This window comes from Terrabacter sp. 2RAF25, from assembly GCF_052115265.1.
Lineage (GTDB): Bacteria > Actinomycetota > Actinomycetes > Actinomycetales > Dermatophilaceae > Terrabacter.
Window position 1 is genome coordinate 56,957 of record NZ_JBFRGJ010000004.1, and the last position, 229,036, is coordinate 285,992.

At 70.4% G+C, this 229,036-nt stretch carries 208 protein-coding genes, 1 tRNA gene, 2 pseudogenes and 1 riboswitch (2 of these 212 cut by a window edge); of the genes and pseudogenes, 83 read left to right on the forward strand and 128 right to left on the reverse strand.

Features of this window, described 5'->3' with window-relative positions; genetic code table 11:
* Positions 1–62 carry the start of an L-erythro-3,5-diaminohexanoate dehydrogenase gene (locus tag AB4091_RS12110; RefSeq protein WP_442292299.1) on the reverse strand. The gene continues 1,045 nt to the left of window position 1, outside the view, so the window shows 62 of its 1,107 coding nt (coding positions 1–62); its start codon is at positions 60–62; its stop codon lies off the left edge, out of view.
* Between the two features lie 96 nt (positions 63–158).
* On the opposite strand from AB4091_RS12110, the gene AB4091_RS12115 reads away from it, so the two are divergent.
* Positions 159–1,601, forward strand: coding sequence for a KamA family radical SAM protein (locus tag AB4091_RS12115; RefSeq protein ID WP_442291999.1), 1,443 nt, complete (start codon positions 159–161; stop codon positions 1,599–1,601).
* 115 nt (positions 1,602–1,716) lie between these two features.
* Here AB4091_RS12115 and AB4091_RS12120 read toward each other — a convergent pair whose 3' ends face one another.
* The 3 genes from AB4091_RS12120 to AB4091_RS12130 form a co-directional block, all read right to left on the reverse strand.
* Positions 1,717–2,934 carry a hypothetical protein gene (locus tag AB4091_RS12120; protein WP_442292000.1) on the reverse strand — a complete coding sequence of 406 codons (1,218 nt, stop codon included), beginning with the start codon at positions 2,932–2,934 and terminating at the stop codon, positions 1,717–1,719.
* A gap of 64 nt (positions 2,935–2,998) precedes the next feature.
* Positions 2,999–3,664 carry a response regulator gene (locus AB4091_RS12125; RefSeq protein ID WP_442292001.1) on the reverse strand — a complete coding sequence of 222 codons (666 nt, stop codon included), beginning with the start codon at positions 3,662–3,664 and terminating at the stop codon, positions 2,999–3,001.
* Complete coding sequence (locus tag AB4091_RS12130; protein ID WP_442292002.1) at positions 3,661–4,755, reverse strand: sensor histidine kinase; 1,095 nt, start codon at positions 4,753–4,755, stop codon at positions 3,661–3,663. Before AB4091_RS12130 ends, AB4091_RS12125 begins: the two co-directional genes overlap by 4 nt.
* Positions 4,756–4,881: 126 nt before the next feature.
* Here AB4091_RS12130 and AB4091_RS12135 point away from each other — a divergent pair, with 126 nt between their 5' ends.
* From AB4091_RS12135 to AB4091_RS12145, 3 genes are read left to right on the forward strand one after another with little or no spacing between them, the layout of a single operon-like run.
* Positions 4,882–5,469 (forward strand): TetR/AcrR family transcriptional regulator, encoded by a 588-nt coding sequence (locus tag AB4091_RS12135; RefSeq protein ID WP_442292003.1) that lies wholly within the window; start codon positions 4,882–4,884, stop codon positions 5,467–5,469.
* Positions 5,469–5,963 (forward strand): Cys-tRNA(Pro) deacylase, encoded by a 495-nt coding sequence (gene ybaK / locus AB4091_RS12140; protein ID WP_442292004.1) that lies wholly within the window; start codon positions 5,469–5,471, stop codon positions 5,961–5,963. The genes AB4091_RS12135 and ybaK overlap by 1 nt, the downstream gene beginning before the upstream one ends.
* Positions 5,960–7,249 carry a multidrug effflux MFS transporter gene (locus tag AB4091_RS12145; protein ID WP_442292005.1) on the forward strand — a complete coding sequence of 430 codons (1,290 nt, stop codon included), beginning with the start codon at positions 5,960–5,962 and terminating at the stop codon, positions 7,247–7,249. The genes ybaK and AB4091_RS12145 overlap by 4 nt, the downstream gene beginning before the upstream one ends.
* A gap of 18 nt (positions 7,250–7,267) precedes the next feature.
* On the opposite strand, the gene AB4091_RS12150 is transcribed toward AB4091_RS12145, so the two are convergent.
* On the reverse strand, positions 7,268–8,152 hold the full coding sequence (locus tag AB4091_RS12150) for a phosphotransferase (protein ID WP_442292006.1): 885 nt from the start codon (positions 8,150–8,152) through the stop codon (positions 7,268–7,270).
* 67 nt (positions 8,153–8,219) lie between these two features.
* Here AB4091_RS12150 and AB4091_RS12155 point away from each other — a divergent pair, with 67 nt between their 5' ends.
* Positions 8,220–9,155, forward strand: coding sequence for a threonine/serine dehydratase (locus tag AB4091_RS12155; RefSeq protein ID WP_442292007.1), 936 nt, complete (start codon positions 8,220–8,222; stop codon positions 9,153–9,155).
* A 22-nt stretch (positions 9,156–9,177) separates the two neighbouring features.
* Here AB4091_RS12155 and AB4091_RS12160 read toward each other — a convergent pair whose 3' ends face one another.
* Positions 9,178–9,636: an Lrp/AsnC family transcriptional regulator gene (locus AB4091_RS12160; protein WP_442292008.1), complete on the reverse strand. Its 459-nt coding sequence runs from the start codon at positions 9,634–9,636 to the stop codon at positions 9,178–9,180.
* Positions 9,637–9,753: 117 nt separating this feature from the next.
* Here AB4091_RS12160 and AB4091_RS12165 point away from each other — a divergent pair, with 117 nt between their 5' ends.
* The 3 genes from AB4091_RS12165 (at position 9,754) to AB4091_RS12175 (ending at position 11,538) form a co-directional block, all read left to right on the forward strand.
* Positions 9,754–10,695 carry a 5'-3' exonuclease gene (locus AB4091_RS12165; protein ID WP_442292009.1) on the forward strand — a complete coding sequence of 314 codons (942 nt, stop codon included), beginning with the start codon at positions 9,754–9,756 and terminating at the stop codon, positions 10,693–10,695.
* Between the two features lie 106 nt (positions 10,696–10,801).
* Positions 10,802–11,176 (forward strand): VOC family protein, encoded by a 375-nt coding sequence (locus AB4091_RS12170; RefSeq protein WP_442292010.1) that lies wholly within the window; start codon positions 10,802–10,804, stop codon positions 11,174–11,176.
* Positions 11,177–11,313: 137 nt separating this feature from the next.
* Positions 11,314–11,538: a hypothetical protein gene (locus AB4091_RS12175; protein WP_442292011.1), complete on the forward strand. Its 225-nt coding sequence runs from the start codon at positions 11,314–11,316 to the stop codon at positions 11,536–11,538.
* A 169-nt stretch (positions 11,539–11,707) separates the two neighbouring features.
* Here AB4091_RS12175 and AB4091_RS12180 read toward each other — a convergent pair whose 3' ends face one another.
* From AB4091_RS12180 to AB4091_RS12210, 7 genes are all read right to left on the reverse strand, one after another.
* Positions 11,708–11,908, reverse strand: a complete 201-nt coding sequence (locus AB4091_RS12180; protein WP_020144233.1) for a cold-shock protein — start codon at positions 11,906–11,908, stop codon at positions 11,708–11,710.
* Positions 11,909–12,130: 222 nt separating this feature from the next.
* Positions 12,131–14,992, reverse strand: a complete 2,862-nt coding sequence (locus tag AB4091_RS12185) for a DEAD/DEAH box helicase (protein WP_442292012.1) — start codon at positions 14,990–14,992, stop codon at positions 12,131–12,133.
* Complete coding sequence (locus AB4091_RS12190) at positions 14,989–15,894, reverse strand: diacylglycerol kinase (RefSeq protein ID WP_442292013.1); 906 nt, start codon at positions 15,892–15,894, stop codon at positions 14,989–14,991. Before AB4091_RS12190 ends, AB4091_RS12185 begins: the two co-directional genes overlap by 4 nt.
* A 9-nt stretch (positions 15,895–15,903) precedes the next feature.
* Positions 15,904–16,671, reverse strand: a complete 768-nt coding sequence (gene tatC / locus AB4091_RS12195; protein WP_442292014.1) for a twin-arginine translocase subunit TatC — start codon at positions 16,669–16,671, stop codon at positions 15,904–15,906.
* 95 nt (positions 16,672–16,766) lie between these two features.
* Positions 16,767–17,150, reverse strand: a complete 384-nt coding sequence (tatA, locus tag AB4091_RS12200) for a Sec-independent protein translocase subunit TatA (RefSeq protein WP_442292015.1) — start codon at positions 17,148–17,150, stop codon at positions 16,767–16,769.
* Positions 17,151–17,282: 132 nt separating this feature from the next.
* The gene (locus AB4091_RS12205; RefSeq protein WP_442292016.1) at positions 17,283–18,275 is read right to left on the reverse strand and encodes a helix-turn-helix transcriptional regulator; all 993 of its coding nucleotides are present in this window, start codon (positions 18,273–18,275) and stop codon (positions 17,283–17,285) included.
* A complete protein-coding gene (locus AB4091_RS12210; protein ID WP_442292017.1) occupies positions 18,272–19,294 on the reverse strand; it encodes a helix-turn-helix transcriptional regulator in 1,023 nt (340 codons plus the stop codon). Before AB4091_RS12210 ends, AB4091_RS12205 begins: the two co-directional genes overlap by 4 nt.
* A gap of 76 nt (positions 19,295–19,370) precedes the next feature.
* On the opposite strand from AB4091_RS12210, the gene AB4091_RS12215 reads away from it, so the two are divergent.
* Positions 19,371–20,498: a DUF3866 family protein gene (locus AB4091_RS12215; protein WP_442292018.1), complete on the forward strand. Its 1,128-nt coding sequence runs from the start codon at positions 19,371–19,373 to the stop codon at positions 20,496–20,498.
* A gap of 57 nt (positions 20,499–20,555) precedes the next feature.
* Here the strand turns inward: AB4091_RS12215 and AB4091_RS12220 are convergent, their stop codons facing one another.
* The 3 genes from AB4091_RS12220 to pafA form a co-directional block, all read right to left on the reverse strand.
* Positions 20,556–20,942, reverse strand: coding sequence for an FKBP-type peptidyl-prolyl cis-trans isomerase (locus AB4091_RS12220; protein WP_442292019.1), 387 nt, complete (start codon positions 20,940–20,942; stop codon positions 20,556–20,558).
* 51 nt (positions 20,943–20,993) lie between these two features.
* Positions 20,994–21,986 (reverse strand): FKBP-type peptidyl-prolyl cis-trans isomerase, encoded by a 993-nt coding sequence (locus AB4091_RS12225; RefSeq protein ID WP_442292020.1) that lies wholly within the window; start codon positions 21,984–21,986, stop codon positions 20,994–20,996.
* 147 nt (positions 21,987–22,133) lie between these two features.
* Positions 22,134–23,525, reverse strand: coding sequence for a Pup--protein ligase (pafA, locus tag AB4091_RS12230; RefSeq protein ID WP_442292021.1), 1,392 nt, complete (start codon positions 23,523–23,525; stop codon positions 22,134–22,136).
* 285 nt (positions 23,526–23,810) lie between these two features.
* Between pafA and AB4091_RS12235 the strand changes: the two genes are divergently transcribed.
* Positions 23,811–25,106, forward strand: a complete 1,296-nt coding sequence (locus AB4091_RS12235) for a hypothetical protein (protein WP_442292022.1) — start codon at positions 23,811–23,813, stop codon at positions 25,104–25,106.
* Positions 25,107–25,299: 193 nt separating this feature from the next.
* Here AB4091_RS12235 and prcA read toward each other — a convergent pair whose 3' ends face one another.
* The 5 genes from prcA to AB4091_RS12260 all read right to left on the reverse strand — a co-directional run bounded on the left by prcA (position 25,300) and on the right by AB4091_RS12260 (position 31,376).
* Positions 25,300–26,127, reverse strand: a complete 828-nt coding sequence (prcA, locus tag AB4091_RS12240) for a proteasome subunit alpha (protein WP_442292023.1) — start codon at positions 26,125–26,127, stop codon at positions 25,300–25,302.
* On the reverse strand, positions 26,124–26,909 hold the full coding sequence (gene prcB / locus AB4091_RS12245) for a proteasome subunit beta (protein ID WP_442292300.1): 786 nt from the start codon (positions 26,907–26,909) through the stop codon (positions 26,124–26,126). The genes prcA and prcB overlap by 4 nt, the downstream gene beginning before the upstream one ends.
* A 44-nt stretch (positions 26,910–26,953) precedes the next feature.
* Entirely contained in the window at positions 26,954–27,160 is a 207-nt protein-coding gene (locus AB4091_RS12250; protein WP_386052881.1) for a ubiquitin-like protein Pup, read from the reverse strand.
* 135 nt (positions 27,161–27,295) lie between these two features.
* Entirely contained in the window at positions 27,296–28,816 is a 1,521-nt protein-coding gene (gene dop / locus AB4091_RS12255; protein WP_442292024.1) for a depupylase/deamidase Dop, read from the reverse strand.
* Positions 28,817–28,886: 70 nt separating this feature from the next.
* The gene (locus AB4091_RS12260; protein ID WP_442292025.1) at positions 28,887–31,376 is read right to left on the reverse strand and encodes a lysylphosphatidylglycerol synthase domain-containing protein; all 2,490 of its coding nucleotides are present in this window, start codon (positions 31,374–31,376) and stop codon (positions 28,887–28,889) included.
* 346 nt (positions 31,377–31,722) lie between these two features.
* Between AB4091_RS12260 and AB4091_RS12265 the strand changes: the two genes are divergently transcribed.
* The 3 genes from AB4091_RS12265 to AB4091_RS12275 are packed head-to-tail and all read left to right on the forward strand — an operon-like array spanning position 31,723 to position 33,981.
* Positions 31,723–32,565: an alpha/beta hydrolase gene (locus tag AB4091_RS12265; protein ID WP_442292026.1), complete on the forward strand. Its 843-nt coding sequence runs from the start codon at positions 31,723–31,725 to the stop codon at positions 32,563–32,565.
* A 40-nt stretch (positions 32,566–32,605) separates the two neighbouring features.
* Complete coding sequence (locus AB4091_RS12270) at positions 32,606–33,595, forward strand: ribose-phosphate diphosphokinase (RefSeq protein WP_442292027.1); 990 nt, start codon at positions 32,606–32,608, stop codon at positions 33,593–33,595.
* Positions 33,592–33,981: a DUF3054 domain-containing protein gene (locus AB4091_RS12275; RefSeq protein ID WP_442292028.1), complete on the forward strand. Its 390-nt coding sequence runs from the start codon at positions 33,592–33,594 to the stop codon at positions 33,979–33,981. Before AB4091_RS12270 ends, AB4091_RS12275 begins: the two co-directional genes overlap by 4 nt.
* A 161-nt stretch (positions 33,982–34,142) precedes the next feature.
* On the opposite strand, the gene arc is transcribed toward AB4091_RS12275, so the two are convergent.
* The 4 genes from arc to AB4091_RS12295 form a co-directional block, all read right to left on the reverse strand.
* A complete protein-coding gene (arc, locus tag AB4091_RS12280; RefSeq protein WP_442292029.1) occupies positions 34,143–35,906 on the reverse strand; it encodes a proteasome ATPase in 1,764 nt (587 codons plus the stop codon).
* Between the two features lie 55 nt (positions 35,907–35,961).
* Positions 35,962–37,041: a tRNA (adenine-N1)-methyltransferase gene (locus AB4091_RS12285; RefSeq protein WP_442292030.1), complete on the reverse strand. Its 1,080-nt coding sequence runs from the start codon at positions 37,039–37,041 to the stop codon at positions 35,962–35,964.
* An 11-nt stretch (positions 37,042–37,052) separates the two neighbouring features.
* Positions 37,053–37,469 (reverse strand): single-stranded DNA-binding protein, encoded by a 417-nt coding sequence (locus AB4091_RS12290; protein ID WP_442292031.1) that lies wholly within the window; start codon positions 37,467–37,469, stop codon positions 37,053–37,055.
* 150 nt (positions 37,470–37,619) lie between these two features.
* Complete coding sequence (locus AB4091_RS12295) at positions 37,620–38,765, reverse strand: site-2 protease family protein (RefSeq protein ID WP_442292032.1); 1,146 nt, start codon at positions 38,763–38,765, stop codon at positions 37,620–37,622.
* A 104-nt stretch (positions 38,766–38,869) separates the two neighbouring features.
* On the opposite strand from AB4091_RS12295, the gene AB4091_RS12300 reads away from it, so the two are divergent.
* On the forward strand, positions 38,870–39,709 hold the full coding sequence (locus tag AB4091_RS12300) for a RecB family exonuclease (protein ID WP_442292033.1): 840 nt from the start codon (positions 38,870–38,872) through the stop codon (positions 39,707–39,709).
* A gap of 152 nt (positions 39,710–39,861) precedes the next feature.
* Here the strand turns inward: AB4091_RS12300 and AB4091_RS12305 are convergent, their stop codons facing one another.
* Both AB4091_RS12305 and AB4091_RS12310 read right to left on the reverse strand, forming a co-directional pair.
* A complete protein-coding gene (locus tag AB4091_RS12305) occupies positions 39,862–41,244 on the reverse strand; it encodes an aspartate aminotransferase family protein (protein WP_442292034.1) in 1,383 nt (460 codons plus the stop codon).
* Between the two features lie 28 nt (positions 41,245–41,272).
* Positions 41,273–42,775, reverse strand: a complete 1,503-nt coding sequence (locus tag AB4091_RS12310; RefSeq protein WP_442292035.1) for a CoA-acylating methylmalonate-semialdehyde dehydrogenase — start codon at positions 42,773–42,775, stop codon at positions 41,273–41,275.
* Positions 42,776–42,834: 59 nt separating this feature from the next.
* Here AB4091_RS12310 and AB4091_RS12315 point away from each other — a divergent pair, with 59 nt between their 5' ends.
* On the forward strand, positions 42,835–44,187 hold the full coding sequence (locus tag AB4091_RS12315; RefSeq protein ID WP_442292036.1) for an aminotransferase-like domain-containing protein: 1,353 nt from the start codon (positions 42,835–42,837) through the stop codon (positions 44,185–44,187).
* 19 nt (positions 44,188–44,206) lie between these two features.
* Here the strand turns inward: AB4091_RS12315 and AB4091_RS12320 are convergent, their stop codons facing one another.
* Positions 44,207–44,584: a DUF5997 family protein gene (locus tag AB4091_RS12320; protein WP_442292037.1), complete on the reverse strand. Its 378-nt coding sequence runs from the start codon at positions 44,582–44,584 to the stop codon at positions 44,207–44,209.
* Between the two features lie 78 nt (positions 44,585–44,662).
* Here AB4091_RS12320 and AB4091_RS12325 point away from each other — a divergent pair, with 78 nt between their 5' ends.
* Entirely contained in the window at positions 44,663–45,508 is an 846-nt protein-coding gene (locus AB4091_RS12325; protein ID WP_442292038.1) for a LysR substrate-binding domain-containing protein, read from the forward strand.
* Positions 45,509–45,562: 54 nt separating this feature from the next.
* Here AB4091_RS12325 and AB4091_RS12330 read toward each other — a convergent pair whose 3' ends face one another.
* Together AB4091_RS12330 and metH are read right to left on the reverse strand one after the other, a co-directional pair.
* A complete protein-coding gene (locus tag AB4091_RS12330) occupies positions 45,563–46,270 on the reverse strand; it encodes an HAD family hydrolase (protein WP_442292039.1) in 708 nt (235 codons plus the stop codon).
* A gap of 4 nt (positions 46,271–46,274) precedes the next feature.
* A complete protein-coding gene (metH, locus tag AB4091_RS12335; protein ID WP_442292040.1) occupies positions 46,275–50,057 on the reverse strand; it encodes a methionine synthase in 3,783 nt (1,260 codons plus the stop codon).
* A 33-nt stretch (positions 50,058–50,090) separates the two neighbouring features.
* Between metH and AB4091_RS12340 the strand changes: the two genes are divergently transcribed.
* The gene (locus AB4091_RS12340) at positions 50,091–50,273 is read left to right on the forward strand and encodes a hypothetical protein (protein WP_442292041.1); all 183 of its coding nucleotides are present in this window, start codon (positions 50,091–50,093) and stop codon (positions 50,271–50,273) included.
* A gap of 39 nt (positions 50,274–50,312) precedes the next feature.
* Positions 50,313–51,167: a PAC2 family protein gene (locus AB4091_RS12345; protein WP_442292042.1), complete on the forward strand. Its 855-nt coding sequence runs from the start codon at positions 50,313–50,315 to the stop codon at positions 51,165–51,167.
* Positions 51,168–51,455: 288 nt separating this feature from the next.
* Here AB4091_RS12345 and mshC read toward each other — a convergent pair whose 3' ends face one another.
* The 4 genes from mshC to AB4091_RS12365 all read right to left on the reverse strand — a co-directional run bounded on the left by mshC (position 51,456) and on the right by AB4091_RS12365 (position 54,881).
* Entirely contained in the window at positions 51,456–52,712 is a 1,257-nt protein-coding gene (gene mshC, locus AB4091_RS12350; protein ID WP_442292043.1) for a cysteine--1-D-myo-inosityl 2-amino-2-deoxy-alpha-D-glucopyranoside ligase, read from the reverse strand.
* A gap of 88 nt (positions 52,713–52,800) precedes the next feature.
* Complete coding sequence (locus AB4091_RS12355; protein ID WP_442292044.1) at positions 52,801–53,610, reverse strand: SCO1664 family protein; 810 nt, start codon at positions 53,608–53,610, stop codon at positions 52,801–52,803.
* On the reverse strand, positions 53,594–54,139 hold the full coding sequence (locus AB4091_RS12360) for a DUF3090 domain-containing protein (RefSeq protein ID WP_442292045.1): 546 nt from the start codon (positions 54,137–54,139) through the stop codon (positions 53,594–53,596). The genes AB4091_RS12355 and AB4091_RS12360 overlap by 17 nt, the downstream gene beginning before the upstream one ends.
* Before the next feature lie 10 nt (positions 54,140–54,149).
* Positions 54,150–54,881: an MSMEG_4193 family putative phosphomutase gene (locus tag AB4091_RS12365; protein WP_442292046.1), complete on the reverse strand. Its 732-nt coding sequence runs from the start codon at positions 54,879–54,881 to the stop codon at positions 54,150–54,152.
* Between the two features lie 97 nt (positions 54,882–54,978).
* Here AB4091_RS12365 and corA point away from each other — a divergent pair, with 97 nt between their 5' ends.
* Positions 54,979–55,980: a magnesium/cobalt transporter CorA gene (gene corA / locus AB4091_RS12370; protein WP_442292047.1), complete on the forward strand. Its 1,002-nt coding sequence runs from the start codon at positions 54,979–54,981 to the stop codon at positions 55,978–55,980.
* A gap of 106 nt (positions 55,981–56,086) precedes the next feature.
* Here corA and AB4091_RS12375 read toward each other — a convergent pair whose 3' ends face one another.
* The gene (locus tag AB4091_RS12375; RefSeq protein WP_442292048.1) at positions 56,087–56,947 is read right to left on the reverse strand and encodes an undecaprenyl-diphosphate phosphatase; all 861 of its coding nucleotides are present in this window, start codon (positions 56,945–56,947) and stop codon (positions 56,087–56,089) included.
* Positions 56,948–57,096: 149 nt separating this feature from the next.
* The gene (locus tag AB4091_RS12380) at positions 57,097–58,182 is read right to left on the reverse strand and encodes an LLM class F420-dependent oxidoreductase (RefSeq protein WP_442292049.1); all 1,086 of its coding nucleotides are present in this window, start codon (positions 58,180–58,182) and stop codon (positions 57,097–57,099) included.
* A 75-nt stretch (positions 58,183–58,257) separates the two neighbouring features.
* Here AB4091_RS12380 and AB4091_RS12385 point away from each other — a divergent pair, with 75 nt between their 5' ends.
* The gene (locus tag AB4091_RS12385) at positions 58,258–59,193 is read left to right on the forward strand and encodes an aldo/keto reductase (RefSeq protein ID WP_442292050.1); all 936 of its coding nucleotides are present in this window, start codon (positions 58,258–58,260) and stop codon (positions 59,191–59,193) included.
* Positions 59,194–59,201: 8 nt separating this feature from the next.
* On the opposite strand, the gene AB4091_RS12390 is transcribed toward AB4091_RS12385, so the two are convergent.
* Positions 59,202–59,714 (reverse strand): hypothetical protein, encoded by a 513-nt coding sequence (locus AB4091_RS12390; RefSeq protein WP_442292051.1) that lies wholly within the window; start codon positions 59,712–59,714, stop codon positions 59,202–59,204.
* 161 nt (positions 59,715–59,875) lie between these two features.
* Positions 59,876–60,673, reverse strand: a complete 798-nt coding sequence (locus AB4091_RS12395; RefSeq protein ID WP_442292052.1) for an LppX_LprAFG lipoprotein — start codon at positions 60,671–60,673, stop codon at positions 59,876–59,878.
* A gap of 179 nt (positions 60,674–60,852) precedes the next feature.
* Between AB4091_RS12395 and AB4091_RS12400 the strand changes: the two genes are divergently transcribed.
* Positions 60,853–61,038, forward strand: coding sequence for a DUF5703 family protein (locus tag AB4091_RS12400; RefSeq protein WP_034770947.1), 186 nt, complete (start codon positions 60,853–60,855; stop codon positions 61,036–61,038).
* A gap of 16 nt (positions 61,039–61,054) precedes the next feature.
* Here AB4091_RS12400 and AB4091_RS12405 read toward each other — a convergent pair whose 3' ends face one another.
* Entirely contained in the window at positions 61,055–62,398 is a 1,344-nt protein-coding gene (locus AB4091_RS12405) for a M20/M25/M40 family metallo-hydrolase (RefSeq protein ID WP_442292053.1), read from the reverse strand.
* A 152-nt stretch (positions 62,399–62,550) separates the two neighbouring features.
* On the opposite strand from AB4091_RS12405, the gene AB4091_RS12410 reads away from it, so the two are divergent.
* A tRNA-Leu gene (locus AB4091_RS12410) sits at positions 62,551–62,637 on the forward strand.
* Between the two features lie 117 nt (positions 62,638–62,754).
* Here AB4091_RS12410 and AB4091_RS12415 read toward each other — a convergent pair.
* Positions 62,755–63,261 (reverse strand): MarR family winged helix-turn-helix transcriptional regulator, encoded by a 507-nt coding sequence (locus AB4091_RS12415; RefSeq protein WP_442292054.1) that lies wholly within the window; start codon positions 63,259–63,261, stop codon positions 62,755–62,757.
* 83 nt (positions 63,262–63,344) lie between these two features.
* On the opposite strand from AB4091_RS12415, the gene AB4091_RS12420 reads away from it, so the two are divergent.
* From AB4091_RS12420 to AB4091_RS12440, 5 genes are all read left to right on the forward strand, one after another.
* Positions 63,345–64,544, forward strand: coding sequence for a luciferase domain-containing protein (locus AB4091_RS12420; RefSeq protein ID WP_442292055.1), 1,200 nt, complete (start codon positions 63,345–63,347; stop codon positions 64,542–64,544).
* A gap of 9 nt (positions 64,545–64,553) precedes the next feature.
* Positions 64,554–65,084, forward strand: a complete 531-nt coding sequence (locus AB4091_RS12425; RefSeq protein ID WP_442292056.1) for a MarR family winged helix-turn-helix transcriptional regulator — start codon at positions 64,554–64,556, stop codon at positions 65,082–65,084.
* A gap of 69 nt (positions 65,085–65,153) precedes the next feature.
* Positions 65,154–66,422 (forward strand): MFS transporter, encoded by a 1,269-nt coding sequence (locus AB4091_RS12430; RefSeq protein ID WP_442292057.1) that lies wholly within the window; start codon positions 65,154–65,156, stop codon positions 66,420–66,422.
* Positions 66,423–66,426: 4 nt separating this feature from the next.
* On the forward strand, positions 66,427–67,197 hold the full coding sequence (locus AB4091_RS12435; protein ID WP_442292058.1) for a HipA family kinase: 771 nt from the start codon (positions 66,427–66,429) through the stop codon (positions 67,195–67,197).
* A complete protein-coding gene (locus AB4091_RS12440; protein WP_442292059.1) occupies positions 67,194–67,571 on the forward strand; it encodes a DUF3037 domain-containing protein in 378 nt (125 codons plus the stop codon). The genes AB4091_RS12435 and AB4091_RS12440 overlap by 4 nt, the downstream gene beginning before the upstream one ends.
* 19 nt (positions 67,572–67,590) lie before the next feature.
* Here the strand turns inward: AB4091_RS12440 and AB4091_RS12445 are convergent, their stop codons facing one another.
* The 5 genes from AB4091_RS12445 to AB4091_RS12465 form a co-directional block, all read right to left on the reverse strand.
* Complete coding sequence (locus AB4091_RS12445) at positions 67,591–68,400, reverse strand: TrmH family RNA methyltransferase (RefSeq protein ID WP_442292060.1); 810 nt, start codon at positions 68,398–68,400, stop codon at positions 67,591–67,593.
* Between the two features lie 64 nt (positions 68,401–68,464).
* Positions 68,465–69,235: a sulfite exporter TauE/SafE family protein gene (locus AB4091_RS12450; RefSeq protein ID WP_442292061.1), complete on the reverse strand. Its 771-nt coding sequence runs from the start codon at positions 69,233–69,235 to the stop codon at positions 68,465–68,467.
* A 67-nt stretch (positions 69,236–69,302) separates the two neighbouring features.
* Positions 69,303–70,502: an SPFH domain-containing protein gene (locus tag AB4091_RS12455; protein ID WP_442292062.1), complete on the reverse strand. Its 1,200-nt coding sequence runs from the start codon at positions 70,500–70,502 to the stop codon at positions 69,303–69,305.
* Positions 70,503–70,582: 80 nt separating this feature from the next.
* Positions 70,583–71,032 carry an NfeD family protein gene (locus tag AB4091_RS12460; RefSeq protein WP_442292063.1) on the reverse strand — a complete coding sequence of 150 codons (450 nt, stop codon included), beginning with the start codon at positions 71,030–71,032 and terminating at the stop codon, positions 70,583–70,585.
* A 130-nt stretch (positions 71,033–71,162) separates the two neighbouring features.
* Positions 71,163–71,948, reverse strand: coding sequence for an ABC transporter ATP-binding protein (locus tag AB4091_RS12465; RefSeq protein ID WP_442292064.1), 786 nt, complete (start codon positions 71,946–71,948; stop codon positions 71,163–71,165).
* Between the two features lie 60 nt (positions 71,949–72,008).
* On the opposite strand from AB4091_RS12465, the gene AB4091_RS12470 reads away from it, so the two are divergent.
* A complete protein-coding gene (locus tag AB4091_RS12470; protein ID WP_442292065.1) occupies positions 72,009–72,773 on the forward strand; it encodes a hypothetical protein in 765 nt (254 codons plus the stop codon).
* A gap of 46 nt (positions 72,774–72,819) precedes the next feature.
* Here the strand turns inward: AB4091_RS12470 and AB4091_RS12475 are convergent, their stop codons facing one another.
* The gene (locus tag AB4091_RS12475; RefSeq protein ID WP_442292066.1) at positions 72,820–73,248 is read right to left on the reverse strand and encodes a pilus assembly protein CpaE; all 429 of its coding nucleotides are present in this window, start codon (positions 73,246–73,248) and stop codon (positions 72,820–72,822) included.
* Between the two features lie 54 nt (positions 73,249–73,302).
* Between AB4091_RS12475 and AB4091_RS12480 the strand changes: the two genes are divergently transcribed.
* Positions 73,303–74,043 (forward strand): PIG-L deacetylase family protein, encoded by a 741-nt coding sequence (locus AB4091_RS12480; RefSeq protein WP_442292067.1) that lies wholly within the window; start codon positions 73,303–73,305, stop codon positions 74,041–74,043.
* Here the strand turns inward: AB4091_RS12480 and AB4091_RS12485 are convergent.
* Positions 74,033–74,965 (reverse strand): hypothetical protein, encoded by a 933-nt coding sequence (locus AB4091_RS12485; protein WP_442292068.1) that lies wholly within the window; start codon positions 74,963–74,965, stop codon positions 74,033–74,035. The genes AB4091_RS12480 and AB4091_RS12485 overlap by 11 nt on opposite strands.
* Positions 74,965–76,167, reverse strand: coding sequence for a glycogen synthase (gene glgA, locus AB4091_RS12490; protein WP_442292069.1), 1,203 nt, complete (start codon positions 76,165–76,167; stop codon positions 74,965–74,967). The genes AB4091_RS12485 and glgA overlap by 1 nt, the downstream gene beginning before the upstream one ends.
* Positions 76,168–76,269: 102 nt before the next feature.
* Here glgA and glgC point away from each other — a divergent pair, with 102 nt between their 5' ends.
* From glgC to cphA, 5 genes are all read left to right on the forward strand, one after another.
* Complete coding sequence (glgC, locus tag AB4091_RS12495) at positions 76,270–77,529, forward strand: glucose-1-phosphate adenylyltransferase (RefSeq protein ID WP_442292070.1); 1,260 nt, start codon at positions 76,270–76,272, stop codon at positions 77,527–77,529.
* Positions 77,526–78,410: an LLM class F420-dependent oxidoreductase gene (locus AB4091_RS12500; protein WP_442292071.1), complete on the forward strand. Its 885-nt coding sequence runs from the start codon at positions 77,526–77,528 to the stop codon at positions 78,408–78,410. The genes glgC and AB4091_RS12500 overlap by 4 nt, the downstream gene beginning before the upstream one ends.
* 91 nt (positions 78,411–78,501) lie before the next feature.
* Positions 78,502–79,758, forward strand: a complete 1,257-nt coding sequence (gene serB / locus AB4091_RS12505) for a phosphoserine phosphatase SerB (RefSeq protein WP_442292072.1) — start codon at positions 78,502–78,504, stop codon at positions 79,756–79,758.
* Between the two features lie 9 nt (positions 79,759–79,767).
* A complete protein-coding gene (locus AB4091_RS12510; RefSeq protein WP_442292073.1) occupies positions 79,768–80,688 on the forward strand; it encodes a cyanophycinase in 921 nt (306 codons plus the stop codon).
* An 86-nt stretch (positions 80,689–80,774) separates the two neighbouring features.
* On the forward strand, positions 80,775–83,666 hold the full coding sequence (gene cphA / locus AB4091_RS12515) for a cyanophycin synthetase (RefSeq protein WP_442292074.1): 2,892 nt from the start codon (positions 80,775–80,777) through the stop codon (positions 83,664–83,666).
* A gap of 205 nt (positions 83,667–83,871) precedes the next feature.
* Here cphA and AB4091_RS12520 read toward each other — a convergent pair whose 3' ends face one another.
* The 3 genes from AB4091_RS12520 to AB4091_RS12530 all read right to left on the reverse strand — a co-directional run bounded on the left by AB4091_RS12520 (position 83,872) and on the right by AB4091_RS12530 (position 87,750).
* On the reverse strand, positions 83,872–86,121 hold the full coding sequence (locus tag AB4091_RS12520; RefSeq protein ID WP_442292075.1) for a tetratricopeptide repeat protein: 2,250 nt from the start codon (positions 86,119–86,121) through the stop codon (positions 83,872–83,874).
* A 51-nt stretch (positions 86,122–86,172) separates the two neighbouring features.
* Positions 86,173–86,934, reverse strand: coding sequence for an enoyl-ACP reductase FabI (gene fabI, locus AB4091_RS12525; RefSeq protein WP_442292076.1), 762 nt, complete (start codon positions 86,932–86,934; stop codon positions 86,173–86,175).
* Positions 86,935–87,015: 81 nt separating this feature from the next.
* Positions 87,016–87,750 carry a beta-ketoacyl-ACP reductase gene (locus tag AB4091_RS12530; protein WP_442292077.1) on the reverse strand — a complete coding sequence of 245 codons (735 nt, stop codon included), beginning with the start codon at positions 87,748–87,750 and terminating at the stop codon, positions 87,016–87,018.
* Positions 87,751–87,868: 118 nt separating this feature from the next.
* Between AB4091_RS12530 and AB4091_RS12535 the strand changes: the two genes are divergently transcribed.
* Positions 87,869–88,159, forward strand: a complete 291-nt coding sequence (locus tag AB4091_RS12535; protein WP_442292078.1) for a DUF3099 domain-containing protein — start codon at positions 87,869–87,871, stop codon at positions 88,157–88,159.
* The gene (locus AB4091_RS12540) at positions 88,156–88,401 is read left to right on the forward strand and encodes a hypothetical protein (protein WP_442292079.1); all 246 of its coding nucleotides are present in this window, start codon (positions 88,156–88,158) and stop codon (positions 88,399–88,401) included. Before AB4091_RS12535 ends, AB4091_RS12540 begins: the two co-directional genes overlap by 4 nt.
* 46 nt (positions 88,402–88,447) lie before the next feature.
* Here AB4091_RS12540 and moaA read toward each other — a convergent pair whose 3' ends face one another.
* Positions 88,448–89,470, reverse strand: coding sequence for a GTP 3',8-cyclase MoaA (gene moaA / locus AB4091_RS12545; protein WP_442292080.1), 1,023 nt, complete (start codon positions 89,468–89,470; stop codon positions 88,448–88,450).
* A gap of 465 nt (positions 89,471–89,935) precedes the next feature.
* Here moaA and AB4091_RS12550 point away from each other — a divergent pair, with 465 nt between their 5' ends.
* The 4 genes from AB4091_RS12550 to AB4091_RS12565 all read left to right on the forward strand — a co-directional run bounded on the left by AB4091_RS12550 (position 89,936) and on the right by AB4091_RS12565 (position 93,083).
* Positions 89,936–90,352 carry a nitroreductase family deazaflavin-dependent oxidoreductase gene (locus AB4091_RS12550; RefSeq protein WP_442292081.1) on the forward strand — a complete coding sequence of 139 codons (417 nt, stop codon included), beginning with the start codon at positions 89,936–89,938 and terminating at the stop codon, positions 90,350–90,352.
* Positions 90,353–90,477: 125 nt separating this feature from the next.
* Positions 90,478–91,542 (forward strand): ANTAR domain-containing protein, encoded by a 1,065-nt coding sequence (locus AB4091_RS12555; protein WP_442292082.1) that lies wholly within the window; start codon positions 90,478–90,480, stop codon positions 91,540–91,542.
* A gap of 132 nt (positions 91,543–91,674) precedes the next feature.
* Positions 91,675–92,475 (forward strand): SURF1 family cytochrome oxidase biogenesis protein, encoded by an 801-nt coding sequence (locus AB4091_RS12560; RefSeq protein ID WP_442292083.1) that lies wholly within the window; start codon positions 91,675–91,677, stop codon positions 92,473–92,475.
* Between the two features lie 44 nt (positions 92,476–92,519).
* Positions 92,520–93,083 (forward strand): hypothetical protein, encoded by a 564-nt coding sequence (locus AB4091_RS12565; RefSeq protein WP_442292084.1) that lies wholly within the window; start codon positions 92,520–92,522, stop codon positions 93,081–93,083.
* A gap of 156 nt (positions 93,084–93,239) precedes the next feature.
* Here AB4091_RS12565 and AB4091_RS12570 read toward each other — a convergent pair whose 3' ends face one another.
* From AB4091_RS12570 to AB4091_RS12590, 5 genes are all read right to left on the reverse strand, one after another.
* On the reverse strand, positions 93,240–95,165 hold the full coding sequence (locus tag AB4091_RS12570) for an ABC transporter ATP-binding protein (RefSeq protein ID WP_442292301.1): 1,926 nt from the start codon (positions 95,163–95,165) through the stop codon (positions 93,240–93,242).
* Between the two features lie 118 nt (positions 95,166–95,283).
* The gene (locus AB4091_RS12575; RefSeq protein WP_442292085.1) at positions 95,284–96,057 is read right to left on the reverse strand and encodes an enoyl-CoA hydratase/isomerase family protein; all 774 of its coding nucleotides are present in this window, start codon (positions 96,055–96,057) and stop codon (positions 95,284–95,286) included.
* A gap of 25 nt (positions 96,058–96,082) precedes the next feature.
* Positions 96,083–96,301, reverse strand: a complete 219-nt coding sequence (locus AB4091_RS12580; protein ID WP_442292086.1) for a hypothetical protein — start codon at positions 96,299–96,301, stop codon at positions 96,083–96,085.
* Positions 96,302–96,384: 83 nt separating this feature from the next.
* Positions 96,385–97,983, reverse strand: a complete 1,599-nt coding sequence (locus AB4091_RS12585) for an ABC-F family ATP-binding cassette domain-containing protein (protein WP_442292087.1) — start codon at positions 97,981–97,983, stop codon at positions 96,385–96,387.
* A gap of 162 nt (positions 97,984–98,145) precedes the next feature.
* Positions 98,146–99,645, reverse strand: a complete 1,500-nt coding sequence (locus AB4091_RS12590; RefSeq protein WP_442292088.1) for an MFS transporter — start codon at positions 99,643–99,645, stop codon at positions 98,146–98,148.
* Between the two features lie 61 nt (positions 99,646–99,706).
* Here AB4091_RS12590 and AB4091_RS12595 point away from each other — a divergent pair, with 61 nt between their 5' ends.
* The 5 genes from AB4091_RS12595 to AB4091_RS12615 all read left to right on the forward strand — a co-directional run bounded on the left by AB4091_RS12595 (position 99,707) and on the right by AB4091_RS12615 (position 106,167).
* On the forward strand, positions 99,707–100,243 hold the full coding sequence (locus AB4091_RS12595) for a winged helix-turn-helix transcriptional regulator (protein WP_442292089.1): 537 nt from the start codon (positions 99,707–99,709) through the stop codon (positions 100,241–100,243).
* Positions 100,244–100,277: 34 nt separating this feature from the next.
* Positions 100,278–102,971, forward strand: coding sequence for an MGH1-like glycoside hydrolase domain-containing protein (locus tag AB4091_RS12600; RefSeq protein ID WP_442292090.1), 2,694 nt, complete (start codon positions 100,278–100,280; stop codon positions 102,969–102,971).
* 124 nt (positions 102,972–103,095) lie between these two features.
* On the forward strand, positions 103,096–104,214 hold the full coding sequence (locus AB4091_RS12605; protein WP_442292091.1) for a lipid II:glycine glycyltransferase FemX: 1,119 nt from the start codon (positions 103,096–103,098) through the stop codon (positions 104,212–104,214).
* 6 nt (positions 104,215–104,220) lie between these two features.
* Positions 104,221–105,237 carry an alanine racemase gene (locus AB4091_RS12610; protein WP_442292092.1) on the forward strand — a complete coding sequence of 339 codons (1,017 nt, stop codon included), beginning with the start codon at positions 104,221–104,223 and terminating at the stop codon, positions 105,235–105,237.
* Positions 105,238–105,252: 15 nt separating this feature from the next.
* A complete protein-coding gene (locus AB4091_RS12615) occupies positions 105,253–106,167 on the forward strand; it encodes a patatin-like phospholipase family protein (RefSeq protein ID WP_442292093.1) in 915 nt (304 codons plus the stop codon).
* Positions 106,168–106,188: 21 nt separating this feature from the next.
* Here the strand turns inward: AB4091_RS12615 and AB4091_RS12620 are convergent, their stop codons facing one another.
* The 3 genes from AB4091_RS12620 to AB4091_RS12630 form a co-directional block, all read right to left on the reverse strand.
* A complete protein-coding gene (locus AB4091_RS12620) occupies positions 106,189–106,833 on the reverse strand; it encodes a GNAT family N-acetyltransferase (RefSeq protein WP_442292094.1) in 645 nt (214 codons plus the stop codon).
* Positions 106,834–106,981: 148 nt separating this feature from the next.
* Positions 106,982–107,404 carry a YciI family protein gene (locus AB4091_RS12625; protein ID WP_442292095.1) on the reverse strand — a complete coding sequence of 141 codons (423 nt, stop codon included), beginning with the start codon at positions 107,402–107,404 and terminating at the stop codon, positions 106,982–106,984.
* 118 nt (positions 107,405–107,522) lie between these two features.
* Positions 107,523–108,485, reverse strand: coding sequence for a hypothetical protein (locus AB4091_RS12630; RefSeq protein WP_442292096.1), 963 nt, complete (start codon positions 108,483–108,485; stop codon positions 107,523–107,525).
* 211 nt (positions 108,486–108,696) lie between these two features.
* On the opposite strand from AB4091_RS12630, the gene AB4091_RS12635 reads away from it, so the two are divergent.
* On the forward strand, positions 108,697–109,788 hold the full coding sequence (locus AB4091_RS12635; protein ID WP_442292097.1) for a helix-turn-helix transcriptional regulator: 1,092 nt from the start codon (positions 108,697–108,699) through the stop codon (positions 109,786–109,788).
* Entirely contained in the window at positions 109,785–110,753 is a 969-nt protein-coding gene (gene ypfJ / locus AB4091_RS12640) for a KPN_02809 family neutral zinc metallopeptidase (RefSeq protein WP_442292098.1), read from the forward strand. Before AB4091_RS12635 ends, ypfJ begins: the two co-directional genes overlap by 4 nt.
* A 93-nt stretch (positions 110,754–110,846) precedes the next feature.
* Here ypfJ and AB4091_RS12645 read toward each other — a convergent pair whose 3' ends face one another.
* From AB4091_RS12645 to AB4091_RS12690, 10 genes are read right to left on the reverse strand one after another with little or no spacing between them, the layout of a single operon-like run.
* A complete protein-coding gene (locus AB4091_RS12645; protein ID WP_442292302.1) occupies positions 110,847–111,452 on the reverse strand; it encodes an acVLRF1 family peptidyl-tRNA hydrolase in 606 nt (201 codons plus the stop codon).
* 25 nt (positions 111,453–111,477) lie between these two features.
* Positions 111,478–111,813 (reverse strand): metal-sulfur cluster assembly factor, encoded by a 336-nt coding sequence (locus AB4091_RS12650; protein ID WP_442292099.1) that lies wholly within the window; start codon positions 111,811–111,813, stop codon positions 111,478–111,480.
* Positions 111,810–112,301 carry a Fe-S cluster assembly sulfur transfer protein SufU gene (sufU, locus tag AB4091_RS12655; protein WP_442292100.1) on the reverse strand — a complete coding sequence of 164 codons (492 nt, stop codon included), beginning with the start codon at positions 112,299–112,301 and terminating at the stop codon, positions 111,810–111,812. The genes AB4091_RS12650 and sufU overlap by 4 nt, the downstream gene beginning before the upstream one ends.
* Positions 112,301–113,677 carry a SufS family cysteine desulfurase gene (locus tag AB4091_RS12660; RefSeq protein WP_442292101.1) on the reverse strand — a complete coding sequence of 459 codons (1,377 nt, stop codon included), beginning with the start codon at positions 113,675–113,677 and terminating at the stop codon, positions 112,301–112,303. Before AB4091_RS12660 ends, sufU begins: the two co-directional genes overlap by 1 nt.
* A gap of 5 nt (positions 113,678–113,682) precedes the next feature.
* A complete protein-coding gene (gene sufC / locus AB4091_RS12665) occupies positions 113,683–114,459 on the reverse strand; it encodes a Fe-S cluster assembly ATPase SufC (RefSeq protein WP_442292102.1) in 777 nt (258 codons plus the stop codon).
* Positions 114,460–114,463: 4 nt separating this feature from the next.
* A complete protein-coding gene (gene sufD, locus AB4091_RS12670) occupies positions 114,464–115,750 on the reverse strand; it encodes a Fe-S cluster assembly protein SufD (RefSeq protein ID WP_442292103.1) in 1,287 nt (428 codons plus the stop codon).
* Positions 115,750–117,171: a Fe-S cluster assembly protein SufB gene (gene sufB, locus AB4091_RS12675; RefSeq protein WP_020144124.1), complete on the reverse strand. Its 1,422-nt coding sequence runs from the start codon at positions 117,169–117,171 to the stop codon at positions 115,750–115,752. The genes sufD and sufB overlap by 1 nt, the downstream gene beginning before the upstream one ends.
* Complete coding sequence (locus AB4091_RS12680; protein WP_442292104.1) at positions 117,168–118,013, reverse strand: helix-turn-helix transcriptional regulator; 846 nt, start codon at positions 118,011–118,013, stop codon at positions 117,168–117,170. Before AB4091_RS12680 ends, sufB begins: the two co-directional genes overlap by 4 nt.
* A gap of 46 nt (positions 118,014–118,059) precedes the next feature.
* Positions 118,060–119,088, reverse strand: coding sequence for a CDP-alcohol phosphatidyltransferase family protein (locus AB4091_RS12685; protein WP_442292105.1), 1,029 nt, complete (start codon positions 119,086–119,088; stop codon positions 118,060–118,062).
* The gene (locus tag AB4091_RS12690; protein WP_442292106.1) at positions 119,085–119,750 is read right to left on the reverse strand and encodes a phosphatidylserine decarboxylase; all 666 of its coding nucleotides are present in this window, start codon (positions 119,748–119,750) and stop codon (positions 119,085–119,087) included. The genes AB4091_RS12685 and AB4091_RS12690 overlap by 4 nt, the downstream gene beginning before the upstream one ends.
* Before the next feature lie 68 nt (positions 119,751–119,818).
* On the opposite strand from AB4091_RS12690, the gene AB4091_RS12695 reads away from it, so the two are divergent.
* The 5 genes from AB4091_RS12695 to AB4091_RS12715 all read left to right on the forward strand — a co-directional run bounded on the left by AB4091_RS12695 (position 119,819) and on the right by AB4091_RS12715 (position 123,941).
* Entirely contained in the window at positions 119,819–120,529 is a 711-nt protein-coding gene (locus AB4091_RS12695) for an ABC transporter ATP-binding protein (protein ID WP_442292107.1), read from the forward strand.
* Positions 120,526–121,296, forward strand: a complete 771-nt coding sequence (locus AB4091_RS12700; RefSeq protein WP_442292108.1) for an ABC transporter permease — start codon at positions 120,526–120,528, stop codon at positions 121,294–121,296. Before AB4091_RS12695 ends, AB4091_RS12700 begins: the two co-directional genes overlap by 4 nt.
* Before the next feature lie 66 nt (positions 121,297–121,362).
* The gene (locus AB4091_RS12705) at positions 121,363–121,845 is read left to right on the forward strand and encodes a DUF2231 domain-containing protein (RefSeq protein ID WP_442292109.1); all 483 of its coding nucleotides are present in this window, start codon (positions 121,363–121,365) and stop codon (positions 121,843–121,845) included.
* 70 nt (positions 121,846–121,915) lie between these two features.
* Positions 121,916–122,881, forward strand: coding sequence for a COX15/CtaA family protein (locus tag AB4091_RS12710; protein ID WP_442292110.1), 966 nt, complete (start codon positions 121,916–121,918; stop codon positions 122,879–122,881).
* Positions 122,882–122,927: 46 nt separating this feature from the next.
* Complete coding sequence (locus tag AB4091_RS12715) at positions 122,928–123,941, forward strand: NUDIX hydrolase (RefSeq protein ID WP_442292111.1); 1,014 nt, start codon at positions 122,928–122,930, stop codon at positions 123,939–123,941.
* A 71-nt stretch (positions 123,942–124,012) separates the two neighbouring features.
* Here the strand turns inward: AB4091_RS12715 and AB4091_RS12720 are convergent, their stop codons facing one another.
* Positions 124,013–124,987 (reverse strand): heme o synthase, encoded by a 975-nt coding sequence (locus tag AB4091_RS12720; protein WP_442292112.1) that lies wholly within the window; start codon positions 124,985–124,987, stop codon positions 124,013–124,015.
* A gap of 221 nt (positions 124,988–125,208) precedes the next feature.
* Here AB4091_RS12720 and tkt point away from each other — a divergent pair, with 221 nt between their 5' ends.
* From tkt to pgl, 6 genes are read left to right on the forward strand one after another with little or no spacing between them, the layout of a single operon-like run.
* Positions 125,209–127,566: a transketolase gene (gene tkt / locus AB4091_RS12725; RefSeq protein ID WP_442292113.1), complete on the forward strand. Its 2,358-nt coding sequence runs from the start codon at positions 125,209–125,211 to the stop codon at positions 127,564–127,566.
* A gap of 2 nt (positions 127,567–127,568) precedes the next feature.
* A complete protein-coding gene (gene tal / locus AB4091_RS12730) occupies positions 127,569–128,681 on the forward strand; it encodes a transaldolase (protein WP_442292114.1) in 1,113 nt (370 codons plus the stop codon).
* Positions 128,678–130,333: a glucose-6-phosphate isomerase gene (locus AB4091_RS12735; protein WP_442292115.1), complete on the forward strand. Its 1,656-nt coding sequence runs from the start codon at positions 128,678–128,680 to the stop codon at positions 130,331–130,333. The genes tal and AB4091_RS12735 overlap by 4 nt, the downstream gene beginning before the upstream one ends.
* A complete protein-coding gene (gene zwf, locus AB4091_RS12740) occupies positions 130,330–131,871 on the forward strand; it encodes a glucose-6-phosphate dehydrogenase (RefSeq protein WP_442292116.1) in 1,542 nt (513 codons plus the stop codon). The genes AB4091_RS12735 and zwf overlap by 4 nt, the downstream gene beginning before the upstream one ends.
* Complete coding sequence (locus AB4091_RS12745; protein ID WP_442292117.1) at positions 131,868–133,316, forward strand: glucose-6-phosphate dehydrogenase assembly protein OpcA; 1,449 nt, start codon at positions 131,868–131,870, stop codon at positions 133,314–133,316. The genes zwf and AB4091_RS12745 overlap by 4 nt, the downstream gene beginning before the upstream one ends.
* The gene (gene pgl, locus AB4091_RS12750) at positions 133,313–134,074 is read left to right on the forward strand and encodes a 6-phosphogluconolactonase (protein WP_442292118.1); all 762 of its coding nucleotides are present in this window, start codon (positions 133,313–133,315) and stop codon (positions 134,072–134,074) included. Before AB4091_RS12745 ends, pgl begins: the two co-directional genes overlap by 4 nt.
* A gap of 262 nt (positions 134,075–134,336) precedes the next feature.
* Here pgl and AB4091_RS12755 read toward each other — a convergent pair whose 3' ends face one another.
* From AB4091_RS12755 to uvrA, 11 genes are all read right to left on the reverse strand, one after another.
* The gene (locus AB4091_RS12755; protein WP_081633871.1) at positions 134,337–134,687 is read right to left on the reverse strand and encodes an RNA polymerase-binding protein RbpA; all 351 of its coding nucleotides are present in this window, start codon (positions 134,685–134,687) and stop codon (positions 134,337–134,339) included.
* A 12-nt stretch (positions 134,688–134,699) separates the two neighbouring features.
* On the reverse strand, positions 134,700–134,945 hold the full coding sequence (secG, locus tag AB4091_RS12760; protein WP_045192358.1) for a preprotein translocase subunit SecG: 246 nt from the start codon (positions 134,943–134,945) through the stop codon (positions 134,700–134,702).
* A gap of 170 nt (positions 134,946–135,115) precedes the next feature.
* Entirely contained in the window at positions 135,116–135,934 is an 819-nt protein-coding gene (tpiA, locus tag AB4091_RS12765) for a triose-phosphate isomerase (protein WP_442292119.1), read from the reverse strand.
* A complete protein-coding gene (locus tag AB4091_RS12770) occupies positions 135,934–137,142 on the reverse strand; it encodes a phosphoglycerate kinase (RefSeq protein WP_442292120.1) in 1,209 nt (402 codons plus the stop codon). The genes tpiA and AB4091_RS12770 overlap by 1 nt, the downstream gene beginning before the upstream one ends.
* Positions 137,143–137,249: 107 nt before the next feature.
* Complete coding sequence (gap, locus tag AB4091_RS12775; RefSeq protein WP_442292121.1) at positions 137,250–138,254, reverse strand: type I glyceraldehyde-3-phosphate dehydrogenase; 1,005 nt, start codon at positions 138,252–138,254, stop codon at positions 137,250–137,252.
* 229 nt (positions 138,255–138,483) lie between these two features.
* Entirely contained in the window at positions 138,484–139,464 is a 981-nt protein-coding gene (gene whiA, locus AB4091_RS12780; RefSeq protein WP_442292122.1) for a DNA-binding protein WhiA, read from the reverse strand.
* A gap of 107 nt (positions 139,465–139,571) precedes the next feature.
* Positions 139,572–140,540 carry a gluconeogenesis factor YvcK family protein gene (locus AB4091_RS12785; protein ID WP_442292123.1) on the reverse strand — a complete coding sequence of 323 codons (969 nt, stop codon included), beginning with the start codon at positions 140,538–140,540 and terminating at the stop codon, positions 139,572–139,574.
* Positions 140,541–140,554: 14 nt separating this feature from the next.
* Positions 140,555–141,472, reverse strand: coding sequence for an RNase adapter RapZ (rapZ, locus tag AB4091_RS12790; protein WP_442292124.1), 918 nt, complete (start codon positions 141,470–141,472; stop codon positions 140,555–140,557).
* Positions 141,469–143,595 carry an excinuclease ABC subunit UvrC gene (gene uvrC, locus AB4091_RS12795; protein ID WP_442292125.1) on the reverse strand — a complete coding sequence of 709 codons (2,127 nt, stop codon included), beginning with the start codon at positions 143,593–143,595 and terminating at the stop codon, positions 141,469–141,471. The genes rapZ and uvrC overlap by 4 nt, the downstream gene beginning before the upstream one ends.
* A 155-nt stretch (positions 143,596–143,750) precedes the next feature.
* On the reverse strand, positions 143,751–144,422 hold the full coding sequence (locus AB4091_RS12800; RefSeq protein WP_442292126.1) for a Rieske 2Fe-2S domain-containing protein: 672 nt from the start codon (positions 144,420–144,422) through the stop codon (positions 143,751–143,753).
* Positions 144,419–147,547 (reverse strand): excinuclease ABC subunit UvrA, encoded by a 3,129-nt coding sequence (gene uvrA, locus AB4091_RS12805; RefSeq protein ID WP_442292303.1) that lies wholly within the window; start codon positions 147,545–147,547, stop codon positions 144,419–144,421. Before uvrA ends, AB4091_RS12800 begins: the two co-directional genes overlap by 4 nt.
* A gap of 107 nt (positions 147,548–147,654) precedes the next feature.
* Between uvrA and AB4091_RS12810 the strand changes: the two are divergent.
* The 8 genes and pseudogenes from AB4091_RS12810 (at position 147,655) to AB4091_RS12845 (ending at position 158,688) form a co-directional block, all read left to right on the forward strand.
* Positions 147,655–149,504: pseudogene (locus AB4091_RS12810) on the forward strand (glycoside hydrolase family 15 protein).
* Entirely contained in the window at positions 149,501–150,202 is a 702-nt protein-coding gene (locus AB4091_RS12815) for a maleylpyruvate isomerase family mycothiol-dependent enzyme (RefSeq protein WP_442292127.1), read from the forward strand. The pseudogene AB4091_RS12810 and the gene AB4091_RS12815 overlap by 4 nt, the downstream one beginning before the upstream one ends.
* A 1-nt stretch (position 150,203) precedes the next feature.
* Positions 150,204–150,881, forward strand: coding sequence for an MBL fold metallo-hydrolase (locus tag AB4091_RS12820; protein ID WP_442292128.1), 678 nt, complete (start codon positions 150,204–150,206; stop codon positions 150,879–150,881).
* Positions 150,882–151,092: 211 nt separating this feature from the next.
* A complete protein-coding gene (locus AB4091_RS12825; RefSeq protein WP_442292129.1) occupies positions 151,093–153,855 on the forward strand; it encodes a type I restriction endonuclease subunit R in 2,763 nt (920 codons plus the stop codon).
* Positions 153,855–155,123: a restriction endonuclease subunit S gene (locus AB4091_RS12830; protein WP_442292304.1), complete on the forward strand. Its 1,269-nt coding sequence runs from the start codon at positions 153,855–153,857 to the stop codon at positions 155,121–155,123. The genes AB4091_RS12825 and AB4091_RS12830 overlap by 1 nt, the downstream gene beginning before the upstream one ends.
* A gap of 67 nt (positions 155,124–155,190) precedes the next feature.
* Positions 155,191–156,684 carry a type I restriction-modification system subunit M gene (locus AB4091_RS12835; RefSeq protein ID WP_442292130.1) on the forward strand — a complete coding sequence of 498 codons (1,494 nt, stop codon included), beginning with the start codon at positions 155,191–155,193 and terminating at the stop codon, positions 156,682–156,684.
* Between the two features lie 506 nt (positions 156,685–157,190).
* A complete protein-coding gene (locus AB4091_RS12840; RefSeq protein ID WP_442292131.1) occupies positions 157,191–157,802 on the forward strand; it encodes a hypothetical protein in 612 nt (203 codons plus the stop codon).
* Between the two features lie 145 nt (positions 157,803–157,947).
* Positions 157,948–158,688: a hypothetical protein gene (locus tag AB4091_RS12845; protein WP_442292132.1), complete on the forward strand. Its 741-nt coding sequence runs from the start codon at positions 157,948–157,950 to the stop codon at positions 158,686–158,688.
* Between the two features lie 539 nt (positions 158,689–159,227).
* Here the strand turns inward: AB4091_RS12845 and AB4091_RS12850 are convergent.
* Both AB4091_RS12850 and AB4091_RS12855 read right to left on the reverse strand, forming a co-directional pair.
* Complete coding sequence (locus AB4091_RS12850) at positions 159,228–160,196, reverse strand: hypothetical protein (protein WP_442292133.1); 969 nt, start codon at positions 160,194–160,196, stop codon at positions 159,228–159,230.
* A 198-nt stretch (positions 160,197–160,394) separates the two neighbouring features.
* Complete coding sequence (locus AB4091_RS12855) at positions 160,395–160,820, reverse strand: hypothetical protein (protein WP_442292134.1); 426 nt, start codon at positions 160,818–160,820, stop codon at positions 160,395–160,397.
* A 171-nt stretch (positions 160,821–160,991) separates the two neighbouring features.
* Between AB4091_RS12855 and AB4091_RS12860 the strand changes: the two genes are divergently transcribed.
* Positions 160,992–161,189 (forward strand): hypothetical protein, encoded by a 198-nt coding sequence (locus AB4091_RS12860; protein ID WP_442292135.1) that lies wholly within the window; start codon positions 160,992–160,994, stop codon positions 161,187–161,189.
* A 114-nt stretch (positions 161,190–161,303) separates the two neighbouring features.
* Here AB4091_RS12860 and AB4091_RS12865 read toward each other — a convergent pair whose 3' ends face one another.
* The 3 genes from AB4091_RS12865 to AB4091_RS12875 form a co-directional block, all read right to left on the reverse strand.
* Positions 161,304–162,995, reverse strand: a complete 1,692-nt coding sequence (locus AB4091_RS12865; protein ID WP_442292136.1) for a DUF262 domain-containing protein — start codon at positions 162,993–162,995, stop codon at positions 161,304–161,306.
* A 260-nt stretch (positions 162,996–163,255) separates the two neighbouring features.
* Complete coding sequence (locus AB4091_RS12870; RefSeq protein ID WP_442292137.1) at positions 163,256–163,537, reverse strand: hypothetical protein; 282 nt, start codon at positions 163,535–163,537, stop codon at positions 163,256–163,258.
* Between the two features lie 54 nt (positions 163,538–163,591).
* Positions 163,592–163,825, reverse strand: coding sequence for a hypothetical protein (locus AB4091_RS12875; RefSeq protein WP_442292138.1), 234 nt, complete (start codon positions 163,823–163,825; stop codon positions 163,592–163,594).
* Positions 163,826–164,341: 516 nt separating this feature from the next.
* Here AB4091_RS12875 and AB4091_RS12880 point away from each other — a divergent pair.
* The 6 genes from AB4091_RS12880 (at position 164,342) to AB4091_RS12905 (ending at position 174,588) form a co-directional block, all read left to right on the forward strand.
* Positions 164,342–169,732 (forward strand): AAA domain-containing protein, encoded by a 5,391-nt coding sequence (locus AB4091_RS12880; RefSeq protein ID WP_442292139.1) that lies wholly within the window; start codon positions 164,342–164,344, stop codon positions 169,730–169,732.
* A gap of 303 nt (positions 169,733–170,035) precedes the next feature.
* On the forward strand, positions 170,036–171,073 hold the full coding sequence (locus AB4091_RS12885) for a DUF4192 domain-containing protein (protein WP_442292140.1): 1,038 nt from the start codon (positions 170,036–170,038) through the stop codon (positions 171,071–171,073).
* A 105-nt stretch (positions 171,074–171,178) separates the two neighbouring features.
* Positions 171,179–172,075, forward strand: a complete 897-nt coding sequence (locus AB4091_RS12890; RefSeq protein WP_442292141.1) for a hypothetical protein — start codon at positions 171,179–171,181, stop codon at positions 172,073–172,075.
* 65 nt (positions 172,076–172,140) lie between these two features.
* Entirely contained in the window at positions 172,141–172,410 is a 270-nt protein-coding gene (locus tag AB4091_RS12895) for a hypothetical protein (RefSeq protein WP_442292142.1), read from the forward strand.
* A gap of 235 nt (positions 172,411–172,645) precedes the next feature.
* Positions 172,646–173,512, forward strand: coding sequence for a hypothetical protein (locus tag AB4091_RS12900; protein ID WP_442292143.1), 867 nt, complete (start codon positions 172,646–172,648; stop codon positions 173,510–173,512).
* A 476-nt stretch (positions 173,513–173,988) separates the two neighbouring features.
* Entirely contained in the window at positions 173,989–174,588 is a 600-nt protein-coding gene (locus AB4091_RS12905) for a recombinase family protein (RefSeq protein ID WP_442292144.1), read from the forward strand.
* A gap of 128 nt (positions 174,589–174,716) precedes the next feature.
* Here the strand turns inward: AB4091_RS12905 and AB4091_RS12910 are convergent, their stop codons facing one another.
* From AB4091_RS12910 to AB4091_RS12935, 6 genes are all read right to left on the reverse strand, one after another.
* Positions 174,717–174,914 (reverse strand): antitoxin, encoded by a 198-nt coding sequence (locus AB4091_RS12910; protein WP_442292145.1) that lies wholly within the window; start codon positions 174,912–174,914, stop codon positions 174,717–174,719.
* Between the two features lie 87 nt (positions 174,915–175,001).
* Positions 175,002–175,367, reverse strand: a complete 366-nt coding sequence (gene mscL / locus AB4091_RS12915; RefSeq protein ID WP_442292146.1) for a large conductance mechanosensitive channel protein MscL — start codon at positions 175,365–175,367, stop codon at positions 175,002–175,004.
* 144 nt (positions 175,368–175,511) lie between these two features.
* Positions 175,512–175,718: a hypothetical protein gene (locus AB4091_RS12920; protein ID WP_442292147.1), complete on the reverse strand. Its 207-nt coding sequence runs from the start codon at positions 175,716–175,718 to the stop codon at positions 175,512–175,514.
* Positions 175,719–175,984: 266 nt separating this feature from the next.
* Positions 175,985–176,734 carry a phosphatase PAP2 family protein gene (locus AB4091_RS12925; RefSeq protein WP_442292148.1) on the reverse strand — a complete coding sequence of 250 codons (750 nt, stop codon included), beginning with the start codon at positions 176,732–176,734 and terminating at the stop codon, positions 175,985–175,987.
* 684 nt (positions 176,735–177,418) lie between these two features.
* On the reverse strand, positions 177,419–177,715 hold the full coding sequence (locus tag AB4091_RS12930; protein ID WP_442292149.1) for a hypothetical protein: 297 nt from the start codon (positions 177,713–177,715) through the stop codon (positions 177,419–177,421).
* A gap of 51 nt (positions 177,716–177,766) precedes the next feature.
* Positions 177,767–178,141 (reverse strand): hypothetical protein, encoded by a 375-nt coding sequence (locus AB4091_RS12935; RefSeq protein ID WP_442292150.1) that lies wholly within the window; start codon positions 178,139–178,141, stop codon positions 177,767–177,769.
* Here AB4091_RS12935 and AB4091_RS12940 point away from each other — a divergent pair.
* A complete protein-coding gene (locus AB4091_RS12940; RefSeq protein ID WP_442292151.1) occupies positions 178,110–181,190 on the forward strand; it encodes an RCC1 domain-containing protein in 3,081 nt (1,026 codons plus the stop codon). The two genes, AB4091_RS12935 and AB4091_RS12940, sit on opposite strands and share 32 nt — an antisense overlap.
* Before the next feature lie 193 nt (positions 181,191–181,383).
* Here the strand turns inward: AB4091_RS12940 and AB4091_RS12945 are convergent, their stop codons facing one another.
* From AB4091_RS12945 to AB4091_RS12960, 4 genes are all read right to left on the reverse strand, one after another.
* The gene (locus tag AB4091_RS12945) at positions 181,384–182,229 is read right to left on the reverse strand and encodes an ATP-dependent DNA ligase (RefSeq protein ID WP_442292152.1); all 846 of its coding nucleotides are present in this window, start codon (positions 182,227–182,229) and stop codon (positions 181,384–181,386) included.
* 177 nt (positions 182,230–182,406) lie between these two features.
* Complete coding sequence (locus AB4091_RS12950; protein WP_442292153.1) at positions 182,407–184,326, reverse strand: AAA family ATPase; 1,920 nt, start codon at positions 184,324–184,326, stop codon at positions 182,407–182,409.
* Between the two features lie 415 nt (positions 184,327–184,741).
* Positions 184,742–185,053 (reverse strand): hypothetical protein, encoded by a 312-nt coding sequence (locus AB4091_RS12955; RefSeq protein ID WP_442292154.1) that lies wholly within the window; start codon positions 185,051–185,053, stop codon positions 184,742–184,744.
* A gap of 234 nt (positions 185,054–185,287) precedes the next feature.
* Complete coding sequence (locus AB4091_RS12960; protein ID WP_442292155.1) at positions 185,288–186,715, reverse strand: recombinase family protein; 1,428 nt, start codon at positions 186,713–186,715, stop codon at positions 185,288–185,290.
* A gap of 21 nt (positions 186,716–186,736) precedes the next feature.
* Between AB4091_RS12960 and AB4091_RS12965 the strand changes: the two are divergent.
* Positions 186,737–186,925: pseudogene (locus AB4091_RS12965) on the forward strand (MBL fold metallo-hydrolase); the annotation flags it as partial.
* A gap of 141 nt (positions 186,926–187,066) precedes the next feature.
* Here the strand turns inward: AB4091_RS12965 and AB4091_RS12970 are convergent.
* From AB4091_RS12970 to AB4091_RS12980, 3 genes are all read right to left on the reverse strand, one after another.
* On the reverse strand, positions 187,067–188,467 hold the full coding sequence (locus AB4091_RS12970; protein ID WP_442292156.1) for an ATP-binding protein: 1,401 nt from the start codon (positions 188,465–188,467) through the stop codon (positions 187,067–187,069).
* Between the two features lie 15 nt (positions 188,468–188,482).
* A complete protein-coding gene (locus tag AB4091_RS12975; protein WP_442292157.1) occupies positions 188,483–190,261 on the reverse strand; it encodes an FAD-dependent oxidoreductase in 1,779 nt (592 codons plus the stop codon).
* 73 nt (positions 190,262–190,334) lie between these two features.
* Complete coding sequence (locus tag AB4091_RS12980) at positions 190,335–190,652, reverse strand: hypothetical protein (protein WP_442292158.1); 318 nt, start codon at positions 190,650–190,652, stop codon at positions 190,335–190,337.
* A gap of 164 nt (positions 190,653–190,816) precedes the next feature.
* Here AB4091_RS12980 and AB4091_RS12985 point away from each other — a divergent pair, with 164 nt between their 5' ends.
* The 4 genes from AB4091_RS12985 to AB4091_RS13000 all read left to right on the forward strand — a co-directional run bounded on the left by AB4091_RS12985 (position 190,817) and on the right by AB4091_RS13000 (position 194,631).
* Positions 190,817–191,665: a C40 family peptidase gene (locus AB4091_RS12985; protein ID WP_442292159.1), complete on the forward strand. Its 849-nt coding sequence runs from the start codon at positions 190,817–190,819 to the stop codon at positions 191,663–191,665.
* A complete protein-coding gene (locus tag AB4091_RS12990) occupies positions 191,662–192,537 on the forward strand; it encodes an EamA family transporter (RefSeq protein WP_442292160.1) in 876 nt (291 codons plus the stop codon). Before AB4091_RS12985 ends, AB4091_RS12990 begins: the two co-directional genes overlap by 4 nt.
* A 102-nt stretch (positions 192,538–192,639) precedes the next feature.
* A complete protein-coding gene (locus AB4091_RS12995; protein ID WP_442292161.1) occupies positions 192,640–194,013 on the forward strand; it encodes an MFS transporter in 1,374 nt (457 codons plus the stop codon).
* A gap of 276 nt (positions 194,014–194,289) precedes the next feature.
* A complete protein-coding gene (locus AB4091_RS13000; RefSeq protein WP_442292162.1) occupies positions 194,290–194,631 on the forward strand; it encodes a DUF2200 domain-containing protein in 342 nt (113 codons plus the stop codon).
* Between the two features lie 5 nt (positions 194,632–194,636).
* Here AB4091_RS13000 and AB4091_RS13005 read toward each other — a convergent pair whose 3' ends face one another.
* The 22 genes from AB4091_RS13005 to AB4091_RS13110 form a co-directional block, all read right to left on the reverse strand.
* Positions 194,637–195,656 carry a TerC family protein gene (locus AB4091_RS13005; protein ID WP_442292163.1) on the reverse strand — a complete coding sequence of 340 codons (1,020 nt, stop codon included), beginning with the start codon at positions 195,654–195,656 and terminating at the stop codon, positions 194,637–194,639.
* A 255-nt stretch (positions 195,657–195,911) separates the two neighbouring features.
* Positions 195,912–196,286 carry an MmcQ/YjbR family DNA-binding protein gene (locus AB4091_RS13010; protein WP_442292164.1) on the reverse strand — a complete coding sequence of 125 codons (375 nt, stop codon included), beginning with the start codon at positions 196,284–196,286 and terminating at the stop codon, positions 195,912–195,914.
* On the reverse strand, positions 196,286–198,400 hold the full coding sequence (gene uvrB, locus AB4091_RS13015) for an excinuclease ABC subunit UvrB (RefSeq protein ID WP_442292165.1): 2,115 nt from the start codon (positions 198,398–198,400) through the stop codon (positions 196,286–196,288). The genes AB4091_RS13010 and uvrB overlap by 1 nt, the downstream gene beginning before the upstream one ends.
* 40 nt (positions 198,401–198,440) lie before the next feature.
* Entirely contained in the window at positions 198,441–198,824 is a 384-nt protein-coding gene (locus tag AB4091_RS13020; RefSeq protein WP_442292166.1) for a YciI family protein, read from the reverse strand.
* Between the two features lie 109 nt (positions 198,825–198,933).
* Complete coding sequence (locus AB4091_RS13025; protein WP_442292305.1) at positions 198,934–199,983, reverse strand: lipoate--protein ligase family protein; 1,050 nt, start codon at positions 199,981–199,983, stop codon at positions 198,934–198,936.
* Between the two features lie 109 nt (positions 199,984–200,092).
* Positions 200,093–201,301: a dephospho-CoA kinase gene (coaE, locus tag AB4091_RS13030; RefSeq protein ID WP_442292167.1), complete on the reverse strand. Its 1,209-nt coding sequence runs from the start codon at positions 201,299–201,301 to the stop codon at positions 200,093–200,095.
* Between the two features lie 155 nt (positions 201,302–201,456).
* Entirely contained in the window at positions 201,457–201,918 is a 462-nt protein-coding gene (locus AB4091_RS13035; RefSeq protein ID WP_442292168.1) for a PPOX class F420-dependent oxidoreductase, read from the reverse strand.
* Between the two features lies 1 nt (position 201,919).
* Positions 201,920–202,591, reverse strand: a complete 672-nt coding sequence (locus AB4091_RS13040) for a TetR/AcrR family transcriptional regulator (RefSeq protein ID WP_442292169.1) — start codon at positions 202,589–202,591, stop codon at positions 201,920–201,922.
* A gap of 234 nt (positions 202,592–202,825) precedes the next feature.
* Positions 202,826–203,722, reverse strand: a complete 897-nt coding sequence (locus AB4091_RS13045) for a glycerophosphodiester phosphodiesterase family protein (protein WP_442292170.1) — start codon at positions 203,720–203,722, stop codon at positions 202,826–202,828.
* 1 nt (position 203,723) lies between these two features.
* The gene (locus AB4091_RS13050; RefSeq protein WP_442292171.1) at positions 203,724–204,824 is read right to left on the reverse strand and encodes an ABC transporter ATP-binding protein; all 1,101 of its coding nucleotides are present in this window, start codon (positions 204,822–204,824) and stop codon (positions 203,724–203,726) included.
* 88 nt (positions 204,825–204,912) lie between these two features.
* On the reverse strand, positions 204,913–206,220 hold the full coding sequence (locus tag AB4091_RS13055; RefSeq protein ID WP_442292172.1) for an ABC transporter substrate-binding protein: 1,308 nt from the start codon (positions 206,218–206,220) through the stop codon (positions 204,913–204,915).
* Positions 206,221–206,303: 83 nt separating this feature from the next.
* Entirely contained in the window at positions 206,304–207,236 is a 933-nt protein-coding gene (locus AB4091_RS13060) for a carbohydrate ABC transporter permease (RefSeq protein WP_442292173.1), read from the reverse strand.
* Positions 207,233–208,183 (reverse strand): carbohydrate ABC transporter permease, encoded by a 951-nt coding sequence (locus AB4091_RS13065; RefSeq protein WP_442292174.1) that lies wholly within the window; start codon positions 208,181–208,183, stop codon positions 207,233–207,235. Before AB4091_RS13065 ends, AB4091_RS13060 begins: the two co-directional genes overlap by 4 nt.
* Positions 208,184–208,241: 58 nt before the next feature.
* Positions 208,242–209,093 carry a DUF1684 domain-containing protein gene (locus tag AB4091_RS13070; protein ID WP_442292175.1) on the reverse strand — a complete coding sequence of 284 codons (852 nt, stop codon included), beginning with the start codon at positions 209,091–209,093 and terminating at the stop codon, positions 208,242–208,244.
* Positions 209,090–210,217, reverse strand: a complete 1,128-nt coding sequence (locus AB4091_RS13075; RefSeq protein ID WP_442292176.1) for an LLM class flavin-dependent oxidoreductase — start codon at positions 210,215–210,217, stop codon at positions 209,090–209,092. The genes AB4091_RS13070 and AB4091_RS13075 overlap by 4 nt, the downstream gene beginning before the upstream one ends.
* Complete coding sequence (locus AB4091_RS13080; protein WP_442292177.1) at positions 210,207–212,165, reverse strand: FAD/NAD(P)-binding protein; 1,959 nt, start codon at positions 212,163–212,165, stop codon at positions 210,207–210,209. Before AB4091_RS13080 ends, AB4091_RS13075 begins: the two co-directional genes overlap by 11 nt.
* Positions 212,162–213,247, reverse strand: coding sequence for an NADPH-dependent FMN reductase (gene ssuE, locus AB4091_RS13085; protein WP_442292178.1), 1,086 nt, complete (start codon positions 213,245–213,247; stop codon positions 212,162–212,164). Before ssuE ends, AB4091_RS13080 begins: the two co-directional genes overlap by 4 nt.
* Positions 213,248–213,256: 9 nt before the next feature.
* Positions 213,257–214,282 carry an ABC transporter substrate-binding protein gene (locus AB4091_RS13090; protein ID WP_442292179.1) on the reverse strand — a complete coding sequence of 342 codons (1,026 nt, stop codon included), beginning with the start codon at positions 214,280–214,282 and terminating at the stop codon, positions 213,257–213,259.
* Positions 214,283–214,326: 44 nt separating this feature from the next.
* Complete coding sequence (locus AB4091_RS13095) at positions 214,327–215,346, reverse strand: ABC transporter substrate-binding protein (protein ID WP_442292180.1); 1,020 nt, start codon at positions 215,344–215,346, stop codon at positions 214,327–214,329.
* A gap of 87 nt (positions 215,347–215,433) precedes the next feature.
* Complete coding sequence (locus AB4091_RS13100; RefSeq protein ID WP_442292181.1) at positions 215,434–216,195, reverse strand: amino acid ABC transporter ATP-binding protein; 762 nt, start codon at positions 216,193–216,195, stop codon at positions 215,434–215,436.
* On the reverse strand, positions 216,192–217,205 hold the full coding sequence (locus AB4091_RS13105) for an amino acid ABC transporter permease (RefSeq protein WP_442292182.1): 1,014 nt from the start codon (positions 217,203–217,205) through the stop codon (positions 216,192–216,194). The genes AB4091_RS13100 and AB4091_RS13105 overlap by 4 nt, the downstream gene beginning before the upstream one ends.
* Positions 217,206–217,365: 160 nt before the next feature.
* Complete coding sequence (locus tag AB4091_RS13110) at positions 217,366–217,449, reverse strand: putative leader peptide (protein WP_442292306.1); 84 nt, start codon at positions 217,447–217,449, stop codon at positions 217,366–217,368.
* 34 nt (positions 217,450–217,483) lie between these two features.
* Positions 217,484–217,596: riboswitch (SAM riboswitch) on the reverse strand.
* Between the two features lie 308 nt (positions 217,597–217,904).
* Here AB4091_RS13110 and AB4091_RS13115 point away from each other — a divergent pair.
* Positions 217,905–218,096: a DNA-binding protein gene (locus AB4091_RS13115; protein ID WP_442292183.1), complete on the forward strand. Its 192-nt coding sequence runs from the start codon at positions 217,905–217,907 to the stop codon at positions 218,094–218,096.
* Positions 218,097–218,103: 7 nt separating this feature from the next.
* The gene (locus AB4091_RS13120; protein ID WP_442292184.1) at positions 218,104–218,646 is read left to right on the forward strand and encodes a 2'-5' RNA ligase family protein; all 543 of its coding nucleotides are present in this window, start codon (positions 218,104–218,106) and stop codon (positions 218,644–218,646) included.
* Positions 218,647–218,676: 30 nt separating this feature from the next.
* On the opposite strand, the gene AB4091_RS13125 is transcribed toward AB4091_RS13120, so the two are convergent.
* Positions 218,677–218,832 carry a hypothetical protein gene (locus tag AB4091_RS13125; protein WP_442292185.1) on the reverse strand — a complete coding sequence of 52 codons (156 nt, stop codon included), beginning with the start codon at positions 218,830–218,832 and terminating at the stop codon, positions 218,677–218,679.
* 299 nt (positions 218,833–219,131) lie between these two features.
* The gene (gene rpsA, locus AB4091_RS13130) at positions 219,132–220,643 is read right to left on the reverse strand and encodes a 30S ribosomal protein S1 (RefSeq protein WP_442292186.1); all 1,512 of its coding nucleotides are present in this window, start codon (positions 220,641–220,643) and stop codon (positions 219,132–219,134) included.
* 163 nt (positions 220,644–220,806) lie between these two features.
* Between rpsA and AB4091_RS13135 the strand changes: the two genes are divergently transcribed.
* A complete protein-coding gene (locus tag AB4091_RS13135; RefSeq protein ID WP_442292187.1) occupies positions 220,807–221,625 on the forward strand; it encodes a class I SAM-dependent methyltransferase in 819 nt (272 codons plus the stop codon).
* Positions 221,626–221,717: 92 nt separating this feature from the next.
* Here AB4091_RS13135 and AB4091_RS13140 read toward each other — a convergent pair whose 3' ends face one another.
* The 3 genes from AB4091_RS13140 to polA all read right to left on the reverse strand — a co-directional run bounded on the left by AB4091_RS13140 (position 221,718) and on the right by polA (position 227,893).
* Positions 221,718–224,450, reverse strand: a complete 2,733-nt coding sequence (locus AB4091_RS13140; RefSeq protein WP_442292188.1) for a hypothetical protein — start codon at positions 224,448–224,450, stop codon at positions 221,718–221,720.
* On the reverse strand, positions 224,447–225,043 hold the full coding sequence (locus tag AB4091_RS13145; protein ID WP_442292189.1) for a hypothetical protein: 597 nt from the start codon (positions 225,041–225,043) through the stop codon (positions 224,447–224,449). Before AB4091_RS13145 ends, AB4091_RS13140 begins: the two co-directional genes overlap by 4 nt.
* Before the next feature lie 174 nt (positions 225,044–225,217).
* Positions 225,218–227,893 (reverse strand): DNA polymerase I, encoded by a 2,676-nt coding sequence (gene polA, locus AB4091_RS13150; RefSeq protein WP_442292190.1) that lies wholly within the window; start codon positions 227,891–227,893, stop codon positions 225,218–225,220.
* A gap of 172 nt (positions 227,894–228,065) precedes the next feature.
* On the opposite strand from polA, the gene AB4091_RS13155 reads away from it, so the two are divergent.
* Positions 228,066–228,458, forward strand: coding sequence for a PaaI family thioesterase (locus AB4091_RS13155; RefSeq protein WP_442292307.1), 393 nt, complete (start codon positions 228,066–228,068; stop codon positions 228,456–228,458).
* A gap of 36 nt (positions 228,459–228,494) precedes the next feature.
* Here the strand turns inward: AB4091_RS13155 and AB4091_RS13160 are convergent, their stop codons facing one another.
* Positions 228,495–229,036, reverse strand: the 3' portion of a protein-coding gene (locus tag AB4091_RS13160; RefSeq protein WP_442292191.1) for a GNAT family N-acetyltransferase. It continues 52 nt past the right edge of the window; only the last 542 of its 594 coding nucleotides appear in the window; the start codon falls outside the window, past its right edge; the stop codon is at positions 228,495–228,497.

Genomic DNA, 229,036 nt, shown 5'->3' on the forward strand with positions numbered 1-229,036 from the left:
ATCGCGTCGCCGGTGGGCTCGAGGACGCGGTGCAGGCCCACGGGGGACGAGGGGGTCGGCATGGTCACCTAGAGATCCTTCGGTTCGTGAGGTGTCTGGCAGAAGATCCTTCAGCATCATATGGGGCTGAGCGGTGATGCTTCGGTTATCCTCGCCTCATGATCAAGGTTGAGCAGCCCTACGCCTACCGGCGCCGAGAGCTCGTCGAGCCCGACTGGACCCGCTTCCCCGGCTGGCGCGACGTCACCCAGGAGGACTGGGACAGCGCCCAGTGGCAGCGCGTCAACTGTGTCAGGAACATCAAGCAGCTGCGCGCCCTGATGGGCGAGCTGCTCGACGACCGCTTCTACGACGACCTCATCAAGGACCAGTCCGAGCGCGCCACGATGTCGATGCTCGTGCCGCCGCAGATGCTCAACACGATGGTTCCTGCCACCGACTCCCCGATGCCGCCGACCGGCCACGACTTCACCGAGGCCTTCTACGCCGACCCGATCCGCCGCTACATGCTGCCGGTCTTCTCCGACCGCCGCACCGACTGGCCGTCGCACCCGCACGCCTCGCGCGACTCCCTCCACGAGCACGACATGTGGGTCGCCGAGGGCCTCACCCACCGCTACCCCACCAAGGTCCTGGCCGAGCTGCTGCCGACGTGCCCGCAGTACTGCGGCCACTGCACGCGCATGGACCTCGTCGGCAACTCCACGCCGCAGATCGCGAAGCTCAAGTTCGACCTCAAGCCGGTCGACCGCTACGCCGCGATGCTCGACTACCTCCGCGAGACGCCCGCAGTGCGCGACGTGGTCGTCTCGGGCGGCGACGTCGCCAACATGCCGTGGAAGAACCTCGAGGCCTTCCTCGATCAGCTGCTCGAGATCGACAACATCCGCGACATCCGGCTCGCCACCAAGGCCCTCATGGGCCTGCCGCAGCACTGGTTCGCCGACGACGTCGTCGAGGGTGTCGGCCGTGTCGCCACCAAGGCCCGCTCGCGCGGCGTCTCGCTCGCGATCCACACGCACGTCAACAACGCCCAGTCGGTCACCCCGTCGGTGGCCCGCGCGTCGAAGGCGATGCTCGACGCCGGCGTGCGTGACGTCCGCAACCAGGGCGTCCTCATGCGCGGCGTCAACGACACGACCGAGCAGCTGCTCGACCTCTGCTTCGCACTCGCCGACGGCGCCTCGATCACGCCGTACTACTTCTACATGTGCGACATGATCCCGTTCGCCGAGCACTGGCGCCTCTCGCTCGCCGAGGCCCAGCACCTGCAGCACTCGATGATGGGCTACCTGCCCGGCTTCTCGACGCCGCGCATCGTCTGTGACGTGCCGTTCGTCGGCAAGCGCTGGGTCCACCAGGTCGAGGAGTACGACACCGAGCGCGGAATCTCCTACTGGCGCAAGAACTACCGCACCTCGATCGAGGGCGCCGACACCGACGCACTCTCGCGCGAGTACGTCTACTACGACCCGATCTACACCCTGCCCGAGGCGGGCCAGAAGTGGTGGCACGACTCCGTCGACCACGAGTCGGTCATCGCCGAGGCAGCCGAGCAGGCCGCGACCAGCCGCGCCGCTGCAGAGTCACAGCTCGTCTGAGGCTCATCCCCTCCCGTATGCCGGGTGGCCCGGTTCCCCGTGCGGGAACCTTGCCACCGCTGAGGACCGACCTCGGGCATCCGCCCGGGGCCGGTCCTCAGCGTCCATCGCCCGATCAGGTCACGGCGACGTCGCTCGCCGCGCGTGCGCCCCGGTCCACGGCCGGGAGGCCCAGCGCCATCACGACGTAGAGCAGGGTCGCGACCTTGGGCAGCGCGCTCGGCTCGAAACCTCGGGTCCCCACCACGAGCCCGTTGAGGACGAGGAGGACGCCGGCCAGGGCTCCACTGACGCCGGCGAGACGGGTCAGGGTGCTGTGGTGCGCGCTCCGCAGCAGTGCGACGGCGAAGATCACGACGGTCACCCCGAGCAGCAGGGTGAAGAAGGAGTTCACTCCCCACTCGAGCCAGCGGATCGCCTCGGCGGCCGCAAAGCGGACAGCCTTGTCGTCCGGCCCGGCGACAGCCCAGGCGTCGACGGCACCTTTGAGCGCGACTCCGTCGACCGCCATGTTCACGGCGATCAGGGCCACGGTGGCTGCAGCGGCGGTGTTGCCGAGACGAGCCAGCACCGACGGAGCCCCGGCCCGCACCAGGGCGCCACCGACGACCACGAACCCCGCTGCCACCACGGCTGCGGACAGGAACTGGAGGTCGTGCACCCACACCCAGTCCGTGCTCTCGGCGTACTCCGCGAAGACGGCCACGTGCGAGTTCGGCGCCTCGGTGTGCGGATGCAGCAGACCACCGACCACCGCCAGCACCGCGCCGCCCACGAGCAGCAGCGCGGCCACGAGACCTCGCCGCGACGCGTGCCGGCGAGCCGCACTGTCGGTCCGGGCGAGGGCCGGGTGGGCGCCGGCGGCGTGGGGACGCAACCACAGGTATGCCGCCATGAGCACGAACATCGCGACGTGCCCCCACGTGATCACCGCGTCTCCCGACAGGATGCCGAGGTGGAAGGGCACGAGCAGGACGAGGAAGGGCAGCACCATCACGGCCGACATCTCGAGGATGTGTCGCGTCGAGTGACGTCGCACCCACATCCAGGCCGCCATGCCGGCGGTCATGTCGAACGCCATCGAGAGCGCCATGACGTCAGGCCGAAGAGTCAGACCCGGCCAGACACCGTCCCAGACGGCACCGAGGACACCCATGCCGACGACCATCGACACGGTCATCTCGACGAAGGCGCCGAGGAAGCGGCCGAACCGCGTACGAAGGATCCGGACGACCCTGGCTCGGGGTGCCAGGCCTGCTGGAGAAGTACTGAGCGTTGTCATGCCGACGAGGATCCGCCGCGAGCCCGACGTCACGGACGTGCCAGAGGTCATGCCCGGGGTCACCTTCGGGGCATGACCCGGTCGAAACCGGCACCCCCCACCCCGTCGCCACGGGTCAGAGCAGGCCGAGGCCCCTCGCACGCAGTGCCGCCTGGGTGCGGTCCCGCACGCCGAGCTTGGCAAGCACGTTGGTGACGTGGTTCTTCACCGTTCCCTCGGACAGGTAGAGGCGAGACGCGATCTCGCGGTTGCTGAGCCCCTCGGCGAGCTCGTGCAGCACCTCGAGCTCGCGAGGGCTGAGCGGGTCGACGAGTGGCTGCGGACGCGGGGAGGCCGGCGTGTCGGGCAGCCGGCTCATCATCGCCAGCACCTTCGCGGCCACCGACGGCTGGAGCACCGACTCGCCTCGTGCCGCGGCCTGGACGCCCTCGACGAGGCGCGCGACAGTCGCGTCCTTGAGCAGGTAGCCGACAGCGCCGGCACGCAGCGCCGGAAACACCTCGTCGTCCCCGTCGAACGTCGTCAGCACGAGGACCCGGACGTGGGGGTGCTCCACGCGTAGACGTCGCGTCGTGGACACCCCGTCGAGACCGGGCATCCGCAGGTCCATCAGGACGACGTCCGGCTGCAGCGCTGCCACGGCCTCCAGAGCCTCTGCGCCGTCCGAGGCCCCGCCCACGACCTCCACCTCGTCGCGGGCGTCGAGGAGGGTCGTCAGGGCCTCGCGGAAGAGGGTCTGGTCGTCGACCACGAGCACCCGCACCGGCCGCGCGGTGCTCATCCGGGCAGCTCGACTCGCACGGCGACGCCCGCGCCGGGTCTCGAGTCGACGACCACAGAACCGCCCAGGTGCTCGGCCCGCTCACGGATGCCGGTCAGGCCGAAGCCGCTGGGCCGCGGCGCGTCCCCGACGATGCCGCACCCGTCGTCGCACACCTCGAGGGTCATGCGGTCGGGCAGGTACGCCAGTCGCAGCACGGCAGCGTGGGCGTGCGCGTGCTTGCGGACGTTGGTGAGTCCCTCCTGGGCCGCCCGGTAGAGCGCCGACTGCACCTCCTCGCCGAGCCGGCGCTCCTCACCGTCCACCGCGACCGACGTCGGCAGACCGGCCGCGGCGCTCTCGTCGGCGAGCGCCCGGAGCCGATCGGGCAGGCGAGGCACTCGGGTGCCGCGCAGCGCGCCGACCGACTCGCGCACCGACGTGAGCGCCTGTCGGGCCTGGTCCTCCGCCTGGGCCAGCAGGGCGTCCGCGCGGGTGGGGTCGGCGGCCAGCACCGCCCGTGCGGCCTGGACCTGCATGCCGACCACGGTGAGGTGGTGGCCGAGGCCGTCATGGATGTCGCGCGCCACCCGGGTGCGCTCGCGCATCGTGGCCAGCTCCTCGGCCTGGGCGCCGAGCTCCAGCAGCCGCTCGTTGGCCACGGCCAGGGCCTCCCGGGCCCGCTGCTCGCGCACGTGCAGGGCCGCCAGCACGAAGGCGAACGCGCACGCGAGCCCGGTGCTGACCACCTCTCGGAGCCCGTCCGCCATCGGCATGCCGACGTGGACGAGGGGAACCAGCGCCGCGACCACGACCGACCACCCGAGCGGCAGCAGCAGGACCGCCTGCACCACGACCAGCACCAGCAGCACGGTGCTGCCGACCCCGGCCCCGGCAGCGTCGAAGACGAGGAAGCCGAGCACGAGCGCGACGGCGAGGTAGCCGGTCGCGGCGAGGCGGCCGCGTACGCGTGCCCACCGGAAACCGACCACCGACCAGCCGACGAACGCGGCCCCGAGCACACCGGCCGGCAGCCACCGACCGCTGGGTGCGGCCTCGAGCAGCATCACCAGCAGGGCAGCCGTTGCCAGCGTCGGGAGCGCCCGGTTCACCGCTCAAATGTCGCGCCGGCCCACCACGGAGTCAACAGCCCCGCGCCCCGCGGGCCCACGGGAGCGCCGACGACGCCCCCGTAGACTGCCGCGGTGACCTCCCGCTCCCCCGGTACCCGTGTGCGCATGCCCCGAGCCGAACGGGAGGCGCAGATGCTCGCGGTGGCCGAGCAGGTGTTCTCCGCCCGCGGCATCCAGGCCGCGACGATGGACGAGATAGCGGAGCTCGTGGGGGTGACCAAGCCGCTCATCTACGACTACTTCGGCTCCAAGGAGGGCCTGCTCGCCGCGACGATCGAGCGGGCGCGTGGCCAGCTGCTCAGCGCCCTCATCGACGCGTGGGTGGCCCAGCCGCTGACGCCCGCACGCGACCGGGTCGCCGGCGTGGTCCACGCGTTCTTCGCCTTCATCGACGAGCACGAGCAGGCCTTCACGCTGCTGCGCACCGAGGGCGCCCTCATCGGCGAGGCGTCCGCCTCGGTCGAGCGCATCCGGCAGCAGACCGCGAAGGCTTTCGCAGAGGGCCTGCGCACCCTGCCGGCGTTCGCGGCGCTGGAGCCGCGGCGGGTGACCGCCATGGCCGAGATCCTCATCGGCGGCTGCGAGCGGCTGGCCGTCTGGCGCACCACCCACCCCGGCACGACCGCCGACGAGGCCACCCAGCTCGTCGTCACGACGATCTGGGACGGGCTCGCCTCCGTGTCCGGCGTGTGATGGGCCGCCACCGCCAGTCCGGTCCGTCCACCCCTGCCACGGTCGCCCTCGACCGGGCCGGAGTCTCCTACACCAAGCACCCCTACGACCATGACCCGTCCGCCCCGAGCTACGGCCGCGAGGCCGCCCAGGCGCTGGGCGTCGAGCCCGCACGCGTGTTCAAGACGCTGCTCGTCGACACCGGCCAGGGCCTCGGCGTAGGCATCGTCCCGGTCGACGGTCAGCTCGACCTGAAGGCCGTGGCTGCCGCCCTCGGCGCGAAGAGCGTCACGATGGCCGACCCGGCGGCGGCCGAACGCAGCACGGGCTACGTCGTGGGCGGCATCTCCCCGGTGGGTCAGAAGCGCGCGCTCCCCACGGTGCTCGACGAGACGGCATACGGCTTCGAGCTCGTCTACGTCTCCGGTGGGCGGCGCGGCTTCGACATCGGCCTGACGCCGGCTGACCTCGCTCAGGTCACCGGCGCCGTGCGGGCCCGGATCGGTCGGGCATGACGGCCGCGCACCCCCGTCCCGAGGTCACGTCGTCGCGTGTCCCGCGGGCGAGGCTCGTGCTCATCCTCGCTGCGCTGACGATGGTCGGGCCGTTCACCATCGACGCGATCTTCCCCGCGTTCGAGGTGATGGGCCACGAGCTCGGCGCCGACAAGGTCGCGATGCAGCAGACGATGAGCGTCTACCTGGTCGCCTTCGCGGTCGCGAGTCTCTTCCACGGTTCCCTGTCCGACGCCCTCGGACGACGTCCGGTGATCATCGCCGGCTCACTCCTGTATGCCGTCACCAGCGCCGTCTGCGCGCTGGCGCCCAACCTGCCGATGCTGCTCGGCGCGCGAGCCGCCCAGGGCCTGGTCGCGGGCGCCGGCATGATCGTCGGCCGCACCGTGGTGCGCGACCTCTTCGACGGAGCCCACGCCCAGCGCTTCATGAGCCACATCTCGATGATCTTCGCGGTCGCGCCGGCGCTCGCACCGATCGTCGGCGGGTGGATCCTCGGCTGGGGGTCGTGGCGCACGATCTTCTGGGTGCTCGCGGCATACGGCCTCGTGCTCGTCGCGCTGACACTGACGTCCCTGCCGGAGACCCACCCGGCCGACCGGCGCGTGGCCTTCCACCCCCGTCTGCTGCTCGCGTCGTTCGCATCGGCCGCAGGCGACGGCGGCGTGCTGCGACTCAGCTCGGCGATCGCGCTGAACTTCGGGGCGCTCTTCCTCTACATCTCGTCGGCGCCGGCCATCGTCGTCGACCACCTGCACCTGGGCGAGCGCGACTTCGGCGTGCTGTTCGTGCCGCTGGTGCTCACGATGATGGTCGGCTCGTTCCTCACCGGCCGCCTCGCAGGCCGTGTGCGACAGGGCGTGTTCGTGCTGTCCGGCTTCGCGATCGCCCTCGCGGGTGGGGTCTTCGCCTTCGCCTACCAGTCGCTCGTCGACGTCCCGACCGTCGCCTGGACCGTGGTCCCCGCGGCCACCGCCTCGCTCGGGGTGTCGCTCGTGTTCCCGATCCTCACGATCGCCCTGCTCGACCTCCGGCCGCGCGAGCGCGGGGCCGTGTCGTCCTTCCAGTCCTTCCTCAGCACCTGCCTCAACGCGGTCGTGGCCGGAGTCCTCTCGCCGCTCGTCAGCGGCTCGCTGACGACGCTCGCGCTGGTCGCCGGCGCCATGACCGCTGGCGCGCTCGCGCTGTGGTGGTGGCACCGCGCCCGCACCCACGCCAAGGCGCTGCGGCACGACGACCACGTCCACATCGAGGGGCTGGCCCCCGAGCCGACCGACCAGCTCTGACGCTCCCCCGTACGCACGTCAGTCGGTCAGTCCACGGCGGGAACCTCGGAGGGCACCGCGCCGAGCACCCTCGGCGACCATCCGGAGCCCCTGGGCCTCGAACTGCTCGTCGCCGACGGCATGCGCCCACGCGGCCGTGCCGATCGCCTCACGGACGCGTTGGCGCAGCCAGGCCTCGGGTTCACGGGGATCACTGCCGTAGCCCTCGAGAAAGGCTTGCTCGAGCGCTGGGTCCCGTCTGAAGTCCTGGGCAGCGAGCCGGGCGAAGTCGGTCAGGGCCGGGCGCAGTGCCGCGCGGCCGAAGTCGATCACCGAGATGACCCCGTCATCGACGAGCCAGTTGCGCGGCTGCCAGTCTCCGTGGGTGGGCACGACCGTCGCCGCGGGCGCGGGCCACGAAGCGATCTGCTCGCGCAGGCGTTCCTCGCTGCGGGCGTCGATGCGGTGCGGCTCGTCGAGCCACGCGAGCGCCTTGGCGTTCTCGGTGCGCTCGTGGTCCGGCGCGACGTGGCTCTCCTGGCCGTGGAAGGCGGCCAGGAGCTCACCCGCCTGCCGGTACGTCCCCGGGTCGTCGGCACTGACGTCGCCCAGGACGAGGCGACCGGGCAGGTAGCGGGTCACGACGAGCTTCGCTCCGACGTCACCGTGGACCAGCACCGGAGCACGGCCGCGGGCCGTCCACGGCGCCAACCACTTCCGGTGCGCATCGAGCTCACGAGCGATGTGGCCGTCGCGCTCGCCGCCTGCCTTGACGATCAGGTGGTCGCCGCCGTGGACGACCTCGAGGACCGTCGTCGCGACGAGTCCCCAGCCGTGGTCACGCACCACGTCGGCGTCCGGCAGCCAGGTGTCGAGCAGCGCCACCTGTCGGTCGGACAGCGCGTCGCACGCGGCGAAGGTCATCGCGCGATCCTAGGGCGGTCACCGACCGATCCTCCACGCGGCGTGGGGGCGCCCCTAGGCTCAGGAGGTGATCCAGCGCTCCGACGTCGACGAGGCCCGCGACCGCGTTCGTGACCATGTCCGCACCACTCCGGTGCTGGAGGTCGAGCGCGAGGCCCTCGGCGTCCGCGCGTACTTCAAGCTCGAGTACCTCCAGCACACCGGCTCGTTCAAGGCCCGCGGCGCGTTCAACCGCATCCTCGGAGCGCGAGAGAAGGGCCTGCTCGACCCTCGTGTGGGCATCGTCGTGGCGTCCGGAGGCAACGCCGGCATGGCCAACGCGTATGCCGCCTCGAGCCTCGGCGTGCCCGCGACGGTGTTCGTTCCCGAGACCGCGCCGGCGGTGAAGGTCGCCCGCCTGAAGGCCTACGGCGCCCGAGTCGTCCTGTCCGGCTCCGAGTACGCCGCCGCGTACGAGGCTGCGCAACACGAGGTGGAGCGCTCTGGCGCGCTGCACTGCCACGCCTACGACCAACCCGAGATCGCAGCGGGCGCAGGCACGCTCGCGCTCGAGCTCGGTGAACAGGTGCCGTCAGCAGTCGACACGGTGATCGTGGCGGTGGGTGGGGGTGGCCTCCTCGCCGGCGTGACCGCGGCCCTCGAAGGGACCGCCCGCGTCGTCGGCGTGGAACCCGCCGGAGCCCCGACGTTGCGTTCGGCCCTCGAGTCCGGACTCCCGGTCGACGTCCCGGTCTCGGGCATCGCGGCCGACTCGCTCGGTGCCCGTCGGCTCGGCGACATCGCCTTCGAGGTCAGCTCACGGCTGCCCGTCCACAGCGTCGTGGTCACCGACGGGGACATCGTCGCCGCCCGCTCACTGCTCTGGGAGCGGTGGCGCGTCGTGGTCGAGCACGGCGCCGCCACGGCCCTCGCCGCCCTGACGTCCGGGGCCTACGTTCCCGAGCCGGACGAGACGATCGCGATCGTCCTGTGCGGGGCCAACACGGACCCGACCGGGCTGTGACGCGGCGTCAGCGCTGCTTCGGTCAGGCGTCGTCGCGCGGCTCGGCCGAGGCGCTGCGCCCCTCCCACGGGGTGGAGAGCACGACAGTGGTGCGTGTCGCGACGTTGGCGGCCGAGCGGATTCGCGCGAGCAGGTCCTCGAGGGCGCCCGGGGTGGCCACACGCACCTTGAGGATGTAGCTCTCCACGCCGGCGACCGAGTGGCAGTCCTCGATCTCGCCGATGTGCCGGAGCCGCTCAGGCACGTCGTCGGGGGCGCTGGGGTCGAAGGGCGTCACGGAGATGAGCGCCGTGAGCGACAGTCCGAGAGCCTCGGGAGAGACCTGCGCCGTGTAGCCGGTGACGACCCCACGCTCCTCGAGCCGCCGGACCCGCTGGTGGACCGCCGACGTCGACAGGCCCGTGGCCTTGCCGAGGTCGGTGTAGCTCATCCGGCCGTCGGCGAGCAGCAGTCCGACGAGGCGCCGGTCGAGATCTTCCATGGCCGAAGGGTAGACCAGGGGTTACGCGCAAGGTGGTCCATTCCTCATGCCGGTACCTCCTGCGCCGGCGCGCACGTCGCGGCCGGGCGGTCACCCACCCCCGGTAGCCTCTCGCGTATGCCGTCCCACGCACCCCGGTTGCTGCTGCTCGACTCCGCGTCCCTCTACTTCCGAGCGTTCTTCGGCGTGCCCGAGGTGATCGGCCCCAGCGGAGTCCCGACCAACGCCGTACGCGGCCTGCTCGACATGATCGCCTCTCTCGTCGACCGTTCCCACCCGACGCACCTGGTCGCGTGCTGGGACAACGACTGGAGGCCGGCCTTCCGCGTCGAGGCCATCCCGTCGTACAAGGCCCACCGCGTCGCCGAGGCGGGCGACGACGAGCTGGCAGGCGAGCAGGTCCCCGAGGCGCTCGGCGTCCAGGTGCCGATCATCGAGGACGCCCTGCTGGCGCTCGGCATCGCGCGGGTCGGCTTCGACGGCCACGAGGCCGACGACGTGATCGGCACGTACGCGACGGCGTACTCCGGTCGTATGCCGGTCGACATCGTCACGGGCGACCGCGACCTCTTCCAGCTCGTCGACGACGCCAACGAGATCCGTGTCGTCTACACCGCGCGCGGAGGTGTGCGCTCCCCCGACGTCGTCGACCAGTCGTTCATCGCCGAGAAGTACGGCGTGCCCACGGGCCTGGCCTACGCCGACATGGCGGTGCTGCGCGGCGACACCAGCGACGGGCTGCCGGGCGTCGCAGGCATCGGAGAGAAGACGGCGGCCAAGCTCATCACGACCTACGGCACGCTCGAGGCACTCCGCGCCGCCATCGACGGCGGCGACACAGCACTGAAGGGTGCCCAGCGCGCTCGGCTCGAGGCCGCCACCGACTACCTCGACGCGGCTCCTCGCGTCGTCGCGGTGGTCAAGGACGCGCCCCTGCCCGACGTCGACGTCTCGGTCCCGGCGACGGTGGCCGACCCGGCACTCATGTCCAAGCTCGCGGTCGAGCACGGGCTCACATCGTCCTTCGACCGCGTGATCTCGGCCCTCGGCCTCGCCTGACGGAGGACGAGACGCGTCACCGCCGAGACCGACGCCTGTCGGCGCCGTCCCGACGATGGACGGACACCGGTCGTCACGGCGTCGACCGGCTCACCGGAGGGACGACATGCCACACGTGCACCACGCGATCGACTACATCGAGCTCGGCGCCCCCGACCTCGCCGCGTCCCAGGCGTTCTACGCCGCGGCGTTCGGCTGGACGTTCAACGACTACGGCCCTGCCTACTCAGGCATCCAGGCGCCCGACGGGGACGGTGAGGTGGGCGGCCTCGACCCGGATGGGCCCGTCGGGGCCTCCGGCCCGCTCGTGCTCCTCTACTCGGACGACCTCGACGCCACGGTCGCGGCGGTCCTCGCGGCCGGCGGTGCCGTGACCCGCGACCCGTACGCGTTCCCGGGCGGTCGACGGTTCTACTTCACCGACCCTGCAGGCAACCAGCTCGGCGCCTGGCAGCCTGCCGCCGCACCGGAGCACACCTGACGGGGAGCGTGGCGTCGGCCGCCCACCGCTGCGGCGACCGTCACGAAACGGTCACGTCTGGCAGGTCCAGACGCTCGGACGGCCCCCTGGCCGCTCCCCCGGTCATCGGCCGGCCACCGGAGGGCGCATACTGAAGGGTGCCCACCCACGGATCGCCCGACCGCCGTCGCCACCTCTCCAGCAGCCCGTTCAGGCCGGATCCGGCGCGCGTCATCGAGGAGTTCGCGGTCGGCGACCGCGTCTCCCACCTGCGTCACGGGCTTGGGGTCGTGGTCGCGTGCAGCCAGTCGACCGTCACGCTGAAGTTCGAGTCGGGCGTGATCCGGGTGAACAGCCCCTTCGACCGCCTGACGCGCCTCTAGCAGTCGACGGGCCCCGACTCGGCATGGCGCCGGCTCCGGGCCGCACCAACGGCTCCAACGGGCCACACCAACGGGCCACATCAGCCTGGTCCGGTGCTCGCCGGACATGACGAAGGCCGGTCCCCGCTGGGGACCGGCCTTCGCCGTGCGGACCTTGGGTCCGGCGAGATCAGAGAGCGCGGACGCGCATCGCCTGCGGGCCCTTGGGGCCCTGCTCGACGTCGAACTCGACGGCCTGGTTCTCCTCGAGGCTGCGGTAGCCGTTGCCCGTGATCTCCGAGTAGTGGACGAACACGTCAGGACCCTCGGTGGGGGCGATGAAGCCGAAGCCCTTCTCCGAGTTGAACCACTTGACAGTACCCTGCGCCATGACTGGCTCCTTCAGGTTGAGAGTTGAGGTCACCCGGTCGGGGACCCCGTGTCGAAAAGACGCAACCCTTCAAACTGAAGAAACTGCGCTCGCTGGTCGTTCCTGCGAGCGTGCGAACACGAGCACCAAAAACGTCGACGGTTCGCCAAGACTAGCCGACTTCGCCCTGGAACGACGATTCGACCCACGCAGGCGCGCCGGCAGCGACCGTGCCGCGCGCTGTCAGTCGAGCCGGTCCGCCGCGACGACGCCTCGCAGAACGCCCTCGCTGGCCCTGCGCGCTGTGACGGCAAGGTGAGGGTCGGCCGCGTCGGTCAGCTGCCCGAGCAGGTCGATGACCTGCTTGCACCGCCGCACGAAGTCTCCCGCGGCGAGATCGGTGCCACGCAGGACGTCCTCGAGCCGCTGCCCGCTGGCCCAGCGGTGCATGGCCCAGGCGATGCCGCCGTCGGGCATGCCCGTGCGTGGCAGGGCCAGCGCGCCCTCGGCGTCCTCGAGGTCGGACCAGATCGTGATCATCCGGTCGTACGCCTCGCGCACGTCGTCGTTCGGCCAGCGCGGGGTGAGACCGCCCTCCTCGCGCCTCGGCTCGTGCACGAGGGTCGACACGATGGCCGCCAGGGACGGACCGTCGAGACGCCGCCACGTGCCTTCGCGGAGGCACTCGGCGGCGAGGAGGTCCTTCTCCGTGTAGAGCTGGCGCAGCCGGTCACCGTGGGCGGTCACCGACTCACCGCCGTCGTTGAGGTAGCCCATCTCGACGAGCAGGTCGCAGATGCGGTCGAAGGTCTTGGCGACGGAGTTGGTGCGCCCGTCGATCTTGCGCTGGAGCCCGTCGGTCTCGCGTCGGAGCCGCCACCAGCGCTCGGCCCAGCGCGCGTGGTTCTCGCGGTCGGGGCAACGGTGGCACGGATGCGCCTTCATGCGGCGCCGCAGATCGTCGAGGCGGTCGTCCGACGGCTCGGGATCGGCAACCCGACGGCGGGCCGGCGGGTCGTGCGGCATGGTCGCCCGCAGAGTGGCTGCAAGATCACGTCGCGCCTTCGGGTTGCGCGCGTTGAACTGCTTCGGCACCCGCATCGAGCCCAGCGGCTCGATCGCCGTCGGGACGTCGTGCAGGGTCAACCGGCGCAGCTGGTGGTCCTCGGTCACGACGGCCGGCGACGCTGCCTCACCCTTGCCGCCGCGGTTGGGCATGACGACGACCGCGAGCCCGCTGTGCCGTCCGGCTGGGATGCGCACGATGTCGCCGATCCGCAACGACTCCAGGGAGATCGCGGCGGCCGCCCGCGTTGAGGCGGAGCGCGCCTTCGCGCCTTCCTTCTCGATGGCGCGGATCTCGGCGCGGATGGCGGCATACTCGGCGAAGTCGCCGAGATGGCAGCTCATCTGCTCGGCGTAGCCGGCGAGGGCCTCTTCGTTGCGCCGGACGGTGCGGACGAAGCCGACGACGGCGCGGTCGGCCTGGAACTGCGCGAACGACGTCTCGAGGATCTCGCGCGCGCTCTCGCGGCCGAACTGGCGCACCAGGTTGACAGCCATGTTGTAGGTCGGGCGGAAGCTGGAGCGCAGCGGGTAGGTGCGGGTCGAGGCCAGGCCCGCGACCCCGGCGGGGTCCAGGCCGCGGTTCCAGATGACGACCGCGTGGCCCTCCACGTCGATGCCCCGGCGTCCCGCCCGTCCGGTCAGCTGGGTGTACTCGGCGGGAGAGATGTCGACGTGGTTCTCGCCGTTGAACTTGACCAGCTTCTCGAGCACGACGGTGCGCGCGGGCATGTTGATGCCGAGGGCCAGCGTCTCGGTGGCGAAGACCGCCCGGATGCGACCCGCGGTGAAGAGCTCCTCGACGATCTCGCGGAAGGTCGGCAGCATGCCGGCGTGGTGGGCGGCGAAGCCACGTGAGATGCCGTCGACGAAGTCCCAGTAGCCGAGCACCGTGAGGTCCTCCTCGGCCAGGCCCTGGATGCGTTCCTCGACGACGCGACGGTTGGCCTCACCCTCGGTCTCGGGCACGAGCCGCATGCCGCTCGAGAGCAGCTGCGCGACCGCGGCGTCACAGCCGGCGCGGCTGAAGATGAAGGTGATCGCGGGAAGCAGCCCTTCGCGTTCGAGGCGCTCGATGACCTCCGAGCGCGTCGCCCCACCACCCGGTCGGCCCCCGCGTGCGAAGCCACGACCACCGTCGCCGCCACCGGGCCCACGGCCGCCGGAGGCGTCACCCCCGCGTCGGCCCCGGCCGGCCCAGTCGTCGCGGCCACGCCCGGCCCGCCCGTTCTTGCCCTTGGGATGACCCTTGTCGCGACCGCCACGGTTGCTCACCCAGCGGGAGTCCCACGCACCTCGCCCCTCGGTGCCACGGATCGCGTGGACGAGATCGGGGTTGACGCTCACGGAGTAGTGGGACGGGCTGCCCCGGAAGTGCTCGTCGCCGGCGTCGGCGTCCTGCTCCTCGACGAAGAGGTCGAAGAGGGTCTGCCCGACCATCATGTGCTGCCACAGCGGCACGGGTCGGTGCTCGGAGACGATGACCTCCGTGTCGCCGCGCACCTCACCGAGCCAGGCTCCGAACTCCTCCGCGTTGCTGACCGTGGCCGACAGCGAGACGACGCTGACGTCGGGTGGCAGGTGGATGATGACCTCCTCCCACACCGCCCCGCGGAACCGGTCGGCGAGGTAGTGGACCTCGTCCATGACGACCCAGCCGAGGCCACGCAGCGTGGTCGACCCGGCATACATCATGTTGCGCAGCACCTCGGTCGTCATGACGACGATCGGTGCCTCACCGTTGATCGAGGCGTCGCCCGTGAGCAGACCGACCTTGTCGGACCCGTGGCGGCGCACGAGGTCGGCGTACTTCTGGTTGGACAGGGCCTTGATCGGCGTCGTGTAGAAGGCCTTGCGCCCGGTGGCGATGGCCATGTGCACGGCGAACTCACCGACGATCGTCTTGCCCGCGCCGGTCGGGGCGGCGACCAGGACCCCGCGCCCCTCCTCGACCGCCCGGCAGGCCTCGGTCTGGAAGTCGTCGAGCGGGAAGTCGACCTCCGCCGCGAAGTCGGCCAGGTGCGGCCAGGACGGCATCATGCGGCCACCTCCGTGGGCGACACGACACGGAGGGCACCGGGCACGACCTCGGCGTCGACGGGCAGCTCGGCGAACGACTCGCCATCTGCTTGGGACTGGATACCGCTCGCCTCCAAGCGAACTCGCCGGGCGCGATGGATCTCGACGGCCGGATGGGTGGTGTGCGAGCCGGAGTAGACCTTCGGGAAGACCCGCAGAAAGGCCGGGACCGACAGCGCGTGGACGATCATGACGTCGAAGAGCCCGTCGGCCACGTCGGCGTCGGGACAGACCCGCATACCGCCACCGAAGGACGTCGTGTTGGCGACAGCCACCAGCATGGCGCGGGTCTCGATGCGGTGTCCGTCGAGCTCGATCGCGTAGGGGATGGGGCGGAAGACGGGCAGCTCGCGCAGCACCGCGAGGTTGTAGCGCATCTGGCCCCGCGGCCACGTCATGCGCTGCGCGCGCGCGTTGACGACCGCGTCGAACCCGGCCCCGAGCACCCCGCCGAACCATTTCTCGCCCGCGACCCCGTGGCTCACGCGCCCCAGGTCGACCTGGCGGGTGCGGCCGTCGGTGAGCAGGGCGACGGCGGCCGGCGCATCGCGCACCGGCAGTCCGAGGTTGCGAGCGAAGTCGTTGCCCGTGCCGGCGGCCACCACGGCGAGCCTCGTCGATGACCCGGCGCACACGTTGACGCCGAGGTGCACCATGCCGTCACCACCGACGACCACCATCGTGTCGACCCCGTCGGAGACCGCCGACAGGGCCTGCGAGCGAGCCTGCTGGTAGGTGTCGCCGGAGACGTCGACGACGTCGTGGCCCGCATCGCTCAACAGTCGGCGGGTCTGCGCGCCCACCTCGCGCCCGACGCCCTTGCCCGAGGTGGGGTTGACGATCAGGGCGACGCGTTGGGACACACCCGAAACCTACAGGGGCGACGGCTTGTCGTCGGGGACGTCGAGCCAGTCGGGCTGGTGCTCCTCCTTGCGGCGGTCGAAGAGGAATGCCAGGCCGACCGAGGCGAAGTAGAGCAGCACCATCGGGCTGGCGAGGAAGAGCATCGTGTAGGCGTCGGGGGTCGGCGTCATGATCGCCGCGAAGACGAGGATGATCATGACCGCCGGACGCCAGCCCTTGAGCATCACCTGCGCCGAGAGGACGCCCACCAGGTTGAGGGCGACCAGGAAGACCGGCAGCAGGAACGCGCAGCCGAACGCGACGATGAACTTGAGCACGAAGTTGAGGTACTGCGCGCCGTCCTGGAGGTTGTAGGCGCCCTCGGGGGTGAAGCCGAGAAGGACCGCGACCGCCTTCGGCACCATGATGAAGGCGAAGAAGCAACCGGCGAGGAAGAGCGGCACGGCGGCCACGACGAAGAGCCGCGCGACGAGCTTCTCCTTCTTCGTCAGGCCCGGGACGATGAAGCCCCAGATCTGCGAGAGCCAGACCGGCGAGGCGAGGATGAGGCCCACGAAGAGCGACGTCGTCAGTTGCAGTGCGAAGGCGTCGGTCATCCCGTTGAAGTTGATGTTGACCACGCCCTCGCGGCCCTTCTGCAGGTCCTTCAGGGGTCGCGTCAGGGCGTCGATGACGCGGTTGTAGTTGACCCAGCCCACGACGCCACCGATGACGATGGCGATCGCGCTGATGGTGATGCGGTTGCGCAGCTCGCGAAGGTGGTCGCCGAGCGACATCCGTCCTTCGGGATCACGCTGGCGTCGGAGTGAGGGCATTCAGATGATTCCGTGCACGAGGTCGAGCAAGGTCGCGCGAGGTGTCCGGGCGACGATCAGAGCGTCGTGTCGCGACGGACGTCGCTCTCGGTGGTGCCCGTCGCGCTCGACGGGCTCGACGGGCCGGCTCCGCGCAGGCGGTCGGCCTCGGCACGGGCCTCGGCGGCGCGGCGCTCGGCGTCGGCGATGCGGGCTTCGGTGTCGCGGCGGTCGGCTGCGCGACGCTCTGCGTCGGCGTCGTAGGCCTGACCCTGCACCGTGCTCTGGGAGGCGTCGCTGGGGGCGGGCTTGCCGTCCTTCTTCAGCTCGTCGACCTCGGACTTGAAGACGCGGGCGGAACGGCCGAGGCTGCGGGCCATGTCGGGGAGCTTCTTCCAGCCGAACAGGGCGATGAGCACGACCGCGATGATGATGAGTTCGGGGGCACCCAGGTTGGGCATGGTGATGTCTCCTCGTCGAAAGCCGGCCCCGTGCGGACCGTCAGGTTGCAGCCTCGGGGCTGCAGATGTCCAGCATACGTGCGTGCGGTGAACGCCACCCGTGGGATCGCCCGACGGAACGCCGCTGCCCACTCAGTGGACGGAGGCGTACGCGTCCAGCGCCGAGCGTGCCTCGTCGGCGACCGCGTCGGCCAGCTCGCGCGGCTCCACCACTCTGACCTCTCCCCCGAGTCGAAGCACGAGACGACGCACGAGCGCGGGGTCGGCCACCTTGAGCGTGACCCGCAGCGAGCCGTCCGGCCGTCGGTCCACACCCTCGTTGGGGTAGTAGTCGGCGATCCAGGCCGCCCAGCGGCTGGCGTCCAGCACGACGGTCAGGTCGTTCTCGCCTGGGACGAAGACGTCGTCGAGGTCGCGCGGGGTGACGCCTTCCGGAGGGGTGCCGTCGACGTCGAGCACGGCGACGTCCTCGATGCGGTCGAGGCGGAACAGCCGGACGTCACGGGCGCGATGGCAGTAGCCCTCGACGTACCACTGCGAGTCGAGGTTGAGGATGCGCATGATGTCGACGTCGCGCTCGGTCGACTCGTCGCGGGTCGCCACGTAGTAGCGCAGGTGGACGCGGCGGCCGCGCGAGAACGCGTCCTTGAGGGGTGCCATGGCCGGGTGCTGGCCCCCGTCGTCGAGGTCGAGGTCGATGCGGCCCGTCGGCTCGTCGACCGCGCCGCCGGCGGCGTCGCGGATCTTCTGGAGCGTGCGCTCGGCCACGTCGGAACCCACGATGGTCGACCCGAGTGCCTGGAGACCGGCCGTGAGCGTCACGGCCTCGTCGCGGGAGAGCCGCATCGGGGCGGCGATGTCGTCGGCGTTGTCGAGGTAGATGTGGCCGCTGTCCCACTGCGCGTCGATGAGCTCGGCGTGGCCGTAGCCGGGCGTACCACACACGAAGAGCAGCTCGAGGTCCTCGACCACCTGGTCCTCGCTGACGCCGAACTCGTGCGCAGCGTCGGCGATCGGCACCCCACGGTGCTGGAGCAGCCAGGGCACCATGTCGAGCAGCCGGCCCAGTCGCTGCGTCGCGGTCTCGGGAGCCCGGCGCGGGGCCGGGCGTCGGGTGTCACTCATGCGGGCTCCCCCGTCGCATCGGTCCCGGTCGTGGTGTGAACGGTGTGGCCGGAGTGCGCGTCCGCCACGGCCTGCAGGGCCGATCGCACCCCGACGACGAGCTCGGGCGGCGAGACCGCGACGGCGTGCGTGCCCAGCGCGACCACATCGCGCTCGGTCGTGCCGCGCTGGTAGGGCACCTCGATCTCGGCCCAGCGCTCGTCGATCTCGGTGGTGCGGACGGCGGCGCGGCGAAGCGTGTGGCCCCGGCCGTGACGGACCCGGACGACCGCGGTGCCGACCGGCTCGGGCGGCTGCGCCTCGAGCGCGACCTCGGGCACGTGGTCGGACGGGACGGCATACGACCCCGCCCGCCCCTTGCGCCGGACCGCGCCCTCGAACCGGCTGAGGCGGAAGGCCCGCTCGTCACCACGGTCGACGTCGAACGCGGTGAGGTACCAGCGCCCGTGCCAGTTCTTCAGGGCCCATGGCTGGACGTGACGGGTGGAGAGCTCGCCGTCGTTCTTGCGGTAGTCGAAGGTGATCGGCTGCAGAGCCGACACGGCGGCGTGCACCGCCTCGAAGGCCGGCTCCTTGGTGCGGATGCGCGGCTCGGCACCCGCCGCGACGGACTCGTCGATCTCGACGCCGGAGAGCCGCAGCTTGCGCAACCCGGCCGAGGCGGCGCCGGAGATGCTCGCCGTCGACCAGGCTCGCGCGGCCAGGGCGAGGGCCGCGACCTCGTCGGGCGCGAAGCTGATGGCCGGGAGCGTGGTCTCGCTCGAGTCGATGCGGTAGCCGACCTCGTCGTCGAAGAGCACGTCGATGACGGTCGTCGAAATCGGGATCCCCATCTCGCGCAGCTCGTCCTTGTCGCGCTCGAACATGCGGTCGAACGCCTCGTCGGAGGTGGCCGCGGCGTAGGCGGGCAGCGACTCACGGATCTTCTGCTTCGAGACCGGACGACGCGCGGACTTGAGCGCGAGGATGAGGTTGAGCAGCCGTTCGGTCTTGTCGGCCGAGGCAGACGCAGGACTCATCGAGACCTTCCTGGGAGGCGGCGGCGCGGGCGGGCAGTCCGACGCTACCCGAACATGCGATCGATAGGGTCACCCCATGATCCAGTGGCGCCGGGGTGTCGTCGTCGAGGTGCGGTCCCGCTGGGCGGGGGCCGTCGAGTATGCCGTCCGGCTCGCGTCGGGTGACGTGGTGCGCGCGCTCGGCTACGTGGAGCTCGTCGGTGCGCTGGAGCCCGGGACCGAGGTGCTCCTCAACACCACCGCCCTCGAGCGTGGCCTCGGCACCGGCGGCCTCGCGATCGTGGTCGCGGCTCCCGACGCGCTCCCCGATCCCGTCGACGACGTCGGCGCGGTGCCGGGCCATGTCGTCAAGGCCCGCTACACGCCGACCCAGACGATGGTGCTGGGCGTCGACGAGCAGGACAGCGAGCACCACGCGTTGCTCGCCGAGGCGGACGACCTCGCCGGGCTGCCGGTGGTCGTCGCCGACCTGCACTCCGCGTTGCCCGCCGTCCTCGCCGGGATCCGTGAGGCGGACCCGCACCTGCGCGTCGCCTACGTGATGACCGACGGCGGCGCGCTGCCGGTCGACTTCTCCCGCACGGTCGCGGGCCTGCGCGAGGCCGGGTGGCTGGCCGCCTCGGTCACGGTGGGACAGGCGTTCGGCGGTGACCTGGAGGCGGTCAACGTCCACACCGGACTGCTGGCGGCGCACCACGTCGTCGGGGCCGACGTCGTGGTGGTCGCGCAGGGGCCCGGCAACCTCGGCACCGGCACGCGGTGGGGCTTCTCCGGCACCTCCGCCGGCGAGGCGGTCAACGCGGCCGCAACGCTCGGCGGTCGCGCCGTCTGCTCGCTGCGCATCTCCCAGTCCGACCCCCGCGAACGCCACCTCGGCGTCTCGCACCACAGCCTCACGGCATACGGCCGCGTGTCTCTTGTGCCGGCCGACGTGCCGGTGCCACTCCTACCCGGCGACCTCGGGGAGCGCGTGCTCGCCCAGGCCCGCGAGCTGGGGACCGCGAGCAGCGGCCGGCTTCGCCTGCACGAGGTGTCGTGCGACGGCCTCGAGGCCGCGCTGCGCACGAGCCCTGTGACGCTGCGCACGATGGGCCGCGGATACGACGACGACCGCGCCAGTTTCCTGGGCGCGGCCGTCGCCGGGCGTTTCGCTGCCGGGCTGGTTCGGCGCGCGCCGAACCCGGCGAGCGAAGCGAGCCCATGAGCATGGTTCGGCGCGCGTCACGCCTGGACTGACGAGCAAGCGAGCCGGAGTTGTTTGCTACTTAACGTCGTCGAGGTCGACGACGAAGATGAGCGTCTCGCCGGGCTTGATGGCGCCACCGGCTCCGCGCTCGCCGTAGGCGAGGTGCGACGGGATGGTCAGCTTGCGCCGGCCGCCGACCTTCATCCCCTCGATGCCCTTGTCCCAGCCGGGGATGACCATGCCGACACCGAGGCGGAAGTCGAGCGGCGCGCCGCGGTTCCACGACGAGTCGAACTCCTCACCGGTCGAGTGCGCGACGCCGACATAGTGGGCGCTCACGGTGTCACCGGCCTTGGCCTCGCGGCCGTCACCGTCGATGAGGTCCTCGACGACGAGGTCGGCGGGAGCCTCGCCCTCCGGGAAGTCGATCTCGGGCTTGGAGCGGTTCGGGTCGAGTGCCATGCTGCGTGTCCCTTCGTTGGTGGTCGTGCGTGCGTGTGGCCGCGCCGTCGGTCAGTATGCGTCGAGGATGTCGACGACGAACACCAGGGTGTCCGTGCCCGAGATCTTGGGCGGGCTGCCGGCGTTGCCGTAGCCGTCCTTCGGCGGGATGACGATGAGAACGCGGCTGCCGACCTTCTTGCCCACCAGGGTCTTGTCCCAGCCCGGGATGACCCCGCCGACGCCGATCGGGAAGTCGGCCGCGGCGCCACGCTGCCACGAGGAGTCGAAGACGCTGCCGTCCTTCCAGAGCACACCGTGGTACTGAGCGCTGATCGTCTGGCCCTTCTGGACCGTCGCGCCGGTGCCCTCGATGAGGGTCGCCTGCTGCGTCGTCGTGGGGGCCGCGGACTTCGGCACCGTGACAGTCGGCTCCTTGGTCGGGCCGTTCTTGAACTCGACCGTCGGGAGGCCGGCCGGAGCCGCGGTCTGCGTGCCGTCGATCTTGGCGAGCGGCGTGTGCACGTCGGCGATGTCGGCGACGACCACGATGGTGTCGGTGCCCTTGACGCCGAGCTGCTGGTTGCCGGCGGAGCCGAAGCCCTTCTCCGGCGGGATGGTGAAGGCCATGCGCGAGCCCTTGGTGGCGCCGAGCAGCCCCTCGGTGAAACCGGCGATGAGGTCGGCACGGCCCAGGCGGTAGCCCTCGGCCTTGCGGCCGGCCGCGTAGCCGTCGTCGAGGAGCTTGCCGGTCGTGCCGTTGTAGATGGTGGCACGCAGGCTCACGGCGTCGGCCTTCGTGGCTGCCTTGCCGCTGCCCGGCGTCAGCACCTTGTGCTCGACCGTCTTGGAGCTGATCGGCGTCTTGCCGAGCGCCACCTTGGGGGCGGTCTTGAAGTCGACCGCGCCCGTGGCGGTCACTCCGGCCAGCGCGACAGAAGTGGGTGCGGTGGTCGCCGAGCCGTTGGAGCCGCTCGAGGTCGAGCCGCAGGCGGCGACGGTGGTGAGCCCGAGGGCAGCGATCAGGGCAGCGGCCGTGCGAGCGGCCGGACGGTTGGGACGCACAGGTGAGACTTTCGGTCGGGGGCGGGCGGGTGTGGAGGTCCCGCTGGGCAAATCCCGGCCACTGTAACGCCCACCCTTGTGGACGGTTCACAGCGCGTTGACAGGTTCACGCCGCTCCCCCGGGGCCCGGAGGGGACGAAGAGGGAGTCAGAGGGGACGCTGGACCGTCGGCGACCGGTCGATGGTCTCCATCAGCCGCTCGACCCGCTCGTCGACGGCCCGGAACGGGTCCTTGCAGAGGACGGTGCGCTGCGCCTGGTCGTTGAGCTTGAGGTGCACCCAGTCGACCGTGAAGTCGCGACCGTGCGCCTGGGCGGCCCGGATGAAGTCGCCGCGCAGCTTCGCACGCGTCGTCTGGGGTGGGCGCACCTTGGCCTCGAAGATCTCGACGTCGGAGGCGACGCGCGCCGTGCGGCCGTGGCGCTGCAGCAAGTAGAAGAGCCCTCGCCTCCGGTTGATGTCGTGGTATGCGAGGTCGAGCTGCTGCACCCGGGCGTCGGTCAGGGCGAGCCCGTGGCGCTCGCGGTAGCGCTCGATGAGCCGGTGCTTGATCACCCAGTCGATCTCGGTGTCGATCGCGTCGAGGTCGCCGCTGCCGATGGCGTCGAGAGCGCGACCCCAGAGGTCGATCACCTGCTTGGTGTCAGGGCTGGTCACCCCTTCGCGGTCGATGAACTCGATGGCCTTGTCGAGGTACTCGCGCTGCATGTCCAGGGCCGAGATCTCGCGGCCGTTGTTCAGCCGGACGGTGGCACGTCCCGTCGGGTCGTGGCTCATCGTGCGGATCGCGCGGATGGGGTTCTCCATCGACAGGTCACGCATCACCACCCCGGCCTCGATCATGCGCAGCACGAGGTCGGCGCTGCCCACCTTGAGGAGGTTGGTCGTCTCGGACATGTTCGAGTCGCCGACGATGACGTGGAGCCTGCGGTACTTCTCGGCGTCGGCGTGCGGCTCGTCGCGGGTGTTGATGATCGGGCGGCTGCGCGTCGTGGCGGACGAGACCCCCTCCCAGATGTGGTCGGCGCGCTGGCTCACCGCGAAGCTCGCGCCGTGGGCGGTCGCGACGACCTTGCCAGCGCCGCAGACGATCTGTCTGCTGATGAGGAACGGGATGAACATGTCGGACACACGCTGGAAGTCACCGGTGCGCCCGTAGCAGTAGTTCTCGTGGCAGCCGTAGGAGTTGCCGGCCGAGTCGGTGTTGTTCTTGAAGACGAAGATCTCGCCCTCCACCCCGTCGTCGCGCAGCCGGCCCTGGGCGTCCTCGACGAGTCCCTCGAGGATGCGCTCCCCCGCCTTGTCCTGGATGACGAGCTCACGCACCGAGTCGCACTCGGCCGTGGCGTACTCGGGGTGCGAGCCGACGTCGAGGTAGAGCCGCGCGCCGTTGCCGAGGAAGACGTTGCTCGAGCGTCCCCATGCCACGACACGACGGAACAGGTAGCGGGCGACCTCGTCGGGAGTCAGGCGCCGCTGGCCCTGCGTGGTGCAGGTGACGCCGTACTCGTTCTCGATCCCGAAGATCCGCCGCTCCATGAACCAACTCTAGGCGGACGGCCCGCATCCGGTCGGCGTCGTCCGTGAGGTCGCGCGTGTCATCACGGCGGGTGACCATGACGCCGCCGTGCAGCCGGCCGACATCGATGCCGAGCTGGATGACCGCGGCCGCGTCGGATGCCGTCGTGGCACCGGACATCGTGGTCGACATCCCGTATCCCGACTGGCCCGACGTGCCCGAGAGGCACGAGAATGTGGCTGCCACAATGGTTGTTGCTGATCCCCTCACGGCCGGCCCCACACCCTCCCCTGCATTGGACGGAAATGATCGACAGACCGCACTTCAAGTCCTCCCGCCGCGGCTACGAGCCCGAGGAGGTCGACGCCTTCATCGAGTCGCAGAACCGCATCCTCCAGGCAGCGAAGAAGGACGCCGCCGAGCGCAGCGTCGAGCTGACCAAGCTCAACGCCGCCCTGACCGACCTGCGGGGCCAGCTGGGGCAGCAGTCGCGGGTCATGGCCGACCTGAAGAAGAACAGCAGCCCGTCGCCGGCGCAGACGTTCACCGACCTCGGTGAGCGCATCGGCCAGATCCTCTCGCTCGCCGAAGAGGAGGCCGCCGACATGCGCAAGCGGGCCAGCTCCGACGCCGACGACATCCGCGAGCGCGCCAACCGCGGCGCGAGCGACCTCAAGGCGACCACCAGCACCTACGCCGAGCAGGCCCGCGCCCGTGCCGACGAGGAGTCGGTGCGCATCATCGCCCAGGCCAACCGTGAGGCGCAGGCCATCGTCGCTGAGGCGCAGAGCGTCACCGCGGCCCAGCGCCAGGAGGTTGCCGCCGAGTTCGAGGCGCACCGGCTCAAGGCCTCCACGGCCTCTGCCGAGCTCGAGGTCAAGCTCGCCGCCCGTCGCGAGTCGGCAGACCTCGAGTTCGAGGTGCGCCGCCAGCAGCAGGAGGCCGCCCTCGGCGAGAGCGAGTCGCGACTGCGCCAGCTGACCGAGCGGGCCGAGCACGACGCGCACGAGATGCGCGCGCGTGCCGAGCGGCTGCTCGAGAACGCCCAGGCTCAAGCGGACCAGATCGTCTCCGAGGCCCGCGACCACGCCTCCCGGCTGCGCGAGGAGTCCGACCGCGAGCTCTCGGCCGCCTCGGCCCAGCGCGACGCCATCACGGCCCAGCTCGGCAACGTCCGGCAGATGCTCGCCACGCTCGGCGGCGGGGCTCTCATGGACTCCCTCGGTGCCCCCGACAAGCCCGCCCAGCCCGCTCCCCCGGCCGACGCGACGCAGGCGCTGCCGGCCGTCGCGGCTGCCGACACTCCCGCCCAGGCAGCCGGAGATGCAGCAGGCGGCGACGAGACGGAGGCCTCCAACGACGAGGGCACCGCCGACGACGCCGACGCCCACCATCCCGCAGCCTCCGCGAGCGCCGACGCCGACGGTGCGGCCAAGGCATCCGACGAGGTCACGACGGAGGCCACGGACGCCGCCGACGCCGACGCCGACGCCGACGCCGACGCCGACGAAGGTGCCGACCAGAAGGCGGGCGCCGCGAACGGCTCGTCGTACTACCAGCGCAAGCCCGTCGACGGCAAGGTCGCTGCGTCACGCCGCTGAGACGCTCCCGAGTGCCTGAGCACTCGGCCGTGAACGACGGAGGCCGCCCACCTGTCAGGTGGGCGGCCTCCGCGTTGTGCACCGGGGGCAAGTTCCGTCACGGGTGGGGCGACTCGTCACGGGTGCGCAGTGCAGAGAGCACTCGTCAGGGAGTCGCGCACCTCTGAGGTGGACGTCCACCGACGGGCGGCGCCTAGGGCGTGGACGGGCTGTCGGGCTCGCCTTCGGGAAGGGGGCCGTCGGCGGCCGTGGCTGCGCCGTCGGACACGTCGGACGCCTCGGAGCCGGCCGGGCCGCCCAGCACCTCAGCCGGCGCGTCACTCGTCTCGCGCGGCTCGATCAGCCTCGTGAGCAGGGGCCCGACGATCCTGCGGAACGACCGGCGCGGCCGGTCGCGGTCCAGAACGGCGACCTCGAGCTGCGCCGCGTCGAGCACGCGACGCTCGCCGTTGTCGCCAGCACCGAGCACGTCGACAGCGAGGCGCAGCACCTCGCTCAAGGTCATGCCCGGCCGCCAGGCCGTGCCCAGTCGCTCCTCGGCAGCGTCACTCGCGCCGCCCATCGCCACGAAGCCGTGCTCGTCGGCGACAGACCCGTCGTAGGTGAGCCGGAAGATCTGGTCGGCGTCGCTGTCGAGCCCGACCTCGGCCACGACGATCTCGATCTCGAAGGGCTTCGACTCCTGCGTGAAGACCGCGCCGAGCGTCTGGGCGTACGTGTTGGCCAGGGCCCGCGCCGTGACGTCGGTGCGGTCGTAGGAGTAGCCGCGCAGGTCGGCATAGCGGATGCCGGCGACCCGGAGGCTCTCGAACTCGTTGTAGCGACCGACTGCAGCGAAGGCGATGCGGTCGTAGATCTCGGAGACCTTGTGCAGGGCGCGAGACGGGTTCTCGGCCACGAAGGCGACGCCCCGGTCGTAGCCGACCACGATGACCGACCGGCCACGAGCAATTCCCTTGCGCGCGAAGTCGGCCCGGTCCTTCATGACCTGCTCGGGCGGGACGTAGAACGGCATGCTCATCGGGCACCTCCCGGGTTGTCTCGGCGCGCGACCACGACCCGTTCGACGTGCCCCTCGAGGATGTCCTGGGCCACGAACCGGGCGCCGGCGTGGTCGACGAGCGCGACGGTGGGCCAGATCTGCCGGCCGAGGTCGGGTCCGCCCGTGGCGGAGTCGTCGTCGGCGGCGTCGTAGAGCGCCTCGATGGCGACCGAGACCGCCTGCTGCTCCTCGAGGCCCGGACGCCAGAGCTTCTTCAGGGCGCCTCGCGCGAAGACCGACCCGGAGCCGGTCGAGTGGTGGCCTCCCTCGATGTAGCAGCCACCGGTCACGTCGTAGGAGTAGATGCGTCCGGTGGCGGACTCGAGGTCGAAGCCGGCATACGTCGGGACGACCGTCAGTCCCTGCATCGCGAGACCCAGGTTGCCGCGGATCATCGAGGCGAGGCGGTTGGCCTTGCCCTCGAGCGACATGATCGCGCCCTCGATCTTCTCGTAGTGCTCGAGCTCGACCTGGTAGAGCCGGACCAGCTCGATCGCGATGCCCGCCGTGCCGGCGATGCCGACAACGCTGAAGTCGTCGGCGGCGAAGACCTTCTCCATGTCGCGGTTGGCGATGACGTTGCCCATCGTGGCGCGGCGGTCGCCGGCCATGACGACCCCACCGTCGTAGAGGAGGGCCACGATCGTCGTGCCGTGTGGCGCTTCGAGGCTGGCGCCCGACGGAAGGCGGCGCCCGGCGGGCAGCAGCTCGGGGCGGTAGGCGGAGACGAACTCGGTGAAGGACGACGAGCCTGCGCTCATGAAGGCGTCATCGAGCCGACGCGACCGTCCGGGCAGCGAGTCGGTCACTGGCCGCCCTTCTGGACGAAGCCCCGCACGAACTCCTCGGCGTTGGACTCGAGCACGCCGTCGATCTCGTCGAGGACGCTGTCGATGTCGTCGGAGAGACCTTCCTTGACGGCGGCGCCGGCGGGTGCGGCAGGCGGTGCCTCAGGGGCCTCGGGGGGCTCCTCGTCACGACGCTGCGGCTTGGCGTGCTCCTGACCCGGCATGGCTACCTCCCAGACGTGAAAGACCTCGTTGGCTCGACCCTAACCCGTGCGAGCGCGCGTTCCGAGCACCGCCCCGGAAGGGGCAGACGGCATACGTGATCGGGCGCACGACGGGACGGGCCGGGAGGTCAGGTGTCAGTCGGGAGTGGCGAGCCCGCGGAGCAGCTCCGCGACGTCGGCGCTCTCCTCCAGCAGGGCGCCGACCTGCGCCCTGGTGCCTCGCTCGGGCTCGAGGATCGGCACGCGCTGCAGGCTGGCGCGGCCCGGCACGTCGAAGACCACGGAGTCCCAGCTCGCCGAGAACACCTGCCCGGTGAAGCGACGCACGCACTCGCCCCGGAACCACGCCCGGGTGTCCTCGGGTGGAGTCGTCTGCGCGGCCTTGACCTCCTCGGGCGTGACGAGGTCGCGCAGCATGCCCCGGTCGCGCAGGCGGTGCACGAGGCCCTTCTCGGGGCGCACGTCGGCCCACTGGATGTCGATGGCGGCCAGGCGGTGGTCGTCCCAGCCGAGGCCGTCACGCGCCCGGTAGCCCTCGAGCACCTTGAGCTTGGCCACCCAGTCGAGCAGCGGCGAGCACGACATGACGTCGCGGCCGAGGCCGGTGAGGACCTCCTCCCAGAGAGCCATCACCTCGGCCGTGGCCTCGGGCTCGGGGTCGTCGCCACGGCGGTCGAGCCAGCTCCGGGCGGCCTCGAGGTACATCCACTGGACGTCGATGGCGGTGACGGTGCGCCCGTCGACGAGCTCGACCGTCGCCTGCAGCGCGGGGTCGTGCGAGATGGTCTGCAGCGCCGCGACGGGCCGACGGATCGACCAGTCCTCGCTGAGGTGGCCGTCCTCGATCATCCCCAGCACCAGAGACGTCGTACCGGTCTTGAGCAGGGTCGCCACGTCGAGCTGGTTGGCGTCGCCGATGATGACGTGCAGGCGCCGGTAGCGGTCGGCCACGGCGTGCGGCTCGTCGCGGGTGTTGATGATCGGCCGCTTGAGCGTCGTCTCGAGCCCGACCTCGGTCTCGAAGAAGTCGGCGCGCTGTGAGATCTGGTAGCCCGCTCCCCTGCTGTCGACGCCGAGGCCGACGCGCCCTGCGCCGCAGACGATCTGGCGCGTGACGAAGAAGGGGATGAGGTGTCGCACGATGTCGGGGAAGGCCGTGCGGCGAGGCATCAGGTAGTTCTCGTGAGTGCCGTAGGACTGGCCCTTGCCGTCGGCGTTGTTCTTGTAGAGGTTCACCGGCGGCTGGCCGGGTCGTGCGGCGAGCAGTCGCACCGACTCCAGCGCGATGGCGTCTCCGGCCCGGTCCCACGTGACGGCGTCGCGCGGCACCGTGACCTCGGGCGAGCTGTACTCGGGGTGGGCGTGGTCGACGTAGTAGCGCGCCCCGTTCGTCAGCACGACGTTCGCGAGCGTGGGGTCCTCGACGTCGGTCAGCTGGCTCGGGTCGGCGGTCTGCCGGTCGAGCTGCCAGCCGCGGGCGTCGCGCAGGGGGTCCTCGAAGGCGTAGTCCCAGCTGGACTGGTTCGACCGGATGCCCTGCGCCGCGGCGTAGACGCTGATGACCTGACCGGACAGGAACATCGGGTTGGCCATCGGGTCGCCCGGCACGGAGATGCCGTACTCGGTCTCGAGCCCCATGATCCGCCGCACCGTCATGGCCCGACCCTAACGGGAGCGCTGGCCGCGGCTCGTCGCCACCCGGCCCGCGTACGCGGGTGGTGGCGCCTCAGAGCGCCCCGACCTTCTGGAGGCGGTTGAGCGAGAACCAGCCGAACGGGATCGGCAGCCAATACGTCGCGAGGCGGTAGAGGATCACCGCGGGCACGGCCACGGCGCTGTCGACGCCGATCTGGACGAGGCCGAACGACATCGCCGCCTCGATGCCGCCGAGGCCACCCGGCGTCGGGACGGCCGAGCCGACGATCGCCCCGGCGAAGTAGACGACCGCCACCGACGCCACCGACGGCTCGGCACCGAAGGCCCGGGTGGCGCACACGAGGGCCGCGACGAAGGACGCGTCGAGCAGGAGCGCCCCACCGAGCAGCTGGACGAGGCGACGCGGGTGCTGGAAGGTCTCGAGCACCTGGGGCAGGGCCGAGCGCACCTGTGGCATGACCCGTTCGGTGAGGAAGCCCCGGATCTTGGGGACCGCCAGCAGCCCGAGGGCGATGATGACGACCGCCAGGATGGCGGCCACCAGCACGGGCGAGGGGCTGAAGGACACCGACGGTCCGGTGCCGGCGAGCACTCCCGAGACCACGAGCAGCACGAAGTACGAGCAGAACTGGGCGACCTGCGCGACACCGACGCTGGCACCGGCCAGGGTGGGCGTGAGGCCCGTGGTCTGCAGGTAGCGCGTGTTGAGGGCGATGTTCCCCACTGCTGCGGGTGCCACGAGCCCGCTGAACGCGACGGCCAGCTGTGTCATGTACGTCCGGATGAACCGCAGGTGCACGGGCGCCGCCCCGGCGAGCGCGATGGAGGCGCCGGCGAAGGTTGCGCCGGCGAACACGACCAGGGCGACCATCCAGCGCCAGTCGGCCTGCCGGAACACCGTGGCGAGGTCGAACCGGGTGAGCTGGGTGAGGATGAAGTACGCCGCGACTGCGGCGCCGATGACGGTGAGGACCGCGCGGGCCGAGACCCGGCGCAGCTGCACGGGCTCGACGTGCTCGATCGAGGGCCGCAGCTCGACGAGGCGGCTGCGCAGCTCCTTGAGGACCCCCTTGCGCTCGCGCAGCGCCTCCCGGGTCTCGGGCGTGAGCGCCACCGACTGGAGCAGCGGCACGGCCCGCAGGACCGCCTCCTCACCGAGAGTCTCGGTGGCGGCCCGAACGGTCCGCTCCGGCCCGACGGCGAGGGCGACGGTCGTCAGCAGCTGGGCCAGGTCGATGCGCAGGCTGATGTCGTCGGCCGCGACGTCGCCGCTGCCGAGGCTGGCGAGCGCAACCGTGTCGCCGTCGACGAGAACGTGGTGGGGACTCAGGGAGCGGTGCGCCACGCGCCGTTGGTGCAGGGTCTCCGAGAGCCGGAACACCGCGGTGAGCTGGGCATCGGTGAGGTCGGACCCGACCTCGGCGAGTGGCCGGCCCTGCGGTTCGACGTAGGCGATGACCGCCGAGAAGGGCCCCACCTCGGCGATGGACACCGGCCTCGGGGCCGGGATGCCGAGGTCCTCGAGAACCAAGCCCATGAGCGTGCGGTGCTCGATCTCGGAGCGCAGGGTGAGCGCCGGTGGCCGCGTGAACCCGCTCCGCAGCCTGAGCACGCGCAGGAAACGACGCCCCGAGGCGAGCCCGAAGGTGTCGCGGTCGATGACGTGCACGTCGACGGCGCGCGCACCGTCGGAGCTCTCGGTCGTGCCCAGGTAACGCCGGTCCCCGGCGTCGTTCGCGTCGATGAGCTCGAGCCGGCGCAGGGGAACCCCGGTGGCGACGAGTACGTCGGCGACGTCGCGGCCCGGCGCCCGCGTGGCGGTCACGCCGAAGGCGAGCCGGAAGGCGACGCCGACGAGCCAGCCGAGCAGGAGCGACGCCGTGAGGGCGGCCAGGGTCATGGCGCCCGAGAGGAGGGTCGTGACCAGGGTCGCGATCACGACGGTGACCGCGATCGGCCAGATCCACTTGCGGCCGGAGATGTCGGCCACCGTGAGCAGCGAGACGGTCGAGACGATGACGATGTCGAGGGGGCCGGTGTGTCCGGTCGGCGTGGGCCGCGTGAGGACCTCGGTGACGAAGCCGCCGTTGTCCGACTGGACGAGCACCGCGAGCACGATGACGATGACGCCGGCGACGACGGCGGCCCCGAGCGCCTGGATCAGCTGCAGTCCTCGGCGGCGGACCACGAGGTCGATGCCCACGCCGATCGGCACGAGGAGGACCCCGATGCCGCTCACAAGCGAGAGCAGGGTCAGCAGCACCCGGGGCAGTCCGCTGGTGACGTCGGTGAGGTCCTGCTCGACGGCGCCACGCGTGCCCGCCGCCAGGTCGGCCACGAGCAGACCGAGCACGAGCAGCAGCAGGGCCACGACGAGCCGGACGACGTCCGCGGGGCGCCGCACCCGCTCGGGGATGGCCGGCTCGACGACGTCGACGTCTGCGGGGGGCACCGGTGTCGGCGCCTCCGGGTCGAGCGCCTCGGCGCGTTCCGCAGGCGCCGCGGACGCACTCTGCGTCTCGGTCTCGTCGACCGCCTCCTGCTCCGCGGTCGGTCGCATGTGTTCCCCCGTGCTCTCGTCAGCGCGCTCCCGACGACCTTCGTCGACGGCGTGACCTGAGGGTCGCGCGCGTTCGCTGTCGTCGGGCATGGGGTCAATCCTGCCTGAGCCGCGCCCGGATTGGACGCACCTACGCCGTCCGGGTGGATCGGGGCTGCCGATCCACACGGGTCGGGGTGCGAGACTGGCGACTGTGACGGCCACCGGCTCTTGGGACATGCCCCTGCGAACCAAGCTCCTCGCTCGGGCGCTGCAGCGTTGGCGCGGCGGCATCGCCACGCTCACTCCGCACGGAATCGCCCGCAGCAGAGCGCTGTTCACGCCACCTCGACCCCCATACACCTGGGTGACAGGACCCGTCCCGTCGTCGGTGCTGGTCGGCGCCACGGCGTTCACCGCCCGCGACGGCGCCTCGATCGCAGTCCGCACCTACCGTCGCCGGGACGCCGGCGGCGACACGCTGCCGGCTCTGCTGTGGTTCCACGGCGGCGGGTGGGTGCTCGGCAACACTCGCGGCTACGACCCGATCTGCGCGTGGCTCGCCGACACCTGCCGGGTCGTCGTGCTGAACGTGGACTACCGGCTGGCGCCGGAGCACCGCGCACCGCAGGCCGCGCACGACTGCGTCGATGCGGTCCGTTGGGTGTCGTCCCTCGGGCCGGCGGACGGCATCCGCCCCACGGGGATCGGCCTTGCCGGCGACTCGGCAGGCGGCAACCTCGCCGCCGTGGCGGCGCACGTGCTCCGTGACGACCCCGCCGACGTCACGTACCAGGCGCTGCTCTACCCCGCGGTCGACGCCACGATGAGCAGCCCGTCCGTCGCCCAGCACGCGCAGGCGCCGATCCTCACGCGGCCCGACATGGACGCGTTCCTCGCGCACTACCTCGGCGACGGCGAGGATGCGCTCGACCGTCGCGACCCCCTCGTGTCGCCCCTGCACGCACCGGACCACGAGCGACTCCCGGCGACCCTCGTGCAGACGGCTGACCTCGACCCGCTGCGCGACGAGGGCCGTCGCTACGCCACGGTGCTGCGCGAGGCAGGCACGACCGTGCGTCACACGAACTACCCCCGGGTGCCACATGGCTTCATGAGCTTCCCGGGCGCCACCCGGGCCGGGGGCGCCGCCCGTCTCGAGCTCGCTCAGTGGGTCTCGGGCCACGCACATCCCGGGAGCGTCGGATAGTCTGCGGAGGCACGCGAGTCTCGTGAGGGATGGTCTCGAAGTGAACGATGTCGTCGTGTTCAGCGGCTCCGCGCACCCTGCGTTCGCCGACCGCATCTGCTCCCACCTCGGGGTGACGCGTTCCCCCGTCGACATCAAGCGGTTCAGCAACGACTGCCTCCAGGCGCAGCTGCTCGCCAACTGCCGCCAGCGAGACGTCTACATCGTGCAGCCGCTCGTGCCGCCCACCCAGGAGCACCTCATGGAGCTGCTCCTCATGATCGACGCGGCGCGGGGCGCCTCGGCGGCGCAGATCACTGCCGTCATGCCGCACTACGCCTACGCGAGGTCCGACAAGAAGGACGCGTCCCGCATCTCCCTCGGGGGCCGTCTTGTCGCCGACATGATCTCGACGGCCGGCGCGCACCGTGTGCTGACGATGGCGCTCCACGCCCCGCAGGTGCACGGCTTCTTCTCGACCCCCGTCGACCACCTCACCGCGATCGGCGTGCTCGCCGACCACTTCCGCGACGCCGACCTCACGAACTCGATCGTGGTCAGCCCCGACCTCGGCAACGCCAAGGTTGCCACCCAGTTCGCCCGCCTGCTGGGCCTGCCCGTCGCGGCGGGCTCGAAGCAGCGCGTTGCCGACGACCGCGTCGTCATCGAGTCGATCGTCGGAGACGTCTCCGGGCGGCGAGCGATCATCCTCGACGACGAGATCGCCACCGGCGGCTCGATGCTCGAGCTCATGGACCGCCTCAAGGACGCCGGCGCCACCGAGGCCGCCATCGTCTGCACCCACGGCCTCTTCGCCGGCAAGGCCGTCGAGCGGCTCAGCGACCACCCCTTCGTCACCGAGGTCGTCACCACCGACACGGTGCCGGCGCCCGAGGGTTGGCCCGAGCTCAAGGTGCGGTCGGTCTCGGCCCTCTTCGCCGAGACGATCAGCCGTATTCACCACGGCCGTTCGGTCAGCTCCCTGTTCGAGGGCGTCGACCCGACCCACGCTCCGCCCCAGGCCAAGCTGCCGTTCGAGACGCACGCATGACGGGCACCCCCTGGTGGCGCCGCCCCGGGCCGGCCCTCCTCGTCGACGCGGCGCTCGTCGTCGTCTTCGCGGCCGTCGGACGCGCCAGCCACGACGAGACCAACCCCGTCGTCGGCGCGCTCAGCACCGCGTGGCCCTTCCTCGTGGGCACGGCACTGGGCTGGCTCGTCGTCCGCGCCATGCGGCGGACGTGGCCGGTGGATGTCGCTCCCGGCGTCACGGTGTGGTTCGCCACGGTGCTCGTCGGGATGGTGCTGCGGCGCGCGGTCGGCTCCGGCACCGCGGTCAGCTTCGTCGTCGTGGCCTCGGTCGTGCTGGCGGTGTTCCTGCTCGGCTGGCGGGCCCTGGGGGCGTATGCCGCCCGCCGCACCCCCGCACGCACCTGACCCCACCCGTCGAGAGGCCAAAATTCGCCCCCTCGCGAACGTCGAGAGGCCAAGATTTGCCCTCCGCAAGCGACGAAAGGCCCAGCCCCGCCTCAGCGTCGAGGGGGCGCACACGTGTGCCGTGTGGACCGCCTCGCGGACCACACGGCATACGTGAGGTGTCAGAGGTACTGACCGGTGTTGGCCGTGGCGATCGAACGACCCGGCTCGGTGCCGTCCTTGCCCTTGATGAGCGTGCGGATGTAGACGATGCGCTCGCCCTTCTTGCCGCTGATGCGCGCCCAGTCGTCGGGGTTGGTCGTGTTGGGCAGGTCCTCGTTCTCCTTGAACTCGTCGACGCAGCTGGCCAGCAGGTGCTCGACGCGGATGCCCTTCTGGCCCGTGAGGAGGAAGTCCTTGATCGCGAGCTTCTTGGCCCGGTCGACGATGTTCTGGATCATCGCGCCCGAGTTGAAGTCCTTGAAGTAGAGGATCTCCTTGTCGCCGCCCTGGTAGGTGACCTCGAGGAAGCGGTTCTCCTCCATCTCGGAGTACATGCGCTCGACGGCCGCCGTGATCATCGCCTCGACCGTCGCCTCGCGGTCTCCGCCGTTGACGGCGAGGTCGTGCTCGTGCAGCGGCAGCGTGTGGGTGAGGTACTTGCTGAAGATGTCACGCGCGCTCTCGGCGTCGGGCCGCTCGATCTTGATCTTCGCGTCGAGCCGGCCGGGCCGCAGGATCGCGGGGTCGATCATGTCCTCACGGTTCGAGGCTCCGATGACGATGACGTTCTCGAGCCGCTCGACGCCGTCGATCTCGGCGAGCAGCTGCGGCACGATGGTCGTCTCGACGTCGCTGCTCACACCCGAACCGCGCGTGCGGAAGAGGGAGTCCATCTCGTCGAAGAAGACGACGACGGGCGTTCCGTCAGAAGCCTTTTCGCGGGCGCGCTGGAAGATCAGGCGGATGTGCCGCTCGGTCTCACCGACGTACTTGTTGAGCAGCTCGGGGCCCTTGATGTTGAGGAAGTAGCTCTTCTCGGTCTGCTTGCCGGTGCGCGCCGCGACCTGGCGCGCGAGCGAGGCAGCCACCGCCTTGGCGATGAGCGTCTTGCCACAGCCGGGCGGCCCGTAGAGCAGCACTCCCTTGGGTGGCTTGAGGGCGTGCTCCTTGTAGAGCTCGGGGTGCAGGAACGGCAGCTCGACGGCGTCGCGGATCTGCTCGATCTGCCCGGCGAGACCACCGATGTCGGCGTAGTCGACGTCGGGCACCTCCTCGAGGACGAGCTCCTCGACCTCGAGCTTCGGGATCAGCTCGTGGACGAAGTTGGACCGGGGGTCGAGGGTGAGGGAGTCGCCGACCCGAATGTGCTCGGCGAGGAGGGGCGTGGCGATGCGGCACACCCGCTCCTCGTCACCGTGCGTCACCACGACGACTCGGTCGTACTCGAGGCGCTCCTTGACCGTGACGACCTCGCCGACGCGCTCGTAGCCGTGGACCGACACGACGTTGAGAGCCTCGTTCAGCATCACCTCGCGGCCCAGGCCCAGCTGCTGCTGGTCGACGGACGGGCTGATGGCGACCCGCATCTTGCGGCCACCGGTGAGGATGTCGATCGCTCCGTCGTCGGGCGCGTCGACCACCAGGCCGTAGGTGCTCGGGGGCTGCGCGAGACGGTCGACCTCCTTCTTGAGCGTGACGATCTGCTCGCGAGCGTCCTTGAGCGTGCGCACGAGGCGCTCGTTCTGCGACGAGAGCGTCGACAGGCTGGTCTGCACGTGCGCCAGCCGTGCCTCCAGCTCGCGGGTGCGCTGCGGCGAGTGCCGTGCCACCTCGCGAAGAGACTCGACCTCGGCGCGCAGGGCCGCGAGCTCGCGGTCCCCCACGTCGGGAACTCCGGCGCCGGCGGCACTCTCAGGGTCTGGGTTGCGGACGTCGTCAGACATCGTGGCCTCCTCATCCGTCACTCGCACACAGTGACGATTCGACCCTAACCCCGCGTCAGCCCAAGTCGTCGGACGTTTCAGCCACTGATCGGCGTAGGCGTCGGATCGTCTTGTCGCTCTTGACCCGTTCGCCGAGCGCCTCGGGGGTCCAGGCGTCGGCCGGGATGTCGGTGGCGGCAGTGGAACCGGGGATCGGAGCGGGCCCGTCGACGGCCCCGGCGATGGAGACGTCGGTGCCGTTGCCGTCGCTGTAGGCCCCCTTGGCCGGGCGTCGCTTGCGCTCGGGTGCGTCGACACCCGGCGCCAGGCGGCGGGTGGTGATGAGGAAGCCGGTGTGCCCGTGCATGCGGTGCTGGGGGCGCACGGCGAGCCCCTCGAGGTGCCAGCCACGCACGAGCGACTCCCAGGCAGAGGGCTCGGTGAAGCCGCCGTGGGCACGGATGCCCTCGGCGACCCGGCTCAGCTGGGTGGTCGTGGCCACGTAGCAGATGAGCACCCCACCGGGGATCAACGCCTCCGAGACGGCGTCGAGGCACTCCCACGGCGCGAGCATGTCGAGCACCACGCGGTCGATGGTGCCGGACTCGGCCACCTCCGGCAGCGACTCGACGAGGTCGCCGACCGTCACGGTCCAGGCCGGGTGGTCCCCGCCGAAGAAGGCGCGCCCGTTGCCTCGGGCGATGTCTGCGAAGTCCTCGCGACGCTCGAACGACAGCAGCCGGCCGCTCTCGCCGATGGCCCGCAGCAGCGACATCGACAGCGCCCCGCTGCCGACGCCGGCCTCGACCACCGTCGCCCCCGGGAAGATGTCGGCCATCTGGACGATCTGGCCCGAGTCCTTGGGGTAGACGACCGCGGCCCCGCGAGGCATCGACATGACGTAGTCGCTGAGGAGCGGGCGGAGCGCGAGGTACTCGACGCCGGCTGTGTTGGTCACGACGGAGCCGTCGTGCGAGCCGATGAGGTCGTCGTGGCGCAGGAAGCCGCGGTGGGTGTGGAACTCGCGGCCGGGCTCGAGCGTGATGGTGTGCAGACGGCCCTTCGGGTCTGTCAGCTGCACCCGCTCCCCCACCTCGAAGACGCCGCGACGGTTGTGGGCTGCACCGGTGACGAGGGACTGCGCGGCGTCGGTCATGGGAGCACAGTCTAGGTGCCCGTCGAGCGGCGTCCGGACACGCGACGGAGGGCGCCCGCCTCGACCTCGTAGCGGCTCTGTCGACCGGTGGGGCCACCGAAGAACCGCCGACGCAGGGACCCGTCGAGCTCCACCAGGTCACCCGCCTGCAGCCGCAGGGCGGTGCGACGGGTCGTGGCCGTCCAGCACACGACGTCGATGGTGTCGACGGTGGCACGGCGGGGCCCGTCAGCGGCGTCCTTGCGGCGGCGGGGCGGGTCTGCGCGCGGAACCACCACGCGCAGGGTGACGATGCGGTCGCCGCTCGGCAGCTCGCGCTCGTCGGGCGGGGCAGCGACCCTGCCCGCGAGCCCGACTTCGTTCCTTCCCGCCGGCGGGTCGGTCGGCGTCTCGTTCGGCGTCTCGGTCGGCGTCCTGCTCGTGCCCATGGTCACTCCCTTCGGCCCGCCCATCGGGCTCTGGGCCCACGCTCGCCGACCTCTCCGCCCGGTGCACCCGGGCGGCCCTCTTGTGGAAAGCCGCACCTGAGGTCAGGGGGATGTGGACAGCCCGGTCAGGTCAGCGCTGGTCAGGGCCGGTCAGCGCCGACCGCGGCGTCCCAGCTCGGCGCCCACGACCGCGTTGATGCGCTCGGCCGTGGCCAGTCCACGCACGTCGCGCGTGGCCTCGTCGATGACGACGGCCTGGGAAAGGTCACGCTCGCTCATCACGCGGATCAGGTCGGTCAGCACTGCGTCGTCCGCCAGGGCGACCACCCACGAGACGGGCTGGGCGATGGTGACCGACGCGACGGCCGTGCGGCCGCGGGCCTCCTCCGGCACACCGACCGCGGACGCCGCGTCGACGAGCCCCAACGGCCACCCCGCAGGGTCTGCGGCGGCCACGTGAACACCCTGTGAGACAGCCGTCTCGACCTCGGAGACCGTCGTGCTGCCGGCGACGAGCACGACCGGCTCGAGCACGTCGGTCGCCAGCCCGGAGGTGACCTCCTGGATGTGACCGGCCCGGACGGCCGCCGTCGCGCCCTGCCACAGGAAGAAGGCGATCGCCACCGGCCAGACGATGTCGAAGATCTCGGGGGCGCGTCCCTCGACCAGAGGCCGCACGGCGAACCAGGCCACCGTCAGCACCGCGACCACGCGGCCGAGCCACCCGGCGGCGACGAGCCCGCGCCCCCGGCTGCCGGTGGCCCGCCAGACGAGGGCGCTCACGATCTGGCCGCCGTCGAGGGGCAGTCCCGGCAGCAGGTTGAACAGGCCGACCAGCAGGTTCGCGAACGCCACGATGCCCAGGAGCGTCAGGGCCGTCTCGTTCGTGGTGAGCGCCCGGACGCCCCAGACAACCGCCGCCAGGAGCAGGTTCGACAGCGGACCGACGACGGCCACGAGGGCGGTCGTGCCCGGCGAGCTGCGGGTCGCGTCGTAAACGGTGTGGCCGCCCCAGACGTCGGCCACGATGCGGCTGACCGGGTGACCGCGCCACTGTGCCACCAGGGCGTGGGCCGCCTCGTGCACGAGCACCGACACGAGCAGCAGCACGGCGTAGCCGGCAGCCAGCAGGTAGCCATAGGCCGGGCCCCGGTCGGCGCGCGCGAGGTTGGGGCCGAACACCACGACGATGAGCACGGCGATGAGCGGCCACGATCGGCCGAGGTACACCGGGGTGCCGGCGAGGCTGCCGATCCGCCACCCGTGGGAGGTGCCCCGGCGGGCGGGAGTGCTCATGCTCCAACCCTAGGGCCTGCGCGCCGGACCGACCTGTGCCGGTGCGATCCGCTGCCTGTGGGTCGCGTCAGTGCCCTGTCGCCGCCGCGGCATACAGTCGGGACATGGTCTCAGCGCTGTCCCCGAGTCGGGCCTCCGACTTCATGTCGTGCCCGATGCTCTATCGCTTCCGGGTCATCGACAAGCTCCCCTCGCCGCCGACCCAGGCGACGGCTCGGGGCACGCTCGTCCACGCCGTCCTCGAGCGACTCTTCGACCTCCCGGCGGCCGAGCGCACCATCGACGCCGCTGTCGGTCTCGTCCCCCAGGAGTGGGATCGGCTCGCCGAGGAAGAGCCGGCGATGCTCGAGCTGCTGACCGAGCAGCAGGGCCGCACCGACGAGTGGTTCGCCGGCGCGGCGTCGCTGCTCCAGACGTGGTTCGGGCTCGAGGACCCCACCCGGCTCGAGCCCGCCGAGCGCGAGCTCTACGTCGAGACCGAGATCGACGGCCTGGTCCTGCGGGGCTACGTCGACCGCCTCGACGTAGCCCCGGGGGGAGCCATGCGCGTCGTCGACTACAAGACGGGACGCTCGCCGTCCGAGCACTTCGAGGCCAAGGCCCTCTTCCAGATGAAGTTCTACGCGCTCGTCCTCTGGCGCCAGCGGGGCGTCATTCCCAAGCGCCTCCAGCTCGTCTACCTCGGCAACAGCGAGATCGTCGCCTACGAGCCCGACGAGCAGGACCTCCTCGGCACCGAGCGCAAGGTCAAGGCGCTCTGGGCCGCGATCGAGCGCGCAGCCACCACCGGTGACTGGCGCCCCAGTCCCAGCCGCCTCTGCGACTGGTGCGAGCACCGGGCGCTGTGCCCGGCCTGGGGCGGCACCCCGCCCCCGCTGCCGGTCGACGCCGCCGACCGAGCCGTCGACCCCACCGTCACGGGGCTGGTCGAGATCGACGCCTGACCGGCGACGCAACGCGTCCCCGAGGGCGTACGCCGTCCCCTGCCATCCCCGCCAGGTGGCGTATGCCGTCACTCGGCAGCGCGGCGCGCCTGCCGTCCGGTGTGGACCCGCGGTCCGCGCCCGACGGCATACGCCCTCCCCGCTCGTTCCGGTCAGGCGGTGAACTCGTCGGCGACGTCGAGCGCCGCGTCGAGCACGGCGAGCCCCTCCTCGGCCTCCGCGGGCGTGGTCGTGCAGGGCGGGACGACATGCGTGCGGTTGAAGTGGGTGAACGGCCACAGGCCGCGTTCCTTGCACGCAGCCGCGAAAGCGGTCATCGGGGCAGCCGCCTCCCCGCCGGCGTTGTACGGCACGAGCGGCTCGCGGGTCTCGCGGTCGCGCACGAGCTCGACGGCCCAGAACACGCCGAGTCCCCGCACCTCGCCCACGCTGGGGTGCCTCGCCGCGATCTCGCGCAGCCGTGGGCCGATGACGTCGGTGCCGAGCATGCGGGCGTTCTCGATGATGCCCTCGTCGCGGAAGGCGTTGATCGAGGCGACTGCGGACGCGCACGCCAGGGGATGACCTGAGTAGGTGAGTCCCCCGGGGAAGGCGCGCTCGTCGAAGGTGGCGCGGATCTCGTCGGAGATGATGACGCCTCCGAGCGGCACGTAGCCGGAGTTCACCCCCTTGGCGAAGGTGATGAGGTCGGGACGCACGCCCCAGTGGTCGACTGCGAACCACTCGCCGCAGCGCCCGAAGCCGGCCATGACCTCGTCGGCGATGAGGATGATGCCGTGTTCGTCGCACAGGTCGCGCACGCCCTGCAGGTAGCCGTCCGGCGGCACGAGGATGCCGTTGGTGCCGACGACCGTCTCGAGGATGATCGCGGCGATGGTGTGGGCGCCCTCGACCATGATCGTGTCGCGGAGGTGCTGGAGCGCCCGGTCGCGCTCCTGCTCGTCGTCCTGGGCGTGGAAGGCCGAACGGTAGGTGTAGGGGCCCCAGAAGTGCACGACCCCGGGGTAGCCGGGCTCGGACGGCCAGCGGCGGGGGTCGCCGGTGAGGGTGATCGAGCCGGCGGTGGCGCCGTGGTAGCTGCGGTAGGTGGCCAGCACCTTGTGGCGCCCGGTGTGCAGGCGTGCCATCCGCATCGCGTTCTCGTTGGCCTCTGCACCGCCGTTGGTGAAGAACACCGCCGACAGGCCCTCGGGGGCGACCTCGGTGATGAGCCGGGCGGCCTCGCTGCGGGCGTCGTTGGCGAACGACGGCTGGATGGTCGCGAGCCGGCCCGCCTGCTCCTGGATCGCGGCCACGACCTTGGGATGGTTGTAGCCGATGTTGACGTTGACGAGCTGGCTGCTGAAGTCAAGATAGCGCTTGCCGGCGTAGTCCCAGAAGTACGACCCGTCGGCGCGGGCGATGGGCAGCGGGTCGATGAGCCCCTGGGCGGACCACGAGTGGAAGACGTGGGCTCGGTCGAGGGCTCGCACCTCGTCCTCGCCCATCTGGTCGAGCAGGTCCTTGACGACGGTGCGGCGGTCCAGGTCGGTCATGGTGGGAATGCTCCTGTCTGTAGCGCGCTCAGCGGGTGCGAGGGAAGCCGAGGTCGACGGTGGACGTCGCCGGGTCGGGCCAGCGCTGCGTGACCACCTTGCCGCGCGTGTAGAAGCTGATCCCCTCGGGTCCGTACATGTGGGTGTCGCCGAAGAGAGAGTCCTTCCAGCCGCCGAACGAGTAGTAGGCGACGGGCACGGGGATCGGCACGTTGATGCCGACCATGCCGACCTCGACCTCGTTCTGGAAGCGGCGAGCCGCGCCGCCGTCGCGGGTGAAGATCGCGGTGCCGTTGGCGTACTGGTTGCGGTTGATGAGGGCCAGGCCCTCCTCGTAGGTGTCGACCCGCACGACGGAGAGCACCGGACCGAAGATCTCGTCGCGGTAGACGGTCATGTCGGGTGTCACGTCGTCGAGCAGCGTCATGCCGAGGAAGAAGCCGTCGGCCGGCACGTGCTGGTCGCGGCCGTCGACGACGACGGTGGCCCCGGCGGCCGCGCCCTCAGCGACGTAGCCGGCGACCTTGTCGCGGTGCTCGGCCGTGATGAGCGGGCCCATGTCGGTCCCCTGGGCGGCGCCGGGCCCCACCGTGAGCGCGGGCAGCCGGTCGGAGACGGCGCGCACCAGCTCGTCACCGATGCCGCCGACCGCGACGGCGACCGAGAGCGCCATGCACCGCTCGCCCGCCGCCCCGTAGGCAGCCGACACGATGGCGTCGGCCGCCATGTCGATGTCGGCGTCGGGCAGCACCAGGGCGTGGTTCTTGGCTCCGCCCAGCGCCTGGACCCGCTTGCCGTTGGCAGTGCCGCGCTCGTAGATGTACTTGGCGACCGGGGTCGACCCGACGAAGCTGACCGCGGCGACGTCCTTGTGGTCGAGGATCGCGTCCACGGCCGCCTTGTCGCCGTGCACGACGGTGAAGACGCCGTCCGGCAGGCCAGCCCGCTTCCACAGCTCGGCGAGGAACAGAGCGGCCGACGGGTCCTTCTCACTGGGCTTGAGCACGAACGTGTTGCCACAGGCGATCGCGTTGGCGCACATCCAGAGCGGCACCATGACGGGGAAGTTGAACGGCGTGATGCCGGCGACCACGCCGAGCGGCTGCCGGATGCTGTAGACGTCGACTCCGGTGGTGGCCTGCTCGGAGAAGCCGCCCTTGAGCAGCTGCGGTACGCCGGTGGCGAACTCGACGTTCTCGAGGCCGCGGGCGATCTCGCCGACGGCGTCGGAGAGCACCTTGCCGTGCTCCGCGGTCACGATCGCGGCGAGTTCGTCGGTGTGCGTGTGGAGCAGCTCGCGGAAGGCAAAGAGCACCGCCGCCCGCTTCGAGAGCGAGCTCGTACGCCAGTCGCGACTCGCGGCGGCAGCGGTCTTGACCGCGGCATCGACCTCGGCGGCCGAAGCGAGGGCGACCTCACCTGTCTGCCGGCCGGTCGCAGGGTCGTGGACGGGCGCGGTGCGGCCTGATTCGCCGGGCACCCGCACACCCTGGATCCAGTGGTCGATGACGTTCACGGTGGGGCTGGTCATGCGGCAACGCTACGTGCCAGCACCGACCCACACAAAGCGCACATTGCTATGTTACGAACATGCGAGCCCAGATCTCCGCCATCGAGGAGCGCCTCGACGCGCCGACGGCGAAGGGTCTGGCACAGGCGGTGTCGCGGGCGATCCGCGACGCCACCCTGCTGCCCGGTGACCACCTGCCGCCGATCCGTCGGGTCGCCGAGGAGCTGATGATGTCGCCCACCACGGTCAGCGCCGCCTGGCAGCTGCTCGCCCGGTCGGGCACGATCCGGTCCGACGGCCGCCGCGGCACCACGGTCGCTCCGACGACGCGCGGCGGCGAGCGCTACAGCCGCGCCCTGCGCCACGAGTCACCGGTCAGCCTCGACCTGTCGACGGGCATCCCCGACGGTCGGCTGCTGCCGTCGCTGCACTCGGTGCTGGCCCGTCTCGACGACCTGACGACCCCGAGCAGCTATCTCGACGACCCACTCCTCGACGGCCTGCGAAGCGCGTTGCTCCACGACTGGCCGTATGCCGCCGAGGAGCTCCTCGTGGTCGATGGCGCCATGGACGCCCTCGACCTCGTCACGCGCGTTCTGCTCCGGCCGGGCGACCTGGTCGTGGTCGAGAACCCAGGGTTCCCACCGTTGCTCGACCTGCTCGAGGACAGGGGCGTCGACGTGGTGGGTGTGCCGCTCGACGAGACCGGCATCGACCTCGATCGGGTCGAGGCCCTGCTCCCCCGCCGGCCGGTCGCCGTGGTGATCCAGCCGCGCGGTCAGAACCCCACCGGCATCTCTATGTCACCCACCCGGGCCCGTCGCCTCGCCACGCTCCTCAAGGGACAGGACTGCATCGTCATCGAGGACGACTCCAGCGGCCCCATCTCCACCTCGTCCCCGATCAGCCTCGGGACCTGGATGCCCGACCAGGTGCTGCACATCCGCAGCTACAGCAAGTCCCACGGTCCCGACCTGCGCATCGCGGCCCTGAGCGGCCCAGCGGCGCTGCTCGCCCCGGTGCGTCACTCGCGCGCCCTCGGCCAGGGGTGGACGAGCCGGCTGCTCCAACGCGTCCTCGAATCGCTGCTCAGCGACCAGGCGTGTCAGCGTCAGATCGCCTCTGCCAGAGCGGAGTACGCGCGCCGCCGCGAGCTCGTCGTGACGCGACTCACCGAGCACGGCATCACCGTTCCCGGCTCCGATGGGCTCAACATCTGGGTGCCCGTGCGCGACGAGGCGGCCGCCGTCCTCCGGCTGGCCAGCCATGGCATCGCCGTCACCCCGGGCTCACCGTTCTCGGTCGAGCCGGTCAGCGGCACCGCCGGCCACGTCCGGGTGACCACGGGGCTCGTGCGCCACGACCACGTCGAGGTGGCCGACCTCGTCGCCGAAGCGGCAGTGGCCGGGGCGTGGACCGCCCAGCACCGCTGAGTCCGAAAACCGCTGCGCCTCAGTCGCGCTCGGCGTTGCGGGCCTGCACGCGGGCGTCCTCGGCGCGAACCTGGGTGAGGATGTCGCGCTCGGCCACCAGCCACGACGGCATCTCTTCGAGGAGCGTCTTGATCTCGTCGGTCGTCAGGTGCTCTCCCACGCCGGCGCGCACGAGCCCGCTTCCGGAGACGCCCAGGCGCCGGGCCGACTCCTGTCGGGTGTGCGGCCCGTTGCGGCGCAGCGACGCGAGCCACTCGGGCGGGTCGGCCTGCAGCGCGTTGAGCTCGTCACGGCTGACGACGCCGTCCTGGAAGTCCGCAGGTGTCTCCGACAGCAGCACCCCGAGCTTCTTGGCGGCCGTCTGGGGCTTCATCGTCTGCGACTTGGGCGAGGGCATGGCTCCAGCCTAGGGCGTGCGCGGGGGCCGACGTGACACCGTGGCGGTCCCTCGGGCGTGGTCCTCTACGCTCGTGAGGTGTCCGAAGCCGCAGCAGGGAGCCCGCCGGACGGCGGGCCGCCGTTCCGCGTCGAGTTCGTCCCCGGCGTGACGCCCGACAAGTGGCTGCGGGTGTGGGAGCGGCGACTGCCCGACTCCCCCATCGAGGCCGTCCCGGTGGACGACGACGAGGCCGTGGGCCACCTGCGCGACGGCACGGCCTCGATGGCGTTGCTCCGCCTGCCTGTCGAGCGTGATGGCCTGCACGTCATCCCCCTGTACGAGGAGGTCCCGGTCGTCGTGGTGGCGAAGGAGCACGTCGTCGCCGCGTTCGACGAGGTGGACGTCGCCGACCTCGCCACCGAGGTGCTGATGCAGCAGCCGGGCACGGTGCCCGAGTGGGCAGCGGTGGCGGCACCCGAGGCGCGCGAGCGATCGTCCGCGATGCCGCCGATGACGGCCAAGCAGGCGATCTCGGTGGTCGCGAGCGGCTCCGGCATCGTCATCCTCCCCATGTCGGTGGCCCGACTGCACCACCGCAAGGACGTCGTGCACCGGCCGGTGGCCGGTGTCGCACCCTCGGGCGTGGGGCTCGCCTGGCGGGTGGACGACGACGACCCGCGCGTCGAGGACTTCATCGGCATCGTCCGCGGGCGCACCGAGCGCAGCACGCGCGGAGCCCACGGCGCCCCGGCCGGCGAGGTGCCCGCCAAGGGTGCCCGGGACGGGTCGGCCGGCAGCGGCAAGGACGGCGGCAAGGCCAGCGCCCGCCACCCGCGTACGCGCCAGAAGCCGAACAGCGCGAAGGGCTCGTCGGCCGGCGGGGCGGCACGCCGTGGGCGCGGTGGTCCGGCGGCAGGACGCAGCCGACGCAAGGGCCGCTGACCCCGGGCTCCGACCTGGGCAGCCCTGGGCTGCCCTGAGCTGACCTGAGCTGCCTCAGCGTCCGGCGCGCACCGACGCGACGATCCGCGTGAGGTCTGCGGCCGAGACTCCCGCCAGGGTGTCGATGTGCACCGCGCCCTCGACCTCGGGCACCGGGACGACGTGCGGGATCGCGATCGTGGGCACGCCCGCGGCGGTCGCTGAACGGACGCCGGCGGGCGAGTCCTCCAGCGCCACACAGTCGGACGGTTCGGCACCGACCAGGCGGGCGGCCGCCAGGTAGGGCTCGGGATGCGGCTTGCCGTGGCTGACCTCGTCACCGGTCACGAGAGCCTGGAACGCCCCCTCGGGCAGGCGCCCCACGACCATGTCGGCGAGAGTGCGCCACGACATGGTGACGAGCAACGAGGGCACCCCGAGCGCGCCGAGCTCGAGCAGCAGCTCACGGGCACCCGGTCGCCACGGCACGCGCTGCTCCACCTGCGAGATGACGCGCGCCAGCAGCGCGTCGATGATCTCGGGCACCGTCAGCGCGATGCCGGACTGGTCGATGATCAGCTGCGCCGACACCTCGAGCGCGTTGCCCACCAGCTTGTGAGCGAACTCGTCGTTCCAGACGCCGCCGTGCTCGGCGACGACCTCGTGCTCGGCCTGGATCCAGTACGGCTCGGTGTCGACGAGGGTGCCGTCCATGTCCCAGAGGACCGCTGCGGGGTAGGTGGGCGCGGCGCTCTCGGTGTGCGCGGCCTGCGAGATGGTCACCGGGTCAGTCCTCCGGGTCGTAGGCGAGGTTGGCGGAGAGCCAGCGCTCGGCCTCGGCGAGCGTCCAGCCCTTGCGCTCGGCGTAGTCCTGCACCTGGTCGCGGCCGAGGCGACCGACGACGAAGTACTGCGACTGCGGGTGCGAGAAGTACCAGCCGGAGACCGATGCGCCCGGGGCCATGGCCATGCTCTCGGTGAGGGTCATGCCCGTGTTGGCCTCGACGTCGAGCAGGCGCCACAGCGTCTGCTTCTCGGTGTGCTCGGGGCACGCGGGATAGCCGGGAGCAGGCCGGATGCCGGCGTACTGCTCCTTGATCAAGGCGACGTTGTCGAGGTGCTCGTCGGGCGCGTAGCCCCAGAACTCCTTGCGTACGCGTTCGTGCAGGCGCTCGGCGAAGGCCTCGGCGAGGCGGTCGGCCAGCGACTCGAGCAGGATCGCGTCGTAGTCGTCGAGGTCGGCCCGGAACTTCGCCACGCGCTCCTGGCTGCCGAGGCCGGCCGTCACGGCGAAACCGCCGACCCAGTCGCGCGAGCCCTTCGGGGCGACGTAGTCGGCCAGCGAGCGGTTCGGCACTCCGGCGCGGTGGTCACCCTGCTGACGCAGGTGGTGCAGCACCGCCAGGGGCTCGGTGCGCTGGTCGTCGAGGTAGACCTCGACGTCGTCGCCGGTCGAGTTGGCCGGCCAGAACCCGATGACGCCGTTGGCGCGCAGCCAACGCTCGTCGACGATGCGGTCGAGCATCGCCTGCGCGTCCTCGTAGAGCTTGCGCGCCGCCTGCCCACTCGCCGGGTTGTTGAGGATGTCGGGGAAGCTGCCCTTGAGCTCCCAGGCGTTGAAGAACGGCTGCCAGTCGATGTAGCGACGCAGCTCGCCGAGCGAGTAGTCGTGGAACACCTTGACGTGCTGGGAGGCCCGATGCGAGCGCGTGATCGACGAGACGTCGTGGTCCTGCTGGAGCAACAGGTGCGGGTGCGGCGGCCGGTAGCCGGACCAGTCGATCTCGCTGCGCCGCTCGCGCGCCTGCTCGAGCGTCAGCAGTGGCCGCTCGTGCTTCGTCGCGTGCCGGGCCCGAAGGGCGTCGTAGTCGTCCTTGACCTTGGCCATCAGCTTCGGACGCAGCTCGTCGCTCAGCAGGGCTGCTGCGGTGGGCACCGAGCGCGAGGCGTCCTTGACCCAGACGACGGGCCCGTCGTAGCGCTGGTCGACCTTGACGGCCGTGTGGGCACGGGACGTCGTCGCTCCACCGATGAGGAGCGGGATCGTGAGGCCTTGGCGCTGCATCTCCGCGGCGAAGCCGACCATCTCGTCGAGGGAGGGGGTGATGAGGCCCGAGAGCCCGATGATGTCGGCGTCGTGCTCCTTGGCGGCGTCGAGGATCTTCTGGGCGGGCACCATGACCCCGAGGTCGATGACCTCGTAGTTGTTGCACTGGAGCACGACGCCGACGATGTTCTTGCCGATGTCGTGGACGTCGCCCTTGACGGTCGCCATGACGATCGTGCCGTTGGTGTCTTTGGCCTTGGCCAGCGCGGGGTCCTTGGCCTTCTCCTCCTCGATGAACGGGATGAGGTAGGCGACAGCCTTCTTCATGACCCGGGCGCTCTTGACCACCTGCGGAAGGAACATCTTGCCCGACCCGAAGAGGTCGCCCACGACGTTCATGCCGTCCATCAGGGGCCCCTCGATCACCTCGATCGGCCGGCCGCCCCGCTCGGCGATGTCGGCGCGGAGCAGCTCGGTGTCGGCCTCGATGTGCGCGTCGATGCCCTTGACGAGGGAGTGCGTGATGCGCTCACCGAGCGGGAGCGCGCGCCACTCCTCCTCACTCACCTCGGCCGCCTGACCGACCTTGTTGTACTCCTCGGCGATCTCGAGGAGCCGCTCCGCGGCATCCGGCCGGCGGTTGAGCACGACGTCCTCAATGCGCTCACGCAGCTCGGCGTCGACCTCGTCGTAGACCGCGAGGGCACCGGCGTTGACGATGCCCATGTCGAGGCCGGCCGCGATCGCGTGGTAGAGGAAGACCGCGTGGATCGCCTCGCGCACCGGGTTGTTGCCGCGGAAGCTGAACGAGACGTTCGAGATGCCGCCCGACACCTTGGCGCCCGGGAGGTTCTCCTTGATCCACCGGGTCGCCTCGATGAAGTCGAGTCCGTAGGAGGCATGCTCCTCGATGCCCGTCGCGACGGCGAAGACGTTGGGGTCGAAGATGATGTCCTCGGCCGGGAAGCCGACCTGTTCGGTCAGCAGCCGGTACGCGCGTGAGCAGATCTGCTTGCGGCGCTCGAGAGAGTCGGCCTGGCCGTCCTCGTCGAAGGCCATCACGACCGCCGCTGCGCCGTACTTGCGCACGAGGCGGGCGTGCTCGAGGAAGGACTCCTCCCCCTCCTTGAGCGAGATCGAGTTGACGATCGCCTTGCCCTGGACGCACTTGAGGCCCGCCTCGATGACCTCCCACTTCGAGGAGTCGACCATGACCGGCACCCGGCTGATGTCGGGCTCGCTCGCGACGAGCTTGAGGAAGCGGTCCATCGCCGCGACCCCGTCGATCATCCCCTCGTCCATGTTGACGTCGATGACCTGCGCGCCGCTCTCGACCTGCTGGGCGGCCACCGAGAGCGCGGTGTCGTAGTCGCCGTCCTTGATCAGCGTGCGGAAGCGAGCCGATCCGGTGATGTTGGTGCGCTCGCCGACGTTGACGAAGAGGCTGTCGTCGGTGATGGTGAACGGCTCGAGGCCCGAGAGGCGCATGGCCGGCTCGATGGTGCCGAGCTCACGCACCGCCTTGCCGTCGACGGCCTTGGCGATCGCCGCGATGTGCTCGGGCGTCGTGCCGCAGCAGCCGCCCACGAGGTTGACCAGCCCGGCCTCGGCGAACTCGCCGACGATGGCCGCCGTCTCGTCGGGCGCCTCGTCGTACTCACCGAATGCGTTGGGCAGGCCGGCGTTGGGGTAGCAGGACACGAACGAGTCGGCGAGGCGGGCCATCTCGGCGATGTAGGGCCGCATCTCCTTGGCGCCCAAGGCACAGTTGAGCCCGACGGCGAGCGGGGAGACGTGCCGGATCGAGTCCCAGAACGCCTCGGTCACCTGACCGGAGAGGGTGCGCCCCGAGGCGTCGGTGATCGTGCCCGAGACGACGACGGGCCAGCGCCGCCCCTGCTGCTCGAAGAGGGTCTCGACGGCGAAGATCGCGGCCTTGGCGTTGAGGGTGTCGAAGATCGTCTCGATGAAGATGAGGTCGCTGCCCCCGTCGATGAGCCCACGGGCCGCCTCGAGGTACGCGGACACGAGCTGGTCGTAGCTGACGTTGCGCGCGCCGGGGTCGTTGACGTCGGGGGAGATCGAGGCCGTACGCGTCGTCGGGCCGAGAGCGCCCGCGACGTAGCGCGGCTGGTCGGGAGTGCGCCCGGCCATGGCGTCGGCCTCACGGCGGGCCAGCGCGGCGGCCTCGAAGTTGAGCTCGTACGCGAGCTCCTCCATGCCGTAGTCGGACAGCGAGATGGCGTTGGCGTTGAACGTGTTGGTCTCGATGATGTCGGCCCCGGCCTCGAGGTACTCGCGGTGGATGCCGGCGATGATGTCGGGAGCCGTCAGCGTCAGGAGGTCGTTGTTGCCCTGCACGTCGCTCGGCCAGTCGGCGAAGCGCTCGCCGCGGTAGCCCGCCTCGTCGGGGCGGTCGCGCTGGATGGCCGTGCCCATGGCGCCGTCGAGGATCATGATGCGCTGCCCGAGGATCGCGGTCAGGGTCTCGGTGGCGTCGGGTCGCTGCTGCGACGGTGACACGATGGCTCCTCTCTGCGGCGCGGGGTGTGCGCCGTGGGACGGGACCGCCCTGATTCTACGGACCTCACGCGTCGCATGCTCTTCCGCCCGCAGTGCGGGCACCCCGGCCGGCGCGCGACGACGCCGCTCCGGATCGGAGCCGGCCCACCGGCATACGGCGGCACGCCCGGCAACCCCAGCGACTCCCGCGCCGTGGGGCGGCAGGTCCTAGGCTGAAGGTGTGGACGCGAGGGCGGCCACGGTGAAGGAGATGACGTGCTGGAGTTCGAGGACGTGCCGGAGCTGACCAACCCGGTGCTCATCGCGGCCTTCGAAGGCTGGAACGACGCCGGCGAGGCCGCCACGAGCGCCGTCCGGCACCTCGCCGAGGTCTGGGACGCCGAGGTCGTGGCCGCGTTCGACCCCGAGGAGTACTACGACTTCCAGGTCAACCGGCCCCGGGTCTCCCTCGAGGACGGCCGGCGCATGCTGTCGTGGCCGACCACGCGCATCCTCGTCGCCACCGAGACGGGCGTCGGCCGTGACGTCGTGCTCGTGCAGGGCATCGAGCCGTCGATGCGCTGGCGCGCGTTCTCCATCGAGCTGCTCGAGCTCGCCGAGCAGCTCGGCGTCACGACCATCGTCACGATCGGTGCGCTCCTCGCCGACGTGCCGCACACCCGACCCATCCCGGTGACTGCCACGGCCGAGGACGAGGCGGCCATCCACCGCTTCGACGTCGAGGCGTCGCGCTATGAAGGGCCGACCGGCATCGTCGGAGTGCTGAGCAACACCGCCAGCGACAGCGGCATCCCGACGGTCTCCGCATGGGCGGCCGTGCCGCACTACGCCGGGGCCGCTCCGTCGCCCAAGGCGACCCTGAGCCTGCTGCGCCGCCTCGAGTCGCTGCTCGGCATCACCGTGCCGCACGGCGACCTCGAGGAGAACGCCCGCGCCTGGGAGCGCGGCGTCGACGAGCTCGCGCAGTCCGACGAGGAGGTCGCCGAGTACGTCCAGTCACTCGAGGAGGCCCAGGACACCGCAGAGCTGCCGGAGGCCAGCGGTGACGCGATCGCCCGCGAGTTCGAGCGCTACCTGCGTGGCCGCGACGACGACCAGACCGGCCGCTGACCCGGCGGCAGGTCAGCCCGCTCACATATGCCGGGTGGCGACGATCAGCCTGCAGATCAGTCTGCATGTCATGTCGTCAGGGCAGCACCTCCCGCCGACTGATCCGCAGACAGATCCGAAAACCCATCAGCCTGCAGATCAGTCTGCATGGGATGTCGTCAGGACAGCACCTACCGCCGACTGATCCGCAGACAGATCTGAAAACCCATCAGCCTGCAGATCAGTCTGCATGGGATGTCGTCAGGGCAGCACCTGCCGCCGACTGATCTGCAGGCAGGTCGGCGTCGGTCAGAGGCGGACGCCGAGGAGGGCGTCGAGGGCACGTCCGAGCACTCCGGGTGCGCCCGGGTCGTCACCGCCGCGCGACAGCGCCTGACTCGCCCACCGGTCGACGGCGTCGAGCGCGCGCGGGCTGTCGAGGTCGTCGGCGAGGGCGGCGCGGATGTCGTCGACGGTCTGGTCGGCGACCGGACCCCCGTTGCCCGACAGCGCCTTTCGCCACGTGTCGAGCCGCTGCTGCGCCTCGACGAGCTGGTCGTCGTGCCAGATCCAGTCGTTCGAGTGGTGCCGGGCAAGAAGCGCGAGCCGGATCGCCATCGGGTCGACACCCTCGCGGCGCAGCTCTGACACGAGCACGAGGTTGCCCTTGCTCTTGCTCATCTTCTCGCCGTCGAGGCCCACCATCCCCTGGTGCACGAAGGCTCCGGCGAAAGAAGCCGACCCGCTGAGCGCACGCCCGTGGGCCGCGCTCATCTCGTGGTGCGGGAAGACGAGGTCGGTGCCGCCGCCCTGCACGTCGACGGGGACGCCGAGGTGGTCCAGGGCGATGCAGGCGCACTCGATGTGCCAACCGGGGCGGCCGGAGCCGAGCGAGCCACCGTCCCACTCGGGCTCGCCTTCGCGATGGGCGCGCCAGAGCAGCGCGTCGAGCCGGTTGCGCTTGCCGGGACGGTCAGGGTCTCCCCCACGCTCCTCGAACACCTCGAGCATGCCGGCCTCGTCGAGGTGGCTCACCGATCCGAACCGCGGGTCCTTGGCGACGTCGAAGTAGTAGTCGAGCCCGCCATCGCGAGACGCGTCGGGCGCCGGCACGGCATACGCCCACCCGTCGGCGACGAGCCTCTCGATCGGCCCGACGAACGTCGGGATGCTCTCGACGGCGCCGAGGTACTCGTCGGGCGGGATCACCGCGAGAGCGGTCATGTCCTCGCGGAAGAGGGCGATCTCGCGGGTGGCGAGGTCCTGCCAGTCAACGCCGTCGCGCTCGGCCCGCTCGAGCAGCGGGTCGTCGATGTCGGTGATGTTCTGGACGTAGCGCACGCTGTGGCCGCTGTCGCGGAGCACGCGGCCGAGCAGGTCGAAGGTGACGTAGGTGGCGGCGTGGCCGAGGTGCGTGGCGTCGTAGGGCGTGATGCCGCAGACGTAGATCGTCGCGGCGTCACCGCCGGCGGCGGGCACGAACTCGCCGGATGCCGTGTCGCGGACCCGCACCTCGGGTGCACTGCCGGGGACCTGGGGGATGAACGGCATCGGCCAGCTTCTCACCCCGAGACTCTATCCCGCGGCACGAGGCAGACCCCGCAGGGGTTCGCCGGGCGAAACGGCGACGCCGTCGGTCGTGGGGAGGGCTCGGTCAGAGCGGCGGCCAGGGCACCGAAGGCCAGTCGGGGTCGGGGAACGGGTGCACGCCGCGGGCGAGGAGGCGGGTGACCCGTCGGGCCAGCGCCTCGACGTCGCCCTCGGGCAGGAGGTCGTCGAGCCGGGACCTCGCGACGTCGTCCTCGAGGGCACCCAGCAGCTGACGGAGGTGACCGATGTCGGTCTCGGTGAGCGGCTCGCCGGCCCAGCCCCACAGCACGGTGCGCAGCTTCGGCGTCGGAGAGAAGGTGAGGCCGTGGTCGATGGCCCAGAGCCGCCCGTCGCCGTCACGCAGACAGTGCGAGCCCTTGCGGTCGGAGTTGTTGAGGGCGGCGTCGAGCACCGCGAGCGAGCGCACGTCGTCGGCGCCGCTGTGCACCACCGTGACGGAGGCGCCACCCGGGGTCTCGCCGTCGAAGACCGCGCGCCACCCGGCCGGGGTGCGCCCCGCGGGGACGAGGTCGACGACCCGGTCGTCTGCGACGGGGTCGAACGGGTCGCCGATCCACAGCTGGACCGACCCCGGTCCGAGCGGCCCGTCGCGCAGGACGGTCGTCGGCACGACGTCCCAGCCACCGAGCTGCGACACGACGTGGGTCGCGACCTCGCGCCCGGCGAGCGTGCCGTCGGGAAAGTCCCAGAGAGGCCGTTCGCCGCGCACCGGCTTGTAGATGACGTGGCCGGCCGGCAGCGTCGACACCGTGGCCAGCACGGCGAGGTTGGAGGAGTCGGTGATGCGCCCCACCACCTCGATCTCGCCCGTCAGGTCGACCGGCGACGGCGTCTGCTCAGCGCTTGTAGCCATTGGCCCGCGGGCAGACGTGGCCCGTGGGGTCGAGCGGGTTGCCGCAGAACGGGCACGGAGGGCGCCCGGCAGCGACGAGGGCGTTGCTGCGGCGGGCGAAGGCACGGGCCTCGGCCGGTGCCAGGCTGACTCGGATCGAGTTGTGCGCGAGCGGACCCGCCTCGTCGTCGGCCTCTTCGTCGTCGTCGTCGGGGTCATGGTCGTGGCACTCGATGACGACCTTCTGGCGGTCTTCGTCCCAGGCGAGCGAGAGCGTCTGCACCCGCCAGTCCTCGTCGAACGGCGTCCGGAGCGGCTCGGTGTCCTCGGGCACGCCACCCGGCTCGCCGGGCTCGACGGCGGCGACCGGCGCGAGCTGGTCGAGCACGTCGTTGATGCGGTCGGCGAGGATCGACACCTGCTGCTTCTCGACCCCCACGGTGACGACCAGTGGCCCGGAGCTCGCCTGGAGGTAGAAGGCTCTCTGGCCGGCCGGGCCGACCGTCCCGGCGACGAACCGGTCAGCGGGATCGAAGTCCTGGACCGTCATGGCACCGACCCTATCCGACGGCGTCGGAGGCACCGGCGCCCCCGCCCACGACCGCGTCGCCCTCCTCGGCGGCCGCCTTCTCGGGCGGTCGCAGCCCCGCGAGGTCTCCCCCGACGTCGTTGAGACGAAGCACGAACGGCTTGCGGCTCGTGTAGCGCACGACGCTCACCGAGGCCGGGTCGACGTTGATCCGCTGGAAGTCGTCGAGGTGCGCGCCGGTGGCGTGCGACAGGATCGACTTGATGACGTCGCCGTGTGACACGGCGACCCAGACGGCGTCCTTGCCGTGCGTCTCGAGAATGCGGGCGTCGGTCTCGCGGACGGCGCGCAGCGCCCGGTCCTGCATCTCGACCATCGACTCCGCCGGGTATGCCGCCGAGTCGGGGAAGCGCGCCTCGCTCGGTCGGTCCTGCACCACCTTCCAGAGCTCCTCGCGGGCCAGCTCCGCGATCGGACGCCCTGTCCAGGCCCCGTAGCGGCACTCGCCGAAGCCCTCGTGCACGCTGCGGGCGACGTGACCCGGCAGCGCTGCCGACAGCAGGTCTGCGGTCTGCACGCAGCGGTCGAGCGGCGAGCTGACCACCTCGGCGACGGGCAGCACCGCGGACGCGAGCCGCTGGCCGACCGCAGCGGCCTGGGCCTCGCCGGTCTCGTCGAGGAAGACGCCGGGCATCCAGCCGGCGAGCACGCCGGAGGTGTTGGCGCTCGATCGCCCGTGGCGCACGAAGAGAACGGTGGGCACGCCCGTCAGCCTAGACGCGTGCCCGCGCAGGACGGCATACGGCCGCGTCGACGTCCACCTCACGACTGCTCCCAGCGAGCCGTGGTCACATAGGCAGGTGATCGTGGACAAAGCCATCTACCGCAACGGCCGGCGTCAGGGGTGCGGCGACCTCAGCGACGAGCTCGACGTGCTGCGCCTGACCCAGGACGGCTTCCTCTGGATCGGCCTCAAGGACCCCACCGACGCCGAGTTCGACCTCGTCAACGAGGAGCTCCACCTGCACCCGCTCGCCGTCGAGGACGCCGTCAACGGCCACCAGCGAGCGAAGATCGAGAAGTACGAGTCGTCGGTCTTCGTCGTGCTGAAGACCCTGCGCTACATCGAGTCGACGAGCGACATCGAGACCGGCGAGGTGATGCTCTTCATCGGCGACCGCTTCGTCGTCACCGTGCGACACGGCGAGGGCAACCCGCTCGCCGGAGTGCGCCAGCGGCTCGAGACCGAACCCGACCGGCTGGGTCACGGTTCGCTGACGGTGCTGCACGCGGTGATGGACTCGGTCGTCGACAACTACCTCGTCGTCGACCGCGAGGTGCGCAAGGACCTCGAGCGCATCGAGGAGCAGATCTTCGCCTCCGACGAGGGCGGCGACGCCAACACGATCTACCGGCTCAAGCGCGAGGTCCTCGAGTTCCGCCGGGCCAGCCAGCCGCTCGCCGACACCCTTGCGCAGTTCATGGAGCGTGGGCCCGTCGGGATGCTCTCGCCCGCGATCATGCCGTTCTTCCGCGACGTCGCCGACCACCTGCGGCTCGTCAACGACCACGTCGAGTCCTACGACCGCCTGCTGACCGACGTGCTCTCGGCGCACCTGGCCAGCGTCTCGGTCAAGCAGAACGAGGACATGCGGCGCATCTCGGCCTGGGTCGCCATCGCCGCGGTGCCGACGATGATCGCCGGCATCTACGGCATGAACTTCGACCACATGCCCGAGCTGACGGCCAGCGTCCACGTCGGCGGCTCGGAGTTCCACTACGGCTACTTCCTCGTGCTGGCCGTCATGGCCGCCGCCTGCGTCGGCCTCTACCGGGCCTTCAAACGCTCAGGCTGGCTGTAGGAGCCGGCTCTGGGAGCACGACACCGCCACAGCCCTGCAGCCTGACACCGCGACGCCGTCACCCGACAGGTCGAGTGACGGCATCGAGGGTGCAGTTGCCGGCGCGTCAGGTCGCGGAGATGACCGTCGTGACGAGCCCAACGACCAGGACCAGGCCGAGCGCCACGCGGTACCAGACGAACGGCAGAAGGCTGTTGCTCGCGACGAACTTCAGCAGCCAGGCGATCGAGGCGTAGGCGACGATGAAGGCGACGACGAGCCCCACGATGACCGGGCCGATGCCGAGTGCCGAGAGGCCGTCCTTCTCCTGGACCGCCTGGAAGAGGCCCGCAGCGGTGAGAGCGGGGATGGCGAGGAAGAAGCTGAGCCGGGTGGCCGTGACCCGGTCGATGCCTCGCGCCAAGCCGGCGGAGATCGTCGCACCCGACCGGGACACCCCGGGGATCAGCGAGAAGCACTGGACGAGGCCGATCACGACGCCGTCCATCGGGCGCACCGAGTGCTCGCCGCGGACCTCGCCGCGTGACTCGAAGCGGGTGTGGATGCGTTCTGCGACGACCATCACGACGCTCCACAGCACGAGCGCGGCGGCGACGACCCACAGGCTGCGCAGGGCGCCGGAGATGACATCGCGCGCGAGGAAGCCGACGATGCCCACGGGGATCGAGCCGACCACGACCGCCCAGGCAAGGCCGTAGTCGGGGTCCTTGCGGGCCTCGGCGCTGCCCAGGCCGCGGAACCAGGCGACCGCGAAGCGGACGATGTCGCGGAAGAAGTAGAGGAGGGTCGCCGCGATGGCGCCGAGCTGGATGACGGCGGTGTATGCCGTCACGGCGGGGTCGTCGACCTTGAGCCCGAGCAGCTGCTCGGTGATCGTCAGGTGCCCGGTCGAGGACACCGGGAGGTACTCGGTCAGGCCTTCGACGACACCGAGGATGACGGAGTCGAGGTAGCTGAGGTCAGCCATGGGTCAGGGAGAACCTTCTGCGCAGAGGGACAGGTCGGGCCGCCCCCCGCAGGGTCCGGCGGCCACGCGGCACAATGTCGCACCCTATCCAGAACGTCGGCTGGGAGGCCTGCCGGGGCGCGGCGCGAGGCACGACCGGCTGGGTCCGGTCAGCCGGCGCCCTCGCCGGCGGCCGGTGGCTGGAGGCCGGCGACCCCGGCGACGACGTGGAGGGTGGCGAGGGCCTGGTCCTGCGTCATTCCGCCGCCGACGGCCACGGCCAGCGTCGTGACGCCTGCCTGCTCGTAGCGGCCGATGCGCTCGGCGACTCGAGCCGGCGAGCCGAGCAGTGCCGTCTCGTCGATGAACTCGAGCGGCACGGCGGCCGCCGCCTCACGGGGTCGGCCCGCCAGGTAGAGGTCCTGGATGCGCGCCGCAGCGTTCTCGAAGCCCATGCGGCAGGCCAGCTGGTTGTAGAAGTTCTGTTCACGCGAACCCATGCCACCGATGTAGAGGGCGCAGTAGTCCCGCACGTGGTTCGCCGCCTCCTCGACGTCGTCGACGAGGACCACCGGCGTGGTCGCCACGACGTCGAAGCCGGCCATCGGGTCCTCCGCCGTGCCGTGGCCGCCCGTACGCCGGCCCTTCGCGAGCGTGGCCAGCTGGTCGGCAGCGTGCTCGGGGCTGAAGAAGATGGCCAGCCAGCCGTCGGCGACCTCTCCGGTCAGCTCGAGGTTCTTCGGCCCCACGGCGGCCAAATAGACGGGGACGTCGGGACGCACCGGTCGCGCGGACAGCTTGAGCGCCTTGCCGGGACCGCCGGGCAGTGGCAGCGGGTAGTGCGGTCCGGCGTGGGTGACCGTGTCGCGGCGCAGGGCCGCCCTCACGATCTCGACGTAGTCGCGCGTGCGCCCGAGCGGGCTGCGGAACGGCACGCCGTGCCATCCCTCGCTCACCTGCGGACCGGAGACGCCCAGGCCCAGACGGAAGCGACCGCCCGACATCGTGTCGATGGTGGCGGCGGTCATCGCCGTCATCGCCGGGGTGCGTCCGGGGATCTGCATGACCGCCGACCCGAGGCCGACGTGCTCGGTCAGTGCGCCGATCCACGCGAGCATCGACGGGCTGTCCGAGCCGTACGCCTCCGCGACCCACACGCTGTCGTAGCCGAGCCGGTCTGCTGCCCGAGCGACAGCCACCTGGTCGGCACCCGTCGTCCCGCGCCCCCAGTAGCCAAGGTTCACACCGATCCTCATGCTGCGCAGGCTATCGGCGTGGCGCCTGCCGTGGCGGGCGGCGGGAGCGAGGCGTCGCCCACTACCGTTCGGGACATGCGCAGGCGTCTCGGCTCGTCCGGTCTCTCGGTCACCCCCCTCGCCCTCGGGACCATGCTCTGGGGCAACGCCGTCGACCGACACGAGGCCGGCGACCACCTGCGGGCGTTCGTCGAGGCCGGCGGCAACCTCGTCGACACGGCATACGGCTACGGCGGCGGCGACGCCGAGACGATCCTGGGCGCGCTGCTCGACGGCACGGTGCCGCGCGACGACCTCGTCATCTGCACCAAGGCGGGCATCTCGCGCTCCCGGGGCGAGCGGCAGGTCGACGTCTCGCGTCGGGGCCTGATGGCGCAGCTCGAGAGCTCCCTGCGACGGCTGGGCACCGACCACGTCGACCTGTGGCTGGTGCACACCTGGTCGGACGACGTGCCGCTCTCGGAGACCCTTTCCACCCTCGAGTGGGCCGCCTCGTCAGGGCGGGCTCGCTACGTCGGGGTGTCAAACTACTCCGGATGGCAGTCCGCGAGGGCCTTCAGCCTGCTCGAGTCTGCTCGGATCCCATTGGTGGCCAACGAGATCGAGTACTCCCTCGTATGCCGGACGCCTGAGGTCGAAGTCACCTCGGCGGCCACGGCACTCGGGTTCGGGCTGCTTCCCTGGTCACCGCTGGGTCGGGGCGTCCTCACGGGCAAGTACCGCAACGGAATCCCGTCAGGGTCGCGCGCGGCCTCCGACGACTTCCCCGGGTTCGCCGAGCGCTTCCTCGGCGGGCAGTCCTCACGCGTGGCCGAGGCCGTGGCGATGGCGGCACGCGGGCTGGGCGTCAAGCCCGGCGAGGTGGCCCTGGCGTGGGTGCGCGACCGCCCCGGCGTGGCCGCACCCATCGTCGGGGCGCGCACCGCGGCCCAGCTGCGCTCGTCGCTGGCCAGCCTCGAGGTGGTGCTGCCGGACGAGATCGTCGCCGCGCTGGACGACGTGTCGGCGTAGGGGCCGGCTCAGGTGCGGGCACCCGCGCCGTTGCTCACCTCGACGTCGTCGTCCTCATCGTCATCGTCCTCGTAGTCGTCGTCGAGGTCGTCGTCCAGCTCGTCGTCATCGTCATCGTCGAGGTCGTCGTCATCGTCATCGTCGAGGTCGTCGTCATCGTCGTCGTCATCGTCGTCATCGTCGTCGTCGTCGTCGTCGTCGTCGTCGTCGTCGTCGTCGTCGTCGTCGTCGTCGTCGTCGTCGTCGTCGTAGTCGTCCGAGTCGAGGCCGGCGTAGACGCGCCCCTCGGTGCCGTCCTCGTCCTCGTGGCCGTCGAAGTCGTCGCCGTAGATGGCGAGCGGCGTTGCGACCTCGGTCGACTCGTAGAGCGCCTCGTCGTAGTCGTCGAACGCCTCGGCGAGGTCCTGGGTCGCCGCCATGACCATCGGGTGGTCGGGGTCCCGGCTCGCGTTGGCGGCCTCGAAGTGTCGTTCCAGGGCGGCGATCAGCTGCTCGAGGGCGGAGCGGGGATCCACTGTCATGCCTCGACGGTAGTCGGTCGCGCGCACGGTGGGCAGTGATTCCCGGCGGTCAAACCGCCCGCGGACCGTGCGCGGACGCAACGGTCCCGCAGCGGGCCGTGCTCGCTGCGGGACCGTCACGCGTTGTTGGCGGTGCGTTCACCCGCGCTCGTCGTCGACGGTCAGAGCGGAGCCTTGACCGTGTCGGCGGCGGCCGGGGCCGTGATGTCGACCGGCTCGCCGTACTTGCCCATCGTCATGTTCGCCTTGACGCCCATCAGGTCGAAGGTCACCTTGCGCAGCTGGTCCTTCTCGTCGAGCCACGCGGTGTACTTGATGGTGTCGGGCAGCTTGGTCTTGTCGGCGGCCGGCAGCTGGGCCTGCATGGCCTTCGTGTCGAGCGTCAGGTCGTACTTGAAGGCCTTCGCCCCGTCGACGGTGTCCTCACCGACGTACTTCACGTCGGACACGGCCGCGCCGAACTGGTCGTACATCTTCGTCGGGTCGGCCTGGTTCAGTGACTCGGCGAGCTGCTTGCCCACCGTCGAGCTGCTGTCGATGACGGCCCACTTGCCGGCAGCGAGGCCGGGCATGCCCTTCATGAAGATCTTCTTGTCGACGAGGATCATGTCGAGCTTCATCGACGGTCCCATGTCCATCGACATCTTCATCGCCGGGTTGGCCGTGTCGATCTTCGTGTCGCCCGTGATGGCGATCTTCTGCCCGGCCGCGTCCATGTCCATCGTCACGTGGGCGGTCGTGGTGTTCTTGCCGGCGGCCTTCATCGCGGCGACGAACGAGGCCTTGTCCTGGTACGGCTGGCCCGCCGCCGGCGCGTCGGACGTCGCCGCGGCGGACGACTGGCTCGCCGTCTGGCCGGTGGTCGCGGCGGGCGTCTCGCTCTTGCCACAGGCGGCGACACCCAGGACGACGGGAAGGACGATGACTGCTGCCGCGGTGCGGCGGATGTTCCACTTCATGTTTGGTGACCTCCTGGGCCCTTGACGCCGAGCCCTGCCCGGCGGTTCCCCCGCGCCGTGGCCGACGCGAGTGGGCGTCGGCGACCTCGGATGACCCAGCGACGGTATCGCGGCACGGTGACCGCGACGCAACGGCATACGGTCTCGTTGGGATCACGGTTGATGTCAGAATGGCAGCGATGACGGAGTACGAGTACCGGGTCCTGACGTTCGACCGCCACACGTCAAAGGCCCAGGCGCGGCAGGCGGTGCGCGAGCACGCCGAGTACGGCCGGTGGGAGCTGTCCCGCACCGTCATCTACGAGGGCGGCGTGCGCCGGATGTGGCTGCGCCGACGCATCATGCGGGTCGAGCGCACGGCCTGAGCCGCAGGGCGCGCCCTCAGCAGGTGCGGAGGAAGTCGCCGAGCACGCGCGCCCCGAAACGCAGCGAGTCGACCGGCACCCGCTCGTCGATGCCGTGGAACATCGGGGCGAAGTCGAGGTCCGCCGGAAGCCGCAGGGGCGCAAAGCCGTAGCCGCTGATGCCCAGGCGGCCCAGGGCCTTGTTGTCGGTGCCTCCCGAAAGGCAGTAGGGCAGGACGGCGGCATCGGGGTCCTCGCGCAGCAGCGACTGCTTCATCGACTCGACGAGATCGCCCGAGAAGGGCGCCTCGAGCGCGACGTCGCGGTGCACGACCTCGATCTCGACGTGCTCCCCCGCCAGCTCGCGGATCGTGGCCATGAGCGACTCCTCGTGACCCGGCAGGAAGCGGCAGTCGACGGCGGCGGACGCGGTCTGCGGGATGACGTTGTGCTTGTAGCCCGACTCGAGCATCGTCACGTTGGCGGTGTCGCGCAGGGTGCCCCGCACGAACCCCTGGGCGCCGCCGAGCGTGCCGAGCAGCGGCTCGAGGTCCTCGCCGGCCGGGATGCCGGTCATCGTTCCGAGTCTGTCGAGCAGCTCGCGCACGGACGCGATGTACTCGCGCGGCCACTCGTGTGCGGCGATGCGGCCGATGGCCGCGGCCAGGCGCACGATGGCGTTCTCGTCGTTGGGCACCGAGCCGTGACCGGCCCGTCCGTGGGCGTGCAGCCGCAGCCACGCGATGCCCTTCTCGGCCGTCTGCAACAGGTACGCGCGCTGCTGGCCCTCCGGCGTCGGCACCGTGACGCTGTAGCCGCCGACCTCGCTGATGGCTTCGGTGACGCCCTCGAACCACTGCGGGTGGTGGTCGACGAGCCAGTGGCTGCCCAGCGTGCCGCCGGCCTCCTCGTCGGCGAAGAAGACGAACGTGGTGTCGCGTGCCGGCCGGGTGCCGGTGCGGGCGAAGTGGCGGATGTTCGCGAGGATCATCGCGTCCATGTCCTTCATGTCGACGGCGCCGCGACCCCAGATGCAGCCGTCGCGCTCCTCGGCCGCGAAGGGGTCGACCTGCCAGTCGGCTGCGTTGGCCGGCACGACGTCGAGGTGGCCGTGGACGGCGAGGCCGGGGCGTGCCGAGTCCTCGCCCTCCAGGCGCACGACGACGGTGGCGCGGCCCGGCTCGCTCTCGAGAAGCGTTCCATCGAGGCCTACCTCGGCCAGCTCGCCCATGACGTACTCGGCGGCCTTGCGCTCCCCGGGACCCGTGCCGTCGCCGTAGTTGGAGGAGTCGATGCGGATGAGCTCCGCGCAGATCCGGGCGACCTCGTCCTCGGGGACGAGGGTGCTCGGCGCGGTGCGGTCGGCGTCGTCGTGGCTCATGCGAGCCAGCGTATGCCGCCGCCTCTGCAGCCGCGGGTCCGGTCCGTTCCCAAGGGGCTCCCACCGGCCGGGGTCGTTTGGTCTTTTCGGGTGGCCCCGTGCTAACGTTTCGCCTCGCCGCAAGGGAATCCCACGAGCCCCTTGCACACCTTGTCGGGGTGGCGGAATGGCAGACGCGCTAGCTTGAGGTGCTAGTGCCCTTAACGGGCGTGGGGGTTCAAGTCCCCCCCTCGACACCAACGAAGGCCCTCGGGTTCCTGCAGGTCAGGAGCCGGGGGGCCTTTCTCGTGTCCGGCGTCGGCGCTGCGGCGGCGGTGCTGCGTCGGCCGGGTGCGCCGGGTCGGGCGCGGGTGCGGTCAGGAGGCGACGTCCGCCTGGACGTCGTCGTCGTAGAGGGCCGCAAGCCGACGCTCCGGGTCGAGCCGGGGCAGCACCGCGTCGGCGATGGCGTGCAGCTGGGCGACCTGCTCCGCGCTCAGGGCGTCGAGCACCGTCGCGCGCACCGTGCCCACGTGGCCGGGGGCAGCCTGCACGACGGTCTCCCACCCCTTCTGGGTGAGGCTGGCGTTGGTGGCGCGGCCGTCCTCCGGGCACTGGAACCGAGCGATGAGCCCGCGCTCCTCGAGACGCCGCGACACGTGTGACAGGCGCGTCAACGTCGCGTTCGTCAGGCGTCCCAGCTGGGTCATCCGCAGCGTCCGGTCAGGCGCCTCGGAGAGCATCGCGAGGACGAAGTACTCGAAGTGCGAGAGCCGGGAGTCCCGACGCAGCTGGGTGTCGAGCGCTCCGGGCAGCAGCTCCACCACTGCCATCAGCCTGAGCCATGCCGCACGCTCGTCGTCGTCGAGCCATCTCGTCTCCATGGCCCCATCCTACGCTTTAGTTGACGCTACAACCAAACCGTGTCATCGTTAGTTGAACCAGCAACTACCTTTCAGGAGTCGTCATGACCACGTCGTTCGCCCCACCCGCCGTCGCGTACGCCGGGAGCGACGACCCCGACGCCCCCTTGGTGGTCCTGCTCCACGGGCGCGGCTCGCACGAGCGCGAGATCATCTCGCTGGCAGGGCACCTGCCTCGTGGAGCGGCATACGCCGCGGTGCGTGCCCCGATCGCCGAGGGCGGCGGGTTCGCCTGGTTCGCCAACCGCGGCATCGGCAGGCCGGTCGCCGAGTCGCTGGCCGACACGATGTCCTGGTTCAGGACCTGGCTCGACGAGGTCGCGCCCGCCGGGCGCCCCGTGCTCCTCGCCGGCTTCAGCGGAGGCGCGGCTTTCGCGGGCGGCCTCGTCCTCGCCGACCCCGCACGCTACGTCGGCGCCGCCATCCTCTACGGCACGCTGCCGTTCGACGCCGGCGTCCCGGTGACCCCGTCGAGGCTCGCCAACCTGCCGATGTTCGTGGCCCAGGGGGACGCCGATCGCGTGATCCCGGGCGAGCTGCTCGAGCGGACGTGGTCCTACCTGCTCGGTGAGTCGGGTGCACCGACATGGGCTCACCGCGACCCCGGCGGTCACGGCATCACACCGGCGTCGCTGCGACAGCTGGCCGAGTGGATCCAGGCCCGGCTCTCCCGGGTCCTGCAGAAGGGCTCGGTCTCCGTGGGCGTGCCGGCCGACGTCGCGTGGCCCACGCTCGCCGGCGGCACGCTCCCCCGCCGGGACGGCGCCAGACCCGACGTCGCGTGGTCGATCCCCCAGCAGCAGCAGTCGGACACCGCGCCCACCGAGCTGCAAGAGCTGCTCTACGCACGGGTCAGCGCCCTCGTCGGCGTCTCCGCGGGGCCGTCCCGCATCTCCGTTCCGGGGGCCCGCGGGTTCCTGCTCGAGAACGGCGCCGGACCCGACGAGGCGTTCCTGGTTCCCCAGGCGCGGGAGTTCGCCCATCTCCACCCCGCCTACGACGGCTCGTTGCACCTGGCCCTCCCGACCGACCAGGCGGCAGACCTGGTCGCCCGCGGATGGGGCACTCCCCACCCGTGGGCAGGCGGACGGCTCACGCCTGGCTTCGTGATGGTCTTCGGCCCCCGTGACGACGCCGAGCTCGAGGTCGTCGCAGGGATCGTGGCCGCCAGCCACGCGTTCGCGTCGGCTCCGGTCGACGCCGAATCGTCGTCACTCCCTCAGCGAGCTCCGTCGGCGAACTAGGCTGGTGGTGTGAGCAGAGCGCAGCGTAGCGAGAGCCCCACCCACACGCTCGCGGACGACCTCTACGACGTCCTCGGCCTGGTGCGCCGGCGCTCGCGCCGACTCGTCGGCCCGCCGCTCCCCGAGCTCGACCTCTCGGGTGCCCAGCTCGAGCTCGTCCGCGTGATCCGCCGCAACCCGGGCGTGGCCGTGGCCGATGCCGCCGCAGCCCTCGGCCTCGCCCCGAACACCGTCTCCACACTCGTCGGACAGCTCGTGGCTCTCGACGTCGTCGTCCGCGCGCGCGACGAGCGCGACCGACGCGTCGCGCGCCTGCACCTGACCGCCCACGCGCGGGCTGCGGTCGAGCTGTGGCGCGACCAACGGGCCCACGCGATGGTCTCGGCCCTCGACTCGCTCGACCCACTCACGCGCGCTCGCATCGCCGAGGCCGTCCCCCTCATCGCCGAGCTGGCCGCCCGGCTCCCCGACGTGCCCCGGGCAAGCCATGCGTCGGGCCTCCACCCCGCCGGCCAGGCCGTGCTCGACAGCAGCGCCTGACCGTCGTCCGCCGCGCTGGCGCCCCGGCCCTCGGGCGACGCGGAGCCGCCGGGCCCTAGTCTGTGCCGCGTGACCTTCCTCCGCGCCCTGTGGACCCTGCTCAGGGGCCGTGGATTCAGACGCCTGTTCGTCGCCCGTGTCACCTCGTCGTTCAGCGACGGCATCTTCCAGGTGGCGCTCGCGAGCCACGTCCTGTTCAACCCCGAGAAGGCTGCCGACGCCCAGGGCATCGCCGTGGCGTTCGCCCTCGTGCTGCTGCCCTACAGCGCACTGGGCCCCTTCGTCGGGGTGCTGCTGGACCGCTGGCCACGCCGTCGGGTCCTCGTCGTCAGCCAGGTCGTGCGGGCTGCCGCGATCCTCGGGGTCACCGGCCTCGTCACGGGGGCAGAGACTGGCACTGCCTTCTTCGCACTGGTCCTCGTCGTCTTCTCCGTCAACCGGTTCATCCTCGCGGGACTCGGGTCAGCGATGCCCCACGTCGTGCCTCGCTCGTCCCTCGTGAGCGCGAACTCCGTTGCGCCGACGTGCGGTTCGCTCGCCTACCTGCTGGGCGGCGGCATCGGCACGGGGCTCCGTGCGGCGGGAGGCAGTGACGTCCTCGACGTGCTGCTCGCGGCCGTCGGAGTGCTAGTGGCCGCGTGGGCCGCGACTCGCCTGCCCTTCATCGGCCCCGACGACACGAGCGGGGCGCCCTCGATCGGCCACATCACCCGCTCGGTCGTCAGCGGTCTCGCCGAGGCGGTGCGAACGCTGCCGCGCAAGGCGCGCCTGCTGCTCGTCCTCGTCTTCCTGACCCGGCTGCCGTTCGGCTTCCTCCTGCTCCAGACCCTGCTGCTCTTCCGCGGTCCGTTCGAGCAGGGCCGCGGCGCCCTCGGCTTCGGGATCGCCGCCGGGGCCTCGGCCGTCGGCTTCGCCTCGGCCGCCTTCGTCACCCCGTGGCTGGCCCCCCGCCTCACGGCCGTGCCGTATGCCGCCCGCATGCTCGCGCTCGGAGCCGGGGTGTGCGCGGTGCTCGGCCCGTTCCTCAGCCCGTGGAGCATCGTCGTCGTCGCGTTCGTCGTCGCGTTCACCTCGCAGTGCGTCAAGATCACCGTCGACTCCCTCATGCAGGCCCACGTGGACGACCACCTCCTGGGCCGCGCCTTCTCGGCCTACGACGTCGTCTACAACGCCGGCATGGTGGCAGCGGCCGCCCTCGGGGCGGTCGTGCTGCCGGCGACCGGCCTGGCGTGGTGGCCGCTCGTGGCGTTCGCCTGCCTCTACGGTGCCGCGGCGATGCTGCTCGGACGGCTGTGGGCCCGGGCCACGGTGCTCGACCTCGAGCGGCCACTAGGCTGACCGGGTGCTGCCCGAGCTGACCGCCACCCGTTACGTGACGCCGCTCAAGGAGGGCGGGTCGCTGCCCGGCATCGTCGAGGCCGACGACGACGGAACCTACGTGCTCAAGTTCCGTGGCGCCGGCCAGGGCCTCAAGGTGCTCGTGGCCGAGGTGCTCGTCGCCGGGATCGCACGGCTGCTCGAGGTGCCGGTGCCAGACCTCGCCGTCGTCAGGCTCGACCCGAGGATCGCGCGGTACGAGGCCGACGAGGAGGTCCAGGACCTGCTCACGGCATCCGTCGGCACGAACCTCGGTGTCGACTTCCTGCCGGGCTCGCTCGGCTACGACGGGTCGCGCCCACCGGATGCCGACCTCGCCGAGCGGATCATCTGGCTCGACGCCCTGACGGCCAACGTCGACCGCACGTGGGCCAACCCCAACCTCCTGGTCTGGCACGGACGCACCTGGGCGATCGACCACGGGGCTGCTCTCTACTTCCACCACTCGTGGCCGAGCAAGCCGCCCTCACCCGAACGCTTCGCGGCCCAGCCGTTCGACGCGAGCCGGCACGTCCTGCGCGACGTCGCCGGCGAGGTCGGGCGCCGCCACGACGAGCTGGCAGCGCGGCTCGACCAGGCCTCGGTCGAGGCTGTCGTCGCCGAGGTGCCGGCGGAGTGGCTCGAGCCGACGCCCTACCTGGCGGACGCGCCCGCGGTTCGGGCGGCATACGCGGAGATGCTGCGCGCGCGCCTCGACGGGCCACTGTCGTGGGTGCCGTCGGGAGTCGCTGCGTGAACGCGTACCAGTACGTCGTGCTCCGCCTGGTCCCCCGCGTCGACCGCGAGGAGTTCATCAACGTCGGGGTCGTGCTCTACTCCCAGGACGTTGCCTTCCTCGACGCGGCCTGGGAGCTCGACGACGCCCGGGCCGCAGCCCTGTGCCCGACGTGCGACCTCGACGGGGTCCGCTCGATGCTCGACCGCGTTCGCGCCGTCTGCCGCGGCGAGACCGGCCGCGGCCTGCCGACGCTCGAGAAGCAGGGCCAGCGCTTCGGGTGGATCATCGCGCCGAGGTCGACCGTGGTGCAGCCGGGGCCGGTCCACGGTGGCCTGTGCGACGACCCTGACGTCGAGCTGCAGCGACTGCTCGAGCTGCTCGTGCGCGCCTGAGCCACAAGACTGCTCGCCCTCAACGCGCCCTCAGCGCCCACATCGCGACGGCGCTGGCGGCTGCCACGTTCAGTGAGTCGACACCGCCGGCCATCGGGATGCGCACGGTCACGTCGGCACCGTCCACCGTGCGACGCGAGAGTCCGTCACCCTCGGTGCCGAGCACCAGGGCGACGCGCTCGGGTGGGTCGGCCTCGAGCTCGTCGAGCGACACGGAGTCGTCGGTCAGGGCCATCGCGACGATGGTGAGGCCGGCCTCTCGAAGGAGATCGAGCCCGCCGGGCCACGGGTCGATGCGCGTCCACGGCACCTGGAACACGGTGCCCATCGACACCCGGATCGAGCGACGGTAGAGCGGGTCGGCGCAGCTGGGCGTGATGAGGACGGCGTCGACGCCGAGGGCGGCGGCGCTGCGGAAGATCGCTCCGACGTTGGTGTGGTCGACGACGTCCTCGAGCACGACGACGCGCCGCGCGCCGGCCAGGAGGGACTCGACGTCGGGCAGCACCGGACGCTGCATGGCGGCCAGCGCGCCGCGGTGGAGGTGGAAGCCGGTCAGCTGCTCGATTACGTCGTGCTCACCGAAGTAGACCGGGATCTCCTCGGCCTCGGCGTCGGCGACGATGTCCGCGAGGTCGTCGAGCCAGCGCCGGGCCATGAGGTAGGAACGCGGCCGGTGCCCGGCGCGCAGCGCCCTGCGGATCACCTTCTGGCTCTCGGCGATGTACAGACCGCGCTCGGGCTCGGTGCGCCGGCGCAGCACGACGTCGGTCAGTGCGACGTAGTCGGCGAGCCGAGGGTCGGCAGGGTCGGTGATCTCGATCGGCACGCCCGTCAGGCTAGTGCCGCCGGCCGCCGGTGCCCGCACCGGCCGCTCGCCCACCCGACGCTGGTCAGGGGAACCAGACGAGCTTGACCACGGCGACGAGGCCGATCGCGATGATGAGGGCACGGAGCGCGTTGGGCGGGATCCGCCGCCCGACGCGCGCACCGATGATGCCGCCGGTGAAGGCGCCCACGGCGATGAGCAGGACGACGAGCCAGTCGATGTGGTCGCGGGCGAAGACGACGAAGACCGCGGCCGCCACGAAGTTCACGACGAGGGCCAGCACGTTCTTGTAGCCGTTGAGCCGCTGCAACGGCTCCAGGCTGAGAGCGCTGAACAGGCCCATCAGCAGGACGCCCTGCGCCGCACCGAAGTAGCCGCCGTAGACGCCCGCGACGAAGACGCCGACGCCCATCGCCGGGGCGTGCCAGGCGGGCGTCGGGGTGCCGCCACCCTCCGGGTGGGCCCGTGCCTGGATGCGCGGGCCGGCCAGCACGAGCACGAGCGCGATGAGGATGAGCCCGGGCACGATCGCGCGGAAGGCCGTCGCGGGCAGCACGAGCAGCAGACCGGCGCCGACCACGGAACCGACGAACGACAACGGCATGAGCCGGCGCAACGCGGGGGCCTGTCCGCCGAGCTCGTGCCGGTAGCCCCAGGAGCCGGTGACGCCGCCGGCCACCATGCCGATGTTGTTGGAGACGTTGGCGACGAGCGGGTTGACACCGAAGAACAAGAGGGTCGGGAAGGTGATCAGGGTCCCCGAGCCGACGATCGTGTTGATCAGGCCTGCGCCGGTGCCGGCGAGCGTGATGGCGACCGCGGACCAGAACGACACCCGGCCACCCTACAGAGGGTGACCGGGTGTCGTTCGGGTGGTCCGTGGAGCTCGGGACGGGGTGCGGTCAGCGCTGGTCCGGCGCTTCGGGGGCGGATCCGGGCAGGTCCTCAGGGGCAACGATGTCGGCCGGAGGGCCGGCCGGAGGCAGGGCCGCCGGGGTGGGCGGAGCGGCCGCGGGCGGCGGGGGCATCTCAGGCTCGGCAGGGTGGACAGACGCCCGTTCGCGCCAGATGGGCCCGGTGCGCTCGGTGGACTCGGCGCTGGCGGCGGCCGCCTGGCCGCGGGCCTCCGCGAGGGCCTTGGCGGAGTCCTCGAGGATCGTCTCGGCGAAGGCGTTCTCCTCGGCGTCGGTCGTCGGCACCCACGGCTCCTCCTCCTCGGCACCGGGTCGCGGATCGGTGCCGCCGAGGGCGTTGCCGATGCCCTTGAGGGCGTCGGTCAGCTCCGAGGGGATGATCCACATCTTGTTCGAGTCGCCGCGCGCGAGCTGCGGGAGCACCTGGAGGTACTGGTAGGCGAGCAGCTTCTGCGTCGGCTTGCCGCGGTGGATGGCCGAGAAGACCTGCTGGATGGCGCGGGCCTGACCCTGGGCCTCGAGGATGCGTGCCTGGGCGGAACCCTCGGCTCGCAGGATCTGGCTCTGCTTCTCACCCTCGGCGGTCAGGATCGCCGACTGCTTGACGCCCTCGGCGGTGAGGATCGCGGCACGACGGTCACGCTCGGCGCGCATCTGCTTCTCCATCGAGTCCTGCACCGAGTGGGGCGGGTCGATGGCCTTGAGCTCGACGCGGTTGACGCGGATGCCCCACTTGCCGGTGGCCTCGTCGAGGACACCACGGAGCTGGCCGTTGATCTGGTCGCGGCTCGTCAGGGTCTGCTCGAGGTCGAGCGAACCGATGACGTTGCGGAGCGTGGTGACCGTCAGCTGCTCGATGCCCTGGATGAAGTTGGCGATCTCGTAGACGGCCGCCTTCGCGTCGATGACGGAGTAGTAGATGACGGTGTCGATGCTCACGACGAGGTTGTCGGAGGTGATGACGGGCTGGGGCGGGAACGAGACGACCTGCTCACGGAGGTCGATGTTGGCCCTGACCTTGTCGACGAACGGCACCAGGAAGTGGATGCCGGCCGTGAGGGTCTTGTTGTAGCTGCCGAGCCGCTCGACGATCTGCGCCGTCTGCTGCGGCACGATGCGCACCGTGCGCAGCACCACGACGATGGCCACGATCACGATGAGGATCGGGATGATGAGTACCGGGTCCACGGACTACTCCCTGTTCTGTGCGCCCCCGAGGACGCGTCTTCTCTGCGCCCGGACCGGGCGGTCCGGACGGTTCGTCGGTCTCACTCGCCGACGAGGCGAGCGCGGCTGACGACGGCAGTGGCGCCGTCGATCGAGTCGACGACCACCTCCTCACCCGGCTCGATGCTGTCGCCGAGGGTGCGAGCCGACCAGGTCTCGCCGGCGAGCTTGACCGTGCCGCCGGCGGGGCTGACGCGGTCGATGGCGACCGCTGAGCGGCCCACGTTGGCAGCCGCACCCATCAGCTGTTGCGGGGTGTTGGCCTGGAAGCGTTTCATCAGCCAGGGACGCACGATGGCGAGCAGGGCGACCGCGACGAGCGCCGCGACCACCGCCTGCACGACGGGTGGTGCACCGAAGGCTGCAGCGAGGGAGCCGCCGACCGCGCCGCCGGCGAGCATCAGGAAGGTGAAGTCGACGGTCACGGCCTCGATGGCGACGAGGACGAGCGCCACCCCCAACCACACCAGCCACACGTAGCCCTCGAACACCGTCCACCCCGTATCGTCGAGCCGGCACCGTGAAGAAACCGACGTCTCGTGCGTCACACCTGTGACGTCTCCGATTCTGCCTCAGTTCCCTTCGCGGACCTATGAGTTGCGCTAGAGGCTGAGGTTGCGATCAGGACTCGGCCCGCGCCGACCACCGCTCGCCGTGCTGCTCGAGGACCAGCGGCAGCCCGAAGGTGGCGCTGAGGTTCTCGGCGGTGAGCGTGACCGGGATGGGGCCGGCGGCGACCACCTTGCCGTCGCGGATCATGAGGACATCGGTGAACGAGGGCGGGATCTCCTCGACGTGGTGCGTGACGAGCACCATGGCGGGGGCCTCGGTGTCGGCGGCGAGGTCGCCGAGGCGACGAACGAGGTCCTCTCGACCACCGAGGTCGAGCCCGGCAGCCGGCTCGTCGAGCAGCATCAGCTCGGGGTCGGTCATCAGGGCCCGGGCGATCTGCACCCGCTTGCGCTCACCCTCGCTCAAGGTGCCGAAGGCACGGTCGGCGAGGTGGTCGGCGCCCAGGGCCTTGAGCAGCTCCATCGCGCGGACGTAGTCCATGTGGTCGTAGGTCTCGCGCCAGCGCCCGATGATGCCGTAGGACGCGGTGACCACGACGTTGCCGACCAGCTCGGACGGCGGGATGCGCTCGGCCATGGCGGAGCTGGCGAGCCCGACGCGCGGCCGCAGCTCGAAGACGTCGACGGCGCCGAGGACCTCACCGAGGATGCCGGCGACACCGGACGTCGGGTGCATGCGGGCAGCAGCGATCTGGAGCAGCGTCGTCTTGCCGGCACCGTTGGCGCCCAGGACGACCCAGCGCTCGCCCTCCTCGACCTCCCAGGTGACGTCGTCGAGCAGCGTCGTCGCACCGCGGCGAACGGTGACTCCGGCGAAGGCGAGGACGTCGCTCATGGGACCGACCCTATGACACCGTCACCGGGCGCCGGCGCAGCGCACCCCTACGATGACGACGTGCCCGAGCTGCCCGCCTCCGTCCGCCTCTCCCTGTGGGTCACGGCGTCCTGGCACGGCGGGCCCGGGACGACGGCGGCACTGGCGCGGGCCTTTCCCGACCTCGACCACGTGGCCGGAGACCTGGCCCGGCTCGACGTGTGGCGCGACCTCGGCGAGCAGGCGCTCTTCGTCGCTCTCCCCCGCCCGGGCGACCTCAGCCGTATGCCGCGGGGCTCGACCGCTGCCACGGCCCACGCGGCCGACGCCGGGGAGTGCGTCTTCGTCGCCGGCATCGGCGGCGTCCTGGTGCCGGCGCTGTCGGAGTTCGGCCCAGAGGGCGACGTCGGGGTGCGCGTCGACTGGACCGCATACGAAGCAGATCCGGTGCCGCGCCACCGCATGGAGATGCTCGACCTGCGCGAGATCGAGCGCGACCTGATGAGGCAGCTGCGCGAACACACTGCACGCTTCGAGGAGGTCGGTGGCCACCCGTGGGGAGACGAGGCCCGCGCCGAGGCGCTGGCCGAGCTCGACACCGCCCTGTGGGGGATCCCACCGGCGACGTCGGGAAGGGCGCTGCGCATCATGGCCCTCGCCGCGAACCTGTCCCGGCTGGCGCACCGGACCGCCGGTCTCACCTCGCTCGGATCGAGCGGCCTCGACGCCGGCACCGCCGCCGACCGTGGAATCCTGCTGCGCAACCTCGCCGCCGACGCAGACAACGCGCTGGCCGACGCGACCAACGTCGCTGTCATGTCGATCGCCGGCTGGCGACCCGCCTAGCCAGAGTTCCGGCGCGCCAGGGACAGACGCGGGCAGCGCGGCCGCTCTAGGCGGAGCGTTCCTCGCCGGGTGCCGCGGAGCCGAGTCGGGCCGCCACGGCTCGCGCGTAGGCGCGCTCGGCGTCGATGTCGACGTGACGCTCGGGGTCGTCGCCCTCCCCACGGATCGTGACGGCATACCCACCCTCGAGTCGTTCGAGCGACACGAACGCGTCGCCGAGGAGGTCACGCAGCTGGTCCTCGCGGGGCAGCCAGATGACCTTGTCCCGCTCGACGCTGTCGAGGGCCCACTCGGTGGTGCCGTTGAAGCCGATGACGTCACCCGTCGTGAAGTGGTGGACGTCGACGGTGATCTCACTGATGACGAAGACGTCCTCCTCCATGCCTTTGACCGACACGACGAAGCGGTCGCCGGAGCGGGGCTCCCAGACGAGTCCGGCCTCGGTGAGCCGGCGGGCGAGGTCGATGGTCAGCATGCTCCATCGTCACATCCGACCGGGCGCAGGCCAAGAAACCCTAGATTGGGTGGCGTGACCGAGCAGACAGAGCGTCCCCGGCTGACAACCCTCGACGAGGCGACCTTCGACACGGTGCTGTGCGTGGTCGCGCACCCCGACGACCTCGAGTACGGAACGGCAGCTGCGGTCGACAAGTGGGTGCGGGCCGGCAAGACGGTGACCTACCTGCTCGTCACCCGGGGCGAGGCCGGCATCGGCACCATGGCACCGGCGGAGGCCGGTCCGCTGCGTGAGGCAGAGGAGCGCGACGGCGCGGCGCGGGTCGGTGTCGACGTGGTGGAGTTCCTCGACGACTTCGCCGACGGAGTCGTCGAGTACGGCCTGCCCCTGCGCCGCGCCATCGCGCGCGAGATGCGCATTCGGCGTCCGGACCTCGTGGTCACCTCGACGTACGCTGACCGCTTTCCGGGTGGTTTCGTCAACCAGGCCGACCATCGTGCCGTCGGGCTCGCCGTCATCGACGCCAAGGCCGACGCGGGCAACCGCTGGATCTTCCCCGACCTCGTCGACGAGGGCCACGAGCCGTGGCAGGTGTCGCAGGTCTTCATCGGGATGGACCCCGAACCGACTCACTTCGTCGATGTCTCAGGGCATTTCGACGCAGCGGTCGCCTCGCTGTCGGCGCACGACGCGTACCTCTCGGCGCTCGGGGCCGACTACCCGAAGCCTGCGGACCTGCTCGAGAGGATCCTGGGGGGTCCCGCGGAGGTCACGGGAACGGCACACTCCCTGACGGGACGACTCATCGGGTGACGAGGGTCTCCACCAGAGGTCGCAGCGAACGGGCTCGGTCGGCCTGCCAGGCGCGCAACGTCGGTGCCGTAGACACCGGCTCGCGCAGCGAGTTGTGGCGAAACATCCCGGTCATCGCGACGACGAACCTCTTTGCCTCGAAAGGGAGTCCGGCAAGAATGCCCGTGGCGGCACGGAGGGCGACAGCCTCTCCCCCGACGTGACCACAGGCCACCACGTCGGCGGCGAGGCACGCTGCGTCCAGCCATTTCGCTCCAGATGCCGCATGTGCCCAGTCGACCAGCCACACGCCGTCGTCGTGCTCGACGACGTTGTCGCAGCGCACGTCCAGGTGCACCGCGTGGGAGCCCGCCGTCCAGGTGCGCCAGCCGCGGCTCATGGCCACGAGGGTGTGGATGCGATCGCGCTCCCAGCCATCGAGCACGTTACCGGCGTCGGGTCGCTCGGCGAGCAGCTCCCAGCCGTCCAGTGTCGGCAGCCGATCGACTGCCGGGGCGAGGCCGTCGACATCGGTGTGCGCGGAGAGGACGGCGACCGCATCGGTGGTCGCGGCGACGTGCTGCGATCGCCACGGCGGACCCACCGCTGCTCCCGATGCGGCATCGGTCACGATCACGATCCAGTCGTCGCGGACCACGTGGGTGACGAGGCGGGCGTGCGGAACGTCCGCCGGGAGGCGGGGCAGCACCTCGGCCTCGCGCGCATACAAGGCGTGTGCCTTCGCACTCTGTTGCGCCGCAACGGCTTTGGCGAACACCTGTCGGCCGTCGTCCAGGCTGAGGACGGCCGCGGGCCCGGGCGACATGCCGCCGTGGACGGCCTCGATGCCGACGACCGTCGTGGCCAGGGCCCGCTCGACGGCACGGACCAGTGGTCGCGGCGCGTCGGGCCACTCGGTGCGCGGGGTGAAGCCTGTCGGCATCAGCCGCCGAGGACTGCCCGGTAGACCTCGAGCGTGCGGTCACCGATCGAGTGCCACGAGAACGACTCGACGGCCCGGGCGCGTCCGGCCTCCCCGAAGCGACGAGCCCGCTCGACGTCGGAGACGGCGTCGGTGAGCGTCGCGGCGAGGTCGGCGACGAACCGGTCGGGGTCGACCGGGATGCCCGTGCCGTCCGCCACCTGCTCGATCGGCACGAGCCAGCCGGTCTCGCCGTCGACGACGACCTCGGGGATGCCACCGGTCGCGGTCGCGACCACGGCCAGCTCGCACGCCATCGCCTCGAGGTTGACGATGCCGAGCGGTTCGTAGACCGACGGGCAGGCGAAGACCGTGCCGTGGCTGAGCAGGGCGACGACCTCGTTGCGCGGCAGCATGTCGGGGATCCAGACGACGCCCTCGCGCTGTGCCCGCAGCTCGTTCATCAGCCCCTCGACCTCGGCCAGGATCTCCGGGGTGTCAGGAGCGCCCGCGCAGAGCACGAGCTGGACGTCGGGCGGCAGCTGGGCACAGGCCCGCAGCAGGTAGGGCAGGCCCTTCTGGCGGGTGATGCGCCCGACGAAGACGACGGAACGCCTGTCGGGGTCGACACCGTGCTTGCGCACGACCTCGGTGGCCGCGGGCGACCGGTCGGCCTGCCACAGCTGCGCGTCGATCCCGTTGTGCACCACGTGGACTCGTGACGGGTCGAGCGACGGGTAGCTCCTCAGTATGTCGTCGCGCATGCCCGCACTCACCGCGACGACACCACCAGCGGACTCGTAGGCCGTGCGCTCGGCCCACGACGACACGCGGTAGCCACCACCGAGCTGTTCGGCCTTCCAGGGCCGCATCGGCTCGAGCGAGTGCGCGGTCACGACGTGCGGCATACCTCCGAGCAGGGAGGCGAGGTGACCGGCCATGTTGGCGTACCACGTGTGGGAGTGGACGAGGTCGGCGCCGACGCAGTCGCCGGCCATCGCGACGTCGACCCCGAGGGTCTGCATGGCTGCGTTGCTGCCGGCCAGCTCGGACAGGTCGGCGTATGCCGTCGTGCCCGCCTCGTCGCGCTGCGCGCCGAAGCAGCGCACCTGCACGTCGATGTCGCCGCGGGCGCGCAGGGCCCGGACGAGCTCGGCCACGTGGACACCGGCGCCTCCGTAGATGGCGGGCGGGTACTCCTTGCTGAGGATGTCGACGCGCACACCCCGACCCTAGTGCCGTCGCAATCCCAGGGAGCGGAAAGCTCTGGCGATCTTGCGTGCTGAACCTGTCCGGCGGGGAGAGGCTGCCCTAGGGTGGCGAGCATGGCCCGACGAAGCCCAGCCGCTGGTCCGAAGGTTCTTGCGATCGTGCTCGCGGGCGGTGAGGGAAAGCGGTTGATGCCACTCACCGCCGACCGGGCCAAACCGGCGGTGCCGTTCGCCGGCATCTACCGCCTCATCGACCTCGCCCTGTCCAACGTCGTCAACTCCGGCTACCTCCAGGTCGTCGTGCTGACGCAGTACAAGTCGCACAGCCTCGACGCCCACGTCACCAAGACGTGGCGCATGTCGACGCTGCTCGGCAACTACGTGACGACCGTCCCGGCCCAGCAGCGCGTCGACAAGAACTGGTACCTCGGCAGCGCGGACGCCATCTACCAGAGCCTCAACCTCATGCACGACGAGCGACCCGACATCGTCGTGGTCGTCGGCGCCGACCACGTCTACCGCATGGACTTCAGCGCGATGGTCGAGCAGCACATCGAGTCCGGCGCGGCGTGCACGGTCGCCGCGATCCGCCAGCCGATCTCGCTGGCCAACCAGTTCGGTGTGATCGAGGTCGACGACCACGATCCGTCGAAGATCGCCGCGTTCCTCGAGAAGCCGAGCGACCCGAAGGGCCTGCCCGACAACCCCGAAGAGGTGCTCGCCTCGATGGGCAACTACGTCTTCACGGCCGACGCGCTCGAGGCGGCCGTCACGGCCGACCACGACGACACCGGCTCGAACCACGACATGGGCGGCGACATCGTCCCCTACTTCGTCGGGCGCGGTGAGGCCGGCGTCTACGACTTCAAGGACAACGAGGTGCCCGGTGCGACCGACCGCGACCGCGGCTACTGGCGCGACGTCGGCACCATCGAGTCCTACTACGACGCCCACATGGACCTGATCTCGATCCACCCGGTGTTCAACCTCTACAACTACGAGTGGCCGATCTACACTCAGCACAGCCCCTACCCGCCCGCGAAGTTCGTGCACGGCAGCGGTGACCGCATCGGTGAGGCGCTCAACTCCGCCGTCTCCCCCGGCGTCGTGGTCTCGGGCGCCCACATCTACGCGTCCGTGCTCTCGCCGCTCGTGCACGTGCACTCCTACGCGAGCATCCAGGGGTCCGTGCTGCTCGACGGCGTCCAGGTGCAGCGCCACGCGCAGATCCGGCGCGCGATCATCGACAAGAACGTCATCGTCCCCGAGGGGTGCCAGATCGGCATCGACCACGAGTACGACAAGGCGCGGGGCTTCCACGTCACCGAGACCGGCATCGTCGTCGTCGGCAAGGGCCAGGTCGTCACCCGGTGAGTCCCGACACCCCTGAGGCGCAGCCGGCGCTGGCGAGCTCCGCCGACCCTCGGCCGGCCCGCGTCGGCATCCAGATCCCGCCGCAGCACGCGACATGGGCCCAGATCCGCAGCACCGCGGCGGCCCTCGAGGAGATGGGTGTCGACGTCCTGCTCAACTGGGACCACTTCTACCCGCTCAGCGGTGACGCGGGCGGCCCGCACTTCGAGTGCTGGACGATGCTGGGCGCCTGGGCCGAGTCGACCCAGAACGTCGAGATCGGCGCGCTCGTCACGTGCAACAGCTACCGCAACCCGAACCTGCTCGCCGACATGGCCCGCACGGTCGACCACATGAGCGGTGGCCGGCTCATCCTGGGCATCGGATCGGGGTGGAAGCAGCTCGACTACGACGAGTACGGCTACGAGTTCGGCACCGCCGGCGGGCGTCTCGACAACCTGGCCCGGGACCTGCCGATCATCCGCGACCGCTGGAGCCGGCTCAACCCGGCACCGACCCGCGACATCCCGATCCTCATCGGCGGGGGTGGCGAGAAGAAGACCCTGCGCATCGTCGCCGAGCACGCCTCGATCTGGCACGGCTTCGGCGGCCCTGCAGAGATCGCCCACAAGCACCGCGTGCTCGACGACTGGTGCGCTCGCCGAGGACGCGACCCGCTCGAGATCGAGCGCTCTGCCGGGGTCGCCTTCGTGCCGGGTCGCAACCCCGACCAGTCCGGCGACTACGCCGGCAACGCCCAGCAGCTCCACGAGATCGGCACCCGCCTGTTCACGGCGAGCGTTGCCGCTGCCCACCCGGACCTGGCGCGCGTGCGCGACCTGCTCCAGTGGCGCGACGAGGTGAACGCGGCGGCGATGCCAGCGGCGCCCACCCCGGGCTGACCCTGGACGCAGCCGCCGGCACACGTTTCGCTGAGGCCGTATGCCGGATGGCGTGGTCGCGCCCAGCCGCGCGCTCAGTACGCTGACGCGCGTGACCGACGCGAGCCGCACCGACGGCACCAACGGACCGGACCTCCACACCCTCAGCGTCACGGTGACCGGGGACGACCGCCCCGGTGTCACCGGCACGCTGCTCGGCGCATTGTCCGGTGTGGACGCCGAGGTGCTCGACATCCAGCAGGTCGTCGTCCACGGCCACCTCACCCTGACCGTCCTGCTTCGCCCCGGCGCCCACGTCGACCAGCTCCGTGACGCCGCCGCAGTGGCGGCGCACCGCCTGGGACTCACGCTCACCGTCGTCGAGGGCACCGGCGACAACGCCCGCCCCCGGCAGGGCCGGGCCGCAGTCGTCGTGCTAGGCGCGCCGCTGAGCGCCGATGCCGTGTCACTCGTCACGACCCAGATCGCCGACCACGGCGCCAACATCGACCGCATCCGCCGGCTCTCGCGCTACCCCGTCACGACCGTCGAGTTCGACGTGTCGGGCGCCGACGTGCCCTCGCTGCGCCGGGACATGGCACTCGTCGCCGCGTCGGAGGCCATCGACATCGCCGTGGCCCCGGGCGGTCTCGCCCGGCGAGGGCGCCGCCTGGTCGTGCTCGACGTCGACTCGACCTTGATCCAGCAGGAGGTCATCGAGCTGCTCGCCGCCCACTGCGGACGCGAGGCCGAGGTGGCGGAGGTCACGGCCCGTGCCATGTCCGGCGAGCTCGACTTCGAGGAGTCGCTGCGCGCGCGCGTCGCAACCCTCGCCGGCCTGCCCGCCACCGTCCTCGACGAGGTCCGTGCATCCGTGCAGCTGACGCCGGGGGCGCGCACCCTCGTGCGCACACTCAAGCGACTCGGCTTCACCGTCGGCCTCGTCAGCGGCGGCTTCATCGAGATCGTCGGCGACCTCGCGGCCGAGCTCGGCATCGACCACGCCCGCGCCAACCAACTGGAGATCGAGGACGGCTACCTCACCGGTCGGATCCTCGGTGAGGTCGTCGACCGGGCCGGCAAGGCACGCGCCCTGCGCGAGTTCGCCGAGCAGGAGGGCCTGCCCCTCAGCCGCACCGTCGCGATCGGCGACGGCGCGAACGACCTCGACATGCTCGACGCGGCCGGCCTGGGAGTCGCCTTCAACGCCAAGCCGATCGTGCAGGAGCAGGCGCAGACCTCGGTCAACGTGCCCTACCTCGACTCGGTGCTCTACCTGCTGGGCATCTCCCGCGAGGAGATCGAGGAGGCCGACATCGACGACGGCACGCCGACCCAGGCTCCGCCGGTCCCCCACGCCGGTCACTAGGCTGGCGCGATGCAGACCGCGCCTCCCTCGTCAGCAGCCCCGCACCCTGACGGCATCCGGCGCACGCTGCTCGTCATCGGCGGCGCCGAGGACCGCATCGGCCGGTCGGTCGTGCTCAAGCGCTTCGTCAAGCTCGCCGGTGGTCGTCGCTCGCACATCGTCGTGATCCCCACGGCGTCCTCGTTCGCCGACGAGGTGGCCGAGGCCTACCGCGACGTCTTCACTCGGCTTCGCGGCGGCGACGTCTCGGTGGTCAACCCGGCGACGCGGCGCGACTCGAGCGACCCCGCGATGGTCGAGGCCCTCGACACCGCCACCGGGGTCTTCCTCACCGGCGGCAGCCAGGTCAAGCTCTCCCAGAACATCGTCGGCACCCCGGTCGGCGACGCCATCGTGCGCGCGTACGAACGCGGAGCCGTCGTCGCCGGCACGTCGGCGGGCGCGTCGATCATGAGCCGCTACATGATCTCGCTCGGCGAGGAGGGGCTCACGCCACGGCAGCGCGCCAGCCAGATCTCGGCCGGCCTCGGTCTCGTCGAGGACGTCATCATCGACCAGCACTTCGACCAGCGCGGTCGCTACGGCCGGCTCATGTCGATGGTCGCTGCGTCGCCGAACCTGCTCGGCATGGGCATCGACGAGAACACGGCCGCCGAGATCCGTGGCGGCACGGTGCTGTCGGTCATCGGGGCCGGGTCGATCTTCGTCGTCAACGCCCGCAACGCCATCACCGACGCCCCCGACGCCAGGCGCGGTGCGCCGCTGCTCGTCTCGGGCGCTGTGGTGCACTCGCTGCCGACGGGCAGTACGTTCGACCTGGGCCACGTCGAGCTGACCGCGTTCGTCGAACGTCACCCCGACATCGAGGGCGCGGTCGTCCCGGCGAAGGTCCGCGCGGCGCGCTCGTCGACGAGCAGCGCCGCTCACTAGTCCAGCCAGTCCCGCCCGTCCCTGAGAGTACGGTCGAGCGCGAGGTGCCCCTGCGGCATACGGCACGACCACGTAGGAGGAGATCCATGGCCATCGAGGTCCCCACCCCCACAGGCCCGGCCCGACCGGACCTGACGATCCTCGAGACCCGGATCTACCGTGGCCCCAACGTCTGGTCGTACCAGCAGGCCATCCACCTCGTCGTCGACCTCGGCAGCCTCGAGGAGTACCCCACGGTCTCCCTCGACGGCTTCACCGACCGGCTCGTCGAGCTGGTGCCGGGGCTCGAGCGGCACACGTGCTCACTCGGCCGGCGCGGCGGCTTCATCGAGCGGCTGCGCGAGGGCACCTGGCTCGGCCACGTCGCCGAGCACGTCGCCCTCCAGCTGCAGACCCTCGCCGGTCACGACTCGCGTCGGGGCAAGACGCGCGCGGTCAAGGGCCGGCCCGGGCACTACAACGTCGTCTACAGCTACATCGACGAGACGGTCGGTGTCGCAGCAGGCAAGCTCGCGGTGCGCCTCATCAACCACCTCGTCGACTCCGAGGACGGCTTCGACTTCGAGACCGAGTTCGACGCGTTCCTCAAGCAGGCCGAACGGGTCGCCTTCGGCCCGTCGACGGCAGCCATCCTCGAAGAGGCGGCCTCGCGCGACATCCCGTTCATCCGGCTCAACTCGGGGTCGCTCGTCCAGCTGGGCCAAGGCGTCCACGCGCAGCGCATCCGCGCCACGATGACCTCCAAGACCGGGGCCCTCGCCGTCGACATCGCCGGCGACAAGGACCTCACGACCCGCCTCCTCGGCTCCGCCGGGCTCCCCGTGCCCAAGCAGGAGGCCGTACGCACCCTGCGCGGCACGCTCGACGCGGCCCGGCGCATCGGCTTTCCCGTGGTGGTCAAGCCGCTCGACGGCAACCACGGCCGCGGCGTGTGCCTCAACCTTCAGAGCGACGAGGAGGTCGAGAAGGCGTACGACATCGCCAAGGGCGAGTCGCGCCGCGGCACCATCATCGTCGAGTCGTTCGTCACGGGGCGCGACTACCGGTGCCTCATCGTCGGTGGGCGTATGCAGGCCATCGCCGAGCGCGTGCCGGCGCACGTCGTCGGCGACGGCACGCACACCGTCGGCGAGCTCGTCGACATCACGAACTCCGACCCCCGCCGCGGAGTGGGCCACGAGAAGGTGCTGACCAAGATCAAGGTCGACGGCAACGCGCTCGAGATCCTCGCCGGCCAGGGGCACACGCTCGAGTCGGTGCCGCCCGAGGGCGAGATGGTCAAGCTCGCGCTGACGGGCAACATGTCGACCGGCGGCATCTCCATCGACCGCACCTTCGACGCCCACCCCGACAACGTCGAGATCGCCGAGGAGGCCGCGCGCATGGTCGGACTCGACGTCGCCGGCATCGACTTCATCTGCCCCGACATCACCTACCCCGTACGCGAGACCGGTGGGGCGATCTGCGAGGTCAACGCGGCCCCGGGGTTCCGCATGCACACGCACCCCACGGTCGGCGAACCGCAGTTCATCGCCAAGCCCGTCGTCGACCTCCTCTTCCCGCCGGGTGCCCAGGCCCGCGTGCCGATCGTCGCCGTCACCGGCACCAACGGCAAGACGACCACCTCGCGCATGATCGCCCACATCTTCAAGGGCCTCGGCCGCAAGGTGGGCATGACCTCGACCGACGGCGTCGTCATCGACGAGCGCCTCGTCATCAAGGCCGACGCGTCGGGCCCGCGGTCAGCGCGCATGGTCCTGCAGAACCCGCGCGTCGACTTCGCGGTCATGGAGGTCGCCCGCGGAGGCATCCTGCGCGAGGGACTCGGCTACGACCGCAACGACATCGCTGTCGTCACCAACATCGCGCCGGATCACCTGGGAATGAAGGGAATCGACACCCTCCGCCAGCTCGCCGACGTCAAGGCCGTCATCGTCGAGGCCGTGCCGCGCGACGGGTTCGCGGTGCTCAACGCCGACGACCCGCACGTGCGCAACATGCGCCGCCGGTGCTCGGGCGGCATCGTCTGGTTCACGATGTCCGAGCCCGGCAGCGAGGTGCGCGAGTTCGTCGACGACTACTGCCGCCGAGGCGGTCGAGCGCTGGTGCTCGAGCCGAGCGAGCGCGGCGAGATGATCGTCATCAAGCACGGCCGCCGCAGCATGCAGCTCGCGTGGACGCACCTGCTGCCGTCCACGTTCGGTGGTGCTGCCCGCTTCAACGTGGCCAACGCCCTCGCCGCGGCCGGTGCTGCCTTCGCCGCCGGTGCACCCCTGCACGACATCCGTCAGGGCCTGCGCACGTTCGCCACGACGTACTACCTCTCGCCGGGGCGCCTCAACCTCGTCCAGGTGGGCAACGCCGACGTGTTCGTCGACTACTGCCACAATGCGGCCGGCATGAAGGAGCTCGGTGCCTTCGTCGACCGCTACGCCGAGCAGAAGCAGGGACAGGCCGACCTCGGACGCACGTCACGCATCGGCATGATCGGCGCGGCCGGTGACCGGCGTGACGACGACATCCGCGAGCTCGGCGCCGTCGCCGCCCAGCACTTCGACGTCATCGTGGTGCGTGAGGACGCACGCCTGCGTGGTCGCAAGCCCGGAGTCTGCGCCGAGCTCGTGGCGGAGGGTGCACGCCAGGCCATGGCCGAGGGTGCCCGCTGCCGCCAGGTCGAGATCGTGCTCGACGAGCTGGAGGCCACGAGGCACGTGCTGGCGCGCACCAACCCGGGCGACCTCGTCGTCATGTGCGTCGACCAGCACTCGATGGTCGTCGCCGAGCTCGAGGAGCGCACGAAGCACGCTCAGGCAGGGGCCCGCATCGGCACCCCGGCTGCCGCCACGAGCGACCCCGACCTCGACCCGAGCACGCTCACCGAGACGGCCGAGGCCGAGGGCGACGAGGCGGAGGGGGAGGCACTCGGTGCCGTCCCGGCCGAGGCCCAGGCCGAGATGGCCGACGACACCGCCGTCTGACCCGCTCCGGGCTGCCTACGCGCCGTCGGTGGGTTCGAGCCAGACGTCCCAACGCAGACTGATCCGCGGAATGATCCACGACAGGGTCAGTCCCCGGATCAGTCTGCGATCGCTGCTGCCCCGACGACAGCTACTGCCGACTGATCCGCAGCCTGACGCACCGGGACGGTCAGTCTGCAGATCAGTCGGCGGATCAGTCGGCGGGTCAGTCGGACGCGGGGGCGAGCTCGTCGGCATAGGCGCGTAGGGCCCGGCGGTAGCTCTGGGTGTCGACGTCGGTCGTCGCCTCCAGCGTCGCCCGGATGAGGTCGGCCACCGCCTGGCGCTCCTGCCCGAGGTCGGCCTGGACCAGCGCCCGCAGCATGAGTGCGGCGGTGTTGTGGGATCGAGCCTCGAGCACGTCGTTGACGAGGGCCAGGGCCTCCGCGGCACGCCCGACGACGCGCAGGCTCGACGCGAGCTGCAGCTGCGCCCGGTGGCGGTGCGGCTCGCGCAGACCGCCGGCGAGGGCCTCCTCGTAGAGCCCGATCGCGCCCTGCTCGTCACCGGTCGCGTCCTTGGCGCCGGCGAGCTCGAAGACGAGGCGTGGGTCGCCCGGGTGCGCGTCGACCAGACGCTGTGCGGCGGCGATCCTGGCCGGCTCGTCGTCGGTCTCCCAGAGCGCAGCGATCTCGGCCTCGAGCTCGTGCTCTCCGCGTGCGGCCACGACCTTGCGCCGGATCGCGCGGGCGTCGTCGACCTTGCCGCCGTGGTCGCGGATCCAGCGGTCGACCTCGGTGCGCTCGGCGTGGCACATCAGGGCGATGACGTCACCGTCGAGCGCGTGCGGCACGAGGGCCTCCACCGCCCCGAGCTCCGTGTCGTATTCGGGCACGTCGAGCACTCCGACCTTGGCGAGACCGTCGCGGAAGAGCCCGAGCAGCTCGTCGGGCTGGCGTCCACGGAGGTAGTGGCGGGCGATCTTGAGGACGACCTCCTCAGCGCCGTGACCGGCGATCTCACCCATCGCGGTGATCGCCTCGTCGGCACGGTCGCCCGCGCAACCGAGCCCCAGCCGTACGGCCCCACCCGGAGCAGCGAGACCGCGCGCGACGTCGAGGAGGGCCTCGAGGCCGGCCTCGTTGTGCGCCATGTCGACGATCACGGTCGCCTTGCCACCCTGCGCCAGCGGCAGCGAGTAGGTGTTGAGGCGACCCCAGTTGTGCTGGGGATCAGGCGCGAAGGTGCGCAGCCCCTCGACCACCGCGGCACGCGGCACGCCGAGGCCGAGGGCGGCGGCCGCACCGGCCAGGGCATTCGCGATGTTGTTCTGCGACAGGCCGCTGAGCGTCATCGGGACGTCGACGATCTTCACGAGGCGGTCGGGGTCGCCGTTCTGCGACAGGACCACGATCTCGCCGTCGAGCACCGTGATGCCCCGCCCACCCGCGTTGATCGACTCCCACAGAGCCGGCGACGCCGGGTCCAGACTGAAGGCCCACGGCTTGGCCTTGATCCCGAAACGCATCGCCCAGACCCGGGGGTCGTCGCCGTTGAGCACCACCCAGCCCTGCGGCTTCGTGACGGTCGTGACAATCGCCTTGACCTCGGCGAGCTGATCGAGGGTGTCGATGCCCTGGAGTCCGAGGTGGTCGGCGCTGACGTTCGTCACGACGCTGACGTCGTTGGCCGTCACGCCCATGCCCTTGAGCAACATGCCGCCGCGGGCCGTCTCGAGGATGCCGATGTCGAGACCGGGGGTCTCGAGCACGCCGCGCGCACCGGCGGGACCGGAGAAGTCGCCCTCCTCCTTCGTCTCGCCCATCACGACGACACCGTCGGTCGAGCTCCACGCCGTCGTCAGGCCAGCCGTCATGCACATGTGCGCCATCAGGCGGGTCGTCGTCGTCTTGCCGTTGGTGCCGGTGACCGACGCGACGGGAACCGTGGGCGTGATGACGCTGGGCCCCGGCCCGTCAGGGGCGGCCATGATGACGGAGGCGACCTCCTCGATGACGTCGTCGACGCGACGCGAGCTGTCGAGCAGGCCCGCCATGACGGCACCGAACTGCTCGCCCGCAACCCGTCCGCGGGTGCGGTGCACCCACGGGAACGCGAGCACGACGTCCTCGACCGTCTGCCCCGCCCGGACGCGTACGCCGAGACGCCCGGCACCGATCTCGGTGCCGACGCGACGCGTGACGTTGCGGATCAGGCGCATGACGAAGCGCTGGCGCAACGCCGTGCCGCGCCTGCCCGGGCGGGCCGAGCGCATGCCCAGTCGACGAGCCAGGGTCTCGGCCTCGGTGCGCTTGAGGTCTAGGTAGCCGGGCAGGTGCAGGATGACCTTGATGGCGGGCCGCGCGAAGTAGAGGTTGGGTCCGTCGAGGACCCGCACCTCCTCCACACGGACCGGTGCCACCGTGTCGGGGTCGTTCGTCGTCAGGGTGCTGGACTCGGTCCCGGCGTGAGGCATGGGCAGGACTCTAGCGAGAGCAGCCGGGCCATCGCCCGGGCACCTGCGCGGTCACTGCCCCATCGCGTGGACGCCGCCGTCGACGTGCACGATCTCGCCGGTCGTGGCCGGGAACCAGTCGGAGAGCAGCGCGGCGCACGCCTTCGCAGCCGGCACCGGGTCGTTGACGTCCCACCCGAGGGGCGCGCGCTCGTCCCAGATCTGCTCGAACTGCTCGAACCCCGGGATCGACTTCGCCGCGGTCGTGCGGATCGGGCCGGCCGCGACGAGGTTGCAGCGCACCGACTTCGGACCGAGGTCGCGGGCCAGGTAGCGGTTGGTCGACTCGAAGGCGGCCTTGGCGACGCCCATCCAGTCGTAGACCGGCCAGGCGAACTTGGCGTCGAAGGTCAGACCGACGACGCTGCCGCCATCGGGCATGAGCGGCAGCGCGGCGACGGCCAGCGCCTTGAGGCTGTAGGCGGAGATCTGCAGTGCGGTCGAGACGTCCTCCCACGTGCCCTCGAGGAAGTTGAAGGCACCCTGAGGCGCGAATCCGATCGAGTGGAGCACGCCGTCCAGCCCGTCGACGTGCTCACGCAGCCGGTCGGCGAGCGTGTCGAGGTGCTCCTGGTCGGCGACGTCGAGCTCGATCACGACCGGCGTCTCGGGAAGTCGCCTGGCGATGGTCTGCGTGATCTTCATCGTGCGGCCGAACGAGGTGAGGATGACGGTCGCACCCTCCTCCTGCGCCAGCTTGGCGACGTGGAACGCGATGGAGCTGTCCATGAGGACGCCGGTGATGAGGAGCTTCTTGCCTTCGAGTATTCCCATGCCTGCAACTTTCTCGAGTAGGTGGGGACGCTTGGTGCGCAACGACATCGACGGCATACGGCCGTATGCCGTCGGGTGGGCTCAGTGCCCCATGCCGAGGCCGCCGTCGACGGGGATGACGGCGCCCGTGATGTAGGCGGCGTCGTCGCTGGCGACGAAACGCACGACCGACGCGACCTCCTCGGGCGTCGCGAAGCGGCCGGCAGGGATGTTGGAGAGGTACTGCTTCTTCTGGTCGTCGGGAAGCACCGCGGTCATCTCGGTGTCGATGAACCCCGGCGCGACGACGTTGGCGGTGATGCCGCGGCCGCCGAGCTCGCGCGAGATCGAGCGGGCGAGGCCGACGAGGCCCGACTTGGAGGCGGCGTAGTTGCTCTGACCCGGCGAGCCGTAGAGGCCGACGACACTGCTGATGAGGATGATGCGGCCACGGCGCTTGCGGATCATGCCGGTGGCGGCCCGGCGGGCGCAGCGGAAGGCGCCGGCGAGGTTGGTGTCGATGACGGAGTCGAACTCGTCGTCGCTCATGCGCATCAGGAGGGTGTCGCGCGTGATTCCGGCGTTGGCCACGAGCACCTCGACCGGCCCGCCGAAGATCTCCTCGGCGGCGGTGAACGCCGCATCGACGGACGCCGAGTCGGTCACCTCGCAGGTGACGCCCTGAAGGCCCTCAGGTGGCTGGCCCGACCGGTGGGTGATGACGACGCTGTCGCCGGCCTCGGCAAAAGCCCGTGCGATCGCGAGGCCGATGCCGCGGTTTCCCCCGGTGACGAGCACGTTGCGCGCCGTGGTTGCCGTCTCCGCCGTCGTTGACACAGTGCGTTCCTCCATCCGTCCGGCCGTGCCGGAGTCTCGGTCCTGCCCCGAAACCTAACGGACTACCGAAGGGTAGACAGCACGCTGCATGCGTGCTGGACGGGCTTATGGTTGAGGGGTGCCAAGAGCCCACCACGAACCCGTCGTGCACAGCGTCACGTCGGCGCCGACCTCCACGACCGACGACCAGGACAAGCGCATCAAGCGCTACCTGACGATGATGGGCATCCGTGTGGCCCTCTTCGGGCTCGTCTTCGTGACGTCGGGCTGGGTCCGCTGGGCGGCCGTGATCGGCGCCGTGATCATCCCCTACATCGCCGTGGTCATCGCCAACGCGGTCGCGCCGCAACAGCCGGGCGACCTGCAGGCGGTCACGCCGCGAGACGACACCCGCCGCATCGAGCAGTGAGCGACCTGTTCGGCACGCCTCCCCCGGCGGGCGTCGCAGAGCACGTATGCAGCGCGAAGGGGTGCCGCGCGCGGGCTCGGCACGCGGTGGTCTGGAACAACCCCAAGCTGCACAAGCCCGAACGCCGCAAGGTGTGGCTCGCGTGCGACGAGCACGAGACGTCGCTGGCAGACTTCGTGGCGCTGCGCGGCTTCCTCATCGAGATCGTTCCGGTCGAGGCGCTCACCGACGCCGACGGGTAGACAGGTCCTGCGCCGAAGGCCGCGGCCGGGAGGGCCCGGCGCGGGGTCAGCCGCCGATGGCGGACATCGGCCGGTCGGGCTGGACGAAGTCGGGGTCGCCGATGCCGTGGCCCTTCCGCTTGCGCCACATCTCGCCACGCATCAGGGCGAGCAGCTCGTCGTCGGTGGCACCCTCGCGCATCGGACCGCGCAGGTCGGTCTCGGTGTTGGAGAAGAGACAGTTGCGCACCTGCCCGTCGGCGGTCAGACGGGTGCGGTCGCAGGCCGCACAGAAGGGAGAGGAGACGCTCGCGATGATGCCGACGGTCTCGGGACCACCGTCGATGAGGAAGCGTTCGGCGGGGGCGCTCCCCCGGTCCGCTGCGGGCAGCGCCGTCAGCTCCCACCGTTCCGAGAGGCGGGCATGGATCTCGCCCGCGCTGATCATGCTGCTGCGGTCCCAGGCGTGCTGCGCGTCGAGCGGCATCTGCTCGATGAACCGCAGCTCGTAGCCACGCTCGAGACACCACGCGAGCACGTCGGCGACCGAGTCGTCGTTGATGCCGCGCATGGCGACCGCGTTGACCTTGACCGGCGTGAGCCGGGCGTCGGCGGCCGCCTTGAGGCCTGCCTCGACGTCGGCCAGCCGGTCGCGGCGGGTCAGCTGGGTGAAGGTCTCGGAGTCGATCGTGTCGAGGCTGACGTTGACGCGGTCGAGCCCGGCGCTCTTGAGCCCGATCGCCACGCGCTCGAGACCGACGCCGTTGGTCGTCATCGCGATCCTGGGCCGAGGCTCGAGCGCCGCGATGCCGGCCACGAGCTCGACGAGGGAACGTCGGAGCAGCGGCTCGCCGCCGGTCAGACGCACCTGGGTGACACCGTCGTGCACGAAGAGGCCGATGAGCCGGAGCATCTCCTCGTCGGTGAGCATCTCGGCCCGCGGCATCCACGGCAGGCCCTCGGCGGGCATGCAGTAGGTGCAGCGAAGGTTGCAGCGGTCGGTCACCGACACGCGCAGATCACGCGCCACCCGGCCGAACTGGTCGGCCAGGCCTGCCGGTCGAACACTCGGGTCGGGAAGGGCGGTCATGGGCTCCACTCTAAGCCGGGGACGGCACGGTCTCGCAGACCTCGTGGTTCGTCTGAACGGCCCGGGCTCTGAGACAGTCCTCTGGATGGACCGTCGGGTGCCGGCCGCGCTCCTCATCACCGAGAAGACAGCACGTGCCCACCACGGGCGGGTGCTCACCCAGCTCCGGGCGGCGTACCGGTCCCTGGACCGGCCCTCCGGCGTGACTAGCGCGTCCAGTCGTAGAGGGCGTCGGCCAGCCGGTGCGCCAGGTCAGCGGTGCCGATGATCGCGACGGCCAGGAGGGCCAACGCGATGATGAGAGGCACGTAGTAGGCGAACCGCCTTGACCTGTCTCGGGCCACACACCATTGAACCTCCCTCGGACGCAGCGGCGCCACGACTGCCCGAGCTCGTGGGCCGGAAGCTCGTTCCACACGGCCCGACGTAGAGTTGCCGGGTCGGTTCAGTCGAGAGGATCGCGCCATGCATCCCGACAGCTCTCTGAGTGACACCACCAGGGCCGCGCTCTACCACAGCCAGCTCATCGACCTCACGACGACGGGTCGGCGGACCGGTCGTCAACGGCGCATCGAGATCTTCCTGCACCACGACGACGACCGCTTGTTCATCACCGGGATGCCGCGGGCCGATCGAACGCGGGACTGGATCCGCAACATCGAGGCGGATCCCCATGTCGTGCTCCACCTGAAGCAGTCGGTCGTCGCCGACGTGCCGGCCACGGCGCGGGTCGTCACCGATCTCGACGAACGCCGACCTCTCATCGAGGCGGCTGCAAGGCGGTGGCGGCGCACCGACGTGCCGGAGATGCTCCGGCACAGTCCACTCATCGTCCTCACGGTCGATCGGACCGGTGAGCAGTTGGGACGTCAGCACCAGTGACGACGAGGGGCTGACGCGGCCACGGCCACAACCGCGATGTGCACTGCTGGCATGTGTCCACCCCGGTCGGACCTGCGGGCATAGAGTCCCAAGCAGGGCGCTGACGTGGAAGGGGGCCCGATCCGATGGCTGAGCCCGCACCCGCCGAGGAGAGCCAGTGGGCCGCTGACAAGCGCGACTTCGTCGCCGATCGTCGAGACGAGCTCGCCGCCGAGCGAGATGCTGCTGCCGACGCGCGGGACCTCACGGCCGATGAGCGGGAGTCGGCTCTCGACGAGCGGGAACGGCGACTCGATGCGCGCGCGGCCGAGCTCACGGTCAGTCCCGACACCGCCGAGCGAGCGGAGCGTGCCGAGGCGCGTGCAGCTCGGGAGGAGGCCAGGCGCAGCCGCGGGGAGGCGCACGCTGATCGTGAGGTGGCCGCTGACGCGCGTGACGAGGCCGCCGAGCGACGGCTGGCGGAGACGCCGACGACGAAGTTGGCGGCGACGTTCGCCGCCATCGCCGAGAACCTCTACGGCGCGGACTCGTACGACGCGGTCCTCCTGCGCATCGCCGAGGCCGCGGTCAGCACCGTGGCCGGCTGCGAGATGGCCAGTGTCACCCTCGGTGAGAGGGGTGTCTACCGGACGGCGGCCTCGACGGCAGCAGAGGCATCGGCTGCCGACCAGGCGCAGTACGACGCCGGCGAGGGGCCCTGCCTGGACGCCGCTGGCACCCCGCTCGTCTACGCGCCGACGTTCCCGGACCCCCGCTGGCCGTCGCTGGGGACCCGGCCGGTCGAGCTGGGTGTGCGGTCTGCGGCCTCCTACCGACTCGCGGCGGCGCACTCTCCGATCGCCGGCACCAGTGGCTCGTTGAACCTCTACGGCACCGAGACGACTGCCTTCAGCGCCGAGGCGCAGGAGATCGGGCTCATCCTGGCGGCGCACGCCTCGATGGCGGCGGCGGTGGTGCGCGAGCGCGGCCACCTGCAGGACCAGGCGCAGAACCTGAGCGAGGCCCTGTTGACCCGAGATGTCATCGGTCAGGCCAAGGGCATCCTCATGGAGCGCCTCAAGCTCACACCGGAGCAGGCGTTCGACGCCCTTCGCCACTCGTCGAACCGTCTGAACGAGAAGCTCCAGGCGGTGGCTCGCCTCATCACCGAGACCGGCGAGTACGACACCAGCGAGATCACCCGGACCTGATCGACCACCTGCAGACCGAGGCGTCGGCGAGGGCATCGGCGAGGGCGTCGGCGAGGCACTGGGGCACATCGAGGTCACCCCGCGGCGGAGACCGGTATCCGAGGCCGCCTCGACGACGGGTACCGTCGATGCGTGCTTCGACTCTGGCTCACGCGGCGGTGGCTGCTGGGCACGCTCGTCGCGGTCCTCTTCGGGGTCGCCTGCTTCTACCTCGGCCTCTGGCAGTGGCACCGCCACGTCGAGCAGCGCACCAAGGTCGACGCCATCGCACGCAACTACGGCGCGTCCCCGATCGCGTTCTCGCCTGGCCTGGTCGGCACGGGTCTCCCTCAGGAGCGGCAGTGGACCCGCGTCTCCCTGACGGGCGCGTATGCCGCGGGCACCGACCTGCTCGTGCGCAACCGCACGCTCGACCAGACGGTGGGCTTCGAGGTGCTGACGCCGTTCCAGGCGGACGGCGTCACGATCCTCGTCGACCGGGGCTGGGTGCCGAACGCGGAGGATGCCGAGACGAGCCCGCCCGTGGACCCGCCGCCGAGCGGCACCGTCGAGCTGACGGGCTGGCTCCGGACCGGCGAGGTCAGCCTCGGCCGCGACCTGCCCCGCCCGCAGCTGGCCAGCATCAACGTCGCCGACGCGCGAGTGCAGGTGCCCGCGCTGGGTGACCTCGACGCGTACGTCGTGCTGGGCACGCAGGCGCCCGCGCCTTCGACCGGGGGTCACCCCGTACGCGTGCTCCCCCGCCCGGAGGAGGACCTCGGCCCGCACCAGGCGTACGCGTACCAGTGGTGGCTCTTCATGCCGGGCGGTCTCGTCTTCGTCGTCCTCGCGATCCGCAGGGAGGCCGAGGCTGCGCGGGAGGAGAATGAGCCGACCGGGTCGCGACCCGCCAAGCCGAAGAAGGTCCGCATCTGGGACGAGGAGGATGCCTGAGTGACACCCCGCTCCGATGGCGCACACCTGATGGCCTCGAACCCGTGACGACACCACCGGCCGTCCTCGAGAGGCTGCTCGTGCGCCCCACGCCGGGCGAGAGAGAGGCAGCACTGCCCGGGGACGGGCTCGTGGCGGCCGACGTGGTGATGGATCGCGCCTTCACCGTCTCCGCACCTCCCGTACGCGTGTGGCCGTGGCTGGTGCAGCTCGGCAAGGAGCGCGCGGGCTGGTACCTGCCGCGTTCCGTCGAGGGGGTGGTCCCGTCGTCGCGGCGCGCCCTGCGGCGCATCGAGCCGGAGCTCCAAGGTCTCTCGGTCGGCGACGTCATCCCGGACTGGGGCGGGGCGGACGCGACCTTCACCGTCGCCGAGCTCGAGCCGGCCTCGCACGTGCTCTTCACCTCGACACGCGGTCGGATGCACCTCACCTGGTGCATCCGCCTCAAGGCAGCTGGGCCGGACAGCACCCGGGTGCACCTCAGGCTGCGGCTCGGGCCGGTGCGGCACCGGCGGGTTGCCCACAGCCTCGGCGGGCTCGTCGACCTCGCGACCATCGCAGGGCTGGCCGCCGGCCTCGAGGAGCGGGTCACGAACGAGGCCGCCTGAGCCGCGCCTCAGACCGGGCCCCTCGCACTCGTGCAGGACGTCGACACGGCGCAGGCCGAACCGCTCGTTGGTGCGCTGCATCGCCACGTTGCCCTGCTCGGTGTAGGTCTGCAGCCATCGTCCTTCGACGAGGTCACCCGCCGACGACGCCTCTGGTCAGACGTGGTCGAGCGCGTCGGTCGGGCGGTCGGGAGCCAGCACTCGCCCGTCGCGGTTGGCGTGCTCGACGGCCCGCTCGTCGAACTGGGTGGCGTGCAGGTCGGCGTAGAGACCACCCGCCGCGAGCAGCTCGGCGTGCCGGCCGGTCTCGACGACGCGGCCGTGGTCGAGCACGACGATGAGATCGGCTTGGCGAATGGTCGAGAGGCGGTGCGCGATGACGATCGACGTACGGCCCTCGAGAGCGGCGTCCAGCGCCCGCTGCACCGCGACCTCGGACTCGGAGTCGAGGTGCGCGGTGGCCTCGTCGAGGACGACGACGTCGGGAGCCTTGAGCAGCAGGCGGGCGATGGCCAGGCGCTGCTTCTCGCCCCCGCTGAGGCGGTGCCCGCGGTCGCCGACGACGGTGTCGAGCCCCTCGGGCAGCTCGGCGACGAGGTCGCTGATCTGCGCCGCGCGCAGCGCAGCGTGGATCTCTTCGTCGGTCGCCTCGGGACGTGCGTAGAGCAGGTTGGCCCGGATGGTGTCGTGAAAGAGGTGTGCCTCCTGGGTGACGACGCCGATGCGGTCGCGCAGTGACGACATCGTCACCTCGCGCAGGTCACGGCCGCCCACGACGACCGAGCCGTCGCTGGGGTCGTAGAGCCGGGAGACGAGGGAGGTCAGGGTGGTCTTGCCCGCCCCCGAGGGGCCGACTAGGGCGATCAGGTGCCCGGCCGGCGCCGTCAGCGACACGTCGTGGAGCACCACACCGCTCCCCCGCCGGTCGCCGGAAGCGACGGACTCGAGCGACGCGAGCGAGACCTCGTCGGCGGAGGGGTAGCGGAAAGAGACGTCGTCGAGCTCGACCGCGAGCGGGCCCGGCGGCAGGTCCACGGCCCCGGGGCGCTCCTTGACGAGGGGCTCGAGGTCGAGCACCTCGAAGACCCGCTCGAAGGAGATGAGGGCGGTCATGATGTCGACCCGCACGTTGGACAGCGAGGTGAGCGGTCCGTAGAGGCGGGCGAGCAGCGCTGCGAGGGCGAGCAGCGTGCCCACGGACAGGCTGCCGCTGACGGCCATGACGCCGCCGAAGCCGTAGACCATCGCGGTGGCCAACGCCGCGACCGTCGTGAGGGCGGTCATGAAGACGGTGCGGTTGAGAGCGATCTGGATGCCGATGTCACGGACTCGGCCGGCGCGCTCGGCGTACTCGGCCTCCTCTCGTACGGGGTTGCCGAAGAGCTTCACCAGCAGCGCACCCGCGACGTTGAAGCGTTCGGTCATGCGCGTGCCCATGTCGGCGTTGAGCGTCATCTGGCGGTGGGCCAGGCCGGCCAGCCGCTTGCCCATGAGCTTGGCCGGCACGAGGAAGAGGGGCACGAGCAGCAGCGAGCCGAGGGTCAGCTGCCACGAGAGGGCGAGCATGGCACCGATGACGAGCGCGACCGAGACGATGTTGGACACGACGTTCGACAGCACCGAGGTGAAGGCCTGCTGGGCCCCGACGACGTCGTTGTTGAGGCGCGACACGAGCGAGCCGGTCTGGGCGCGCGTGAAGAAGGCGATCGGCTGGCGCAGCACGTGGCCGAAGACCTGGGTGCGGAGGTCGTTGATCAGGCCCTCGCCGATGCGTGAGGAGTACCACCGCGACACGACCGTGAGCAGGGCGTCGAGCACGGCGATGCCGGCCACGACGAGCGCGAGCCGCACCACCACCGAGGAGTCCTTGGGGATGACGCCGTCGTCGACGAGGCTCTTGAGCAGGAGCGGCACGGTGACGACGAGCACCGAGTCGAGCACCACGACCGCGAGGAAGGCGGCGATCGCCCGTTTGTACGGCGCCGCATACGTCAGGACGCGACGGCGCGTGCCCGGGCGCAGCGACAGCTCGGCCACCGACGAGTCACGCGACATCGACCTCATCGCCATCCACGGCTGCATGCCCACGCCACCACCTCCTGTTCTCCTCCGATCCAACCGCAAGGCGGTGACAGCGATTCCCCAAGCCACGCCCGATCCGCCGTGGACCCCGAGCTGGAGGCCTCGACGGCGCACGGTGTCAAGCGCCGAAGCCCCCGAGCATCGCCTGCAGGAGCGCGGTCTGCGCGTCGCGCTCGCGACCGAGCTGGGTGGCGCGGTCGGCGTCGACCGCGCTGCGCAGCAGGGGCTTGAGGGCGCGGAGCGCCGGGGCTGGTGCGGCCAGGAGTGCCTCGACGAGCGACCCCGTGGCCTCGGTGAGGTCGGCAGCGGGCGCGAGCGACCCGACGAGTCCGATGTTCAGCGCCTCCGGGGCAGAGACCTTGCGACCTGTCGCGCAGATCTCGAGCGCCCGGGCGTAGCCGACGAGGTGCACCAGGGGGCCTGTTCCGCCGAGGTCGGGCACGAGACCGAGGCTGGTCTCGCGCATGGCGAACCAGGCGTCGAGAGCTGCCACCCGCAGGTCGGCGGCCAGCGCGAGCTGAAAACCCGCGCCGATCGCGTAGCCGTGCACCTCGGCCACCACGACCGCAGGGCACTCCCCCCACGCCGTGAAGCCGTTCTGGTAGGCCGCGATGCCCCGTTGGATCGCCTCGGGTCCCCCGGCGGCCAGCTGGGCCACGCTCTCCTCGCCGGGCACCCCAACCGGTGTGAACATCGCCATGTCGATGCCGGCGGAGAAGGCGTCGCCCGCGCCGCGGAGGACGACCACGCGTACGTCCTCGGGGAGGGACCGCGCCTCGTCGGCGAGTGCCGACCAGAGGGAGGGCGTCTGCGCGTTGCGCTTCTCGGGGTGGTCGAGAGTGACCGTTCGGACCGGCCCGTCGGTCTCGACCCGGAGGTGGGGGTGCGTCATGGACGCAGGCTACCGACCGGTCACCTCACGCCGCAGCGGGCGTCCCCTCTGCCGTCACCGACGACGCGGCGGCCAGAGGCACGACGCGCATGATCCCCCAGCCGTTGACCGACGCCGGCTGCACGACCTCGACCCGGAAGACGCGCGCACAGTCCAGGCACGACCATGCGGCGGTCGGGTCGGGGAACGGCGTCACGTCGTCGCCCGCGCAGAACGGGCAGCTGAGGTGGTGGTCGCTGGGCATGCCAGCCAGTGTGGCGAGCCAGGTCGTCGAAGACAATAACCATCCAGCATGTGATCCCAAACGTCTGCTTATCTGAGCCAGGCTCAGGCCAGAGAGATCAGGTCCATGTAGTCCGGCCCCCAGAGGTCCTCGACACCGTCCGGCAGCAGGAGGATGCGCTCGGGCTCGAGCGCCTCGACGGCGCCCTCGTCGTGGGTGACGAGCACCACCGCGCCCTCGAAGGTGGACAGGGCCCCGAGGATCTCGGCACGCGAGGCCGGGTCGAGGTTGTTCGTGGGCTCGTCGAGGAGCAGCACGTTGGCCGCCGAGACGACGAGCAGGGCGAGCGACAGGCGCGTCTTCTCGCCGCCCGAGAGCACGCCCGCGGGCTTGTGCACGTCGTCGCCCGAGAAGAGGAACGAGCCGAGCACCTTGCGCACCTCGGTCTCGCCGAGCTCTGGCGCTGCCGACTTCATGTTCTCGAGGACGGTGCGGCCGACGTCGAGGTTCTCGTGCTCCTGGGCGTAGTAGCCGAGGCGCAGCCCGTGACCGGGCTCGACCTCGCCGGTGTCGGGGGTGTCGACGCCGGCGAGCATCCGCAGCAGGGTCGTCTTGCCGGCACCGTTGAGGCCGAGCACGACGACCTTGCTGCCTCGGTCGATCGCGAGGTCGACGTCGGTGAAGACCTCGAGTGAGCCGTACGAGCGGGAGAGCCCGGACGCACGCAGGGGCGTCTTGCCGCAGGCGGCCGGCTTGGGGAAGCGGAGCTTGGCCACCTTGTCCTGGACCCGCTCGCCCTCGACGCCGGCGAGGAGCCGCTCGGCGCGCTTGGCCATGTTCTGTGCCGCCGTTGCCTTGGTCGCCTTGGCGCGCATCTTGTCGGCCTGCGCCAGGAGCGCTCCGGCCTTCTTCTGGGCGTTCTGCAGCTCGCGTCGGCGGCGCTTCTCGTCGGTCTCGCGTGCTTGGAGGTAGGTCTTCCAGCTGACGTTGTAGACGTCGAGCGCGGAGCGGTTCGCGTCGAGGTGGTAGACCTTGTTGACGACCGCGTCGAGCATCTCGGCGTCGTGGCTGATGATGATGAGGCCGCCCTTGTAGGCGCGGAGGTACTCCCTGAGCCAGATGATCGAGTCGGCGTCGAGGTGGTTGGTCGGTTCGTCGAGCAGCAGGGTCTCGTTGCCGGAGAAGAGGATCCGCGACAGCTCGACGCGGCGACGCTGGCCACCCGAGAGGGTGCCGAGCGGCTGGCCGAGGATGCGTTCCTCGAGGTTGAGGGCGCTGGCGATGGACGCGGCCTCGGACTCGGCGGCATACCCGCCCTGGGCCTCGAACTCCGCCTCGAGCCGGGTGTAGGCGCGCATCGCCTTGTCCCGCACCTTCTCGTCGTCGCTGCCCATCCGGGCCTCGGCGTCGGATCGCTGGCGCACGATGGCGTCCAGTCCGCGAGCGGAGAGGATGCGGTCGCGGGCGAGCATCTCGAGGTCGCCGGTGCGGGGGTCCTGAGGGAGGTAGCCGACGGCGCCCGTGCGGGTGACCGTGCCCGCAGCGGGCTGGCCCTCTCCGGCGAGCACCTTGGTCAAGGTCGTCTTGCCGGCACCGTTGCGACCGACGAGACCGATGCGGTCGCCCGCGTCGATCCTGAAGCTGGCGTCCTCGACGAGCAGGCGCGCCCCGGCGCGCAGCTCGATCCCGGTGGCGACGATCACGGCATTCCTCCTATCGGTGCCGCACTACGTCAGCGGCCGGACAACCCCTCCAGTCTAGGAGCCGCGACGGGGTGCTCTCGACGCATGTGCCTCCTGGGACACGGCCGGGGTCCGTACGCGGGTGACTGGTCGGGACGGCCGGCGCACCCCGCGTCGGAGGCATCAACCCGCGGACCGGCCCGGTCCGCGCCGGTCCGCGAGCATCGTGGCCCAGACGACGGCCGCCCCGGCGAGCGAGACCGCAGCCGTGACCCAGGCCGCGGCGTTCCAGCCCGAGAGCAACCCCGCCGCACCTGCGCCACTCGAGGCGTGCGCGGCCACGACGACGGACACGACCGTGACGCCCACCGAGGAGCCGAGGTAGCGCGCCGTGTTGTTGGCGCCGCTACCCATGCCACCGCGGCCGGGGGGCACGCTCGCGACGGCTTCACGCCCCAGCGCGGCGTTGAGGACGCCGCTGCCGATGCCGGCGATGACCAGGCCCGGCACGAACCTGGCCCACGACTCCCCCGGTGTCAGGCCCGACAGCGCCACCTGTCCGATCGCCACGACGGCGAGGGAGCCGGCGAGCTGGCCCCGTCCCGACCACGATGCAGGCAGGCGGCGGGCGAGCAGGGCGAACACCACGCTCGTTCCGGACCAGGTGAGGAAGAGGACGGCGGCCGTGGTCGGTGGCAGTCCGAGCGCGAGGGCGAGGAAGCCGGGGAGGAAGGACAGGAGTCCGATGATCCCGGCTCCGGTCGCCAGCCCTGCGACGGTCGCGGCCATGAAGCGCCCGTCGCGCAGCATGGCCGGATCGACCATCGGCGACGGGATCCGGCCCTCCACCACCGTGAAGGCGATCGCCGCCACGGCAGCGACCCCGAGCAGGACGAGGACGTCGGGACGGCCCCACCCGGTGCGCCCCTCGACGAGGGCCGCGAGGAAGGTGACGGTCGCGAGCGCCAGGAGGAGCGCACCCGGCACGTCGAGTGGGCGACGGTCGTGCGAGCGGGTCTCCTCGAGCCCGCGCTGGGCGAGGGCGGCCAGGACGAGGGACGCAACGGCGAGGAGCCAGTAGACCTCTCGCCACGACGTCCAGTGGTCGAGGAAGCTGGCGAGCAGCGGCCCGAGCGCGATGCCCGCGCCGACGCTCGCACCCCAGACCCCGCTCGCGGCGGCCCGTGCCGAGCCGGGCTCGAACCAGTGCGCGACGAGACCGAGGCTCGCCGCGACGACGGCTGCCGCGCCGACCCCTTGGGCGACGCGAGCCAGCACGAACGTGAGGGTGCCGCCGGCAAGCGCGGCGGCGAGGCTCGAGGCGGCGAGCACGACCAGACCCACCACGAGCACCCGGCGGCGGCCGCGGTCGTCGGCGAGCGCACCCGCGGTGAGCAGCGCGGCCCCGAGGCCGATCCCCATCGAGCTGAGGATCCAGGTGCGTCCCGCCACGTCGGCGCCCACGGCTGCTGCGACCGAGCCGACCGTGGCGAGGGGCGCCGTGAAGGCGACGAGCGCGAGTGCCGTCGCCACGGCGGCGACGGCCAGGGCGCGGCGGGGCTGCGTGCCGGACGAGTCACCCTCTCCAGTGACGACAGTGCCAGACGGAACAGGCGCGCGAGCGACGGACGGTTCGGCCGGCGCCGTGTTCGCGTCGGTCGCGGCGGGTCGGGCTCGGTTCATGACGTCCTCCATCGGTCCGGCAAGTTGGTCTTATGAACAGACCACGACGTATCTTCATTCCGTGCCCCTCGGAACGGACTACGCCGGACAGGACTGCTCGCTCGCCAAGGCCCTCGAGATCGTCGGCGAGCGCTGGTCGCTGCTGCTCGTCCGTGATGCCTTCCTCGGCGTCACCCGCTTCAGCGACTTCAGCCGCCGGCTCGGCATCTCCAAGGCCGTGCTCACGCAGCGGCTCGGATCGCTCGTCGTCGCCGGCGTGCTCGAGCGGCACGCGCACGAGGGACACGAYGCGTACGCCCTCACCCCGTCCGGAGAGGCGCTCTGGCCCGCCGTCCACGCCCTCATGCGGTGGGGCGACGACGAGACGTCGCCTCGCGGCCCTCGGCGGCTCTTCCGCCACGTGACGTGCGACGCCGACCTCGACGCATCGGGCCGCTGCCCCGTCTGCGGCGCGACCCCACCGGCCCGCGAGCTCGAGACGCGACCGGGCCCCGGCGCACGCACCGACCCGCCGACCCACCCGCTGTCCGCCCTGCTGCGCTCACCGCACCGGCTCCTCACCCCGCTGCGCGACACACCACCTCGCGACGGGTCGTAACGCACCTGATACCTCGATGCGTCACCATGTGCGGATGAACAGCCCGCTCGACCCGGACGAGCCGCCCAGCCCCGAGCACGCTCGGCTCGCCGACTCCTCCGGCCACGACGCCCCGTGGCGCCTCTGGGGCCCCTACCTGTCCGGGCGCCAGTGGGGCACGGTCCGCGAGGACTACTCCGCGGGCGGCAACGCATGGTCCGAGTTCCCCTTCGACCAAGCGGTCTCGCGGGCCTACCGGTGGGGCGAGGACGGGCTCGGCGGCATCAGCGACCGGTTCGGATTCCTCAACTTCTCCGTCGCCCTCTGGAACGGCAAGGACCCGATCCTCAAGGAGCGCCTCTTCGGCCTGACGAACGAGGAGGGCAACCACGGCGAGGACGCCAAGGAGTACTGGTGGGCCCTCGACGGCACGCCCACCCACTCGTGGATGCAGTGGCTCTACCGCTACCCGCAGGCCGAGTTCCCCTACGAGCAGCTGCGCCGCGAGAACCGCGAGCGCAGCCGCCACGAGCGCGAGTACGAGCTCGGCGACACCGGGATCCTCGACGGCAACGAGTTCTTCGACGTGCTCCTGACGTACGCGAAGGCCGGACCCGACGACATCTGCATCCGCATCACCGCGACGAACCACGGCCCCGAGGCCGCACCGCTGCACGTGCTGCCGACGATCTGGCTGCGCAACACGTGGTCGTGGGGCACCGACAACCGCGTCACGGAGCTGCACGAGATCCGGCGCAACGGCCGCCCGCCGCGCGGCTACCGCGCCGCGGAGGTCACGCACGGGTTCCTCGGCCGCTACGTGCTCGCGGCCTCGGGGTCACCGACGACGCTCTTCTGCGACAACGAGACCAACGCCAAGCACCTGTTCGGTGACGCCGCCCCCGCGAACCACTCGCTCTACCCGAAGGACGCCATCAACCAGCGTGTCGTCCACGGGCGCACCAAGGCGACCAACCCGGGTGGCTACGGCAGCAAGTGCTCGTTCTGGTACCGCTTCGACACCGTCGAGCCCGGTGAGACCGTGACTGTCGACCTGCGCCTCGCCACCGGCGACCCCGACTCGGCGTGGTTCGGTGACGACTTCGAGGAGCGGCTCACGACCCGCGCCTACGAGGCGGACGAGTTCTACGAGCACGTCATCGACCCGTCGCTGGGCGCCGAGGACCGGCACGTCGCCCGCCGGGCGTACGCCGGGCTGCTCTGGGGCAAGCAGCTCTACCGCTACGACGTACGCCAGTGGCTCGACGGCGACCCCGTCGGCCACCGCGCCCCCGAGTCGCGCAAGCAGGGCCGCAACGAGCACTGGAGGCACCTGGCGCTCGCCGACGTCATCTCGATGCCCGACGAGTGGGAGTACCCGTGGTTCGCCGCGTGGGACCTCGCCTTCCACTGCCTCCCCCTCGCCCACGTCGACCCGGAGTTCGCCAAGGAGCAGCTGCTCCTCATGTGCCGCGAATGGGCGATGGCCCCCAACGGCCAGCTGCCGGCATACGAGTGGGAGTTCGGTGACGTCAACCCGCCCGTCCACGCGTGGGCGGCGTGGCACGTCTACCGCATCGACGGCTACCGCGACCGCGAGTTCCTCGTACGCGTCTTCACCAAGCTGCTGCTCAACTTCGCGTGGTGGGTCAACCGCAAGGACGCCAACGGCAGCAACCTCTTCGAGGGCGGCTTCCTCGGCATGGACAACATCGGCCTGTTCAACCGGTCGGCGCCCCTGCCGCCCGGCTTCCGCCTCGAGCAGTCCGACGCGACGAGCTGGATGGCCTTCTACTGCCAGCAGATGCTCAAGATCGCGCTCGAGCTGGCGCGCACCGACAAGGCGTGGGACGACGTCGCGACGAAGTTCCTCGAACACTTCCTCTCGATCGCCCAGGCGATGCGCCACTTCGGCTCGAGCGACAAGAGCCTCTGGCACGAGGAGGACGGCTTCTACTACGACGTGCTCGTGCAGCCCAACGGCAGCGCACCGCACATGCGGGTGCGCTCGATGGTGGGCCTGCTGCCGATCCTCGGCGCGACCGAGATCCCGTCGTGGGTCGTCGAGGAGTGCCCCGACGTCACGAGCCGGTTCACGTGGCTCCAGGAACGCCGGCCCGAGCTCGTCAAGCCGATGCTCGCACGCCCGGACGGCAAGATGCTGCTCACCCTCGTGCCGCCGAAGCGGCTGCGGCGCATCCTGCAGCGCATGTTCGACAGCGAGGAGTTCTTGTCCCCCTACGGAATTCGCTCCCTGTCGGCGGCCCAGCGACAGGCGGTGACCGCGCGTGTCGGCAACGAGACCGTGTCGATCGAGTACGAGCCGGGCGAGTCGCGCACCGGCATGTTCGGCGGCAACTCCAACTGGCGCGGGCCCGTCTGGTTCCCCGTCAACGTCCTGCTCGCCGACAAGCTGCGCACCTACGGCCGCTACTTCGGCGACTCGTTCACCATCGAGGTGCCGACCGGGTCCGGCAACTGGTGCACCCTCGACCAGGCGGCCGACGTCATCGACAGCGGGCTGACCGCGCTCTTCCGGCCCGTCGACGGGCGACGCCCCTCGGACGGCAAGCGCATCGAGTCGAGCCCCGACCCGCTGTGGTCGGACCACCCGACGTTCTCCGAGTACTTCGACGGCGACACGGGCGAGGGGCTCGGTGCCACGCACCAGACCGGCTGGACCGCGCTCGTCGCGCACCTGCTCAACCCACGACTGCCTCCCGACCCCCGCAGCATGGGCTGGGGCTGAGGCAGGCGGCACACGCGAGCCGATGGCGTACGCCGGGTGCTGGCGGCCCCGGCGTGGCGGGGGCGCGCTCGGGCAGGGCGAGGCATGTCGGACGCGGGCGCCCGCTCGGGTAGCGTGAGCGACCGTGAGCGCGCCCATCACCGTCCGTGACATCACCGCAGCCGAGCACCTCGCGTGGCTGCGCACCCAGCCGTCGGCGAGCTTCCTGCAGACGCCGGCCTGGGCCGACGTGAAGAAGGAGTGGCGCTCCGAGTCGGTCGGCTGGTTCGAGGGTGAGCAGATGGTGGGCGCCGCGCTCGTGCTGCACCGGTCGCTGCCGAAGATCCGCCGCTCGCTCGCCTACGTCCCTGAGGGGCCGTGCCTCGACTGGTCCTCCCCGCGGCTCGTCGAGCTGCTGCGAGCCCTGCGCGACCACCTCAAGGCCAAGGGCGCGTTCGCGCTTCGTCTCGGGCCACCCGTCGCGACGCACCGTTGGCACGCCGCGACCATCAAGGCCGCGATCGGCGACAGCTCGGTGCGCCGCTACGACGAGGCGACCCCCGATGTCGTCGAGCCGGTCGGCACGGCCGTCGTCGGCGAGCTGCGTCGCCTCGGCTTCCGGCACCTCTCCCCCGAGGACGGCTTCGCCGCCGGGCAGCCCGAGTACGTCTTCCAGGTGCCGCTCGCCGGCCGCTCCCAGGCCGATGTCCTCTCCGGCATGAACCAGCTGTGGCGGCGCAACATCAAGAAGACCGTCAAGAACGGCGTCACCGTCCGCGTCGGGGACGCCTCCGACCTGCCGGCCTTCCACCGCACCTACGTCGAGACCGCCGAGCGCGACCGGTTCACCCCGCGTGGCCTCGCGTACTTCGAGCAGATGTATGCCGCCCTGTCGGCCGAGGACCCCGACCGCATCCGGGTCTACCTGGCCGAGCACGAGGGAGACGTGCTCGCGGCGACGGTCTTCATCCGGGTCGGCGAGCACGCCTGGTACTCCTACGGCGCGTCAACCTCGGCGAAGCGCGAGCTGCAGGGCTCGACGGCGATCCAGTGGCGGATGATGCAGGACTCGATCGCTGCCGGTGCCTCGGTCTACGACCTTCGCGGCATCACCAACACCGTCGACGAGGCCAACCCGCACATCGGGCTGATCCGCTTCAAGGTCGGCACGGGTGGCGAGGCGGTGCGGCTCGCAGGCGAATGGGACCTGCCGCTGAACCGCTTGCTGTTCAAGGCTTTCGACCTCTACATGAAGCGGCGGTGATCCCTCGTGTCGTTCGTGCTGCACATCGACGGTGAGCGCTGGCGAGCTGGTCACGACCAGTTCGTGGCCGACCGGCCAGGCATCGTGCCGGTCATCAAGGGCAACGGCTACGGCTTCGGTCGCGACCTGCTCTGCGCCGAGGCGTCCCGGCTCGGCGTCTCGATGGTGGCCGTCGGCACCTACACCGAGCTGCCCGAGGCGCTCGCGGCCTACGGCGGCGACGTCCTGGTCATGGAGCCCTACCGCGCCGCGATCCACGGCGCCGTGCCCGACCTCGCGAACCGGCGTGCGGTGCACACGATGACGACGCACGAGGACCTCGAGGACCTGCGGCGGGCCTCCCCGGACGCGCGGGTGGTCGTCGAGGGGCTGACGACGATGAACCGCTTCGGCGCACCAGCCGCCGACGTCGCAGAGCTCGCCGGCGCGGCCGACGCGGTGGGGGTCACGCTCCACCTGCCCCTGGGCACCGGCCACGTCGACGAGATCACGCGGTTCATCGCCGCAGTGCCGGGCGTTCGATCGTGGTTCGTCTCGCACGTCTCCGCAGCCGAGCTCGCGACCCTGGCCGCCCGACACCCGGAGCACGAGTTCCGCCCTCGCATCGGCACCGACCTGTGGTACTCCGACAAGGGGTCCTACGAGGTGTGGGCCCACGTGCTCGACGTCCGGCCCGTGGCGAAGGGGACCCGGGTGGGCTACCGACAGCGGCCACTGTCGGCCGGCCACGTCGTCGTCGTCAGCGGCGGCACGTCGCACGGGGTCGCGATGGAGAGCCCGTCGTCCGCCGCGACCGCGCGGACACGGGCCATCGCGATCACCGAGGGCGTGCTCGAGGCCGCGCACCGGGTGCGTTCGCCGTTCACCGTCTCGGGCGTCATGCCCCGGTTCGCCGAGCCACCGCACATGCAGTGCAGCCTGCTGTCGCTGCCCGCCGGCGTCGCCCCACCCCGCATCGGCGACGAGGTCACCGTGCGCATGCGCCTCACCACGACCACCCCCGACGCCGTCGTCGTCTCCTGACGGGCGGCTGTGACGATGACGCCCTCGACCCCGGCCGACCTCACGCACCCCGACGGGCGGGCGCTGGTGCTCGCAGGCGCAGGCGCTGCCGGGAACGCGTGGGAAACAGGGGTCATCGCCGGTCTGCTAGCCGGCGGCGTCGACGTGACGCGGGCCGAGCTCGTCATCGGCACATCGGCAGGCTCGACGGTGGCCGCCCAGGTGACGAGCGGCACGTCGCCCGCCGTGCTGTATGCCGCCCTGGCCGCCATGGCGCCACCGGCGGCGGGCAGCGCCACGCGGGATGGGCCGCCGCGAGGGGCCAACGTCTCGGGCCCCAGCTACCTCCAGTGGTCCGACGCCATCATCGCGTCGGCCGCTGACCCGGCCGACATGCGTCGCCGACTCGGTGCCGCGGCCCTCGAGCTGGACGCGTCAGTGGGCCCGGGCCCTTCCCGCTGGCGCGACATCGTCGCCTCGCGTCTGCCGAGCCACGATTGGCCGTCGCAGGACGTCCACATCGTCGCCGTCAACGCCCGCACGGGTGAGCCGGTCGTCTTCGAGCGGCGCAGCGGCGTCGACCTCGTCGACGCGGTCGCCGCCAGCACATCGGCGCTGACGCCCTATCCCATCGGCGAGGAGCGCTACCTCAACGGCGGCTACCGCCGCAGCGAGAACGCCGATCTGGCAACGGGATTCGGGCGCGTCCTTGTGATGTCACCCTTCAGCGGCCGATCGCGCATGCCGTCCGGCTGGGGCATGGACCTCGCGACCCAGGTCGCCGAGCTCCGCGCCGGCGGCAGCACGGTCGAGACGGTGTTTCCCGACGAGCGCTCCGGCGACGTGTTCGACGCGAACGCGCTGGACCCCTCGACGATGCCGCAGGCGGCGCGCGGCGGGCACGCACAGGGACTCGAGCTCGCCGAGCAGCTCGCCGGCTTCTGGGGCTGACGAGCCGGCCGGCATACGGCGTCAGGTCAACGGCAGCAGGGATCGGGCGGCCTCCACGCCGCGGAGCCGGATGTCGGCGCGCCGTCGCAGCTCCCAGGTCTCCCTGGTCAGCCGCCACCTGTTGAGCAGGGCCGGCTGGCCCTGGCGCGTCGCCCACTCGGACCCGTTGGGCTCGTAGCCGAGGGCGCGAGAGACGGCGTTGGAGCCCTCGTTGTCGACGAAGGCATCACTGGAGGCCTCCTTGGCGCCGAGGCCGTGGAACGCGAGGTGCAGGATCGCCTCACGCATCTCGCGTCCGAGGCCTCGGCCTCGCAGGTCGGCGGAGAGCCACGAGAACGTCGTGACGGTGCCCAGGGTCGCGAAGTCGACCCCGCTCAGCGTCTGCTCGCCGACCGGCCGACCGTCGACCATGACCACGAAGTAGAGGCGCCAGGCCTCCGGTTCGACGCGGCCACGGCCGCGCCAGATCGCCCGCAGCCATGTGGCCACGCGCAGGTCGGGGTCCTTCTCGTAGAACGACATCGGGTCGTCGTAGGGAGCCGGCTCGGCATGGGTCTTGCCGGAGCGCACGAGCTCGGAGAGATCGTCCAGCAGCTCGTCGGTGGCGCTGCGCAGCTCCAGGGTCGGTGTGCTGACCCTCATACCGAGGAGCGGGTAGCTCTTCATCGTCGGTCGCCCTGCTCTCGTCGTCGTGGCCGGGCGGTCCACCGCCCGGCGACCGTCGGCCGGCCGCCGACACGATCCAACCCCACGAGCCACCGACGGCGCAGGTGGTTTTGCCGTGCCGGCCGGCCGGGGGGTGCCCTGCCCGCGCTCAGGCGGGCGAGCCCGCCTGAGCCTGGCGACCGCGCTCCTCGGCCGCGACGATCTGCTCGGTGAGCACCGGGTCGAAGTCCGAGGCGTCGAGGATCTTGCGGATCTCGACCTCGCTGTCGCGTAGGGGCGAACGCTTCACCCACTCGACCGCCTCCTCGATCGAGGCCACCTCCCAGATGCCGTAGCCGGCGACGACCTCTTTCGTCTCGGCGAAGGGTCCGTCGAGAACCGTGGGGCGACCATCGCGGTCGAACGAGACCCGCTTTCCCTTGCTCGACGGCTGGAGCCCGTCGCCGGCCAGCACGATGCCGGCTTCGACGAGCTGCTCGTTGAACGCATTCATCGCCGCGAACTCCTCGGGGCTGCCGAGCTCGCCCGACTCGGACGCCGCCGTCGCCTTGCCCAGGATCATGACCTTCATCGCTGTACTCCTTCGGGTCAGTCAGGCTCGGTCCTGTCGACCGACAACACCCTGACTCACCGAGACGTCGAACGGGAAGGGGCAGGGTTCGACAACGTCGCCGACGATCCCTTTCGGCTCAGGGGGCCATGGCGGCATACCCGCTGGCGCTGTGGATCGCGAGGCCGGCGTAGGAGGCGTATGCCGCGGCACCGACGTTCACCTGCGCGAGCTGCGTCTCCATGTTCGTGCGGGTCCAGCCGTAGAAGGTCTGCTTCGCGTCGACCGGGGTGTCGCCGAGGTAGGTCGTCTCCTGGCCGAGCCGCACGGGCTTGCCCAGGGCGGCGCCTGCCGTGAGCGCGGCAGCAGCGATGTCGAGTGTCCCGTCGGGTCCGCTCGCGGTGTTGCGGTAGGCCATCACCGTCACCCCTGCCGTGCGCTTCATGATCTCGCGGTCGAGGCTCGACGCGCCTCCCCCGGTCGCGGTGGCGGGAATCGTGTTGAACCAGAAGGGGATGTCGGCCTCGATGGGGTAGGTCCCGGCGTTCGCCTTGAGCTTGTCGAGGAGGGCCAGGTACTTCGCCACGACCGTGGGCCGGTCCGACGTCCAGGCCGGCGTGGAGTAGGGCTCGATGTCGATGTGGACGCCGGTGAACAGACCGCTGCTCCTGGCCGGCTTGAGCCAGTAGGTGACGACCCACGTCGGGTTGTCGACCCAGCCTGGGTCGCCGCCGAGGGCGTCCACACGGATTCCCGCGGCCCTGGCGCGGTCGGCCAGGGTGCGGATGGCCGGCAGCTGGCTCGATGTCGTGAGGTTCGGCGGGACCGCCACGAAGAGCTGGTCGATGCCAGCGCTCACGGCCAGGTCGACCGTCGCCGTGGGAGTGCTGGTGTCCCAGACCCACATCGCCCGCGTGTCGTTCGTCGAGGAGGTCGTCACCGTGGTGCTCGCAGACGTGGTCGCCGCGCGCGCCTTCGACGCTGCAGCCGCGCCCGGTGCGACTGCCAGGGTGGCAGCGGCCACGCCGATGGCGACGAGCAACGAGCCGGCGACGCGGGCAAGGACGTGGCGAGGGCGGCGGACGCGAGGGTTGGTGGACATGTGATGACTCCGGAGACTAGGAGGACGACTCTCCGAATTGTCCGGATCTTGCTATTTGTGGGCAGCCTTTTCGCAAGAAATGCGCAAGCGTCGCGGGTGGCCTGCGCCCGTCGGAGCGGACGCTCGCCACGCGTGCGCTGCGTCCGACCCCAGGGATCGACGGACGCGATAGCGTCGTTCCGGACGAAACGCGTCCGCAACGGAGGAGCACATGCGGCATGACACCAGTCCCACCGCTCGGGCCCTGCTCGCCCTCGAGGCGATCCAGGACTCCCCCGGCATCAGCGCGCAGCGGCTCGGCGAGCTCCTCGGGGTGACCGAGCGTGCGGCCCGTCGCTACGTCGCCATCCTGCGCGAGGCCGACCTGCCCATCGACTCGGCGACCGGGCCGAGCGGCGGCTACCGTGTCGGCCGCGGCCTTCGCCTGCCGCCCCTCATGTTCTCGGCTGCCGAGGCCCTGGGTCTGGTCATGGCCGTTCTCGAGGGCCACCGTGACGCCGCGGACCCGACCGAGCTCGTCGGTGCCGCACTGTCGAAGATCCTGCGGGTGCTCCCCCAGCCTGTGGCCGAGCCGCTCCGGGCCGTCCGCCGCGAACCCGGACCGGCGCCGGAGGAGAGCCGTCCCGTCGACGCCGCGATCACAGGCCGGCTCGTCGAGGCCTGCACCAGGGCGCGGCGCGTCCACCTGACCTACAGCCTCGGCCCCGACACCGAGCGACCGATGGAGGTCGACCCGTGGGCGGTCGTGCTGCGTCACGGCCGCTGGTACCTCCTCGGGTTCTCCCACACCCGCCAGGCCGTCCGCGCCCTGCGCGTCGACCGGATCGTGTCCGTGTTCACGACCTCCCAGACGTTCACCCCGCCGGCGGACCTCGACGCCCTGCGGGCGCTCGAGGAGCACCTGTCCCAGGGGTGGCGCCACCCGGTCGAGGTGCTCTTCCGCGCATCCTTCGACGACACCGCACGCTGGGTGCCGCGCAGCCTCGGCCGCCTCGAGGCCGCCGAGGGCGGGGTGCTGCTCCGGGCGACGACCGACAACCCGGAGTGGTACGCCCGACAGCTCGCCGTGACCCCCCTCGACTTCGAGGTGCAGGGCTCCCAGGCCCTCGTCGACGCCGTCACAGAACTCGGCGCGCGGCTGTCGCGGTCAGCCCGTGTCCCGCGGCCCGCACCGCGCGCTCCCGAGGCTCGAACCGGGTACGACCCCGATGCAGCAGAGGACGAATCCGAGGCGCCGCGCACTAGGGTGATCTCGACCGGACCGGGGAGCCCCCGGTCCCGATCCCGAGGAGCGGTGACATGAGCTTCAACGACAACGTCCAGCTCGACACCTCGCAGGTCGAGAGCGGCTCGAGCGGCGGCTTCGGCGGCGGTGGCGGTGGTGGTGGCGGCGGCTTCCCGGGAGGCATCCAGGTCGGCGGCGGCATCGGCGGGCTGATCCTGCTCGTGCTGATGCTCATCTTCGGCGGTGGCAAGATCCTCGGCGGCGGCGACTCCGGCGGATCGGCCGGCGGCCTCCAGACCCAGCAGCTCGACAGCAGCCAGGTCGCCGCGGCCGGCCAGGTCAACCAGAGCCAGTTCTCGCAGTGCAAGACCGGCGCCGACGCCAACAAGAACGACGTGTGCCTCATCGTCGCCACGGTCAACAGCGTGCAGGACTACTGGCAGAAGACGCTGCCGAAGTACCAGATGAACTACGAGCCGGTGAAGACCGTGATCTACCAGGGCCAGACGCCGTCGGGGTGCGGCACGGCCAACTCGCAGGTCGGCCCCTTCTACTGCCCGCTCGACTCCAAGGTCTACGTCGACGCGAGCTTCTTCCAGGAGCTGCAGAGCAAGTTCGGTGCCGACGGCGGCCAGCTCGCGAAGGAGTACGTCCTCGCCCACGAGTACGGCCACCACGTGCAGAACCTCCTCGGCATCCTGAACCGCGCCCAGCAGGACCCCCAGGGCCCGAACTCCGGCGCCGTCCGCATCGAGCTCATGGCCGACTGCCTCGCGGGCACGTGGGTCAAGCACGCCACCGAGACGACCGACGCGTCCGGCACCCCGTTGCTCAAGGCCATCACCGAGCAGGACATCCAGTCGGCCCTGTCCGCCGCATCCGCCGTGGGCGACGACCGCATCCAGGAGAAGATGCAGGGCCGCGTCACCCCCGAGAACTGGACCCACGGCTCGGCCGAGGCCCGGACCAAGTGGTTCACGCAGGGCTGGCAGACCGGCGACATCAACCAGTGCAACACCTTCGGGGTCGACACCGTCAGCTGACCCCAGACGAAGGAACTGCTCGACCCGGCAATCGAAAGAACATTCCGTTCCTACGGAGTGTTCTTTCGATTGCCGGGTCGGTCGTTCGACGGGTCAGGCGGGCTCGGTGAGCTCGAGCCGCACTGCACGTCCGCGGCGGAGCGCCGCCTCCAGCACGTCGCGCTTCGGGTCGGGCAGGTCGTAGAGCTCGCGCACCGGCAGCCCGGCCAGGGCGCGCAGTGCATGGTCACCGACGACCGCGCGGACGAGGGTGCGGTCTCCCCCGACGACGAGACCACGAGGTATGCCGTCGGCCCCCGCGGGCGGTGACTCGTCGTCGCCGAGCAGCACCCTGCGCGCATGTCCCACGACGGCGTCGACCAGCTCGTCGGCCTGCTTGCCGCGACGCCGCGCGAACCGTTGCTGGGACCAGCCGCCTGCGGCCGTGCGCGACTGGACGTGCCGGGTGCCGACCTTCGAGGCGGTCAGGACGCCGGCCGAAGCCAGCCCGACGGCATACCCGCCGCGCCTGACGAGCACGATCCCCACCGGGTCGAAGGTGAAGGGCGTTGCCACGACGGTGGATCCGTCGGCGGCGCGTGCAGAGACGACGACGCCGCCGGGAGTGGGCTCCTGGGCGGCGTCGTAGGCTCCGTGCCGCTCGGCGAAGCCGGCCATCCACCGGTCGAACCGCTCCGGGTCGACCTCGATGACGCGCATCGTCACGAGCGCTGGTGGAGCTGGCTCAGAGGTTGAAGCCGAGCGCGCGCAGCTGCTCGCGGCCGTCCTCGGTGATCTTGTCGGGGCCCCACGGCGGCATCCACACCCAGTTGATGCGGTGCGTCGTGACGAGCCCCTCGAGGGCCTGCGCGGTCTGGTCCTCGATGACGTCGGTGAGCGGGCAGGCCGCCGACGTGAGCGTCATGTCGATGACGGCGTGAGACTGGGCGTCGACGGTGATGCCGTAGACGAGGCCGAGGTCGACCACGTTGATGCCGAGCTCGGGGTCGACCACGTCGCGCATGGCCTCCTCGACGTCGGCCACGTTGGGCGGGGTGGACGCGGGAACGGTCTGGGTCATGACGAAACTCCTTGTGGGGAGGCGGAACTCGTGTTGGTGGTCGTCGAGATGTCGACACCGGCGCGAGCCAGGGCATCGGTGAAGGCGGTCCAGCCGAGCAGCGCGCACTTGACTCGTGCGGGGTACTTGGAGACGCCGGCGAAGGCCACGCCGTCGCCGATGACGTTCTCGTCGCCGGCGACCTTGCCCTTGGACGTCAACATCTCACGCATGGCCTCGAACGTCTCGAGCGCCTCGGACACCGGGTGGCCGATGACCTCCTCGGCCAGCACCGAGGTGCTGGCGACGGAGATCGAGCACCCCTGGGCGGCATACGAGATGTCGGTGACGACGGCGTCGGGTCCGGAGCCGGTGACGTCGACGCGGAGGGTGACCTCATCGCCGCAGGTCGGGTTGATGTGGTGCACCTCGGCGTCGAAGGGCTCGCGGAGCCCGGCCCGGTGCGGACGCTTGGAGTGCTCGAGGATCAGCTCCTGGTAGAGGTCCATCAGCTGGCCTCCTTCGCGCTCTCGTGCTCGCCGCGCAGGGCGCGCGCGTCGTGGCGGGCGTCCAGGTCGGCGTCGGGGTCGGTGACGTCCACGTCGATGCCGAAGATCTCGGGCACCCGGTCGAGGGCCGCGAGCAGCGCCTCGACGTCGCCCACGGTGCTGTGCACGGAGAACGACGCCCGGGTGGTCGCGGCGGCGCCGAGCGCACGGTGCAGAGGCCACGCGCAGTGGTGCCCGACGCGGACGGCCACGCCGGCGTCGTCGAGCACCTGGCCCACGTCGTGGGCGTGCACGCCGTCCACCACGAAGGCGACCGCGCCGCCGCGCGGGGTGCCGACGGCCGGGCCGACCACTCGCACCCAGGGGCGCTCGGCGAGACCACGCTGGAGCAGGTCGACGAGGACGGCCTCGTGGGCGTGGATGCGGTCGATGCCCTGGGCCTCGATCCACCGCACGGCGGCGGCGAGTCCCACGGCCTGGGCCGCGTTGGGCACTCCCGCCTCGAACTTCTGCGGTGCCGGGGCGTAGGTCGACCGCTCCATGGTGACGAGCTCGATCATCGAGCCGCCCGTCAGGAACGGGGGCATGACGTCGAGCAGCTCGGCACGCCCCCACAGCACACCGACTCCCATCGGGCCGTACATCTTGTGGCCGCTGAAGGCGATGAAGTCGGCACCGAGGGTGGCCACGTCGACTGCAAGGTGCGGCACCGACTGGCACGCGTCGACGACGACGAGCGCCCCGACCGCATGCGCCCGCCGGGCGAGCTCGGTGACCGGGTTGACCGTGCCGAGCACGTTGGAGACGTGCGTGAACGCGAAGACCTTGGTGAGTTCGGAGAGCAGGAAGTCCAGACCCGACAGGTCGAGCGAGCCGTCCGCCGCGACGGGCACCCAGCGAAGGGTGGCGCCGGTGCGGCGACACAGCTCCTGCCACGGCACGAGGTTGGCGTGGTGCTCCATCTCGGTGACGAGCACCTCGTCATCCGGGCCGAGCACGAAACGGTCGTCCTTGGGCTCGTCGGTGGGCGCGGCGTTGGAGAAGGCGTACGCGACGAGGTTCAGGGCCTCGGTCGCGTTCTTCGTGAAGACGACCTCGTCGGCCGGCGCCCCGACGAACGACGCGATCGTCGCGCGCGCCGCCTCGAAGTCGTCGGTGGCCTCCTCGGCGAGCTGGTGCGCGCCCCGGTGGACAGCCGCGTTGTGCTGCTCGTAGAAGGCGCGCTCGGCGTCGAGAACCGGCGTCGGCTTGTGCGACGTCGCCCCGGCGTCGAGGTAGACGAGCGGCCTGCCGTCGCGCACCGTGCGCGCCAGGATGGGGAACTCACCGCGGATCGCGGCGAGCTCCCCGTCCGTGAACGGCAGGACGTGTGTCATGCGGCTCAGGCCTCCACGCCGGCGGCCGGCGCGGCAGCGAGGTAGCGGTCGTAGCCCTCGTCCTCGAGGCGGTCGGCGAGCTCGGGGCCACCCTCCTCGACGATCTTGCCGTCGACGAAGACGTGCACGAAGTCGGGCTTGATGTAGCGCAGGATGCGCGTGTAGTGCGTGATGAGCAGGACCCCGAGGTCGCTGGCGTCCTTGGCGCGGTTGACGCCCTCGGACACGATCTTCAGCGCGTCGACGTCGAGGCCTGAGTCGGTCTCGTCGAGCACGGCCACCTTGGGCTTGAGCAGCTCCATCTGGAGGATCTCGTGGCGCTTCTTCTCGCCGCCGGAGAAGCCCTCGTTGACGTTGCGCTCGGCGAACACGGGGTCCATGCGCAGGTTGCCCATGGCCTCCTTGACGTCCTTGACCCACGTGCGCAGCTTGGGCGCCTCGCCGTCGATGGCCGTCTTGGCCGTGCGGAGGAAGTTGCTGACCGTGACACCCGGGACCTCGACGGGGTACTGCATCGCGAGGAAGAGGCCGGCGCGGGCGCGCTCGTCGACCTTCATCGCGAGGACGTCCTCGCCGTCGAGCGTCACGGTGCCGCCGGTGACGGTGTACTTCGGGTGGCCGGCGATGCTGTAGGCCAGGGTCGACTTGCCGGAGCCGTTGGGCCCCATGATCGCGTGGGTCTCCCCGGACTTCACGGTGAGGTCGACCCCGCGCAGGATCTCCTTGGGGCCGTCCTCGGTGTCGACCGACACCGTCAGTCCCTTGATCTCGAGCGTGCTCATTGGGTCAGTTCTCCTTGTTCGTGGTGCTGGGGGTGTGCTGCGTCGGAGCCGCGTATGCCGTGGACGCGAGCTCTTCCTCGATGGCCGCGGTGACCTCGTCGCGCAGGTCGGCGAGCGGGATCTCGCGGATGATGTCAGCGAAGAAGCCGCGCACGACGAGGCGCTTCGCCTCGTCCTCGCTGATGCCGCGCGACTGGAGGTAGAACAGCTGAAGGTCGTCGAATCGGCCTGTGGCAGAAGCGTGTCCGGCACCCTCGATCTCGCCGGTCTCGATCTCGAGGTTGGGCACCGAGTCGGCGCGAGCCCCGTCGGTGAGGATCAGGTTGCGGTTGAGCTCGTAGGTGTCGGTGCCTTCGGCCTCGGCACGGATGAGCACGTCGCCGACCCACACGGTGCGGGCCGTGGCGCCCTGGAGCGCGCCCTTGTAGGTGGCGCGGCTCTTGCAGTGGGCCGCGTTGTGGTCGATGTAGGAGCGGTGCTCGAGGTGCTGGCCCGAGTCGGCGAAGTAGACGCCGAGCAGGGTCGCGTCGCCGCCGGGGCCGGCGTAGCGCACGTTCGAGTTCACGCGCACGACCTCACCGCCCAGCGTCACCGAGACGTGCTTGTAGCTGGCGTCGCGACCGACGAGCGCGTCGTGCTGGGCGAGGTGCTGGGCGTCGTCGGCCCAGCGCTGGACGGACACCACGGTGAGGTCGGACCCGTCGCCGGTCACGACCGAGACGAGCTGCGAGTAGCGGCCCGAGCCGGTGTGCTCGACGACGACCGTCGCCTTCGAGAAGCGTCCGGCGCGCACGACCAGGTGGCCGTGGACGGGCTCGCCGCCCTGACCCGCGAGCGAGAGCCGGATCGGCTCGTCGAGCTCAGCCTCGGCCGGGATGTCGAGCAGCAGGGCGCCGTCTGCGGCTGCCGCGGCCACGACCGCGGCGCGGTCCTGCGGGGGCAGGATGCCGAGACCCCGGGCGTCGGCCGCCGAGACGGTCGACGTCGTGACACCCTCGGGCAGCTGCGTCGAGAGGTCGAGCCGCCCGGCGGCACCCTCGGCCAGCAGGTCGCGGAGCTTCTTCACGGGGGTGAAGCGCCAGTCCTCCTCGCGGCCCGAGGGCAGCGGGAAGTCCGCGACGTCGAAGGACGCCGTGCGCTCGGCGCGCGACTGGTCGGGCACGAAGGCCGCGGCCGAGTCGGTGTGCGCGCTGGCGCCGGGGATGGTTGCGGTCGGGGCGGCGTCGGGCACCGTTGTCTCGCTCTGCTGGGTCTCGGGGGTGTCGGTGGTCGTGTCAGCCAGAAGGCTCATCAGCCGACGGCTCCTTCCATCTGCAGCTCGATGAGGCGGTTGAGCTCGAGGGCGTACTCCATCGGCAGCTCGCGCGCGATCGGCTCGATGAAGCCGCGCACGATCATCGCCATGGCCTCGTCCTCGGCCATGCCGCGGGACATGAGGTAGAAGAGCTGGTCCTCGGACACCTTCGAGACGGTGGCCTCGTGGCCCATCGAGACGTCGTCCTCGCGGATGTCGACGTAGGGGTAGGTGTCGGACCGGCTGATCGTGTCGACGAGCAGGGCGTCGCAGCGGACCGTCGAGGCCGAGTGCGAGGCGCCCTCGAGCACCTGCACGAGGCCGCGGTAGCTCGCACGACCACCACCACGGGCGACCGACTTGCTGATGATCGAGCTCTTCGTGTTGGGAGCCGCGTGGACCATCTTGGAGCCGGTGTCCTGGTGCTGGCCCTCGCCGGCGAAGGCGATGGAGAGCGTCTCGCCCTTGGCGTGCTCCCCCATGAGGAAGACCGCTGGGTACTTCATCGTCACCTTGGAGCCGATGTTGCCGTCGACCCACTCCATGGTCGCGCCGGCCTCACAGGTCGCGCGCTTCGTGACGAGGTTGTAGACGTTGTTGGACCAGTTCTGGATCGTCGTGTAGCGCACGCGGGCGTTCTTCTTGACGATGATCTCGACGACGGCCGAGTGGAGCGAGTCCGACTTGTAGATCGGGGCGGTGCAACCCTCGACGTAGTGCACGTACGAGCCCTCGTCGGCGATGATCAGCGTCCGCTCGAACTGGCCCATGTTCTCGGTGTTGATGCGGAAGTACGCCTGGAGCGGGATGTCGACGTGGACACCCTTGGGCACGTAGATGAACGAGCCGCCCGACCACACGGCGGTGTTGAGCGCGGCGAACTTGTTGTCGCCGGCCGGGATGACGGTCGCGAAGTGCTCGCGGAAGAGGTCCTCGTGCTCCTTCAGGGCCGTGTCGGTGTCGAGGAAGATGACGCCCTGGGCCTCGAGGTCCTCACGGATCTGGTGGTAGACCACCTCCGACTCGTACTGCGCCGCGACACCCGAGACGAGGCGCTGCTTCTCGGCCTCGGGGATGCCCAGACGGTCGTAGGTGTTCTTGATGTCCTCGGGCAGGTCGTCCCACGTGGCGGCCTGCTTCTCGGTGGACTTCACGAAGTACTTGATGTTCTGGAAGTCGATGCCGGTGAGGTCGGACCCCCACGAGGGCATGGGCTTCTTGCCGAAGAGGCTGAGGCTCTTCAGGCGCAGCTTCGTCATCCACTCCGGCTCGCTCTTGCGGGCCGAGATGTCGCGCACGACGTCCTCGTTGAGCCCTCGACGCGCCGTGGAGCCGGCCACGTCGCTGTCGGCCCAGCCGTACTCGTAGGTGCCGATGCCCTTGAGGCCGGGGTTCAGCTCTTCGATGTGGGTGGTCATGAGGAACCTTCCTTGACGTGCGTGAGCGTGTCGGTTCGGGGGGTCGTGCTCGTGCGGGTGCCCGTCGGGCGGTCGGCGCTCGTGTCGGCGTCAACAGCGCCGGTCGCCTCGGTCTTCCGGGGTCGTGCGGTCATTCCACCGGTCGGGACGAAGGTGGTGCAGACGTGGTGGCCGCCGGCGAGGGTCGCGAGCCGCTGCACGTGCACGCCGAGCAGGCGTGAGAACGCGTCGGTCTCTGCCTCGCAGAAGGCGGGGAACTCGGTGGCGACGTGCTGGACGGGGCAGTGGCCCTGGCACAGCTGCACGCCGGTCAGGCTGCCCGCGCCGACGGGCCGCGCCGTGGCCGCGAAGCCGTCCTCGCTGAGCGCCTCGACGAGGGCGGTCGTCCGTGCACTCGGGTCGTCGCCCGCCGCAGCCAGCCGGGCGGCATACCGCTGCTCGAGGGCGGCCACGCGCGTGCGCGCGAAGTCGGTGACGGCGGCCTGCCCGGCCGCGCCCTCGAGGTAGCGCAGCACCTCGACGGCGAGCGAGTCGTAGTCGGCCTCGAGCGAGCCGTGGCCGATCTCCGAGACGACGTACGCGCGTGCCGGGCGTCCGCGACCGCGTCGGCCGCCGGTGGGCTCGTGGGGGACGACGGCTCCCTGCTCGACGAGCGCGTCGAGGTGTCGGCGTACGGCGGCGGGGGTCAGGTCGAGGTGACGACCGAGCTCGGCGGCCGTGATCGGCCCGTCGGCGGAGACCATGTGCAGCACTCGGGAGCGCGTGCGGGACTCGAGCGGCGAGACGTGCTGGCCGTCGTCACCGTCCTTCGTCTCACGCGGTGCGTGCTCTCCGAAAAACACAACACCATTGTGACGTAATTGCCGACGACACTCCAGTTAGGTGCGCCTAACCGCGTGGACGCTTGTCCTGGTCGCCGTTCTCGGCGTCGTTCTCGGCGTCGTTGTCGTCGTTCTCGTCGTGGTCGAGGTCGATCTCGTCGTCGCAGTCGTCGTCACCGTCGTCCTCGTCGTCGAGGTCGGGCGGCATGATCACGGACGGCAGCCTGGTGCGAGGCGGAGCCACGGCACCGGCACCGAACCAGCGCCGACGCAGCGGGGCGGTGAGCCAGCCGAGCGGGCAGGTGAGGACGTAGCCGTAGGCGATGACCATGCCGGTGATGCCGGGGACGAAGGCGAGCCCCACGACGATGAGGACCGCCAGCGGCACCGAGATGCGCAGGTGCCTCGGCGAGAGCAGGTCGCGGAACGAGCGGAAGCGGAACGACGAGGCCATCAGGGCGGCCGGCACGACTCCCGCAGCGATGGGCAGCAGGGGCGCCCAGTCGTAGAGGGGCTCGCCGATCGCCATCACCGTGGCGATGACGACGCCCGCGGCGCCCGGGCTGGCGAGGCCGACGAAGTAGCGCTTGTCGGCGAGCGGGTCGATGGTGACGTTGAACCGCGCGAGGCGGTAGGCGGCGCACGCGAGCCAGAACATCGCGCCGGCCCAGGCCCACACCGGGTGCGCAGGCAGCGCCCAGGTGTAGACGAGCACGGCCGGTGCGATGCCGAACGAGATGAGGTCGGCGAGCGAGTCGAACTGCAGCCCGAACGGCGTGATGGCCCCGACGGCGCGGGCCACGGCACCGTCGCAGATGTCGAGCACGATGGAGATGCCGACGAGGACGGCCGCGGCACGGAAGTGGCCCTGGAACGACAGCAGCACGGCCGAGAACCCGCAGAGCATGTTGCCCAGGGTGAACAGGCTGGGCAGGGTGGCTCGCGCGCGGACGCGCGGGTTGAGCCGGTCGAGCGGGATGACCCGCGCCCCGGTGGCGGAGACCAGGCGGATGCGCCGGGTCACCCGGTCACGGCGGCGGGGGCGTTCGCCGCCGTCCGAGAGCGCCGCCGCGTCGCCGGTGGGGTCGCCGTTCACGACAGGTCCGCGGCCGGGAACCGCCCGAGCACCGTCTCGCCGCCGATGGCGCGCTTGCCCTTGGAGACCTCGAGCTGCACCTCCGGCGGCACGAAGACGTCCATGCGCGAACCGAACTTCATCAGGCCCATCCGCTCCCCCGTCGCGACGTCGTCGCCCGGCTGGATGCGGGTGACGATGCGCCGGGCGAGCTGCCCGACGAGCTGGCGGTAGATGATGCGGCGCGGCCGGCCCGCGACGACGCGCTCGACGATGATCTCGCTGCGCTCGTTCTTCGTCGCGCTCTCGGCGCGGTATGCCGCCAGGAAGCGCCCGGGCGTGTGGGTGACGTCGATGACGCGGCCGCCGTAGGGCGAGCGGTTCATGTGCACGTCGAGCAGCGACAGGAAGATGCTGACCTGCTGCCACTGCCCGGGCGGGGCGATGCCCGGCTGCGGCTCGCCGACGTGCATCACGATGCCGTCTGCGGGGGCCAGGATGACGTCGGGGTCGGCCACCGGCGCGTGGTCGGGGGTGCGGTCGGGGTCGCGGAAGAAGAGCGTCACGCCCGCGGTGAGCAGGCCGAGGGCGGCTGTCGTGCGAGGCCGCCGGGCCATCGCGGCGATCACGGTCGGCACGGCAGCCATCAGGGTGAAGGGTCTGGCGGCTGGGTCGATCTTCACGGGTGGGGTCTCCGTCAGGGGCGAGGCGGGTACGGGGGGCGTCGGCTCCGAGCCTAGACTCATGGGCCATGACCGACGCGGTGACACTGTCCGGCCTGCACCGCGCCTTCGGTCGGGTCACGGCGCTCGACGGCCTGATCTGGAGCGCCCCCTCCGGACGCATCACGGCGGTGCTCGGACCCAACGGAGCCGGCAAGACCACGGCCATCGAGTGTGCGGTCGGCCTCGGCCGACCCGACCGGGGCACGGTCCGGGTGCTCGGCACCGACCCGTGGCTGGCCGGCGCCGACCACCGGGCCCGGGTGGGCGTCATGCTCCAGTCCGGCGGCCTGCCCAACGGCACGAAGCCCCTTCGCCTGCTGCACCACCTCGCCCGGCTCTATGCCGACCCCGTCGACGTCGACGAGGTCGCACAGCGGCTCGGCGTCACCGACTTCGCATCCACGACGGTGCGCCGGCTCTCCGGCGGCCAGAAACAGCGGCTGGCCCTTGCCGCATCGCTCCTCGGCCGCCCTGAGGTGCTCTTCCTCGACGAGCCCGCCGCGGGCCTCGACCCGCACGGGCGGCTCGACGTGTGGGACCTCGTCGCCGAGCAGCGCGACAGCGGCACCACGGTCGTGGTCACCACGCACTCCTTCGAGGAGGCGGCGCGGCTCGCCGACCACCTCGTCATCATGAACGCCGGCCGCACGGTCGCCGAGGGCACACCCGAGTCCGTGACGGGCGGCCGCCCGCTCGAGGACGTCTACTTCAGCCTGACCCGCAAGGGAGCCGCGTGACCACCGACGCCACCACGACACCCGCTCGTGCAGCCTCTCCCCGGCGCAGGGTGATGGCCCAGGCGGCCTTCGAGCTCGGCAGCCTGCTGCGCAACGGCGAGCAGCTGCTCGTCTCGCTCGTGCTCCCCTCGCTCGCGCTCGTCGGGCTGAGCCTCACGTCCTCACCGTCGCTCGGGCCGGGCCGACGCGTCGACGTCGCCACCGCTGGGGTCATCGCGCTCTGCGTCATCTCGGCCGCGTTCACGGCCCAGGCCATCTCGACCGGCTTCGACCGGCGCTACGCGGTGCTGCGCTACCTGGGCGTCACGCCCCTCGGCCGCGGCGGCCTCGTCGCCGGCAAGGTGCTCGCCACCCTCGCCGTCGAGGTGGTCCAGATCGCGGTGATCGCCGTCCTGGGTCTCGTGCTGGGCTGGCACCCGGCGGCCGCCGGCATCGCGTATGCCGTCCTCTTCGTCGTCGCGGGCACGTGGGCCTTTGTGGCTCTCGCCCTGCTCCTCGCGGGCACCCTGCGGGCCGAGGCGGTGCTGGCGATCGCGAACCTCGTCTGGGTGCTGCTGCTAGCGGTGGGTGGCGTCATCGTGCCGCGCGGCGAACTGCCGGGCGGTGTGGGGCAGGCCGTTGCGTTCCTGCCGTCGGCCGGGCTCGCCGACGGGCTGAGGTCTGCGCTGGTGGACGGCGACCTGAACCTTCTCGCCCTGGCGGTCGTCCTCGCGTGGGGAGTGGTGTCGACGGCCCTGGCGGCGCGTCTGTTCCGCTTCGACGACTGAACCAGACAGACTGACCGCAGCGCGGGCGACCCGACCGTCCGACGACCCGACGAGCCTGGAGGCGACGTGTTCGACATCATCCTCGGTCTTCCCGTGCACGCCCTCGTGATCCACGCCGTGGTGGTCTTCGTCCCACTGGCAGCCCTCAGCGCTGTCGCCTACGTCGTGCGCCCGGCCTGGCGTCGGGTGCTGCGCTGGCCCACCGCCGCAGGTGCCGTCATCGCCCGCGGGTCCGCGTTCGTCGCCGCCGAGAGCGGTGAGGCGCTCCAGCGCAGGATCTCGCAGGCCCGGGCCAGCACGACGAACTTCGACCTGCTCAACACCCACACCGAATGGGGCAGCCGCGCCCGACTCTTCTGCCTCGTCTTCATGGTGCTGACCCTCGTGGCCCTCTGGTTCGTGAGGCCGCCGGAGGAGGAGGCGCCCCGAGGGCACGCGCTCGACATGCTCATCGGCACGCTCGTCGTCCTCTCGGCCGTCGCGGCGCTCGTGACCGTGGTCGTCGCGGGCCACGCCGGTTCGACCGTCGTGTGGACCGGGCTCGCCTGAGCCTGGCAGCACGCCGCCCGCGGCGAGCGCCGGATTCGGCGCTCCCGACCCGGCGGCATACCCTTGCGGGGTGTCCTCCACCCCCACCCTGACGGGCGCAGACGCGGCGCCCGGCGCGAGTCGTCTCGCGCGTGCCGCAGGCCGCCTCCCGGCCGCTCCCGCCCGCTGGGTCCGCCCGCTCCTGCTCGCCAACCTCGTCGGTGAGGTCGGCATCGTCGTCACCGGCGGCATCGTCCGGCTGACCGGAAGCGGCCTTGGCTGCACGACCTGGCCCGAGTGCCAGCCGGGCTCGTTCACGCCGGTGCGCACCCCCGAGAGCGCGTACCACGACCTCGTCGAGTTCGGGAACCGCACGCTCACCGGCGTGGTCGGCGTCCTCGCCCTCGTGTCCCTCTTCGTCGTGCTGAGGACCTGGCCACGGCGCAGACGGCTGCACGCCGTGGCGATCGGCGTGCTCGCCGGCATCCCGGCGCAGGCCGTGCTCGGTGGCATCACCGTGCTGACCGGGCTCAACCCGTGGACCGTCATGGGGCACTTCCTGCTCTCCATGGTCCTGATCGCCCTGTCGACGGCGCTCGTGCGCGGCGCCCGCGACGACGTGTCGGGCCCGGGCGATCTCGTCGTCCACCCTCTGGCGCGGCGGCTCGCCCTGGGCACGAGCGCCGTCGGGGCCGTCGTGCTCCTGCTGGGCACGATCGTCACCGGCTCGGGTCCGCACTCCGGCGACGCCGACAAACCAGCACGCACCGGCTTCGACCCGCGGTTCGTGTCGTGGATGCACGCCGACGCGGTCATGCTCTTCTGCGGCCTCGTCATCGCCACTCTCGTCGCGGTGCGCATCACTGCGACCACCGACGAGGCGAAGCGCGCGTGGGACATGGTGCTGGTCGTCACGGTCGCTCAGGGGCTCATCGGCTACGTCCAGTACTTCACGAAGCTGCCCGAGCTCCTCGTCCTGGTGCACATGCTCGGCGCGAGCCTCCTCGTGGTCTCACTGACGTTCGGGGTGCTCGCCACGCGCCGCCACCCGGTCTGAGGCTGCCGGCCGCTCAGCCGGTACCGCTGCTGCCTAGGCTGTGGTAGTGACCGACCAGCCCACCCTGCGCGACGGCGACCTCGTCCTCCGACCGTGGGCTCCCGAGGACAGCGACGCCACCCGGACGCTCCACGACGCCGAGATCGCGCGCTGGTTCGACTTCCCGGGCGTCGTGCCGCCCGAGCAGCAGCACCTCGACTGGATCGCGCAGACCGGCGTGGAGTGGACCGAGCGACGCAAGGCGACCTTCCTCGTCGAATGGCGTGGGCGACCGGCCGGGTCGGTCGACGTGCGCGTCAGCGACCCCGGGGTGGGTGTGCTCTCGTGGGCCGTCTACGCGCCGTACCGCGGGCGAGGACTCGCCTGGCGCGCGGTCCGCGTGCTCGTGGAGTGGGCGTTCGAGGCGCTCGACCTCGAACGGGTCGAGGCCCACGTCAACCCCGAGAACCGAGCCTCCCTGCGCACCGCCCTGCGCGCCGGGCTGCGGCGCGAAGGGCTGCTGCGCGGCAACGCGACACTCGGCGGCATACGCCAGGACACCGTCGTGCTGGGACGCCGTCGTGAGGACGCCCACCCCGACACCCGCGACGGCTTCACCGCGATGCTCGACTCCACGCTGCCGACCAAGCGCGCCATCGCCCAGGGGATGCTGCGCTCCCCCGCCGGTGAGCTGCTGCTCTGCGAGCTCGCCTACAAGGGCGAGTGGGACCTACCCGGCGGCGTCGTCGACCGGCACGAGTCACCGGCGGCCTGCGTCGTGCGTGAGATCCGCGAGGAGCTCGACCTCGTCGTGCGGGCCGGGCCGCTCCTTGCCGTCAACTGGCTCCCCGCGCTGCACGGCTGGACCGACGCGACCGTGTTCGTCTTCGACCTCGGCACCGTCGACCCCTCGGTCGTCGAGGGGGCCCACCTGCAGACTCGAGAGATCCGCGCCGTGCACTGGACGTCACCGGGCGACTGGGCCGGGCGCGTGGCGCCCTACAACGAGCGCCTGCTCAGCGTGCTCGACGGCCACACCGGGGGCACCCTCTACCTCGAGGGCGGCTCCCCCGTCGGCTGACCCCTCCCCAATCGAGAGAACACTCCGTCACCTGACGAAGTGTTCTCTCGATTGCTGAGGGGCCGCCGGGCTCAGGAGAAGAACGGGAGCGGCAGGTGCCAGATGGGGTCGAGGGCCACGCCGACGAACAGGATCGTCAGGTACGTGATGGAGAAGTGGAAGAGGCGCATCGGCTTGAGCACGTCCTCGGCGGCGCCGGCGCGAGCCCGCGACAGCAGGCGGTGCGCCTCACCCAGGAACAGCACGCCCGAGACGACGGCTGCGACGGCATACACCCAGCCGACCTGCTGGACGGGGATGAGGGCGAGCGACGTCAGGACCATCGCCCACGAGTAGGCCACGACCTGCTTGGCCACGACGACGAAACGCTCGACGACGGGCAGCATCGGCACGTGCGCGGCGGTGTAGTCGTCCTTGTAGCGCATGGACAACGGCCAGTAGTGCGGCGGCGTCCAGAAGAAGATCACCATGAAGAGGATGAACGCCGACCAGCTGAGCGAGTCGGTGACCGCCGACCACCCGATGAGCACCGGCATGCAACCTGCGGCACCGCCCCAGACGATGTTCTGAGCCGTGCGCCGCTTGAGCAGCAGCGTGTAGCCGAACACGTAGAAGAGGAGCGCACCGAGCGCGAGCCACGCGCTGAGCCAGTTGACGAGCAGCCCGAGCCACAGCGTCGACGCCACCGCGAGGGCCGCGCCGAACACGAGGGCACCCCGCGGGCTGATCGTGCCGGTCACCAGGGGCCGTCGGCTCGTGCGGTGCATCACCGCGTCGATGTCGCGGTCGATGTAGCAGTTGAGGGTGTTGGCCGCGCCGGCCGAGAGCGTGCCACCCACGACGGTGGCGACGACCAGCCAGAGGTCGGGCACGCCCTGCTCGGCAAGGAACATCACGGGGATGGTCGTGATGAGGAGCAGCTCGATGATCCGCGGCTTCATCAGCGAGACGTACTGTCCCAGGAGGAACTTCAGCCCACTGCCGTCCGGACCGTGCAGCGCCGACAGGTCGGCGCGGGGGTCCACCGTTGTCACTGAGATCCTCACCGCTGGTACGTCGCTCCGACCCGTTGGGTACGTGAGCATTGCGTCGCAAGTCTAGACCGTCGCCAGAGCCGGTCGACACGCGCCGGTCCCCAGCCGACGCGCATCCTCCACCGTCCGGCGGCACGCCGGTACCGCCCCTCGGGCGAGGTGTCGTCGCTCACAACGCACGGACTAGGCTCGGGACCGTACGCGATCCACGTTTTCCGAAGGAGACCCGTTCCGTGCCCACCGCTGCGTCCAGCACCGCCACCACCAAGGCGAAGAAGCCCACCCCATCCAGCAGCACGCGGACGACGAAGACGAAGGGCGTGCTGGCACAGCGTGACCCGGGTCTCCCGATGCCCGTCGCGAAGAAGGCCGGGTGGAGCGACCTCGATGTCCGCGCCGTCGACACGACCCGTCTGCTGGCAGCAGACGCCGTGCAGAAGGTCGGCAACGGCCACCCCGGCACGGCCATGTCGCTCGCGCCGCTCGCGTACCTGCTCTACCAGAACGTCATGACGCACGACCCGTCCGACCCCAGCTGGCTCGGCCGCGACCGCTTCGTGCTCTCGTGCGGGCACTCGAGCCTCACGCAGTACGTCCAGCTCTACCTCTCCGGCTACGGCCTCTCGCTCGACGACCTGAAGTCGCTGCGCACGTGGGGATCCCTGACGCCGGGCCACCCCGAGGTCCACCACACGCCCGGTGTCGAGATCACCACGGGTCCGCTGGGCTCGGGCCTCGCGTCGGCGGTGGGCATGGCCATGGCACAGCGTCGCCAGCGCGGGCTCTTCGACCCCGACGCGAAGGCCGGCACCAGCCCGTTCGACCACAACATCTACGTCATCGCCTCCGACGGCGACATGCAGGAGGGCGTCTCGCACGAGGCGTGCGCGCTGGCCGGCCACCAGGAGCTCGGCAACCTGACGGTCGTCTACGACGCCAACCAGATCTCCATCGAGGACGACACCGACATCGCGTTCAGCGAGGACGTCGGCGCCCGGTTCGAGGCCTACGGCTGGCACGTCGTCGAGGTCGACTGGCGCAAGGACGCCGACGGCGCCACCTACGTCGAGGACGTCGACGCCCTCCTGGCCGCCATCAGGAGCGGCGAGAAGGTGAGCAACAAGCCGACCCTCGTCGTGCTCCACACGATCATCGCGTGGCCCGCCCCGACGAAGCAGAACACCGGCAAGTCCCACGGCTCCGCCCTCGGCGACGCCGAGATCGGCGCCACCAAGGAGCTGCTCGGCTTCGACCCGAAGAAGTCCTTCGCCGTCGAGCCCGCCGTGCTCAAGCACGCCCGCGACGTCGTCAAGCGTGGCAAGGCCGCCCACCGCGAGTGGGACAAGGCGTACAAGGCGTGGCGCAAGGCCAACCCCGACCGTGCCGCACTGCTCGACCGCGTCGTCTCCGGCAAGGCACCCGCCGGCCTCGCCAGGGCCCTGCCGACCTTCCCGGCCGACGCCAAGGGCATCGCCACCCGCGCCGCGTCCGGCAAGGTGCTCAGCGCCCTCGCCGAGGTCATGCCCGAGCTCTGGGGCGGGTCGGCCGACCTCGCCGAGTCGAACAACACCACGATGGAGGGTGAGCCGTCGTTCATCCCCAGCGGCAAGCAGACCCGCGAGTGGAAGGGCGGCCCCTACGGCCGCACCCTGCACTTCGGCATCCGCGAGAACGGGATGGGCATGATCCTCAACGGGATCGCGCTCGAGGGCCTGACCCGCCCGTACGGCGGCACGTTCCTCGTCTTCTCCGACTACATGCGCCCCGCCGTGCGTCTCGCCTCGATCCAGCAGGCGCCCGTCACCTACGTGTGGACCCACGACTCGATCGGTCTCGGCGAGGACGGCCCGACGCACCAGCCGATCGAGCACCTCGCCGCCCTGCGGGCCATCCCCGGCCTCGACGTCGTGCGCCCTGCGGACGCCAACGAGACCGCTGCGGCGTGGGCCCAGATCCTCACCCGCACCGACGGTCCGGCCGCCATGTGCCTGACGCGTCAGCCGGTGCCCACCTGGGACCGCTCGACCTACGGCAAGGTGAGCGGTGTCGCCAAGGGCGCCTACGTGCTCGTCGAGGAGTCCGGCGCCGGCGATCCCGACGTCGTCCTCGTCGCCACCGGCTCCGAGGTGCAGCTCGCCGTGCAGGCCGCCGAGAAGCTCGAGAAGTCGAAGATCTCGACGCGTGTCGTGTCGATGCCGTGCCGCGAGTGGTTCGAGAAGCAGCCCCGCTCCTACCAGGACAAGGTGCTGCCGCCGTCCGTGCGCGCCCGCGTCAGCGTCGAGGCCGGTGTCTCGATGGGCTGGCACGACATCGTCGGCGATGCCGGCCGCGTCGTCAGCATCGAGCACTTCGGCGCCTCCGCCGACTTCCAGACGCTCTACCGCGAGTTCGGCATCACCGCCGAAGCCGTCGTCAAGGCGGCCAAGGACTCCGTCAAGGCCGCGAAGGCCGCCGCGTCGTTGGCCCCCGGTGTCACCGAGACCAACCCGGCCCGCGCCGCCCAGAGCGCCGCCACCGATGTCATGGGTGCCGAGCTCGGCACCCCGGCAGCGAAGAAGGCTGCAGCCTCCGCCACCAGCAAGGGGAAGTGAACATGACCAACCCGAACACCAAGGCCCTATCCGACGCCGGAGTCTCGATCTGGCTCGACGACCTGTCGCGCGACCTCCTCGAGACCGGCAAGATCTCCGACCTCATCGAGGAGCGCAACGTCGTCGGTCTCACCTCGAACCCGTCGATCTTCCAGGCGGCCATGTCCAAGGGCGACCGCTACAACGACGACCTCGCCAAACTCACCAAGGATGGCAACGACGTCGAGCACGTCGTCTTCGAGCTGACCACCGCCGACGTGCGCGAGGCCTGCGACCTGTTCCTGCCGATCTACGAGTCGAGCAAGGGCGTCGACGGCCGAGCGTCCATCGAGGTCGACCCCCGACTCGCGCACGACACCGACAAGACGGTCGAGCAGGCCAAGCAGATGTATGCCGCCGTCGACCGCCCGAACGTCCTCATCAAGATCCCCGCGACCAAGGCGGGGCTGCCGGCCATCACGGCGACGATCGCCGAGGGCATCAGCGTCAACGTGACCCTGATCTTCTCGCTCGAGCGCTACCGAGCCGTCATGAACGCCTACCTCGAGGGGCTCGAGAAGGCACAGGCGAACGGCCACGACCTGTCGAAGATCCACTCCGTCGCCTCGTTCTTCGTCTCCCGGGTAGACACCGAGATCGACAAGCGCCTCGACGCCATCGGCACCGACGAGGCCGTGGCGCTCAAGGGCAAGGCCGGCGTCGCCAACGCGCGCCTGGCCTACCAGGCCTACGAGGAGGTGTTCTCGACGCCGCGCTGGACGTCGCTGGCCGATGCCGGTGCCAACCCCCAGCGTCCGCTGTGGGCCTCCACCGGCGTCAAGGACCCGGCCTACCCCGACACGCTCTACGTCACCGAGCTGGTCGCCCCGGGCATCGTCAACACGATGCCGGAGAAGACGCTCGAGGCCACGGCCGACCACGGGAAGGTCACCGGCGACACGATCACCGGCGGCTACGCCGAGGCGTCCAAGGTGCTCGACGACCTCGAGGGAGTCGGAGTCTCCTACAACGAGGTCGTCGACCTGCTCGAGGTCGAGGGGGTCGACAAGTTCGAGAAGGCGTGGGGCGAGCTGCTCGACGGCGTCACGGCGGAGATGGAGAAGGTGAGCGCATGAGCTCACTGTCCGTCAGCGCGTCAGGTGCAGCGGCGGACGCGATCGGGCAGCACGTGCCGACCCTCGTCGAGGACGCCGTCGCGAGCAAGCTCTTCGCCCAGGACGCGACCCTGTGGGGCCCCGACGCCGAGTCCGAGTCACGGATCCGCCTCTCCTGGGTCGGGCTACCGCGCTCGTCCCGGCCGCTCGTCGGAGAGATCGCCGCCCTGCGCGACTCGTTCGCCGAGCAGGGTCTCGACCACGTCGTGCTCTGCGGCATGGGTGGGTCGTCGCTCGCGCCCGAGGTCATCTGCGCCACCGCGGGCAAGCCCATCGTCATCCTCGACTCGTCCGACCCCGACTACGTACGCCGTGCGCTGGGTGACGATCTCGAGCGCACCGTCGTCGTGGTGTCGAGCAAGTCGGGCTCCACGGTCGAGACGGACTCGCAGCGACGCGCGTACGAAGGGGCGTTCAGCGACGCCGGCATCGACCCCGCGTCGCGCATCGTCATCGTCACCGACCCGGGCAGCCCGCTCGACAAGGAGTCACGCGAGAAGGGTTACCGCGTCGTCAACGCCGACCCGAACGTCGGGGGGCGCTACTCGGCGCTCACGGCCTTCGGCCTCGTGCCCAGCGGGCTCGCCGGCGTCGACGTCGAGGCCCTCCTCGACGAGGCCGAGTCGGTCGCCGACCTGCTCGCCGCTGACGACGACGCCAACCCCGGGCTTCGCCTCGGCGCCGCGATGGGGGGCACCGCCCCACTGCGCGACAAGCTCGTGCTCGTCGACGACGGCTCGGGCATCGTCGGGTTCGCCGACTGGGCAGAGCAGCTCATCGCCGAGTCCACGGGCAAGAACGGCACCGGCGTGCTGCCCGTCGTCGCCGGCGGTGACGACGACCCCGAGGTCAGGTGGCCCGCCGACGACGTCACCGTGGCCCGGCTCGTCGCGTCCGACACCGACGACGACGGACCCTCGGGCGACGCCGCCTCCGAGGTACGCGTGGGCGGCGCCCTCGGCGCCCAGCTGCTCCTGTGGGAGGTCGCGACAGCCGTCGCGGGCCGTCTGCTCGGCATCAACCCGTTCGACCAGCCCGACGTCGAGAGCGCCAAGAAGGCGGCGCGCGAGCTCCTCGACCAGGGCACCGGCTCGACGGAGGCGCCCGCCGCGACCGACGGGGCGATCGAGATCCGCGCGCTCGGCGGTGACGGCTCGTGGCTCGGCGACGCCCAGACGGTTGCGACGGCGCTCGACGCCCTGTTCGCGCAGCTCGACCGGGCCCGGGGCTACGTCGCCGTGATGGCCTACCTCGACCGGCTCGCCGACGCAGACCTGGCCCAGTGCCGGGTGTCGTTGGGGCGCCGCACTGAGCGGCCGGTGACGTTCGGCTGGGGCCCGCGCTTCCTGCACTCCACCGGCCAGTTCCACAAGGGCGGCCCGGCCGTCGGCGTCTACCTGCAGGTCACGGCGACGCCGAAGCAGGACCTCTCGATCCCCGGTCGCGAGTTCACGTTCGGAGACTTCATCGCCTCGCAGGCCGGCGGCGACGCTGCGGTGCTCGCCGACCACGGTCGCCCGGTGCTGCAGCTGCACCTCACCGACCACGACGCAGGGCTGGTTCAGCTGCGCAAGGCCCTCTCTGACTCGTCCCCAGAAGGAGGTCGTGGATGAGTCCAGCGCGGATCGCCCACGGACACAACCCGCTTCGCACGGCCGAGGACAAGCGCATCCCGCGCATCGCCGGCCCCTGTGGGCTCGTGCTCTTCGGGGTCACCGGCGACCTCGCCCGCAAGAAGCTCATGCCGGCGATCTACGACCTCGCCAACCGCGGCCTCCTGCCGCCGGGCTTCTCGCTCGTCGGCTTCGCCCGCCGAGACTGGGCCACCCAGGACTTCGGGCAGGTCGTCCACGACGCGGTGAAGCAGCACGCGCGCACGCCGTTCAGCGAGGACGTCTGGCGCAACCTCTCCGAGGGATTCCGTTTCGTGCCAGGCACCTTCGACGACCCGGCGGCGTTCGACCTGCTCGCCAAGACCGTCGAGGAGCTCGATCGCGACCGCGGCACCGGCGGCAACCACGCGTTCTACCTCTCCATCCCGCCGGGCTTCTTCGCGACGGTCTGCGAGCAGCTCGAGCGCTGCGGACTGACGCGGGCCGAGGGCGACAGCTGGCGACGCGTCATCATCGAGAAGCCGTTCGGCCACGACCTCAAGAGCGCCCAGGAGCTCAACGAGATCGTCGAGGGCGTCTTCACGCCCGACTCGGTCTTCCGCATCGACCACTACCTCGGCAAGGAGACGGTCCAGAACCTGTTGGCCCTGCGCTTCGCCAACCAGCTCTTCGAGCCGGTGTGGAACGCCAACTACGTCGACCACGTGCAGATCACGATGGCCGAGGACATCGGCATCGCGGGCCGCGCCGGCTACTACGACGGCATCGGCGCGGCCCGTGACGTCATCCAGAACCACCTGATCCAGCTGCTCGCGCTGACGGCCATGGAGGAGCCGGTCTCCTTCGACGCCAAGGACCTTCGTGCCGAGAAGGAGAAGGTGCTCTCGGCCGTTCGCCTGCCGGCCGACCTCGACAAGGGCGCTGCGCGCGGGCAGTACGCCCGTGGCTGGCAGGGCGCCGAGGAGGTCGTCGGCTATCTCGAGGAGGACGGCGTCGACCCCAAGTCGGTGACCGAGACCTTCGCCGCGGTGACGCTCGAGGTCGACACCCGACGCTGGGCGGGCGTGCCGTTCTACCTGCGCACCGGCAAGCGCCTGGGCAAGCGGGTCACCGAGATCGCCGTCGTGTTCAAACGGGCGCCGCACCTGCCGTTCGAGCACACCGCCACGGAGGAGCTCGGCCAGAACGCCATCGTCATCCGCGTGCAGCCCGACGAGGGCGTCACGCTGCGCTTCGGCTCCAAGGTGCCCGGCGCGCAGATGGAGGTGCGTGACGTGACGATGGACTTCGGCTACGGCTCGTCGTTCACGGAGGCGTCGCCCGAGGCGTACGAACGCCTCATCCTCGACGTGCTCCTCGGGGACCCGCCGCTCTTCCCCCGGCACGAGGAGGTCGAGTCGTCCTGGCGCATTCTCGACCCGCTCATGCGCCACTGGGCCAAGGGCGGCAAGCCGGAGCAGTACCCCGCGGGGACGTGGGGACCGCCATCGGCCGACCGGATGCTCGAACGCGACAGACGCACGTGGAGGATGCCGTGATCCGCGACCTGACCGACACCAGCACCACAGGGATCAGCAAGACCTTGGTGCGGCTGCGCAACGAGGTGGGCGCCCTCGCACTCGGGCGGGTGCTGACCCTCGTCGTCGTCGTCGAGGACACCGATGCCCAGAACGCCATCGAGGTCGCCAACCAGGCGAGCCGACAGCACCCCTGCCGCATCATCGTGGTCATCGCCGGCGACCGCCGCGGCAAGAACCGCCTCGATGCCCAGATCCGTCTCGGCGGCGACGCGGGGGCGAGCGAGATCGTCGTGCTGCGCCTCTACGGAGCCCTGGCCAACCACGGCCCGAGCGTCGTCGTGCCGCTCCTGCTGCCCGACTCCCCCATCGTCGCCTGGTGGCCCGGCGAGGCCCCCTCCGACGTCGCCAAGGACCCCATCGGCGCCATGGCCCAACGTCGCATCACCGACGTCGCCGAGCACCGCAACCCCCGGCTCATGCTCAAGAAGCGCGCAGCGACCTACGCGCCCGGCGACACCGACCTCGCGTGGACCCGCATCACCCGCTGGCGTGGCCTGCTCGCAGCAGCGCTCGACCAGCCGCCGTACGAGCCGATCACCGGCGCCGTCGTGAGTGGCGCGCCCGACTCCCCGTCGTCCGACCTGCTCGCGGCGTGGCTGTCGCGGAGGCTCAGGGTGCCGGTGCACCGCGTGTCGACGCCACGCGGGTCGGGGATCGCCGCGGTGCGCCTCGAGCGCAAGAGCGGGCCCATCGACCTCGTCCGCCCCGGCGACGCGGTCGCGACCCTGTCGCAGTCGGGCCAGCCCGACCGTCGGATCAGCCTTCCGCGCCGTGAGCTGCCGGAGTGCCTGGCCGACGAGCTGCGTCGCCTCGACCCCGACGACGCCTACGAGGACGCGCTCCTGCACGGCTTGGTCGCCCTCCAGCCGGTGCGGCTCACGGCAGCCGCCGCCGCCAAGGCCGGCAAGGCGCCTGACCCGGCCGAGTCGCGCCGTCTCGCCGCACGCCTGAGCCGCGACGAGTCGGCGCAGGAGGCGAGCGCGATGATCACGGCCGCGGCGCCCCCCGAGCACGCCGAGACCGCCGACGTGCGGGCCGCCACCGTGCGCAAGCTCGCCGGCAAGCGCACGCCGCGCGAGAAGCAGGCCGCCAAGGACCGCAAGAAGGCGGTCAAGACGGGCGCGGCGTCCGGTGGCGCCGCGAGGACGGCGGGCACCCGCAAGGCCGCTGCCAGGAAGTCGAGTGCCGCATCGACGAGCAGCACCAGGACGGCGGCCACGAAGGTGACCGCGAAGAAGACGTCGACGCCGCGGAAGTCTGGCGCCGGCCCGACGGCCACGGGCTCGTCGCCCGCTCGCACGACCACGGCGCGTAAGACGACCGCGCGCAAGACGACGGCGCGCAAGACGAGCGCACGCACCTCGACCGCTACGAAGGCGGCGACCACCGAGGCCGGCACGTGAGCGCGGAGCCGCGCGTCGTCGTCCACCCCGACAAGCAGTCGCTCGCCGACGCAGCGGCCGCGCGGCTCGTCACCGCGGTCATCGACGCACAGTCACGCCAGCCCGAGGCACAGCTCGCGCTGACCGGAGGGTCGATGGGCTCCGCGATCATCGCTGCGATCGCGAAGGTCCCCGGCCGGTCCGCGGTCGACTGGACCCGAGTACGCGTGTGGTGGGGCGACGAGCGCTACCTGCCGGCAGGTGACCCCGACCGCAACGACACCCAGAACGACGCGGCCGGGCTCTCGGCATTGGGGCTCGACCCCGCCAAGGTGCATCGGGTGGCCGGCCCCGAGGCGTCCGCGGACGCCGAGGCCAGCGCGACGGCATACGCCCAGACGATCCGCGAGCACGGCCAGAAGGCCTGGGACGTCGTGCTCTTCGGCGTCGGGCCCGACGGCCACGTCGCGTCGCTCTTCCCGCACCACCCGGCTCAGCGCATCGAGGACGCGATCGCGGTCGCGGTGCACGACTCCCCCAAGCCGCCGCCCGACCGGGTCAGCCTCACCTTCGAGTGCTTCGACCGCAGCCACGAGGTCTGGTTCCTCGTCTCGGGTGACGACAAGGCCGAGTCGGTCGCGGCAGCTCTCGCCCCCGGCGCCGACCGCTGGGACGTGCCGGCCGCCGGGGTGCGCGGCACCGACGCCACCCTCTGGCTACTCGACACCGCCGCCGCCGCCAACCTCAACTCCCCCGACTCCCCGCCCCCCGCAGACTGATCCGCAGGCTGATCGATGCGCGCTCTGGCGGCGGATCAGTCTGCCTTGGCGGTCGTCCTGACAGCACCATCCGCGGACTGATCCGCAGGCTGATCGATGCGCGCCCTGGCGGCGGATCAGTCTGCCCTGGCGGTCGTCCTGACAGCACCATCAGCGGACTGATCCGCAGACTGAGGCGGCGGGACCCTCCTGACGTGCAATGACGAAGGGCCCGGGAGGATCTCCCGGGCCCTTCGGCGTGCGTCGATCGGTGACCCTCAGGTCACTGGATGAGGCCGCGCTCGCGCAGGGTGCTCAGGGCCTCGTCGAGGATCGCGGCGCCGTCTGCGTCGCTGCGGCGCTCCTTCACGTAGGCGAGGTGCGTCTTGTAGGGCTCGACCTTCGGCGGGGCCGGAGGGTTGTCCTTGTCCTGCCCGGCCGGGAAGCCGCAGCGCGGGCAGTCCCAGGTCTCGGGGAGCACCATTCCGGGCTCCTCGGCGAAGCTGGGACGCGTCTCGTGCCCGTTGGAGCACCAGTAGGAGATGTGGACGCGAGGGGCGGCGTCGCCGCGCTCCGCCTCGCCCATCGGGCCGGCACCGACCCGGCTTCCACGAATGGCGTTACCGCTGGCCATCTACGTCTCCTGTCAGCTCGCGAAGCGGGCCAGCAGGCCCAGACCGATGATGGATGCCGCCCAGACGGCGGCCACGGCCACGGTGAAGCGGTCGAGGTTGCGCTCCGCGACGGACGAGCCGCCGAGGGACGTGGACATGCCCCCGCCGAACATGTCGGACAGGCCGCCACCCTTGCCCTTGTGCAGCAGGATGAACAGGGTCAGGACCAGGCTGGACAGCACCAGCAGGACCTGAAGCACGATGCGAACCGCATCCACGTGGTGACTCCAAATCGTCGGGATCTCGGGGTGTTCGGGCCGGTGGGCCTCTCCCCCGGGTCTTTCGGGGCTCGGGCAAGGATACCTGCCCGAGGCCCCATCGGCCGAACGGCCCTCACGGGGGGGGCCGTCGGGCCGACGGGGATGGCTCGGCGACTCTCGGACGCTCGTCAGCTTGTCGTCAGGTGGTCGCGGTAGCGACAGATCGACGCGAACTCGGTCGGGTCGATGGACGCGCCCCCGACGAGGGCGCCGTCGACGTCCTCCTGGGCCATGATCGACGCCACGTTCCCAGCCTTGACGCTGCCGCCGTAGAGCACGCGTATGCCGTCGGCGACGTCGCCGCTGTAGAGCTCGGCGAGCAGTGTTCGGATGGCGGCACACACCTCCTGCGCGTCGTCGGGGGTCGCGACCTCACCCGTGCCGATGGCCCAGATGGGCTCGTAGGCGATGACGATGCCGGCGGCCTGCTCCTTGGTGACGCCGTCGAGGTCGGCGCGCAGCTGCGCGACGACGTGCTCGACCTGGCGGCCCTCCTTGCGCACGTCGAGGGCCTCGCCGCAGCAGAGGATGGGGGTGAGGCCGTGCGCGTACGCGGCCTTGACCTTGGCGTTGACCACCTCGTCGGTCTCGCCGTGGCCCTCACGTCGCTCGCTGTGCCCGATGGTCACGTAGGTGCAGCCGAGCTTGGCCAGGAACGCACCGGAGATGTCGCCCGTGTAGGCGCCCGACGTGTGCGGCGACAGGTCCTGCGCGCCGTACTTGAGGTCGAGCTTGTCGCCCTCGATGAGCGTCTGCACGGACCGCAGGTCGGTGAACGGTGGGAGCACGGCGACCTCGACGGCCGTGTGGTCGTGCTTGGCGTCGCGCAGCGTCCAGTCGAGCTTCTGCACGAGGTGGGTCGCCTGCAGGTGGTCGAGGTTCATCTTCCAGTTGCCGGCCATGAGCGGGATGCGCCCGCTGGTGGCGGTCTTGGTGTCCTTCGCCATCAGGCGTCACCCTCCTCGAGCACCGTGAGCCCGGGCAGCTCCTTGCCCTCGAGGTACTCGAGGCTGGCGCCACCACCGGTGGAGATGTGGCCGAAGTCGGAGTCCTCGAAGCCGAGTTGGCGCACGGCCGCGGCGGAGTCGCCGCCGCCGACGACGGTGAGCGCCCCCTTCGCGGTGATGTCGACGAGCGCCCGGGCGAGGGCCTTGGTGCCGTCGGCGAACGGTGCCATCTCGAACGCACCCATCGGGCCGTTCCAGAAGACGGTGCGGCAGTCGGCGAGCTTCTCGGCGAACAGGCGGCTCGACTCGGGGCCGATGTCGAGGCCCATCCGGTCGGCCGGGATCGCGTCCGCCGCGACGACCTCGTGGGCGGCGTCGGCGCTGAACGCGTCGGCGGCGACGACGTCGGTGGGCAGGACGATCTCGACGCCCTTCTTCTCCGCGCGCTCGAGGTAGCCCTTGACGGTGTCGACCTGGTCGGCCTCGAGCAGGCTCTTGCCGACCTCGAGGCCCTGCGCGGCGAGGAACGTGAAGACCATGCCGCCGCCGATGAGGAGACGGTCGGCGGTGCCGAGCAGGTTGCCGATGACACCGAGCTTGTCGGACACCTTGGCACCACCGAGCACGACGGCATACGGGCGCTCGGGGTCCTTGGTCAGGCGACGGAGCACGTCGACCTCGGTGGAGACGAGGTCGCCCGTGGCGTGCGGGAGCAGACGCGCGACGTCGTACACCGAGGCCTGCTTGCGGTGCACGACGCCGAAGCCGTCGGAGACGAAGACGTCTGCGAGAGAGGCGAGCTCGCCCGCGAACTCGGCGCGCTCATCATCGGTCTTGGCGGTCTCGCCGGCGTTGAAGCGGAGGTTCTCGAGGAGCAGCACCTGACCGTCCTCGAGGGCCGCGGCCTTGGCCTTGGCGTCGTCGCCGACGGTGTCGTCGGCGAAGACGACGTCGCTGCCGAGCACCTCACCGAGGCGCTTCGCGACGGGGGCGAGGGAGTACTTGGCCTCGGGGGCACCCTTGGGGCGGCCCAGGTGGGCGCACACGATGACGCGGGCGCCGGCGTCGGCCAGGCCCTTGATCGTCGGGGCCGAGGCGCGGATGCGGCCGTCGTCGGTGATGGTCGAGCCGTCGAGCGGCACGTTGAGGTCAGACCGGACGAGCACGCGCTTGCCGCGCAGGTCGCCGAGGTCGCTGGTGGTCTTCACGCGGATGCCTCTTCAGTGGTGGGGAATCAGCCGGGCAAGGGTGCGGCCACCGCCCCGCGGGACCTCCGGTTCGGAGTGGGGGTCCCGGGGGCGGTGGCCGAGTGGGCTCAGAGGGACTGGCCGACGAGCGCGACGAGGTCGACGAGGCGGTTGGAGTAGCCCCACTCGTTGTCGTACCAGCCGACGACCTTGACCTGGTTGCCGATGACCTTGGTCAGGCCGGCGTCGAAGATGCACGAGGCCGGGTCGGTCTCGATGTCCTTGGAGACGATGGGGTCCTCGGTGTAGACGAGAACGCCCTTGAGCGGGCCCTCGGCGGCGGCCTTGACCGCGGCGTTGACCTCCTCGACGGTGGTCTCGCGGCTCGCCTCGAACGTGAGGTCGGTGGCCGAGCCGGTGGGCACCGGGACGCGCAGTGCGAAGCCGTCGAGCTTGCCCTTGAGCTCGGGCAGCACGAGGCCGATCGCCTTGGCGGCACCGGTCGAGGTGGGGACGATGTTGAGCGCAGCGGCGCGGGCCCGACGGAGGTCCTTGTGCGGCGCGTCCTGCAGGTTCTGGTCCTGGGTGTACGCGTGGATCGTCGTCATGAGGCCCTTGACGATGCCGAACTCGTCGTTGAGCACCTTGGCCATCGGGCCGAGGCAGTTCGTCGTGCACGACGCGTTGGAGATGATCGTGTGCTTCGAGGCGTCGTAGGAATCCTCGTTGACGCCCATCACGATGGTGATGTCCTCGTTGGAGGCGGGCGCCGAGATGATGACCTTCTTGGCACCGCCGTCGACGTGCGCCTTGGCCTTCGTCGCATCGGTGAAGAAGCCCGTGGACTCGACGACGATGTCGGCGCCGACGCCGGCCCAGTCGATCTTGGACGGGTCGCGCTCCTCGAACACGCGGATCGACTTGCCGTCGACCGTGAGCGACGTGTCGTCGTAGGAGACCTCGCCCGGGAAGCGACCCAGGATCGAGTCGTACTTGAGCAGGTGGGCGAGAGTCTTGTTGTCCATGAGGTCGTTGGTGGCCACGACCTCGATGTCGGCTCCGGACGCCACGATGGCGCGGAAGAAGTTGCGGCCGATGCGGCCAAAGCCGTTGATACCAACGCGAACGGTCACTGCTGTGCACCTCTTCGGTGAGACTGTGTCGGACGATGTGCCAGACCTTGGGCCGCCACGCTGCGACCTCGATCACACCCACCCTAGTGCGTCGGCTCGGGGCCTGAACCGGCAGTCTCAGGGCTTGGTGAGCACGCGCTCAGTGCCTGACGGGGCCGTGGGCGTACGCGTGGGCCGGGTTCGCGTACGCACCCGGCCGGGCGCGCACGCGTCGGGTGGTGTGCGTCGGTCAGCTGTCGAGCATGTCAGGCGTGAGGTTGGCGTCGGTGCCCGCCACCCCGAGCTCCTCCGCACGCTTGTCGGCCATGGCGAGCAGACGGCGGATGCGCCCGGCGACGGCATCCTTGGTCATCGGAGGCTTGGCGAGCTGGCCGAGCTCCTCGAGGCTCGCCTGCTTGTGCTCGAGGCGGAGCACACCTGCCTCGCGGAGGTGGTCGGGGATGTCCTCGCCGAGCAGCTCCATGGCGCGCTCGACGCGGGCGCCTGCTGCAACGGCCGCACGCGCCGAGCGGCGCAGGTTGGCGTCGTCGAAGTTCGCGAGACGGTTTGCGGTGGCGCGCACCTCGCGGCGCATCCGTCGCTCCTCCCACGCCAGGACGGCGTCATGGGCGCCGAGTCGGGTGAGCATCGCGCCGATGGCGTCGCCGTCGCGGATGACGACGCGGTCGACGCCGCGCACCTCGCGCGCCTTGGCCTGGATGCCGAGCCGGCGGGCGGCGCCGACCAGCGCGAGAGCGGCCTCGGGTCCGGGGCAGGTGACCTCGAGGGCCGACGACCGGCCCGGCTCGGTCAGGGAGCCGTGAGCCAGGAAGGCGCCACGCCACGCCGCCTCGGAGTCACAGGTGGCGGCGCTCACGACCTTGGGCGGCAGGCCCCGGACCGGTCGACCGCGGTTGTCGATGAGCCCGGTCTGACGGGCGAGGGTGGCCCCCTCCTCGACGACCCGCACGACGTAGCGGGAGCCGCGCCGCAGTCCGCCGGCGGCGAGGACGAGCACGTCGCTCTTGTGGCCGTAGACCTCGCTGATGTTGCGGCGCAGGCGCCGTGCCGAGTTGGCGGTGTCGAGCTCGGCCTCGACGACGATCTGCCCCCCGATGATGTGCAGCCCTCCGGCGAAACGGAGCATCGTGGACACCTCGGCCTTGCGACAGCAGGGCTTGGTCACCTCGAGGCGTGAGAGCTCGTCCTTCACCTTCGCTGTCATGGCCATGGGCGACATCCTGCCATCCTGTTCAAGAACCCTCGCGCCGGAGTCCCTCTGCGACACACCGAACGGGTCGGTCGGGCACGTCGGCGTGTCGCCGTGGACCGTGCAGCTCAGGCGATGACGTCGCGCAGGGCGGCCGCGAGCCGCAGCGGGTCGTGGACGCCCGGCTCGTTGCGCGCGGCGACGGGGGCGACGACGAGCTCGGCCCCGAGGTCGGCAGCGGCGGCTCGCAGCGACGCGCCGTCGGGCACGACGCTCGGGTCGGCGAGCACGACGTCGAGGCGCAGCTCGGGTGCGTTGGCCGCGAAGGAGGCGAGGTGGTCCTCCGCTCGGAAGTCGCGGGTCTCGCCCTTGTGCACCTCGAGGTTGAGGTTGAGCAGGCGCTTGGCGGGTGTGGCCACGAGCGCGTCGACGAGGTCGGGGACCAGCAGGTGCGGCATGACCGAGGTGAACCACGAGCCCGGCCCGAGCATGACCCAGTCGGCGGCCGCGACGGCAGACAGGGCCTCGTGGCACGGCTCGGGGCAGGTAGGCAGGATGCCGATGGACGAGACGATGCCGGGCGATGACGCCACACGGTGCTGGCCGCGCACCTCGACGGTGTCGTCGGGGCGCTCGGGGTCGTGACCGCGGATCTCGGCGACGATCTCGAGAGGCTCGGCGGCCATCGGCAGCACCCGGCCCCGTGCTCCCAGGAGGCGACCGACGAGGTCGAGCCCCTGGACGGTGTCGCCGAGCAGCTCCCAGATCGAGACGATCATGAGGTTGCCTAGTGCGTGCCCCTTGAGGTCACCAGCACCGGCGAAGCGGTGCTGGAGGACGTCGCGCCAGGTGTGGCCCCACTCGCTCTCGTCACACAGCGCCGACAGCGCCATCCGGAGGTCGCCGGGCGGCAGCACGTCGAACTCCTCGCGCAGCCGGCCGCTCGAGCCGCCGTCGTCGGCGACCGTCACGACGGCCGTGACGTTGTCGGTGAGAAGGCGCAGGGCCGTGAGGGTCGCGGCCAGACCGTGCCCCCCGCCGAGTGCCACGATCCGCCGGTGGTGCGGGAACTCGAGGGATCCGCGCTGCGGGCTCACGGCGCCGGGCGTGGTCACTCCCGACCCAGGTCGCGGTGGACGACGAACGTGTCGACGCGGTCGCGGCCGCCGAGGCGTTCGCTCAGCGCCTCGGCGATCGCGACTGACCGGTGCTTCCCGCCCGTGCAGCCGACCGCGACGGTGACGTAGCGACGCCCCTCGCGGACGTAGCCGGCGATCATCGTGTCGAGCAGGTCGCCGGCCCGGTCGAGGAACTCGTCGGCGCCGGCCTGCTTCATCACGAACTCGCTGACGGGGCCGTCGCGTCCGGTCAGCGACCGCAGCTCCGGCACCCAGTACGGGTTGGGCAGGAAGCGCATGTCGAAGACGACGTCGGCGTCGAGCGGCAGGCCGTACTTGAACCCGAACGACATGACGGCGATGCGCAGCTGCACCCGGCCCTCGCCGGCGAAGAGCGAGCTCAGCTTGGCGCTCAGCTGGTGCACGTTGAGACCCGAGCTGTCGATGACGACGTCAGCCGACGACCGCAGGTCGAGCAGCCGCTCGCGCTCTCGCTGGATGCCGTCGAGCAGCCGGCCGTCGCCCTGCAGCGGGTGCGGGCGACGGACGCTCTCGAACCGGCGCACGAGGGCCTCGTCGGTCGCGTCGAGGAAGACCAGGCTCGGGCGCTCGCCCCGCTCGCGGGCCTCGGAGATGGCGCCCTCGAGCAGCTCGAACCAGCCGCGGGAGCGCACGTCGACGACGACCGCGACCTGCTGGAGCCGCGAGTCGGGATTGCTGGCCCGGGCCTCATCGCGCAGCTCCGCGAGGTGCGACAGCAGCTGGGGCGGGAGGTTGTCGACGACCAGCCAGCCGAGGTCCTCGAGGACGTTGGCAGTGGTGCTGCGTCCGGCTCCGCTCATGCCGGTGACGATGACGATCGGGGCATCGGCCAGAGGCGTCTGCGGTGTGGGGCCGGTGTCGGCGGTCATTCGAGCACTTCTCCCGTCGTGAGGTTCACGGCTGGCTCCTGGGGCGCTCCACCAGCCAAGTGGTTGACGACCGCCGAAGCAAGCGACCGGCCGAAGCCCGGAACAGCCATGATGTCCGAAACGTCCGCAACACGAAGGCGTTTGACCGAACCGAAGTGGCGCAGCAGCGCCTTCTGCCGGCTGCTGCCGAGACCCGGTATGCCGTCGAGCTGCGAGGCGGTCATCGCCTTGGAGCGGCGCTGGCGGTGGAACGTGATGGCAAAGCGGTGCGCCTCGTCGCGCAGGCGCTGCAGCAGGTAAAGACCCTCGCTGGTGCGCGGCAGGATGACGGGGTGGTCGTCGCGCGGCAGCCACACCTCCTCGAGACGCTTGGCGAGGCCGACGAGCGCGACCTCCTCGATGCCGAGCTCGTCGAGAACCGCCTGCGCGGCGTTGACCTGCGGGAGGCCACCGTCGACCACGACGAGGCTCGGCGGGTAGGCGAAGCGGCGCGGCCGACCGGTCTCGGGGTCGATCGGCCCGGACGTGGACCGGGCGTCGCCGTCATCGCCGCTGTCGCCGTCGTCGCTCTCGCCGCTGTCGCCGTCGTCGCTCTCGTCGCTGCTGACGTCGCCGCTCACGGACTGGCCGGCGCCGTCGGAGGGCCCGCTGACGACACCGGTCGACAGGTCGAGGTCACCGGTGCCCTCGGCGTCCTCGAGGTAGCGGCGGAAGCGGCGGGTCAGCACCTCGCGCATCGCGGCGGTGTCGTCGACCGTGACGGGCGCGTCGGCGTCGGGGCCGTCGTCGGCCCCGGAGGTCGCGCCACGCACGATGAACCGGCGGTACTCGCTCTTGCGGGCGAGGCCGTCCTCGAAGACGACCATCGAGGCCACGACGTTGGTGCCCTGCACGTGGCTGACGTCATAGCACTCGATGCGCAGCGGGGCGTCGTCGAGCCCGAGGTAGTCCTGCAGCTCCTGCAGCGCCTTGCTGCGCAGCGTCAGGTCACCGGCGCGGGCGACCTTGTGGCGGGTCAGCGACTGCTCGGCGTTGCGGCGCACCGTCTCCATGAGCGTGCGCTTGTCGCCGCGCTGGGGCACCCGGACGCTGACGGCCGAGCCGCGCACGTCCGACAGCCACTCGGTCACGGCGTCGAGGTCGGCGGGCGGCGTGGGCACCAGCACCTCACGGGGCACGGCGTCGCGGTCGGCGTCACCGTAGACCTGCTGCAGCAGGTGCTCGACGAGGCTGGGGAGGTCCTCGCTCTCCTTCTCCACGACCCATCCCCGCTGGCCGCGGATGCGGCCGCCCCGCACGTGGAAGACCTGGACCGCGGCCTCGAGGTCGTCGTCGGCCAGGGCGAAGACGTCGGCGTCGGTCGCGTCGCCGAGCACCACAGCCTGCTTCTCGAGGGCCTTGGTGAGGGCCCCGATGTCGTCGCGCAGCCGGGCCGCCTGCTCGAAGTCGAGCTCGGCCGCAGCCTCCTTCATGCGGGTCTCGAGGCGCTTGGCGAAGCGGGTCGTGTTGCCGGCCATGAAGTCGCAGAAGTCCTCGGCGATGGCGCGGTGCTCGTCGGGAGTGACTCGGCCGACACAGGGCGCGGAGCACTTGTCGATGTAGCCGAGCAGGCAGGGCCGGCCACTGGCCGCGGCGCGCTTGAAGACGCCGGAGGAGCACGTGCGCACCGGGAACACGCGCAGCAGCAGGTCGAGGGTCTCGCGGATCGCCCACGCGTGGCCGTAGGGACCGAAGTAGCGGGTGCCCTTGCGCTTGGCGCCCCGCATCACCTGGGCTCGCGGGAACTCCTCGCCCATCGTCACGGCGAGGAAGGGGTAGGACTTGTCGTCGCGGTACTTGACGTTGAAGCGCGGGTCGAACTCCTTGATCCAGGAGTACTCCAGCTGGAGCGCCTCGACCTCGGTGCGCACGACGGTCCACTCGACCGAGCTTGCCGTCGTGACCATCGTCGCGGTGCGCGGGTGCAGGGCCGTGATGTCCTGGAAGTACGACGACAGGCGCGGTCGCAGCGACTTGGCCTTGCCGACGTAGATGACCCGACCGTGCGAGTCACGGAAGCGGTAGACGCCCGGGTCGGTCGGGATCTCCCCCGGCTTCGGTCGGTAGGTCGTCGGGTCCGCCACGCGTCCACCCTATGTCGCCCCACCGACGCCGCCGTATGCCGCCCTCAGCCGCCCGGACGCCGCCGTCCGCAGCGCCGGGACGACTGCGGGGACAGCTCGTCGCAACGCACGCGAGAAGTGTGCGCCGCCGACGGCGAGCTGCTCATGGAACCGGGTCAGGCGACGGTGAAGGTGTTTCCGGTGACGGTGACCTGCTTGGCGGTCAGGGGGCTCTTCGCCTGGCTGTCGGGCGTCGGCTCGCCCGTCGAGAGGTCGAAGTGGCTCTGGTGGCAGGGGCAGACGATCTGGTTGTCCGCCACGGAGCTCACGGCACAGCCCTGGTGGGGACAGGTGGTGTCGAAGGCCTTGAAGGTGCCGGCCACCGGCTGCGTGACGACCGTCCGGGTGTCGGGGAAGAACTTCGCGCCCCCCACGGGCACCTCAGACGACGGCGTGCCGCCGCCGGACGGCGCGGACGAGGCGCTGCTCGAGGACTGGCCCGTCGAGCTGGGGACGGGCGGGCTGCTGCAGGCGGCAAGCGCACCGGCGCCGGCCACGACCCCGGCGACCTTGAGGACGCCGCGCCGGTCGGTCAGCCGGGTCTCCAGACGGTCGCCCCGCCCGGTGGGCTCGCTCGTGGACTCGCTGTTGGGCTCGCTGTTGGGCTCGCTGTTGGGCTCGCTGTTGGGCTCGCTGTTGGGCTCGCTGTTGGGCTCGCTGTTGGGCTCGCTGTTGGGCTCGCTGCCGGGCTCGCTCGCGGGCTTGTCGTGGGACTCGAGGGGGCCGTCGTGCTGGGTGGCGACGGTGCTGGGCTGCTCGGCGGTGCGTGAGTGCGTGCGCTGCGTCATGCGTTCCTCTTCCGTGTGGTGGGGGAGGTCCTCGTCTTGCTCACGGTGGTGCTGGGCGTGCTCTTCTTCGCGGCCGCGGTGGTGGCGCCTCCCCTGGTGCGACCCGTGGTGCGGCCGGCGGCCTTCAGTTTCGACGCGCCGGCTGTGGCTGAGCCGTCAGCTCGCTGTGAGCCCTGCGTCGCCTTCTTCTTCGTGCCGGACGCGGCACGGCCACGTGCCGTGCTCCTCGTCGTCGTGCGGGCGGTGCGGTCGAGGATCGGCCGGAGGAAGCGGCCGGTGTGGCTGGCTGCCACGTCGGCGACGTCCTCGGGAGTCCCCTCGGCGATGACCGTGCCGCCGCCGGAGCCGCCTTCGGGGCCCATGTCGATGATCCAGTCGGCGTTCTTGATGACGTCGAGGTTGTGCTCGATGACGATGACGGTGTTTCCCTTGTCGACGAGCCCCTGCAGCACGTCGAGAAGCTTCTTGATGTCCTCGAAGTGCAGCCCGGTGGTCGGTTCGTCGAGGACGTAGATGGTGCGCCCGGTCGAACGCTTCTGCAGCTCGCTCGCGAGCTTGACGCGCTGCGCCTCACCGCCGGAGAGAGTTGGTGCCGGCTGGCCGAGCCGCACGTAGCCGAGGCCGACGTCGTTGAGCGTCTTGAGGTGGCGCGAGATCGCCGGGACCGCCTCGAAGAAGCTGGCGGCCTCCTCGATCGGCATGTCGAGCACGTCGGCGATCGTCTTGCCCTTGAAGTGGACCTCGAGGGTCTCGCGGTTGTAGCGGGCCCCGTGGCAGACCTCGCACGGCACGTAGACGTCGGGCAGGAAGTTCATCTCGATCTTGATGGTGCCGTCGCCGGAGCAGGCGTCGCAGCGCCCGCCCTTGACGTTGAAGGAGAAGCGTCCGGGCTGGTAGCCGCGAATCTTCGCCTCCGTCGTCTCGGCGAAGAGCTTGCGCATGTTGTCGAAGACGCCGGTGTAGGTGGCTGGGTTCGACCGGGGCGTGCGCCCGATCGGGCTCTGGTCGACGTGCACGACCTTGTCGAGCTGGTCGAGGCCGGTGACCGTCTTGTGCCGACCGGGCACGTGCCGGGCGCCGTTGAGCTTGTTGGCGAGCACGTTGTACAGGATGTCGTTGACGAGCGTCGACTTGCCCGAGCCGGACACCCCGGTCACGGCGACGAGGTTGCCGAGAGGGAAGTTGACCGAGACGTTCTGCAGGTTGTTCTCGCGGGCGCCGGTGACGGTCAGCTGCCGCCCGTCATGGCCGCGTCGCACGTCGGGGGTCGGGATCTCGCGGCGGCCGGAGAGGTACATGCCGGTGAGCGAGTCGGGGTGCTCGAGCAGTCCCTTGACCGGACCGGAGTGCACGACGTGCCCGCCGTGCTCGCCGGCGCCGGGGCCGATGTCGACGACCCAGTCGGCGGTGGCGATGGTGTCCTCGTCGTGCTCGACGACGATGAGGGTGTTGCCGAGGTCGCGCAGGCGCGTCAGGGTCTCGATGAGGCGGTGGTTGTCGCGCTGGTGCAGACCGATGGACGGCTCGTCGAGCACGTAGAGCACACCGACGAGACCCGAGCCGATCTGGGTCGCGAGCCTGATGCGCTGGGCCTCGCCACCGGAGAGGGTGCCGGCCGGACGGTCGAGCGAGAGGTAGTCGAGGCCGACGTCGAGCAGGAAGCCGAGCCGCGCGTCGATCTCCTTGATGACCCGCTCGGCGATCTGCTTCTCGCGGGCCGTGAAGTCGACGGTGTCGAGGAAGCCGGCCGCCTCGTTGATCGCCAGGCCACAGACCTCGGAGATGTTCTTGCCCCCGACGAGCACGGCGAGGGACTCGGGCTTGAGGCGGGCGCCCTTGCAGACGGGGCACGGCACCTCGCGCATGAAGCCCTCGTAGCGGTCGCGGCTCCAGTCGGAGTCGGTCTCGGAGTGGCGGCGCTTGATGAACGGGACGACGCCCTCGAAGCCGGTGGTGTAGGAACGGTCGCGGCCGTAGCGGTTCTTGTACTTGACGTGGACCTTGTAGTTCTGGCCGTGGAGCAGCGCCTCCTTGGCGCGCGCCGGAAGCGCTCGCCAGGGGACGTCCACCGAGAACTTCATGTCTTCGGCGAGAGCGCCCATGACGCGCTGGAAGTACTCGGCGGAGCCGGAACCCTGGGCCCAGGGGGCGATGGCTCCCTCGGCGAGGGTGAGGTCGTCGTCGGGAACGACGAGCTCGGGGTCCACCTCCAGCTCGGTGCCGATGCCGGTGCACTCGGGGCAGGCGCCGAACGGCGAGTTGAACGAGAACGACCGCGGCTGGATCTCGTCCATGCCCAGGGGGTGGTTGTTGGGGCACGCCATCTTCTCGGAGTAGCGACGCTCGCGCTCCTTGTCCTTGGCGTCCCGGTCGACGAAGTCGATGATGACGACGCCGCCGGCGAGGCCGAGTGCGGTCTCCACCGAGTCGGTGAGGCGGCGCTTGGAGCCGCTGTCGTCGCCCTTGGCCACGAGGCGGTCGACGACCACCTCGATGGTGTGCTTCTTCTGCTTCTCGAGCTTGGGCGCCTCGGTGAGCGAGACCACCTCACCGTCGACTCGGGCGCGGGAGAAGCCCTTGGTCTGCAGCTCGGCGAAGAGGTCGACGAACTCGCCCTTGCGGCCCTGCACCACCGGGGCGAGCACCTGGAAGCGGGTGCGGTCCTCGAGGGTGAGCAGCTGGTCGACGATCTGCTGCGGCGACTGGCGGGTCACCGGCTCGCCACAGACCGGGCAGTGCGGGCGCCCGGCGCGGGCGAAGAGCAGTCGGAGGTAGTCGTAGACCTCGGTGATGGTGCCGACCGTCGACCGGGGGTTGCGGTTGGTCGACTTCTGGTCGATCGACACCGCGGGCGAGAGCCCCTCGATGAAGTCGACGTCGGGCTTGTCCATCTGGCCCAGGAACTGCCGGGCGTACGCCGACAGCGACTCGACGTAGCGCCGCTGGCCCTCCGCGAAGATCGTGTCGAACGCGAGGCTCGACTTGCCCGACCCCGAGAGCCCGGTGAAGACGATCAGGCTGTCGCGGGGCAGGTCGACCGACACGTCGCGGAGGTTGTGCTCGCGAGCGCCGCGGACGACGAGGGAGTGGGCGTTGCCGGTGGGCGTAACAGTCACGCGCAACATGCTAGGTGCGGTCACCGACAGTCCTCGTATCGGCGGTCCAGGGTTGGACGCGCCGGCCCCCGGCGGGCCCCGCACGCCCGACCCGGCCGAGCGGCATACTCGCACTCATGAGCGCGCACGAGCCGACCCCGATCGAGGACTATGCGGTGCTCGGCGACCTCGGCACGGCCGCGCTCGTCAGCCGGCGCGGCTCGATCGACTGGTTGTGCCTGCCCCGGTTCGACTCGCGCGCGTGCTTCTCGGCGCTGCTCGGCACCCCCGAGCACGGGCGGTGGCTCATCACGCCCGTCGACGAGGACGCCGTGACGACGCGCCGCTACGTCGGCGACTCGTTCGTGCTCGAGACGATCCACGAGACGTCGACGGGACGGGTCAGGGTCACCGACGTCATGCCGCTGGGCGACGGCCGCTCCGACGTGCTGCGCCGCATCGAGGGGCTCGAGGGCACCGTCCGGATGGTCCACGAGTGGACGGTCCGCTTCAACTACGGCCGCACCCGCCCGTGGGTCGCGCGCCACTCCGACGACCGCGAGGGCCGCACCGACGAGATCATCACCGCCATCGCCGGACCCGACATGCTGGTGCTCCGCGGCGCGCGCCTCCCGCATGCGCGCGACGGCCATCACGTCGACGAGTTCGACGTGATGGCCGGTGACGTCATGACGTTCTCGACGACGTGGTTCCGCAGTCACGAGCCGATCCCGCCGCCCCTCAGCGTGCGCGCCCGCATCGCCGAGACCATCGCGCTGAGCGAGGAGTACGCCTCCCGCAGCCACTACAAGGGGGCGTATGCCGCCGCCGTGACCCGTTCGCTGCTGGTGCTGCGAGGCCTGACGCACCAGTCCACCGGAGGCATCGTGGCCGCCGCGACGACGTCCCTGCCCGAGAGGATCGGTGGCGAGCGCAACTGGGACTACCGGTTCTGCTGGCTCCGCGACGCGGCCCTGACGCTCGAGGCACTGCTCGGGTGCGGCTACATGGAGGAGACCGAGCTCTGGCGGGCGTGGCTGCTGCGTGCCGTGGCGGGCGACCCCGAGGACATGCAGATCATGTACCCGTCGACGGCGGACGAGACCTTCCCGAGCGCGTCCTGCACCACCTTCCCGGGTATGCCGGGTCGGCCCCGGTGCGCGTCGGCAACGCCGCCGTCGACCAGCGCCAGACCGACGTGCTCGGCGAGGTGATGATCTCCCTCGACCACGCACGCCGGCGCGGGCTCGAGGAGAACGACGACTCCTGGCACCTGCAGCGCGCCCTCGTCAACCACCTCGCGAAGCACTGGCAGGAGGCCGACAACGGGCTGTGGGAGATCCGCGGTCCGCTCCGTCACTTCACGCACTCACGGGCCATGGTGTGGGCCGCCTTCGACCGGGCCGTCCGGGCCGTGGAGCAGCAGGGTCTCGAAGGTCCGGTCGACCAGTGGCGCGAGCTGCGCGACCAGGTGCGCGACGAGGTCATGACCAAGGGCTTCGACGCCGACCGGGGCACCTTCGTCCAGCACTACGACACGACCGAGGTCGACGCGTCGCTGCTCACCCTGTCGTCGATCGGCTTCGTCGACGGCGACGACCCGCGCATGCTCGGCACGATCGCAGCGGTCGAGCGGGACCTGCTGCGCGACGGCCTCGTCATGCGCTACCGCACCGAGACCGACGTCGACGGCCTGCCGGGCGACGAGCACCCGTTCCTCGCCTGCTCGTTCTGGCTGGTCACGGCATACGCCAAGGCGGGTATGACCGCGAAGGCGACCGAGCTGATGGACCGGCTCGTCGGCCTGGCCAACGACGTGGGCCTGCTGTCGGAGGAGTACGACCCCGTGAACCAGCGCATGGTGGGCAACTTCCCCCAGGCGTTCTCGCACCTGACCCTCGTCGGTGCCGCCCTGGCACTGGAGACGGCGACGGGCGAGCCGTCCGACAGCGCGACCGAGAAGCAACCCGGGAGGGCAACGGTATGAAGCACGGTGAAGTGACCCCCGACCTCGTGGCGGCCGAGACCGATCGGGTCGTGGCCACGGCGGCCTCCTTCCGCAACGAGGCGGTGCTCGCGCCGTCGCTCTGCGAGGGCTGGTCACGCGGGCACGTGCTCGCCCACCTCGCCCGCAACGCCGACGCCCTCGCCCGCGTCTGCGACGTCGCCCTGACCGGCACGGCGAACACCATGTACGACACGACCGAGTCGCGTGACGCCGACATCGCCGCCGGCGCGCGCCGGTCCGCCGACGAGCAGGCCACCGACATCCGCGACTCGGCGGCACGCCTCGCCGAGAGGCTCGCGGCCCTGCGGCCCGAGCACGGCGAGGTGCGTGTCGAGCGCACCCCGGGCGGCTTCCCGGTGCCGGTCGGGATGGTGCCGTTCATGCGGCTGCGCGAGCTCGTCTACCACCACGTCGACCTCGACGCCGGCTTCACCTTCGCGAAGGCGCCCGACGAGGTCGTCGCCCTCTTCCTGCGCGACGCCGCGAACCGGCTGTCCAAGGAGGACACTCCCCCGTCGCTGCGCATCGCGACGACCGAGGGTGACGCGTACGTCGTCGGTGACGGCGCCACGACCGTCTCCGGCTCCCGCGCAGCCGTGCTCATGTGGCTGGCCCGCGGCCACACCGACGAGGTCGATTTCGACGGCCCCGTCCCGACCCTTCCCTTCGGAGGCTGACATGACCGACCGCACAGACGACACGTACTCGGGTCACGTCGAACCGGGCGGCGCGCCCGCGGTCCGCGAGCTGTCCGGACTGACCGTCCGCAAGCAGTCCGTGGGCACGATGGACAACAACGCGTACCTGCTCACCTGCCGCGCGACCGGCGCACAGCTGCTCATCGACGCGGCGGCCGAGCCGTCACGGCTGCTCGAGCTCGTGGCGGCGGGTGGCGGAGGCCTCGACACCGTGGTGACCACGCACCGGCACCACGACCATGTCGGCGCGCTCGCCGAGGTGGTCGAGGCCACCGGCGCCCGCACGGTGGCCGGCGCCGACGACGCCGACGCGCTGCCCGTCCCCGTCGACGTGCGCGTCGGGCAGGGCGACACGGTCACCGTCGGCGACGTGACACTCGAGGTCGTGCACCTGCGCGGGCACACACCGGGCTCGATCGCGCTGGCCTACGCCGACCCCGAGGGGCACACGCACCTCTTCACCGGCGACAGCCTCTTCCCCGGTGGCGCAGGACGGACAACAAATCGAGATGACTTCACGTCCTTGATGAACGACCTCGACTCGCGCATCTTCGCGCACTACGACGACGACACATGGTTCTATCCCGGGCACGGCGACGACTCGACCCTCGGCGCCGAGCGGTCGCACCTAGGCGAGTGGCGCGCCCGGGGCTGGTGACCGCACGCACGGTAGCCGCGAACGTGCAAGGATTTTCGACGGATTCCCGCGTGCCCTACCTTGGGCCACCGCGGGGCCACGTACCGGCTCTAAGTTGCACTCGCTGGCCTTCTCTAGGCCATCGACCGACCATGCCGGTTCGGCGTGACGGCAAACGATGGGCAAGCGATATGTCCGTTCTAGTCACGGTCTGCTGGCTATGGTGACGGCCATGGGGGAACTTGACGCAGAGGCGAGGCTCGCGGCGGAGCAGCGCGCTCGGGTGGTCATCGACCGCCAGTTGACCGACGCGGGCTGGTCGGTCCAGGACAAGAAGAACCTCAACCTGTTCGCCACCCAGGGCATCGCCTGCCGCGAGGTCGTCATGAAGGCCGGCCACGGGCGCGCCGACTACGTCCTTTACGTCGACAGGAAGGCCGTCGGGGTCATTGAGGCCAAGCCCGAGGGTACCGCCCTGTCGGGGGTCGAGTGGCAGTCCGGGATGTACGCCGAGGGCCTGCCAGCGGACGTGCGCCTTCGCGCGGTGACGACCGAGGGACGGCTCCCGTTCGTCTTCGAGGCCAGCGGCACCGAGACCCACTTCACGAACGGCTACGACCCGGACGCCCGGGCCCGACGGCTGTTCAACTTCCCCAAGGCCAGCACGCTCGCGAAGATCCTGCGCGACGCAGACGCGGAGCCGGACCAGCCGACCTGGCGAGCCAAGGTCCGCCACCTCCCCGAACTCGACACCACACCGCTCCGTCCGGCCCAGATCACCGCCATCACCGGCATCGAGAACAGCCTGGCCAGCCAGCAGCACGACCGGTCGCTGGTGCAGATGGCCACCGGCGCCGGAAAGACCTTCACCGCCGTGACCGCCGCCTACCGGCTGCTGCGCTACGGCGGGTTCCAGCGGATCCTCTTCCTGGTCGACCGGAACAACCTTGCCGAGCAGACCCTCGCCGAGTTTCAGAACTACCGCACGCCCGGCGACGGACGCCGCTTCACGGAGATCTACGGCGTCGACAAGCTGTCCTCGGCCGGCATGCTCGGCTCCTCCAGCGTCGTGGTCTCCACCATCCAGCGCGTCTTCAAGGCCCTCAAGAACGAAGAGGTGACCATCGGCGACGACCCCGGCCTCGACGACTACGTCCCCGACGCCCCGGTCACCGTCGCCTACAACCCGGCCATGCCCCCAGAGACGTTCGACCTGGTCATCGTCGACGAGGCCCACCGCTCCATCTACGGGGTGTGGCGCGGCGTCCTCGAGTACTTTGACGCCCACGTCGTCGGGCTCACCGCCACCCCAGGCAAGCAGACCTTCGCGTTCTTCCGCCAGAACCTCGTCTCCGAGTACACCTACCCGCAGTCCGTCGCCGACCGGGTCAACGTCGACTTCGACCTCTACCGGATCCGCACCGAGATCTCCGAGAAGGGCGGCAAGATCGACGCCGGCCTCTTCGTGCCCAAGGTCGACCGCCGCACCCGCAAGGAACGCCTCGAGCAGCTCGAAGAGGACTACGAGTACACCCACAAGCAGCTCGACCGGGCGGTCACCGCCAAGTCCCAGATCCGTCTCGTCCTCGAGACCTTCCGCGACCGACTGTTCACGGACATCTTCCCCGGCCGCTCCACCGTCCCCAAGACGCTCATCTTCGCCAAGGACGACGCGCACGCCGAAGAGATCGTCACCACCGTCCGGGAAGTCTTCGGCAAGGGCAACGACTTCGCCGCCAAGATCACCTACGCCGCCCGCGACCCCAAGGGACAGCTGCAGGCCTTCCGTACCTCACCGTCACTGCGGATCGCGGTCACCGTCGACATGATCGCCACCGGCACCGACGTCAAACCCCTCGAGTGCGTCTTCTTCATGCGTGACGTGCGCTCCGCACAGTACTTCGAGCAGATGAAAGGCCGCGGCGCCCGCACCATCGCCCCCGCGGACTTCCAGTCCGTCACCCCCGACGCCACCGCCAAGACCCGGTTCGTCATCGTCGACGCCGTGGGCGTCACCGAACACGAGTTCGTCGATCCGCCTCTCAACCGGGACAAGGGCGTCCCGCTCAAGAAGCTGCTCAACAAGGCCGCAGCGCTGTCCCTCACCGAGGACGAGACCGCCACCCTCGCCTCCCGCCTCGCCAAGCTCGAGCTCGAGCTGACCCCGGAGGAGCGAGCCGAGCTCGACGACGTCGCCGGAGCACCCGTGCGCGACATCGTCCGGGGCCTGGTCGACGCCGTCGACCCCGACACCCAGGCCCACGTCGTGCAGAACGCCACCGATCCTGCTGCTGCTATCCAGGACCTCCTCGACGACGCGATCAAACCGCTCGCCGCCAACCCCGAACTGAGAGCCCGCATCCTCGAGCTGCGCGCCACACATGACCGGGTCATCGACGAGGTCAACCAGGACACGCTCATCGACGCCCACGGAGTCGTCGACACCACCAGGGCCCGCTCCATCGTCGAGTCCTGGACCGCATACCTGACCGAGCACCGCGACGAGATCACCGCCATCCAGCTCGCCACCGAGGCCAAGGAGCGCCGCATCGCGTTCGCGGACATCCAGGAGCTCGCAGACCGGATCTCCCGTCCCCCGCACAACTGGACCACCGACCTCATCTGGGATGCGTATGCCGCCGTCGACGTCGATCGGGTCCGTCACAGCGACCACCACACCCTGACTGATCTCGTGTCTCTGCTTCGCTATACGGTCGGGGTCGACCACGAGCTCGTCCCCTACGCCGACCACGTGCGTGAGCGGTACGCAGCGTGGCTCGCGCAGCAGCAACGGGCCGGGACGGCCTTCAGTCCGATCGAAAGGTGGTGGCTCGACCGCATGGTCGAAGTGATCGCATCCTCCGCCGGCATCACCGCCGACGACCTCGACCAAGCACCCTTCACCGACAAGGGCGGCATCGACGGCGCCCTGCGCGACCTCGGCGACCGCGCGGGCGACCTGCTCGACAAGCTCAACACTGAGCTCACAGCGTGATGTGGCCGATCGTCGCACTCGAGGACCTGGCCGCCCCCTTCAAGGGCTCGATCACCGATGGTCCCTTCGGATCAAACCTGGCTAGACAGCACTACCGGGATTTCGGTCCAAGGGTGGTCAGGCTCCAGAACATCGGAGACGGCAACTTCATTGACAACCCGGCGCACATCGCTTGGGAGCACTTCGACAAGCTAAGCAAGCACGAGGTCGTCGCTGGTGATCTACTCATTGCCTCGTTGGGCGACGCCCTTCCCCGCGCCTGCCTTGCGCCCTCATGGTTAGGTCCAGCGATCGTCAAGGCTGACTGCATCCGAGTTCGTCTGAGGGCGGAGGTTGATCCGCGTTGGGTCAAGTACTCGATGCAGAGACCAGCCGCGCGAAAGTGGGCCGATGAGCGCCTACATGGCGTAGGACGTATGCGTCTCGGTCTCAAGGGCATTCGTGAGATCCCCGTCCCCCTGCCTCCCTTGCCGGAACAGCGGAGGATCGTCGACATCCTCGAAGACCACCTCTCCCGCCTCGATGCCGCAGATGCGGAATTTCGCCGCCAGATGGCGCGCATTGAGGCACTTCGCGTATCAGCGATCAGGCGGGCTACTTCGGCCGATGGGGTGGACGCGATACCGCTTGGCGAATTGCTGACGCGTTCTATCGGCGGACTTTGGGGTAGCACGAGCGGCACCGACGAGATGGACGTTCGCGTCATCCGTGTTACCGAGTTGAAACGTCATGGGGAGTTGAACGCCTCCACTGCGGCGACCCGATCGGTGACGCGAAAGCAGTTCGAGGGCCGCGCCCTCCAGCCGGGTGATCTGCTTCTGGAGAAGTCTGGCGGCGGACCGAAGACACCAGTAGGGCGCGTCGGACTAGTTCGAATGCTCGAGCAACCCTCGATCTGCGCCAATTTCATGCAGCTGATGAGACCCGATAGAGATCGCGTTGACCCGCGATACTTGCACCTTGCGCTCAACGCGTTCCATCAGTCAGGTGGCACAGCACCGATGCAGACTGCGTCGACCAACATCAGGAACATCAAGGCGAGCGAGTACATGCGAGTGCGGCTGCAAGTACCTGGCCTCAAGGAGCAGCAGGTGGCCCTGGCGGAGGTGGAACCTCTACTGGACGCCTGCAGCCAAATCGAAGGCGCGCTGTCCGTTGCCCGTCAGCGCGGGCAAGCGTTGAGGCGAGCACTACTTGCAGCAGCCTTCGAAGGAAAGCTGAGTAGCCGGCATATGCACCAAGAGGTCATCCCGGGAACTCAGGAATGATCTCGAGCAATCTTCAGCGCCTTCCGTCAAGCCACTTGCGAACCTGCCATAGAAACGACCACCTCATATGACTGACGCACGCCAGCTTGTCGACAAGCTGTGGTCCTACTGCGATGTCCTGCGCGATGACGGCGTCGGGGTCATCGAGTACACCGAGCAACTGACCTACCTTCTCTTCCTCAAGATGGCCCACGAGCGTGCCACCCGGAAGCTCAGGCCCGAGCAGATCGTCCCCGAGGAGTACTCGTGGCAGCGGCTGCTCGACGCCCAGGGCGACCAGCTGGAGTTCACCTACACGCGCATCTTGGTCGGTCTGGCACGTGAGCCTGGGGTGATCGGAACGATCTTCCGCAAGGCGCAGAACCGCATCCAGGACCCCGCCAAGCTCAAGCGGCTCATCGTGGACCTGATCGACAAGGAGAACTGGTCCCAGTCCGGTACGGACATCAAGGGCGATGCCTACGAGGAGCTTCTCTCCAAGGGTGCCTCGGACAAGGGTTCCGGTGCCGGGCAGTACTTCACCCCTCGTGCGCTGATCCAGGCCATCGTCGACGTCGTTCGGCCCACCGTGGCGGACACTGTCGTCGACCCGGCCTGTGGCACCGCTGGGTTCCTCCTCGTTGCCCACGACCACGCCTCCCACGGTGCGGAGTCGATGACACCGACTGAGCGGGACAAGCTACGCGATGGCCTGGTGCGCGGCTACGAGCTCGTGGACGGCACTGCCCGCCTGGCCGCGATGAACCTGCTCCTACACGGCATGGGCACCGCGAACGGTGACTCCCTGATCGAGGTCCGTGACTCGCTCATCGCCGACCCCGGCCACCGGTGGTCCGTGGTCCTGTCGAACCCGCCGTTCGGGCGCAAGTCCTCTCTGACGATGGTCGGCGCTGACGGCCGCGAAGTTCGCGAGGACCGGGAGATCGAGCGTCAGGACTTCGTCGCCACGACGAGCAACAAGCAGCTCAATTTCGTCCAGCACATCATGACGATCCTCGACACGAACGGCCGCGCCGCCGTCGTCCTGCCCGACAACGTCCTCTTCGAGGGCGGCGCCGGCGAGACCATCCGCCGCAAGCTCCTGACCGACTTCAACCTGCACACGATGCTCCGTCTGCCAACCGGAATCTTCTACGCCCAAGGTGTCAAGGCCAACGTGCTCTTCTTCGACAAGAAGGTCGCTCGCCCCGGGCAGCCCTGGACCGAGAAGCTGTGGGTCTACGACCTGCGCACGAACATGCACTTCACACTCAAGCAGAACCCGCTCCGCCGGGCCGACCTCGGCGACTTCGTCGCCGCCTACCGGCCAGGTGCATCGACCGGCGAGAGGACGGAGTCGGAACGGTGGAAGGCCTTCACGTCCGACGAGATCATCGCTCGCGACAAGGCCAACCTCGACATCACGTGGCTGCGCGACGAGTCCCTCGAGGACCTTGACAACCTGCCGTCCCCGGACGTCATCGCCCGCGAGATCGTCGAAGACCTCACCGCAGCGCTGGCCGAGTTCGAGGCCGTGGCATCGGCACTCGAGGCTCAGCTCGACACCGCAGCCGAGAGGTAGGAGCCGGCCTCCCCAACACCGAAGCCTCGGCGCGGGGTCACCGCCAGCCGCCGCCGATACTTCACCCTTGTCGAGCGCCGGACGCCATCACCGCGTCCGGGTGTGACGATGGCGTCCGGGTATTACCGCAGGTCAGAGCGATCGTGGACGGGGTCGGACAGGGCAGGACGCCCTTGGGCAGACGCCGGCACTGGTTGTCCAGGTCGACAGTTCCGCGCGGGCGCAAGCCGTTTCAGCACGCGTCCTGACAGTCCTGCCGTCCCGAGGCGTCCCAAGCCGTCCACCCGGCCCTGACCTGCCAAGATGGCCGGACACCGTAGAGATCGCTAGACGTCTCGAAGGCGTCCGCCGCCCAGTCCTGGAGTTCGACCTCGACATCGTCGACACTGCTGGAACGGTCTGGAACGTGTTGACCTCAACGGCACCGGCGTCTCTCGTCGAGGTCACGAAGGCGCCCGGGCATCAGCCAGTGTCGGTCCTCGCGGAGACGCTTGCCCATGTGAGACGTGTCGGGCATACGTGGTGCGCTGCTGGAGGTCTTCTGGTTGACGAGCGTGCTGTCGCATCTCGCTGCTAGCCTCACGCCTCACGGACGTGGACCGCCCGCAGCACTGACCTGGATGGTGGCACATCGTGCTCTACCGACTGACCCCACCGCGCACCTGGAGTGGGCCGACTTTCCGGCCGGTACCGGAACGTTCGAGACCGCGGTCGAGCACGGCGCCGACTTCGACTGGCTGGAGTGGCAGCGCACGGAGCAGCGGGTCTTCAGCCTTGACCTTCTCCGCATCGCGCTGCGCCATGGGGCCAACACCGGCAACGGCGTCATGCTGAGCGCGATCTACACCGTGGACATTGGTCGTGCCGATGAGTTTCGCGTCGGCCAGCAACAGGGCGATGAGCTCCATGCGCGGCTGCGGGGGCAGAACGGTGCGCAGATGGAGTCCCTGGTCCCGGGCTCGGCCGCCGCAGGCGAAGAGCTTGACGCGCGGGTCCGGGCCAGCAGTGAGAAGGTGGCGTGCGAGGCCGAGGCTGACCTGGCCAAGGTGTTGGCCGCGCCGGTCAACCCCGCACTGGCACAGCACTGGTTGCAGCTCAGTGGCCAGCTTCCCGACTGAACCGCGGGCGGCAGACGAGCCTGGGGACCAGCAGGACCTTCCGGAGCTCCAGCACTTCCGGGCACGTCTGGACCGTGCTGTCGAGCTCTACAGGGCGTTTGGGACGACCTGGGACGCTTACCTCGAACAGCGACCGCATCGGCTCGTGGCGGCCGTGGATGCCGACGGGCGCGGAACGCTGTGCATGAAGCGGGTGGTTCCGCTGCCCGAGGAGCTCACGCTCATCCTGGGAGAGTTCCTGTACCAACTGCGGGCTGCGCTCGACAACTGTCTGTACGCCGTCGCGGTCATTGTGTCCGGCTCCAACCCGCCCCCAGGCGCCAGCGCGTTGCAGTGGCCGATCTGCGACACCGCGGAGGCGTTCTCCAAGCAGCGGTCGCGGCTCAAGCACCTACCGGAGCGGCTGGTCGCGTGCCTGGAAGCCATCCAGCCCTACCAGGCTGACCTGCCAGCTTGGAACTCGCTGCGTCTGCTCAACGACCTGGCCCGCGTCGACAGGCACCGCGCCCTGCACCTGGTCACGATGGTTACCGTCGAGAGCACCGTGGTTGCCGACAACCGCGTCGTGAAGAACCCCGAGTTGAATATCGGGGACCTCCACGACGGCGGCGTCATCCTCACCTTCGACTACCGCGGCAGCGAGAAGCTCGGCCCTGAGCACATCGACGGACAGTTCGAGTTCGACGTCGAGCTCGCCGACGTCGAACGGTCGCCGGGGCCGCACGGGAAGGTCATGCGGCCGTGGGGCACGCTGGCTCGACGGCTGCGGTCGATGCACCAAGCCACGCTGGAGTACACCGAGGGGCTCGTCTACATCGCTACCCACCCAGACGAGGAGGCCGGGCCCTCGACGTCTACGCCCGGCATCGTTGACGAGCTGGAATGACGTGGGAAGTGCTGACCCGCAAGGGCGCCGAAGTCTCTGGTCGAAATCCCGAAGACGCGCCCGGGCAGCAGCCACTGTCAGTGCTTACCGAGATGATTCACTCATGCAGGCTGAGCGAGCTCGATGCCCCATCTGTCGTGCACCGATGACGGACGACGATGGCTCAAGGACGAAGAAGGGCGACCCGGTTCACGCGTTCTGCCTGGAGCAAGCACGGGCTGCGGGCGTTGGCTCGCAAGCATCCGGGGGCGCGGCCAAGGCCGGGACTCGGCCCAGGACCACAGACCTCACCGCCACGAGGCCCGGGCGCTGTCCCATCTGCCTTCGTCTCTTCGCGGTCGGCACGCCGATCGGCAAGTGCGTCGACGGGCAGTGGGCCCACGCCTCCTGCGCCGGTGCGCAGCAGGCCGCAGCTCGGAACAAGGCCCACATCCTCGCCGGCGAGACGTACCGCTCGCACCAAAAGAGCACGTGGCGTCGCGGCGCCTCGCCCGGCAGCTCCCGAAGGATGACCTGACGAAGCGGGGCGGCGGCGGGTGTCACTCATGCGCCCGGTGCGCGCGGAAGCGGTTGCCCAACGTGCCGACTTGCGCGGTCCGTCGCCTCGCTGTCGCTCCCGGCTCAGCTCCTCGAACTTGGTTCTGCCGCTCCTCGTCCTTGGCCTCCCCTCGATCGAGCATCACCATGCCAACCACCAGCGCCGACAGCCGACGCCACGACGTAGGCCGTTGCCGCGTGTCGGCCACGACGAGATGCTCCTGTGCTGCACGCTCAGCCTCCTCGGCCGCGCGCGCTTTATCCGCGGCGATGTCGTCCTCGACCAGCGGCGGCAGCACGTTGTCGAGCCCGTGGCGGCGACGTGTGGCGATGAAGCCGAAGCCCGAGAGCCCCCCAGCCAGAACGGCCGACGCAATCACCAAGCCGATAACAGCGTCCGGCGCTTTCGACGAGGCCAACGTCGAGACGACGAGTGTGTAGAGGGCGAGCACTATCCCCACCACGAACGACGCCTTCTCGGCGAGCCGAAGGGAGCGCCGCGTCTCCTCAGCCTCCTCTTCGCCGAGATGCGCTCTGACGTACCGGACGCGCCCAACGGCGCGCTTGCCCCACGGCTGCTGGAACGCCACCCATGCGGTCATGACGTCGATGGGCCCAAACCCGACCGCCATCCCGGCAGTGAGGAAATCGGGCGCCACGAAAGGGCGCAGGGCGGGCTGCGACATGACGAACAACCAAGCGGTGGCCAGCGCCGCGCAGCCGACCGCCCCAAGCCAGGCGAGGAGGTCGAGTCTCGTAGCAGCGGGGAAGTGGATCATCGAGACGAGGTGCAGCGTACGCGACTGGACGGCCTGGGCGAGTTCGGTGTGCTCCTTGCTGCCGGGCTGCAGACGACCGAGGAGCTCCGTGTCGGAGGCGAGGTCCTGACGCACCCTGCGAGTAGTGAGGAAGGCGGGCCCGAGCGTGACGCCGAAGAACGCGATCACGGCCGGCACCACGTCCACTGCCATGCCTCCCCTGTGACCTGCGCTGTCCCCGGCATCCTGCCGCATGAGAGGTGCCACCACCGGGAGCCGGGCCCGGTGGCCCTTCGTAGGATCTGAGGCTCGGCCCCGCGTGCCGCGTCCAGGAGGAACTCGTGGACTCCCTCCCGGTATGCGCCTGCAACGCCAAACATGCAACGCCGGCCGCGTGAAAGGCCGAGCTCCTCAGAGCCCGAGAGCCTCTCGATCCTCAGCAGACAAGACGACCGTCCGTGGGGCCCACACCGTCGTCCGCTTCGCGCCCTGGTCCAGCCCGAGCAGCCGGCACCGAGCCATGATCACTGCCCGGACCTCACGGGCCGCCTCCACGTCGCCGGCCATGGCCTTGCTCCACAGCGCGGCCTGAAGGGCGTCCAGCCGTGCCAGCTCGAGCTGCTGGTGGTCCTCGACGGCCTCCTTGCGGTCCCGGGTCAGTGCGTCGTGGACGATGTGGTGCACGGTGCCGCGGTTGGCGTAGCCCAGCTCGTCGGCGATCTCCTGGTACGTGCGCCCCTCCGTCGCCAGTTGGACGGCGCGGGCCTGCCGGGCCGAGGCGAGGGCTCGGTTGCGGTGCCTGCCGGTAACGAGAGGAAGGGCTGCAGGAACGCTCATGGGAAACATTCTCCGCGCCTTGACCCAAAGGGGCCGCACTCTGGAGCGAGTCATTCAGGCGGGAAGCGAGGGGCCATGGTGCGCAGCGGCTCCGTAGGCGGGGGCCGAGCCCCTCGATGGCTTGACGCCCACTGCGTGCTGAGGCACCACCCGCCGTGACAGGATCCAGGAATGCACGAACCATTCCTCGCGAAAGGCGGTCCTCTGGACGGCCAGTCCTTTGCTATCGACAAGGGCCATGACGAAGAGATCATCCACAAGGAGGGCAGCGTGAGGCACGTCTACCGAACGCACATTCGGAGGGCGGTTGACGGGCGCAGTCCTGACCTGTTCTGGCTGCTCTACGTCGGGCCAAACCCGTTCGACTGACGATTCGCCGACCAGCACGCGATCGCAGCGCCCGCACGCCGTCGAGCGATTTCGCTCGATGTGGTGGAGCTACATCAAGAGCCCTTTATGCGCCGCCAGCCTACGGCGTCGCAATCATTGGTCGTTGAAGCCCCACTCCTTCTTCAGCAGGTCGACGAGGTAGCTTTGGCGAGCCTGGAGGCTTTCCGGCGTCCACTCCGACGACCCCAAGACTTGGCTTGTTAGCGCGAAGGCTGCGACTCCGTTCGGCCCGGTGAAGTATCGCTGCTTCTTCTCTGCAAAGTCGTAGTTCTGTGCCTCGGAGTTCTTCGCGCGGTTGAGCAGGACCAAGTTGGCCAGCTTGTGAGTCCAGTGCTTCCGCTGCTCGTCGGTGAAGCGGCGATGCCACTCACTGTCGCCCTTCGGATTCTGAGGTAGGACGTGCTCGACAGTGATCATCTTGTGGTGGTACGTGACGCCGGGGTCCTTGGCCAGCCTCTCGTCCAAACGCGTAAGGACGTAGCGCCGAACGGGCTTGACCAAGTAGATGTCGCCATTGAGGCGGTCGACAGTCGTGGTCAGTTCGTCCTCACTGAGCTGAAAGGCGGGTGAGGCTAACCCCAGCCCCTCGTCCAACTGGCGCAGCAACTCCCCGTATCTCGTGGACCGAGGTGTCGCGTAGACCCGCCGAAGCAGCATGCTGGCGGCGAGGCGTTCAAGCCGCTGCAGGAAGTCGCCGAGGAACGCGGGGTCTTCGCGGTGGTATCGCAGCGCCCAGAGTGCCGGGGGTCGCCAGTCGTTGTTGTCCAGTTGATCGAGGCGCTGAAGCCAAGCGTTGACCTTCTCCGACTCGGGGCCGGCGGAGTACTTCTGAGCCAAGAGGTCTTCGTAGGCGTCGGAGTACGGCAGGAGCACCTGATCGACAAAGTCAGCGGGCCGGTCGGGCAGGTAGGCATCGAGGACCTGCTCCGGGAACTCCTTGAGCAGCTCTCGACGTGCGCGGATCTTGGCGAAGATCATCCGGATGTGCTGGAAGAGGTCGGCGAAGTTGTCGCGGCCGAGATCCTCTTCCTCGCCTTCCCACTTGTCCGCGTACTCTTCCTGCTTCTCTTCCTCGATGCGTCCGATGACGTCGGCCTTGAAGATGTCCGCGGCGGAGAGGTCCAGCCCTCGTGCGTTCATCACGCTGAAGATGCGGTGGGCGCTGGTCAGGTCGGGCGTGCTGACCACGACAAGGAAGGTGCGCCCGCCCATCATGGCGGCTAGTTCTTCCCGTTGATCCTCCGTCCAAGCCTCGAGGCGCTTACGCAGGGCTGCCGTGTTGTCGCGGATCGCTCGTTGTGCGTCGGTGCGCAGCTTGTCGTCGCCGAGCTGAGCGAGGTCGGCGGTCTTGCCGGGTGATTGGACCCAATCGCGGAAGAAGTCGGCATCTCGTCTGCGCAGCTGCAGACGCGGCTTAGCGGCGGTACCGGCAAGTTTGCGCCCGGGCTCAAGAACGAGGTCCCGCAACTCAGCGGTGAGGTCCTGGTCGCCGCTCAGGTCGCGAAGCAGGGCGAACATGATTGTCAGTGTCGTGAGTCTCTGCTGGCCGTCGATAACCTCGGCGCGAGGGACTCCGCGCGCCTTCACCAAGACGATTGAGCCGAGAAAGTAGGGCTCGTCTGAGGTGCGGTCCAAGGCGCCTTCGAGGTCGTCGAGAAGTTGCAGCGACTGCTCAGTGCCCCAGGCGTACGGCCGCTGGTAGTCCGGGATGAGGAAGTCGTAGTCCCCGCTGAACACCTTGTTCAGGGATACCTCGCCTGCCTCCAACTGCTTCAACGTGCTCATTCGCCATCCCCACGTGGTTTGCGTCCTGCTCTTCGTGTGACCTTGGCCAACGTATATGCGTTCGACCCGTCACGGTGGGGCATGTCCCTGTCACTGCAGCTGACGATCTTCCTTTGGCGTGCGCCTGTCTACGTACTGGTCCCACCGCCCGTACGCGATGCGATCGCCGTGGCACGTCCGAGCCGTTCCGGACCGGAAGGTGAGCAGCGTCGGGGTTCTGCCGGCTCACACTGAGCGTCAGGCCCGCTGGCTTATGACGTTCACCAGTCGCTGTGGCGGATCCGGGAGTCCATGAGTATGGCCCAGGTGTAGGCGGACCCTTGTCGGGCTTTGAGTTCGCTGAGCCGAGATGCAGGCATGACCTCCAGGGCGCGCGCGAAGTTCGTTCGCGACAGGGATCGGTTGATCTCCTGGTCATCCCTGGTTACGCGCAGGAAGTTGCCGGGCACCCGGTATGTGAACTCGAGTCCGGTCGCCGTCTGGAAGTTCTCGCCAGCATGCGTCTGGATCCGATGCCATACCGCCTCGATGTCAGCCGTCACCTGACGAGCGTGGCACAAGCGCGTGCCCGATGGTCCTTGAGAGAAGAAACGTCGTCAGCCGACCCCGGTGAGGAGCTCGGCCGAAAGCCACTGCTGCACCAGGACGCTGTCTGCCTCAATGAGGTAGGCGACCAAGGCGAACCAGGCGCCGTCACGCTGCTGCCACTCGACGACGATGCCGGGGTGGGAGCCAGCGGCGTCGGGGCCTCCGCGGACCCAGCAGTGCCTCCGACTGGCTGGCACGGGCGGGATGGGGTGCTCGTGTCCGCGCCCAGGTCCGCCAGCCATCGCACAAGTGTGGCGCATCCTCGAACGGGTGTTCGACGCAACGGGGCCGCCACCTTCGCCGCGCACGGCCACCGTCCGGACATCGCGGCACGTCGGCACCCGCAGGGCCGACTGGTGCTGGTCGTCGTCAATGTCCGTCGCCTACCTGCGCAAATACCGCTGGCTGGCGTTGATGAGCAATGACCGGTTTGGACCATCCGCGGACTGAATCCAGACCAACACCAGGCCCAACGATCCGGAGTCAGCAGCTGGTCTACTGTCGAGGCCTGCGGGCGCCTTCTCAACTCGTAGCTACCGAACCGCGGCGCAGATTCGTCCGCATTCACGCCCTATTGTCCTCGCCAGATGCGACCATAGGGGCCCGCCGCCTGCATCGGCGAAGGGGAAAGGATCAGCGACGTGCACCCATACGCCACCGAGTCGACCTCGCTGGGCGCCAAGGCCCACGACCTGGCCGACCGCGGCAAGCGCTTGTTCGAGTTCCTCGCTCGAGCCCAGATGCTCAAGTCCTCGCCTGTGCGGGTCACCAAGGACTACAAGACCGTCCTGTGGATGGCTGACCTTCCTGAGCATCCCGCGCTGAGCGCAGCCCACCGGCTCAGTGAGCCCGAAGAAGGCCAGCCGCTGCTGGTGATCGACCGCATCCCCGCCCCAGACGCCCCCGCAGTGCCCGAGGAGCTAGTCCCCTGGATGCAGGGACCGGCGGGCAACCCGGAGGCCGAGCCACTGCTGCGAGAGTCCATCCCGAACGCCGGCGCCAAGGAGGACGACGGGTCGGACGCCCGGCTGCAGCTGGCCGACGACCCCAACCTCGTCGAGACGCACGACCAGTGGCGGGCCCGGTGGCGGGCGTGGGCCGAGCAGGAACTGGCCGACCGCCCCGCCCGCGAGCTCTACACCGCACTGTTCGCCATCTACGTCGACGTCACATCCCACACCGAGGATGTCGAACTGGTCCTTGGAACCGGACTGCTGGCGTGGGCACCCCAGGACCACCCCCTGGTCAGCCGGCACCTGTTTACCTGCGCGGCCGGGATCGAGTTCGACGACGTCACCGGGACCATAAGCATCGTCACCCTGCCCGCCCTGGAGACGTTGAGCCTCGAGACCGACATGCTAGAGCCGTCGATGCTGCCCAACCCTGGGCACGTCAACGATATCCGGGTCCGCGCCCGCGAGTTCGCCAGCCACCCGCTGCACCGGTCCGACGCCGGAGAACTAGCCACCCGCATCGTGAACGTGATGGACGCGGAGGGCGAGTATGCAGACAGCGACGCCGCCCCCTCGCCCAGCGCCCACCCGCGCTCGGCGCTCGCGCCCGCCATCATCGTCCGCAAGCGCTCAGCGCTCGGTCTGGTCGAGGTGTTCCATGCCATCGCCGCCGAGATCGCCGAGACTGGCGAGGTGCCCTCGGGCCTGCTGCCCTTGGTCGATCCCGATCACCAGCCGCCGGCCTGCCCGGACCCCACCGACGGCGCCCTCGTAGCCGTCGACGGCGACGACGACCTCTTCCTGCCGCTGCCGCTGAACAATGTCCAGCTGGACGTCATCCGCCGTGTCGACCGGCACGCGCAGACCCTCGTGCAGGGACCGCCCGGGACCGGCAAGACCCACACCGCCGCCGCACTGCTCACACACCTGCTCGCCCAGGGCAAACGAGTCCTGGTCACTGCGCACACCGACCGGGCCCTGAAGGAGGTCCGCAGCAAACTGCCTGAGTCGATCAAACCACTCGCGGTCGCCGTAGTGGGCTCCGACCGTTCCGACATGGCCGACCTTAAGGTCGCCGTCGAGCGCATCTCCGGTCGCTCCTCCGACCACGACGACCGGCAGGCTCAGAACCAGATCGCAGCCTGCTTGGACAACATCGACACGCTGCGCCGCCGCCGCGCAGAGGTCCGCGGACAGCTCCTGGCAGCGCGCGCTACCGAGGTCGCCGACCACGAGCACGCCGGATACACCGGCACCCTCGCCCGCATCGCACAGGCCTACCAGACCAGCGCACCCGCACACGAGTGGATCGCCGAGCTCAGCGAGTACCACCCGGACGTCCCGTCCCCGCTTGACTTCGACCAGTCCTCCCGCTGGCTGGCGCTGCTGCGCGATGAGCAACTGGCCGCCGACGAGTCGGAGGCGGTCCAGCGCCTCGCCGACCCCGACCAGGTTCCCTCACCGCAGAAGTTCGCCGACCTCATCGACGCCGAGGCCCGCGGCGAGGCCTGTGCGGCTGAGCACTCCGGGCTAGCCGAGCACAAGGCGTACCAGACCGTGGCAGAGATGCCGGCTCAAGCCCGCGAGCGCCTCCAGGCGCGGACCCGCGAGATCGCCCGCAAAGTCGGCGAGCTCGAGCGGAGCGACGAGACCTGGCTGAACAGCGCCTTGCGCGACATTCGCGGCGGACGCGGCGCGACCTGGAATGCCCGCGCCGACACCGTCCGCGAGCTCATCGCGTCCGCCAGCCCGGCTATCACCTCCGTCGGCGCGAGCACCGAGGTCACTGTCGCCGCGGGAGCCGACCTCGGCGCGCTGGCAGCGCTGGCCGCCCAGCTGCTCGCGCACGTGACCGCGTCCGGGCCGGTCAAAACCAACCCGGACGGGTCCGCCAAGATCGGCGCGTTCAGCCAGAAGGCGATCAAGGCAGCCAAGCCACTGTTCGACGCCGTGCGGGTCAACCGGCAGACGCCGACCACCTCTGAGCACCTGGCCGCGTTCCTCGCGCACGCCGACGGACAGCGCCAGCTCGACCTGCTCGACAGGGCGTGGCCGGCCAGCGTGACCATTCCCATCGAGGACACCCTGCGCGAGCGTCTCCAGTGGCACCAGACCGAGCTCGAGCAGCTCGACCGGCTCCTGGCGCTGGGACGAGAGCTGACCGAGGAGGAACGCCTGCTGGCAGAGGCCGGGCTGCCTCGCCCGGACTGGAACGACATCACGTCCGTCATGACGTACGCCCACCTCGTCGACGCCGCCGCCGCCCAGGACGCTGCCGCCGCCGCGGCGCAGCCGCTGGAGACAATGGCCGCGGCCACCGCGGCAATGTGCACCTGGTCAGACGCGGCAACGACCACACACCGTCTGCACGCGGCCGTCCTTGACCGAGACCGGGACACCTACGCTGCCGAGCACGCCCGGCTCCTTCGCCTGCACAGCGTGCGCGAGCTCTCCGCAGAGCGAGACCGGCTGACCGCAACCGTCCGCCACGCCGCACCGGACCTCGCCCACGCAGTGACGGCGAACCCTGGCGACCCCATCTGGGACGCGCGGATCTCGAACATGCCGGCAGCGTGGGACTGGGCCAGGACGGGCGTGTGGATCCTCGCCCAGGACTCCACCGACACGAACGTCCTCCAGGCGCAGATCGGCCACCTCGAGGTGCGGCTGAGGCGCGAGGTCGAGGTCCTCGCCGCGACCCGGGCCTGGAACCACGCCGTATCCCCCACACGTTTGACCGGACAGTCACGGGCGGACCTGACCCAGTACGCCCAGTTGGTCAAGTCCCTTGGCAAGGGCACCGGCAAGTACGCCAACGCCAAGCGTGCCGAGATCCGCGGGGCGATGGACCGGTGCCGCCCCGCAGTCCCGGTGTGGATTTTGCCGATCTACCGCATCGCCGAGCAGCTGCGCGTCCAGCAGGACATGTTCGACGTCGTCATCGTTGACGAGGCGTCCCAGGCAGGTCTGGAGGCCACGTTCCTGCAGTACCTGGCCCCGAAGATCGTCGTCATCGGCGACGACAAGCAGGTCTCGCCCACCGCGGTCGGGGTCGACCAGCAACGGCTTCGCGACCTCGCCAGCCAGTACCTGTTCGATGACCGCTACATCGCCTCATGGCAGAACCCGCAGCGGTCCCTGTTCGATGAGGCCAACATGCGCTTCGGGTCCAAGCTCACCCTGGTCGAGCACCGCCGCTGCGTTCCGGAGATCATCGGCTTCTCCAACCGGGTCGCGTATGAGCCGGACAACATCCGGCTCATCCCGGTGCGCCAGTACGGCGCGGACCGGCTCGAGCCGATCAAGGCCGTGCACGTCGCGGACGGGTACGAGCGCGGCTCATCGGGAAACAAGACGAACCCCGCTGAGGTCGACGCCATCGTCGACCAGATCGGCAAGTGCCTGACCGACCCGCGTTACGACGGCCTCACGTTCGGGGTTATCTCCCTGTCCGGCGGCAAACAGGCCCGCACCATCGAGGCCGCGCTGCTGGAGACCGTCCCCGCCGAGGAGTGGTCAGCCCGCGGGCTGCGCTGCGGCGACGCTGCCGACTTCCAGGGCAGCGAGCGCGACGTGGTGTTCCTGTCCATGGTCGCCGCCCCCGAGGACGGCCGACGCCTGGGCACGCTCACGCACGAGATGTACACGCAGCGGTACAACGTCGCCGTATCCCGGGCAAAGGACCAGCTGTGGCTGTTCCACTCGGTCACCCTCGACCAGGTCCCCAACCCGCAGGACATGCGCCACCATCTTCTTGACTACTGCTACGGCATCATCGGCCGGGCCCGCGACCGGCAGGCCAGCGGGTCTGAGCCGGTGCCGGAAGACATCCAGATGGAGCCCTTCGATTCGCTGTTTGAACAGCGCGTCTTCAATCGACTCGTCGACCGTGGCTTCACGGTGGTACCCCAGTTCCCAGCCATGGGATACAACCTCGACCTGGTCGTCGTCGGCGCCAAGGGTCGCCTGGCGATCGAGTGCGACGGCGACGCCTGGCACGGCCCGGACGCCTACGAGGCGGACCTTGGCCGGCAGCGTGACCTGGAGCGGTGCGGCTGGCAGTTCTTCCGCATCCGCGAGTCTGCTTGGTACGTCGACCAGCACGCCGTCCTGGCGAGGCTGTGGGCAACGCTGGAGGACCTGGACATCCGCCCCTCCGGCTGGCTCGACGAAGAGCTCGCCGACAGCACCGATCCCGTGGAGATCGAGTCAGACGACGCCGAGCCCGAGGACATCGAGTTCGCCGATGCCAAGTCCGGAGGCCGGGACGAGGTGTATCTCACGGACGAGGAGCTGTTCCCGGAAACGTATCCGTTGCCGGGGGGCACCCCAGAACGTGAGGACGTGTCTGTCAGCAGCCAGGTCGTGTGGCGTCCTGAGGACAACGAGATCCGCGACCCGAACGGCAACGTGGTCAAGGAGGCCGGCGCCACCCAGATGCGGCAACCCCCAAAAGGCGACGAGGCCTCCACGCACGTCGGAACGCCAGACTCTTTGCCCAGCGTCTCCGAGCGGCTGCTCAGCCGGCCGCCGGCGGGAGAAGCAGACAACGATGCCGTGTCGTTGGCGGACTTCGAGGTCGAGCTACTGCACACGGCGCGTCCCGACCTGGAGCCAGAGTCAGTCCGCGCCACCGGCCCTAGCTCGCTGAGCGTCTCCGACGGCACGATGGACGCCCTGCCGCCGTATGTCCAGTACGAGGGCTTCACCCCAGAGGCTCTCAGCGCGCCAAGATCGGCGGTCGTCGAGGGGCTGCGGGCGATCGTGGAGGCCGAAGGGCCAGTCGTTGGTTTCCGCCTGCACCAGCGCTATGTGCTGAGCTCGGGCGGACACCGGGTCGGCAAGCAGATCGCACGAGCCCTGAACGCCGGCCTGTCGGAGGCGTTGCGCCAGGGCATCCTGGTCTCAGACAACCCATTGAACGCCTCAGGCCTCAAGCCTCGGACCTACCGGCTGCCGGAGTCCGCAGCAGTCCTCGTGCGCCGACTTGGGCCGAGGACGCTGGAGCAGGTGCCCCCATTGGAACTGGCGCACGTGGTGCACCAGACCGCAGCGGTGACCGGATGGGACAGTACTGAGGTCCTGTTCCGAGACGTCCTGCACCGTCTGGGTCGAGACCGACTCTCGGGGCCTGCGGCAGCGACCTTGGCGACCGTACTTGACCTTGCCCGCGCCCTGGGGGCCGCTGCGGAGTAGAGCGTCCACGGCCATGGCCCAGCCAGCCAGGCAACCCTCCCACCGCTGCTTGATTGGGCTCATGCACCCACCCGTGGAGCGGTCATGACCCGTGGCAGGTGCCGCGCCGCAACATAGCACGTCCGAATGACACTGTGCGGCAAGGGAATTGGGTGGTAGAATGAGTACCACGAGGCATTGGGACAACCACGTCCAAGAGTGGACTGGAGAAACCCCCTCGCAAGAGTTCACGGAGGGCCCGTCACATCAGTGGCGGGCCCTTTCGCATGCCCGGACCCGCCGGGCCCCACCGAAAGGAACACCATGACTGCCCCACCCATCTCTCTGCGCAGCCCGTCCGACCTGCTCGCCGTCATCCCACACCTGCTCGGCTTCGAGCCCCGCAACGCCATCGTCGTCCTGGCACTGAAGGACAACAAGATCGACCTGACCCAGCGCATGGACCTGCCGGACCCCAACCACGTCGACGAGGTGGCCCATGCGCTACAGCGTCACGTCCTCAAGGAGCAGGCCGACGGAGCCCTCCTTGTTGGTTACGAGAACACGGCCGGCGACTCCTGGCCCCTCGTTGAGGCGCTGAGCGAGCGACTTCGCGCCCGGGACGTGGGCGTGCGTGACCGGATCATCGTCCACGACGGACGTTGGCGCTCCCTCGACTGCACCGACCCCTCGTGCTGTCCGCCACAAGGCACCGCGGTGCCGCCGCCAGCAGAGGCGTCATCGGTGCTTGCCGAGTTCGTCGGAGTGGGCAGTGCTCCACTGGACGACCGGCGCGCGCTCGCGGAGCAGCTCGAGCCCGGCCCAGCCGCTCGCGACGTCGACGAGCGGCTCAAGCAGGAGCCAAGAGCACCAACGTCCCTGGCGCGCGCCCAACGCCTTCGCCGACTCGCCGAGGTCTGGGCTCGAGTCCTCACGCGCCCCCACAGCGTGCTCGGCATCACCGACGCCGCGGCCGCCCTGCAGTCCCTGCGAGACGTGTCCACCCGAGACGGGCTCGCGGCAGTGCTCATCCCCAACGGCCTCGAGCTCGATCTCCTTCCTCAGGACACCCAACTCCTGGTCCAGCGGTGTAGCAGCGCCATCCACGCAGCCGTGGAGGAGCACGACGCGGACATGACGACTGGCGCGATCAAGTCACGGCTCATCGACCTGTGCCGACACTCGACCGACGACCACGCCGCTCCAGCACTCACCCTCCTCGCGACGTACTCGTGGTGGCACGGCGACGGAGCCCTGGCCCGGGTCGCTCTCGACCGGGCGCTGCGCTGCGAGCCGGAGTACCGGCTGGCCCAGTTGCTCAGGTTGATGCTCGACGAGGGCATCCGACCCGAACGCCCCTGACCGCCCGCACCACCGAAGAACCCAGGCCTGCCGCACGACGTGGCGGGCCTTTCTCATGCCCGGACGCACCCATGCTGCCGGGCTTCAACCAGAAGGAGATCCGCCATGTCCACCGCAGCACCCATCAACCCTGGGCTCTACGCCGTCCCGGCCCCACCCCAGAAGGAGCGGTTCGCCGTCCTGCTCCGCCTCCGCAGGGCCGCCCGGCAGGCCTTGGACACCCTCCTCACCCTGCCGCGGGGCGCGGCCGGATGGGTCCTGCGACAAGCCCGCAACATCCTGTCCGCGCTTGGGGGCAACCCGGTCCTGTCACGCATCGCTACGCGGCTGGCCAGCCTGGGTGACCTGATCAAGTCCGTCGGCCCCGTCACAGCCGCGGCCGCCATCTTGAGCATCCCCGGGGTCTGGCGGGCGACCGTTCGAGTCGGCCGGTTCCTCGGGTCGAAGATTGCCGCTGGTGCGAGCGCCTTGTGGCAGCAGACACGCTCGCTGCTCGGCATTTGCGGACCGACCGGCTCCCGCATCGCGACAGGACTCGCCAACGCCGGCACCGCCGTGCGGCGCCTGTTCGTCGCGGTGGCCGCCCACCCCGTCTCGCAGGCCGTAGGCCGGGCGGTCACGTCCCTGGCAGTTCTGGTCCGGCCGTTCAGCCAGTCCACCGTCTTGCACCGCCTCCTGGGCCGGCTCGTCGGCGGCTCGTGGCTGCGCTGGGGCGTCGAGCTGCTCCTGCTTCCGGTGGTGGTCGCCCCGAGCCTGCTCGCTGACCTCGTCGCCGCATGGCGGACCACCTGGGCACCAGCAGCGGCATCAGCGTCGCGGCCGGTGCAGCACCCGGCGCCCTTCGTCACCGTGCCCGAAGCCGGCATGGGTGACGAGACGGTTCAGCCCGAGTACCCCATGGGGTCGGACGAGTGGACCGAGCCGCACGGACCGAGCAACCGGGCCGAGCGCCGCGCGCAGCAAGCCCAAGCCCGCGCCCGTCGTGCGCGCGCCCGGCGCTGACCCACCCCAACGCCGGAGGCCCGTCGCCCGTCGGCGAGCCTCCGGCCCGTCCAGAGGAGAACCCCATGATCATCGTCATGTCCGTGGCCGCCGCAGCGGCCCTCACCGTCGTGGCCTACGCCAAGCTCCGCGAACACGAACCCGAGACCGCAACGGCCGGCCTGCGCGCCGTCCGTGACCTGGCCGACGTCGTCCTCGTCTGCGTCAAGGCCGTCGAAGGCGTCGTTGCCGTGCTGTCCCGGCCCACGAGCCCCGCCAGCGGAAGCCCCACTCGTCGTTGGAGTTACGGCTCCGAGTACGGCAGCGGCTACGACCTCGAGGATGAGCCACTGTGAGCGCCACCAAGCTCAGTGGGGGTGTCCAGTGCATGAGCGACGACGCAACTCGCCATGTCCGCGGCTGGTCCGAGGCGGCGCTGGAGAGCGGCAGGCGGCACGTGCTCGAGCAGCATTTTCAGTTCGGTAGACGACAGCACGGAAGTCCTCCACTCCATCGCTTCGGCGTCAAACGCCCAAACCTACGGGGGCATGTTCATCACCATGGAGCCGGACTGACCGGTACGGTCCTTCCGTGAACGAGGCAACGAGGGAGCAGGCCAAGGCGACTTCCGAAGAGAAAACGCGCTTGATCAGGCCGATCAAGCTTACCGGCGAACAGCGCGCAGGCTCGGTACTGGTTGGCCTGGGACTTCTCGGCGCTGGAGGGTGGGGCTACATCGCGAGCGGCCACGACGGGGCCGGCACGGTCGCCTTTGTTACAGCTGGAACGCTCGCCGGGCTACTGGGGGTTATTGGCCGCGTCCCCACCAAACTAACCGGCAAGGACTATGGCCTCGAGATGATCGAGGAAGAGGTCAAGGAGCGAGTGGACGCCGAGGTTTCGGAGATCGTCGACGACCTGTCCACTTCTGCCAAGAAGGAGATCGTCGCGGCAGCGGTTCCAGTCACCCTGCCGGACGTGAACCCCACCGTCGCGAGCGACGAGGCCCTAGAAGATCTGCGATCGACGCTGGCGAAGCACAGGGTTCACTCTGTGGCACGTGACTCGGCCGCCAAGAGTCTCGCGTTCGAGAGGCAGGTATTGGCTGCACTTGATGAAGCACTGAAGGTGTACAACGACTCATATGTTCTCCAGGAGCAGGTTTTTGGTGGCGTCGTGCCCCTCGATGCGTCTATCGAACTATGGGACGGCACGATGGTTGGTGTGGAGATCAAGGCGCGACGGCATTCCCTTGATGAAGCGGCAATCATTGCGCGCGACCTGATGAAGCAACTGCCGCGAGGATTCAAGCGCGTCATGGTCGTCACCGAATCTTCGGTAGCCATCGCCGATGCGCGCGGTGCGTATGGCGCTCCGGGTTATCCAACGCAAAAATTGCTGGAAGTCGCTTTGCAGATGGCCATACCGACGCACAAGCGAGGCGAGAACCAACCATGAAGCGGCTTGCTTTGTGCCGTGAAGAGCCATGGTGAGGAATTGCATTCATCAAACTAGGCTTTTGTAACTTTGCGAACACCGGGAGCTCTGGCCTTACTACAGAAGCGTTTTCAAACACTGATAGCCTCAGATCGCCCTCCGCCGCCCGTCGCGACTCCTTCGACGCCATTACGGCTGAGCTTGCAGGCCTTCACGAGGGTCGGATCACCGAGCGGCACGGCTATCTCATCTCTTGGCTCCAGACCTTGGTGTCAAGTCGCTCCTCAACGGTCAGCGAGTCAGCGGTAGTTGGCCTCCTGCTGGGTCTGGCAACGGCTTTGGGCGCATACGTCCTCCAACTGCTTCTCAAGTACTGCACCAACAGCGAAGCCAAAAACGAGCGTTTCTGAACGCCAAGACGCCCCCGCCTCCAACGAGCCGGGGGCGTCTGTCCTTTTCCCATGTCCACAAACAACTTCTCAGAAGGAGCCACACCCATGAGTAGCGAGACGCCGACCGCGGACTACCTCGTCGGGTACGCCCGGGTATCCACCCTCGAGCAAGACGCGGCCTTGCAGCGCGATGCCCTCCATGCCGCTGGCTGTCAACGCATCTTCACCGACAAGGCGTCCGGCAAGCTCGAGCACCGGCCGGCGTTGGACGAGATGCTCGACCAACTGCGGCCAGGAGACACGGTGGTGGTGTGGAGGCTCGACCGTCTGGGCCGGAGCCTGCGTCACCTCATCGAGACCGTGCAGACGCTTGAGGGCCGTGGCGTCGCCTTTCGCAGCCTCACCGAGAGCATCGACACGAGCACGCCCGGCGGCAAGCTCATCTTCCACCTCTTCGGGGCCTTGGCAGAGTTCGAGCGCGACCTCATCCGCGAACGCACCATGGCCGGTCTCGCCGCTGCTCGCGCCCGAGGCCGCAACGGTGGACGACCGACTGTGTGGACGCCGGAGAAGCTGAAGGTTGCTCGCGGCATGTACGACAGCCGGGAGCACGATGTCGCAACCATCGCTCGTGTCGTCGGAGTCAGCAGGGCCTCGGTGTACCGGGCGCTCGGTCAGTGCGGCACCGAGGAAGTTTCGTCATAAGGAACTGGCCGGCTCCTCTCGTCTTTGGGACGGGAGGAGCCGGCCGGGGGCTCTTTTCTTGCGTTTCGGGTCTGCCTCACGTCGGGCGAACTCGTGCACGCTCCTGGTACGCGCAGAGCACCGGTGGCTTACTGATCCGTCGCGTTGTCGGCCGGGAGGCCGAGCTGACCCTCGACGGCGTCGCCGCCCTTGCTGATCTGGTCGGTGAACTTGCCTCCGGTGCGCTCGTCAAGAATGCCCTCCGCCTTCTCCAGCGCCTCCTTGGCCTGCTCGGGGTGTTCCCCTGCGAGGTTCTTCGCCTGGTCCACGATCTCGTTGAAGTCCATTGACGATCCTTCGGTTGGGCACCATCCTGCGTCGGTGCAGTGCCAGGAACCTACTCGTGCCTCCCGGGAGCCGCCAGAGCAATCACGTCAGCGGGGCCGCAGCGAGTCGCGGATCTCAGTGAGCAGAAGAACCTCTTCGGACGGGGCCTCAGGCTCCGGCTCGACCCCGGCCGCCCGGCGAGCGGCAAGATGGTTCATCGGGGCAACCACCATGAAGTACAGGGCCGCAGCCACGATGAGGAAGCTGATCGTCACCGTGATGAACGTCCCGAGGTGCACGCCACCGGGCGCCCAGGAGGAGAAGTTGGGGGTGCCCCCGAGCTTGCCGATCACGTCCATGATCACGGTGACGAACGCCTCGATGACCTTGCCGAACGCGCCGGCGATGATGACGGCGACCGCGAGGTCGACGACGTTGCCCCGCATGATGAAGTCCTTGAAACCTTTGAGCATCGGTTCTCCCTTGTCACTGGCCGACTGCGTCGATGCCGTCTTCGGATCGAGGTGTCCCCCGGCCGGGGTGCCCGACCGCCGGCTCCGCCGAGACGGTGAGCCGGGCGGCCGATGAGTCCCCCTGTACATCAGCCAGAGCTGGGGCTACTCGGCCAGCTTCGCGATGGCCTGCGCCCAGAGGAAGTACTTGTTCGTGCCCAGGTCACGCACCGTCTTGATGTTGAACGCGGCCTTGAGTGCCTCCGCGTCTGCAGCGCTGACCCCCTGCAACGCATCCACCGGCGCGTCGGCCAGCTCGCTCACCGAAGAAGCCTCGAACGCCTTGTCGACCTTGCCGGCGATGTCGCCCATGATCACTCCTGAGAGCCCAGTGCCCGCCGAGATGGCGGGCGGTGGTGCAGCTCTACCACCGGCAGTCCGGCAGCGCACTCCTAACACGGCGAGAGTCAGTGAACCGCCAGCAGATCTACGCCCCTGCCCTGCGTGCGGGACGTCGTCCTGGGCGGCCAGGCTGTGGATTCCTGGCCAGTCCGCGTTTGGGACCCTCGAAGCGCCTCCCCTAAGAACCAGGCGTGCGGCCTCCTAGTGTCCGGGTCACCGTTTCCGTCGGGGTCTAGCTAGGTGCGATCTTGTCGGCGTGGCCCGGTTGCAGGCCGTGATCGGGCCGCGGGCGCAGCCCCGGACATCACCGTCCACGCCTTGAAGATCGCGGTCATGGCCGCCAGCCACGCCGCGCCCAAGACGAAACCCGCCACCACGTCACTGACGTAGTGGGCCGCGAGGGCGACTCGGGAGAACCCGATCAGCAGCACCATGAGGACCGCCACGGTCACAGCGGCCCGTCGCCAGGGACGGGCGAGCCTAGGAAGGAATAGCAGCAGGAGGACACCGAAGCCGACGATCGCCGCCTGGGCATGACCGCTCGGGAAGCTGGCACCCGGCTCGTGGACGAACGGTTGGCTGACGACCGGTCTGGTGCGGTGTGCGGCCGCCTTCACCGCCGTGTTCAGTAGCGACGATCCGGCGATGGTGATGACGGTGAAAGCGGCCAGGCGCCACCTGCGGCGCCACACCAGCCAGATAATGATCAGCGCGGTGACGATCTGCCACGACAGGGCGGAGCCTGCGTCGCTCGCGGTTCGCATGACGGCCACGAACGCGGGGTTCGTGAGGGCGTATTGGTGGAGTTGGTCCCGAGCGGTGAAGTCTGCTGTCGCGAGGGGGCTCCACTTGTCCTCGACGAGCAGGAGAAGCCCCGCGAACGGGACCACGACCAGCAGTAGCGCGGCGGCAGTCAGCATCTTGCGCGCCCCGTAGCGGCTCACCGCGCGGCTCGAGATGTCTGACGTTGGCGCATTGCTGGTCATCAGTCCTCCTCTGTCGGCTGCCGGGACGGTGAGCCGGGCCCCCGGTACGTGCCCGCCGAAGGCTCCCTGTAAACGTTGGGGCTCCAACCACGAGGCGGAGCGGCCCGGCCGGTGCGCGCGTCAGCTGAGTTGTTCAGTGGGGTCGAGGTCTGGTTTCGCACGGTGCAGCCGCACCGCATCACGGAGCACGCCTGCGGCCGCAGAGGCGTCGGGCCTCGACCTCCACGACGAACGGCGCGACGACTATCGCCGGCATGGTCCGGCTCAGCCTCACTTAAAGGCGCGCTTTGTCCCGTGCGGCCTGTCGGACCAGAGCGATGTGCGATTTTACGCAAACGGCCCATATGTAAGAGGCTGTCTCGCTAGCGTGCGTCAGGGCGCTCAGCCCACACACGGGGGAGGCCTCATGGCTCGAAGAAGTCTGCTCGCAACGATTGCAGCAATCGCGATGCTCTTCGCCGCCATCGGCCCGGCGAACGCTGCAGCGTCCACGGCCATCTCCGGCTGGACGAGTACCGCGCTGACAGCAGCGGTCGGCTACACCGTCGCCGATGCCGTGGCCGTCAAGACAGGAGCGAGTTCGAAAACGCGGGCCGTGCAGGTGCAACGGCACCCAGCCACAACCACGACCTGGACCACGGTGACCAGCACCACCACCAGCGCCACGGGAGCATTCACGGCTCGCTACACCGTGCCGACCACCGGGACCTGGTACTTCCGCGTGTACGTGCCGGCCAGCTCGACTGGTTCTGCCGCGGCCACCGCCACCCGCAAGGTCACCGGCATCTCCGGGGCAGGGGCCGTTGTAGCCGGGTGGGTCACCAGCCCGCTCACCGGCGCAGTCGGGTACAGCGTCACAGTCCCCGTGTCGGTGAAGACCGGCGCCGGGTACCTGGCCCGCTCCGTGCAGGTCCAGCGGCGAGCGAGCACGACCCCCTCGTGGACCACGCTGGCGACCGGAACGACCAGCAGCGCCGGCACCTACACTGCCGCTGTTGCGGTCCCCGGCACCGGCGCCTGGTACTTCCGCCTCTACATCCCAGCCACGACCACCGCCGCCGCGGCGACCACAGCCAGCCGGACCGTCACCGGCGTCACCGGGGCCCCGACCACCGTGTCCGGGTGGCCCACCACTACCGCGTCCGGCGCCGTCAGCCACACCTTCTCCTCGCCCGTTGTCGTCAAGACCGGTACAGCGGCCACGGCGCGGCCGGTGTCCGTGCAACGGCGAGCCTCGAGCACGACTACGTGGAGCACCGTGGCAACGGGCACCACGAGCAGCACCGGCGCGTACACGGCCGCGTACGCCATCCCGGCCACCGGCACGTGGTACTTCCGCCTGCTCGCACCCGCGACGGCCTCCGCGGCGGCCGCCGTGACCGCGCAGCGGCAGGTCACCGGCGTCATCGGCCTGCCCACGGCGGTGACCGGGTGGCCGGCGACCACCGTCAGCGTCGCATCCGGGCAGGCCCTGGCCTCCGCCGTCCGTGTTCAGACCGGCAGCGGCTACACGGCGCGGCCCGTGCAGGTGCAACGTCGGCTCTCGACCGCGACCACCTGGTCCACCGTCGCGGTTGGCTCGACCGACTCACTCGGCACCTACACGGCCACGTACGCGCCGTCGTCGGTGGGTACCTGGTACTTCCGCCTCAACGTGCCAGCGACCGTTACAGCTGCTGCCGCGACGAGCGCGCAGCGGCAGGTCAACGCCTCCCGCCCAGCCCCCCAGGTGACGTCGACGCTGCCTGACGGGACCGCCGGCGCCAGCTACCTGGCTGTGCTGACCGCGACCGGGGGAATCGCTCCTTACACGTGGACCGCCACGGGCCTACCGACCGGGCTCACTATTGCCGCCGATGGCTCCATCACCGGCACGCCGGCCGCGACCGGCACCTCCGCCGTCACGGTCACCGTGACCGACGTGGCAGGCACGCCCACCGCAGCAACCTTGTCACTGAAGGTCCCGACCAGCCTGCCATCCGCGTGCCACGACGCGTCCTGCGCGTTCCTGACCCCTGACGGCGCCACCAAACAGGTCCCGGCCACCGACATCAGCACCTTGACGCTCGACCCGAGCACCGGCGCGATCACTGGCGCCACCCTCACCGGGACCACCGTCACCGCCGGTGACGTCCTGGTCCTGGCCCCCACCGCCACGAACCCCTCCGGTGCGATCGGCATTGCCGGCGACCCGACCAGCAACCCGGATGGCAGCATCACGGTCCCCCTGACGCCGGGTACCCTCGATGACGCCTACGCCGAAGGCATCGTCCACACCGTCACCCCCGACCTGAGCCAGTCCAACACCACTGCGTCCGCAGGCGGTGCACCCGGGACTTCCTCGGCGACTCGTGCGCAGTCACCGTCGAGCCTAGCGACGAGTTCAGGCAGTTCACTGACCTGCACGGGTGGTGCCACGGCGACCTTCACCGCGTTGAGCGCGACGCCGACCGTGACCCCGCAGCTCACCGCTTTGTGGAAGCACCCGTTCTTCGGAGGTGGCGGGGTCTACGTCGGGACCGGTGGCCTGTCGTTGTTCCAAACCAGCGTCGATGCCTCCCTCACCCTCACTGCCGGGGTGTCCGTCTCCGGGAGCAGCCACTGCACGTACGCGTTCCCAACTATCAAGCAGGTGTTCCCGGCCGGCAACCTCGGTGCCGTCGTGGTTCTGGCAAGCCCGTCGGTGAGCCTGGACGTCTCCGGCAAGGTCGAAGCGACCGTCAGCGTGACCTACGAGTGCTCGACGCTGTACCGATGGGACAACGGCTCCGAGAGCCGTGTCTCGTACTGCCGCGCGAAGAACCAGCCGCTGCAGTTGTCGAGCGACTCCGGTGTCACCGCAACCTTTGCCGCGAGCATCGCTGTCACCACCACGCTCAACGGCGGCCCCGGCCTCAAGGGCAGCCTGACCCCCTCCCTGACGGCCACGTACACGCCTCTGAGCCAGCCGATCGCGGCCCTGACCGGCAAGGTGGACGCGAACCTGACCGCGTGCCTCGCGTGCCTGTTCAAGGGTGCCCCCAGCAACATCACCCTCTACAACGGCACCCTGTGGGGACCCAAGACGCTCGCCACGTACAGCACCGCCACACAGGTCGCGGCCGCCCCACCAGTCATCTCCAGCACAGCCCTCCCCAACGGACAGGTCGGAGTGCCCTACAGCGCACCATTGACCACGGCGGACAACCGCAACGGCGCCTGGTCCGTGACGGGCCTGCCTCCCGGCCTAACCCAGTCCGGCAACACAATCACCGGCACACCGACCACGGCCGGTACCTGGCTTGCGACCATCCGCTTCACCGACGCGGCCGGGCGGGTGGGCGCGGCGTCCACCTCCCTGCGGGTGTGGACCAACCGGCCGACGACGACCGGCACCATCTCGACCGCCGTCGCCCTGAGCTCCAACGATTACCAAACCTGCGCGCTCACCAGCGTCGGCGGCGTCAAGTGCTGGGGCTTCAACGGATCGGGACAGCTCGGCGACGGCTCCTTGCAGGACTCCGCCATCCCGGTCAACGTCGTTGGGCTCACAAGCGGCGTGAAGTCGATCGCAGCTGGTGCCGAGCACACGTGCGCGGTGACGACCTCGGGCGGCGTCAAGTGCTGGGGCTACAACGGAGAGGGCGAGCTCGGTGACGGCTTCACCGACCTGGTCTCGGTGACCCCGGTGGACGTCGTCGGGCTATCAAGTGGCGTGCAGACCGTCAGCGCCGGCTGGGACTACACGTGCGCGCTGACCACCGCGGGTGGTGTCACGTGCTGGGGCGCCAACCCGGACGGCGAGCTGGGCGACGGCTCCACCACGGGCTCGGCCACCCCGGTCAACGTTGTGGGGCTCACAAGCGGCGTGAAGTCAATCAGTGCCGGGTACCACAGCGCATGCGCGGTGACCACCGCAGGCGCTCTCAAGTGCTGGGGTGCGAATGAATCCGGTCAACTCGGCAACGACTCTTTTACCCAATCGTCCGTCCCGGTCGACGTGGTCGGGCTTACCAGCGGGGTGGCATCGGTCAGTGTCGGCCTTGACAGCACCGCATGCGCGGTGACCACCGCAGGCGGTGTCAAGTGCTGGGGCGCCAACTCGTACGGGCAGTTGGGCAGCGGCTCCACCTCGCCCTCCACCACCCCAGTCGACGTCGTAGGGCTATCGAGTGGCGTGCAGGCCGTCAGCGTCGGCGTGCTTCACACCTGTGCGGCCACCAGCGCCGGCGGTGTCAAGTGCTGGGGATACAGCGGAGACGGGGAGCTCGGCAACGGCTCAACAACTGCCTCGGCCGTCCCTGTCGACGTGGCACGGTCCACAAGTGGCGTGCGGGCCGTAAGCGCCGGCGCCTTCCACGCGTGCGCCCTGACAACTGCAGGCCGCGTTGCATGCTGGGGCTCAAACTCCTCTGGGCAGCTCGGCGCTGGCACCTCCACCGACTCGGCCACGCCGGTCGATGTTGTCGGGTTCTAGCGGCCAACGCTCCGCGCGCAAAGTCGGAACGACGAGCGTCTGCCGCCCGGAAGTCGTCGCCTACAACCAAGGCGGCCTGCCTGGAGACAAACGCTAGTCGGCGATGCCCTGGATACCTTCCCCTGCCTGACCGCGGTTCTTCACTCACACGCATGATCATGCCGCTAGGCACATGTCTGCCGGCAGGGTCGGGTCAGCAAAGCTCCGCAGGGTCCAGGTCGGGCCGGGCCCGGTGCAGTCGCGCGGCATGGCGCAGCACCCCGGCGGCCGCTGAAGCGTCGGCCTCGACCTCCACGACGAACGGCGCGACGACCGTCACCCTCGTGGGTTCGGCTGAGCCCCAGGCGAACGAGCGCTCGAAGACCTCGCCGGTCGGGTGCAGCAAGGGCGACAGCGATCTGCCGACGGCCTTCGACAGCGTGGTCGTAGATCCGGCAGTGACCGGCTGACCGTCGTCGTCCACATGACCTGGGAACGCGAGCACCAACCCACTCGGAGCCGCCCGGTCCCCGGTGAATCCAATCGCGAGCATGTCGAGCGTCTGTTTGGCCTTGACCTTCCACCAGACGCGTTGGCCCGGCAGGGTCGGGTAGGTGCCGCCGGCCTCCTTGACCACCAGCCCCTCGATGCCGCCGGCGGTGAGGGTGCGGAACCACTCCGCGGCCAGGGCCACGTCGTCGGTCTGCTGGCACAGCACGATCGGAGACGCCATGCCGTGCAGGGCCTGCTCGAGCACCGACCGACGCTCCCGCAGCGGTGATGCCCGCAGGTCCTCCGATCCGGCTGCGAGCACGTCGAAGACGACCAGCTGAGCAGGGCGTCTCGCGGCGACCGCGCGGAGCCGCCGACCGGCGGTCATCCGGGCCTGCAGGCCCTCAAAGTCGAGCCGTCCGCCGGCCGGGTCCCACGCGATGACCTCGCCATCGAGGACGAGGTCGTCCGCCAGCCGCGAGGTCAGCACAGGCGTGAGGTCGGGGAACAGGGGTGTGAGGTTGGTGCCGGTCCGGGAGTTGCCGCCATGAGCGCTGACACGCCGCAATCCCGAGGCGTGTCCGGGGCTGCTGGCCTGCACAACGAGATCGCCGTCAGTTAGCCCGGTACCCCGCCACGCCGCCGCTCCTAGAGAGCGGGAGCGGCGGCGGGGTGGTGTTGTGCCTGATCCTGACCCCGCCGACCCCGCCGCCACCCCGCCGCCAGTTCCGCGGCGGGGTGGGGTCTAACGCTTGCGCAGCCTCAGGGCTTTGCGAAGGACTGCCCTGCTCGGGTGCTGATCGTGCTGTGCCAGGAAGGTCTTCACCCGGTCTTCTCCGTGGTCGGCTGGCACGCCGAGCTCATTCATCAGCTCCACGAGGTCACGCGCCATGTCATCCCGGTTGGCGGACAATGAGTGGTAGCGAAGGTATCCGTTCAGCTGGTCGTGGTCGCGTCCCACCTTGATGGTGCTCACGCCCGCGATCCTGGACTTCTCCACTTTGAGCTCGACCGTGGTCGGTGTGGCGCTGAGGTGGTACTCGAGGTCGACGTCATCGCGTTTGCCGGCGCTGCCGCGGGCGCCCTTGCCGGCGTCCTTCCCGGTGTTGTCGGTCCGCAGGACGGTCAGCCCTCGGCGCTTGAGCTCCCTGCCGGTGTGCCGGTAGAACCGGCGGATCGTGTCGGCGTCGTTCTCCGCTCCTTCGATCACCCGCTGGAAGCTGTCGAGCACCACGACGTCGCCCTCCTCGAGCCCGAACATGTCCAAGGCGGTAGTCAGGTGGGCCGCACCCGCCTCGGTGTCCAGGTCCCAGAGATCGGGCAGGAGGAGAAGATGCAGATCATCGAGGGTCGCCACGTTCCCGGGGTTGACTCCGAGTGCGAGGAGACGCTCGCGCAGATCGACGGAAGTGTTCTCCATATCGGCATACATGACCCGCCGCGGGCGTGGAATGGGCATCCCAGCGAAGGACTCATCGCCCCGGGCGACCGCGAGGGCGACGGCGAGCGCCAGCAGCGACTTGCCTGCCCCCGCCTTCGCCACCAGCGACACCGCGGCTCCTGCGGGAATGAAGCCCTCCACCACCCACTCGCGATCGCCTACCGTGGAGTCAAGCAGTGCAGCCAGCGGGAGCGCCTGGATCGGGCGCCGATCGCGATCCGCGCCCGCGCGGCGCAGCGGCTGCACCCGCCGAGGAGACTGGCGCTCGGACGTCTTCGTGGTCGCGCGGTCCTCGACAATCTTGCCCCAGCACACGGCGAGGTCGTCGTCACCGCGAGCGTGGAGGCGTTCCTGGAGGTCGGGCCGGTGCCTCTCGATAAGGTCGACGACGTCGCTGAGCTGAAGACCCTCATCGTGGGCGGCAGCCACGATCCGCATCGTGTCCACGGATCGGTCCCCGGTGTCATCACCAACGGCGTCCCGGACGGTGACGGGTATCGACCCGTCTCCGACCAGCGACTGTGAGAGCGGAGGTTCAGAGCGCCCAGCACCGGTCACAGCCCGCTGCCTCACGCGCTTGCTGACCAGGGGCAGGTCTACGCGGAGGTACTCGGCAACAGCTTCCGGCGTCGACCGCAAGCCGGAGGCAGACGGCCGAATGGCGAACTGGACTCCGGCTGGGCTGGCTGCCTGTCGCACTCGAGCCTTGTGGTTCAGCGTTCCCGGGGGCCGGAGCAGATCGTTGTCTGCGATCTTGTCGTCCCCGCCGAGACGATCACGTAGTGCCACGCACAAGGCTCGGTGCTCCTCCACAGCGACGCTGCGATCCAGTGGGACGTACAGGTGGTACGAGTCACGGCTGCCGGACGCGATCACGAAGCCGCCGAGGTCTCGGGCGACCTGGATCACGGATGCCGTTGGGTCGCCATCGACGTCGGCGTGGACACACCAGCGGGCGACCGACTGACCTCGCCGCCTCTCGCGCCCCCTCATCAGGTACGGACACATGAACACGTCCCCATCGCAACTAGCCTGCCGCACGAAGCTCACCAGCTCCTCCCGCTCAGCTGGCCACTGGAACGAGCGCGGCTCGAAGCTGGCGTACTCGTACTTGCCATCGACCAGTCGAGGGGCCCGGCCGAGCGCCAAGTGGGCGTATCCCTCGCCCTCCGCGAAGGCCGCGTCCGCGAAGACTTCGATGTCCGTGCCTGCGGTGGCGCCCATGGGATTTAGAATTGAACCGAGCTTGAGGTTGTCCGCCGAATTGCTCTGCGCCGCCCGGGTATCCACGCCCGAGCGGCGCAACCCACTCGTCATCGCACCTCACCCCGCAGCAGACGGGCGAGCTTCTCACGTTGCTCTTGGGTCAGGGGCGGCGCGGCGTCGACGACGCGCTGAATGTACTCGCCCAGGCGCTCGGCCTTGAAGTCGCGAGTGAGCTCAACCGTCTCCGGGGCTTCGGGGCGGTGTCGCGTCAGGGCTGCGACCCGGGCACGGGTCGTTCGCGTAGCAGGTTTCATCGGAGTGCCTCTCAGGCATGTCAAGCACGCCCTCCGATGAGAGGACTGGACTACGCAGGGGTACAGCCGCCTGCGTCCGACGCTCTGCTGCTACGAGCGTAGCAACATCCGGTCGTGCGTCACAGAGGCACCCGGCGGGTCAGGGGTCCCGCGCCCTGCACGTACGACTCAGCCAAGTACCAGAAGATCTTCTCTTCCCGGCGCTGCGGCGCGTGGCCGCAGCGTGGGCACAGGAACTGGTATCGACGACGGATGTCCCCAGCCTCGTCCCGGAGCTCCTGTAGCTGGGCCGCCGCGTTCTTTCCCATGGCGTAGACCTGGTTGGCGTGGAACTCCGCGTCGTGGGTCTCGATCCCCCATGCGCCAAGCGCCGTCTCTACACCGCGACGCGCGCATGGCTCGCACACCAGCTCGACGGCGACGTAGTGCATGAAGTGATCCGATGGTAAGGAGTGCCCACCGGCATCCCTGCTCGCAGGCTTGTTCTTCGCGATTCTGTTACCTCGTGCGCCCACTAGTTCACCTTTCGCAGCGCCTAGGTTGTGGTGGCGGTTAATGCCCAGCCATTCGGCACGGACCCATCGCCGCCGAGCGTGTATCACAAGCTGGTCCGTCCCGTGGCGGCGCGCATGGCTGGCCGCTCGTGCCAGCGACCATCGGGTTCGTCACGACGCACTGTTCCAGACGAACCTCACGCACTCAGGGTCGAAGCCAGGGCCACGGCGCTTCACCTTGTCGATGACCACCATCACATCGAGCGCCTGCAGCACCGCGCGCCGTTGCACCACGGACATGGCGTCCCATCGCTCGGCGGCCCCGGGCCCCGCGAGCGCAGCGAGGGCCTCGAGGTCGCGCGAACCGGCGTGCTTCGCGCGCTCAGCTTCCGCGGCGGCGATCTCAGGCGTCAGGCGCGCCGTGATGCGCTCCAACTGGTCACCCGTTATGCCCCCATCGGCGAATCGGTCGGCGGCATCGTCCAGACGGCCGCGCAGGTCACGCGCACGGGCATCAGCCGCCTTCGCAGCCTCCTCGTCGCCGAGCAGCCAATCGAGAGCGTCTGGACGGCTCAGGCGCGCCACGACAACACCTCGTACCAGGTCGTCAACGCTCTCCTGCTGACGCCCGACGCACCCGTCCGCATCGCAGACATACAGGCGCTTCTTCGTTCCCCATCTAGAGTTGCCCTTCAGCGCCACCCGCAACCGGGTACCACAGACACCGCACACCCCCACGCCGAAGGTGAGCAGGTGCTTTCGAGCGCCCGGTCGGGTCGCGCCGTTCGTCTGACGGCCTGGGCTGGTCAGAATCTCACGTACGCGGTCCCATTCTGCGCGGTCGATCAACGACGGCCACGTCCCCTCGAGCAGGGCCTCATCGTCTCGGTCACGGTGGCGGACGAGCAGTGCCACGTTCGACGGCCGGATGGCGATCTTCTTGACGCTCGTCTTACCCCACGTCGGCGACTTCGGTGCTGGCACGCCTCGCTTGTTGAGATCGGCGGTCACGGCCAGCAGCGGCTCACGCTCGCCCAGACGGCGCACGATCTCACGAACGATGTCGGCCTCGTGCGGCACGACTTCGTACTGGTCACCGACGCGCTTCCACCCGTAGCCGAGCGGCCCGTTTGGGCGGCCCTGCCGAGCGCGGTGGGCTGCAGCTGCGAGGACACGCTCGCTCTTTATCTCAGACTCAAGGGTGTCCATCTCCCCGAGTAGGCCGGCCACGGCCCGACCCGAGGCCGTGGCCAGATCGAGGTCGGTGCCCTGGACCGCGACGATGTTCACCTTTGCAGCGGCGAAAGCGTCTATGTCGCGAGCGCGTTCCGATCGGTTGCGCCACAACCGGCTCATCTGGAACACCACAATGGCGTCGAACTCGCGCCGCTTCACAGCTTCGAGCATTGAGGAGTACCCAGGGCGGTGCTTGCCCCGTAGCGCGCTGATGTTGTTGTCGGAGTATCGACCCACAATCTCCCAGCCACGGGCAGCGCAAAGTGCGGCGGCGTCGTGCAGCTGCCGTTCGACGCCATGCGCCTTCCCAGTGCTGTCTTCGCTGATCCTCGCGTAGAGCGCCACCCTCGGGGTCATTGACATATTGTCACTTTAGCACCGCGCCTGTTCCCCGGCGGCATCGGCAACACGAAGAACCCCGGCCAGAGCTTCGACTCGCTCATCGACGACGTCACCACGCGGGTCTTCGACGTCTACGACGACGACACGTGGTTCTACCCGGGCCACGGCGACGACTCGACCATCGGGGCCGAGCGCCCGCACGTCGACGAGTGGCGGGCCCGCGGCTGGTGAGGCTCGCTGCCTCCGAGGGTGCGCGGTCCCGTCAGCGGTGCGCAGTGCAACGCGCACTCGTGCCGGAACGCCGCACTCCTGACGCCTCCGCGCACGCGTGCGTGGTCCCGAGAACGTATGCCGTGTGCTCGGCCGCGTCGTTCAGGCGCTGCCGGGGGTCCGGCTGACCGGCAGCCGCACCCGGAACCTGGTGTCGCCGGGCCGCGACTCGATCTCGATGCTGCCGCCGTGGCGCTCGACGATGATCCGGTGCGCGACGTCGAGGCCCAGCCCGGTCCCGCGCCCGACCTCCTTCGTCGTGTAGAACGGCTCGAACGCCCGCTGCCGCACCTCTGGGCTCATGCCGGCGCCGGTGTCGGCCACCTCGACCAGCACCGCGTCGCCGTCGTGCCGCGTGCGCACGGTCAGGGTCCCCTTGCCGTCCATCGCGTCGACAGCATTGTCCACGAGGTTGGTCCACACCTGGTTGAGCTCGCCGGGCAGGCCGTCGACGAGCGGAACGTCGCTCCCCCAGTCGCGCACCACGGTGACGCCCGGGCGGAGACGGGGACCCATGACGAGCAGGGTGCTGTCGATGCCCTCGCGCACGTCGACCCGCTGGTGCGACGCGCGGTCCATCTGCGAGTACGTCTTGATGCCGGCGACGAGCTCGGAGACGCGCCTGGTCGACTCACGCACCTCCGCGAGCAAGGAGGCGACGTCGATGGTGCGCGCCACCCACTCGAGCGAGGCCCCGAGCGCGTCGCCGGGCACCGTCGCGGTGGCACGCTCGAGCCAGGCGACGTCCGCGCCGGCGGAGACGAGAGGGGCCGCGAGGTCCCACGGATGCTCGACCCCGGCACGCTCGAGCCAGTCGCCCAGCTCCTCCTCGCGGTCTGCCGTCTCGAGCGGGTCGGGCAGCGCCGACGGCGCGCTGAGCGAGCGACGCAACGAGTCGAGGGACTCGAATCCCTCGGCCGTGAGACCGCGAACGGCCATGTGCCGCAAGGCCTCCAGCAACCCGTCGCACGCGCGTTCGAGCTCGGCTGCCGAGCGCGCGGACGCTGCCGCGGGGTTGTTGATCTCGTGCGCGAGACCCGCGGCGAGCGTGCCGAGGGTGACGAGGCCGCTGCGCTGCCGGGCCGTGGCCTCGATCGAGCGGGCCGTGCCGTAGAGGCCCGCCACCAGGTGCGCTGCGAACGGGAACCACGCGTCGGCGAGGTCACGAAGACTCTGGGCGGGCACTCGCAACATGCGCCCGGCAGCGACGCCGCGCGCGGTCGCGAGGTAGACGCCGTTCTCGTCCCAGGCCCGGAAGCCCCCGGCCCAGCGGCCCGGCACGTCCATCCGTCCGACGGTGACGTCCTCGCGGCCGATGTGGCGTGACAGGTCGAGGGCCCCGTCGACGAGCGCCCACCAGTGGTCGGCGCGGTCGCCTTCGTGGAAGAGGACGTCGCCCGGCACCACCACGACCTCGTCGCCCGCCGCGAGCAGCTCGACGAGCTGGTCGTCGCGCAGGCCGTCGAAGAGTGGCACGGTCCGGAGGTCGGCGAGCTCGAGCATCCCGTTTCCAGCCCGTCAGATCGTCGCGAGGTAGCGATGCACGAAGTAGACCGACATCGAGCCCTCGCCGACGGCAGAGGCCACCCGCTTCATCGAGTCGGAGCGCACGTCGCCCGCGGCGAACACGCCGGGGAGGCTCGTCTCGAGGGCGAAGGGCGGACGGCTCAGTGTCCACCCGCCGGCATACGGGCCCGACACGAGGTCGTGGCCGGTCACGACGAACCCGTGCCCGTCGCGCGCCACCTCCGTGCCGAGCCAGTCGGTGCGGGGAGCGGCGCCGATGAAGACGAAGAGCCACGCGGCGTCGACCTCGGTCGTCGTGCCGAGTGCCCGGTCGGCGAGCGTGAGACGTTCGAGGTGGCCGTCGCCGCCCGCCGCCACCACCTCGGTGCCGCACAGGACGCGGATGCGCTCGTCGGCGCGGATCCGCTCGACGAGGTACTGCGACATGCTCGCCTCGAGTGACGTGCCCCGGACGACGAGCGTCACCCGGCGTGCGAACCGGGCGAGGTTGAGCACCGCCTGCCCGGCCGAGTTCGCCGCGCCGACGACGTAGACCTCCTCACCGGCGCAGGCCGCCGCCTGGCCGGCACTGGCGCCGTAGTGGACACCCCGTCCCACGAGCGCGTCCAGGCCGACCGCCTCGAGGCGGCGGTAGGCGACCCCCGTCGCGAGCACGACACTGCGCGCCTCGATGTCGGTGAAGGCGTCGGTGAAGGCGTCGGTGCCCGAGCCGGGTGCCGAGCCCACGGCGCCTTCCGATCCGCCCGCGCCGCGCGCGCCGCCGCCGTCGTGCACCGGGTCGCGCCCCTGGACGACCTCGATACCCTCGAGGCGTACGGCCCGGACCGGCCCGCGGGACTCGAGCGCTACGACGTCGCGCGCCAGCACCATCTCGGCGCCGAAACGTCGGGCCTGGGCGATCGCGCGCTGGGCCAGGTCTGCGCCGGAGAGGCCACGCGGGAAGCCGAGGTAGTTCTCGATCGCGGCGCTCTGTCCTGCCTGTCCACCGGGCGCCTCGTGCTCGACGACGACGGTGCTGAGTCCCTCCGACGCGGCGCAGACGGCTGCCGCCAGACCCGCCGGGCCGCCACCCACGATGCAGAGGTCGTAGAGGTCGCGCTCCGCCCGGGTGCGCAGCCCGAGGGCGCTCGCGATCGCGACGGTCGTCGGCGCCCGGAGCGTCTCGCCGTCGGGCACGAGCACCAGCGGCAGGTCCTCGGGTGGTGCACCCGCGAGGTCGCGCAGCCGCGCCCCCTCGGCGTCCCGCTCGACGTCGAGCCAGACGTAGGGCACGTGGTTGTTGGCGAGGAAGGTCTTGACGGTGTGGCTGCCCTCGGACCAGCGGTCCCCCACGACGCGTACGTCGTTCGTGTGGTCGGGGTGGGCGTTGTGCCAGTCGGCGAGCAGGTCGTCGATCACGGGATAGAGGTTCTCGTCGGGCGGATCCCACGGCTTGAGGAGGTAGTGGTCGAGCCCGATGTCGTTGATGGCGGCGATCGCGACGTCCGTGTCGGCGTACGCAGTGAGCAGGAGCAGCTTGGCGTCCGGCACGTCGGCGCGCACCCGGGCGAGCACCTCGATGCCGGTCAGGCCTGGCATGCGCTGGTCGGCCGCGACGAGGGCGAGCGGCTGGCCCTTCAGCAGGAGCCGCGCCACCAGGTCGAGGGCCTCGGCGCCGGAGCCGGCCCGCAGGATGCGGTGGTCGGCGCCGTAGCGTGCCCGCAGGTCCCTCGCGATTGCAGCGGAGACCGGGGCGTCGTCGTCCACCGTGAGGATTGCCGGTCTCGCCACGCGCCCAGCGTACGAGCGCTACGGGGCGCGCGGGCGAGAGTGCGCAGACTCGGCTCGCGCGCGCACTCCGGCGCTACTGGGCGTCCTCGAGGTCGGGGGTGGCGTCGGGGTCGAGCTCGGCGATGAGCGACTCGAGCTCGGCCCGGAGGAAGTCGAGGTCGGCGGGCACGTTGGTCAGGATGATGTGGCGACGCGGGTTGTTGGCGACGCACAGCCCGACACCGAGCCGCGACCGGCCGTGTCGCTCACGCCAGGCGCGTTCGAGCTGCGGACCGCCCGACCAGTCGACGGCCGCGTGGAGCCAGCCCTGCACGTCCACGAGGTCGCCGTCGGGGCCGTGGCGGCGGTTCTTCGGGGGATCGAATCCTTCGACGGTGATTCGCTCTTCCATGTTCTGACGGTACGACCCGCGGGGCGCGGCGACCAGTACCTCGGGCCGGTGCGCACCGAATCATGGCCCCGACGCCCAGCCGACGCGCAAGCGTCGCGCTGCAGGACCGGCCCCGTCCCGGACCGACGGCCGTCCGACGGTGTCCGGGTGCGAGGATGGCGGGCGTGAACGTCGCCGAGAGCAGCAACGCAGCCGTCACCGCCACCCATCTCGTCCGCGTCCCCGTGACGACGGTCTGGTCCACCCCCGGGAGCCCGCGCGCCGTCGACGCCGCGATCATCGCGGACGAGCCCGACGCCGTGGCCTGGCTGGCCGCGCTCGACGCCGATGCGGCCTCCGACGGCGCCGTCGACGACGGCACGCGCGCGGGGCGCCTCGGCCTGCACGGTCTCGTCGAGACGCAGCTCGTCGAGGGTGAGCCCGTCGTCGTGACAGAGCTCGACAGCCGTGGTCGGTGGGCCCACGTGGTCGCGCCGTGGCAGCTCTCCCCCAAGGACGAGCGTGGCTACCCGGGCTGGGTGCCGCTGGCGCACCTCGCCCCGCTCACGCCCGGGTCGCGGGTGGTGGGCCCCGAGCGCGTAGGGACGACGACCGCCTCTGAGTCCGCCTCGGACGGATCCGTCGACCACGCCGGGCCGGGCGACCCCGTGCACCCTGCCCTGACCGAGGCACGCTCCCACATCGGGCTGCCCTACCTGTGGTCCGGGCTGACCCCGCTGGGCTTCGACTGCTCCGGACTCGTGCTGCACACGTGGCGCGGTCTCGGGGTCGTCGTCGCGCGCGACGCGTACGCCCAGGCCGACTTCGCGACGCCGGTGCCGGTCGACGCGGCGCAGCCCGGAGACCTCTACTTCTTCGCGCGGCCCGGAGCCCGCATCCACCACGTCGGCATCGTCGTGCGCCCGGGCCGGATGGTCCACGCGTCCGAGACCGGCGGCGTGCTCGTCGAGGAGGACCTGCCCGCCGAGCGACTCGAGACGCTCGTCGCGGCCGGGCGCCTGCCGATGCCGTGAGCGTCGACCGTCGCACCGCCCCGCTGCTCGTCCTCGGTGGTGTCCTGTCGGTGCAGTTCGGCGGCGCCTTCGCCGCCACGCTCGTGCCCCGCATCGGGGCCACCGGGTCGGTGCTGCTGCGCCTCCTCTTCGCCATGGTGATCCTGTATGCCGTCGCCCGCCCCTCGTGGCGCCGACGTTCGCGTGCCGACTGGGGCACCGTGGTGCTCTTCGGTCTTGCTCTCGCCGCGATGAACACCTCCTTCTACGCGTCGCTGGCGCACCTGCCGATCGGGGTCGCCGTCACCATCGAGTTCCTCGGGCCCCTGGGCCTCGCAGCGTCGCTCAGCCGTCGGCCGCGCGACGTCGTCGCGGTGGGCGCCGCCGCCCTGGGTGTCGTCCTGGTGTCCGGTGTGCTGCACACGTCGTGGGACCGGCTAGACCTCGTCGGCGTCGGTTTCGCCGCGCTGGCGGGCGTCATGTGGGCCGCCTACATCGTGCTGAGCCAGCGCACCGGCCGCGCGTTCGACGGGCTCGACGGACTCGCCCTTGCCCTCATCGTGTCGACGGTGGCGGTCGCGCCCCTCGGCCTGGGCACGATGGACCGCTGGACCCCCGGGGACGTCGCGCTCGGGCTCGGCATCGCAGTGCTGTCGTCCGTGCTTCCCTACTCCCTCGAGCTCGTCGCCCTGCGTCACCTCGCACAGCACGTCTTCGGCATCCTGCTCAGCCTCGAGCCCGTGGTCGCCGCCCTGGCCGGGTTCGTCGTGCTGCACCAGGTCCTCGAGGCCGGGCAGGTCGCGGGCATGGCCCTCGTCGTGCTCGCCAGCGCGATCGTGCTCGGAGCCCGGTCGAGGCCGGAGACACCCGACGCTGCCCTGGGACCCGGCTGATGGGGCCCGACCTCCACCCCGCGTGGTGCCGAGATCCTGCGCCTCGGCCGAGCCGGGAAAACTCCTTGACCTCAGGTCCGCTTGAGGTCCTAACGTCGCGTGATGACCTCGACCACGATGCGCCCTGACCCCACGGCATCCGGCGCGGACGACCGCGGCGGGCTGCTCTCCCCCGCCCTGCGCGCCACGACCATCGGCGTGCTGGCTCTCGTCTCCCTGCACGCCTTCGAGGCCCTCGCGCTCACCACGGTCATGCCGACGATCGCGCACGCGCTCGACGGCGCCTCCCTCTACGCGATGGCGTTCACCGCGACGCTCGCGGCAGGCATCGTGAGCATCGTCTGGTCCGGCAACCTCGCGGACCGACGAGGACCACGGCCGCCGCTGCTGCTCGGGCTCGCGCTCTTCGCCGTCGGCCTCGTCGGCGCCGGCCTCGCCCCCACGATGGGCGTCCTCGTCGGGGCGCGTGTCGTCCAGGGCCTCGGTGCCGGCATGACGAGCACCGCCCTCTACGTGCTCGTCACCCGGGTCTACCCCCAACGACTGCACACCGCGATCCTCGCCGGCTTCTCGGCGGCCTGGGTCGTGCCGTCGATCGCCGGCCCGTTCGTCGCCGGGCTGATCGCCCAGACGATCGGCTGGCGGTGGGTCTTCGGCCTGGCTCTCGTCGTCCTCGTCGTGGCCGCGGTCCTCCTCGGACGCATCATCACGGGCCTTCGCCAGGAGGTCGTCTACGTGCCCTGGCGCTGGCGTGCGATCGCCGCATCGGTCGTGCTCGCCCTGGCGGTGCTCGGCCTCAACGCGGTGGCGGAGCGACTCGACGCGGTCGGCATCGCCGTGGCGGTCATCGCCCTCGCGGCCGTCGCCCTCACCCTGCTCCCGCTGACCCCGCGCGGGACCCTCCGCGCGGCTCGCGGTCTCCCGACCGACGTCACCCTGCGCGGCCTGGGCTTCGCCGCCTTCAGCGGAGCCGAGGTCTACCTCCCCCGCCTGCTCACCGAGCGCGACGGGCTCAGCCCGAGCCTGGCCGGGGTCGCGCTCACCGTCACCGGTGTCACGTGGTTCGTCGGGTCGTGGGTGCAGGGACGGTGGGACCGCCGCTTCGAGATCGGCCGCACTGCTGCCGTGTCGCTGGCCGCGATCACCCTGACCCTCGGGGCGATGGCTCTGGCCGTCGCCCTCGACGCACCGACGTGGGTGCTCATCGCCCTCTTCCCGGCGATCGGTCTCGGCATCGGCACCGTCTACCCCAGGGTCACGGCACAGGCCCTCGCTCGGGCCGACTCGACCGAGCAGGGTTTCGTCAGCTCGGCCCTGCAGATCGGTGACTCGGCCGGGGCCGCCACCGCGATCGCCCTGTCGGCCATCGTGTTCTCCGCCGCAGGCTCGGGGGTCCCTGCTGCCTATGTCGCGGTCTTCGCCGCCATGTCCGCACCGGCCCTGCTCGGTTGGCTCGTCGCGCACCGGGTTCGCTGACGACGCCAGTGCAGGTCAGGAGAGTCCGCATACGCCCTCGATCGAGAGAACGCTCCGTCGGATATCCCTCGGCGACGGACCGTTCTCTCGATCGGGAAACGTGGGGCGCGTGAGCGTGCGGACGCGCACGGCGCGTCCTCTCGATCAAGAGAGTCCGCGTACGCCCTCAATCGAGAGAACGCTCCGTCGGATTTCCTTGGGCGACGGAGTGTTCTCTCGATCGAGCTGGATCGCTCGGTGGGTTGCGAGGGGGCTTGGCTGGTTACCCTCGAAGACATGAGCCGCATCTTCACGGTCAGCGTCGCGTCGGTGTATCCCCACTACGTCAACAAGGTCGAGCGCAAGGGCCGCAGCAAGGCCGAGCTCGACCAGGTGATCGAGTGGCTGACCGGCTTCGACGAAGCGGCTCTGGCCCATCACCCGACGGCTGGGACCACCTTCGAGGACTTCTTCGCCCAGGCCCGGCTCAACGCACACGTCGACCAGATCAAGGGCGTCGTGTGCGGAGTCCGGGTCGAGGAGATCGACGACCCGCTGATGCAGAGGATCCGCTACCTCGACAAGCTCGTCGACGAGCTGGCCAGGGGCCAGGCGATGGACAAGGTCCTACGGGCGTGAGGCCCCTACCTCGACTGCGATGACTCGACTGCGCCGCCGTTCGCTGCCTCGAGGCGCGCGTCGCGACGCGACTTCCAGAGGCTGGCCACGGTCGTCACGCCGAGGATGACGACGATCGCGCCGAGAGACACGAGGATCGGGATGTCCGGCACGCCCTCGATCGGTTTGCCGCCGTTGATGAACGGCAGGTTGTTCTCGTGCAGCGCGTGCATGATCAGCTTGACGCCGATGAAGGCGAGCAGGACCGCGAGCCCGATGCTGAGGTAGACCAGCTTCTTGAGCAGGCCGCCGATCAGGAAGTAGAGCTGGCGCAGGCCCATCAGGGCGAAGATGTTCGCCGTGAGGACGAGGAACGGCTCCTTCGTCAGGCCGTAGATCGCCGGGATCGAGTCGAGGGCGAAGAGCAGGTCGGTCGTCCCGAGCGCGAGGATCACGATGAGCATCGGCGTGATGAGGCGCTTGCCGTTCTCGACGACGGTCAGGTGCGTGCTGTGCCACTCCTTGGTGGCCGGGAACCGCTTCTCGATCCAGAGCAGGAGGCGGTTCTCGTGGTACTCGTCGTCGTCGCTCTCTCCGCCCGTCGCGAGCTTGATCGCGGTGTACACGAGGAACGCGCCGAAGATGTAGAACACCCACGCGTACGCGTTGATGACGACGGCGCCGAGCGCGATGAAGATGCCGCGCAGGATGATCGCGATGATGATGCCGATCATCAGCGCCGACTGCTGGAGCTTCTGCGGCACCTTGAAACTGGCCATGATCAGCAGGAAGACGAAGAGGTTGTCGACCGAGAGGGAGTACTCGGTGAGCCAGCCGGCGTAGAACTCTCCGGCGTACTGTCCTCCCCACTCGAACCACACGAAGAGGCCGAAGAGAATCGCCGCCCCGACGTAGAAGGCGAGGTGCCGGCCTGCCTCGGCCATCGACGGGACGTGCGGTCGACGTGCGATGACGAGCACGTCGATCAGGAGAAACACGGTCATCAGACCGATCGTGAGGAACCAGCCCCAAGCGGGAACGTTCATGGGCACAACCTTCCGGTCACCAGGTCAGTAACCGGAGGTCTCTCCCGCCCGGCCGACGCAGTGATCCGTCGTGGCTGGACCAACGGGACCGGGAGCTGGTGGTGGGACCTGCTCCGTGATGACGAACCCGTCGTTTCGGGGATACTCCCCTCCGTGAACGCCTGATCCTCTCACCGTAGGGGTCGGGCCTCAAATCGGGTCCCGCCCGCTGGTCACTCCGGCATGACTCCGGGTTGACTCCGGGTTGACTCCCAGTCACCCCGGCCGCCGGCTCCGCGGCAGCCCCGCCACGACGATGTCGTAGGAGGTCTCGATCGCCTCGAGCAACTCGTCCTCGTCGATCGCTCCGCCGAGGCGCAGCGAGTTCCATCCGTGGCGGCCGATGTAGGCCAGCACGGACGCGTCGTCGGGGTAGCGGTGCAGCCACTCGTCGGCCTCCTGACGGTTGCCGGCGGACTTGACCCCGATCGACGCGTCGCCGAGGAAGACGAAGATCTTGTCGGCGACCTTGGCGACGGTGTCGCCCTCCCACGGGGAGTCCTCCCACGCCCCGGGCAGGGCGAGCGCGGCAGAGCGCAGGCGGCGCGCGAGCGTCGCCTCCCCCTGGTCCTCGCTCTTGCGCGAGGCCATCAGCGGGTCGCCGCGCTCATCTGCCGAAGCTCCTTCTTGAGCTCACCGATCTCGTCGCGCAGGCGGGCCGCGAGCTCGAAGTGCAGATCTGCGGCAGCCTGGTGCATCTGGGTGGTGAGCTCCTGGATGAGACCTGCGAGGTCGGCCGCTGCCATGTCGGCCGGTCGGTTGGACGTGCCGCCCGTGGACACCCCGACGTCGGCGGCCATGGCGCCGCGGCCGGCACCGCTCTTGCCCCTCGACTGCATGCGCCCCGACCCGAGCAGCTCCTGGGTGTCGGCGTCCTCACGCTCGAGGAGGTCGGTGATGTCGGCGATCTTCTTGCGCAGCGGCGTCGGGTCGATGCCGTGCTCGGTGTTGTAGGCGATCTGCTTCTCACGCCGGCGGTTCGTCTCGTCGAGTGCCTGCTCCATCGACGGCGTCATCTTGTCGGCGTACATGTGCACCTGGCCGGACACGTTTCGGGCCGCGCGACCGATGGTCTGGATGAGCGAGCGCGCCGACCGGAGGAAGCCCTCCTTGTCGGCGTCGAGGATCGACACGAGCGAGACCTCGGGCAGGTCGAGCCCCTCACGGAGCAGGTTGATGCCGACGAGGACGTCGAAGACACCGGTGCGCAGCTCGCGGAGCAGCTCCACGCGTCGCAGGGTGTCGATGTCGCTGTGGAGGTAGCGGACCCGGATGCCCTTGTCGAGGAGGTAGTCCGTGAGGTCCTCGGCCATCTTCTTCGTGAGGGTCGTGACGAGGACGCGCTCGTTGCGCTTGGTGCGCTCCTGGATCTCGTGCATGAGGTCGTCGATCTGGCCCTTCGTCGGCTTGAGCACGACCTCGGGGTCGATGAGACCGGTGGGACGGATGATCTGCTCGACGGGCGGACCGGACTTGGCCAGCTCGTACTCCCCCGGCGTGGCGGACAGGTAGATCGTCTGGCCGATGCGCTCGAGGAACTCCTCCCACTTGAGCGGCCGGTTGTCCATGGCGCTCGGCAGGCGGAAGCCGTGCTCGACGAGCATCCGCTTGCGCGACATGTCGCCTTCATACATGGCGCCGATCTGGGGCACCGTCTGGTGCGACTCGTCGAGGACGAGCAGGAAGTCCTCGGGGAAGTAGTCGATGAGGCAGTTCGGTGCCGAGCCGGACGTGCGGCCGTCGATGTGCCGGCTGTAGTTCTCGATGCCGTTGCAGAAGCCGACCTGGCGCATCATCTCGACGTCGTAGGTCGTGCGCATGCGCAACCGCTGCGCCTCGAGCAGCTTGCCCTGCTTCTCGAAGAGCGCGAGCTGGTCCTCGAGCTCGAGCTCGATGCCGCGGATCGCGCGCTCCATGCGCTCGGGGCCGGCGACGTAGTGCGAGGCCGGGAAGACGTACATCTCCTGCTCCTCGTTGACGACCTCGCCCGTGACCGGGTGCAGCGTGTAGATGCGCTCGATCTCGTCGCCGAAGAACTCGATGCGGATCGCGAGCTCCTCGTAGACCGGGATGATCTCGATCGTGTCGCCCCGGACCCGGAACGTGCCGCGGGTGAACGCGAGGTCGTTGCGGGTGTACTGCATCTCCACGAACCGGCGCAGCAGGTCGTCACGGACGATCTCCTGGCCCACCTTGAGCCGCGCCATGCGGTCGACGTACTCCTGCGGGGTGCCGAGGCCGTAGATGCACGACACCGACGCGACGACGATGACGTCGCGCCGGGTCAGCAGCGAGTTGGTGGCGGAGTGCCGCAGCCGCTCGACCTCGTCGTTGACCGAGCTGTCCTTCTCGATGTAGGTGTCGGTCTGGGGGATGTACGCCTCGGGCTGGTAGTAGTCGTAGTAGCTGACGAAGTACTCGACGGCGTTGTTGGGCAACAGCTCGCGGAACTCGTTGGCGAGCTGCGCGGCGAGGGTCTTGTTGGGCGCCATGACGAGGGTCGGGCGCTGCACCTGCTCGATGAGCCAGGCCGTGGTCGCCGACTTGCCGGTGCCGGTGGCGCCGAGGAGGACGGTGTCCTGCTCGCCCGCCTTGACGCGTCGCGCGAGCTCGGCGATGGCGGTTGGCTGGTCGCCGCTCGGGGTGTACTCGGAGATCACCTCGAAGGGGGCCACCGTGCGCTGCAGGTCGGTCGTGGGACGCATGGCTCAACCGTACGTCGCACGACCGACAGCGCCCACTCGCCTACTGCTCCCAGACGTACGCCGGCCGCAGCTCGACGGTGTCGCCCGGCCCGGCGAAGTTCACGGCGAGCTCCTCGGCGCGCTCCTGCGACGCGACGTCGAGCAGGAAGAAGCCGGCGAGGTGCTCCTTGCTCTCGGCGTACGGCCCGTCCGTCACGAGGGTCCCGCTCTCGCTCCACCGCAGGATCCGCGAGAACGCGGGGTCGCCGAGCGCCTCACCACCCTTGAGCTCGCCGCTCTTGGACAGCTCCTCCAGCATGTCGTCGAACGCGGCGCCCCCGCGGTCGCGCTCCTCCTTCGGCCGGGCGAGCGCCTCGGGCACGAAGTTGCCCGTCGGGTGCCCCCAGGGCTGCGGGTTGGAATGGATGAGGATGACGTACTTCATGGGTCGGGCCTTTCGGTTCGCGAGCGGCCAGTCTGCCGCTTCACCCGGGACGTCGGAGCCGTCCACGCCGTCTCGACATCGCGGCCGGTCGAGGGTGCGAGACCCGACCTCACGGCACGCGGTGGGTCCACTCAGGGGTGGCGAACTTCTCGTCAACGAGCCGCTTCGCCGTCTCGAGCTCGCCCTCCGAGTAGTCGGAGGTCTTCGCCCGGTGTCGCCGGGCGAACGAGGCCGCGAACGACTCGAGGATCGCGTCGCGGGTCATGCCCGTCTGCGAGCGCATCGGGTCGACCCGCTTGTTCGCCGACTTGGTGCCCTTGTCGCTCATCTTCTCGCGCCCGATGCGCAGTACCTCGAGCATCTTGTCGGCGTCGATGTCGTAGGCCATGGTCACGTGGTGCAGCACGGCCCCGGCGACGAACCGCTTCTGCGCGGCGCCGCCGATCTTGCCCTTGTCGCTCGCGATGTCGTTGAGCGGCACGAAGTGCGCGTTGACGCCGACGTCGGCCAGCGCCTCGATGACCCACTCGTCGAGGAAGGAGTAGGACCGCTCGAAGCTGAGGCCCTCGACCAGCGAGGTCGGCACGACGAGGGAGTACGTGATCGTGTTGCCCGGCTCCATGAACATCGCCCCGCCACCGGAGATGCGGCGGACGACGTCGATGCCGTGGCGCTCGGCACCCTCGGGGTCGACCTCGTTGCGGAACGACTGGAACGAGCCGATGACGACGAGCGGGCTGTCCCAGTCCCAGAACCGCAGGGTCGGCGGTCGCTCGCCGGCGGCGACCTCGCGGGCGATGACCTCGTCGAGCGCGACGTGCATCGCCGGGTCGAGCACCCGCGGCGGGATGACGTCGAAGACGTGGTCGTCCCACCCGGTCGCCTTGCCGAGCGCGCGGCGGACGGCGATGCCGATCGCCTCGGCGCTGAACCCGACCATCGCCACGTCGTCGGCCAGGGCACCGGACACGGCTCCGGCCAGCTGCTCCACCCCGGCGTCGACCGGCATACCGCTGAGGGCCGCGTTGATGTCGTCGAGGGCCTCGTCGGGCTCGAGGAAGAAGTCGCCCGAGACGCTCACGTCGGCCAGCCGGCCGCCGACCTCCTCGACGTCGACCGCCACGAGCTTGCCACCGGGGACCTTGTACTCACCACGCATGTCACCCACAACACCACACCCGGCGCCCGTATGCCGGCTCGCTCAGCCGGAGCGGGAACGTGCCCGATCGACGGGCTGGGGTCGCAGTCGAATGGGCAGTTCGCCGGGGTCAGCGGGGCTGCCAGTCGGTGCGCTCGGCCCACGCGTTCGCGCGCTGCCAGGCACCCTCGAACCACGGCTCCTTCGCGACGACGTAGTCAGAGGTGGTCGGGTGCTGCTCGAGCAGCCGACGCTTCTCGGCGGCGTACGCCTCCCGCTCGCGGGGCTCGTGGCGCAGCCAGTCGCGGAAGAGGAGGGCGAATCGCCAGCCAGCGGAACCGTGCTCGCGCACGTGGACGTGCACGTGGTTGCCGGGGTCGCAGCCGCCCAGGAACTGCTTGAGCCAGGCGGATGCGTCGGCGCCCTCGGGGTGCGGGGTGTCCGAGTGGATCCCGTGGTTGAAGACGTAGCCGGCTCCGACCAACGACTCGCGCACGTCGTCTTCGTCGACGTCGGCGAGGCGGTGCACGCCGACCTGCACATCGAGCACGTCCTTGGCGAGGAGCCCCGGCACCGACGTGGAGCCCACGTGCGACACCTCGGTCACCACACCGGTGGGTGCGAGGGCGGCCGCGAGCCGGGCCACGACGCGCCCGGCCCTGGCCTCCCAGTCCACCCGCGGCTCGACGACGCAGTCGCTCGCCCGGTCGGGACGCCTGGACCGCGTGCCGCTGGCGAGGTTGGCCGCGTAGGGCGCGAGCCGCTGCTCCCACAGCGCGTCGACGACGCGCTCGAGATCCTCGGGGGTGCCGTCGTTGGGCAGCACGACGTCTGCGACCGCGCGGCGCTGGGCGTCGGTGGCCTGCGAGGCGATGCGTCTCCGGGCGTCGGTCTCGTCGAGGCCGCGCTGATCGACGAGCCGGCGCACCCGCACCTCCTCGTCGGTCTCGACGACGACCGACAGGTGCTCGTGCACCCACAGTCCGCGCTCGACGAGCAGCGGCATGTCGTAGACCGACACCGCGCCCGCCGGCGCTGCCGCGCGAAGGGCACGGACGCGGGCGACGATCGCCGGGCCGGTGATCGCGTCGAGAGCGGCCAGCTGGTCGGGATCAGCGAAGACGACGGCAGCCATGCCGGCCCGGTCCAGGCTGCCGTCGGGACGGATCACGGCCTCGCCGAAGCGCTCGCGGATCGCCTCGAGCGTCGGCTGCCCGGGCTGGGCGAGCTCGGCGCCCACGGCGTCGGCGTCGACGACGTGGGCGCCGAGCTCGCCCAGCCTCCGAGAGACCGTCGACTTGCCCGACCCGATGCCTCCGGTGACTCCGACTCGCAGCACGCCCCCACCCTACGGTCCGCCCCCTGCACCGTGCGGAAGGCCGCACTCCCACACCGAACGCCGCGTTCGGTCGCGAAAGCCGTGTTACAACAGCGCGTTCGGCATCGAACGCTGCGTTCGGTGGGTTCGGTGAGGTGGGAAGGGCGGGTGGGGGGTCAGGCGAGACGGGCCGGGAAGCCGCCGCGGGCGATGGGTCCCCACCGCGTCAGAGTGACACGGAGCAGCGACTTGCCCTGGTCGCGCATGGCCTGGCGGTACTCGTCCCAGTCGGGGTGCTCGCCGGAGATCGCGCGGTAGTAGTCGACGAGGGGCTCCACGGAGTCAGGCAGGTCGATGACCTCGCAGTCGCCGTCGACCTGCACCCACTCACCGCCGAAGTCGTCGGACAGGACCAGGACGGTGACCTGCGGGCGCCTGCGGGCGTTGGCCGTCTTGGCACGCTCGGGATAGGTCGAGATGACGATGCGGCCCTGGTAGTCGACGCCTCCGGTGACCGGCGACGTCTGCGGCCGACCGTCCGCGCGCTGGGTCACCAGCACCATCGAGTGTCGGGGTCGCACGAACTCGAGCAGGGCGTCGCGGCCGACCTCGGTGTTGGTGGCGATCTGGCGGGGCATCTCAGTCCTCCTGGAGCTCGGGCAGACCGGTGCTGGCCCGGTCGAAGGTCGCGACGAGCGCCTCTGCCAACCACGCGGCATACATCCGGTGGCTCCAGCCGCTGCGCCGCACGAAGCGGTCGTAGATCTCCGGGCCGGTGACGGCCCAGACGATGTCGATGAAGCGCTCGCGGTCGAGCGCGGCCGGCAGCCCGTGGGCGCGCTCGAGGGCGTTGAGGGCGTTGGTGTTGCCGGCCCGACGCTCGCGGTCGATCGTCGCCACGAAGTCCTGGAGGCCGCTGTCGCCGCCGGCCCCCTGGGCCAGGATCACCCCGAGGAGGGGGCCGACCCGCTCGTAGATGGTCGCGCACAGGGCGGCGTACGCCTGGACGAAGGACTCGGGGTCAGGGGCCTCGGACATGGCGCGGAACTCGGGGCGGTCCTGCATGGCAACCGGCGCGTCGTCACCGGCGAGCATGACGTCGTAGACGGCCTTGACGACATCGGCCTTGCCGCCCACGGCGTTGTAGACCGTCTGGGCGCTGACCCCCGCCGACGAGGCGAGCTGGCTGACCGACATGGCGTGGTAGCCCTCGCGGAGCAGGATCTGGCCCGCGGTGTCGATGATCCGGCGTCGCGTGGCGCGGGCGGCCTCAGCCCGCGCGCTGTTGTCGTACACCCGGTCTGTTGACATCGGCGCCCTTCGAAAGCATCATTGTTTCGCTGGAACGGCGTTCCAGCGAATGGGTGGGGTCCAGGGGTCCCCACCCATACCGCTGCACTCGCGGCCGTGCCCACAGCGGCGACCTGTCGACCGCACGAGTGTGCCACGCCAGTCCCGGCCTCCGCCCCGCAGGGGCTCCGGAGGGGGGCGAGGGGCCGGACCGGTGTCCGTCCCCTCGCTGGCGTGCGTGGCCCGGCGCCGCGGTCAGGCGGGGGTGGCCGCACCAGCACTCGACGCGACCACTTCGAGGACGCGGTCGGGATAGTCGGACACGATCCCGTCGACGCCCACGTCGACGAGCTCGGCGATGCGACCGGGGTCGTTGACCGTCCACGGCAGCACCGCGAGTCCGGCTTCGCGAGCCCGCTCGACGAATGCGCGGTCGACCATCGCCTGCTCTGGCGAGATCACCTGCGCCCCCACGGCGACGGCTCCCTCGCACACGTCGTGGTGGGTCTCCCCCGGCACCACGCTGCCCGTCAGTGGGCTTTCGGGAACCCAGGTCACCGACGACTCCACGAGCGCGGAGCGAAGCACGTCGGGCGCCATGTCAGCTGACAGCTCGAGGACGGACCAGTCGAACGAGTGCACGAAGCACTGTCGCTCGAGCCCGAGTGCGCGCACGTCCGCCAGCACCCCCTCGAGGAGCGGCCGGCGTGCGGCCACCTCGCGCTCGTCGCGCGGGTCGATCTTGAGCTCGATCGTCCACCAAACCCCCGGAGCGTGCTCGACACCGTGACGCAGCACCTCGGCCAGCGTCGAGATGCGGGCCCCGGGAGCCGGCTGCTGCCCGGGATGGTCCGGAAGCGTCAGGCTGCCGACGTCGACCGTGCGCAGCTGCGCCAACGTCAGGTCGTCGACGCGCGCGCCGACGAGGTCTGGACCAGTCGGCAGGCACTTGTACGGCAGGAGCACCGCGTCGTGCCACACGACGACGTGCCCGTCGCCGGTGAGCCGTACGTCGAGCTCGACGCCGGTCACCCCGGCGGCGTAGGCGGCGGCGAAGCTGTCGAGGGTGTTCTCGACGACGAGGCCCTTCGCGCCCCGGTGCCCCTCGACGTCGAACCGGCCCGCTGCCCACGGGCCGGGCAGGGTGGTCACCTCAAGCCCCGATCCGCTCGCCGGACGCGGCGTCGAAGAGGTGCACCTCGCCATGGTTCGGCTCGACGTGCACGACGTCTCCGACGGTCAGGTGGGTGCGCTTGTCGAGCCGGACCGTGACCCGGCCGGCGTCCTCACCGGCACCCGCCGGGCGACCGTAGACGAACGACTCGGAGCCCAACGACTCGACGAGCTCGACGTTGAGGGCGAGCGCTGAGGAGTCGGGCGTGCTGCCCGACGAGCCGACGACGTGCCACGACTCCGGACGCAGCCCGACCACGACCTTCTCCCCCGCGCGGGCTGCGACCGCCCGGTCGAGCGGCACGGGCACGCCGTGCACCTCGGCACGCCCCTCGCGCACCGGCGACTCGACGAGCGTGATCGCCGGCGACCCGATGAACGACGCGACGAACGTGTTGACCGGGGCGTCGTAGAGCCGCTCCGGCGTGTCGACCTGCTGCAGCCGGCCGTCACGCAGGACAGCGACCCGGTGGCCCATCGTCATTGCCTCGACCTGGTCGTGGGTGACGTACACGGTCGTGATGCCGAGCCGGCGCTGCAGTCCGGCGATCTGCGAGCGGGTCGACACGCGCAGCTTCGCATCGAGGTTGGAGAGCGGCTCGTCCATGCAGAACACCTTGGGGTTGCGCACGATCGCACGACCCATGGCGACCCGTTGGCGCTGGCCGCCGGACATCTGGCCGGGCTTTCGGTCGAGCAGCGGCTCGAGCTCCAGGATCTTCGCTGCCTCGGCGACCCGCTGCTTCGTCTCGGCCTTGCTCACCCTCGCGTTGTCGAGGGCGAAGGCCATGTTCTGGGCCGCCGTCATGTTCGGGTACAGCGCGTAGCTCTGGAACACCATGGCGATGTCGCGGTCGCGGGGTCGCACGCCCTTCTGGTCGTGCCCATCGACGAGGATGCGGCCGCCGTCGATCGGCTCGAGCCCGGCAAGCATGCGCAGCGTCGTCGACTTGCCGCACCCCGAGGGGCCGACGAGCACGAGGAACTCGCCGTCAGCGATGTCGAGCGTGATGCCATCGACGGCCGGTGCGTCGTCCTTGGAGAAGTTACGAGTCGCCTCGTCGAAGTACACGGTTGCCATGGAAGGCCTCTCGGGTCGTTCTGGTCTGGTGCGGCACCCGCCGGGCCCCATGTGCGTTTGGGGCCCGGCGGCATACCCGAGCGGGGCGTCAGGCGCCGAGCTTGCCCTTGATCTGCGAGTCGAAGACCTGCTGGCTCTCGGCGTCGAGCGCCTTGAAGACGGTGGCGACGTCCTGGCCCTGGACGACCTGGTCGAGTGCCTTGCCGATGCGGGCGCCCCCACCGGGCAGGAGGACTCGGGCGTTGTCCTGCGAGCGGGTCTTGGGCAGCTGCTCGATCGCCGTCTTGGCGTTGGGGTTCTTTTCGAGGAACGCCTTCTCCTCCGGCAGGTCGACGGCCGACTTGCGCACGGGCATGTAGCCGGTCGCCTGCGTGAACGTGACGGTGTTCTGGGCGTTGGTGAGGAACTCGATGAACTTCAGCGCGTTCTTCTTGCGGTCGTCGCTGATGCTGGCCGGGATGCCGACACCGGCGCCACCCGTCGGGCAGTTGCCGTCGCCGGGCAGGAACGCCGTGCCCACGGCGAACTTGGCGTCCTTCGCGACGCCGCCGAGCGAGCCGGTCGACATCATGCTGCAGCCGACGATGCCGGCCGTGAAGTCCGGGGCGGGGTCCTTGGACAGCTTGAGGAAGCCGCTCTTCGCGAGTCCCTGGAGGTAGGTGCCCGCCTTGACCGTGCCCGCGTCGGAGAAGGTCGGCGTCCAGTCCTTCGAGTAGGCGCCGCCGTAGCCCCACACCATGTTCTGGAAGACCCAGTCGAGGTAGTTCGACCCGTCGGGCAGCTCCATGACGATCTTGTCGGAGCCGGCGGCCGCCTTGAGCTTCGGCGCCCACGTGAGGAACTCGTCCCAGTCCTTCGGGCCGCGGTCCTCGAGGCCGGCAGCCTTCCAGAGGTCCTTGTTGTAGTAGAAGAGCGGGGTCGAGCGGGAGAACGGCAGCGCGAAGTGCTTGTCGTCGAGGTTGTAGTCGTTGTAGAGGGCGTCGACGTAGTCGCTCGTGTCGATCTTCGCGGCCGACAGCAGGTCGTCGAGCGGAGCGAGCTGCTTGTTGAGGGCGAAGTTGAACCACGTGACGTCCGAAACGACGACGACGTCGGGCAGCTGGCCGCCGGCGAGCGAGGCGTTGAACTTCTGCGCGACCTCCTCGTAGTTCTTGCCCGCGTCGACGAGCTTGACCTTGAGGTTCGGATTGGCCGCCTCGAAGGCCTTGATGATCTGCTGCTCGACCGGCTTGCTGTTGCCCGGGTGGTTGCTCCAGAACTCGATGGTGTTGCTCGAGGCGCCACCGCCGTTGCCGCCGGACGACGGTGCGGTGCCGGTGCCGGCACAGGCCGCGAGCCCGGCGACGCCGGCCGCGCCCGCGAGACCGAGGAACCCTCGGCGTGAGAACTCGTTCATGGGTGGTGCCTTTCCCTGTAGGTGGTGGATCGGGTCGGTGGGAGGACGGCGCGCCGGTGCCCGGCGGCCGAGGTCTGGACGCGTCAGCTCTTGACGGCGCCGGCGGTGAGGCCCTTGATCATCTGGCGCTGGAGGAAGAGGAAGAGCACCAGGATCGGCAGCATCGCGAGGATCGTGCCGGCCATGACCGGACCCCAGTTCGTGACGCCGTCGTTGTTCTGCAGGAAGGTCAGGCCGACGGGCAGTGTCGCGGTCGTCTCGTCGTCGGACATCAGGTAGGGCCAGAGGTACTCGTTCCACTCGTTGACCACGGTGATGAGCGAGAACGCGACGAGCGTCGGCCACGACATCGGCATGACGACGCGCCAGAGCAGCTTCATGGGTCCGGCTCCGTCGAGCCGCGCCGCCTCTATGATCTCCCCGGGCAGGCTGAGGAACTGGTTGCGCATGAGGAAGGTGCCGAAGGCGACCCCGGCCAGCGGGATGATGATGCCCTGGAAGGTGTTGCGCCAGCCGAGCTGCGCGACGAGGGCGTAGTTGCTGATCACGGTGATCTGGTTGGGCACCATGAGCGCCGCGATGACGACGAGGAAGACGACCGACCGGCCGGGAAAACGCAACAGCGACAAGGCGTACGCGCTGAGCACCCCGAGCACGATCTTCGCCACTGCCGTCGCCGACGTGATGATGGCCGAGTTCCGCACGTAGTCGAAGAACGGGATGCGCGTCGTCAGCTCGTGGTAGTTGTCGGTCGTCACCGGGTCGGGCCACCACTGGGCCGGGCGGACGTAGATGTCGCCGCGGTCCTTGAACGACGTGATGAGGATCCAGAAGAGCGGGACGGCGACGAGCAGGACGACGAGCACCATGCCGACGTAGCCGAGCGCCGTCCAGACCGGCCCACGGTGGTGCGTCGAGGCCTCGGTGCCGTGGGCCGCACGGCGCCGCTGGCGTCGGCTGCGCTCCGGCGGGACCGACTCGTCGTCCAGGGTGCCCATGACGGTGGACGTGCTCATGACTTCTGCCCCCGGTCCATGAAGCGCACCTGGACCACCGTCACGGCGAGCAGGATGACGAACATGATGGTCGCGACGGTGGCACCGTAGCCGGCGCGCTGGTTGACGAAGGTCTCCTGGTACACCTGGTAGACCAGCGTGGCGGTGCCGTTGCCCTGCGGGCCGCCGCGGGTCATGACGTTGATGATGTCGAAGACCTGGACCGAGCTGAGCAGCACCGTGATCGACAGGAAGAACGTCGTGGGGCGCAGCTGCGGCATCAGAACCCGGCGGAACCGCGTCCACGCCGTTGCCCCGTCGATCTCGGCCGCCTCGTCGAGGTCGGCCCGGCGCCCCTGCAGGGCGGCGAGGTAGATGACGAAGGTGTAGCCGAGGTTCTTCCAGATGTAGGTGACCGTCACCATGAAGAGCGCCCACCCCGGCTGCTGGTAGAAGTCAGGTGAGGAGGCCCCGACGCGCGCGAGCAGGTCTCGCACGAGGCCGAACTGCGGGTCGAAGACGAACTGGAAGGCGATGCCGACAGCCGCGCCGGAGATGACGAACGGGGCGAAGACGACCGAGCGGACGAGGTTGCGGCCCTTCAGCTTCTGGTCGAGCAGGAGCGCCAGCCCGAGGCCGAGCGCCATTGAGACGCCGACTGTGGCGACGGTGAAGACGAGCGTGTTGCGCACGACCACGCGAGTGTCGTCGCGACCGAACCACTCGACGTAGTTGGCGAACCCGACGGGATTGGCGACCGGAGAGCTGATGTTCCAGTCGGTGAACGACAGCCGGATGTTGTCGAGGAGCGGGCGGTAGGTGAAGACCACGAGCAGCACGAGGTTGGGCAGCAGCAGCAGGGCCGCGAGGGTCCACTCCCAAGCCCGCCCGCTCGATCGTCGGGGTGCCGGACCCACCTGCTCGGGGGGTCCGGCGACCACGGAGGTGTCACGCCGCGAATCGGTCACCGATGACTGCACCCGGACAACCTAACCGGGCAGATGCACCGATAGCGGCTTTGGTGCGTCAGGCTTTCGACGCGGAGCTGAACTCCTGGGGAGAGGGATGCTCGGGCGCGCAGGATGGTGCGTCCGCTCGCCCGGGCTGGTGCTTCGGACGCTGCTCCCCCGCCGTGACGGCGACGGCGATGCGGTTGCCGCTGACCGGTGCCGGACACGTCCCGTGGTCGCTGAACGCGAACGGCAGGTTGACGGCCCGGTTGAAGTCGACGACGAGGTTGCCCTCGGGGTCGGGAGCCTCGGTCACGACGCTGCGCCACCCCGCCGACGTGACACCGTTGGTGAGGTCGTGGAAGTGCAGGGCCAGCCCATCGCCGGCGGGGACGGCACTGAGCCGGTGGCGTACGCCGGCGATGTCGACGTCGACGGTGCCCACGACCCGGGCCTGCTGGACGAGGTCGCCGCGCGCCGTGCCGACCTGCACGGTTGCCGCCTCGCCGGCCGGGGTGAAGGTCGCCGGTCGGACCCACTCGGTGTCGTGGTCCCACGTCGGAACGCCCGTGAACGCCAGCCTGGCCGGGGCCTGCGGGTCCCGGGTGCGCAGGGCGAGCCGCCCTCCCCGGCGGAGCAGCTCGACCACTCGCCCGTCGTGCCGCACCCAGTGCAGCGACCCGCTCTCGGCGACGTCGGCGCCGGCCGTGCCGGTGACCGGGCCCACGTCGGTCGTCAGCCCTTCGTCCGGCCCGGCGCTGACGTGGGCGCCCTCGTCGTCGGCCCACCAGAGACCGGGCAGACCCGGCACGACGTGCGGCTCGGCCGACAGCCAGGCGAACCCGGTGAGCGAGAGCCAGCCGTGCTCCTCCGCGAGCTCCGCCTCGCGCGTCGCGCGCCACTGCGTCCAAGCCCGACGGGCGCTCATGCGACGGCCTCGCGGCCCGTGCTGCGCTCGGCCGCCTCGCGCCGGGCGACCTCGGCACGCACGAGCGGGATGACGTGACGGCCGAAGTCGACGGCATCGTCATAGAGGTGGTATCCGCGAGCCGAGAAGATACGCACGCCGAGGTCGTAGTAGTCGAGCAGCGCGGCGGCGATGGTCTCGGGGGTCCCGACCAGAGCCGTCGAGTTCCCGCCCCCGCCCGTCGCGGCAGACGTGGCGGTCCACAGGGCACGGTCATGGTGCTCGCCACTCTCCGCGGCGGCGAGGAGGCGCTGAGAGCCCGCGTTCTCCGGCTGGGTCCCGTTGCGGCGCAGTCGTCCTCGCGTCGCGACGGCCCCACCGGCCTGTTGCGCCCGGATGGCCCCGAGGGTGCGCTCGGCCTTCCGCCATGCGAGGTCGTCCGTCGCCCCGATGATGGGCCGGAACGCGACCTGGATCGTCGGGAGCGGCTTGTCGACGGCCGCGGCGGCCGCACGGATGGTCGAGATCTGCTCGGTCGTGCCGGCGAGGGGCTCGCCCCACAGGGCGAAGACGTCCGCCTCACGGGCCCCGACCTCGTATGCCGCCGGGCTCGACCCGCCGAACGAGATCCTCGGGCGCGGGGTCTGGAGCGGCTTGATGTCGGCGAGGAAGTTCTCGAAAAGGTAGTGCTCGCCCTCGAAGTCGAAGGGCTCGTCGCTCGTCCACGCCTGCTTGAGGATCTGGATGAACTCGCGGGTGCGGGCGTAACGGGCGTCCTTGTCGAGGTGGTCGCCCTCGGCTGCCTGGTCGGCCGTGCTGCCGCCGGTGATGACGTGCACCTCGAAGCGCCCTGCACTGATGTGGTCGAGCGTGGCGAAGGTCTTGGCCGTGAGGGTGGGGTAGGCGGTGTTGGGACGGTGGGCCACGACGAGGTTCAGCCGCTCGGTGTTCGCCGCGACATGCGCGGCGACCTGCGCCGGGTCGGGTGAGCCGGAGTGGTAGGCGAAGAGGATGCGGTCCCAGCCGTTGTCCTCGTGGGCGCGGGCGAGTTTGGTGGCGTAGGCGAGGTCGAGCGCCCCGCCGCTGCGGGCGGTGGTCTCGGTGCCGTCGTGGTTGGCGGCGATGCCCAGGAACTCAACTGGCATGTCGGTGGTCCTTCTCTCTCGTTTCGGTGTCTTCGGTGGCTCGGTGGCTCGGGTGGGAGGGCCTGGATGAGATCGGGATGGTGCTGTCGAGGCGTTGCGTGACCGGGGTCGTGAGCAGCTCACGGGCTACGGCGTCGTTCTGCCGGAACCCGGCGCCGTTGAAGCCCGGCCGGGAGAAGCCCCCGGCTCCGGCCGACCCCGAGACCGCCGGTCCGAGGAGGAACCTCCGGGGGTGCACCGACCCGTCGGCGCGGACGGCCCTGGCCCGCGGGTCGGCGACGAGCTGGCCGGCACCGAGTCCGGTGCCGTCGGCGGCCGTCACGGGGCGTGACCGCAGCTGACCGGTGGCGAGCAGCCCGGCCACCAGCGCGTCGGTGACGAGCGAGCTGTCGGGCCGGGGCAGCCGGGCGTCGACGGCCGCCCGGGCGCGCACCTCGCGGCGACCTGACCGGCCCACGAACGCACCGTCCTCGACGGCGAGCTCGAGGTCGGGGCCGAGGAAGTGGACGACGCCTGCGCGGTGCAGGGCGAGCAGCTCGGCGAGACGCCGCGGCGGGGGTCCGCTCGCCAGGAACGAGAACAGGCCGTGGAACCGGCCCTCGACGTGGCGCACCCGGTCCTCGTCGCGGAGTCGCCCGCCCACGACGAGCTCGGCCAGGGCGGCATACACGCCGAGGAGCGAGTCGAAAACGGCCCGGTCGCCCGAGCGGCGCGGGTCTGCCCGGCGGCGCAGGTCTGCGGTGACGTGGTCGACCACCAGTCGCTGGACGTCGGCGTCCGAGGTGTCGTCGTCCACGACGGCCGACAGCGGACGGTCGATCGCGTCGATGTCGAAGAGGTCCTCGGGGTCGGCCAGGTGGGCCCGCGCCGCCCCGGTCAGGCCGCCGGCGGTGAACTCGGCATCGACGAGGGCGCGCTCGAGGGACTCGAAGGTGCCACGCGTGCGCTCCGGGTGTGCCTCGAACAGCCTGCGGTAGTGGGCGACTGCGAGCTCGAGCACGACGAGCGGCCACACCTGCGTTCTGTAGTCGAGCGTGCTCGAGCCGTCGCCAACCGCGGTCAGCCGCTCACGGGTCAGGTGTCGGAGCGGCGCCGGTCCGTCGGTCGTGGAGCGGATCTCGTAGCCGAGCTTCGCGTGGTAGGGCACACCCCGCCGGGACCCGACGTGGAGCAACGGCTCCCGTCCGCTCGGGTGGTAGGTGAGGTGGTCGCCCTCGTCGGTGAACCGACCCTCGCGACCTTCGGCGAGGAGCACGAAGAGGTCGACGAAGGCGAGCCCCATGCCGCGCACGACGACGGGCTCGCCCGGGCGCAGATCGCCGAGATCGAGGTCTGCCGTGTGGCCGGGAGGCACGTAGGTCAGCCCGTGCCCGGTCGCCTCGTCGAGCAGCCGCTGCTCGTCGGGGGCAGGTGCCTGCTCGAGGTAGCCCTGGGCGAGGACCACGACGTCGGCCACGAGCGTCGGGCCGGACGCCAGCGTCACCCGCTGGGTCTCCCGCACGTCCTCCACGGACACCGCGAGGTCGGCGTGCACCCGCACCGTGACGGTGCGCGGGAGTGCGGCCACCGCACGCCGCCACGCCCAGGCCAGGTAGTCGGCGTGCACCACCCGGGGCGCGAAGGACCGCGGGCCGAGGCCCGCCGCCGCCGGGCTGGCGTCCTCACCCGCGGCCCACTGGGCCAGCGAGGGGCCGTCGACAGCCGGGCCCTCACACGTCACGGAGGCGTCGGTGAAGACGGTGATGTCCTGGGCCTCCGAGTTCATCCAGAGCAGGCTCGACTGCGCCGTGCGCCAGATGCGGCCGCCGCCGGGCGGGTGCGGGTCGACGACGTGGACCTCCACCTGCTCCCCCGGCGCGACGAGCCCGGTCGCGTTCGCGCCCAGGCGTTCGACGAGCCCCAGTGCCCGCGGTCCGGCGCCGACGACGACGATCCGTCGCAGGCTCACGCCGCACCCCAGGTTCGGTAGGGCTCCGCCGAGACGGCCACGTGACGAGTACCCGCCGGCAGCTCCTTGTCGAAGGCGTGCGGACCGATCGACTCGGGGTCGGCGTGCAGGTCGAACGCCGGCAGGTAGCCGGCGGCGAGGTAGAGCGCCCGCGCCTCCGGCTGTCGCGGCCCGGTGGTCAGGTGGATCCGCTTGTACCCCAGACCTGCTGCAGCGCGCTCGAGCTCGAACAGGACGCGTCGGGCCAGGCCCTGGCGGCGGAACTGCGCGTTCGTCCAGACCCGCTTCACCTCGGCGGTCTCGTCGTCGTAACGGCGGATCGCCCCACCGGCGATGGTCTGACCCGCCCGGATGATGACGAGGAAGGCTCCGTCGGGCGCCTCGAAGTCGGTGACGGGCACCTCGGTGAGCTTCGTGTTCGGGGTCGAGAGCCCGTACCGGGTGCCGTACTCGACGACGAGGTCCTCGAGCAGCGGTGCTGCTGCGTCGTCGCCCGGCGAGACACGCAGGACGACGTCGTCGTCGGTATCGGTGACGAGCGCGCTGCGGTGCCGCGCGAGGTGGGTGAGGAACGACTCGGTGACGAGGTGGAGGTTGCGGGCGGCCGACTCGGCCAGGAGCACGCCCGCGTCCTCGGCGAAGACGGTGACCTCCGACGCGAGGACGAACCACCCCTGCGTGACGTGCTCGGCACCCAGGGACACGAGGACCGGACGGAGCGCGTAGTCGACGGCAAGGACGTGTGCCGGGCTGCCGCCCGTGGCGACCGGCAGCACCGCCTTCCCACGCAGGGCGTACTGCGGCAGCAGGTCGAGCAGGGCCTTGAGCAGCCCCGTGTAGGCGGCCTTGTAGACGGGCGTCGTGACGACGACGCCGTCAGCGGCGGCGATCGAGGCGACGACCGCCGCGATCCGTGGGTCGGAGGCGTCGGCACGGAGGAGTGCCTCGGCGGGCAGGTCTCGCACGGTGACTCGCTCGACGTCGTGCCCGCGGGCGCGCAGCCGGCGCTCGACGTGACCGAGGACAGCGTCGGTGCGCGACGCGGCAGACGGGCTGGATGCGAGGGTGACGATGCTGGCCATGTCAGTGCCTCACTTCGTCCCGGTCGGCTTGGGCAGTCCGGCAGGGTTGACCTCGGACGCCGGGACCGCCTCGGCGGTCAGTCCCCAGCGCTCGAGCACCTTCGCGTAGCTCCCGTCGGCGATGGCCGCGTTGATGGCGTCGGAGATCGGCTTGGCGAGCCCGTTGCCCTTCTTCGTCAGCACACCGACCTTGCCCGGGATGGGGTAGCTCGACGACACCGTGCCGACGATCTGCGTCTTGCCCGCCGTGACGACGTGGTAGGTCGCCGTCGGGTTGGGGCCCAGGTACAGGTCGATGCGGCCGGAGTCGAGGGCGAGGTAGTACTCGGTCGTGCCCTGGTAGTAGACGAGCTCGGCGGGGGTGCGGCCGGCCCTGGCGTTCTCCTCGTTCCAGCGCAGCAGGATGGCCTCCTGGAGGGTGCCCGAGCCGACGGCCACCTTCTTGCCCGAGATGTCGGCCGGTCCCTTGACGATGAGGCCCGAGCCCTTCTTTGCCTCGAAGGCGTGCAGCCCGAGACGGTAGGTGGCGAAGTCGTACCTCTCCTTGCGCTCCTCCGAGACGCCGACGTTCGAGATCGCGACCTGGTACTTGCCGGAGTCGACCCCGATGAAGAGGTTCTCCCAGCTCGTGGTCTGCACCTCGGGCTCCAGACCGAGGATGTCGGCGACGACGTGGGCGACGTCGACCTCCACACCGATCGGCGTGCGGTTGTCGTCGGCCGTGAAGGCGAGTGGGGGTATGCCGCCGCCTGCGCCGCCGCTGCCGATGACGAGAGTGCCGCGGGCCTTCACGACCGCCGGCAGCTCGGCGGCGATCTCGGGGTGGAGCTTGCCCGTCGGGCGCTTCTGGTCGGCGGAGGTGTCGAAGGACACGGGAAGGACCTTGGACCCGCCGAGATCCTTCGGGTCGACCTCCGCGGTTCCGGTCGGCGCCGGGTCGGCGCAGGCGCCGAGCGTCGTCGCGGTGGTGAGGAACGCGGCCGCCGCGAGGAGTGCCCTGCGTCGTGTTGTCACGTGGATCCGCCTGCTACTCATGGGTGTTCTCTCCTGGAATGCGTTCGAGTGGTCCGGGTCGGCGGTCAGCTGGTCTTGGGCAGGCCGGGCGGGTTGACCTCGGACTTCTCGAGACCTTCCGTGCTGAGGTTCCAGCGCTTGAGGACCTGGGCGTAGCTGCCGTCGGCGATCGCCGAGTTGATGGCCGCTGCGTAGGGCTCGGCGAGTCCGGACCCCTTCTTGGTCAGCACGGCGATGAGGCCCTGGAGCTTGTCGCCGGCGCCTGAGAAGTGGCCGATGGCCTCCGTCTGCCCGCCGGTGGCCACGTGGTAGGCAACGCTCGGGTTGGGGCCGAAGTACGCGTCGATGCGGTGCGACGAGAGTGCGAGGTAGTAGTCGGTCTGGGACTGGAAGTACTTGACGGTGGCGGCCGGGAGGCCGGCCCTGACGTTGGCCTCGTTCCAGTCGAGCAGGATCTTCTCCTGGTTCGTGCCTGAGCCGACGGCGATGGTCTTGCCGGCGATGTCCTTGCCGCTGTTGACCCTCCACGGGCCGCCCTTGGGCGCCTCGAAGGCGAGGTCGTCCTTGCGGTAGGTGGCGAAGTCGTACTTCTCCTTGCGCTCCTCGGTGACCGTGACGTTGGTCAGGGCGACGTCGTAGCGGCCGGAGTCGATGCCGAGGAAGACGTTCTCCCAGCTCGTTGCCGGCGTCTCGACCGCGAGGCCGAGCTTGTCGGCGAAGAGGTGGGCGAGGTCCACCTCGACGCCGATGACCGTCTTGTCGTCGTCGGCCGTGAAGACGAGCGGTGGCGTGCCGCCACCGGCTCCGGCATTCGCGGCTGTGATGGTGCCGCGGTCGCGGATCGCCTTGGGCAGCAGTGCTGCCGCCTTCTCGTCCTTGGTGGCGGTGACCCGGTTCTGCTCGGGTGAGGTGTTGACTCCGGCCGCCGCTGCGGACGGGCTGAGGGCAGCGGCGCCGGCTCCGGCGCCGGACGAGCTCGCCTCGGCGGCGCCGGAGCAGGCGGCGAGCGCGACGACACCGGTGAGCGCGAGGGCGGTGACGGCATACGTGGTCGGACGGCGGACGGTGTGCGGGCGTGCGGACATGAGGTCTCCTCTCGGCACCCGTGTCGGGTGCGAGTCAGCTGGGTGGCCGCGAGGCGGCCGGAGGGGTGGGTGTGGGTGGCGCGGGTGTCAGAGGACGCGGTCGATGAAGGCGCGGGTGCGCTCGTGGCGCGGCTGGTCGATGACCTGGCTCGGGGGCCCCTGCTCGACGACGCGTCCCTCGTCGAGGAAGACGACCGTGTCGGCGACCTCGCGGGCGAAGCCGATCTCGTGGGTCACGACGACGAGGGTGGCGCCGTCACGGGCGAGCTCCTTGATGACGGCGAGCACCTCCCCCACGAGCTCGGGGTCGAGCGCCGAGGTCGGCTCGTCGAAGAGGATGACGTCGGGCTGCAGGGCCAGGGCGCGCGCGATCGCCACGCGCTGCTGCTGGCCTCCCGACAGCTGCCGGGGGTAGGCGGCGGCCCTGTCTCCCAATCCGACCCGGTCGAGCAGGGCGCGCGCCTCGGACTCCACCTCGTCGCGACGGCGACGCTGCGCCGAGACCGGCGCCTCCACGACGTTGTCCAGCACGGTCAGGTGCGGGAAGAGGTTGAAGTTCTGGAACACGAAGCCGATGCGGCTGCGCTGGCGCAGCACCTCACGCTCGGGCAGCTCGTGGAGGCGCTCTCCCACCTGGCGGTAGCCGATGAGGGCGCCGCCCACCCGCACCTGCCCGCGGTCCACCTTCTCGAGGTGGTTGATGGTGCGCAGGAGGGTCGACTTGCCGGAGCCGGACGGGCCGAGGATGACGGTGACCGTGCCTTCGGCGAGCTCGAGGTCGACGTCGTCGAGCACACGGTTCGGGCCGAACGACTTCGTGACGCCGCGGAGGTCGACGACGGCGGTCATCGGGCCACCCCCTCGACGGTCGAGCCGTCGGTGCGCGAGGTCGAGGTCGCGAAGGCGGCCCAGCGGGAACGCAAACGCCGCAACGGCGTCGGCGGCAGCGTGCGTGAGCTTCCGCGGGCGAAGTGGCGCTCGACGTAGTACTGGCCGATCGACAGCAGCGTGGTGAGGATGATGTACCAGACCGTCGCGACGAGCAGCAGCGGCACGACCCTCGAGTTGCGGCCGTAGATCACCTGCACCTGGTAGAAGAGCTCGGGGATCGCGAGCACCGACACGATCGAGGTGCCCTTGAAGAGGCTGATGACCTCGTTGGCGGCGTTCGGCAGGATCGAGCGCATCGCCTGGGGCAGCACGATGCGGAGAAACTGTCGGCGGCGCGGGATGCCGAGGGCCGAGGCGGCCTCGCGCTGGCCCTCGTCGACCGAGAGGATGCCACCCCGGATGATCTCCGCAGCGTACGCCGCCTGGTGCAGGGCGAGGCCGAGCACTGCGGCACCGAGCACCCCGAAGAGGTCGTTCGTCGCGACGCTGCCGAACGACGGCCCGAACGGCAGGCCGAACGAGACGGTCTGGTAGAGGTAGGCGATGTTGAACCAGAAGAGCAGCTGGACGATCAACGGGATGGACCGGAACGCCCAGATGTAGGCCCAAGCGACCGATCGTAGAAAAGCATTGGGAGACAAGCGCATCGCGGCCAGCGCGACGCCGAGGACGAAGCCGGCGACGGTTCCGAGGACCGTGAGCTGGATCGTCGTGCCCAGCGCCTTGATGACGGTCTCGGTCGCGAAGTAGCGGGCGAAGGTGGGCCAGTCCCAACCGGGGTTGGTGGCCAAGCCGTTGACGAACATCGCGACGAGCACGGCGACGGCCGCGACGCCGACCCACGTCCAGGGGTTGCGACGCGGCACGACGGTCAGGGCAGGGGCGGTGGCGGGGCGGAGTGGTGCCGGTGGGGCTGCCGTGGGCGGCGGGTCCGTGGCGAGTGGGCGCACGGCCGAGGTGGTGGACACGGTTGGTCTCCTGAAGGTGCGTCGGAGGGCCCGTCGGCCGCTCGGGCGAGCGGGCGGGCAGGGTCATTCGGTTGCGGCGCAGCGGCTGGGCGGGGTCACCGCGCGTGGCCGGGCACCGGGGAGGCCGGCCGAGGTGCTCGGCGGCCGCGTCGGTCCGTCGTCAGCGACGACAGAGCGCGCTGGACACACGGAGCAGGTCGACGTGACGACGCAGCACCAGTCGGGTGCTCGTGGTGCGCGCCATGACGGCTCCTCGGGTCCTGAACCCGATCACCTCGAGTCCGCGCTTGCCGTCGCCACTTGGCGATGGCCTGGTCCTCACCCGGAGCACCCCGCCGCGGAGGAGGGTTGCTGTCCAGCGAGCCGGGGCTTTGCGCTGGAACTCTTGACCTGTCGATGACACTACGAACCCTCCCCGAGGCCGTCAATCGGGCCAAGCGGCCGTTTCGTATCGATTGGAGCAATGCCGATCTCGAGCCGTCGAGTGCGAGTCCGACTGTGGCGCATGGCTTTTCGTCTCCATCGCCGCGCCCTTCCCGGATCTAATTCCTAGCAAATCAGTCGGAAATAGGTTGTGGTCCTTCTTGCATCTTGAGACACCGCGCCCGCGGCGGGTGGCACGGAAACCCACATCGTCGCTTCGCGCAGTCGGACGCCAGGTGTCCGGACGGTCAGGGCGAAGCCTCGTACCATCGGTACATGCCTGACGACGGCCTGCCCAAGATCGGCGCACCGGCCACCCGCGCCCTGTCCTCGATCGGCGTGACACGACTCGACCAGCTCGTCGACCACGACGAGAGCGAACTGCTCACCCTGCACGGCTTCGGCCCGCGAGCACTGCGCATCCTCGAGGAGGCGCTCGACGCGGCCGGCCTGTCCCTGCGCTCGTAGTCAGCTCATGACCTCCGACACTTCGGCCGAGTCCGCGCTGCTGCTCGCCATCCCGGCGGCCGAGCCCGCGGTGGCCCGGCACCGGGAGCGTCACGACCTCTCGGCCCGCATGGGCGTCCCGGCCCACGTCACGGTGGCCTACCCCTTCAAGCCCTGGGCGCTCGTCGAGGACGGCGACCTGTCGGCTCTCGCGGCGCTGTGCCGCGCGACGCCCGCGCTGGATCTCATGTTCTCGAGGACGGGGTGGTTCGGCGACGACGTCCTCTTCCTCGAACCCGATGACCTGGGGTCCATCGTCGCCCTCACCCGTCGCGTCGAACGGGCCTTCCCCGACTACCCCATCTACGGCGGCGTTTTCGACGATCTCCACCCCCACCTGACGGTCGGTCACGGCAGCGGCGTCGCCGCACTACGCGCCATCGAGCAGGAGCTGGCGTCACAGCTCCCGCTGTCGCAGGTCGTCGACCGGCTGCAGCTCTGGAGCGGACCACCGCTGGCCAGCGCCACTCCGGGCTGGCGGCTCATGCGGTCCTTCCCGCTCGGCGGCTGAGGCAGCGGCGGGACCGTCAGCAGGGTCCCGTCATGACCAGGGGTTGTCGGCCTTGTCGCGCATCCGCTTCGTCCAGGCCAGCTCCTGCTTGCCGCACCGCTGACAGACCAGCATCTCCGTGTCACCCGGCTTCCGCCGGAACTGGTGCCACCCCATGATGTGGCAGGACAGGGGCCAGATCTTCACAGCCCGATTCTCCTCCCGGGCCCTCGGCCCCGTCAGGGTTTTGCGCCCCTGGGCCTATCCCTCGACGAGGTCACCCGGAAGAACGTCGACAAGCTCGCGGACCGGCACGCGTCTCGCGCGGTGCGCAGGGCGGCGCGCTGGAAGTCATTGCACTCCATCGCGCCACGCTGTCCGTCAGCGCCGGCGCAGCCGAACCGCCCCGTCGGCGAGCACGCCATCCTCGTGGGGACGCCCGCCTGGACGCACGAGAGCCCCGGACCGTGGTGGTCCGGGGCTCTCGTGTCAGGCGACGACTGGCGTCAGTTGCCCGTCAGCTTCTCGCGAAGCGCCGCAAGCGCCTCGTCGGAAGCCAGGGTGCCCTCGGCCGGGGCCGGAGCGTTGCGCGGGGCGCGCTCGCCACGGTCGGCGTCGCCGGCGTCGGCAACGTCACCGGTCGCGGACGAGTAGGACGTCGCAGAGCCGGCGTTGGCCGCAGCCTCGGCGTCGGCCTTCGTCGCGGCGTCGACCTGGGCCTTGTGGGCCTCCCAGCGGGCGTGGGCGTCGGCGTACTGACGCTCCCATTTCTCGCGCTGGGCGTCGAAGCCCTCGAGCCACTCGTTCGTCTCCGGGTCGAAGCCCTCGGGGTACTTGTAGTTGCCCTGCTCGTCGTACTCGGCAGCCATGCCGTAGAGGGTCGGGTCGAACTCCGACGCCGCGACGGCCTGGTCGTTGGCCTGCTTGAGCGACAGCGAGATGCGACGACGCTCGAGGTCGATGTCGATGACCTTGACGAAGATCTCGTCGCCGACGTTGACGACCTGCTCGGGCAGCTCCACGTGGCGCTCGGCCAGCTCGGAGATGTGCACGAGGCCCTCGATGCCGTCCTCGACGCGAACGAACGCACCGAACGGGACGAGCTTGGTGACCTTGCCCGGGACGACCTGACCGATGGCGTGCGTGCGCGCGAAGTGCTGCCACGGGTCCTCCTGCGTCGCCTTCAGCGACAGGGAGACACGCTCGCGGTCCATGTCGACGTCGAGCACCTCGACGGTGACCTCGGTGCCGACCTCGACGACCTCGGACGGGTGGTCGATGTGCTTCCACGACAGCTCGGAGACGTGCACGAGACCGTCGACGCCGCCGAGGTCCACGAACGCACCGAAGTTGACGATGGAGGACACGACGCCCGAACGGACCTGGCCCTTCTGGAGCTCCTTGAGGAACGTCGTGCGCACCTCGGACTGCGTCTGCTCGAGCCACGCGCGGCGCGACAGGACCACGTTGTTGCGGTTCTTGTCGAGCTCGATGATCTTGGCCTCGATCTCCTTGCCGACGTACGGCTGGAGGTCGCGGACACGACGCATCTCGACGAGCGACGCAGGCAGGAAGCCGCGGAGGCCGATGTCGAGGATGAGACCACCCTTGACGACCTCGATGACGGTGCCGGTGACGACGCCGTCCTCTTCCTTGACCTTCTCGATCGTGCCCCAGGCGCGCTCGTACTGCGCGCGCTTCTTGGACAGGATCAGACGGCCTTCCTTGTCCTCCTTCTGGAGGACGAGGGCCTCGACCTCGTCACCGACCTTGACGATCTCGCCCGGGTCGACGTCGTGCTTGATGGACAGCTCGCGCGAGGGGATGACGCCCTCGGTCTTGTAGCCGATGTCGAGCAGGACCTCGTCCCGGTCGACCTTGACGATGCGACCCTCGACGATGTCGCCGTCGTTGAAGTCCTTGATGGTGGCGTCGATCGCCGCAAGGATGTCTTCCTGAGAGCCGATGTCGTTGATGGCGATCTCAGGCGCGGTCTTCTCGACCGTGTTGGCAGTCATGTAGTAGGAACTCCGATTGTGGACAGTTAGATTGGGGACCTCGCGGCGACGTGCCTGACGGCTCGCCGACCCGATGCCTGTGGACGGGTGCAACATTGAGCATGTGCACACGGATGTGCCCGGCAATCCTATCCGCGCTGTCAGCACCCGGTCAAAAGAGACGATGTATGCCGTGAGCTCGCCCACCGAGGCCACCCGCCGTCCCGTCGAGCCCGCCGAGACGGCCACGGCCAACCGCACGTGGTGGGACGGCGAGGCGACCGCCTACTACGTGGAGCACGGCGCCTTCCTCGGCGACACCGACTTCGTGTGGGGGCCCGAGCGTCTGCGCGAGGAGGACGCCCACCTGCTGGGGGACCCTGCTGGCCAGCTCGTCCTCGAGATCGGTGCCGGCTCGGGGCAGTGCTCGCGCTGGCTGGCGGCCCACGGTGCCACCGTCGTGGCCACCGACCTGTCCGCCGGCATGGTGGCCACCGGGGTGGCCGTCAACGACGCCGTCGACGACTCGGCGCGGGTGCCGTTCGCGCAGTGCGACGGGCGCTCGCTCCCCTTCGCCGACGCGTCCTTCGACGCGGTCTTCACGGCATACGGCGTGGTGCCGTTCGTCGCGGACTCCGACGCGGTGATGGCGGAGGCGGCGCGCGTGCTGCGCCCCGGCGGCCGTTTCGTCTTCTCGACGACCCACCCCGTGCGGTGGGCCTTTCCCGACGACCCCGGCCAGGGCGGACTCACCGCCCGGCACTCCTACTTCGACCGCGAGCCGTACGTCGAGCAGGACGCACAGGGACGCGCCACCTACGTCGAGCACCACCGGACTCTCGGCGACCGGGTCCGTGAGGTCACGGCGGCCGGGCTGGTGCTCGTCGACCTCGTCGAGCCGGAGTGGCCGGTGGGGCACGACGAGCCGTGGGGTGGCTGGTCGCCCCTGCGCGGACGGATCATCCCCGGCACCGCCGTCTTCGTCTGCCGCAAGCCGTCCTGAGCCCTGTCGGGAAATGAGCACTCGACCGAGGGAACGAGTCGAGTGCCCAGTTCCCGACGTCGGGAACTGGGCACTCGATCACGCAGGAGCGGTCAGACGAAACGCCGCCGCAGCAGCACCGACCCTCCGGCGAGGCCGAAGACGCCCGCGGCGGCCGCGGCACGTCCGAGGTTCGCCGAACCCGCGCCGTCGACGCCTGCCATCTCGAAGGAGTACGCCGTCACACCGACCGCGCCCTGGGGCGCGCCGTAGGCCATGCCCTCGGCCTTGGCCCGGCGGGCACCCATCTCGATGAGGGCGTACTTCTGGCCGTAGTCGGAGGCCGTCGCCTTGCCGGCTGCCACGAGCTTCTTCGTGCCCTCGTCGGACAGGCGCTGGGCGCCGTCCTTGAGAGCGGGCGCGCCCGCTGCGGCGTCGGTCAGGCCGGCGGCGAGCTGGCTGGTGCCGTCGGCGGCGTCGGCGAGACCGTCGGAGAGCCGACCAGCGCCGTCCTTGAGCTTGCCCGCCCCGTCGTCGAGCTGTCCGGCGCCGTCGGCGAGGTCACCGAGGCCATTGTCGAGCTTGCCCGCGCCGGTGGCCACGTCACCCGAGCCGTTGGCGAGCTTCGACGCGCCGTCACGCAGGTCACCGGCCCCCGTGGCCACCTGCGACGTTCCGCCGTGCACCCGGTCCGCCCCGACCGTGAGCTGGTCGACGGCGTCGAGCAGGTCGAGACCACCGAGGCCCAGGAGGTCGACACCGAACTGGAGGTCGTTGATGCCGCCGCGCAGCGTCTTGTCCTTCGCGGTGTCCTTGGTGCCACCGATACCGCCCTGCACCTTGGTGACGACACCGTCGACGAGCGTGCTCACGCCGCCGTCGACGAGGGCGACACCCTCGAGCAGGCCCGGCACCTTCGGGTCGCAGATGCCCTTGAGCGTCGTGTTGCTGAGCCCGCACTCGACCTTCGCGAGTCCGACCGTCGCCTCGCTGAGCTTGCCCTTGAGCACGCCGAGACCACCGGAGACCTGACCGAGGCCGGTCGAGACCTGGCCCAGACCGCCGGAGACCTGCCCGAGACCGTCCGACACGTGGCCGAGGCCGGTCGAGACGTCGCCGAGCCCGGTCGAAGCTGCGGTCGTCTTGTTCCGCAGGTCGGTCAGGCCGCCCTGCACCTGGCCGAGGATGACTTGGCAGGCAGCGATGCAGTCTGCCCCCTGGGCTGCGGCCACGCCGCCGCTGAGCTGGTCGATGCCGCCACCGGTCTTGAGGGCGTCCTCGAGCCCGGCGTGCACCTGGTCGACGCCGCCCTTGGCCAGGCCGACACCGCCCTTGGACTGGTCGACACCGTCCTTGGACTTGTCGACCCCGTCCTTCGACTGGTCGACGCCGCCCTTGAGCAGGTCGAGGCTCCCGCCGGCCTTGGTGGCCTCGGCGAGGCCGGCGCGCACCTGGTCGACGCCGTCGATGAGGGTGCCGGCCTGGCCCTTGCCGCCCAGGCCCGCCCGCAGCTTCGCGATGCCGGCGTGGAGGGGCTTCGCCTGGTCCGGCAGGCCGCCGACCCCGTCGTACAGCTGGGTGAGACCTGCGTCCACCTGGTCGAGACCGCCGGCCACCTGGGCGAGACCGTCGAGGAGCCCGGGGGCGTTGTCGCCGAGGAGGTGCAGGCCCGCGGCGACCTGACCGGCGCCGTCGTCGACCTTGGTCGCTCCGGTGCTGAGCTTCTTGGCACCGGCGTCGAGCTGACCGGCGCCGTCCGCGAGCTGGCCGGCGCCGTCGGCGAGCTGACCCGAGCCCGCCTTCGCGGTGCCTGCACCAGCGCGCAGCTTGGCGGTGCCGTCCTTGAGCTGGCCGGCGCCGCTGGCCAGGTCACGCGAGCCCGGCAGGGCCTGCGCGCCGAGCCCCGCATCGAGCTTCTTGGCGCCGTCGCGCAGCTGGATGAGACCGGCGAGGAGCGTGCCCGCGCCGTCGCGCAGCTTGAGCAGGTTGGCGTCGATCTCGGTCGCGCCCGCCGTCAGCGTGGCTCCGGTCGTGGCGCCGCCCTTGTAGCTCTCGGCACCGCCCTTGAAGGAGGGGCTCTCGAGCGGGCTCACCGGGAGCGCCGAGACAGACGCCTTCGGCAGGCTGCCGTCGACGATGTCGGCGGCGTAGCCGAAGGAGGCGGTCGGGGTGCCGATCGGGCCGAACAGCGTCATGGTGAAGGTGAGCTTCGTGCCACCACGTCCGTCACCGGCGACGTTCGCCTCCTTCGAGGAGACGTTCGTGAACGTTCCCGGGAGCGTGGTCGAGAGCGAGCCGACCATCGGGATGACGACGCTCTGCGTCGCCGAAGCCTGCTTGCCGGTGCCGTCGTCGAAGGTGACCAGCTCCGAGGTGCCCGTCACGTTCTTCACCGTGTAGCGGACCTCCAGTCGCCCGGAGCGACCGAGGAGGTCGCCGGGCTGGACCGGCTTGCCGTCGAGCGTGTAGACGGCCTGGACCTCGAGAGGAAGCTTCTTCGTGTAGTCGCTGACCGTCCGCAGCCGCTGCTCACCGTCGACGTCGAAGCGACCGACCATGACGCCGTTCTCGACGTCGAACCCACCGAAGCCGTCGAGGTTGCGCAGGCCCTGCGGCTCGACCGGGTTCTTGAGGTCGACGACACCACGGCCCTGCATGGCGACCTGCTCGTACACGCGGGCGACGTCGACCTTGCCGCTGGCGTCGAGATAGGCCTGGACCGTCTCGGTGTTGGACACCTGGACCTGACCGCTGCCTGCGGCCGCGGCGGGGGCTGCGGCCAGCATCAGCAGGGTGGGCATGGCGGCCAGGCCGGCCACCACGGTGGCGATGGTGCGCTTGCTCACTTGGTTGCTCCAGTCACGAGGTCGTCGAGGTTGGTGTTGCTGCCGGACGCCTCGGCCCGCTTCGTGGGCTTGCCGTTGGTGCGTCGGACAGTGCCTGGCGTCGACGAGTCCGTCTGCGCGGCAAGGAGGTTCGTGGCGAGGAAGCCCAGACCCACGGCGAGGAGGACGGTCGTCGCCGCTGCCGGGGACTCGGAGAGGAACTGGGAGGGGGCGTTGGTGTACACCGACTCGTAAGCACCGACGATCGAGGCGGCACCGACCAGCCCGCTCCAGAGCGGAAGCCGACCGCGGCTCACCGCTGCGACGACCGCAATGAGGGCGACGACGACGAAGGCGGCGACCGCACGACCCGAGGAGGAGTCGGGCAGCACGGCGGCGCGCAGCGCGAAGCCGAGCCAGGCCAGGAGGAAGCCGACGAGGAAGCCGACGACCTTGCCCCAGGCGGGACGGTGCGGGACGAGTCCGAGGACGCCGCCGAGGGCCGCACCGAGAAGAGCAACGTGCTCCAGGTCCAGACCGAGCAGGTTGCTCAGCCCGATGATGACTGCCGCGAAGACGGCGAGACACAGACCTGTGACCAGGCTTTTGACCATGTAGACCTCACAGTAAAAGCACCCACCTCCGTTGGCGGGTGCAAGTTACCGGCCAGTATGCATATGGAAGCCGCCCAGCGCGAGTCCGAGTGGTCCGCCGAACACCGCCGTTGCCGAAATGTGACCATTGAGGACACTCGAAGCGGGTATGTGCCGGTGTCGCGGCCGTCGACCTCAGTGGGCGGCGTCGTGCCAGGAGTGGCCGACACCGACGTTGATGTCGAGCGGTACGTCCATCTCGACGGCGTGGCCCATCTCGGCGCGCACGAGCTTCTCGACGTCGTTGCGCTCGCCCGTGGCGATCTCGAGGACGAGCTCGTCGTGGACCTGGAGCAGCGCCCGCGACTTCGCCCCAGCTGCCTTGAGGGCACGGTCGACCCCGATCATCGCGACCTTCATGATGTCGGCCGCCGACCCCTGGATCGGCGCGTTGAGCGCCATCCGCTCGGCGGCCTCGCGGCGCTGGCGGTTGTCGGACGTGAGGTCGGGCAGGTAGCGGCGGCGGCCGAGCATGGTTGCGGTGTAGCCGGTGCCTCGCGCCTCGGCGACGACGTCGCGCAGGTAGTCGCTCACCCCGCCGAAGCGCTCGAAGTAGCCGTCCATGAGGCCGCGGGCCTCCTCGGTGCTGATCGTCAGCTGCTTCGACAGACCGAACGCCGAGAGCCCGTAGGCGAGGCCGTAGGACATCGCCTTGACCTTGGAGCGCATGGCCGGCGTGACGTCGTCGGGCTCGACGCCGAAGACCTGGGCCCCGACGAAGCTGTGGAGGTCCTCGCCGGTGCGGAATGCCTCGATGAGGCCCTCGTCGCCCGAGAGATGGGCCATCACCCGCATCTCGATCTGGGAGTAGTCGGCCGACATGAGCGCCTCGTAGCCCTCACCGACGACGAAGAGCCCGCGGATGCGGCGCCCCTCCTCGGTGCGGATCGGGACGTTCTGCAGGTTCGGCTCGGTCGAGCTGAGTCGCCCCGTCGCGGCGATGGTCTGCAGGTAGGTCGTGTGGATGCGGCCGTCGTCGGCGACCGACTTCTGCAGCCCCTCGACCGTCACGCGCAGGCGCGCCGCGTCCCGGTGGCGCAGCAGCGACTCCAGGAAGGGGTGCTCGGTCTTGGCGTAGAGGTCATTGAGGGCGTCGGCGTCGGTGGTCCAGCCCGTCTTCGTCTTCTTCGTCTTCGGCATGCCCAGGGTGCCGAACAGGACCTCCTGCAGCTGCTTGGGCGAGCCGAGGTTGATCTTCTCGCCGCCGATCGAGTCCCACGCGTCCTGCTGGGCGCCGGCCACCTTGGCCGCGAAATCCTTCTCGAGGTCGTCGAGCCCGGGCACGTCGACGGCGATGCCGGTGCGTTCCATGCGGGCGAGGACGTCGACGAGCGGGAGCTCGATGTCGGCAAGCAGCTGCGCGCCCCCGGTCGCCTCGAGCTGACCGTCGAGGACGACCGCGAGGTCGCGCACCGCCGTGGCGCGGACCATCTCCTGCTGCGCGGCCTTCTCGTCGGCGTCGCCACCGAAGTCGAGCATGCCCTGCCCGTCCGCAGTCGTCCTGGCGCTCAGCTCTCGTTTGAGATGACGCAGCACGAGGTCGTCGAGGTGGTAGGTGCGCTGGTCGGGCTTCGCGAGGTATGCGGCGAGCTGGGTGTCGCTCGTCAGCCCGGCCACGGTGAAGCCGCGTGCCGTCAGGGCCTCGATCGGCCCCTTGGCGTCGTGCATCGCCTTCGGGCGCGCGGGGTCCTCGAGCCAGGAGCCGATGGAGGTCTCTCCCTCGGGCGTGAGGGTGGTGAGGTCGAGCCAGGCCGCCGCGCCGTCGGGCGAGGCGATGGCCAGACCGGTCGCGTCGCCGGTGCCGCGCGCCCACCTGCCGGTGACCGACAGCGCTGCACGCTCCCCCGCCGGAAGGTGCTCGGCCACCCAGTCGGGAACGTGCACGGGCTCGAGCACCGAGCCGTCCACGTCGAAGCCGGACTCGGCCTCGGGCTCGCTAGCCTCGACCTCGGCGAAGAGCCGGTCGCGCAGCACACGGAACTCGAGCCGGTCGAAGACCTCGTGCACCTCCTCGCGGGCCCACTGGTGGCGCTCGAGGTCGGCCACGCCGACCCCGACGGGTGCGTCCTTGACGAGCTGGTTGAGGCGCCGGTTGCGCAGCACCTGGTCGAGGTGCTCGCGGAGCGACTCGCCCGCCTTGCCCTTGATCTGGTCGACGCCCGCCACGATGCCCGCGAGGTCACCGAACTGGGTGATCCACTTCGCGGCCGTCTTGGGGCCCACGCCCGGGACGCCCGGCAGGTTGTCGGAGGTCTCGCCCACCATGGCGGCGAGGTCGCTGTAGCGGGTCGGCGGCACGCCGTACTTCTCCTCGACCTGCGCCGGCCCCATGCGCCACACCTCCGACACGCCACGCACCGGGTAGAGGATCGTGACGTTGTCGGAGACGAGCTGGAAGGTGTCGCGGTCGCCGGAGCAGATGAGCACCTCGACGCCCTGGCCGTCGGCGTCGGTGGCGATGGTCGCGATGATGTCGTCGGCCTCGTAGCCGTCGAGCTCGACGTGGGTGATGCGAAGTGCGTCGAGGACCTCCTTGACGAGCGGCAGCTGGCCCGAGAACTCGTCGGGGGTGCGCGCGCGGCCGGCCTTGTACTCGGCGTACTGCTCGGTGCGGAACGTCTGGCGCGACTTGTCGAACGCCACGACCACGTGTGTCGGCTGCTCGTCGCGAAGCATGTTGATCAGCATCGAGGTGAAGCCGTAGACGGCGTTGGTGTGCTGGCCGGTGGCCGTCGAGAAGTTCTCGGCAGGGAGGGCGAAGAACGCCCGGTAGGCCAAGGAGTGTCCGTCGAGGAGGAGAAGTCGGCTCACACCCGCAACCCTAGTGGCGGCCACCGACGCCGTGAGCCGGGGCACGGTCCGGGCGGCGGGGCCGGCAGGGCGGCATACGATCCCGTCCATGACCGAACCGACGACCGATGCGCAGACCGGCTCCACCCCCCGCCCGACCGTCGACGCGACCACGCAGCAGCACGTCGACGCCATGCGCTCGATGGCCGAGGGCACGCTCCTCGAGCGCATGCAGATCGAGATCACCGAGGCCACGCCCGAGCGTCTCGTCGCGACGATGCCGGTGGCCGGCAACACCCAGCCCTACGGGCTGCTTCACGGTGGCGCCAGCGTCGTGCTCGCCGAGTCCCTGGGGTCGATCGGCGCGCAGCTCCACGCCGGCCCCGGCCGCGTCGCGGTCGGCCTCGACATCAACGCCACCCACCACCGCGCGGCTCGCACGGGAGTCGTGACCGGCACGGCCACCCTGCTCAGCGCCGGGCGCACGCTCGTCAGCTACGAAGTGGCCGTCACCGACGAGCAAGACCGCCGCATCTGCACGTCGCGGATCACCTGCCTGCTGCGCGACGCGGCGCCGGGGGCCTGACCGGCGCTCCCGACCAGCTCGACCAGCCCGGACGGCTCAGCCGGCGATCTTCGGGTCGTGGCGCGTGGCGCGCGAGCGCGACCGCAGCTCTCGCCGGCGCTGGAGCAGGTCGAGCGTCACCCGCTGCGGGCCGGGCCGCGACTCCCCGGCCAGCTTGCGCTGCAGGGTGGCGGCGGACGCGACGCGGCGCACCGTCTCGGGAGCGAAGCCCAGTCGCGCGAAGAAGCGGTTCGCGTCGCGGTCACCTGCGGGAACCGCACTCGCGAGGTGCTCGCAGCCCTGGCGGTCGGCGTACCGGCTGGCGGCGGTCAGGAGCGAACGCCCGACCCCCTGGCGCCGGAAGTCCGGGTGCACGTAGAGCATGTCGATCGACACGCACGGCGAGTCGACCAGCAGGCTGCGGGTCGAGTCGGCCAGCACGACGTATCCACGGGGACGACCGTCAGCGCACGCGATGAACGCGCAGATGTCGTTGCGCTGCAAGGCAGTTCGCAAGGTTCCGTCGAGCGCCAGCCGCTGCGCGGCCTCGGGGGTGGTGCCACCCTCGATGCGGTGCGTGATCCACAGCTCGATGAACT

Coding starts and splice junctions, on each gene's coding strand:
- AB4091_RS12115 (WP_442291999.1), top strand. CDS start 159: ATGATCAAGGTTGAGCAGCCCTACGCCTACCGGCGCCGAGAGCTCGTC.
- AB4091_RS12120 (WP_442292000.1), bottom strand. CDS start 2,934: ATGACCTCTGGCACGTCCGTGACGTCGGGCTCGCGGCGGATCCTCGTC.
- AB4091_RS12125 (WP_442292001.1), bottom strand. CDS start 3,664: ATGAGCACCGCGCGGCCGGTGCGGGTGCTCGTGGTCGACGACCAGACC.
- AB4091_RS12135 (WP_442292003.1), top strand. CDS start 4,882: ATGCCCCGAGCCGAACGGGAGGCGCAGATGCTCGCGGTGGCCGAGCAG.
- ybaK (WP_442292004.1), top strand. CDS start 5,469: ATGGGCCGCCACCGCCAGTCCGGTCCGTCCACCCCTGCCACGGTCGCC.
- AB4091_RS12145 (WP_442292005.1), top strand. CDS start 5,960: ATGACGGCCGCGCACCCCCGTCCCGAGGTCACGTCGTCGCGTGTCCCG.
- AB4091_RS12150 (WP_442292006.1), bottom strand. CDS start 8,152: ATGACCTTCGCCGCGTGCGACGCGCTGTCCGACCGACAGGTGGCGCTG.
- AB4091_RS12160 (WP_442292008.1), bottom strand. CDS start 9,636: ATGGAAGATCTCGACCGGCGCCTCGTCGGACTGCTGCTCGCCGACGGC.
- AB4091_RS12165 (WP_442292009.1), top strand. CDS start 9,754: ATGCCGTCCCACGCACCCCGGTTGCTGCTGCTCGACTCCGCGTCCCTC.
- AB4091_RS12170 (WP_442292010.1), top strand. CDS start 10,802: ATGCCACACGTGCACCACGCGATCGACTACATCGAGCTCGGCGCCCCC.
- AB4091_RS12180 (WP_020144233.1), bottom strand. CDS start 11,908: ATGGCGCAGGGTACTGTCAAGTGGTTCAACTCGGAGAAGGGCTTCGGC.
- AB4091_RS12185 (WP_442292012.1), bottom strand. CDS start 14,992: ATGATGCCGTCCTGGCCGCACCTGGCCGACTTCGCGGCGGAGGTCGAC.
- tatC (WP_442292014.1), bottom strand. CDS start 16,671: ATGTCGCTCGGCGACCACCTTCGCGAGCTGCGCAACCGCATCACCATC.
- tatA (WP_442292015.1), bottom strand. CDS start 17,150: ATGCCCAACCTGGGTGCCCCCGAACTCATCATCATCGCGGTCGTGCTC.
- AB4091_RS12205 (WP_442292016.1), bottom strand. CDS start 18,275: ATGAGTGACACCCGACGCCCGGCCCCGCGCCGGGCTCCCGAGACCGCG.
- AB4091_RS12210 (WP_442292017.1), bottom strand. CDS start 19,294: ATGAGTCCTGCGTCTGCCTCGGCCGACAAGACCGAACGGCTGCTCAAC.
- AB4091_RS12215 (WP_442292018.1), top strand. CDS start 19,371: ATGATCCAGTGGCGCCGGGGTGTCGTCGTCGAGGTGCGGTCCCGCTGG.
- AB4091_RS12220 (WP_442292019.1), bottom strand. CDS start 20,942: ATGGCACTCGACCCGAACCGCTCCAAGCCCGAGATCGACTTCCCGGAG.
- pafA (WP_442292021.1), bottom strand. CDS start 23,525: ATGGAGCGGCGGATCTTCGGGATCGAGAACGAGTACGGCGTCACCTGC.
- AB4091_RS12235 (WP_442292022.1), top strand. CDS start 23,811: ATGATCGACAGACCGCACTTCAAGTCCTCCCGCCGCGGCTACGAGCCC.
- prcA (WP_442292023.1), bottom strand. CDS start 26,127: ATGAGCATGCCGTTCTACGTCCCGCCCGAGCAGGTCATGAAGGACCGG.
- prcB (WP_442292300.1), bottom strand. CDS start 26,909: ATGAGCGCAGGCTCGTCGTCCTTCACCGAGTTCGTCTCCGCCTACCGC.
- AB4091_RS12250 (WP_386052881.1), bottom strand. CDS start 27,160: ATGCCGGGTCAGGAGCACGCCAAGCCGCAGCGTCGTGACGAGGAGCCC.
- dop (WP_442292024.1), bottom strand. CDS start 28,816: ATGACGGTGCGGCGGATCATGGGGCTCGAGACCGAGTACGGCATCTCC.
- AB4091_RS12260 (WP_442292025.1), bottom strand. CDS start 31,376: ATGCGACCGACCGCGGAGCAGGAGGCGGTCGACGAGACCGAGACGCAG.
- AB4091_RS12275 (WP_442292028.1), top strand. CDS start 33,592: ATGACGGGCACCCCCTGGTGGCGCCGCCCCGGGCCGGCCCTCCTCGTC.
- arc (WP_442292029.1), bottom strand. CDS start 35,906: ATGTCTGACGACGTCCGCAACCCAGACCCTGAGAGTGCCGCCGGCGCC.
- AB4091_RS12285 (WP_442292030.1), bottom strand. CDS start 37,041: ATGACCGACGCCGCGCAGTCCCTCGTCACCGGTGCAGCCCACAACCGT.
- AB4091_RS12290 (WP_442292031.1), bottom strand. CDS start 37,469: ATGGGCACGAGCAGGACGCCGACCGAGACGCCGAACGAGACGCCGACC.
- AB4091_RS12295 (WP_442292032.1), bottom strand. CDS start 38,765: ATGAGCACTCCCGCCCGCCGGGGCACCTCCCACGGGTGGCGGATCGGC.
- AB4091_RS12300 (WP_442292033.1), top strand. CDS start 38,870: ATGGTCTCAGCGCTGTCCCCGAGTCGGGCCTCCGACTTCATGTCGTGC.
- AB4091_RS12305 (WP_442292034.1), bottom strand. CDS start 41,244: ATGACCGACCTGGACCGCCGCACCGTCGTCAAGGACCTGCTCGACCAG.
- AB4091_RS12310 (WP_442292035.1), bottom strand. CDS start 42,775: ATGACCAGCCCCACCGTGAACGTCATCGACCACTGGATCCAGGGTGTG.
- AB4091_RS12315 (WP_442292036.1), top strand. CDS start 42,835: ATGCGAGCCCAGATCTCCGCCATCGAGGAGCGCCTCGACGCGCCGACG.
- AB4091_RS12320 (WP_442292037.1), bottom strand. CDS start 44,584: ATGCCCTCGCCCAAGTCGCAGACGATGAAGCCCCAGACGGCCGCCAAG.
- AB4091_RS12355 (WP_442292044.1), bottom strand. CDS start 53,610: ATGGCTACAAGCGCTGAGCAGACGCCGTCGCCGGTCGACCTGACGGGC.
- AB4091_RS12360 (WP_442292045.1), bottom strand. CDS start 54,139: ATGACGGTCCAGGACTTCGATCCCGCTGACCGGTTCGTCGCCGGGACG.
- AB4091_RS12375 (WP_442292048.1), bottom strand. CDS start 56,947: ATGGCTGACCTCAGCTACCTCGACTCCGTCATCCTCGGTGTCGTCGAA.
- AB4091_RS12380 (WP_442292049.1), bottom strand. CDS start 58,182: ATGAGGATCGGTGTGAACCTTGGCTACTGGGGGCGCGGGACGACGGGT.
- AB4091_RS12385 (WP_442292050.1), top strand. CDS start 58,258: ATGCGCAGGCGTCTCGGCTCGTCCGGTCTCTCGGTCACCCCCCTCGCC.
- AB4091_RS12390 (WP_442292051.1), bottom strand. CDS start 59,714: ATGACAGTGGATCCCCGCTCCGCCCTCGAGCAGCTGATCGCCGCCCTG.
- AB4091_RS12395 (WP_442292052.1), bottom strand. CDS start 60,673: ATGAAGTGGAACATCCGCCGCACCGCGGCAGCAGTCATCGTCCTTCCC.
- AB4091_RS12400 (WP_034770947.1), top strand. CDS start 60,853: ATGACGGAGTACGAGTACCGGGTCCTGACGTTCGACCGCCACACGTCA.
- AB4091_RS12405 (WP_442292053.1), bottom strand. CDS start 62,398: ATGAGCCACGACGACGCCGACCGCACCGCGCCGAGCACCCTCGTCCCC.
- AB4091_RS12415 (WP_442292054.1), bottom strand. CDS start 63,261: ATGGAGACGAGATGGCTCGACGACGACGAGCGTGCGGCATGGCTCAGG.
- AB4091_RS12420 (WP_442292055.1), top strand. CDS start 63,345: ATGACCACGTCGTTCGCCCCACCCGCCGTCGCGTACGCCGGGAGCGAC.
- AB4091_RS12465 (WP_442292064.1), bottom strand. CDS start 71,948: ATGAGCGACGTCCTCGCCTTCGCCGGAGTCACCGTTCGCCGCGGTGCG.
- AB4091_RS12475 (WP_442292066.1), bottom strand. CDS start 73,248: ATGCTGACCATCGACCTCGCCCGCCGGCTCACCGAGGCCGGACTCGTC.
- AB4091_RS12485 (WP_442292068.1), bottom strand. CDS start 74,965: ATGCCGACAGGCTTCACCCCGCGCACCGAGTGGCCCGACGCGCCGCGA.
- glgC (WP_442292070.1), top strand. CDS start 76,270: ATGGCCCGACGAAGCCCAGCCGCTGGTCCGAAGGTTCTTGCGATCGTG.
- AB4091_RS12510 (WP_442292073.1), top strand. CDS start 79,768: ATGCAGACCGCGCCTCCCTCGTCAGCAGCCCCGCACCCTGACGGCATC.
- cphA (WP_442292074.1), top strand. CDS start 80,775: ATGGCCATCGAGGTCCCCACCCCCACAGGCCCGGCCCGACCGGACCTG.
- AB4091_RS12520 (WP_442292075.1), bottom strand. CDS start 86,121: ATGCCTCACGCCGGGACCGAGTCCAGCACCCTGACGACGAACGACCCC.
- fabI (WP_442292076.1), bottom strand. CDS start 86,934: ATGGGAATACTCGAAGGCAAGAAGCTCCTCATCACCGGCGTCCTCATG.
- moaA (WP_442292080.1), bottom strand. CDS start 89,470: ATGACCGCCCTTCCCGACCCGAGTGTTCGACCGGCAGGCCTGGCCGAC.
- AB4091_RS12550 (WP_442292081.1), top strand. CDS start 89,936: ATGCATCCCGACAGCTCTCTGAGTGACACCACCAGGGCCGCGCTCTAC.
- AB4091_RS12555 (WP_442292082.1), top strand. CDS start 90,478: ATGGCTGAGCCCGCACCCGCCGAGGAGAGCCAGTGGGCCGCTGACAAG.
- AB4091_RS12570 (WP_442292301.1), bottom strand. CDS start 95,165: ATGCAGCCGTGGATGGCGATGAGGTCGATGTCGCGTGACTCGTCGGTG.
- AB4091_RS12575 (WP_442292085.1), bottom strand. CDS start 96,057: ATGACGCACCCCCACCTCCGGGTCGAGACCGACGGGCCGGTCCGAACG.
- AB4091_RS12580 (WP_442292086.1), bottom strand. CDS start 96,301: ATGCCCAGCGACCACCACCTCAGCTGCCCGTTCTGCGCGGGCGACGAC.
- AB4091_RS12590 (WP_442292088.1), bottom strand. CDS start 99,645: ATGAACCGAGCCCGACCCGCCGCGACCGACGCGAACACGGCGCCGGCC.
- AB4091_RS12600 (WP_442292090.1), top strand. CDS start 100,278: ATGAACAGCCCGCTCGACCCGGACGAGCCGCCCAGCCCCGAGCACGCT.
- AB4091_RS12615 (WP_442292093.1), top strand. CDS start 105,253: ATGACGCCCTCGACCCCGGCCGACCTCACGCACCCCGACGGGCGGGCG.
- AB4091_RS12620 (WP_442292094.1), bottom strand. CDS start 106,833: ATGAAGAGCTACCCGCTCCTCGGTATGAGGGTCAGCACACCGACCCTG.
- AB4091_RS12625 (WP_442292095.1), bottom strand. CDS start 107,404: ATGAAGGTCATGATCCTGGGCAAGGCGACGGCGGCGTCCGAGTCGGGC.
- AB4091_RS12630 (WP_442292096.1), bottom strand. CDS start 108,485: ATGTCCACCAACCCTCGCGTCCGCCGCCCTCGCCACGTCCTTGCCCGC.
- AB4091_RS12635 (WP_442292097.1), top strand. CDS start 108,697: ATGCGGCATGACACCAGTCCCACCGCTCGGGCCCTGCTCGCCCTCGAG.
- ypfJ (WP_442292098.1), top strand. CDS start 109,785: ATGAGCTTCAACGACAACGTCCAGCTCGACACCTCGCAGGTCGAGAGC.
- AB4091_RS12645 (WP_442292302.1), bottom strand. CDS start 111,452: ATGCGCGTCATCGAGGTCGACCCGGAGCGGTTCGACCGGTGGATGGCC.
- AB4091_RS12650 (WP_442292099.1), bottom strand. CDS start 111,813: ATGACCCAGACCGTTCCCGCGTCCACCCCGCCCAACGTGGCCGACGTC.
- sufU (WP_442292100.1), bottom strand. CDS start 112,301: ATGGACCTCTACCAGGAGCTGATCCTCGAGCACTCCAAGCGTCCGCAC.
- AB4091_RS12660 (WP_442292101.1), bottom strand. CDS start 113,677: ATGACACACGTCCTGCCGTTCACGGACGGGGAGCTCGCCGCGATCCGC.
- sufC (WP_442292102.1), bottom strand. CDS start 114,459: ATGAGCACGCTCGAGATCAAGGGACTGACGGTGTCGGTCGACACCGAG.
- sufD (WP_442292103.1), bottom strand. CDS start 115,750: ATGAGCCTTCTGGCTGACACGACCACCGACACCCCCGAGACCCAGCAG.
- sufB (WP_020144124.1), bottom strand. CDS start 117,171: ATGACCACCCACATCGAAGAGCTGAACCCCGGCCTCAAGGGCATCGGC.
- AB4091_RS12695 (WP_442292107.1), top strand. CDS start 119,819: ATGACCGACGCGGTGACACTGTCCGGCCTGCACCGCGCCTTCGGTCGG.
- tal (WP_442292114.1), top strand. CDS start 127,569: ATGACCAACCCGAACACCAAGGCCCTATCCGACGCCGGAGTCTCGATC.
- AB4091_RS12735 (WP_442292115.1), top strand. CDS start 128,678: ATGAGCTCACTGTCCGTCAGCGCGTCAGGTGCAGCGGCGGACGCGATC.
- zwf (WP_442292116.1), top strand. CDS start 130,330: ATGAGTCCAGCGCGGATCGCCCACGGACACAACCCGCTTCGCACGGCC.
- AB4091_RS12755 (WP_081633871.1), bottom strand. CDS start 134,687: ATGGCCAGCGGTAACGCCATTCGTGGAAGCCGGGTCGGTGCCGGCCCG.
- tpiA (WP_442292119.1), bottom strand. CDS start 135,934: ATGGCGAAGGACACCAAGACCGCCACCAGCGGGCGCATCCCGCTCATG.
- whiA (WP_442292122.1), bottom strand. CDS start 139,464: ATGGCCATGACAGCGAAGGTGAAGGACGAGCTCTCACGCCTCGAGGTG.
- rapZ (WP_442292124.1), bottom strand. CDS start 141,472: ATGACCGCCGACACCGGCCCCACACCGCAGACGCCTCTGGCCGATGCC.
- AB4091_RS12800 (WP_442292126.1), bottom strand. CDS start 144,422: ATGACGCAGCGCACGCACTCACGCACCGCCGAGCAGCCCAGCACCGTC.
- uvrA (WP_442292303.1), bottom strand. CDS start 147,547: ATGTTGCGCGTGACTGTTACGCCCACCGGCAACGCCCACTCCCTCGTC.
- AB4091_RS12815 (WP_442292127.1), top strand. CDS start 149,501: ATGAAGCACGGTGAAGTGACCCCCGACCTCGTGGCGGCCGAGACCGAT.
- AB4091_RS12820 (WP_442292128.1), top strand. CDS start 150,204: ATGACCGACCGCACAGACGACACGTACTCGGGTCACGTCGAACCGGGC.
- AB4091_RS12825 (WP_442292129.1), top strand. CDS start 151,093: ATGGGGGAACTTGACGCAGAGGCGAGGCTCGCGGCGGAGCAGCGCGCT.
- AB4091_RS12830 (WP_442292304.1), top strand. CDS start 153,855: ATGTGGCCGATCGTCGCACTCGAGGACCTGGCCGCCCCCTTCAAGGGC.
- AB4091_RS12835 (WP_442292130.1), top strand. CDS start 155,191: ATGACTGACGCACGCCAGCTTGTCGACAAGCTGTGGTCCTACTGCGAT.
- AB4091_RS12850 (WP_442292133.1), bottom strand. CDS start 160,196: ATGGCAGTGGACGTGGTGCCGGCCGTGATCGCGTTCTTCGGCGTCACG.
- AB4091_RS12855 (WP_442292134.1), bottom strand. CDS start 160,820: ATGAGCGTTCCTGCAGCCCTTCCTCTCGTTACCGGCAGGCACCGCAAC.
- AB4091_RS12860 (WP_442292135.1), top strand. CDS start 160,992: ATGCACGAACCATTCCTCGCGAAAGGCGGTCCTCTGGACGGCCAGTCC.
- AB4091_RS12865 (WP_442292136.1), bottom strand. CDS start 162,995: ATGAGCACGTTGAAGCAGTTGGAGGCAGGCGAGGTATCCCTGAACAAG.
- AB4091_RS12875 (WP_442292138.1), bottom strand. CDS start 163,825: ATGGCTGGCGGACCTGGGCGCGGACACGAGCACCCCATCCCGCCCGTG.
- AB4091_RS12885 (WP_442292140.1), top strand. CDS start 170,036: ATGACTGCCCCACCCATCTCTCTGCGCAGCCCGTCCGACCTGCTCGCC.
- AB4091_RS12890 (WP_442292141.1), top strand. CDS start 171,179: ATGTCCACCGCAGCACCCATCAACCCTGGGCTCTACGCCGTCCCGGCC.
- AB4091_RS12895 (WP_442292142.1), top strand. CDS start 172,141: ATGATCATCGTCATGTCCGTGGCCGCCGCAGCGGCCCTCACCGTCGTG.
- AB4091_RS12905 (WP_442292144.1), top strand. CDS start 173,989: ATGAGTAGCGAGACGCCGACCGCGGACTACCTCGTCGGGTACGCCCGG.
- AB4091_RS12910 (WP_442292145.1), bottom strand. CDS start 174,914: ATGGACTTCAACGAGATCGTGGACCAGGCGAAGAACCTCGCAGGGGAA.
- mscL (WP_442292146.1), bottom strand. CDS start 175,367: ATGCTCAAAGGTTTCAAGGACTTCATCATGCGGGGCAACGTCGTCGAC.
- AB4091_RS12920 (WP_442292147.1), bottom strand. CDS start 175,718: ATGGGCGACATCGCCGGCAAGGTCGACAAGGCGTTCGAGGCTTCTTCG.
- AB4091_RS12925 (WP_442292148.1), bottom strand. CDS start 176,734: ATGACCAGCAATGCGCCAACGTCAGACATCTCGAGCCGCGCGGTGAGC.
- AB4091_RS12935 (WP_442292150.1), bottom strand. CDS start 178,141: ATGACGCCGGTGACCTGCCGCTGCGCGGTCACGGCGGCCGCCGCGGAG.
- AB4091_RS12950 (WP_442292153.1), bottom strand. CDS start 184,326: ATGGGCGCCACCGCAGGCACGGACATCGAAGTCTTCGCGGACGCGGCC.
- AB4091_RS12955 (WP_442292154.1), bottom strand. CDS start 185,053: ATGCACTACGTCGCCGTCGAGCTGGTGTGCGAGCCATGCGCGCGTCGC.
- AB4091_RS12960 (WP_442292155.1), bottom strand. CDS start 186,715: ATGTCAATGACCCCGAGGGTGGCGCTCTACGCGAGGATCAGCGAAGAC.
- AB4091_RS12970 (WP_442292156.1), bottom strand. CDS start 188,467: ATGCTCGAGCTCGCCGACCTCCGGACCGTGCCACTCTTCGACGGCCTG.
- AB4091_RS12980 (WP_442292158.1), bottom strand. CDS start 190,652: ATGGAAGAGCGAATCACCGTCGAAGGATTCGATCCCCCGAAGAACCGC.
- AB4091_RS12995 (WP_442292161.1), top strand. CDS start 192,640: ATGACCTCGACCACGATGCGCCCTGACCCCACGGCATCCGGCGCGGAC.
- AB4091_RS13000 (WP_442292162.1), top strand. CDS start 194,290: ATGAGCCGCATCTTCACGGTCAGCGTCGCGTCGGTGTATCCCCACTAC.
- AB4091_RS13005 (WP_442292163.1), bottom strand. CDS start 195,656: ATGAACGTTCCCGCTTGGGGCTGGTTCCTCACGATCGGTCTGATGACC.
- AB4091_RS13010 (WP_442292164.1), bottom strand. CDS start 196,286: ATGGCCTCGCGCAAGAGCGAGGACCAGGGGGAGGCGACGCTCGCGCGC.
- uvrB (WP_442292165.1), bottom strand. CDS start 198,400: ATGCGTCCCACGACCGACCTGCAGCGCACGGTGGCCCCCTTCGAGGTG.
- AB4091_RS13020 (WP_442292166.1), bottom strand. CDS start 198,824: ATGAAGTACGTCATCCTCATCCATTCCAACCCGCAGCCCTGGGGGCAC.
- AB4091_RS13025 (WP_442292305.1), bottom strand. CDS start 199,983: ATGCGTGGTGAGTACAAGGTCCCCGGTGGCAAGCTCGTGGCGGTCGAC.
- AB4091_RS13035 (WP_442292168.1), bottom strand. CDS start 201,918: ATGCCCCGCCAGATCGCCACCAACACCGAGGTCGGCCGCGACGCCCTG.
- AB4091_RS13040 (WP_442292169.1), bottom strand. CDS start 202,591: ATGTCAACAGACCGGGTGTACGACAACAGCGCGCGGGCTGAGGCCGCC.
- AB4091_RS13050 (WP_442292171.1), bottom strand. CDS start 204,824: ATGGCAACCGTGTACTTCGACGAGGCGACTCGTAACTTCTCCAAGGAC.
- AB4091_RS13055 (WP_442292172.1), bottom strand. CDS start 206,220: ATGAACGAGTTCTCACGCCGAGGGTTCCTCGGTCTCGCGGGCGCGGCC.
- AB4091_RS13060 (WP_442292173.1), bottom strand. CDS start 207,236: ATGAGCACGTCCACCGTCATGGGCACCCTGGACGACGAGTCGGTCCCG.
- AB4091_RS13070 (WP_442292175.1), bottom strand. CDS start 209,093: ATGAGCGCCCGTCGGGCTTGGACGCAGTGGCGCGCGACGCGCGAGGCG.
- AB4091_RS13075 (WP_442292176.1), bottom strand. CDS start 210,217: ATGCCAGTTGAGTTCCTGGGCATCGCCGCCAACCACGACGGCACCGAG.
- ssuE (WP_442292178.1), bottom strand. CDS start 213,247: ATGGCCAGCATCGTCACCCTCGCATCCAGCCCGTCTGCCGCGTCGCGC.
- AB4091_RS13090 (WP_442292179.1), bottom strand. CDS start 214,282: ATGAGTAGCAGGCGGATCCACGTGACAACACGACGCAGGGCACTCCTC.
- AB4091_RS13095 (WP_442292180.1), bottom strand. CDS start 215,346: ATGTCCGCACGCCCGCACACCGTCCGCCGTCCGACCACGTATGCCGTC.
- AB4091_RS13100 (WP_442292181.1), bottom strand. CDS start 216,195: ATGACCGCCGTCGTCGACCTCCGCGGCGTCACGAAGTCGTTCGGCCCG.
- AB4091_RS13110 (WP_442292306.1), bottom strand. CDS start 217,449: ATGGCGCGCACCACGAGCACCCGACTGGTGCTGCGTCGTCACGTCGAC.
- AB4091_RS13115 (WP_442292183.1), top strand. CDS start 217,905: ATGCCTGACGACGGCCTGCCCAAGATCGGCGCACCGGCCACCCGCGCC.
- AB4091_RS13120 (WP_442292184.1), top strand. CDS start 218,104: ATGACCTCCGACACTTCGGCCGAGTCCGCGCTGCTGCTCGCCATCCCG.
- rpsA (WP_442292186.1), bottom strand. CDS start 220,643: ATGACTGCCAACACGGTCGAGAAGACCGCGCCTGAGATCGCCATCAAC.
- AB4091_RS13135 (WP_442292187.1), top strand. CDS start 220,807: ATGTATGCCGTGAGCTCGCCCACCGAGGCCACCCGCCGTCCCGTCGAG.
- AB4091_RS13145 (WP_442292189.1), bottom strand. CDS start 225,043: ATGGTCAAAAGCCTGGTCACAGGTCTGTGTCTCGCCGTCTTCGCGGCA.
- AB4091_RS13155 (WP_442292307.1), top strand. CDS start 228,066: ATGCGCTCGATGGCCGAGGGCACGCTCCTCGAGCGCATGCAGATCGAG.